Here is a 230,686-nt window from a genome sequence, read left to right as displayed (position 1 = left end):
GTTATCTAATCATCGACCGTACCGAAGCCATGACAGTGATTGATGTGAACACAGGGCGCTACATCGGGGCGGGTGGCACCCTGGAAGAAACCGTGACCAAGAATAACCTTGAAGCCGCCGAAGAAATCGTGCGGCAACTGCGGCTGCGTGACATCGGCGGCATCGTGGTGATTGACTTTGTAGACATGGTGATTGAATCCAACCGTGACCTGGTGTTACGCCGCCTGGTGGAATGTTTGGGGCGTGACCGTACCCGCCACCAAGTCACTGAGGTAACCTCGCTGGGGCTGGTACAGATGACCCGCAAGCGTGTTGGGCAAGGCCTGGTAGAGGCCTTTTCCACCCAGTGTGAATGCTGTGATGGGCGCGGGTTCATTGTCCACGATGTACCGGTCGAAAACAACGGGCAAGCCCCGGAAGACGTGGTGAAACATTCTAATCGTCGAGGTTCCTCGGGGGGCGCTACGAACCGGAAGCGCAACGTTGCCAAGTCGGTAAAAGAAACCAAGCCGGAAGTACGCCAGACCATGGCGGGGATTGCGGCGGCGGCTCATGCTCAAGAAGAACCCACGGAAAGCCAGGCCACCACGACAAAAGGCAAATCCGGTGCTATAAAGAAAACTAAATCCGCTGGGGATGTGCAAACTAGTGAATCTAGCGAAATCACCACCGCTGCTGACACGGACACTGCTATCGCAACAAAAGCTCCGACGAAAACCACTGCCAAGAAACGCTCTGCCAAGGAACTGGAGCGCGCCAAAGAGAAACCCGCATTAACTGCCGGGGAAACCAGGCGAGAAATCACCTCCAGCGCTGTGCCTGGAACCACTCCGACCCGGCGACGCCACCGTCGCGCGGTGTCTACCGGGGTAATCAATACCGATTCCACCGGGGCAGATATCGTCGTTTCCGATAACTAACCCGGAGCGTGCCGTGGCGAATCTGTTGGGAGGGCAAAACCTCTGCGTGGAATACCCGGACAAAGTCTTGCTAGACCACGTCACTTTGGGGGTATCAGCCGGGGATCGCTTAGGAATAGTGGGGCGCAATGGGGATGGCAAATCGACGCTGTTGCGGGTACTTTTTGGAGTGATTTCACCCGATGCTGGTTTGGTTACACGCCGGGGTGGGCTGCGGCTGGCTCTCTTGGGGCAAGACGATATGCTCAGTGGCGCTGACACGGTAGAGCGGTTGCTGTTGGGGTCTCGCCCCGTTCATGAGGTGCTAGCCGAGGCGCGAGCGCGCGATGTTTTGGACGGGCTTTGCTCTGGAATAGCATGGGAATCTCGAATAGAAGAACTCTCCGGGGGACAACGCCGCCGCCTGGCCTTAGCGAAACTGTTGCTAGGCGAATGGGACGTGATTGGTCTGGACGAGCCTACTAACCACCTCGATCTTGAGGCTGTGACTTGGCTGGCGAGGCACTTGCGACACCGGTGGGCAACTAACAACGGGGCACTGCTGGTGGTGACCCACGACCGCTGGTTCCTGGATGCGGTGTCCCAAGACACCTGGGAAGTTCACGACGGAATCGTGGAGCCTTTCGAGGGCGGTTATGCAGCCTACATCCTGGCGCGGGTAGAGCGTGACCGCCAGGCGGCACTAGCCGCCGAGAAACGTGCGAACCTGTTGCGTAAAGAACTCGCGTGGCTTCGTCGCGGAGCCCCGGCGCGAAGCTCTAAACCAAAGTTCCGGGTCGAGGCGGCCACGGCCTTGATTGCCGATGTACCCCGCCCACGCGACACGGTGGAGTTGGTGAAACTCGCAACCCAACGGCTGGGAAAAACCGTGATTGACCTGGTGGACGTGGACTTTTCATATCAGGGTGAAGACGGCACGCCGGTACTGCAGGACGTGACCTGGCGGATTGCTCCAGGGGAACGCGCTGGGATTCTGGGAGCCAATGGGGCGGGAAAATCTACCTTGTTGGGGCTTATCGCGGGGGAGCTGGTGCCCACCAGGGGGAGGCGACGCGAGGGAAAAACCGTGCAGCTTGGGGTTTTAGACCAAGAATTCCGTGCGTTGAAAGACATTTCTGGCTATCGAGTATATGAACTTTTAGGCAAGCTCAAGGGAAATTTCGAGATTGACGGCAAAGAGCTGACTCCCTCTCAGATGCTGGAGCGCTTGGGTTTCAATACCTCGCAGTTACAAGCCAAAATCGAGGTGCTCAGCGGGGGACAGAAGCGTCGCTTACAGATTTTGCTGCTACTGCTCGAGGAACCCAATGTGTTAATCCTGGATGAACCGACCAACGATATTGACACTGATACCCTTACTGCCCTAGAAGATGTGCTGGATGTGTGGCCTGGTACGTTACTGGTGGTTTCCCACGACCGTTACCTCTTGGAGCGTATCACTGATACTCAGTACGCGGTGATTGGGCATCATCTGCGTCACCTTCCCCGGGGAATCGAGGAATATCTGGAATTACAGGATGACAGCCGGAAAACCGGGATGGCACCTCATGAATCCGCGCCCAACACCACCAAGTCACCGAACACTACCTACACGTCCCCCGGGCTCAGCGCACCCCAGGCAGCCTCGAAAGCTGCGCCCCCCAGTGGTGCCAATAATTACCAGAAACAAAAGCAACTGGCCGCCCTGGAACGAAAAATCGAAAAAAGTCTCGCCCGACAACGCGACATTGAAACCGAGATGAGCCAAAGTGACCCGGCCGATTATGCCCACCTAGCCGCGCTGGCTAAAAACCTTGAAACCGAAAAAACTACCCAGGCTGGCCTAGAAGAGGAATGGCTGGAACTGGCCGAGTAGAATGGGCGTATGACTGACCCTACCCCGACGGTACCCCAGGGTATCCCTGAACTTGATGCGTGCCAACCCGCTGCCACGGTGCATCGCGCCCAGATGCTAATCATCACCGGTATGAGCGGCGCCGGGCGTTCCCAAACCGCCCAAGTCTTAGAAGACCTTGACTGGTACGTGGTGGATAACCTGCCGCCGCGAATGCTGCAACCCCTGGCGCGCATGATGACCCCGGAAGGCAACGGGGTACACCGCCTGGCGGTGGTGGTAGATGTGCGTTCACGCAGTTTCTTTTCTGAACTGATGACCACACTTGACCAGCTGCAAGAAGCCCACATCGAACACCAAACCCTGTTTCTGGATGCCTCCGATTCGGTGTTGGTGCGTCGTTATGAACAGGTGCGCCGTCCCCATCCGCTACAAGGCAAAGGGCGGATTCTAGACGGAATTCAAGCCGAGCGGGGGTTGCTGGCACCCATCCGCGACCGGGCGAATCTGTATATCGACACCACGAATTTTTCGGTGCATGACCTGGCGCGCAAAATCCGTGACATTGTTTCGGAAGGCAAGGACGCGGGGCTGAACATAACGGTGATGAGTTTCGGTTTCAAGTATGGCTTGCCGCTGGATGCCGACCATGTGGTGGATGTAAGGTTTTTCGCCAATCCGTATTGGGTCAGCGAACTGCGCCACCTGTCGGGCAAGGATGAAGCGGTGGCGAAATACGTGTTGGAACGTCCCGGGGCACGCCAGTTTGCCGAAAACTATGTCAACGCTTTGGCGCCGGTGTTGAACGGGTATTTGGACGAGTTGAAGCCTTTTGTGACGATTGCGGTGGGGTGCACCGGGGGACGGCACCGCTCGGTGGCGATGTGTGAATATATTGCGGGTTTGCTGCGAGATAAACATTTTTCGGTGCGCGCGACCCACCGGGATTTAGGCAAGGAATAGCTATGCAATGGCCAGCTGTGGGGAAGAATCCTAGGTCAAAGGATAACGATGTCTGAATCCAGTTTTCAGTTTATTCCGCCTCCGGGGGCGTGGCCGGGTCGCATGCCCCAACCCAAAGTGGTGGCTTTCGGAGGCGGGCATGGTTTGTACGCGACTTTACAGGCTTTGCGTCACGTCACCACGAATCTGACGGCGGTGGTGACGGTGGCGGATGACGGAGGTTCTTCGGGGCGCTTGCGTCGAGAGATGGACTTGATTCCGCCGGGGGATTTGCGCATGGCTTGCGCGGCGTTGTGTGACGAGAGTGAAAATGGCTTTACCTGGCGGGATATCCTGCAGTTTCGTTTTGCTACCACCGGAGAATTAAATGGTCACAGCCTGGGGAACCTGCTGATTGCGGGTTTGTGGCAGATCCTGGATGACCCGGTGGTTGGTTTGGACTGGTTGATGCAGCTTTTAGGGGCGAAAGGGCGGGTATTGCCGCTTTCACGAGTTCCCATGGAGATTGCGGCGGAAATCGAGTCTGACGGCGTGTTGAATACGGTTAAAGGCCAGTCGCGAATCGCGAAAACCCCGGGTTTGATCCGTTCGATTCAGCTTAATCCGCCCGACGCTCCGGTGACCCCGGAGGTGTTGGCGGCGGTGGCGGCCGCTGATTGGGTTGTGTTGGGACCCGGATCGTGGTTTACCTCGGTGCTGCCGCATTTACTGTTGACTCCTTTGCGTCGAGCGTTGTCGGAATCGACGGCGTGTAAGGCAGTGGTATTGAATTTGTCGCGGCAACGCGGGGAAACCCAGGATTTGCCTTTGCCTGACCATTTGCGGGTGTTGAATGATTACGCCCCGGATTTGGGTTTGAATATTGTGATTGGTGATCCGGGGGCGGTCGAGGATATCGACGGCTTGGCGCGAGTAGCAGAGTCGATGCACTGCGAGGTGATGTTGCGTCAGCTCTCTATTGGGGATGGGACGGCGCGTCACGATTCCTTGCGTTTAGCGGCGGCTTTCCGCGATGCCATGAGTGGCCATTGGGGGGATTTGGCTCCCCTTACGGAGCTGGATAATCATTAATGCGATAGATTGGTTTCCTTGAACGGCGCGCCGGGGTGGCGCTGGGGCGTCACTTGGAACATCGGTGGTGTAGTGGGAATTTACGGGAATGGAGTGTTGAAGACATGTCGTTGACGGCTGCGGCTAAAGATGAACTGGCTCGGGTGGTGGTGCAGTCACGCACGGATTTTCGTGCCGAGGTGGCGACTTTGCTGCGTTTTGCTGGCGGATTGCATTTGGTGGCGGGCAATATTGTCATTGAAGCCGAGTTGGATAGTCCTTTGGCGGCCAAGCGTTTGCAGATTGCTTTGGTTGATTTGTATCATGCGGCTTCCTCGGTGGTGGTGGTTCACGGCGGAGGGATTCGTAAATCGGATCGTTTCGTGGTTCGTGTGGTGCAGAAGGCGGAAAAGTTGGCTCATGACACGGGTTTGTTAGATAAGGCGGGGCGTCCGGTACGGGGGTTGCCCCCCGAGGTCGTTTCGGGGTCGATTACGGCTTGCGCAGCGGCGTGGCGTGGAGCGTTTTTGGCGCGCGGTTCTTTGACGGAACCGTCGCGTTGCGCGGCGATAGAGATTACGTGTCCCGGCTCGGAGTCTGCCTTGGCTTTGGTGGGGTTGGCGCGGCGTTTGGATGCAGTGGCAAAGTCGCGCGAGGTACGCCAGATTCAACGAGTGGCGGTGCGTGAAAATGATTCCATCGTGACTTTGTTAGAGCGTATGGGTGCGGTGCAGACCTTGGCGGCGTGGTCTGATCGGCGTGATAAACGTGAGAAGCGCGGGGAAGTGAACCGTTTGGCGAATTTTGACGATGCGAATATGCGTCGTTCGACCCGGGCGGCGGTGTTGGCGGGGGCGCGGGTGCGTCGAGCTTTCGAGATTCTGGGGGATGACATTCCGGAGCATCTGATAACTGCGGGTCGTTTGCGATTGGAGCACAAGCAGGCTTCTTTAGAGGAGTTGGGTCAGCTTTCTGATCCGCAGTTAACAAAGGATGCGGTGGCGGGGCGCATTAGGCGCTTGCTGGCGATGGCGGATAAAAAAGCTCGTGAGCTGGGTATTCCGGATACCGAGGCTGGGCTGAACCCGGATATTCTGGATGCCTAGGTGTTTTGGGAGCAGAGTGCGTTTGGGGGTGTCTCGGGGTTGCTTCCGGGTCGCTCGGGGGGATTTGTGTGGGTTCATGAGGTGCTTTCTGGGACTTTCGGGCCATTTTGTTCGCTAATGGATTAATCGAGGGGCGCTGGGCAAGAGTCTAGGAACTTTTTAGGATTTTATGAGTGACTTTAACCCCCGAAACGGTGTAGATTTTAAGTGCTGGTTGACTAATAACCAGGGGCTCGGATTTTTCGGTTTGAGTCTTCGATTACCTACAGTGCTAAACCGCACAAAATGGAGGAAACTGTGACTGTCCGTGTTGGCATCAATGGCTTTGGCCGTATTGGCCGTAACTTCTTCCGCGCTGCTCTCAAGCGAGGCGCGGACATCGAAATCGTCGGTGTAAACGACTTGACCGACAACCACACCCTGTCTCACCTGCTCAAGTATGACTCAGTGACGGGTCGTCTGGGTAAGGAAGTATCCTACGATGACAAGTCCATCACGGTTGATGGCAAGAGCTTTGCCGCTATGGCAGAACGCGATCCGGCTAACTTGCCTTGGGGTGATTTGGGCGCGGACATTGTGATTGAGTCCACCGGTTTCTTCACCGATGGCGATGCGGCTCGCGCTCACATCAAGGCTGGTGCCAAGAAGGTCATCATCTCTGCTCCGGCTAAGGGGAATGTGGACGCTACCTTCGTGGTTGGTGTTAACCACACTGATTATGATCCGGCGAAGCATGATGTGGTTTCTAATGCTTCTTGCACCACCAACTGCTTGGCTCCGATGGCTAAGGTTTTGGACGATGTGTTCGGTATTGAATACGGCTTGATGACCACTATCCACGCCTACACTGGGGATCAGCGTATTCACGACGCGCCGCACAAGGATTTGCGCCGTGCTCGCGCCGCTGCCCAAAACATTGTGCCGACCTCCACCGGGGCGGCTCGCGCAGTGGCTTTGGTTCTGCCGCAATTGAAGGGCAAGCTTGATGGCTACGCTTTGCGCGTGCCGGTGATTACCGGTTCGGTCACTGACCTCAGCTTTATCCCGAAGAAGTCTGCTTCTGTCGAGGAAGTTAACGCGGCGATGAAGGCTGCGGCCGAGGGCGCTTTGAAGGGCGTTCTGGATTACAACGACGAGGGCATCGTTTCCACTGATATTGTTACTGATTCGCACTCTTCTATCTTTGACGCACCGTTGACCAAGAAGGTAGACAACATGATTAAGTGTGTGTCTTGGTACGACAACGAGTGGGGCTACTCTAACCGCGTGGTTGACTTGGCCGAGTTCATCGGGAAGCAACTCTAGGCCTTGAGGTTTTGAACATGTGGGCGCCTGATACCTTTACTAGGCTCAGGCGCCCACGTCTTACTGTCTGTTATAGAGAAGGAAAAATATGCTGAAAACTATTGAATCTTTGGGTGATTTGACTGGTAAACGGGTGCTGGTGCGCTCGGATTTCAACGTGCCCCTCAAAGACGGTGTCATAACCGATGATGGTCGGATTCGGGCGGCTTTGCCAACTTTGAAGAAGCTCTTGGACGGGGGAGCAAAGGTCATCGTGATGGCGCACTTGGGTCGCCCCAAAGGCCAGGTAAACCCCGAATTTTCTTTGGCTCCGGTGGCCAAGCGACTCGAGGAACTAATCGGTGCCAAGGTGACTTTGGCTGCTGATACTACTGGTGCGGATGCTCAGGCTAAAGCGGAGGCACTGCCGGCCGGCGAAATCTTGATGTTGGAAAATGTGCGTTTCGACCCGCGTGAGACTTCCAAGGATGATGGGAAGCGTGCCGAGTTTGCTGCCGAGATGGCGAAGTTGGCGGACTTGTTTGTTTCTGATGGCTTCGGGGTGGTTCACCGTAAACAGGCCTCTGTTTACGACATCGCGAAGTTACTGCCGGCAGCCGCTGGTTTGCTGGTGGTTAAAGAGATTGAGTCTTTGCGCAAGGCCACGGATAACCCGGAGCGTCCCTACACGGTGGTTTTGGGTGGATCGAAGGTTTCCGACAAGCTTGGGGTGATTGCGAATCTGTTGACCAAAGCGGATAGCCTGATTATTGGGGGAGGCATGGCCTTTACTTTCCTGGCGGCTCAGGGCTACCGGGTGGGTAAGTCCCTGTTGGAATCTGACCAGATTGACACGGTAAAGGGCTACCTCGAGAAGGCCAAGCAAAACGGCGTTGACCTGGTGTTGCCGGTTGACGTGGTGGTTGCCCCCGAGTTTAAGGCTGAAGCTCCCGCGACCGTGGTGTCTGCCGATGCCATTCCGGAAGACCAAATGGGATTGGATATTGGGCCGAAGTCCCGTGAAAACTTTGCGGCCAAGATTGCCCAGTCCAAGACCGTGGCATGGAACGGACCGATGGGGGTCTTTGAATTCGAGGCCTTCGCGGCGGGCACTAAAGCGGTGGCTCAGGCCTTGCAGGATGGCGATTGCTTCAGTGTGGTTGGTGGCGGAGATTCGGCCGCTGCGGTGCGCTTGCTTGGTTTTGATGAATCGAAGTTCTCGCACATCTCCACCGGTGGCGGGGCTTCACTAGAGTTATTAGAGGGCAAGGTTTTGCCCGGAATTGCAGTATTGGAGGGTTAATTATTATGGCAAGAATTCCACTTATGGCAGGTAACTGGAAGATGAACCTCGACCATCTCGAGGCAATCCAGTTGGTGAACCAGTTGCATTTGGATCTCGCGGATCATCATCATGATTTCGATGCGGTTGAAGTCGCGGTGATTCCGCCTTTCACCGACATTCGCTCCGTGCAAACCACGATTGACGGCGATAATATGAAGATTCGCTACGGCGCCCAGGATGTGTCTGTCCACGACAACGGGGCTTTTACTGGCGAGGTCTCCACCGCGATGCTGACCAAGCTGGGTTGCACCTATGTGGTGGTGGGGCACTCGGAGCGCCGCGAATACCACAATGAAACCGACGCGGTGGTCAATGCCAAGGCTCGCAAGGTTTTGGCCGCTGGTATGGTACCGATTGTTTGCTGTGGCGAAGCGTTAGATGTGCGCAAGGCTGGCAAGCACGTGGAACACGTTTTGGGTCAGATTGCGGCTGATTTTGCCGATATTTCGGCGGCCGAAGCCGAGAAGTGCGTGGTGGCTTATGAACCGATTTGGGCGATTGGGACTGGCGAAACCGCTACCCCCCAGGATGCCCAGGAGGTCTGTGGTGCTATCCGCCAGAAGCTGGCGGAAATCTACAGCGCGGAGGTCGCGGACAAGATGCGCATCCTCTACGGTGGTTCCGTGAAGTCCGCAAATGTGGCTGACATCATGGCCGAACCGGATGTGGACGGCGGCCTGGTTGGCGGTGCCTCCTTGAAGGCCGAAGAATTCGGCAAGATTTGTCGCATCGGCAAGTAGCTTGCCTGGTTTTTGGAGCCGACGGTTTCCTGTCGGCTCCAAAATTTTTAAAAATCCAGTGTGATATTTCTCACATTTAGCCCAAAACCCTGCGGGGGGAGGGTGGGAATAGGTTTTCCTGGAGCAAAAAAATTTCGGTCAGGTTTTCCTAAGTGAACATGCACAGGAGGAAAATCTCATGAACAGGTCATGAATTATGGCGGTGGGGGCAGCTCTGTCCCTCAGCTCTGTCCCTGATTGGAAGCCTGGGCTTGGCAGTGCCGGCCTATGCCTCAATAGAGGTGGAGCCCAATGATTATGAAGGTTTGTGACCCGAAATGAAACGTATCGCGATATAGAGCTGCGAGTTTAGTGGCTATGCTGCTGGCTTAGACGGATGCGGCAATTCCGCCGGTGGGTCATCCGACCCTATCAGGTCGGATGACCCACCGCCAGCGCTGGAATCGAGTGAAACAACCAGCGAGAATTCTCCAGAGGTTGATTCATCCCCAGAAGCCCCTCATGAACCCGCCACCCCGGAAACACCGCAAGTTACAAGCGAATCCGAGGACGCGGGGGATTCGGATTTACAGGTCACGCCTTCCACCGGGGCGATGCGCATCGAGGGCACCGTAGCGGATATTGCCCAGAATAAGACGGGCGCTCTCGCCAGTTTAAAGACATGGTGGGGCGTGCGTTGGAAGGGACAGAAAGGGTGCGGTTTTGCGTGTGATAGGTGCGAGGACTGTAGAGGTTTTTGGAGGCCACGGTGTGGCCGAGCTAAGTCACACGCCCGGAACATGGTACTATTGACGCTATTGAACGAAGCTTCCGGAAGTATAAGGAAAACATGTTATTTGCACTGAACGTTGTCGCACAGGTCTTGCTGTTCCTGTGCTCTTTGTTGCTAATTTTGTCCATCTTGCTGCACAAAGGCCAGGGGGGCGGTATGTCCGACATGTTCGGCGGGGGGCTAACCTCCGCGATGTCATCTTCCGGGGTGGGGCAGCGCAACCTCAACATTGCCACCGTGGTGGTGACCTTAGTCTGGCTGTTCGCGATTGTGCTTTTCGCCTTCACCATGGAGAAACCCGCTGTCGCTGACACAAGCCGTCCAACAGCTCCAATTAGCAGCCAGGCTCCCGCGTCGACCCAGCCGAACCTGGCTCCGACCCAGGCACCGGCTCCGGCGCAAAAAACTCCGTCTCAATCCGCACCGGCGTCTCAAAAGCCAGCTAAGTAGCACGTTACGTGTCGATTTCGCCTTCCTGTCATTGATAGTGGAAGCCTCCGCCTCTACCTTTGGAGAGCGGGGTTTTCCTCGTCTCTGTACTTCCTCAAGAGGCGCAGCAAACCGATGGAAAGGCTTATATAATTTTGGGGAGTACTTTAGGAAATGGAGGAAAAATGAATCGAAATACTCTAGCTGCAATGGTGGATCACACTCTGTTGAAGCCTGAAGTTACTAAGGCGCAGATTCAGGCGCTCATTGATGAGGCCGTAGAACTGGGAACCTATTCGATATGTGTGTCGCCCAATCAGGTGCCGCTACAGGTGCCCGCCGGGCTGAAACTGTGTGTTGTCTGCGGTTTCCCCTCTGGGGCACACGCCACCGAGACAAAGGCCACTGAAGCCCGCCTAGCGGTGGCTGCCGGAGTAGACGAAGTGGACATGGTAGTGAATCTATCTTGGGTCAAAGATGGCCGCTGGGAAGATGTCCAGGCCGATATCGCTGCCGTGAAAGCTCAGGTTCCCAGCCCGAAACTTTTGAAAGTTATTATCGAGTCAGCGGCGCTGACAGACGATGAAATAGTGAAGTGCTGCCAGGCAGCACAGGCTGCTGGAGCGGACTTTGTGAAAACTTCCACTGGTTTCCACCCGGCAGGTGGAGCCTCGGCACACGCGGTGGCCTTAATGCGTAAAACGGTGGGTGACTCTATGGGAGTCAAGGCTTCGGGTGGTATCCACACTGGTGAGCAGGCTTTGGAAATGGTGACAGCCGGAGCCACCAGATTGGGATTGTCAGGAACACGTAAGGTGCTCGACACCCTCTAGGGACTCCGGCTGTAGCCTTGGTCTAGACTCGCTAGAAACCTAGAACCTGAGATAGCTCAGTCTTTATGGTTTCCAAGCGGGTTTTGGCCAGGGCTTTATTTTCGGCCAGATTCTCTGCAGTTACTATGGGGATAACAACCTGTAGGTAACACTTTAACTTGGGTTCCGTTCCGGAAGGCCTGACTACCACCCGGGTACCTGAAGCCGTGCCAAAGAACAAGGCATCAGTGGGCGGCAGTAACGAGAGGTTTTCCCATCCGGCTGGAACCGAAGTATGCTCCGCATCCGGCATCTGGTTTTGTGACAGGTCATGACGGAAAGTAACCGGCTCGCCGCCGAGAGTATCCAGTCCAGAAGACCGCAGACGGCGCATCCCCTCGCTGATGAGGGACAGGTCCGCTACCCGGAAAGTGAGCGGGGCTGTCAAATGCAGTCCGTGCTGCAAATAGAGCTCGTCAAGACAATCATCGATACTGCGTCCCGATGCCTTTAGTTCCGCTGCGATCTCGCAGATTTTCACGGTGGCACTGATTCCGTCTTTGTCACGAACATACTCGGGGTCACAACAGTTTCCGATAGCTTCCTCGTAGCCAAACACAATACCGGGCGTGCGTGAAATCCATTTAAATCCAGTTAATGACACCATGGGTTGCACTCCAGCAGCAGCGCCAACCTTGTCCAGGAGTTCCCCGGAAACCATAGAATGAGCCACCGTGGCACCCGAAAGCTTGCCTTCCGCTTTGACTCGTTGACACATGTAGTATCCCAGCAGAGTTCCAGTTTCATCGCCGCTGAGCTGCCGCCAGCCTGTGGGCGAGCTGCTATCGGGGATGGCAGCGGCACACCGATCCGCGTCAGGATCATTAGCCACAATCAAATCAGCGTGCTTTTCTTGAGCCAAGGCTATTGCAAGATCCAATGCCCCGGCTTCTTCTGGGTTAGGGAAGGGGATAGTGGGGAAATCCGGATCGGGTTCTCGCTGCTCCGCCACGGGCAGCACGTCGATGAATCCGGCCCGCGCCAAGCTAGATTCACAGATTTCAGCGCCCACGCCGTGCATTGAGGTCAGCACCACTCGCAGTTCACGAGGTGATTCGGGTTTCACAAGCGAAGCAGCACGTTCAATGTATTGGCTAAATAGGCTTTCGGGGATGGTATCCCAACCTTCGCTGGCGCAGGGAACGTCTTTGGCGGCTGGCGCAGTTTGGATTTGCGAAAAAATCTTGGCATCCCAGGGGGAAACCAGCTGGGCATTAGCGCCGGCACCGGTCACGATGCGTCCGCCCAAGTATACCTTGTATCCATTGTCCTGGGCTGGATTGTGCGAGGCAGTAACCATCACCCCCGCGTCAGCGTGGAGTTTCCCCATGGCAAATGCCAGCAGGGGTGTGGGGCATTCGTGAGGCATCAACAGCGCCTTGCCGCCAGTGGCCACTACCACTCCCGCAGTGTCGCGGGCAAAGTCTTTGGATCGATGGCGGCCATCAAACCCAATCACTACCAGGAATCCCTCTCCAGTGACTTCTCGCAGTGCCGCCGACAGTCCCCAAGTAGCGCGCCTAATCACGGCAGTGTTCATACAAGCGGGCCCAGGCCCCATTTTGCCGCGCAACCCCGCTGTACCAAAGGCGATTTCCTCCGCGAAAGCGGCTTTGAGCGCAGCTTGAGCTTCAGGGCTCGGATCCGCAATTAAGGCCTCTAGTGTGGCGCGGTCTTGCGGATCAGGATCATTTGACAGCCATTTATCATACATTTTCAAACTCCTTATTTTTGGCCTCGTCAACGAAGATTAAAACATGGTATAAGACTGGGGTGGTAAAAGCGCAGAGATATTTACGTAATGGCAAAATGTCGTAAAGTATTTCAACACAATCTGTCATATTCGCTGTAATTTTTCAACATCAGGGTGGTGTGAGCGCGAAACTGTGGTTGGTTAGATACCATTAACCTCTGTTAGCCACTGGTCGTCTTTGGCCAGGTAAAAACTAGGAGGTTTTATGGTACCTAAGTTAAAGCTTGCTGCCCTGGCAGCGATTTCAACCCTAGCCTTGGCTGGTTGCGCGGCTCCACCGGAGTCCGAACCCGGCAAAACTGCCGATGCTAAAGCTCCTTCGGAATTCAAAGCCTGCATGGTCTCTGACCAGGGTGGATTTGATGACAAGTCTTTCAACGAGTCCGGGATGGAGGGACTGAAACGAGCCGAGCAAGAACTCGGTGTCAAGATTGGTTTCACCGAGTCCAAGACGCCCGAAGATTTCAAGCCCAATGTTGATTCCTTGGTGGCACAAAAGTGCAGCCTTATTATTGGGGTTGGGTTCATGCTCAACGAGGGCGTGCGTGATGCCGCTAAGGCTCATCCAGAAATCAACTTTGCCCTGGTGGATGCCCGTTTCATGGAAAACGACAAGGTTGTAGAGATGAAGAATGCCAAGCCTTTGGTGTTCAACACGGCTGAAGCCGCCTATTTGGCTGGATACGTCTCGGCTGCCACCAGCAAGTCCGGGACAGTGTCAGCCTACGGTGGGATGCAGATTCCTTCCGTTAACATCTTCATGGATGGTTTTGCCGACGGTATCAAGAAGTACAACGAAGATAACGGTAAATCTGTCAAGCTCATCGGCTGGGACAAAGATGCGCAAAACGGTTCTTTCGTTGGGAATTTCGAGGATCAATCCAAAGGTAAACAGCTGACTGAACAACAGGTTTCCCAGGGCTCAGACCTGGTGATGCCGGTGGCCGGTCCTGTAGGCCAGGGCACTTTGGCAGCGGTCAAGGGTAAAGACACCAAGGTAGTTGGGGTTGACTCAGACTGGGCGCTAAAGTATCCCGACCAATCGAAGCAAATCCTCACATCCGTAGTGAAGGAAATCGGCCAGGCCGTCTTTGACGCTGTCAAAGAAGCCAAGGAAGGAAAGTTTACCTCCGAAGCGTATGTAGGTGATTTGAAGAACAAGGGTGTGGATATCGCTCCTTTCCATGATCTTGATTCGGAAGTGCCCGCTGACGTGAAAGAGAAGCTCGAGGCTCTGAAGAAAGATATTGTAGACGGCAAGATTAAGGTCGAGTCCAAGAACAATCCGTGATGTTGTGCTAAATTCCGGGGTTTGTGAGCCGCAAATGCGGCTCACAAACCCCGGTTAGCCAGCGGACAATCATAATAGAAGGGAAATCAATGAGGCTGGAACTTCGCGGCATAACCAAAATATTTGGCCCCCTGGTGGCTAATGACCACATAGATTTAACTGTAGAACCGGGGGAAATTCACGCTCTATTGGGAGAGAACGGCGCTGGGAAATCTACCCTGATGAATGTCCTCTACGGTTTGTATAAACCCGACGCAGGTGAAATCCTCATTGATGGGAAACCGGTGACTTTTAAAGGCCCGGGAGACGCTGTAGCAGCGGGTATCGGAATGGTGCATCAACACTTCATGCTGGTTCCGGTGTTTACGGTGGCTGAATCGGTGGCCTTAGGCTACGAGCCCACCAAGGGCGTGGGAATACTAGATTTAAACTCCGCGCGCAAAAAAGTTCGGGAATTATCAGCTAAGTTTGGTTTCGATATTGACCCTGATTCCCTGATTGAGGACTTACCGGTGGGTGCCCAGCAGCGTGTGGAAATCATCAAAGCGCTGTCTCGGGAAGCAAAAATGCTGATTTTGGACGAGCCGACGGCTGTCCTCACCCCGCAAGAAACCGATGAACTCATTGAGATTATGCGTCAGCTAAAGGCTAGCGGGACTTCAATCGTGTTTATCACTCACAAGTTGCGTGAAGTCAAGGCTGCTGCTGAAAAGATTACGGTGATTCGTCGAGGCAAGGTAGTTGGGTACGCGAAACCAGAATCCACAGATTCGGAGCTTGCTGCTGCCATGGTTGGACACGAAGTGAAGCTTACGGTGGAGAAAGCGGAACCAAAGCTCGGTGATGTGGTCTTTGAGATGAAGCAGGCTACGGCAACTGATGAGACCGGACAGGTGAAGCTTGACCACATAGACCTAGAAGTTCGTAGTGGTGAAATCTTGGCAATAGCCGGAGTGCAAGGTAATGGTCAAACAGAGCTGTGTCGTACCATTCTAGGCTTACAGCCGCTCGCTGGTGGCTCTATGAGCCTAGCTGGTGAAGACCTCTCCAAGCTCAAGGTGAAAACCCGTTTGGGGCGGCAACTCGGTTATGTTCCTGAAGATCGCTCTACTGATGGCATGATTGCTTCTTTCTCTATTGCCGAAAACATGATTCTTGACCAGTACGACCGTCCTCCCTTTGCCACCGGAATCAACATGCATCCCAAGGTTGTGGCCGAAAACGCCGAGAAGCTCCGAGAAGAATACGACGTGCGGGTTACTTCCACCAGTGATGCGATTTCGACCCTTTCCGGTGGTAATCAACAGAAGGCAATTCTGGCTCGCGAATTATCGCGGCCGTTGAAACTACTGGTTGCTTCCCAACCAACTCGTGGCTTGGATGTAGGCTCTATCGAGTTTGTCCACAAACGTATCGTGGAACAACGGGATGCGGGAACCGGAGTAATCCTGGTTTCCACAGAACTTGACGAGGTAGTGGGCTTGGCTGATCGCATTGCGGTTATGTATCGCGGGAAAGTTATCGGGATAGTACCACCGGATACTTCCCGGGATGCTTTGGGGCTCATGATGGCTGGAATTCCCCTAGAAGAACAGGAGTCAGCGAAATGAAAGCTGTAAAAACAACCCAGAAGGCAGATCGCCCTCCGATTAACAGCCCCTTGCGTCAAATTATGTCGTCCTCGGCGATGCTCATTGTGGTGGCCGTGTTGCTTTCCCTGTTAGTTTCAGCCGTGTTGGTGGTAGCTTTCGATCAAAAAGTTCAAGAAAGTGCAGCATATTTATTCGCCAGACCTAGCGATTTCTTTGGATACGCCGGAACGGCTTTCGCCTCTTTCTTTACTTCGCTGTTCCGGGGGGCGATTTTTGATTACCAGGCTACCAGCGCGGTAGGAATGATAATGCCCATCACCAACTCGTTGACTCGTTCCGTGCCTCTTATTCTCGCGGGACTTTCGGTAGCCTTGGCCTTCCGAGCCGGTTTGTTCAACATTGGGGCGCAAGGACAGCTTCTGGTGGGGGCGGCTTTGGGGGTATGGACAGGTTTAAATATTTCTTTACCTTACGGGTTGCACCTGTTGTTAGCCATGCTTTTAGCTGTTTTGGGCGGTGCCGTGTGGGGTGCAGTGCCGGGTATCCTCAAAGCCCGGGTGGGTGCCAATGAAGTCATTGTGACCATCATGATGAACTCGATTGCGGTGTTCTTGACTTCGTACTTCTTGAAATCCCGGGTGTTTATTGGTAACGGATATCCTGGAAAATCCTCGACAATACCCGATACCGCTGCGTATCCCAAACTGTTAGGTTCTGCTTTTAACTTGCACCTTGGTTTTCTGATTGCCTTGCTAGCAGCCGTTTTTGTATGGTGGCTATTAGAACGCTCGACTTTTGGTTTTGAGTTACGCGCCGCCGGGGCTAATCCTAATGCGGCTCGTACTGCTGGGATTTCAGTGAATCGCGTAATTGCTTTGACCATGATTATCGCCGGGGCACTTGCCGGGTTGGCCGGCACCGGCCCCGCCCTAGGCACAGAGCGCTTTCTCTCGGCGGGAACGGCCGGGTCTATCGGCTTCGACGCGATTACGGTAGCTTTGCTAGGAGCCTCAACACCGCTAGGCACTGTGTTGGCTGGAATCTTATTCGGAGCCTTCGCGTCCGGGGCTTCCACCATGCAGGCTGCCGCCGGTATCCCGGTAGATATCGTTTCCGTTTCCCAAGCAGTCATTGTGCTGTTGATTGCGGCACCGCCTTTGATTCGATGGATTTTCAGATTGCCGGAACCCATTGATTCTCGTATTGCCAAGCAGGCCACGCCACCGATGTCCGCGACAAAAGCGGATTCCAAGTCAGAGCCGACTCTCGCGGGGGCACCTCATGCCGAAAAAACCAATACCCAGCCTGAAGGCGAGGCGGTTGCCACCGAACATGAAACCACTGGCGGAAAGGAGGCTCAGTCATGAGTTTATCCACTGAATTGCTAGAAAAGTCCCAGAGTGATCGTCAAGCCGATTCCTCGACTGTAAAACTGCAAAAAGACTGGCGTTGGCCTGTTTCCACCTGGATTATGACGGTGTTGTGCCTGGTTATGGGGCTGATTGCACAGGGGGTTTCAGTGGTTTCCTTCAAGGATGCCACCACCTGGTTTGAAATCAGTAACTGGAACGTGCCGGCGAAGCCCACGATTTTGATACTGACAGTGTTGTGCGCTCTTGGCGCGGGCGGTGCCACCAAAATTACTTTGCAGCGCGGCAAATCTCCCGCGTGGCTTGCTGGCCTGGTTGGAATGTTCTTTTTGGTAGCGTTGCTGCTCTTTGTCGTAGCGGGCAATAAAGATTCTGTGATGCCATTAGTGGCATTGTTGCATTCAACTTTGGCTTTGGCTATTCCGCTAGTTTTCGGATCCATGTCGGGCTTGGTATGTGAACGAACCGGGGTAATCAACATTGCTATCGAAGGACAGCTGCTGCTGGGAGCATTCCTTGGAGCGGTGGTAGCTTCCACAACGAAATCACCGTACTTGGGGTTGATTGGTGCTCCGATAGCGGGGGCTCTGGTGGCGGTGCTGTTGGCGTTGTTCACCATTAAATATCGTGTGGATCACATTATTGTGGGTGTGGTGCTGAACATGCTGGTGGTGGGGCTGACATCCTTCCTGTATTCAACGTGGCTAAAGAACAATGAAGCCAAGTTGAATCACCCCACGTCTCTCGACCCTTTGGCAGTACCGATTCTTTCTGACATTCCGGTTATCGGGCCGGTGTTGTTCAAGCAATCCCTTTTGGTATACCTGATGTACGTGGTAGTGGTGGTGTTGAATATCGCGATTTTCCGTTCGCGATGGGGTTTGCGCTCTCGGGCTTGTGGCGAGCACCCGCGCGCGGCTGACACGGTGGGGATTAACGTTAATCTTTATCGGTGGCGCAATGTGTTGATAGGTGGCGCTTTGGCTGGATTAGGTGGGGCGTATTTCACCATCGGAGCAGGTTTGGCTTTCACCAAGGATATGGCAGCCGGTAACGGGTTTATCGCCCTGGCCGCGATGATTCTGGGGAAGTGGAACCCGAAAGGTGCCGTGGCAGCGTCGCTGCTCTTTGCCTTTGCAACCGCTTTGGGCTATGTGATGCAGTCAGCGAGTTCCCCTATTCCTACCGAGTTTCTGCTGATGATTCCCTATCTGGTGACGATTTTGGCTGTGGCTGGATTCGTGGGGAGAGTACGTCCTCCTGCTATGGAAGGGAAACCCTATCCGCTTTAAGCCACTGAATTAATACCAGATACATAGCTTTTATAAAATGATATATCAAACAATGGAGTAAGTCTATGATACAACAAAGCGATTGGGATAGGTTGCATGAGGCCGCTAAAGAGGCACAGACCCATGCTTACTGCCCCTATTCTCACTACCAGGTGGGAGCGGCCGGTTTAACTGAGGCTGGTGACATTGTTACTGGCTGCAATTCAGAAAACGCTGCCTATGGGGTGGGTTTGTGTGCGGAATGTGGCATGATTTCCCAGCTCACCTTGCGTGGTGGCGGTAAGCTAGTGGCGTTTCTTTGTTATGGCAATCACGAGGCGTTAGCCCCGGTTTTGACTGTTCCCTGCGGGCGGTGTCGTCAACTTATCCGGGAACATGCTAGTCCAGAGTTAATCATCGAAACGCCTGATGGGCGCAAGCCTTTTACCGAGATACTGCCCGAATCTTTTGGGCCGGAATACCTAAATAAATAAATGGAGGAAATCATGATTGAAGCTTTTGATACCGTTGACGTAATTCGAACTAAGCGGGATGGTGAAGAGCTCAGTACTGCCCAGATTGATTGGGTAATAGATGCCTATACTCGCGGGTGGGTGACTAACGAACAGATGGCGGCGCTGGCTATGGCCGTGTTTATTAATGGTATGAACCGCCGCGAAATTTTCGACTGGACCAAAGCCATGATTGCTTCCGGGGAGTGTCTGGATTTCGGCTCCTTACCGCGTCCCACTGCGGATAAGCATTCCACCGGCGGGGTGGGGGATAAGATTACATTGCCTTTGGCTCCCTTGGTCGCGAGCTTCGGGGTGGCAGTGCCGCAGCTTTCTGGCCGTGGTCTGGGTCATACCGGGGGAACCCTGGATAAATTGGAAGCCATTCCCGGGTGGCAGGCTGATTTGAGTAATGAAAAAATCATGGAGATTCTGGGAACTGGCTGTGGCGCGGTGGTGTGTGCTGCTGGGGCGGGGCTGGCTCCTGCTGACAAGAAACTCTATGCCTTGCGCGACGTCACCTCTACGGTGGATTGTGTGCCGTTGATTGCGTCTTCCATCATGTCTAAAAAAATTGCCGAGGGATCCGCATCTTTGGTCTTGGATGTAAAAGTGGGTTCCGGAGCCTTTATGAAGAATGTAGACAAGGCACGAGTGCTTGCCGAAACGATGGTAGCTCTAGGCAAGGATGCCGGGACACACACCGTAGCGCTGTTGACAGATATGTCTACCCCCTTAGGCCGTGAAGTTGGTAATGCTGGCGAAGTTTCCGAGGCTGTAGAGGTGCTTGCTGGGGGAGGCCCAGCGGATGTGGTGGAACTCACCGTGGCTTTGGCTCGAGAAATGCTCACGGCTGCCGGTAAACCAGAAGCAGACCCGGCTAAAGCCTTAGCTTCAGGGGCGGCTATGGATACATGGCGAGCTATGATTCGGGCTCAGGGAGGTGATCCGGAGGCTCCTTTGGCGAAGGCGAAGGAGCATATGGAAGTGAAGGCCGAACGTAGTGGAGTTTTGAGCCGTTTGGACGCCTTGTCTGTTGGGGTGGCTTCTTGGCGCACCGGAGCTGGGCGGGCGCGCCCGGGGGAGTCCGTACAGCTAGGGGCTGGAATCACTTTGCATGCTAAACCAGGCGATACGGTCACTGCCGGTCAAACCTTGTTTACTTTGCACTCTGACGAACCCCAACGGTTTGCTCGAGCCTTAGAAGCTCTCGAAGGTGGCTGGGAGATTTCAGATTCCTTCGAGGGCGCCAGGCCTTTGATTATTGACCGAATTAGCTAAGCGCTGCCGCCGCTGCTAGTTTCAAGGTGTTGACGAACTTGGTCTCGCGTTCCTCAGGGGTCATGTCTTTTGAACTATCCAGCAGGTTATCCGAGACCGTCAACACGGTGAGGGCTTCCTTGCCGAACTCGGCGGCGGCTCCGTAGAGTGCTGCGGTTTCCATTTCCAAGCCCAGGGTGCCATAGGCAGTGAGTTTTTCCAACAGACCAGGGGTTTTGAAATAGAAGTGATCTTCAGAGAAAACCGAGCCTACGTGAACTCGTCCGCGATCCGTCTCGGGCAGGGTTTCAACGGCTCGCATCGCTGCCGACAGCAGGTTCCATGAGGCGCAAGGGGCAAAGCTGATTTCGGGGAACCGCGCCACGTTAATATGGGAGTCCGTGTGTGCCGTCATCGCGACTACCGTGTCACCGACCTGCGCTAGTGGAGAGATAGACCCACAGGTTCCTACCCGAATAATACGTTGTACCCCATAAAATTTAAACAGTTCCGTCGCATATATCGTTAACGAGGGCTGTCCCATCCCGGAACCCATCACGGAAAGGGGCTTGCCTTCATAAGTGCCAGTGAATCCCATCATGCCGCGTACCTCGGTAACCATTTTTGCGTCCGGCATCAGCATATGAGCAATGCGTTCGGCTCGTTTGGGGTCACCGGGCATTAGCACTGCAGGTGCGAAGTCGCCGGGTTCAGCTGAAATATGTGGGGTAGACATAAGGTTTCCTCCTTGAATAGTAGTTGTTATCGTAGTTATTTTATGCTTTTGAGGCGATTTTTGACGGTGAACTCGTCATGCAACTGGCTGGCCACACTGGGGACAGAAATTCGGTTTTGGCTGGCCAAATTGGGTGCCGCAGTTGGAACAAAACCTGGCGCCAGGGGAATTAGTGGCACCAGTGCCGCCACCTGTCGTGCTGCCCGTTCCGGACATTCCCTGTGCCTGTGGATGTGCCGCCATCTGCGCTTGGTTGGAGGCCGAGGCGGCCTGCATGAAACCACCGCCGGCTTGCATCCCCATGCCTACTCCCAGCATTGCCGACCCGGCACCGGCTGGATTGGAACCCGCATTCTGGATTCCCGTGGCGATGGCGCCTTGCACATAACCTTCGCGAATCGAGGGGTCTTGCAGCATTGCGCCCTGGTTGCGCATGTCTATCAGCTTGCGAGATTGTTCGTCATAGGAAATCGAGGCGATACCCACTGCCTGGATTTCAATGCCGCGCGTGGCTTCCCATTCTTCGTCCAGCGCATCGCGCATGTATTTGGACAGTTCCCCCACATGGGACTGTACTTGGGAAATCCGAATCCCGTCCACGCTCATCTTGTTCAAAGCTACGGAAAACGCTTCCAGAAATTCGGCCTGGTACTGATTCTTGATATCGTCGATGTGTACCCGTTCCGCGTCGCGTGGCACCACTTCGGCATAGAACTTCAGGGGGTCGACGATTCGAATCGAATACGTGCCGTGTGCCCGCAAGAATAGCTCGGCATTATAGAAATTATCGAAGTATTGTACGGCATTCGGAGTGCCAAACTTGATGCCTTTAATCTCTTGCAGATTCACAAAGAAGGCCTTCTGTTGGCCGCTGGGGGCACCGCCGAACTTGAAACGCTCCCAAGTGTCGCGTAAAACTCCTTCAAAATTCCCGTTGAACAGGGATGGCGTGGTGGCGGAGCTAAATGTATATGCTCCGGGGTCGGTGGAAAAATCCACGATTTTTCCTGAATCTGTAATCAACATGGCCTGGTTGTCATAGACAATAATCTTGGAACCATCGGTAATAATGTCCCCACCGGCATTATGCCGCCGTGCCTGGTGGCCACGCACAAACACGATGCCTTCCCCCATGTCGGTGGCGACGATGGCATCCAACCATTGGTCGCTAATAGCACCCCCGATGGCTCCGGCCACTGCTTGAATTAAACCCATTGCTGTCCTCCTGTCTAGTAATACTAAAGTTTTTGAATCGTTGTGTCTCTGACACTCATTTTATCCATGCATTGCCACTAAGCTAGGTTTAAAACCGATTTCGGCAAAAACAGCAACGAACTGTCCTAGTTAAATGCAAGGAATTCTAGATGAGTGACGTACAAATCAAATGTCCCAGTTGCGGGGCGCCTCTGAGCTTTGATGCGCCCAGTGGGGAAATGAAATGTGATTTCTGTGGTTCAACCTTCACTGTTCCTGAAGGCGAAGAAGCCTCCGCTAAGGATGCCCAATCGGGCTGGAGTGAGGCTCCTGCTACCTATATAGACGAATCCACTGGCGAGCATCTAGCTACGTTTCACTGTGGCTCCTGCGGTGGCGAGATTGTGGGTAATCCCGACACGGTTTCCACGAAATGTCCGTGGTGTAACAATAATTTCGTGTCCACCAGCCAGTTAACCCGCACTCGCGTGCCAGATCGGATGATTCCTTTCGGCATGTCTAAAGAGCAGGCTCTGGCCGCCTTTAATGCTAGGATGAAAAAATTGTGGTTACTGCCGAAAGACTTCCGGAATGTTAATATGATGGATGTTCAAGGGGTATATGTTCCCTACTGGCTCTATGACGCTTCGGTTGCGGGTCAGGCTACCTATCGCGCAGAACGAGTTCGCTCGTGGCGCTCCGGGGACTATGAATACACTGAACACCGTATCTACCAGGTAGAACGTGAATGTGAGGTCGGTTATCTGGATGTACCAGTGTCAGGAACATCCAAGATTACCGGTGACATTACCGAAGCTATCGAGCCCTTTGATTACTCGAAATCCACTGACTTTGCTCCGGGGTATCTCAGTGGTTTTGTGACGAATAAATACGACATTGACTCTGACCAGGCCAATCCCCGTGCCTTGGATCGGATGAAACACACTACCTCCGAGGTAATGCGCCAGTCTGTGGTCGGATTTACCTCAGTTAAAGAGACCTCTTGCCAGATTAAACCCGCTTACGGCGACTTGGAATACGTATTTTTGCCGGTGTGGCTGATGAACATTACCTGGAACGGTAAGAATTACCAATATGCTATGAACGGGCAAACCGGTAAATTCGTGGGGACCTTTCCGGTTTCCTGGGCGAAGTTCTGGGGAGGTTTCTTTGGGCTGTTCTTCCCCCTAGCCGCAATAACTGGTGTCACTGTTTTTGCCTTTGTTATCCCACAGATGCTCGGTTAAGGAAGGGGAAAGTGTATGTTATATCAAAAGAATCTTCTGTATTGGTTTGTTTCGGGTCTTCTGGTGCTTGGTTTTCTGGGGACGCTAGCCTTTCCTGCTGATTACGCCGTTTCATTAGGTGCCAGCCCGCAATCCCTGCAAAACGCTGTGAACCCGGGACTGGCACCTCATGAATCCGCAACCACTAATCCAATGGCCGCCGACCCCGCCAACCCTGTGGCGGTGGCTCCAGAAACCAACCCCAGCCAAACCGCTATCCCGGCCGCACCCACCACTCCCGCCACAGCATCACAACGACATATCTATGACGATGCCCGAATCTTTTCCCCCGAAAAAATTTCGATTTGGAACCAACGTGCCGCTGAACTAGCCAAACAATACGGGATAGGAATCTATATCGTTACGACTTCCTCCTTGAACGGTCGAGACCCCCGAGACTGGACCATCGACTATTTCCGCGACGCGAAACTCGGTGAAGGCTCGCAACACAGTGGAGAAATCTTGATGATTTGCCCCGAAAGTCGCGATATGCACATCGGGGGACAGGGCGAGGCGGAACAGGCCTTCCCTAACTATGTGGTTGACGTGATTCTGGCGAAAATGCGTAAGCCATTGAGACAAGACGACTGGGATGGCGGCGGTGAGCTGTTCTTGCAACAAGCCGCCAACTACCTGCGAGTTTGGAAAAGTACAGTCAAGTATTCTTCCGGCGATACCTCCGGTCGGGAGTACAGTAGTGCCGCGAGCGATAGCTCCAAATACCGGAATGACTACTCGCAACAATCCGAAAACTACACCGGTATTGGAATCCTAACCACGCTGGTGCTGGCGGCGGGCATTGCCGGGCTGGTGATGTGGACGTTGTGGACACAACACAACACTATAAAACGACAGCAAGGAGCCCGATACTACGTGGTACCAGGCTCCTCGCGCATCACGAATGCGGACGATATCTTGGTGGATTCCTATGTGACTTCAGTGAAAATTCCCAAGGCCTCGTCATCTTCTTCGTCGAGATCCAGTTTTTCAAGCGGCGGCTGGACGGGGGGCTCCTCGAAATTCTAGGGGAGTTGCGCGGAGCCGCTTTTTACCTTGTCTATGCCTTTGCCTTTGCCAGTGACTCCTTGGCCTTAGCCACCACGTTTTCCACGGTGAAACCAAAGAATTTGAAGTTTTCGGCACCTGAATTTGGCTTCCCGAATGTTTCGATGGAAACCGGCACCCCGGCATCACCCAGGTACTTGTACCACGGCATAGCTACTCCGGCCTCGATGGAAACCCGGGCGCGCACCCTGGGGGGAATTACCGAATCACGATAGGCCTGGTCTTGTTCCTCAAACCACTCCAGACAAGGCAGATTCACGATTCGCGCCACGAAGCCCTCTTCGAATAAAACCTGGCCGGCTTGCAAAGCCAAGGATACTTCCGAACCGGTGGCCAGCAGCAAGACTTGGGGATTTTCCCCGAAATCCTTCAATACATAACCACCACGAGCCACTTCGCTGGCAGGGGCTAAACCGGATTCCGCACGCCCCGGATTCGGCACGCCCTGGCGAGTCAATACCAATCCGGCCGGACCACGGCGACGCAATACTTCCAGCCACGCCCAGGCGGTTTCCTCTGCGTCAGCGGGACGTACCACCGCAATCCCGGGCATGGCGCGGTAGCTTGCTAGGGTTTCCACCGGTTGGTGGGTCGGACCGTCCTCGCCCACCCCGACAGAATCGTGGGTCCATACATAAGTAACCGGCAATCCCATCAAAGCCGCCAGGCGAACCGCTCCGCGCATGAAATCCGAGAACACAAAGAAGGTTCCCCCGTAAGGACGGGTTAAGCCGGAAACCGCAATACCATTCATCACCCCGGCCATCGCGTGCTCGCGTACCCCAAAGTGCAGGTTGCGCCCATAGGGCGAGGTTTGCCAGGACTTGGTGCCATGCTCGAGCGGAGCAAAAGACAGTTCTGCCTTCATGTCGGTGTTGTTGGATCCGGCCAAGTCCGCACTGCCACCCCACAGTTCCGGCATGGCATCAGCCAGGGCGTTAATCACTTTGCCGCTTGCAGCGCGAGTGGCCAGGGCTTTGCCGGCTTCGAACTTCGGTAACACCTGCTCAAGGCCCTCAGGCAGTTTCCCGGCTTGTAAGCGCTGTAAAAGCTCCGCGCCTTCGGGATTAGCCTGCTGCCACGCCTCGAACCTTTCAATCCAGGCTTCGTAGGCTTTGCGGGCGCGAAGCGCGGCGTTTTCCCTGGTGGCCTGCAACACCTCGGGGGACACGACGAAGGACTGGTCGTGATTCATGCCCAAGGCATCTTTCAAACCGGCCAGCTCACTGGCGCCCAGGGGAGCACCGTGAATTGCACCATGGTTTTGTTTCGAGGGACTTGGCCAGCCAATAATGGTACGCAGTTTAATCAAAGAAGGTCGCTCTGTTTCCGCTTTCGCGGCGGTGATAGCCGCGTACAGTGCAGTCAAATCTTCTGCGTAGCTGCCGTCGGAACGCAACCAGTTGACCTCTTGATAATGCCAGCCTTGGGATTCGAAGCGGGCGCGAATGTCTTCGTTAAAAGCAATCTTGACATCGTCTTCAATGGAAATCTGGTTGTCATCATACAGGTAAATCAGGTTACCGAGTTTTTGGGTACCGGCCAGGGAACAGGCTTCGTATCCGATGCCTTCCTGCAGGCATCCTTCCCCGGAAATCACGTAAACATAATGGTCAAACGGGGATTTACCCAGCGGTGCGCTCGAATCAAGCATACCGCGCAAGCGTCGTTGCTCCATGGCCATGCCCACAGCGGCAGCCACTCCAGTCCCTAACGGGCCGGTGGTAACTTCGATACCGGGTTGCACCCCGTACTCGGGGTGCCCGGTCAGTAAACCTCCGCTTTGTCGCAGTTTCTTTAAATCCTCCATCTCTATCCCGTAACCAGCGAGGAAAAGCTGTACATACTGCAGCGCCGAGGCATGTCCAGCCGATAGGACGAAACGGTCACGTCCCAGCCACTTCGGGTCTTTAGGATTCGTGTTCATGACGTATTGATATAGCAAATAGGCGGCTGGAGCTAATGAAATCGGTGTGCCAGGATGTCCGCTACCTGCAGCTTCGACCATATCGGCTGCGAGGGCTTTGGATTGACGAATAGCCTTTAAATCGAGCTCAGTGGCTTGAAAACTCATTTTCGTAACTCCTTAAAATATGACGAGTTAATGGATACAAATTGTTCACCTTGATGATATAAAAAAATACGATGTTCAGGAGGTATTAGCCATGGGTTCTGTACATTTTGCAAATCCCAGTTGGACGCCAGGTTTAAATCCCCAGGATTTCTTGAACTATCTGAGCGTGGAACGTGGTGCTTCCCCGCACACTATTGCAGCTTACCAACGTGACCTGCAGCGTTACGTGGCGTATCTGCAAATATTGGGGCGTGATACGCTGGCGCAGGTCACGGAGGTCGATTTGGAAGGCTTCGTGCGGGCTTTGGGGGATGGCTTTGCTTCGTTCCCGCCGCTAGGGTCGACTTCGGTGCGGCGTTGTTTGGCGGCTGCCCGCTCGTGGCACCGTTATCTGTTTGATTCGGGTTCATTAGGTGCCAATGTGGCTTCGAGCGTAAAGCCTGCCAAGTTGCCGCGTCGTCTTCCAGAAACCTTGAGCCTGGAGGAAATGGAGGCTTTGTTAGCCGCCGCGAGCTCCCCAGGAGACAGTAATTCTCTACGCGACCGTGCCCTGTTGGAGTTTCTTTACGCCAGTGGCGCGCGTATCTCGGAGGCGATGAATCTGGTGCTGGATGATATTGATTTTGAAACGGAACCCGCTTTGGTGCGGCTTTTCGGTAAGGGGCGCAAAGAAAGAATCTCGATGCTTGGTCACCAGGCATGTCAAGCCCTCCAGGCTTATTTGGTGCGGGTGCGTCCGACGCTGGCGGAAAAAGGCCAATCCAGAGGGCGGGTGTTTCTAAATACTTACGGCAAACCGATGTCGCGCCAAACCGCTTGGGCGATTATTCAGGCTGCTGCCAAGCGCGCTCAGATAGACCGTCCGGTGCATCCCCACACGTTGCGGCATTGTTTTGCCACGCATTTGTTGCAGGGTGGGGCGGATATCCGAGTGGTGCAGGAATTGCTGGGTCACGCCTCGGTGACGACCACGGAGATTTATACGAAAGTCTCGAAACAGATGTTGCTCGAAGTTTATGCTTCGGCACACCCTCGCGCCCGGCTCACTTAGCCGAAATCTTTCGGTAAGATAATTATGTGAAAACGTCTCAGCCCGCTATGATGCCGGTTCCGCCCGAAGACACGGAGTTTCCGGAGCCCCCCGCCCTGTCTGGGCACGGTCCGGCGCGTATTATCGCTATGTGCAACCAAAAGGGCGGGGTGGGGAAAACCACCACGGCTATTAATCTTTCGGCGGCTTTGGCCGGTTATGGTCGACGGGTGTTGTTGGTGGATTTTGACCCGCAGGGCGCAGCCTCGGTGGGTTTAGGGATTAACGGTCACGAATTGGATAACACGATTTATTCTCTGATGCTCAGTGGTCACCACAATGTGACTATTCGCGATGTGATTCAGAACACCGGCACAGAGAATCTGGACTTGATTCCAGCTAACATTGATCTTTCTGCCGCCGAGTTGCAGCTGGTTAACGAAGTGGCGCGTGAAACCATCTTGGCGCGGGTTTTGCGTGATGTGGAACAGGATTATGACCTGATAGTTATTGACTGTCAGCCGTCGTTGGGCTTGTTGACGGTAAATGCGCTTACGGCTGCCCACGGGGTAATTATCCCGGTGGCTACCGAGTTTTTCGCGCTGCGCGGGGTGGCTTTGTTGATGGAGACGATTAACACGGTGCGCGACCGTTTGAATCCACGCCTGCAGCTGGACGGAATCTTGGCAACGATGGTAGATTCGCGCACGCTTCATTCCAAAGAGGTTTTCGAACGTTTGACCGAGGCTTTCCAGGACAAAATGTTTTCCACTGTAATTAACCGCACGGTGAAGTTCCCGGATTCTACGGTGGCAACGCGTCCGATAACCGAGTTCGCGCCAACTCATGACGGAGCTGAGGCCTATCGCCGTTTGGCACGTGAAGTGGTCGCCAAGGGATATGTCGCCTGATTCTTCGGTTAAAAACCCGTCTTTCGAAGTAAACACTGCGGAATATACCGGTCCGTTTCATCTTTTAGCTGATTTGGTGGCGAAACGAAAACTTGATATCACGGCTTTCGCTTTGGCCGAGGTTACCAGCGAATTCTTGGAATACATCGCCAAGTTTCCCTCGCTGTCCCAAGCTACCGAGTTTCTGGTTATTGCGGCGACTTTGCTGGACATCAAAGCCGCGCGGTTGCTGCCGGGGATGGTGGAAACCGAGGAAGACCTGGAACTGTTGGAGGCTCAGGATTTGCTGATTTCTCGTTTGATTCAGTACCAAACCTACAAAGAGGCTGCCGGGTTTATTGCCTATAACTGGGATGAATACGGTTCGGCGATGGGTCGAGTACCGGGGGCGGAGCCTCTGCTCAAGGGGGTTTTGGCTAGCCTTAAAACCACGATTGATTGCGAGGATTTGGCTCGTCGCGCCGCCGGGGCGATTTTCGCTACGCCGCCTCAAGTACTGGTGGCACATCTGCATGATCCGTTGGTTTCCGTCACTGAGCAAAGCCAGGTTTTGACCGAACGTTTGCGCCAGGCGGGTTCCTTGACTTTCCGCCAGTTGGTGGCGGATGCTAAGACCTTGCCAGTGATAATTTCGCGGTTTTTGGCGTTGTTGGACATGTATCGTCATGGCCACCTCAGTTTCGACCAGGAATATCCTTTGGGTAAGTTAGTTATTACCTGGGTGGGAAAGCCGGTGGATTCAACTGAAACGGTCGAGTCAGATGATTCCGACGCGGCGTTTAGTGATGCGGAAGGGGAGTGGCAATGAATGACCTACTAGCAGGCGGGGGATTCTGGGGGGAACCTATGGGGGATTTCGTGTCGGAGCCCGAAGCGTCGCCCGCCACGGCCATCGTGGCGGAATCTGGGGATGGGTTTGCCTCGGACGCGGAGCTGTTGTCTGGTCTCGAAGCCATTTTGATGATTTCCGAGGCTCCAGTTACGTTAACTTCTCTTGCTACCGTTTTAGCGGTGCCGGAGGCGCGGATTCATGAGGCGCTAGCCGCTTTAGCGGCCGAATATCGCGGCGAAACCGGCTCGCGGTCACGGGGCTTTGAGCTGCGTGAAAGCGCTGGAGGTTGGCGGATTTATGCCGCGCCTCGGTTCCAGGAACTGGTCGCTGGTTTTGTAAATCTGGGTTCTTCAGGCAAACTATCGCAGGCCGCTTTAGAGACCTTGGCAGTGGTGGCCTACAAGCAACCTTGTACCCGGGGGCAAGTCGCCGCGATTCGCGGGGTGAATGTAGACTCGGTGATGCGTAATCTGACGGCACGGGGTTTGATTGCGGAGTGCGGCCAGACCAATCTGGGGGCGATTCTATATGAAACCACGGCGGCTTTTTTAGAGCAAACCGGTTTGGATAGCCTGGAGGATTTGCCGCCGCTGGCACCGTATGTGCCAGCAAATCCGGATTTATCTGGGGTATTGGCAGCGGAAGCAACCGAGGCGGCCGAGGCAATTTTGGATGCCCAGACCCAGCGTGGTGTTAAGGAATTTAGCGAGGCACAGTTAGGAGCAACTCATGAATGAAACGAAAACCCTTGTCGAGGACACGAACCTGGCTATTCCCGAGGTTCCCGAGCACGCGCTCTGCTCTGATTCTAATCCGGGCGCTTCGCCTGCGGTGGAGATTCCGGAAGAACCGGTTCGGCTACAGAAACTGCTGTCGCAGGCCGGGGTGGCTTCGCGGCGTGCCAGTGAAGACCTGATTAAACGTGGCCGAGTCCAGGTGGACGGTGAAACCGTGACGGAAATGGGGCTGAAAGTTTTGCCTAGTGCGCGCATAACGGTAAATGGCCAGCGAATTCACACGGATGCTGCCTTACAGGTTTGGGCTTTTAACAAGCCAGTGGGGACGGTCTCTACCATGCAACCCGAGGATGACCGGCCATGCTTGGGGGATTGGGCGACGAAGCTTCCCCAACGTGTGTTCCACGTGGGGCGCCTGGATGTGGCGACGGCCGGGCTGATTCTGCTTACCAATAATGGCGATTTGGCTAATCGCTTGGTTCATCCTCGCTACGAGGTGCCCAAAACCTACGTGGCGATGGTGCAAGGCCAGGTTAAACCTGGATTGGGCAAGGTATTACGCCGAGGCGTGGAACTCGAAGATGGCGTGACTAAGGTAGATACTTTCAAGTTGGTTGAGGTTCGGCGGGGTTCCTCGATTGTTCAGTTGACGCTGCATTCTGGCAAGAATCGTGTGGTGCGCCGACTGCTGTCAGAGGTGGGGCATCCGGTTTCAGCTTTGACCCGCACCGCGATTGGAACGCTGCGTCTAGGGGATTTGAAGGAAGGTCATTTCCGGCTACTAACCGGTTCCGATTTGGTAAAGCTGCAGGAAATGGTGGGTTTATAGTCATGAGCGGGACAGTGAAGGAAGTAACACAATCTGTAACGAATAGTACAGATTCCTACGAATCGAGACGTGAGGCGGCTCCCAATTGTGGAATGTTAGGTACAAAAAACCTTGAATTTGGAGCGGTCGATACGCGTGTTAGCGATAGTGGAACGGCGGGTACAAAAGGTCCAGTTTTGATTATCGGAGCCGGGCTAATCGGTGGTTCCTTGGGTTTGTCTTTGACCCGTCTGGGCTTATCGGTTTACTTGCGTGATGCTTCCCCTACTGCCGTTTCATTAGGTGCCAGCTTGGGTGCCGGCACCCCGTGGAATCCTGGCCTCCCCGAGCCAGGCCTTGTGGTCGTAGCCACCCCACCCGATGTCACCGCCGGCGTTGTTTGCGAGGCGCTAGTGGAATTCCCAACATCCATTGTCCTAGATGTGTCCTCGGTGAAAACTCCGATAGTCGCAGCAGTTTTGGCTGGGAAACCTGATGCGGCCAGTCGCTATTGCTCTGTCCATCCGATGGCAGGCAAAGAAGTTAATGGTATCGGGGCAGCCTCTGGGGATTTGTTCACCGGGCGACCCTGGGTGGTGGTAGCGCACCCGGACACCGCGTCTACGGCAGTTCTAGCTGCCCGGACTTTAGGAATAGATGTGGGAGCATTCCTGGTGTCCCTCGGAGCCACAGAACACGACCGAGCCGTGGCGCTGGTTTCCCATGTGCCTCAGCTCGTGTCATCCCTGATGGCTGGATTGCTGATTGATGCCCCGGCGACATCCCTGGAACTGGCCGGGGGAGGATTGCGCGATGTGACGCGGGTAGCGGCTTCGGATCCAAGATTGTGGAATGCGATTTTGGCGGGAAACTCCCAAGCTGTTCGCGAGGTTTTGTTGCAAATGCAACAAAACCTCGCGGCTTTGATTGCCGGATTAGCTTCTCATGAAATGGCACCTCATGAATCCGAAACCAACCCCACCCCAGCACCCGAGGTGAGCGACACCGAAAGCGCTCTCGACGGAACCCCCCGCAACGAAACCTGGACTAAAGGCGCCGTGGGAGCCGTCAACACGGTGATGACCCGAGGCAACGAAGGTGTCGGCCGTATCCCCGGCAAACACGGCGACGCGGCCTCAAACTACGGTCAAGTGGCGGTATTGGTGCCAGACAAACCCGGCTTTCTGGGGAAACTGTTCCAAGAAATCGGTGCCGCCGGAATCAATATCGAAGATTTCCGTATCGAACACTCGCTGGGACAATCACGCGGTCTGGCCTACATCTACGTTATCCCCGCCTCGGTGGAACCACTGAGCGGTCACCTCCAGGAAACCGGCTGGAAAGTAGCGCGTTTGTAGCGGAACTGCTCGGGCGACGCTAAATTAGGATAGTTACATTATCCAGTGTGATTCCGGGGACTCGTAATGCCCCCGCCAAGCAGGGAAAGACTTATGGAATACGAAAAGTACGAAAACTTACGCGAAAAAGTCCTCGGACGCGGCCTGGTGGTGGCCATTGATGGGCCGAGCGGTTCCGGGAAATCCACTATTGCCCGTAAAGTAGCGGCGGCCTTGGATTTGGGGTATCTGGATACGGGGGCTATGTATCGTGCCACCGCCTGGTGGGTAGACCACCGGGGTCTCGACGTATCGCGTCCCGAAGAATTGGCGGTAGCGATGGCGAAAATGGATTTGAAGGTAACGGCGGTGGCGCATAACCCGCGTTTTTTTGTTGATGGTTTCGATGTCGGGCACGTGATTCGCGGGGAACACATTGATTCGATTGTGTCTGGGGTAGCGGCGGTGCCGGCGGTGCGCGCCGTACTAATCGCCTTGCAACAGCGCGTAATTCGGGAAGCCCGGAATTCCACTCGCGGGATTGTGGTGGAAGGACGTGACATCACCACGGTGGTAGCTCCCCAGGCGCCGGTGCGGATTTTGTTGACCGCCGACCCAGAGATTCGTCTGTTGCGCCGGGCTTTGCAAGATACTGGGCACGACGGGGCGGAAGCGCTGGAACGCGAACGGGCTTTGGTGCTGGGGCGAGACATGAAAGATGCGAAAGTCAACGAGTTTATGCAAGCTGCTCCTGGGGTGCACCTGGTGGACTCCACGAGTTTGGATTTAGAGCAAACCCTGGATGCGGTGATGAGCTTGATTGACCAGAATACCGACTGGGATAGACCCGGTAACTGAACAAGTTTTTTTGGTGAATTTCACGGGGATAGAAAGGGAATTGATGGCAGACTTGGGCACGGAAAATCCGGAGGTGGGGCTGGCCAGGCATACCTTGGGGGAGCTCCCGGGGGAGCATATCCCGGGGGACGGGACAACCACCACAACCGACACAACCGATACCGAAGCCGCCACCGAGCGTTTGCTGCGCGAAGGCCTGGGGGACTACGAACTAGAACCAGAAGACCTGGCGTTGTTGGATGGCGACCTCTCCGAACTGTCACGCCCGGACAATCGCGACTCCTGGCCGACAGTGGCGATAGTGGGGCGCCCGAATGTGGGCAAGTCCACTTTAGTGAACCGGATTTTAGGACGTCGTGTTGCGGTGGTTTTGGACGAACCTGGGGTAACACGCGACCGGGTGATTTACGATGCGGATTGGAATGGGCGGGATTTCCACCTGATAGACACCGGCGGTTGGGATGTGGGGGTCAAAGGCTTGGACAAGGCCGTGGCCACTCAGGCCGAGATTGCTATCGAGATGGCCGATGTGTCACTGTTTGTGGTGGATGCTAATGTGGGGGCGACCGCCACTGACGAAGCCATGATGCGCCTGTTGCGTGCCTCGAAAAAACCGGTAATCTTGGTGGCCAACAAGGTTGATTCCGAACGAGCAGAGGCCGATGCGTCGGGATTATGGAACCTAGGTTTGGGTGAACCCTATCCGATTTCAGCCTTGCATGGTCGCGGGGTGGGGGAACTGCTGGATGTGCTGTTGGACGCTTTGCCGCCGGTTGCTGCCCATCGGGTAGAACGCCCGGCCGATTCTACGCCGCGAGTGGCCTTGGTGGGGCGCCCGAATGTGGGCAAGTCTTCCTTGCTGAATAGCCTGGCCGGTTCGGGGCGTTCCGTGGTTAGTGACACCCCCGGCACTACGCGCGATCCCGTTGACGAGGTTTTGGAACTGGACGGCAAGGAATGGGTTTTCGTTGATACGGCTGGGATTAAGCGGCGTATCAAGCAAACCGTAGGGGCGGACTATTATTCGGTGCTACGCGCCCAGTCTGCGATTGAATCCGCCGAGGTTGCCCTGGTGCTGCTTGACGGGGGTGAACCGTTGAGCGAACAGGACGTGAAAGTCGTGAACCTGGTGGTAGAGTCTGGGCGTGCCCTGGTTTTGGTGAACAATAAATGGGATTTGGTTGATGAATACCGTCAACAGGAACTGAAGCGTGAACAGGAACTGGATTTGGCGCATGTTTCCTGGGCGCCGAAGATAAACATTGCTGCGAAAACTGGTTGGCACACGAATCGGATTGTGCGTGCCTTAGAGGCTGCTTTAGAGGGGTGGACGACTCGGATTGGCACTTCGCGTTTGAACACGTTTTTGGGCGAATTGGTCGCGGCTCATCCGCATCCGTTGCGTGGTGGTAAGCAGCCGCGGATTCTTTATGCTACCCAGGCAGGGGTGTGCCCACCGCGTTTTGTGTTGTTCACCACGGGATTTTTGGATCCCCAATACCGGCGTTTCATTGAGCGTCGGTTGCGCGAGACTTTCGGTTTCGTGGGCACTCCGGTTCAGATTGGGGTGCGGGTGCGGGAAAAACGCCGCCGCTAGTGGCGAATGCAGTATATTTTCGGTGGTTTCGTTAGCTAGAATGGGTCAGTATCGCTCGAAGCGGTTTACCGCTGCAATGCCTGTCTCCGTTTTCGATACTGGGGTTTTACGGGGAAAGGCCCGCTCAAGTTTCGTCTTGCTCGGGGTTTAGTGTAAAGTAGTGTCGTTGCCCCTCAAAGGGTGTTTCACTTCATGAGGTGCTTGTCACGGGCTGTGGCGCAGTTTGGTAGCGCACTTGACTGGGGGTCAAGTGGTCGCAGGTTCAAATCCTGTCAGCCCGACAAAGAAACCGGTTAGGGCTGTTTTAGGAACACGCCGCTTGTTGGTTTCGCTTGGACTGAGTTATAGACAGAGCTAAAGCATGCTCGAAAATCCATCTCGTAGCCTGCATCATGTTGTTGTATCGACTGCTTCAGATTCACAGTTGGCTCGTGGTCGGCACGTGCGGTTGGTTCTTTCGGGGTCATGAGGTGCTGGTTCGAGCTGGAAGCCTCCTGGGAAAAACGCGGGCGTTACATGAAACGGGTTTCTGGATGGGAGGAATCCTGGGTACTGTCTGGGGAATTTACGCGACACGCCGAAAATGTTTCGTGCGGGGGTTTAGTCGACTTCGAAATACATGGTTGTGATTACCTGAAAACCTGGTGAGCATGGGAATATGCTCCGTAGTCGGTGTCCTTAGGGAGCTGAGCTGGCAAATTCTTTGTTCTGTCATTTCGGGGGGGATGGGGCATAGTATATGTGATATTTATCACATTATCTCAGGCAATCTGACCGCTCGGAAATCCCTTAAACCCAGTAAAATCAGTAATTTTTCTTGAGACTAAGCTTAAAATTTACCGAGTATAAAGTTTCTTTACTGAAGCTTGAAGCTTCCCAACATGGATAATCCTTGGTTTTCCAACGGAATCCGCTAAACTATAACTGTAGGTTTCAAGGGAACCGGAACAACATCGAACATGGCAGAGGGAACTCGGCCTGCGGAATGGGTTCAGGAGCCCGGATAGCCTGCGGCAGCGTACAGGGCGCTGTCAAGTAAGAGCATGGAGGTCTCCCAAAATGAAAAGTTCACATAAGTTTTACGCAGCCACCGGAGGTCTTCTGGTTGCGGCTCTCATGGGCTTCGCAGGGGCGCACGCTGATACGGGTGTTCCTGAGGTAGATGCTAGTACTCCCATTGAGCCTGTAGCCAGTGTGCCTGCCGGGGGTTTCGAGGTTGGCGAGAGTGCTGAAGGCAAGGAAACAGCTGCTCCTGAAAAGCAGGAAGCTGCTGATGCCGAAAAGGCTCCTGTCACCACCCAGGAAAAGGCTGAGAAGGCCGCTGATGAAGCTGAGGTAGCGAAGTCAGAGGCTGAGTCGGTTGCGAAGGATGCCACTGAAGAGAAGTCTGAAGCCACGGAAGCTCCGAAGGCTGCGGATTCTGCTCCGACAGAGGCTAAAGAAAACAGTGAGGAAGCCACCACTGATAAGGCTAAAACCACTGAACCTTCCACCGAAAAGGTAGCCGAAGAGACTAAGGAGGGGACGTCTGTTGCTGCAGCGGCCGGGACTGAGGTCAACGCAGAATCGGTTGTTCCCGTTACTTATGTACTACCTAGCCACAGTTCTGTTGCGGCCAGCGACGATGCCGAGGAAGTTGTTACTCCACAACCCGATGCTCAGGCTCCGCTGTTGACCATGGCTAAGACCGAGGAAGCGGTTCCCTCTTCGGAAAAGACTCCGAATGGTGAATCTCAGGTAGTATTCTTCGAACTGCCGCAACCCGCTGGACCGGCTTTGGTTCCCGGACAAGCTACTCCGCTGCTCAATGCGGCGGTTTCTGAAGAAGCCACTGTTAACGCTAACGTGGTTCCTTCCACTGCTGTCCAGGAAAATGCCGCTGTAGCGCAGTATAACGTCAAGGCTAACGCCAGTTCTAAGGTTGCTGCTGAAACCGGGACATTGAGCCGTAGTTTGGCTCGTACCGGTTCCATTGCCCAGTACGCCACCTTGCTTTCCGCTGGTGCTTTGATTCTGGGTTTGGCCTTCCTGGTTGGTGCAGTTGCCACCTCGCGTCGCAACTCTCGACTGGTTGATGCAGAATAGTCCGCACTCCCTGTAAGAGACCTGTGGTTTGTGCCCACCATCCGGTGGGCACAAACTTTTTTAGCTGCTAGATGTTGTTCGGCGCTCCACCTAAAAACGCCGAACAACATCTAGCAGCTTTTTAGCGATTACATAAATTCCCTGGATTACTTACCATAAATCGCATCAATTTCGCGGGAATATTTTTTCATTACTACCTCCCGACGCACCTTCATGGATGGGGTCAACATGCCATTGTCCACCGTGAAATCCCCCAAAATCACTCGCACTTTACGAATTGATTCCGCCCGAGATACCGACTCTGAAGCCCGCGTGGCACCGCGCATTAAGGATTCTTGCACGGCCGGATGCACCGCTGCTGCTGCTACATCCATCGAGGGCAACTTGTGGTTAGCCAACCAAGTCGGCAGCATCTCGCGATCTAAAGTCACCAAAGCCGACACAAAGGGGCGCTTATCCCCAATAACCACCACATTGGAAACCAAGGGATGCCCCCGGAAGGCCTCCTCTAGAGGTGCCGGGGAGACATTCTTGCCCGAAGCGGTTACAATCAGTTCCTTTTTCCGGCCGGTGATACTCAAGAATCCGTCATCGTCAATTTCGCCCAAATCCCCGGTTCTAAACCAACCTTGCGCATCCAATACCGCAGCGGTGTCGGTCGGGTTATGACGATAGCCGCGCATAACCAGGTCAGAACGAACGAAAATCTCGCCAGTATCATCGATACGCACTTCTACTCCCGGCAAGGGCAGACCCACCGAGGGAATTCGCACCTCTGGCACATTACCGGTTACCGGTCCCGCTGTTTCAGTCAAGCCCCAGCCTTCAATCACATTCAGACCTAGTCCACGATAGAAATGACCCAGCCTTTCCCCCAGAGGGGCACCACCACTAATGACATAGCGGCAATCTTTACCCAAAATATCCAAAATCTTCGAATATACCAGGCGCTCTGCCCAACGGTGCTGCACCCGCAGCCGCCATCCCGGTTCATGAAGGCTATCTAAGGCCTGGGAATATTGAATGGCCTGTTTAGTCGACCAAGCAAATACGCTGTGTTTCAAGCCTTTCCCGGCCTTTACCTGGGCGGCGGTATAAATCTTTTCCAACACCCGGGGAACCACAGTCATCACCGTCGGCTTGAAAGACTGCAGGTCACTCATCAGGGTCTTTACCGAGGGAACACAGGCCAGCATCCCCCGTCCTGACAGCACCGTGAAACAGGAAAACCGCGCGAAAACATGAGCCAGCGGCAAAAACAGCAACAGCCGGGTCTTCTTGTTGTCAATAACCTCTGGCAGGGCTTCGCCAATCATCAAAGCCATGTAGCAAAAATTACGCTGGGTCAGTTCCACGCCTTTAGGGCGACCCGTAGTACCGGAAGTGTAAACCACCGAAAGCAAGGAATCCAGGTTCACATTCTCTAATCGAGTCTTAACTTCCTGTTTGGAAATCCCCGCTCCCATCAAGCGAATCTGGTCTAAAGCGCCGTCTTCTAATGCCATCACCCCGAAATCCACAGTTCTGCCGGTGGATTCCACCAGGCGCTGTTGGGTAGCAGTATCCGTAATCACCAGCCGGGAGCCAGTATCTTCCAAAATCCAGTCCACCTGGCTGGCCGCATCGGTTTCATAAATCGGTACTACCGTCAGCCCGGCGGTTTGCCCGGCGTAGTCCACTAACACCCAGTCATACGAGGTTCCTGCCATCAGCCCGATACAGTCCCCGGGCTGCAGCCCCATCCCGATTAATCCCCGCGCCAAATCTATAATCTGGCTCGCTAGAGCAGCGGCTGTGATTTCCTCCCAGCCTTGCTCAAAGGGCTTGGGGCGCATCATCACCACGGCATGTGGGGTGCGCCGGGCGCGGGCAAAAAACAGCGCGGGAATCGAATCATTTGCCTCCAGGTTAACCTGTGGCGGGGTAGCGAAATATTTCAGTGTCAATGGAACCTCCGATAACAGCCATGCTTCAGTACAATGCTACCTAGATAAGCTTACGCGCTAAAATCTGTGATGCCTGAACCCCGGTCGCATGTTTCGGAAACTATCCGTTCAGATTTGGGGTAAAACTGTCGATATGTCATTTGGGTGTGTCGCGGGTTCATGAGGCGCCATTGGCTATACGGACAAGGGAGGAAATATGAGTATTCCATCAGTGGGTGCCCCGCTGCCCTCGTATAGTGCCGGAAAATCTGCTTCCAACACGGCTAATGCACAGACTTCCGCCCAGAATGCTCAAAATGCGGTGACCCAAGCGGCTGCCAATACGGCCTCGCAATCCCAATTGAGCCCTAATCCGAGAGCCGCCTCCGGTACCGCCACTGGAATTCCAGCCGAACAAAACAGTGCCGAGGCCGCTGCCGGCAAGGCTTCTTCGACCCAAAATGAATCTCGTAGCGGGTCGAGCATCCCAACATCCGCAAATTCCTCGGTGTCAAGCGCGAAGCTTGACACCTTAAGTCTCTCTACTAATGCGTGGCAGCAGCTTGCTTCGCAGACGCAAAAAGGCAGTGTGGGGAATGGTACGATGGGGCGTTTGCTGCCGGCTTTCACCCAGGGCGCCTCCGGTGGTTCCACTTTGGGTGGATCGGCGGCATCGGGTAATTCCGCTGGCAGTGTTTCTGGTTTTACCGGGATGGGTGCGGGTGCTGGTTGCGCTAGTTTGACCGGAAATCTGGTAAATGGCCAGGTAGCCACGACGGGGGGCCAAGGGCAGAGCGGCTTGGGTACTTCGGGTTCATTAGGCGCCACCCCGAATCCGAATTCGTCGTCGACACCACCCGGGTCGGGGAACCCTAATGGCGACATGTCGAGTGGCAGCCAGCCATCCGCGATGGCACCTCATGCCACCGCAATCGCCGCCAATATTACGGCGCACGCTAAAGCGGCAACTAGTGCGGCCACCAACCCATCAACCTTGCCGACCGGTTCGGGTGACGGTAAAACCGGAGCCACGTCACCGGGCGAAAACAGTGTGGATAGCGACGCAGCCGCGACTCGACCGGCTACCGGGGCGGCCGTCGCCAACCGGCCAGCCGCCGGAGCCGCAGCTTTGCGCGCTGCCGGTACCCAAAGCGCTCCTAACGCAGCCAACACTACCACCAGCAACACCAGCGCTCCCGCTGCTCCTGGCACCCCAACCGCACCGGGACACGCCGCTATGCCACGCCCCGAAGTGGCCGCCCGCCAAACAGCGGCGCAACAAGCCGCCTCGCAAATCGAAGAAGCCACCACCACAACCAGTAAAACCGCGACCCGCCAGGGGGGAAATCAGCCTCGCACCCAAGCCGCTTCCCCGGATGCTTCGATGGTGCTGGGGATGCCCACCATTTTCACCACCCCGGAACCTACCCCGAAACCGGGGGAGCTGGGCTTAAATATCACCGCCAGTTCTGACCCCGTGGTGATGAGCCAAATCGCGGCGGCCAGCGGTTTCGGGATGAAGTTGCAACAGGCTTTGAACCTGAACCTGGGGATTCCGGGTTTAACCCCGGCCAGTATGGTCAGTGCTTTGGGGGTGCTGATTTTGGTGCTGGTGGCCTTGCGGGTATTCGTAAACGGTTTTGGCGATGACTATGTGATGCTTAGTTTCGCGGTGATTATCGGCATAATACTGACGATTGGACCGTGGGTGTTTAAACCGCGACATCGCTGAACTCGCCGTTTGAAATCCCAGGGCAGATGCCCAAACCAATCCAGTTTCACATCGGGTTTGCGCCCCAAAAGCCCCGAGGCGTGAACGCCCCGGGGCTTTGTCTGTCGATTAAAGCCTAGCTACTAGCAGTTGTAGTACAACTCAAACTCGAAGGGGTGGGGATGGACGAACAGGCGTTGTACCTCGGATTCGCGTTTCTGGGTAATCCAGGTTTCCAGCAAATCCGTGGTGAACACGTCGCCTTCGGTCAGGAATTCGTTGTCTTCCTCGAGGGCATTTAAAGCCAAATCAAGTGAGGGTGGCAGCTTCTCGATATCGTGGTATTCCTCGGGGGGCAGTTCGTAGAGATCCTTGTCAATCGGCTCGGCCGGCTCGATACGGTTGCGAATTCCATCCAAACCGGCCATCAAAATCGCCGGAAAAGCCAGATAAGGATTAGCTGACGGGTCAGGCACCCGGTATTCAATGCGTTTAGCCTGCGGGGAAACCCCGGTAATGGGGATGCGGATGCAGGCAGAGCGGTTGCGTGCGGAATACACCAGGTTCACCGGGGCTTCAAAGCCGGGAACCAGACGACGGAAAGAGTTAATCGAAGGATTAGTGAAAGGCAGAATCGCGGCCGAGTGGCGCAACAGCCCGCCGATGAACCAGCGTGCCAAATCAGAAAGCCCCGCGTATCCGGATTCCCCATAGAACAGGGGATTACCGTCTTTCCACAGGGACACGTGACAGTGCAAACCGGATCCGGCCTCGCCCCACAGGGGTTTAGGCATGAAAGTCGCGGTTTTACCCAGTTCAATTGCTTTGTTTTTGACTATGTACTTGAACACCGTTAAGTTATCTGCCGCGTGCAGCAAGGTGGAATAGGTGTAACCGATTTCTTGTTGACCCGAGGCGCCGTTTTCGTGGTGGGCACGTTCAATCTCGAAACCGGTGTCTTGCAAGGTGCGAACAATAGCGTCGCGAATATCCGCGCTGCGATCCATAGGGGGAACCGGGGCATAACCATGTTGGAAGGGCATCCGGTTGCCCAGGTTATGCCCGTTTTCCTCGTCTCCGGCGGTCCAGGAGGCTTCATTAGAGCGGATTTTCACGAAGGTGTCGGCCGGATCGGTGCGGTATTGAATCGAGTCAAAGAGGTAAAATTCGGGTTCCGGTGCGAAATAGCATGTGTCGGCGATGCCGGTGGACTTCAGGTACGCTTCGGCTTTCTGAGTGACTCCGCGTGGGTCGCGGCTAAATGGCTCATTGGTAAAGGGATCGACTACCGAGGCATAGAGCACCAAAGTGGGTTCTTGGCGGAAAGGGTCGACAAAAGCCGCTGTCGGGTCGGGAATCAGTTTCATGTCGGATTCATTAATCTTGGTGAATCCCTTGATGGAAGACCCGTCGAACATCATGCCCTTGGTGAGGGTCGTTTCGAGCATATTCGTGGGGATGGTCATGTGTTGCATCGTGCCGTACAAATCGGAAAATCGTACGTCGATGAATCGGATTTTTTTATCTTGCACAAAGCTTAGAACTTGAGCGGTATCGTTAAACAAAATGGCCTCCTGGGGCTAATAATTTTTACAATTTTATTGTTCCAAATTTTACCGGGGGTGAAGCGGCGCATCAAATCGATAGAGTTTGCCCCCGGCGCGGTTCCAGCTGGGATGCGGCTGGTTGCGTCGGGGACAAGGTCTATTTAGTTTTCTCGGGTTCATGAGGTGCCAGCCCGGGTTGTGATTGTAAACGTGGCATGCCCCGTCGGTATTCCCGGGTTATAGTGCCCCAAGATTCCGGTTTTTGGTTCGCTAAATATCCACGGATATCTAACGGATAGCGGCCAAAACTGCCTCGGGCAAAACTCGGATCCCGCCCACGCCGATAACCGATTCCAGTTTCAGTGATTCGCGTTGCTGACGCACTCCGGCACCTGTATTCGGGGTCAACAGGATAACCCCGTCGTTTACTGCACCCGCTACCATTGCGTCTTTCAATGCCGTTCCGGCGGCGATGTATGCCACGCGGCCAGCCTTTTGCGCCAGTGCGTTTTTGGCCACTATTGCTGCGGTTTGGTAGCGATCCGATCCGGACCACCGTTGCCAGCTGGTTTTGCCTACTAGCTGAGCTACTACCGGGGGTGTGGCTACGGCTTCACCGCCCAGCACGATGACTTTTTCGGGGGCGAATTCTTTGATTTTTTTACCGGCTGCCGCTATTGAGGCGTCGTTAGTGAATGTCAGGATCGGTCCGTCTCGCAGCACCGATCCTGCTACCGCGTCGGGGGAACCCATACCGGCGTTGCGGGTCACGTACACGACTTTTGGCAGCCCGTTGATTGTTTGCCAACGGTTGGCTACTGCTTCGGCGGTGGCGTTGCGATCCCCGCCTTGCAGCCGAGTCACATTGGTTGCTCCTACCAGGGATGCAGCTTGGGCTTCAATATTGGCTGGAACTGCTTTACTACCGCCTAAGATGACAATTTGTTCTGGTTTGACCCCGCCCAGGTTCAGGCTCACCCCGTCAGTCAAAACCACCGGGCCGTCCCCGAGGGTTCCCGCTGCCAGGGCATCGACCGGGTTGTGGTTGGACGCCACGTAAACCACTGGCCATTTGTCCCCCCAGGCGTGCTTAGCCACGTTAACCGAAGTTTCCACCCCGGAAGGACCAGCTAAACGTTCCGGGCGCGAGACGGCGGCGCGTTTAGCCTGCAACTGTGACAACTCTTTCTTGGCGGCATCGTATTTGGCTTTCAAATTGGCATCGCCGTGGCGCATCCGGACTTGAATCTTTTGGTAGTAGTCCTGGAAACGTTTTTCGTACTCGTCCACCGTGTAAGCACCCGTTGCGACAGATTCCGGGGTTTCGCTTTCAGAGCTGGAGTTATCGGAGCACAGCGGGCCAAGCCATTCGATGCTGTCGGGGTTGATGCCCTGGGCTTTTAGCTGGTCTATGCTCTCTTGAGTGTGGCAGTTTTCAGGCTGTCTGCGCTGGGATTTGCGGTTGAAGGCGGATGCTCCCCAGTTGAACTGCTGCAGATGCGTTACGCCGTAGCTTTCCCTGTCGCCTGTACGAACCGCGAAACCGGTGACGCGATACTTGTGATCAACAATGTTTGTGTAGTGACCGGTTACTTTTTTGCACTTGTAATTAACAATGTTTGTGTAGTGACCGGTTACTCCTTTGCCTTTCGAGTCGTAAATCTTCTTTTCTGCATCAAACCATCCAATGAAGGGATCGCTGTACCCCCAGGCAATGTTTTCCCCGTATCCGTTATGTGAGTGCTCGTGGTGAAAGGTAGACCAGTTGGTGTTGACTTGGGCGATGGCCATGAGTTCGTCAGTGACTTTTAGCGGTCCGGCGGGCGACCCGTCCACGTCTCCCCACTGGGCGCGTAACGCATTGGCTTTACGCATCCATTGAAAAGTACTGGCCATGTTTTTTAGGGAGGTGGCGTCTTTCGGGTCTCCGATGTGCGTGTAGGAAATAAGAGGGGTTCCGTCGCTAACCTTGTAATCGGTTTGTAGTTGTGCTATGGCGTCTTTGGCGCCGACTTCTTCAAAGAACCCCTTGGAACCAGAATCGAACTGGGCTTTGGCGGCACTGCGGCTAGCTTGCCAGGCTTCCCGGGTCTTTTTTACCTTGGCCTGAGCTGCAGCTTCATCCTTGGGGACAACAGCATCGTTTTTCTCTGCTATTGTGGTGTTTTCATGAGGTGTTGCCGCGAATGACATCGAGGTGCAAATGGTGCCGCTTAAAGGAATCAGCAAGGCACCGGAGAGTCCAAGTGCTAAAATTTTCTTTGATTTCATTATTTTGTCTTTCTTCAGTTTCGGCTGATTGGTCGTGTATAAATTCCAGTTTGCATCAAAAGAATATCTTAGTCTCTGTGTTACAGATTTGAATTTATTTCCCCGGCGCGGTTCCAGCTGGGATGCGGCTGGTTGCGTCGGGAGCTGCGGACGGGAAAATCCCAACCGTAAGTGGCCTATAATGAAACCGACAGGGGAGCGAAATACGCTGAGAGTGCCCACTACCAGGCAGACCCTCGAACCTGGGCGGATAATGCCGCCAAGGAAGTCGAGTCAATCTCGAAAACACCGCAACCGGTGTTTTTAACCCCTGCTCTGGATTATCTAGGAGCAGTAACCATGTTTAAAACCAATCGCACTCGCCAAGACTACGGATGCAAGCGCGGCACGCACCTCATGAAGGGGGCAGCACTACTGGCCGGGGCACTGGCACTGGCGGCCTGTACCTCATCAATACCCGCCAAGCACAACGCCGCCACCGAACCCACCGCCGCCGGCACCGGGCAAGGCGAAGTGACCCTGGTGGCCTATGATTCCTTCCCCCTGAGTGAAGAAACCATCGCTGCTTTCAAGAAAAAAACCGGCTACGACCTGAAGGTCGTCAAATCTGGGGACGGGGTGGAACTGACGAATAAAATCATCCTCACCAAGGACGCCCCCCTGGGGGATGCGGTGTTCGGGATGGATAACAACACCGCACAAGCCGCCGTAAAAGCCGGAGCCTTAGCTGACTTTACGGGACAACTGGCACCCAGCGTCACCAAGGCGCGTGGCGCGGAAAAACAACTGGTACCCATCGACCAAGGCGAAGTCTGCGTGAACTACGACATTAAATATTTCCAAGACAAAGGCTTGAAACCACCCGCCACCTTCGATGATCTCGCCGCTCCGGCGTACCAGAACCTGACGGTGGTTCAATCCCCGCAAACCTCTACCCCGGGACTGGCCTTTATGTTGGCCACCATCAAAGCCAAAGGCGAAAACAGTTGGCAGAACTATTGGAAGGCCTTGAAAGCCAACGGGGTCAAGGTAACGGATTCTTGGGACACGGCGTTCAACGCGGATTTCACGGCCGGGGGTAATAAAAACAAATCAGCTGCCTATCCGATTATGGTGTCTTACGCGTCCTCGCCGGCCTGGGCGGTAAACGAGGCCGGGGATGCCACCACCATCGGTAATGTTCCCGACACTTGTTATCGTCAGGTGGAATATGCCGCTGTGTTGCAAAACGCCAAAAATCCAGAGGGAGCCGCCGCCTTGGTAAAGTTCCTGACCGAGGAAACCGCGCAAAAAGACCTGGTGGAAAACAACTATATGTACCCCGTGTTGGACAGCGTGTCCCTGCCGGAACCGCTGGCCAAATTCGGGGCACCCTCCGGGAAAGCCGTGTCCTTGGATGACAAACAGGTCAGCGAGAAACGCGAAGCCTGGGTGCGAGCCTGGACTGAAATCATGTCCTAGGTCGCGATTGACATTGTGAATAACAGGGAATAACGCCGTGCCCACCGCAGCCGAACCCGTCAGTGCCGCGCCCGCCGCCGCGCCTACCGCCACGCCCGCGATGCCCCCCAGACAGAAACAAAACTCGGACAAGCGTGGGCACAAGTGCTGGGACAAGACTGTCCCCAGAATCCTGTTGGCAGCGGCCATCGTGGTGCCACTGGCATTCTGGGGGCTGTTTTTTCTGGTTCCTACCGCACGGCTAATCTGGCTGGGCATCAGCGGGGGAGTAATGCCGGGCGCGCCGTCCTTCGGGCAAGCCTGGCGAGACACGATGACCCGCCCGCGAACCTGGTCAGTGCTGTTTTGGACCCTCGAGATGGGGGTGCTGGGCACTGGGTTTTCCGTGATTCTGGGCGTGGCGGGTGCCTGGGTACTCTACGGTTTGCGCTGGCCGGGACGCCGGGTCTGTCGCGCCCTGCTGGGGGTACCCCTGGTGTTACCTTCGGTGGTGGTGGGGGTGGCTTTCCAAAACCTGCTGGCGAATTCGGGGCCGCTGGGTTTCCTGGGGCTGGCCGGAACACGGGTCGCGATTGTACTGGGAATGGTGTTCTTCAATTTTTCCCTAGTGGCGCGCCTGGTGGGTACGGCATGGATTCGACTCGACCCCAGGGTGGTGGCCGCAGCGCGAGTGCTCGGAGCCAGCCCCGCCCGAGCGTTCTTTACAATTACTCTGCCGCGTTTATTCCCCGCAATTTTCGCCGCAGCCTCGCTGGTGTTCCTGTATTGCATTACGTCCTATGGGCTGGTTCGGGTTATCGGCGGGGTGAAAATAACCACCTTAGAGGTTGAAATTTATCTGGAAACCGCTGCTTTCCTGAATTTGCCGGGCGCGGCGGTGTTGTCACTGCTCCAGATTGCGATAGTGCTGGTGGCGTTGATTCTCAATGCGGTGTCTCGCTCGCGTTTCGAGGCTGTCGCCGGCGAGATTCGTTCCGTGCCGCCCCGGCAGCCGCGTCGCGAGGATTTGTTGGCGCTGGTCTTGTCACTCGCGGGGGTCGTGTTGGTGGTTTTGCCTTTGGGTGGGTTGCTGCTCGATTCTTTGCACCGTGAAGGCCAGTGGACACTGGATAACTATGCGGCACTGGCGCGTCCGGGTTTGTCGGCGGCCTTGCCGGGTTCGGCGCTGTCGGCGGCAGTTTATTCATTAGAGGTCGCCCTGATTTCCACGGCGCTAACCCTGGTGACGGGCTTGTCAGTGACGGTGGTGCTGACCCGGCGGTTCAAAGCGCGGGCGTGGCGCTGGGTGCAAGAATCCTTGGATGTGCTGATGGCCTCGCCCCAGGGGGTCAGCGCGGTTACAGTGGGTTTCGGCATGTTGATAACCTTGCAAGCCCCGCCGTTTTCCATGCCCGCCAATGCGTTTTTCTTGGGCGGAGTGGCCTCGGTAGTGGCGCTACCACTGGTGTTGCGTGCCGTACTGCCTACCGTTCGGGCTATTCCCCCACGTCTTTTGCAGGCGGCGGCGACTTTAGGTGCTTCGCCCCTACAGGTATTTTTCACCCTGGAATTGCCGGTGTTGCTGCGGGTTTCTGGGGTGGGGGCGGGGTTTGCCTTCGCCATTGCCTTGGGCGAGTTCGGTGCCACCAGTTTCCTAGCGCGTCCGCTACAACCAACCTTGCCGGTGGCGATTTTTGCTTTGAGCTCCAAACCAGAAATCGTTGCCCAGGGGGCGGCCAATGCCGCTGCGGTGCTGTTGGCGGGACTCTGCGCCGCCGCGATGTTTTTGGCCGAGTGGCGCCGCACGTCAGCTTAGAGGGTTATATTCATGTGGTTCGTTCGTTTTCCGGGAGGTTTCGGTGGTTTCTAAGGGGCTGCGGGTTCATGAGGTGCAATTTGCTTATCCGCCACTTTCCCGTGGTGTGGCACCCATCCCGGTTCTAAAAAATGTGTCCTTGGAACTCGAACCTGGCCAAGTCATGGTGTTGTTGGGGTCTTCGGGTTGTGGCAAGTCAACTTTGCTACAGGTCATCAGTGGATTGCTGAAACCGGATTCCGGAACAATCGCCTGGGATAACCAAGACCTCAAACGCACCCCGGTACACCGGCGGGGTTTCGCCATGCTGTTTCAGGGTGGGGAACTGTTCCCCGGCCGTGATGTGGCGGGGAACATCGCCTATGGCCTGGAAATGCGGCGTCCCCGACCAACCCGAGCCCAACGCGAAGCTAGGGTGGCGCAGATGCTGCGCCTGGTACACCTGGAAGGCTATGAAAACCGTGGTATTTCAACGCTTTCTGGGGGGCAAGCTGGGCGGGTGGCGCTGGCGCGGGCTCTGGCTCCTGCGCCCAGGCTACTGCTGCTTGATGAACCTTTGGCAGCCCTGGATGAACAGCTCAAATACGAGCTTGCCCGGGATATTCGCGAAATCCTCAAGGCCTCTGACAGCACAGCGCTCTATGTAACTCATGACCAGAGCGAAGCCAAACTGGTTGCCGACCGGGTGAGCATTATGCACCAGGGCGAGATTGTGGCTCAAGGCAGCCTGGAGTCACTGCGCCGTAATCCCCCCAACCCCGGAATTGCCAAGTTTTTGGGGTTGTAAAGCGAAGCGGTCGTAATGTCTTGGCACCTCATGAATTCCCAACCGACTAAACCCCGCCGACATAGCCCAGTTGCCCCCACGCGAAATACAGCCCGACCGCTGCCGAAATCGCCAGGTTCAAGGAACGGCGCCCCTCTAGCATGGGAATCCGCACCCGGGAAGTCACCCGGGGGTCGTCCATAACCGGCACCGGCAGCCCGGTGTCTTCCGGACCAAACATCAAGGCATCACCATCTTGGAAATGCACCGACGGCAGCATGACCTCGGTGTGCCCGGTAAAGGCATAGATTTTTCCGGGAATTGCCGCGAAACAATCGTCCAAATCAGGGTGGCGCTGTAAGTGTGCCAAGTCGTGATAGTCCAAGCCAGCGCGTTTCAACTTGGTGTCCTCGAAATCGAATACGGTTGGTTCCACCACATGCAGAGTCGCCCCGGTACAGGCCGCCAGGCGAATCGCCGCCCCAGTATTTCCCGCGATACGCGGTTGGTAAAAAATCACATGCAACATAACGACCCTGATTTTACTATTTTCTGTTCCTGGTAGAATTGGGACAATGACCAGTAAGGAAACCGATTGGGAACAGCGCCTGCAAGCCCTGCTTCGCCCCGTCGAGATTGACCCGCAAAACCAGCCCCTGGCATTGCAAGTCGAGGACGGGTTACTGGTGCCATTGCGCCTGGATTCTAAAAACGCCTGGTCGACACGCCGCGCCCGGTGGCGGGATTTGACTTCCCGCTGGGTTTCCGTCACCGCCGGTTTGAACACCGGCCAGCTCACGGCTTTGCGTTCCTTGTTCGACCAGGCATCGAACCAAGGTTTAATCCAGGTAGACTCCCTGGATTCCACGGGACTCCAATGTTTACAAGACTGCTATCACAAAGGGGTCGAAATCTTTTCCGACCCGGCTCGCGACTTTGTTTATGTGCCCGATGACCTGGACGCAACCATGTTTTTGGATATTGCGGAAACCGGAGCAGGACTCGAAATTTCGGGCAAGCCCCTCGTGAAGCCGAACCCCAAACAACTCCCCACGCAACTGTCCGGTTTTCGGCTTGCCCCCGCGATTTCGGGTACTTTTCACGAGGCGCTAGCTGATATCCAAGCAAATCCCATAATCGTGTCTGCCCCGGAAATAGACCATTTCTGGGCGCAGTGGGAGCAGTGGACGGAAACCTTAGATTTAGTGGCGCTGCTGACCCCGGAAACCCGGCGGCTAGCCCAATCGCATCACTTCGGACCGGCCACGCTGCACGGGTTCTTGGCTGTGAATCCCGTAGAGCCGCGCCAACTGGAGTTTACCTGGACTTTGCAACGTAAATCCCCGGCCGGCAAGATTATCTCGCTGCCGGTGGACACCCATAATCCCAGTAAAACCGTCAGTCAGCTAATGGCTCGTTTGGGGGCGCAATTGGCCTGGCGCGAGGAATCCACCCGGAATTTTTTCAACCATGTTTTCCCGGTGTGGGAATTGAACCGACTGCGTGACCTAGCCGATGATATCAACGACACCGACTGTGTCCGGGTGGTGTTTTCGCCTCAGTTGGAGCACACCAAGATTTTTTCGGAAATCCCCGAGATGACCCTGAATCTTAGCAGTTTTGAATCGGGGGACTATCGCCTGGATTTAGAGTGGTGTCTGGGTTCAGAGCGGGTACAGAGCGCGGATTTCTTGGCGGCGTTGGGGCGTGCCGATCGCTGGTGGCAAAGCCCCGATGGTAACTGGGTTGATTTGTATTCCCCGCAAATGCGTGACTTGCAGGCTATTTTGCAGGAGTTCGAGGAACTGGGATTGCAGGATTTTCAACGGGGCTCGGGTTGGATTGTTGATATTTCCCAACTTGGTCTGGTTCAAGCTTTGACCAAGTTCGCAAAAACCCGCCAGTTGAGCCCCAGATGGCAGGAAAACGCGACGGCTTTGCTGCATCCCCAGCCGGTGGCGGTGCCCAGTCTGCCGGAAGGCCAGTGGCGTAACTACCAACAGGACGGTTTCCAGTGGCTTTATGCCCGGGCTGCCGCCGGTCTAGGCGGGATTTTGGCTGATGATATGGGCTTGGGCAAGACTTTACAGATGCTGGCGGTGGTGGCAGCGTGGCGACGCGACCATCCGGTTCCCGCCGTTCCGGATGCTGTTACGAACGCTGGAGTGGAAGCTGTGCCTGACACTGCTGGGGGCACTGTCGTGGACACTGTCTCGGATACTGTCTTGGATACTGTCTTGGATACGGCGAACTCCACAGGTGCCACTTGCCCCACTTTTGTGGTGGTGCCGGCCAGTTTATTGGCGACTTGGGAAGAACAGGCGCGTCACTGGTTTCCCCAGTTGCGCCTGTTGGTTCAATCCGTCAGTGTGGGCAAGCATCCGGCGGATTGGCAGTGTTTGCGTCAAAAACTTGACTCGGTGGACTTGGTGTTGACGACGTACACTTTGGCGCGCCTTGATATGGATTTCTGGGCGGAATGCCAGTTTTCGGGGCTGATTTTGGACGAGGCTCAGGCGGTGAAGAACCCGGCGACTTCGACGCATCGCGCCTTGACGCGGTTGCGGGCGCGGTGGGCTTTTGCTTTGAGTGGAACTCCTTTGGAAAACCGGGAGCGGGATTTATGGTCGATTTTTGCTTTGACGGTGCCGCGGCTCTTGCCGCCGTTAGCTGCCTTTGAACGGCATTTGCACCATGCGGCGCTTACCGAACGTTCGGCCGCCCGCCATGCTTTGAGTGCCCGGGTTTCGCCGTTCTTGTTGCGTCGCACCAAGGAATCCGTGGCGAGCGAGATTCCGGCCAAAACGGAACAGGTGATTCACCTTGACCTGGAATCGCACCAGGCTGAGCTTTACCAGAAATACCTGGTGGCGGCGCGTTTAGAGGCTGAAGGTTTGCGAGCGAAGCGGCTTAATGTGCTCACGGCTTTGACCCGTTTGCGCCAGCTTTCCTTGAGCGCGAGGCTGATTAATCCTGCGGTGCCCGAGGATGGGGCGAAGATTGACTATCTGGTGGACGCGCTTCCCGACTTGGCGGCGCAAGACCACAATATTTTGGTGTTTTCCCAGTTCACCAGTTTCTTGGCTTTGCTGCGGGCTCGGCTGGAAGACCAAGGTATCACCTATGCTTATTTGGATGGATCGACGCGTAACCGACGTGACCAGGTGGATTGTTTCCAGCGAGGTTCGGCGCGGGTTTTTCTGATTTCTTTGAAATCTGGGGGTTTTGGTTTGAATCTAACGGCGGCGGATTATGTGTTTTTGTGTGACCCATGGTGGAATCCTCAGGTGGAGTCCCAGGCGATTGACCGGGCGCATCGTATCGGCCAGACTCGCCCGGTGAATGTGTACCGGTTGGTGGCTAAGAATACGATTGAGCAGCGGGTTTTAGCGATGCAGGCTCAAAAGCGCGAACTGTTCGACCAGGTGCTGCGTGGTTCGGAAAATCGCGAGGTTACTCCCCAGATTACTTTGGAACAGTTGCGGGCGTTGTTGGATTAGTTTCCGGTGGGTGGTAATTATTCGGGTTCATGAGGTGCAAGCCTGAAACTTGCGCAAATTTACGAAAAATCCTGTCTTAGTTTCGGAAAAATGGGACAATTAATTCATGGAAGCAGACATTATAGATGCAAGGAATTACTTTAAACGCGCGGCAGTTCGGGCAAAAACCTTGGTTCGGGGTGACCCGCTGGTGGGTTCGGGATTGATTGTGATTGCGGTTTATTCCGGAAACGCCGAGGTATCCGAGGTGATGCGCGGCAGTGCCAAGACGATTTCGCGGATTATGCCTAATGGCACTCTTTCCGCTGAATCTGCCACTGATCCCGCTACGATTGGAATGAAGCTGGCCAGTGGCTATGTTTTGGTTAAGGCCAGCGCTACCGGAAAAGACGACGTGGATGAAAACGCGTTTTTCTTGGCTCCAGCGGCTGCCATGGTAGAGATTTGGCAGTTTGAAGAGGCCGGTTAAGCTAGTTTCGGTTTGATTTTTAAGCCCGCTAAACTGTAAATTGGTCTAGGCGTTTTTCGCACACGCGAGGGTGGCGGAATGGTAGACGCGCTAGCTTGAGGTGCTAGTGACTAATTAAACGGTCGTGAGGGTTCAAGTCCCTTTCCTCGCACCAAGCCCGGAAAATCCGGGCTTTTTTATTATCCGAGGGGAAGGTAACGTGCCGGGTTCCAATTTTGTTGAAGGTATTGCGACTTCGGTGTCTCAAACCGCTCAACCTGGCGGTATTGGGGCACATGAGCCATTTCCGGTGCGCGGTGAACAAGTAATCTTGGACATGCCGCGTCCTGGCGATGCCCAAGAAATTGTGTCGGCCTGCCAGGATTCCGATATTCAACGCTTCACCATGGTTCCGTTTTCTTTCGGTTTGCCCCAAGCACAGCATTTCCTTTCGGTGATGCACCAGAAACTGTGGGACGAAGGCGGGGCTAACTGGCTGATACGGGCTTTCTTGGGTCAGGGGAATCTTCGCTTCGTGGGTACTGTCGCGTTGCGACCTACTGGCGAAAAAAAGGCTGATGTAGGCTATTGGATTGCCCCGGAGTCTCGTGGGCAAGGCCTGATGACGCGGGCTTTAGCGCTGGCGGTGCGCACTGCCTTTGACAATCTTGGTTTTGAATGTGTCACCTGGCAAGCCAATCCCGAGAACCTCGCTTCGCATAGAGTGGCGTGGAAAGTCGGTTTTACTTTCAGTGGTGTCGCCCGGGGAGTGGGCGTGAATAACCGTGGTCAACGTGAAGACCGGTTGATAGCCAGTTTCGTTAAAGGGGATACTTTACTGCAGCCCCGCGGCAGCTGGGAGGATGTCAAGATTTTGGGGCAGCATCCCAATCCCCGCGATCCCGAGGCCTTGGTACGTCAGTTCCACCAGGTTTATAACCTGCCGGTAGTGACCACCGGGGCGGATATTAGCGGCGAGAGAATGCACATGCGTCTGGCGCTTATCTTAGAGGAGACCACGGAGTTGGTACGAGCTCTCTACGGGAAAGCGGCGGCAAAGCGTTTACAGACTGCGACCCAAGGTCTTGTGGAGTTCGATGAACATGCCCGGGACACGATAGAAGTAGCCGATGCCTTGGCGGACTTGACTTATGTGGTTTACGGCATGGCCTTGGAAGCTGGAATCAATTTGCCAGCGGTTTTAGCCGAGGTACAGGCCTCTAATTTGTCTAAACTGGACGAAAATGGGCAACCCATTTATCGTGAAGATGGGAAAGTTATGAAGGGGCCGGGATTTTTCCCCCCAAATATAGCGCGGGCTTTAACGAAAAACCTCGCTCCAACTATGTAGAATAAACAGGGACAGAGCTGAACTTAATTCACTAAAAACAAGGAGATAATGTGGTTCGTGTCACAGTTGTCGGCGGTGGCTATGGCGGCATCACAGTTGCTGGCGGCTTAGACGATGTAGCCGAGGTTACTTTGGTGGAACAAAAAGACCAGTTCGTTCATCACGCGGCCGCCTTACGTGCCGTTGTTGATGATATTTGGGCGCATACGATTTTCATGCCCTATTCGCGCCTTTTAAAAAACGGTCAGGTGATTCAAGACAAGGCCACCAAGGTGGAAGGAACCACGGTTCATCTAGCGACTCATGAACCCGTAACTGCCGACTACCTGGTGCTTGCCACGGGATCAACCTATCCTTACCCAGCCAAGCAGGATCAGCCCAACGCGGCCGACGCAAAAGCGCGCCTGGAAGAAACCCGGGATAACCTCAGCCGGGCGCGTCGGGTTTTACTGGTGGGAGCGGGAACCGTAGGCATCGAGTTTGCGGGGGAGCTGACCTCGAATTTCCCGGATGTCGAGGTAGTCATGGTGGATCGTGCCCCGCATATTCTGGGCTCCAACGAGTATGCTCCGCAACTGCGGGATGTGCTGACCCAGGAACTCGAGGAATCCGGGGTGCGCTTGGTTTTGGGGTCCCCCCTGTCTTTCGTGCCTCCCACTGAACCCGGGGTTTACCAGCCTTTCCACGTGGAAACCCAGGACGGGGTGGGGATTGATGCGGATATTTGGTTCCTTTGTTATGGGGCGCAAACCGCCTCGGGATATCTGCAATCCACACATGCTGACCGTTTGAATGAAGAAGGCCAGCTGGCGGTTGATGAATACCTGCGGGTAAAGGGCAGCGAGAATGTCTATGCGGTGGGTGATTTGACTGATGTGCCGGAGTCGAAACGCGCCGATGCGGCGCGGGCTCACGCTCGAGTTGTGGTGGCAAACATTAAGGCCGCGATTGCCGGCAAGGCTCCTAGCACGGTTTATACACCCGGAAAAATGTGGGTGGTGTTGCCCCTGGGTATGGAAGGCGGGGCTTCCCAGTTGACTGGAGAGGACGGCGAGCCTCGGATTGTTGGTCCGGAAGAAACCGCCGAAATCAAGGGGAATGACTTGATGGTGACGATGGTGCGCGGCCAGTTGCACTTGCCCTGAGGACTGGGCGGGGACGTTGCCCGGGTTAAAACCGGGTAAAAATGGCAGTAAACTTGTTCTTCGGGATTCCTTTTGGCGTCATTGAGCTGCGCAATCAGCTTTATGGGGTAAAATCGTGTTCATGAATGATGACCCTCGCCGTGACCTTGATGCTTTGATTTATGCCCTCGAGCGCCACTTGGAAGTGGCATTGTCCCTGGACAACGAGGATGACGACTCGGATGTTCTGATTGACGCAGAAAACCGGTTGCGCGATGCCTTCTTTACTTACGACGACACTTTGTTTACCCAAACCGGGGTCGAATTGCCTTTCGACATCCTCGATGACGAGGACGAGGATGAGGGCGATAACGACGCGGGCGACAGCGAGGATGACGATTTTGACTCGGATTATCATCGTCGTGACGACGACGATGACTCGCATTACCTAGACGGGGAAGACTTCGACGACTTCGACCTTACAGAGGATTAATCGGGTCGGTTACTTCGTCCAAGGCACTGGACACCTGGCGGGGCAGCTTTGTGTCCAATCCACGCAATACTTGGTGCAACTGCTCGGCGGTGCGTGCCCCCACAATCGCGCTAGACAAACCGGGGCGTGACAGCACCCAGGCCAGCGACACCGCTAGAGTCGACTCGCCCAAGCCCGAAGCGGCAGTGGCCACGGACTCTACCACCCGACGCTTTTCACTGGTCAGATAGGGCTTCACGAAACCTTGCAGATGCAAGGAGGCTCCGCGAGAATCTGGGGGAGTGGAGCTGCGGTATTTCCCGCTTAATACCCCTCGTCCTAAAGCTGACCATCCCAAAACCCCGATTCCCAGGGTGCTGGTGGCCGGTAAAATCTCTACCTCGATTTGCCGGTTCAACAGGGAATACTCGTTGGTTACCGCTGCTAAACCGGGTGTAGCCGCGCTGATTCCCGCCAGCCCCCCACCGAAAGTATTCCCCAGTCGTGCCGCCGCATAGGCTATCTGCCAGGCGTTATGGTTGGACAGTCCCACGAAACGTGCTTTGCCTGACTGCCAGGCCGCGACTAAAGTGGACAAAACCGCGTCAAAATTCGTGTGTTCATCGGGAACCTGCAGCATCCACAAATCCACGTAGTCAGTGCCCAGTTCCCGCAAGCTGGCTTCTAAACTGCCCAGCATAGCCGAACGGGATGCTTCCACGAAGCTGTGATTGTCTCGGCGCAGCACTCCGGATTTAGAGACGATTACCAAGTCATCGCGGCTTGCCACGCGGCTGTCCCCTCGTGAAATTAAAGCTCCCAACACTTGCTGGGCTTGTCCCTCGCCGTAAGTGGGGGAGGTATCGATGACATTGCCCCCGGCTTCCAAGAAAGCCTTTAACTGGGCGGCGCATTCATCATCTAGGGTGTCGCGCCCCCACGTTAAAGTTCCCAATCCCAAGGCGGAAACCCGCAAACCAGTGTTGCCTAAACGTCGCATTTCCATGCCTCCACGCTATCCCACCAAGACTGCGAATCCAGGAATTCAACGCCCAAGAAGCGTAAATTCCCCAAAGGGCTCGAAGCGTTTAAGATTGAAGCCATGGAACAACCAAGGATAAATTTACCTACCCCGGGCGGCCAGGCGCGCCGTCGCGGGGTGTTTCGTGCGGGTGAATGGGTGCAATTGACCGATGAAAAGGGGCGAATGCACACGGAGCTGCTCGAAGCGAAGGGTTATTTCCAGTGCCACCAGGGGGCTTTCCCTCACAGCAAGGTCATCGGAATGCCGGAAGGCAGTGTTATTCCCGCCGACAAGGGCGAGCACCGTTTTACCGCGTTGCGCCCGTTGCTGGTGGATTACCATCTGTCGATGCCGCGTGGTGCCCAGATTCTCTATCCCAAAGATGCCGCGCAAATCATAATGGAGGGCGATATTTTCCCGGGTGCCACCGTGGTTGAGGCCGGGGCTGGTTCCGGGGCGATGTCTATGAGTTTGCTGGCGGCGGTGGGACCGGCTGGCCGGCTGATTTCTTTCGAACAACGCGAGGATTTCGCCCAGATTGCCAGGGCAAATGTGGAAATGTGGTTTTCCGGGAATGTGCCCCAGTGGGATTTGCGCCTGGACGATTTGAGTGCCGGCCTGGTCGAGTTGCCGGATAAATCCGTGGATCGGGTGGTTTTGGATATGTTGTTACCCTGGGAACACCTGGCCGAGATCCACCGAGTTTTAGTGCCCGGTGGGGTGCTGACCTGCTATATTACCACCGCCACTCAATTGGCACGTCTGGGGCAAGATTTGCGGAATTTCGGGGGCTTCACGGCTTTGAGTTCTTGGGAGTCCTTGGTTCGTCCGTGGCATGTGGATGGGCTTGCGGTGCGTCCGGATCATCGGATGGTGGCTCATACCGGGTTTATTTTCACGGCGCGACGCTTGGCGGATGGGGTAACCAGTATTCGTCGCGGCGAGCAGCCGGTGGGGTCGCTGGATTCGCGTGATGCCTTGTGGGAGGACGAATCTTTGGAATACGAGGGGTCACGTCCGATTTCCCCGCGTAAATTGCGGCGGGTGTTGCGCGATACCCAGGCTAAGGCGGCTTTGATGGGGCTTACTGACGGGATGGCTGATAGCGTGCCGGATAGTGCGCCGGATAGTGCGCTGAATTCCGGGGAGGCTACGGTTGAGCCGGTGGGCGAGTCGGTTGTTGCTTTGGATAGCGCGTCGGGATTCGAGGCGGATTGTGGTTAATCACCGGGTGGTTGGGCTAGAGACCGAATATGGGGTGACGTTGAATCCGCAAGTGTCCTCGCGTCAGCGGGTTTCGGCCGAGGCCTTGTCGGTGGCGACGGCTCAGGCGGTGCGTTCGTGGCAGGCGAGTTTGCGTCCTGATGGACGCGCGGTTGCTTGGGATTGGGCGGGTGAGGATCCGTTGGCAGATATGCGCGGGGGTCACTTGGATCGTGCCAGCGCGCATCCTTCTTTACTGACTGATAATCCCGAGGTTTTTGCTCCTAGTGGGGATAATCCCGGGGCGGGGGTAACTGGCGGGGGCGCGGATTCTGTGGCGATGTCGGATGCGGTTGCTGCCTTTGGGGATTCGGCTTCATTAGGTGCCATCGTGAAACCCGGCGAGTTAGGAAATCTGGCCTCGCCGATGCTCACCAATGTGGTGCTAAGTAACGGGGGGCGTTTTTATGTTGATCATGCGCATCCTGAATACGCCACCCCGGAAGTTTTGACCAGTGTCGAGGCGGTTACTTGGGATGCGGCAGGGGAAAACATTGCCCGTTTTGCTATGACAAAAGCTTTAGATAGTGGCGTTGACCTGGTTCTTTATAAAAACAACACCGATTCCAAAGGTTCGGCTTATGGGACGCATGAAAACTATTTGGTGCCGCGCCAAATTCCGTTTGATAAAATAAAGGGTTCTTTGGTACCGTTTTTGGTCACCCGTCCGGTAATTTGTGGTGCCGGCCGGGTGGGTTTGGGACAGCACAGCGAAAATCCTGGTTTCCAGATTTCGCAACGTGCTGATTTTGTGGCGGATTTGGTTGGCCTGCAAACTACGTTTAACCGTCCGATAGTAAATACTCGCGATGAACCTCACGCCAGCACCTCATGGCGTCGCCTCCACGTGATTAACGGTGACGGAAACCGCTTCCAAGGTTCCATTCTGGCGAAGGTCGCCTCGACTCGAGCCTGGTTGGCTGCCATAGAGCTGGCCGATAAACTCGGCGTGAGCTTCCCTGCTGCCGGCATGTACTTTACCTGTGACCCAGTAGAGGCAGTGTGGCAAGTTTCGCGTGACTTTGATTTTTCCACCCGCCTGGCTTGTGCGGATGGACGTGAGCGCAGTGCGCTCGACTGGCAATATGAAGCTGCGTCGCGGTGTGCGGAATTCTTAGCCAGCGCCGATACGTCTTTGCTGACTGCTGGTGCTCGGCAAGATGCCCAAATCTGGGTGGACACTACGGAAATGTTACGTGCTGGCACTGCTGGTGCTCGGGTGGAGTGGGTGGCAAAGCACGAGCTGTTTTCGCGGCTCGCGGCGCGGCTGCCAGGGGGATGGGAGAATCCCAAGCTGGCGGCTTTGGACATTCGCTGGGCGGATTTGCGTCCCGGGTGTTCCCCGGTGGATAAACTTGGGACACGAATGGAGGTAATCGTTCCCGCCAACCGAGTGGCCGCTGCAGCCTTGCAAGCCCCGTCGGGAACTCGTGCTGCCGAGCGCGGGAAAGCTGTCAGCGAAAATCCTAACCTGGTGGCGGCCTCGTGGAATACCCTGGTAGTGGAAACCGGCCAGGAACAATTGCGTCGCCTGTCATTGGGCGACCCGATTGCCTCGGCACTGTACATACCGGAACTGTGAGTGCCTTTCTTGTTTCGAGGATACGGAGGAAAATATGGACAATAAGTCACACTCTACCCAGCCCCAGCAGCTTCAGCCTGAAGTTTCTACGCTACCGCCAGATGCCGGGTCTGCTGGGGACACTGCCCCGAGTGCGTCCTCGCCAGATTTGGATGATTTGCTTGACGATATCGAGGATATGGTTGCGGATGATGCCCAGAATTTCGTCCAGGGATTCGTGCAAAAAGGCGGGGAGTAATCCGTGACTAAGTTAACATATTTGGATTCTTTGCCACCGCGAATTTTGGGGATAGAAACCGAATACGGCGTATTAGCTGCTGGACAAGATGGAAGGCGGGTGGTGGATGCGGACACGGTGGGACGAGAGCTTTTTGCGCCGATTCACCAACGCTACCAGGCTAGTTCTGTGTTTTTGGAAAACGGGGGGCGGCTCTATCTAGATGTGGGTTCCCACCCGGAATACGCTACGGCGGAATGCCTGGATTTGCAAGATATTTTGGCTCAAGATCGTGCCGGAGCTGAAATTTTGCGGGATATGGCTGTCTCGGCCAGCCAGCGACTAACCGACCAAACCGGCATTCCCACCCAAGTGCACCTGTTGAAGAATAATCTGGACTCAGTGGGGAATTCTTGTGGGTGTCACGAGAACTATTTGCTATATCGTACGAGTCAGTTCCGTGCGTTGGCCGATGCCTTGGTCACTTTTTTGGTTACTCGCCAGATTTTTTTGGGTGCGGGGGCACTGTTGCGCATCCAGGGCGAGACCAAGTTTTGCCTGTCGCAACGCGCTTTTCAGATTGACGATACCGTGTCGGCGGCCACTACCACTACCCGCCCCCTCGTGAATACGCGCGATGAACCACACGGGGATGCGAAACTGTACCGGCGATTGCATGTGATTGTGGGGGATTCCAATGTTTTGGAATCCCCCACCCGCGCGAAAATTGCGATGATGAATCTTTTGTTGGGTGCCCTGGAGGCTGGTGGCGATTTTTCTGATATAGCATTAAATAATCCGATTGGAGCTTTACAGGAAATCACCCAAAACCTGCCACACCAAGGAAAACCCCTCGAACTAGTCTCGGGGAAACAGTTCACCGCCTTGGAGTTGCAAGCCGAGTTCTGTTCGCGGCTGTCGCGCATATACAGTGAGGCAACGCTGCCCGCCGGATATCGCGAGGTACTTCATGAGTGGCAAGCCTGGATTAAAGCGCTTGCTGCGGGCGATTACCTGGCTTTAAACGGGGTTTTAGACTGGCCAACAAAGTTGACTTTGCTGGAAAAGCTGCGCTCGCGCCAAGGTTTGACCTGGGGTGATTCAAAGTTAGCGCGCCTGGATTTGGCTTATCACGATTTAGTGGCGGGACTAAATTTGGAATCCCGGGGATTAGCACAACGCCTCACCGCAACTCATGAAGTCGAAACCGCCAAAACCACCCCACCCCAAAACACCCGCGCCACCCTGCGTGGCCAATTCATCCGTTGCGCCCAAGATCACAACCTGCAGTTTCAAGCAGATTGGACCAAGCTGCGCCTGCGTGGAAAAGCTGGCGGCGACATCACCCTTTCCAACCCGTTTGTTACCGAATCGGAATCAGTAGCTAAGCTATTGAGAGCAATGGAGACACTTTGAGCGAGAGCACCCCGGCCCCGAAGCGTTCACACCGCGCCGCCGGCTCGGTGGACGCTATACCGCGCCCACGCTCGCAGCGGGATTTATCGAGTTCTCCACGGCGACGTGCCCGTCTGAACCGACTGCAACAAGATATCTACGAGGCAGTGTCTTCCGCTACCCCTAACCACCCCGCCGAAACCGCCCCGGCGGACATGTCGGCAGTCAGTGCGGGGGCAACGGATTTGCTGACCCGTTGGCTAAATGAAAACGGGTTCCAAAATCTGGCTGAACTCCAAATGATGACCAACCAGGCGGATTCGGAACGTCAGCGGCGTTTGCAACCGGATTGGCCCCAGACACGGCGGGAAAAGCGCCAGGCTGCAGCCGTGAAACCTGCGGTTTTGCCACAGGCTATCCCGGATTCCAGCGCAGCTGCGAGTCCGGTTCAAAGCGTGGATGTAGCCCCCGAAGTTTTCACGGCGGAGCCTCTAGAAGAAACCCCCGACCTGACCCCGGATATCACCGCATCCGCCCGGCTTGCCCTTGATACCGCTGTTGAATCCAGTGTGACAGCGCTGGCCACCCCGGTTGCTTCCACTGCAGCGGCGTTGCGAGCCGCGCCCACCACGCGCCTGGAACGCCGTTCTCCCTCGCCCCGCGACCGCGACCGTGACCGCGAAGCTGCGCGTCCGCAAGCCCTGAACAGACATCGCCGCAACAATCGCGCTCATGCTCCCGAGACCGGTGGTATCCGCTTGCCCCAACCGCGTCCCTTGGCGAAAAGTTGGAAGCTTCCGGTGCTGCTAACCTTGGGGGTACTGCTGTTTTTGCTGATAGCGGCGGGAATACCGTATATCTGGGTTCAAACTCGCGGTTTGGCCGCGCACCCCGAAAAAGTCAAAGTTGAAGTACTGGGTGCGGTGGGAGCCCAGCCGATTTTGAACCTGAAACATCCGCTGCCTTTGGAACAGGCCTCTTCCGAAGTGGTACAGCCCGGGACAGGAGCCCTTCTCGAAGACGGTAAAACTGCGGCTATACGCATCACGGTGTTTTCTGGCACCGACGGGAAACTGCTGTCTACCGGCGGGGATAATTCAGTGTTGGTGGGCAAATTTTCCCCCGAAGTATTTGGCACCGAAGTGTATAACATGCTGCGTTCCGCGCGGGAAGGCTCACGCTACCTGTTGAAACACCCCGTACAGTCAGCGGGAATCAAAGGAAGCGCCCACATGGAAATCGGGGTCATTGACGTGTTAGAGACCTCTTTGCGCCAGGCTATGACGACTTTGCCGCCTGAGAGCGGGTTAAAATTGGTGGATAACAATGGCATTCCGACCCCCGAGATAACCCGGGATTTTTCCGGTGATTTCCGGGTAGATACGTTGGCTTCCGGACAAGGAGCTTTGGTTTCTGCCGGCCAAAGTGTGCTGGTGAAATACCTCGAGTATTCCTATTCCAACCCGCCGGTTTTGTTGAAAAATCACTGGTCTGACCCGGTGAAACTGAAATTGGATGATTCTATTCAACTTGGGGCCATCCGGGGTATTATCGACCAACGAGTCGGCTCGCGGCTGGTGATTCAGGTTCCCCCCGCCCAGGGATCTGGCAATCAAGCCACGATTTTAGTGGTGGATATTCTGGCGAGCTGGGAACCAGTTCACCCCAAAGCGAGCCGCGCCCTCTAATAAGCCGTTTAACCAGGCAATTTGCGTCCTTTACCTGGCTTTGCAAACATCCCGATTTGGTGAAAGTTGATGATGTCGAGAAAATATAGACACAGGAAGGGATTTACCCAATGTTGTCTTACCCAGAGATTTATAGACAAACGCAAACCGAGGTTGCGTTGCGTGAGGCTACCCTTCCCTTGGAAGCTTTGCGGGAACTGACGCACTTGGCTCCCAGTCCCCAAAATGGTGCCGCCGTGTTGCATTCTCATCCCGGTTTCGTGGCGGTTATGGGCGAAATCAAACGTCAAACCCCGACGGCAGGATTCTTGGATCCAATCGAGGATCCGGCGGCTTTGGCTCGGGAATATGTGGCGGGTGGAGCCGTGGCGGTGTCGGTGGTAACGGAAACTCCGAATTATCTGGGTACCCTTGATGACTTTAAGGCGGTGCGTCGCGCGGTGGAGGTGCCCTTGTTGCGTAAGGAATACGTGGTCACCCCCTACCAGATTCATGAGTCGCGAGTCTTGGGTGCGGACATGGTGCTGCTGATGGTGGCCTTGTTGGAGCCACTGGTATTGGGTCTTTTGGTGGAACGCACCCAATCCTTGGGAATGGAACCTTTGGTTGAATGTCATTCCCGGCTCGAAGCACGCCAGGCGATTGCGGCGGGGGCACGCATCATTGGGTTGAATGCCCGTAACCGGGAAACTGGCGAGGTGGATCGCAATAATTGCGAACAAATTATTGATGTGATCCCCCCTGATGTGACGGTAGTAGCGGAATCCGGGGTGCGCGGACCGCGTGATGTTTTCAACTATGCCCGGGTGGGTGCGGATGCGGTTTTGGTGGGCGAATCATTAGTTCGTTCTTCTGATCCCCGGGCTTTGCTTAAACAGATGACTTCCGCTGCCCAACACCCGGCGTTGCGCCCTGACCGAGCCTCTCGCTATCGTCACCATCTGTCTGACACCGACGAAGGGGATACGCCATGAGTTTTACCTTGATTTCAGTATTTTCTGCGCTTATGGAACCGGGCTTGGCGTGGCCGGTATCCATTCCTTCGCCGCCTTCCCCGGTTTTTTTGTCGCTTGGGTCGCTGACAGTTCGCTGGTATGCCGTGTGGATTCTGACTGGGATGGTCGTGGCGATTATCTGGTCTGCTAAACGCTGGGAGAGCCGGGGCGGTAACCCGGATTTGCTGTGGGACGTGGGGGTTTATGTCTGTGTTTTCGGGATTTTGGGGGCACGCGCGATGGCGGTGGCTTCCTATCCTCACCAGTATTTTGGTCCGGGGATTCCCTGGTGGCAGCCTTTTGCGATTTGGCAGGGTGGCTTGGCTATTTACGGGGGTTTAATCGCTGGACTCTTGACCATGATTGTGATGCTACGTCGTCGTCGCTTACCGGTGGGGGTTTTTATCGACGCGGTGGCGCCCACGGTTTTGGTGGCACAGTCTTTGGGGCGATTGGGTAACTATTTCAATCAAGAAGTCTATGGTTCAGCGACTACTTTGCCGTGGGGCTTGCGGATAGCCGATGCTAATCTGCCATCCGGAGTGGCCAGCGGTACCCTGTTTCACCCAACTTTTCTATATGAAATCTTGTGGAATTTGATTGGGGTTGGGGTGATTTTGGGCTACGAGCACTATCGGAAGCAGGCCGGGAAACTCTATGCCTGGGAGCTGGCCGCCCTGTATTTCTTGTTCTATTCTGCGGGTCGTTTTGCTCTGGAATTCGTGCGCATTGATTTCCAATACACCGTTTTGGGGATTCGTTGGTTCCAAATTGTGGCTGGGGCGGGGGTTCTTTTTGGCCTGATACTGTTGAATGTGGCACGGCGGTGGCGCCAGCCTAGCCAGCTGCCTCGGCTGGCACCTCATGAAGCCGAAACTAAATCCGAGACCAAGGTGAGCGAAATAACCAAACCGGAAAACCGGTAGGAATGGCAGCTTATGGCAATATGCCGTAATTCCTCGGCCGCCTTGAGCACGAGTTGTTGCTTGGTGCCTCGTTTACATGACTTGTCTGTCGACTGGCCGACGATTTTACTTTCATCGTGTTATAGATTATGATATTCTTTTTATAGTGACCCCGGATGCTTCGAGAGTTTGCAAGGAAGAGTGACCTCGGGCACGGGCACCAAACCAGCGTGTTTTTCCGCTGGCGGCCGAAAGCCGGATTAGAAACTTTGGTGTTTCCACGCCGCGTCTAATGACGTGTTTGGGAAAACGCCACAGCGTCAAGCGGGGTTCCCCGGTTTGCGCGGAAGGTTACAGGCGCAATCTCTGTGCCAGCCTTCCACTTGATAGCAGGAGAGAATAGGAGAAATTAAAATGAATAACAACACTTGGTCGCTTTTCGACAAGAACTTTCACCGTGAAGCCAAGAACATCGTGAACTTGGGTGATCTTACCGAAGTGGCACGTCCTTGGTTCGCTGATTTTGCCAACGATCCCAAGGTGCAATCTGCCCTACAGGACTTGAACCGTCCGGGGGCACGCCAACGTCGGGCTCTGGATTTTCTGGGGTTGGATTTGGTTCCCGCGATGTAGGTGGCCAGCGCCACCACAAACCTGTATCAGGAGTTCGGGAAAACAAAGACGGGGTGAAGTTCAATGAACTTCACCCCGATATGGTACCCCGGGTGAGATTCGAACTCCAAAAAACGGTTTTTTACGTTCGTTGCTATTACTGTGAAAAGTCGAGTTTTCGTTGGTATTTATAGTAAAAGTCGCGTTTTAATGTTACTGCCGTTTTACGGCAAATAACGCCGTTTTACATTGGCTTATGTCCTGGGTATGTCCTTGAAAAATCGGGACTTTCAACTGGCAAGGAGCGGAAAAATGACAGGCAAGATTAGAAAAAGTGGCTTCGGAAACGTAGACAAACGCCCCTCCGGCAGCTTTCGCGCGCGATACGCTAACCCACGATACGGGCTAGACGACAGGGAACCGCAATACATTAGCAGGACTTTCGACCGTAAAACCGACGCACAATCCTGAGATAAACCAAGCCGTCGCTTATGCGCTCATCAACCAAGACGAATACGCCTTTTGGGAGCGTGAATACGGCGGGCACGCGGGTGGTATCGCCAAAGCCCTAGGCCAGCCCATGTGGCTGGTTGAGGCGTTCCAACACACCTACCGAACCCGCCTCGGCCTACTGGGAGCAAGCAGCTAAACCGGGTTAATAACCGAATTATGTGTCTTATTTTTGGGTTTTTGGTTGGTATAGCAACGTAAAGTCGGGGTTGGTTAGCTTTTTTAGCTTAAATCGAAACCATGCTTGACATTCCCCAGAAACGTGCTAGGGGTTGCGGTGTGCTTGGTGTATGCCAAGAAAACCAAGTAACAGAAAGTGTTTGACCTGCGGAAAAACCGGTGTAAAGAAGAACGGTACCACTACTAGCGGAGCCATCCGATGGCGATGCAACAATTGCGGTGCATCGTGGAGTAACATTCGAGATGATATTTCCCACGCTGCTCTGTTTGACAAGTTCGTAAACTGGCTGGTTAACAAGCAAACGCTAGCTGATTTAAAGATTGCTTACACCACTTGGGTGAGGAAAACCGAGTGGTGTTGGCGGGTTGAACCGGTGATTCCGGTGACGGGTGAGATATATGACTATATCCAAATCGACGGCACCTACCTGCCTTACGGGTGGTGCCTGCTTGTGGCGCAAACACAAGGAAAAGTCCTAGCTATACAGTGGTGCCAAAGGGAAAACGCCGCAGCATATAAGGCTTTGTTGCAGCAGCTGCCGCCCCCGTTACTAGTGCTTACCGATGGGAACGCGGGGGCTCTGCGTGCTATTAGCGAGGTCTGGCCGGATACTGTGGTGCAACGCTGCCTAGTACACGTCAAACGCAATATTTGCGTTCAAACCACCCGCACTCCCAAGCTCGATGCACACAAAACCCTGTGGGGACTAGCACAAAACCTAGTGAAAATCACGACCCTCGACCAGGCCGATGAATGGATAGGCCAACTCCAGGAATTCCACAATATTTATGGGAAATGGCTCGGGGAGAAAACCTACCGCAGCGAGGTTCTCCCCGATAACGTACCCACTTGGGTTAGACCAAACCAGGAGTGGTGGTACACCACCAAAACGCCCGTAAAGCCTACAATCTCCTCGCCACTCAGACCCGTAAAGGCACCCTGTTCGCCTTCCTAAACCCTAGCCTGCAAGCCCAAGCCACCTCGCCGCTGCCATCGACTACGAACGCGCTGGAAGGCGGCATAAACGCCCAAATCAAAGCACTAATCCGCAGCCACCGGGGTCTGTCCGAAAACCACATGAGACGCGCCGTCGAGTGGTGGTGCTACCTACACAGCGGAAACCCCGTTACCCCCCACCTACTCATCAAACCTGAACACCTAAAACCCCAGGCCAAACCACAAACCAGAGAACCTGAACCCGGACCCGCACTATGGGATGTCGGCATCGACCTCACCCAAACCGACTACCACCCAGATATCTCCATCCGCAAAGGAACCATACGATAACGACACGCCCGGGAAAAGACACATAATTTGGTTATTAACCCCAATCCTGAGATAAACCAAGCCGTCGCTTATGCGCTCATCAACCAAGACGAATACGCCTTTTGGGAGCGTGAATACGGCGGGCACGCGGGTGGTATCGCCAAAGCCCTAGGCCAGCCCATGTGGCTGGTTGAGGCGTTCCAACACACCTACCGAACCCGCCTCGGCCTACTGGGAGCAAGCAGCTAAACCTCCCACCTGCGCGGCGTGGTAAAAAGACTTCCGCCCCCGTCACCTTCGGAAATCCAAAGAACAGGGGCGGAAGTGTTAAGTTATGAACACGCGCAAAACAAGGTTGCGCCTTTTCCTGGGGTGATGACCGCAAGTCATGCCCAGGTAAGAGGGTGGTGGGGTCTTTCACCCAAATCCCCTTACATGTTTAAGCATACGTTTCAGTGCTGTTTTTTGTCAAGACTTGTTTTGGAAAGTCAGGATATTCACTTTCCCGCGTTGCACGTCATCGAAACTATCCAACTCAAGGGCGCGGCGCAGACGCGCCGCCACCCGCGCCTTCGGCGTACCCCCACCATCAAGACTGGTTTTACGACGCTCGAAGTTGATTGAACTAGCCACCACATCGGCCAATTGAACCAAGTCAGTCGCTCGCGAATCCACGTCATAGGCTTCCAGAACACCCCGTGTCTTGAGCCGCCTGTTAGTCTCTGTTTTCACTAGTTGCGCTACTGTCTGCCCTGCGGGGGTTTGCACCAAATCCAGAAAAACATTCACCAGCTCTCCACGGTTAACATTGCCAACCACTAGCCGGGTCGCCATCTCGGCTTGCTGCTGCCACGTTTCCATGCCAGAGTTGAAAGACCCGTGGGAATCATAAACTGACCCGCCCACGCGAACATTCTCGGCGGCGAGGGTTTCCACCAGGTCAAAATAGAACTCTAGGTTGCGTTTACTGATTTGGGCGAAGTGGATTTCTCGATAGAAACCGTGGCGTTGACGAACTGCACGGACTTTACGGGAAAGAAACGCAGGGTCGCGCACCTTGACGAAGCCAATCACGAAGAAGCCGCCGCGTGAGTTTCGAGAACCTGATTCGTCAATGTAGATTGAGGAAACTTCGATGTTTCGGGGGAGCTGGAAATATTTGTCAAGGTGGCTCATGGTGGTTATCCTATCAGTCGCCCCGCGAAAGCAAGGCGACTGTCTGGCAACGGACTGGTAGCCAGCACGTTGTGCCCCGAGTCTAGCATGAAGACGGCCGATACAGCAACGGCTCTGTAAGCCCTAATAAGCCACAGGAAACTTAGGAAACATCCTCGAAATACAGTTCCGGGGCACGTTCGCGCAGCTGTGCAACTTTGTTTTCTATAGCGTGAGTTTTTGGCTTGTTTTTGGGTATAGCGATGGTACCCCGGGTGAGATTCGAACTCACAACAAGCCGGGTTTGAGCCGACCGCCTCTACCAATTGGGCTACCAGGGCATCTCTTGCACGAAAACGTGTTTCAAGACGACATTTATACTAAAGTATAAGACAGGAAATTACAAAACAACGTGTCAAAGGGGTTGCAAACTTATGGGGAGTAGTGCTGTAACAGCCAGTCAGGACAAGGAAAATCGTCGCGTCATCGTGGCCGAAGACGAAGCCTTGATTAGGCTCGACGTGGTGGAAACACTCACGGAACATGGCTTCGAGGTGGTGGGAGAGGCCGCCGACGGCGAGGAAGCCGTGAAACTGGCTTTGGAACTGGAACCTGATTTGATGGTGATGGATATCAAGATGCCGCGTCTGGATGGGATTAGCGCGGCCGATAAAATCATGAAGGAAGTGCCTTGCGCGATAGTGATGCTCACGGCTTTTTCCGACAAGGAACTGATTGAGCGGGCTAAGGATGCCGGGACGATGGCTTACCTGGTCAAGCCCTTCCAAGCTAAGGATTTGATTCCGGCGGCGGAAGTTGCCTTGTCGCGCCACCAGGAAATGCTGACTCTAGAGGATTCCATCGCTGACTTACAAGATCGCTTGACGACTCGCAAACAGGTGGATCGCGCCAAGGGCTTGTTGATGGAAAAAATGGATTTGTCCGAGCCCGAGGCTTTCCGCTGGATTCAAAAGACTTCGATGGATCGTCGTTTGTCGATGCGCGAGGTCGCTGACGCGGTTATCGAACAGTTGGGGAGCGCCTAAGCCGCCTCTAAGTCGCTTCTTGGCCTCTTGTTGGCCGCCTGGTATCCGCTTTTTCGGGGGCTTTTTCGGGGTTAGTCCGGCGCCCGACCCGGTGGTTTAGTCGCCCGGGTTTTCCTTTGCTCGGTTGGTTCCCGGTGTCGTTGTGGCGGCGGGTGGTTTTTTTCGCCCGGCTTCATGAGGCGCCATCCGGGTTTTTGGCCACCAGTTGACAGCTGACCGACCCGAAGGATATCAGTTTCCCGCTGGTTTCGGATACGACCTGAAAGGCATAGACGGCGGTGCGTCGCCCTAAGTGTTGGGCTTGTGCCGTGCAGCGCACGGTGCCGGATTGTGCCGGTCGCACGTGGGTTATCGTCAGGTTTGCTCCGACTGCGGCCATGCCATGCGTCGCCGCCCAGGCTCCGGCGGCGACCGAAGCGGTGTGTTCGGCCAGCAACGCCGTGGCACCCCCGTGCAGCAGCCCGTAGGGTTGACGGTTTCCCACCACCGGCATGGTGGCTTCGGCGGACTCGGCGGTGGTGGCGCGAATTTCGATGCCGAGTTTTGTCCCGGCTTCTCCGGCCTTTGCGGTTTCCCGGGTCTCTCCGGCCTTTGCGGTTGTGGTTTCCCCAATATTTCCCACTGTCGGTTTCGTGTTCATGCGTTCCTGGTAACCTTACTTAATATGAGTGATTTGCGTTTGTTGGTTTTGGATGGGCATTCCTTGGCGTTTCGGGCTTTCTATTCCCGACCGCCCGAGAATTTCCGCACCACCACCGGTGTCTATACGAATGCGGTGCATGGTTTCATGTCCATGCTACTGGCTATGTTGCGCCGCGAGAAACCCACTCATATCGGGGCGGCTTTTGACCTGTCCCGGCATTCTTTCCGCACGGATATTTACCCGGATTACAAGGGAGGTCGCGCCGAGACGCCCCCGGAGTTCCTTGGCCAGATAGAGAATATCCAGCGTTTGTTGGATGCACTGGGTATCAAGTGGTTGACGATGGAGAATGTCGAAGCGGATGATATTTTGGCGACTTTGGCGTCCCAGGGCAAGGCGCAGGGGATGCAGGTGTTGGTTTCTTCGGGGGATCGGGATACGTTCCAGTTGATTGACGAAAGCACTACCGTGTTGTATCCGGGGCACAACGCCGCCCAAACCACCCGGATGACCCCGCAGGCGGTGAAGGATAAGTATGGGGTGTGGCCGGCGCAGTACCCGGAGGTTGCGGCTTTGGTGGGGGAAAAGGCGGATAATCTGCCGGGGGTGCCTTTGGTGGGGGAAAAGAGCGCGGCGGCGTGGATTAACCAGTATGGCGGCTTGGAGGGGATTTTGGCGCACCGAGGTGAGCTAAAAGGCAAGCGTGGGGAAAATTTGCGTGCCCACGTGGATGATGTCTTGCGTAATCGCGAGTTGAATCGTTTGCGTACTGATTTGCATTTGCCATTGCAGCTGGATGATTTGCGTTGGCGGGGGATGGATGTGTCGGCGGTGGATGCGGTTTGTGCCGAGCTAGAGTTCAAAGAGATGCGCCGCCAGTTCCTGGCGTTTTTCGGGGTTTCGGGGGGCGCGTCGGGGTCGATGCCCGGTTTTGCTTCGCCCGGGTTTTCGGGTGGTGTCGGGGTTGATTCTGTGGATACGGGTGCGGTTGATATGTCGGCTTCACGAGGTGCCAGCCGCGATTCATTGGCCGAGCCGCAACCCGAGGCTTCTTTGGATTTCGGGTCTCGGCATGGTTTTGGGATCGAGCCGCATCCGGTGATTCACCGCTTGGAATCCGATTTCCAGGCGGGGGAATTGCGGGAGTGGCTGGGTTTGGGACAAGCACCTCATGAATCCGAGATTGCCGTATGGGCGGTGGGAAACATCGGGGTGAACGCGCCGAGCATCGACTGGTTGTTCCTCGCGAAGCACGTGGCAATCCCCGAGGGTACCACGGGCGAAACCGCAGCCAAATCCCCCACGAATCCCAGCGAGGTTGCTTCGGGTGACAGTGAGGCTAACCCTAGAGAGGTAACGGGCGAGCTGACAGCGAAACCAGGCAATGGTGCCTCGGGGGGCGGGACGGCGGCAAGCCTCGCCCTGTTCCGGGAGGAAGCCGTATTGGTTACGCCCTCGACGCTGCGCCCGGAATCCGAGAATGTTTTGCGGGATTTTTTTGCCGCTGAAAACCGCACGGTGGTGGTGTATAACGCAAAGGCTTTGCGTCATGCTTTGCGTGCCTATGGTTGGGAGTTGTCCGGCACGGTTCGGGATGTGAATTTGTTGGATTACTTGGCGGATCCGGATGCGTCGCGTCTAAAGTTCGCGGCGGTGACCGAGCGTTTGTTGGGCTGGGGGATTGATGAAAAGCCTTCGGATATCGGGAAAATCAGTGAACAGATGGCTTTCGATTTGGGGTGGGGCAATGCGACGGATGCCGCCGGAGCTGCAGCGGTGACGGCATCCACGGGCTCGAAGGACATTTCGGGGGGGATACCGTTGCCGTCGCTGCCGGAAACTTTGGTGAACCAGGCGAAGTATGCGTTGAGTTTGTTGGATATGTTGCCGATTCTTACGGAACAGGTTGAGTACCGACGGGTGGGGTCTTTGCTGGATATGGAGCTGCCGTTGTCGCGCTTGTTGGAGCGGATGGAGGACACGGGTATTGCTGTGGATGAGGGTCTTTTGCAGCGTTTTGACCAGGAGCTTTCGAGCGAGGTCAAACGCACCGAGACAGCGGCTTTCGAGGCAATCGGCCGTGAGGTAAATTTGTCTTCGCCCAAACAGTTGCAAGACGTGTTGTTCAACCAGTTGGGCTTGCCGCCGACGCGCAAAACCAAGACGGGCTACACTACGGATGCCAAAGCGCTCGAGGAGTTAGCGCTTTATAACCCGCATCCTTTCCTCCAGGCTTTGCTGTATTTCCGCGATCGCAGTAAGTTGTTACAGGTTGTGCGTAATCTTGGGGATCGTATTGCCCCGGATGGCCGGATTCACACGACTTTTGGCCAGACGGTGGCGGCGACGGGGCGTTTGTCTTCGCTTGATCCGAATCTGCAAAATATTCCGGCGCGCACGGATGATGGGGCGCGAATTCGCGAGACTTTCATTGCCCAGATGCCGTTTGTGTCTTTGATGACGGCGGATTATTCCCAGATAGAGATGCGTATTATGGCGCATTTGTCGGGGGACGAGGGTTTGATTGCGGCGTTTAAGTCGGGCGAGGATTTGCATCGTTCGGTGGCGGCTTTGGTGTTTGGGGTGGCGCCAGAGGCGGTGACTGCAACCCAACGGACTCATGTAAAGGCCACGTCTTATGGTTTGGCTTATGGGCTGAGTGCTTTTGGTTTGGCTGGCCAGTTGCGCATTTCACAGGGCGAGGCGAAGCACTTGATGGAGACGTATTTTTCGCGTTTCGGGGCGGTGCGCGATTACTTGGAGCACATTGTGTCCGAGGCGCGTCGGGTGGGTTACACCGAAACTATGTGGGGGCGGCGGCGGTATTTGCCGGGGTTGCGGGCCACTAATCGAGTGGTGGCTGAGAATGCGCGGCGTGCCGCGTTGAATGCGCCGATTCAGGGTTCGGCGGCGGATTTGATGAAGCAGGCCATGTTAAAGGTTGACGCGGCGATGGCGGCGGCGGGGTTAGGTTCCCGGATATTGTTACAGATTCACGACGAGCTGGTGTTTGAGGTGGCTCCCGGCGAGGTTGACGCGTTGCGGCGGGTGGTGACCGAGGCGATGACTAGCGTGGTCGAGTTGCGTGTCCCGTTGGAGGTCTCGGTGGGGGTGGGTGCGAATTGGCGTGCCGCCGCGCATTAGATTTCGGGTTCATGAGGGGCTTGCCGGGGTTTTGGGCGTAAAAACGTGGTGGCTCACTGCCTCTTTAGAGGGGCAGTGAGCCACCGGATTTTGGAGCTGATGATTTATTTCACGTCTTCGAGGTATTTTTGGGCATCGAAGGTGTCTTCGGAGGCGAAACTGGCGGCGATGCGTTGGTCGCGCTCCGAGAATTTGCCGCCTGACAGGCGTGCCACGATTAGAGAGATGGCGCCGTCGCCGGTGACATTGGTGGCGGTGCCGAAGGAATCGAGGGCAATGTAAGAGGCTATCATTAAGCCGACTTGGGCTTCGTTGAATCCTAGCATCGAAGACAGGATTCCGGTGGCGGCCATGATTGCGCCGCCGGGGACGCCGGGGGCGGCAATCATGGTGACTCCCAACATGAAAATAAAGCCGGTGAAGTGTATCGGGTTAAGGGGAATTCCCGAGGTAATCATGATGGCCAGTGCGAAGGCGGTAATTTTAGAGGTCGATCCGGCTAGGTGGATGGTGGCGCACAGTGGTACGGTGAATGATGCCACCGCGTCGGGGACTCCGAGTTTTTTGGCTTGCTTTAGGGTGACGGGGATGGAAGCGGCCGAGGATGACGTGCCGAGTGCGGTCATGTAGGCTGGCAGCATGGTCAACAGGGCTTTGAAGGGGTTTACCCCGTAGGCGAGGCCACCTACCAGGTATTGGGTGACCAGGATGACGACTTCGAGGACGAGCACCAGTACCACGACGGTCAGCAGCACGACGATGACTTTCATAACCGCCCCGGATTTGGTCATGTTAAGGAAGATGCCAAAAATGTGCAGTGGCAGCAGGGGAATGATGACTCGTTCGATTAGGCGAATGATAATTTTACGGAATTCAACAAAGCCGCGCCGCAGCACCCCGCGGGAAACCAGGGACAGGCCGATGCCCATAATAAAGGACAGTATCAAGGCGCCCATTACGGAGATTACCGCGTCCATGGTGATGGTAAAGAAGGGTGCCAGGTCGGATTTCGAGGGGTCTTGTACTTCGGCTAGGGCACCTTGGTGCAGGAATTTTGGCAGGGTCAGCATGGCGGTTCCGTAGGTGAGGAAACCGGAGTACAGTGTGGAGATATAGGCGATGAGGGCGGTGAGCCCCAGCCATTTAGCGGAGCCTGACCCGAGGTCGGCGATGGCGGGGGTGACCAGGCCGATGATTATCAGGGGGATGCAGAATCCCAGGAATTGGCCGAAGATGGCGTTGAAGGTTACAAAGACGCGCACCAGGGGGACGGGGAAGAACTGGCCACAGATGAGTGCCAGGATGATTGCGATGACAATGGCCAGCAGAATGCCGCCTTTTTTAAATACTTTGGTAATTCCTTGCATGGGGGCTATTAAACCATTAGACGTGGATTTGGGGTAAATCGTCTCACAACTTGGGACAACGGATGGTCGTGTCGGGGGTGTTGTGGTTTTGGCGAGGATTATGGTGGGGCAGAAGCGTTGTGGATGCAACGGTGTCATGTCAAAGAGCTAGACAATTAGGTAAATTATAGCTAAATTCTATCCTTGGGATTTCGACATGACCTGCGATGATACAGTAACCAAAGTCATTATCATGAAATTCGAGGCAGTTTTCTGGCATTTTCGCCTTATTTTGCCTTAAAATGGCACTAAAACTTACCGAAGTTTAAAGACTGGTGGCAAGCGCCAATGTTTGGGGCATCCTTAGGATGCCCCAGTGAAGGGAGGTAACCGTGAAGGAGTCCTGGCTGACGAAACGTCTGGCGGCTTTTGTGCTGGCACCCTGCGTGGCGCTGGCGGGTTTTGCTATCGCCTTGCCGGCTACTTTCTTCCCAGTTGCTGAGAAAGCTAATGCCACCGACCGCGCCGCCACTGACCACAGTGGCCCCATCGGCACCGATAACGACCCCTGGCCCCAATCCTTCCCCCGGGATACTTCGTTGCACCACGAATCGAAACTGAAGAGTGGCCGTATTGCCTTGGTCTTTGATTTTGATGCACGTTACACCTGGGAGTCGATGGGTGGGTACAATTTTGAACAGCGAAATCAGATTAAGCAGTATCTGCAAAATTTGAAGGGTGCCCCGGTTCAAGTGGGGATTTACACCTTCGACCGTTTCGACCGTCCGGATAATGACTATCCGAATGTGGCGTGGGGGAATACTCCAGATTTACCGGCGACTTCCCTGGATAATAAAGAAGGCTTCGACAAAGTAATGAAGAAGCTTGATTCTTTGGACGCCACAGGGGGCACAAAACGGCGTAAACCGGACGCAACGGACAATTTTTCTAACCAAGAACAGGGATTGCAAAAAGTCATTAATGACATGAAGAAATACCGTTATACGGACGTATTCCTGTTCACCACCGGGGTGCCGAACCGGTGTGGGGTAAAGGATGCTGGTTGCAATCCTGATACCATGATTACCGAGGCTGAAAAGGATCAAGACAAGAAGAAGTTTCTTGAAGACTCGGGTGTCGTTAATGTCAAAGATTGGGATAAGTACACGTTTGATCGCAAGGGTGTGGTTGCGGCTGCCTTAAAATCCTATGAATTACAAAAGGGCACGTCCGAATGGCCAGGAGCCAAGTTGCGCTTGATGCATATGAATTTTTACTATGGAGTAAATCCTAAGGAGTGCCCTAATGATCGTGAAAAACGATTGATTGAGTATGCCGGCTACATGCTTGGCAAGAAAATCACATACACTACATCACAAGGCTGCCAGATTACTTTTAACAATGTAAACTTCGATAATGGTGAAACCTTGACCGACCGGTGGATTGCAATCCGGCACTCTGGGCATCTTAACCGCTGGGTTACGGATCGCGATTGGATTAATAAACATCCCAACAAGGATGTAATCATAAAAGCATGTAATGATTGGCATGGTATTGGAGTTAAAACCTTAACTGGAGAGAAAGGATTCTATCTTAAACTTGGCGGTGAGGACGGCAACCAAATGTGTAACCATGTCCGTGATGGTAAATTTGGTCAAACTATTGTTAAATGGTTGAGGAAGACACGCGGCTTGGCCGTAATAAAGGACGTTGTAGATCAAGATTTACACTACATCAAGCCAAATGCTGGTCGACCTATACAAATCGTCAGAAATGACTCCGCTACTTATAACTACATTGCCGGCAGTGACGGAATGGTGGAGGAGGATACTTCTACCGGGTACCCTGTAGCGAAAGTGGTTGTTCCGGAAACTAGTGGAAAGAGCGCGGGACATAAACAAACTGCCACCGAAATACTTACCCCTTTTAAGGGCACAGATAACCAGTTGCACACTGGCAGATGTGTGGGCTGGAGCGTGGGCGAAGAACCCGAGCTTTTCTATCCGCTAAACTATAGTCTGGATGAGTGGGGCTATACGGGATTTCGTTTCACTAATGAACAGCAAGCCAGATATAGCTTGATAAAGTGTGCCATGTATTCCCGTCCTCTGCAAGAAGTGCAAATAGTGAAACGTGCCACCACCGCGAAGGATGATCCGATTGCTACAGTGCTTGGTGGCACCATGGAAAAGCCAGATGGCGGAGCTTCCTATGCGTTTGGATGGAAATGCACCGACCCGCTGGGGCTTAATCCTCAGGAAGTAATTTCTGAAGGTAGTCCCGATAACAAGGGGAATATCCTGACTATCAAGGGCAAGGTGAATAATGTCTACGAGTGGAATCCAATAGGAATCGGTAGGGAAGTTACGGTTCCGGCTGCTTCCGGTGGTAAGCCCACCGCCAAATCCATGCTACCAGTGGGTTCCAGATGCGAAGTCACGGAGAAAATCAGTCTGCCTAGTGGCTACTATCCCAATGACCCAGAAAAAACCCGAGCAAAAGCCAATCAGCTCTTTACCTCGGAAAACCGAGTAACGGGACGCAATTATAAGATTGAGATTCCCGCGAATGCTTCCGAGGAAGTAAAGAAAGACCCGGAGTTAGTTGGACAGACAAAAACCGAAGATACTTCAAAAGGTGACAGTCAAGCGACTGAAAGTCACACTTTCGGTGCCACGATTAATTACCAGGCCGGTAGCACCAGCGAGTCCGGGGTGTCACCAGTTTCTCAGCTGGTGTCCATCACCACCTATAAGTCCAAAAAGGCTGGGATTAAGTTCACCTTGGAATTAACCAATTCGGATGGCGACCAGGCGTTTAATACTCTTAAAGAAGAAGAATTGAATGGAAGGCGCGAAAAGACATTGCCAGTTTACTATAACTGTCGTTTCATGCCTGATTCCAAGAAGCCCTTGGAGCTACCTGAAACCAATCAGGGTTATATTCCCACTCCGGTACAAAGCGGGTGGATATATGTGCCGGTTACAACTGATAAAACAACTAATAGAACCACTGGTGTGGCCTATCTGGGATATCAAGGGGTGAATCTGAAAGATGGCACCTTGCCGAAACAAGATGGGCATGATTTGATGATTCCCACTTGGCCTGTGGGGACGCACTGCCTGTTTGATACTGTTGCGTCAGCTGAAACGGGACAAAGCGAGAGTAAGCCACTGCAACTGCCCGGGTTTTCCAGCGCGAATTCTTATAAATCCACGCTTTGTGGCGCTGATAACGGTTCCCTGAATCAATGTGGAAATAAATTCTTCTGGGTTGGCAGTAATAAAAATCATGAAATTCACTTGACCCAAGATTTCAAGCGCCTGTACGGCAAGCTGCAAGTTACCAAGTTGCTCCAAGGAGCGGCTGAAAAGGAATTCGATGCCAAGAGTCAAGGGGTTGGTCATGGTTACAGGATGGTTTTGGCATGTAAACAAAGCGGAGTGCCTGTCCCCTTGGAAGGCAACAAGAATCCCGGGATGACAGTGTGGCAGGGAAAACCCGTTACTGTAGGAGGTGTTCCAGCACAGGCGGATTGCACTATCACAGAAGACCTAGATAAAACCAAGATAGAAAACGTTGAAATCCACGCTCCTAAACCGCAAACTGTGAGAATAACGGATTTAGCGCAAGCTAATCGTGTTACGGTGACCAATGCGTTAAGTTATAAAAAGCGAACTTTGCGCATTCAATACAACACCGGTTTCGACCGAAATATGACTGCTGATTTAAAGAGTTTAATCAATAATCGAGAGAAAACCCTGACGGTGAACTGTACTGATATGGATGGCAGGGAGGTAAAGTTTAGTGGCGGTTCATCCCTGACCGTGAGCGGGGCATCGGGAACCGCTAGCGTTTCAAATGTTCCTGCCGGATCTAAATGTACGGTGAGTGCTGATACCACCGGTTTCTCCGTGACATCAGGGGGGGGGAAGACCTACACTATTCAAGTCGAGTCGACCCCGGTAGAGGTTTCCATTCCCGACAGCGATGAGGCAAACGCTACGGTTCAAGCAAAATTCTCAACATCCCCAGCGGGAAAGATTTCCATTGCTTCGGCGGTGAAGCAATGGCCAGTATATGATTCCGTGAAGGGCACGCTTGATAACAAGAAATTGCGTGCCGTCATCACCTGCGGAACTAATAAATATTGGGAAAGCGATTTAAACCTGAATAACTCGCTGCTGACTGTGACTCCAGCAGCGGGTGCGACTGCGAAGATTCCCGAAAATACTCAATGCAATCTGGAAGTAAACATCGACGAGTGGCCTGAACAAGTGGAGGTCACCACCGCCATGCGAGGTGGTAATTCCGGTACACAAAGTGGCAGTAAATGGACAACCGGCAAATCCCTTTCCTTCCCCTTTACTTCTCCGGGGAGCACCACCTCAACTACTTTAACGTTGGAACACCGGTTCGCCGAGGAGATGACCCCGGCAACTCTGACTTTGAATGAACCGAGCATGTGGACCAGTGCCGACCCGGGTGAAACGGATGCAAACAAAAGATTCACCGTACCTGTATCGTGGAAAAATGCCCTGGTAGAAGCTAATTCTGGCATCTCTGCCAATGTCAAGTGTGGGTTCGGATCAGATACGTTTAGTTCCCCGCTACGATTTGATAAATCGACTAAAAGCATTACAACGCAGGTACCGAAAGGCTGGAATTGTGGCTTTACCGTTGACCGTGATGCTTTGGGGATATCCGGCACGACTTTACGCCAGGTGACCTGGCAGGTTGGTAGCGGAAATCACGCCACGACCACAGAGGGCTATGAGTATAGCACGACAGGCGGTCAGGGTTCCCCGAACCTACCCAGCGCGTCTAGCCCAAGTACCCCAAGCGTTTCTGGCGAGGCTAGTGCGCCCAAAAAACCGGTAAATATCAGCTGGAAATCACAAAATGGCTTCCAGGCCTTTTTGGATAGAGACTACCGAATGCAGCTAGCCTCTTTCAATGTCAAAAAGAAGGTTGGCGGCGAAGGCGTGGGTGCCATACCGGCTGAATTCCAGTTCCAGATTCACTATTCCTGTACCCTGAACGGAAAACCGATACCCCTGCCGCAACCAGCCGCTATTAATACCCAGCAATTCACCACTACTGAGCCTAATGGAACTGAAGCCTGGGATGCACAAACAGCTTTGAAAGAGACTCTGAAGGATCGCCTACAGGCCATAAGTAGCACTGCTCCCATGTCGCAAAGCATTAATATCGTGCGTTTCCAGCAAGGCGAGTGGCACCCGATTGACGCGCTACCGGCCGGGGCGGTGTGTACCTTGTACGAGGATTCCAAAGCTAAGGTGGGTTCTTCTCGTTTGGATAACTACTGGACGCACACCGGTGGATATCGTGGCCGCGAAAAAGAATTCACTTGCCAGGAATCTTCCCAAGAGTGTTCACTATCTGGCACCACTGCTGACGGGATGAATCAGGTGAAGATAGCTTTGTCCACAGACGTATCGCCGCGAATAAACGCCCACTACAAAGCTGAAAATAATGCCAAAACAAAGGATGGAGTGCCCCACAACCCGCATGTCCCTGAGACCTTGCCTGAAAACTTCTCTGGCACGATGGTGCCGTGGAATAACTACACCTTCAATAAGGCCAAAAACCTGCAGCTGACCATGAAAGTCAAGGGCACCGGCAAGGAACTGGTGGCCGGTAAGACCCTGCAAACTCGCCTCTATTGCAAACCCCCTGCCATGCGTAAACAAGACGGGACACTGGCGGAAACCCAATCTATGAAAGGCCGCAACCCAATTAATATATCACTGGACTTTAAGGTAGAAAAGCCCAATTTTGAAAGTGCCGGAGCATCCCCGAATGCCAGCGGTAAGGCTCAGATACAAAACACCAGCACCGACCAAGAATACGTCTTAACGGCTACCAGTGGCCTAAGGCTGCCGGTGAACTATAAGTGCGTGATTGCGCAAAAGAATTTCCCTCTGGGGGATGGCGTACTCAACACCGTGATTACACCTGGAACGGACAGTGTCACCATGGCGAAAACAACATTTGACACAGTCAACCCGCCAGTGTCTGGAAGCAATATCGCTACCGAGGAACAGCTCAAAGAATTCTATACCACTATGGGAGGAGCTGATTTGGACTCCCCGTATGTGCGCGAATATGAAGATGACGGTTACTATAAAGATTCCCAAGCTGAAGGAAATAAACCCCAGAAAACCGTGGATCCAAACGTATTCCAGGGGATGGACGAAAACTTCATTGCCGGCTTCCAAATGCCCGCGCAGCTGGCCGAGGATAAGACGGTCAGTTTTACCTTGACCAACACGATTCAACGTCAGGGTGTGAACCTCACTGCCAGCCATAAGCTGGTAGATGCGGTCAGCGGGTACTACAACTTCGGACAGCTTAACCCGTCTGGTTACAAGTTGGCATACAAGTGTGAAGACAAGTATCTACGCCAAGTGAAGGATAAAGATAAGCCACAGATTTACGAAGGGGAGATTGCCCTGGCTAATGGTGCTAGTGCGGTACCGGTCTTTACCGCCGATGACACCAACACAGCGGTCGCTTTCGTGCCGGCCACTTCCAGCTGTCAATTCAGATTAAAGAATGCCGGGGCAGATCCGCTGGCAGACAATACCGCCATCCAGCTGGTAACCACCGTGAAAGCCGAGCACGACATCAAGCTTGACGATCGTTTCAATAACGGTAAGCGTGCCCCCGGAAAAACCCCGGAAGCCCTTAAGATTGGCAACTTAGTTGTGGACAATGAGGAACATCCACGAAACCCGGTTTTGTTCGAGAAGAACCCGAATTCGAATCCAAATTCTCCAGGCAGCCAAAGCGCGGGCACCGGTGGTGGAAGCACTGGGCCAACGAGTGGCAGCAACACCGCTCCATTGCAGGCACAGCTTAACTTTGAAACCTGGTATTTCACCGGGCAACAGAAATACTCTGTGATGACTTACGCCTATGGCACCCAACACGACACGGCGATACCTGCGAATACTAGTTTTGGCTACAACTATAAATGTACGCCTCCCAAAGGATTCCCAGCAGCAACCTTTAGCGAGCTGAACGGCAATTTCTCCCAGACTTTGAACCAGCAGGAAAGTCTGGGTAGAAACAACACAGATAACATCAAGGTAGTTCCAGAAGGTACTATTTGTCAGGTGAATGGTACCTGGAAAGATTCCCAGCTTCCGTATTTGAAGGTTGTTACCAGCCGGGTGAAGAATACTCCAGAAATATGGAAGAAAGTTCCTGGTAGTGACCAGTTGCAACCGGATTTCAGTATGTCCGGCTTGGAGTGGAATTTGATTGCTCACAAGGAAAAACCGAATTTTTCAGTTACCCTCGATAAGGACAACCCTGATGGGGTGATTGTTCACACCGTATATCGCAACGGCGCTGAGGTTTATGTGCGGCGGGTAGATAAGCCTGCCACGTCAAGTGCTGTGAATACTGTTACAGGTGCTAAATTTGACCTGTGTATAGCAGATCAAAATAGCTGTCTCAAGAGTGATTCCAACTCAACCTTGGCGAGTGCCAGTTGGCTTAAATTTGAACCAGTTCCCGATAATCCTGGGGTGTACAAGGCTATCCTGGCACCGGGGACATATTGGTTGGGTACCACCGACACCGGGAAAGGCAACCAGACCGAGCTGCTGTGGCAACGCTATAAGTTCGAGGTAAAGGTTACCAAGGATAATGCCTGTACCAATACCGATACCTTCGTGGAATTGGCTCCCGAAACCAAGCACAGCGGACTGGTGGATTTGCAGCAACGCCAGCTGGAAAACACCCCCACCGCTGCTGGTACTGGCACCACAACGCCCGCATCCGGCACCGGCGCTGGCACCAATCCAGCAACACCGGGCAGCACCTCGACAAATCCCGCGAGTCCTTCGACCCCAACCACCCCGAGTTCCGGAACCGCATCCGGCACTGCTGCTCCACCAGAGAACCAATGCCTCGTCAATGCGGCACTGGGATTCACCAAGTGGGATGTAGATGTAGCGGATATCCGCTTCGGGGATTTGCCACTGACCGGCGGACGGATGCCGTGGCTGCTCGGAGCAGCCGGCACGATGCTGGCCGGAGCCGTGGCGCTGATGATACGAAACCGGAGGCGCGATGTAAACAATGCCTGACCACTACCTGTGGGGACGACCAGCTCCAATCCTGTAGCCCCACCACCAAAAACATAGCAAGGAAACACAAACACTAGCGTAAGGAAAATAAAATGGGACACCAAAAAATACGCAGCCTCAGGGTTCTCGCCCTGGGTCTCAGCCTCGCCCTAGCCATGATAGGCCTCTTCACCTGGGCACCCCTCGGCCACGCCGCCCCCAGCACAGACACCGTAGTAGATAAGAACAAAGATGGCTCCATTACCGTACATTCGGTTGTTGGAGATACCGGCGTAGTAGCCGATGGCAAAGAAAACACAAGCCTCACGAATGAAAAGCTCCAAGGTTCTACATTCAAGCTCACCAAACATGCGGGTGTTGATGTAAGTACATTGGATGGCATGACTGCAGCTTCTAAAGTTACGTTAAAAACTTTCTCAGAGGATAGCAGCTTTAGCGCTCAGACCGGTTCTACCGATAATCAGGGCGTACATAAATTCCAAAACCTAAAGCCAGGTGTATACAAGCTCGAGCAAATCAAGGCTCCCAAGGGCAAGCAGCTGGCAGCTCCGGCGATTGTGGTGCTGCCACTAACTAATCCCGAAGGCACCGGTTTCATGTACGACATTCACGTGTACCCGAAAAACGCAGCTATTGGTTCCATCAAAAAAGTAAGCACTACCCCAGAAGGAACACTACTCAAAGAAGGTGCCCAGATGACCTTCAAGATTACCGTTCCTGTCCCGAAGCATGACAATGACAAAAAGAAGTTTACCGAATTTACCGTAACCGATAAGCCTGTGTCCGGTCTTACAATGACGGCAGATAGTATTACCGAGGTCAAATTCGGTAGTGCTGTTCTGACTAAAACTACCGACTACACTGTGAGTATGGTGGACACCAAGAATGTCAAAGTGACGCTGACTGATAACGGATTAAATACCTTGAGTGCTGATTCAACATCCACTGAGCTCACCGTAAATGTGCAAGGCAAAATTACCGGTATTGCAAGTGCTTCGAATGTGACCGTAAAAAACTCGGCTTCTTATACCTATAAACTTGCTGATGGTACTAATAATGGTTCCGACGGCGATGAAACTAGTGGTGATGATGATTCAAATACAGTATTTGGGTACATCAAGATTAAGAACACTGACGACGGTTCTACTGCTTTGACAGGCGGTGCATTTACTGTTGGTAAATGTAATGCTGCTGGTACAGACATTGTGTCTGGAGATGGGAATGTGGTGAAAACTGGAGCAACTACTTCGGATGACAAGATTGGTCCAATAGGGCCTCTCACTGGTGCAAAGCTTTGTGTGAAACAAACTAAAGCTCCCGATACTTACGCATTGAATTCCTCAGCCACGGCGGTTGATTTTGGTGCGGAGCAGATTAAAAATGCAACTTCCACTAACCCCATGGAAATTACTGTAACCAACACCAAGGCCAGTGATTTCCTCAGTAAGCTGCCATTGACCGGTGGACCGGGCGTGATTGCGTTCCTGGTGGGGGGAGCCTTACTGCTGATTGCAGCGGTCGCCACCATGGTGCGTAAACGCCGCCAAGATCAAGAATAAACCGCCACAAACCTAAGGAGCCAAAACATGAAACAGTGGGGACGGTGGCTGGCAGTAATCGCTGCCTGTGCGCTAGTGACTGTGGCTAATCCCTTCGGGGCGGAAGCCAGCGACACGCTGCCCGCCATCGCTCCCGCTGGCTCCACCCACGGACCCATCACCGGGGATGGAGACTCGAAAACAATTCTGAAAAAAGGTGCTCCCACAGGCTCGGGAACCCTGACTGTCCAGTTGTATCAAGGCAACCTCTATGACGATGTCAAAGCGCCCAACTCTGTGGGAGTAAAAATTAAGGTAGCAAAGGTGAAGGGTGTCACCTTGACGGATAGCGCCTCATGGAGCGACATCAAAAACCTGAGCATAGCCCAAGCCACCCAGAAAGGACTCGAGACACCCACCACCGCCACCACCGATAATAACGGCAAAGTCAAGTTCGAAAACCTGGCGGTGGGACTATACCTGGTCAGCCCGCAAGAAACCAATACCAGCTTCCACCCCTTCCTGGTCACCATGCCTGTGGCCGACCAGAACGGCTGGAACTTCAGCCTAAAACTGTACCCTAAACCCGTGAGCGCACCCGCGAGGCCAACCCCGAAACCCACCAAAACCAAACCGGCGGTAAACCCGAAACCGACCGTCACCCCGAAACCCACCAAAACGGGCGAAACTGTGGCAACTACACACCCCACCGCGCCCGCGCACCCCAAACCCACGCACACCGAAAGCTCGGGTTCGTACCCCTACTATATCCCAGAAGATTCCTCCCCCAGCCCCACGGCAAAACCCAGTAATCCCACCACGGAGGCCACTAAGTCAGACGGCAACAGAAGCGAGTCTACCGGCGACGAATCAGCCGACAAATCAGCAGAACCAAAAGACACCCCGAAGGCCGAAAAAAACGGCGCCCCGCCCAACAACGGCGCCTCGCCCAACACGGAACAACCCCCCGTCGGCGGCGTATGGATGCGCGCCCCCAACGGCGACATGATACTGGTAGCCCCCAACGGCGAGATTATCGCGCGGCTGCCCGCCACCGGGGTTATCGCCACCCAAATCGGGGGAGCCGCCCTGGTACTGCTGGCACTAGGTATGGCCATCCTGGCGTGGGCACGGCGTCGCGCCAAGCGAGAAAACGATGCCAGCCAAACCTAAACACCAAAGCCGACCCAAGGCACAACGAAAAAGCTCCCGAATCGTTCCCCTGCTGTTGGCTTTGGCCGGGATAGCCCTGCTGCTGTACCCCGTGTTTGCCACCCAATGGAACAACTATCGGCAAAACCAGATTACAACCTATTACGCCCAACAAGTCCAAGAACCCCAACGGATTGAAGCCCTCGAAGAATCCCTGGCCGCCGCGCGGCGTTATAACGAAAACACCCCCGGCGCCCCAATCCTCGACCCGTGGCTGGCACGGGTATCCCAAAACAACAACCCCTACCAGGCGTATTTGGCACAACTGAATGTCCTCGACCAGATGGGTCAGCTGCTAATCCCGAAAATCAACGTAAACCTGCCGATATACCACGGCACCGAAACCCAAACCCTGGAACGCGGCATCGGACACCTCTATGGATCCTCGCTGCCGGTAGGTGGCCCGGGAACCCACGCTGTACTCACCGGGCACACCGGCCTGACCACCGCCACCCTGCTCGACCATTTGGACCAGCTGCAAGTTGGCGACGCGTTCTATCTCAACGTCGCGGGGCAGCGCATGAAATACGTCATCAACTCGACCATTGTGGTCGAGCCCTCCGAAGTGGAAACCCTGCGAGCCCAAGCCGGTAAAGACCTGGTAACCATCATTACCTGTACCCCTTACGGGATAAACTCCCATCGTTTGCTGGTCACCGGTGAACGTGCCCCCCTGGACGACCCCGCCGAAGCCCAATTCACGCCGGGATTCATGCTGACCTGGTCGCTGTGGATGATAATCGCGATGGCCGCCGCCGGGATAATGCTGGTGCTGCTGCTGTGGTGGCTGCGACGCGGCTCCGGGCGCCGCCGCCGCGAACCCGCCAGCAACCCCCCAACCCGGCGCAACCGGGCGCGCGGTAACCGCAAAACTAAGGCTAATTTAGATTCAACTATGGGACAGAAACACGCATAAAGAGAGGCGGCTCTCGCTCCAAACGAAGCGAAAGCGATTTGGTAAAAACGCCAATGTTACCGTACTATGGTTGCTTGGTGCTTGGTCGCTTAAAATCGGTTTCCACCGGGGTCGAGCTGTGCTGGGTGCCAAGAATTTTATCCCTACTATTTGACCCATTGGAGTCACCAACTCAATGACTACTACTGTTCCTACTACTGTTCCTCAGGTTGCGATAAACGATATTGGTTCCACCGAGGACTTGCTCAAAGAAATCGACAAAACCATCAAATACTTCAACGATGGTGATTTAGTTACCGGCACCGTTGTAAAGGTTGACCGCGACGAAGTACTGCTCGACATCGGCTACAAAACCGAAGGTGTCATCCTCTCCCGCGAACTATCCATCAAACACGATGTGGATCCGGACGAGGAAGTCAAAGTTGGTGACGAAATCGAGGCGCTGGTTCTGCAAAAAGAAGACAAAGAGGGGCGCCTCCTGCTGTCCAAGAAACGCGCCCAGTACGAACGCGCCTGGGGCGACGTCGAAAAAATCAAAGAAGCCGACGGCGTGGTTACCGGCACCGTTATCGAAGTTGTCAAAGGCGGCCTGATTCTAGACATCGGGCTGCGCGGCTTCCTGCCGGCTTCACTGGTGGAAATGCGTCGCGTGCGCGACCTGGCACCCTATATTGGCCGCCAGCTAGAAACCAAGATTATTGAACTGGACAAGAACCGCAACAATGTGGTGCTGTCCCGCCGGGCTTTCCTGGAACAAACCCAGTCCGAAGTCCGCACCACCTTCCTGTCAACCCTGCAAAAGGGTCAAGTACGCACCGGCGTGGTTTCCTCTATCGTCAACTTTGGGGCTTTCGTCGACCTGGGTGGGGTCGACGGCCTGGTGCACGTCTCGGAACTGTCCTGGAAGCACATCGACCACCCCTCCGAGGTGGTACAGGTCGGCCAGGAAGTCACCGTCGAGGTCTTGGACGTGGACTTCGACCGCGAACGCGTGTCCCTGTCCCTCAAAGCCACCCAAGAGGATCCGTGGCAGACCTTCGCCCGCACCCACAAAATCGGCCAGATTGTTCCCGGCAAGGTCACCAAACTGGTGCCCTTCGGGGTATTCGTCCGCGTCGAGGACGGTATCGAAGGCCTGGTGCACGTCTCTGAACTGGCCACCCGCCACATCGAGGTGCCCGAACAGGTCGCCAAGATTGGTGACGAAATCTTCGTCAAAGTTATCGACATCGACTTGGAGCGCCGCCGCATTTCGCTGTCGCTCAAGCAAGCTAACGAAGGCGTGGACGTGAGTTCCGACGACTTCGATCCTTCGTTGTACGGTATGCCCGCCGAATACGACGCGGAAGGCAACTACAAGTACCCCGAAGGCTTCGACCCGGAAACCAACGAATGGATGGAAGGCTACGAGGAACAGCGCGCCGCGTGGGAGTCCTCTTACGCCCAAGCCCAGGCTCGTTTCGAAGCCCACAAGGAACAGGTCGCCAAGAACCTGGAAGCCGATAAAGAAGCCGCCATCGCCGCAGGCGAAGCCGAATCCACGTCTTACTCTTCCGCTACGGAAGAAGACGCGACTCATGAAGGCACCCTCGCCGACGACGCCGCCCTCGCAGCTTTGCGCGACAAACTTGCGGAAGACAAGTAAAGTCGCCCGGTGGCATGAGGCGCCATTTCGGATGGCACCTCATGGCACGGCATAAAACCTAATCGCAAATCGGGGCGGGAACCACAAGTTCCCGCCCCTTTTTCAGGATTTTTCCATCAATGTGCTCTATCCTGAAAAGGCGGCAGGGCGCAAACCCAAAAACCGCCCCGCCGACAGCCACCCCCAACAGAAAGGCTCGAAACGTGAAGATAGTCATCGCCCCAGATTCATTCAAAGGAGCGCTTAGCGCCCAAGATGCCGCCGCCGCCATGCACCGCGGCGTGGAAACCATTTTCCCCGACGCCGAATGTGTCACCGTGCCCGTCTCGGACGGCGGCGAAGGCACCGCTGAAGTCATGCTCGCGGCCTACGGCGGGGAAGTCAAAACCTGTAAAACCGTAGATGCCCTGGGACGTGAACGCGAAGCCGAATTCACCTGGATACCCAGCCAAAAAATGGTGGTTATGGACACCGCCGAAGCCGCCGGCATCATGTACATCGGCATGTTGGAACGCAACATCATGGAATCCAACACCGAAGGCGTCGGAATGATTTTGAAAGCCGCGCTGGACTTGCAGCCTGAAACCATTATTGTCGGCCTGGGTGGATCGGCTACCAACGACGGCGGCTGGGGCATGATGTACAACCTGGGAGCGCGGCTGTACAACGAATCCGGCGAATCCCTCGACCCGAAAGTCTCCGCCTTGCCCAACGCCGCCAAACTAGACTTATCCGGTTTGGATCCGCGACTCCAAAACGTGAAACTGATAGCCGCCAACGACGTGCGCAACCCCTTGACCGGGCCGACCGGAGCCTCGGCTGCTTTCGGGCCGCAAAAAGGCGCGAAACCCCTCCAATTAGGCAAGCTAGACCGCTGCCTAAAGAACTGGGGACGGCTCTTGGAAGAAACCACCGGTCGCCAAATCGTCGACCAGGAAGGTGCCGGGGCAGCCGGAGGGATGGCCGCCGCCTTTTTTGCGTTGGGCGCGGAAAACCGCAAAGGCTTCGACGTGGTCGCCGAAGCCACCCATTTGAATGAAGCCCTGGACGGCGCCGACTTAGTGCTGACCGGGGAAGGACAGCTCGACCGGCAAACCCAACGCGGGAAAACCCCGTGGAGTGTCGCCCAACTGGGACGCTCGCGCAACATCCCGGTTATCGCCTTTGCCGCGAAACTGGGAATCGGACACGAAATCCTGTTACAGGACGGTTTCACCGCGATTGTACCGATTATGCACCAAACCATGACCAGCGATAAATCCGCCATGGAAAAAGTTCCCATGCTGCTCGAAGACTCGGTAACCCTGACGTTGCAACTGATGACCGTCGGCGCTAACCCGGCCATCAGCGACATTCTGCTCAAAGCCTTTGACGACTAGGCGGCCAGGATTCCGTCCACAATAGTTATGTCGGAACTGGAAAAACAGCCAGCGCCAACACCGTACACATCGGCAGAGATTACCGAACCAACAGAACCGGGTGTGCTGCAGCATCCGCAACTGCGGTTGCTGCGCCCCTTGCCGCCGCGCCCGATTGACCGTGCCTGGAAGATTTGCGTCAGCGGCGGCATCGGCAGTGGCAAATCAACACTGGTGCGAGCGCTTGGCGATTGTGGGGCAGAGGTGTTCGACGCCGACGCGGTGCTGCGCCGCGCCACCGCGCCCGGTGGGGTGGCGCTGCCGGCGCTGCGCCAGGCTTTCGGTTCTGGGGTGTTCACGAGGTGCCATCCGAGTGGCGACCTCGACACCGTAACTGTGCGCCACCCCGATATCGATAGAGCCAGCGAAACGAAGGCTAAACCGGGTGACGGTACAGGCACTGACACGGATTCCGACACGCTGGATCGCGCCGCTTTGGCCGCACTGATTTTCGCAAATCCGGGAGCCAAGGCTCGCCTGGAAGGGATTCTGCACCCCCTGCTGTGGCAAGACTTTGACCGGGTGGTCGCCGGGTTGCCACCCGAAGCCATCCTGGTGGCCGAAATCCCCCTTGTTACCGAAACCGGAAACGACGGACGTTTCGATGTCGTCATAATGGTGGATGCCCCTCATGAAACCCGAATCAAACGACTGGCCACCGGGCGGGGCATGAACGAAACCTCAGCGCGCGAACGCATCGCCGCCCAAGCCACCCGTGAAGACCGCGCCGCCATCGCCCATGTGTGGGTCGAAAACACCGGCAGCAAAGCTGACCTCTCGGGCGCGGCCAGGTGGCTGTGGACATCTATGATAAGCATGTAACGTGTGATATGATGTATTTGAAGTGGCCTGATACGACGTTGCGCACGGAGGATATCCATCCTAGGGTACTTCACCGCACTGCTTCCGCGCTCAAATTGGATGAAGCATGTTGTCTAGTTGACACACAAATGAACTTGTGATAAATTGCGAAAAATTCGATGGAGAAGCGGTATGGTTGAAAAAATAGTAATTTGCATTGTTTCCTTGCTCGCGATTGCGTTCGGAGTATTGATTGTTTACTGCGGAAATGCGATGAAAGCAGGGCGCCTTCGACCAAACGGATTGCTAGGAACAAGAACTGAGTTCACTATGAAATCAGAGAATAATTGGTACATAATGCAACGCAAAACAGCCAGATCAACCATATTGTTAGGTTATTCAATGTTTCTATGGGTGCCTGTCTTTTGTATAAATCATTCAGCCCTTAAAAGTTTTTTTTACTTCTTGTGTTAGTAACGCAAATAGTATTTATTGTTCTTTTTTGGATTGATTATTTTAAGGGTACTAAACAAGTGCAAAGTACAGAAAAAACAGATTCTGATATATTAAAGTGAGGAATAAAAATGACAAAACATACCAAGTACACGCAAGAATATTGGTAAGATATTGTTACAATAGATGTGGAGAATAAGAGTAGATTTCTCCAGTCCTTGTCTTCTTTTCGAGAGTCTCTATTGAATGATGTGAAAGCTCAAGATGCTTTTGAATCATCCCCCAAAGCTAGTCTTATACGCTATGAAAGTCGACTGTGGCAATCAGGTAATTCTGATATCAAAGATATTCTTGCAAGGCTAGAATCCGCTCCTCGTGGAACACGGCTAATGATGTTAGATTATATATTACTATGTAATAGTGATGAAGGTGATTGCTTCAAGGATGATGGTGAGCAGCCCAACGTCTTTGTCGCATTCGCTAACGTAGCTGCGGTTTACAATGCTGGCGCAATTACAAACGGTCTTGTGTATCGACAGGCTGGAGCGTTCCTTTGGATTGCTGCTGTAGCAGTGTCTGTCACATTTGCAAAAGGCCATGGTAGCAGTCTAGCTGATTCACATCTACGGCCTGTTACGTTGGAGTTTAGCTCACGTTACATGCAGGGATCTTTTCATCAATATTTGAAGACTTTGGGATACGAACCTTTTTTGCTTGTACTTGACGAACCTACATCTTCTACTGATACTATTACCGAAAAGAATTTATTTCAACACATAAGCAATGATTGTCGCACTCAAACCATTATACTAGTCTCGCATAGTGTAGATACTATCAAGATTGCTGCAAAAATATTTGTAGTCGATGAGGGCAAAATTATCGCCGATGGTACACACCACGAATTATTAAGAAAATGTCAAACCTATGCTACTCTTTTTCTGAAAGAATGACTTGACTTGCTCATATTTGAGTGTTCGGTCAACCTTAACTGACTTTTCGCGGTTTGGGAGATATGATTAAAACGTGAGTGACGCGAAACCCCTGCCCCGCGACCTGGTGGAAAACCCGATCCCCTTCCAGGTCATCAGCAACTATCAACCCGCCGGCGACCAACCCCAGGCCATTGCGGAACTGGCCGAACGTATCAACGCGGGGGAGCAAGATGTCGTGCTGCTGGGCGCGACCGGCACCGGGAAAACCGCCACCACCGCCTGGCTAATTGAACAGGTACAGCGCCCCACCCTGGTGCTGGAACCGAACAAAACCCTGGCGGCGCAACTTACCGCCGAATTCCGCGAGCTACTGCCCAATAACGCCGTGGAATACTTCGTGTCGTATTACGACTACTACCAGCCCGAGGCCTATGTGCCGCAAACCGATACCTATATCGAAAAGGATTCCTCCATCAACGACGAGGTCGAACGCCTGCGCCACTCCGCCACGAACTCGCTGCTGACCCGACGCGACGTGGTGGTGGTCAGTTCCGTCAGCTGCATCTACGGCTTGGGCACCCCCGAGGAATACGTGTCACGGGGGATACACCTGTCGCGCGGAATGGAGATTGGGCGTGACGATTTGATTCGACGTTTCGTGGGAATGCAGTACAACCGTAATGACGTGGACTTCACGAGGGGCAATTTCCGAGTTCGCGGCGACACTATCGACATTATCCCCATGTACGAGGAACTAGGGGTGCGAGTCGAGTTCTTTGGGGACGAGATTGACACCCTGGCGGTTTTGCACCCGGTTACTGGCGAAGTCTTGCACGAGGTAGACGAGATTTACGTGTTCCCCGCCTCGCACTACGTGGCCGGCCCAGAACGCATGGAACGCGCGATGGCCGGAATCGAGGCCGAGATGGAGCAACGTTGCCGGTGGTTCCACGACCAAGGAAAGCTCTTGGAGGAACAACGTTTGCGGATGCGCACCACCTATGACCTGGAGATGATGCGCCAAATCGGGATTTGCGCCGGAATCGAGAACTATTCCCTGCATATCGACGGACGCCAGCCGGGCGAGCCCCCGCACACCTTGCTTGACTATTTTCCGGATGATTTCCTGCTGGTAATTGACGAATCACACGTCACCGTACCCCAGATTGGGGGCATGTTCGAAGGCGATATGTCACGCAAACGCACCCTGGTGGATTTCGGTTTCCGCCTGCCCTCCGCCCTGGACAACCGACCGCTGAAATGGGACGAATTCCAGGCGCGTATTGGGCAAACCGTGTATCTGTCCGCCACCCCGGGAGATTACGAGTTGGGACGATCCGACGGGGTCGTGGAACAGATTATTCGCCCCACCGGGCTGGTCGACCCCAAAATTGTGGTCAAACCTGTGGAAGGACAGATTGATGATTTAATGGAGGAAATCCGGGTGCGGGTCGAGCGCGACGAGCGTGTGTTGGTCACCACCCTGACGAAACGCATGGCCGAGGACTTGAGCCAATACCTGGCCGAGCGTGGCATCAAGGTCGAGTATCTGCATTCGGACGTGGACACGCTGCGCCGCGTCGAGTTGTTGCGCGAGTTGCGTAAAGGCACTTTTGACGTGTTGGTGGGGATTAACTTGTTGCGTGAGGGCTTGGATTTACCAGAGGTTTCATTAGTTGCCATCCTGGATGCCGACAAACAGGGATTTTTACGTTCCACCAAATCATTGATTCAGACTATTGGGCGAGCCGCGCGTAATGTTCACGGCGAAGTCCATATGTATGCCGATGCGGTGTCCGATTCCATGCGCGCCGCGATTGACGAAACCGAACGACGTCGTGCCAAACAGCTCGCGTTCAACCAGGAACACGGCATCGACCCCAAACCCTTACAGAAAAAAATCTCGGATGTTACCGATATGCTGGCGCGCGAAGACATCGACACCGAACAGCTCCTGGCCACGGGATACCGCCAACCCGACAAGAAGCCGTCCGTGGCGGCTCGAACCGCCGCGCGCGATGCGGCGGCGGCCCGTGCCGCCCTGGAAGTCATCGCGGGTGCCCGAGAGCAAGCCACCATTAGAAACGCTGGTGCTGACCACACCGGCACTGTCCGTGCTAACGGGGGAGACACCACTCGAGGAACCGCCAAGGTCGGGGCTAAAGGCGAAGAAATCGTGGATTTGGAGGCTTTACTGCGCGAACTTTCGACACAGATGCACCAGGCCGCCAGTGAAATGCGTTTCGAGTTGGCCGCCAGGTTGCGCGACGAAATCGTGGACTTGAAGCGCGAAATTCGACGCGGCAAACCACTAGGGGGATAATTAGCCACCGCCGCCTGGGATTCACCAATCAAACATTTCTTGGATTCCTCCACCCACTTTTTGGCTCTTCGCACTGTCAGGTCGCCGATTTCTTGCAGTTGCGCCAACTCGGTTTTGTTCAGGTTTCGCGATTTCGCTCTTTTGCTTTATCTAGTTGCTTTCTGCCGGGACAAATGGCTCGTATTCTTTAGATTTTGCCATTTTAACGGCCAGGTCGAACTCAGCTTCAATTTCCGGGTTCGGTTTGTAGGTAACCATAGACACTGCATAGGCTACCAGCCAACAGACCACAAAGCCCGGCAGAATTTCGTAAATCTTGGTGTTAGCAATCACCGAGAACTCGCCGTTGTTCAACAAATAGTGCCACACCACCACTGTTACTGCCCCCGAAATCATGCCCCAGAGGGCACCGGGGGCAGTCAGTTTGCGCCACCACAGCGACAAAATAATGATTGGCCCGAAAGAAGCACCGAAACCGGCCCAAGCAAAGGACACAATTATCAAGATGGAAGAGGAAATCAGACTGGTGGATTCTTTGGCATTCCAGGCTAAAGCCACACCTACCAAAGTGACGAATAGCACCACTACGCGCCCCATGGTCACCCCCAGGTTGGATTGAGTCACGGTGCGATCACCAATGGTGATTCCCAAAGAAACGTTTTTCACATTTTCCTTGGAAAACGAGTTATAGATGTCTTCCACCACGGCCGAGGAAGTCACCAGCAGCTGCGAGGAGACCGTGGACATAATGGCTGCGAGAATAGCCGCCAGCATGAATCCCGCGAAAATCGAGGGGAACAGGGTGTGTCCCGTTACCAGGAAGATGGTTTCATTATCCGCGCCATCCATGTTAATAATCTTTTGGCGCACCAAGGAAATCCCTACTATCGCGGTGCCGATAGCACCAAATAGGGACAGCACCATCCAGATAGCCCAGATGCGACGTGCCTGGGTGGCTTGCTGGGGGGTTTTCAAAGCCATGAAACGCACAATGATATGGGGCATTCCGAAGTAGCCCAGCCCCCAAGCTAAACCGGTAACAATGTCACGCGGGTCGACGTTGAACACCAAAGATAGCATCTCTTGATTAGTTTCCACACCTTTCGCGGCCACGTCCACAGCCACCTGGCCAAGCCCCCCGGCGGCAATCAAACCGGTAATCGGCACCGCAACCAGGGCAATCACCATCATAAAACCCTGTACCGTGTCGGTCCATGACACCGCTAAAAAGCCACCCACTAGGGTATAGAGCACCACAATAGCGGCCACAATCACCATGCCGGTTTCATAGGGAATCCCAAAGGAAGAATCAAAAAACTTTCCGCCAGAAACCAGGCCGGACGCCACGTAGAGAGTAAAGAACACCAGGAAGATTATGCCCGCTGCCACTCGAATGGCGTTGCTCTTGTCGCGCAACCGGTTGGACAGGAAGGACGGTACGGTGATGGAATTCTTTGACACTTCGGTATAGGTACGCAGCCGAGGTGCCACAATCCACCAGTTGATATATGCTCCGGCGGTCAAACCGATAGCAATCCAGGATTGCACCAGACCGGCAGCGTACAAGACACCGGGCAGACCCATGAGGAGCCATCCGGACATGTCAGCGGCTCCCGCCGAAAGCGCGGCCACCAGCGGATTAAGTTCGCGTCCCCCCAACATATAGTCGTCCATGGTAGAGGTACGGGTATACGCCCACAGCCCAATCATAATCATCGCAGTAAAATAGACAATCATGGCGATGGCTACACCTTGGGGGCCAGACATCACATCGAGGACAGCGGGGACGATTGATATGGTCGAAATCATATATTTATTATCCCCTCCATCAGCGGATTTTAGGAACACCAGCGTCCAGTTACCCGCATTAGTAGTCAAAATTTAATGTTTGGTCAGTTTTCATTTTAACAATATTTGAGGTGCTTGGGTATTTCAATACCAGAATCTTTAGAAAACATGGGGAATCTATGGATACCCAGCAAAGTCTGGTAATCTAACCTAGTTATGCATGTACCTCCTCTCGCTTGGGTTATCCTGATTGTCGTCGTCATTGGCATCTTGGTTTTCGATTTTTTGGGGCACGTTCGCAAGGATCACTATCCATCCTTGAAAGAATCTGCCATCTGGACCGGTATCTATATCTCAATTGCCCTGAGTGCTGGCCTAGTGATTGGCCTAACCTTGGGGTGGAATTTAGGAACCGAATATATCGCCGGATGGGTTACCGAATGGTCACTGTCCCTGGATAATTTGTTCGTCTTTGTCATCGTCCTGTCCGGGTTCAGCGTGCCGCGCCCCCTGCACCAAAAAGTCATCGCGGTGGGCATCACCCTGGCACTGGTTTTCCGACTGATATTCATCCTGCTGGGTGCTGCCCTAATAGAGAATTTTTCGTGGATTTTCTATATTTTCGGAGTATTTTTACTGTTCACAGCCTGGCAGCAAGTCCAGGAAGGGATGCATCCTGAAGCCGAAGAAAACGCGGAATATCAAGAAAACGGGTTTGTGTGTTTCGTGCGGCGTTTCCTGAAAGTAACCCCCGGCTTTGTGGGACACAAATACCTGCAGCGCGTCGACGGGAAACTGTTCATCACCCCGTTACTGTTGGTGGTTATTGCGGTGGGTTCGGCCGATGTGATGTTCGCGGTGGATTCCATTCCCGCGATTTTTGGGTTGACCAACGAAGCCTTCATTGTATTCGCCGCCAATGCCTTTGCCTTGATGGGGTTACGCCAGCTGTACTTCCTAATAGAAGGCCTGATGCAACGCCTGATTTTCCTGCACTTCGGCCTGGCCGCCATCCTTGGTTTCATCGGGGTCAAACTGCTGCTTCACGCCCTGTCCACCAACGAGATTATCTTTATTAACGGTGGCAAACCCCTGGATTTCCTGCCGGAACCAACCATTCCATTCTCGCTGGGATTCATCGTGTCCACTCTAGCGCTAACCGCCGTCATCTCGCTGACGGTTTCCCACCGTCGCAACAAGAAAAACTACGGCAACCCCGCCGACGACACTCCCACCAATCAAACCCCACCACCAGAGACTAATTAATTAAACCCCCCCCCGAATTAATTAAACCCCCCGAACTGTCGATAAAATCTAGCTGTGACCAGAAAAAATTTGTTTGCGTGCCTGTTAAGCATGACTCTGGGTGTGATTACGCTCGGCATGTCTAACGGCACCGCGTTGGCGCTTGACCCACCTTCGCAGGCTGACCGAGCCGCCGCCCCATGGATAGCGCAAGTGGCCGTGATGGATTCGCGCGACCGGGGTTTCGCTCACTGCACCGGCTCTATGGTGGCACCACAATGGGTATTAACCGCCCGACACTGCGTGGAATCCCCAGTACTCAGCGAAGCCTACATAGACATAGGCCCCGGCCCCTCCTACCGCTATCCCTATCGGATTACCTCCGTAGTGAAACACCCCCATTTCGACGTGGCCTTACTGAAACTCAATCAAAACTTGAACACCCCGACTCTCGACATCGAGGATTCCCTGCCGGTTCCTGGCACCACCGCCGAATTCTTTGGATTCGGGGGAGCCAATGTTTTGACCCAAACCACCCTGAAAATCCTAGGCACCGGCAGCGACAAGCATCTTTTCGCGCGCTCCCTGGACGGCACCAAGAGTGTTGTCGGAGACTCCGGCGGGCCGCTCATCGCTAATAACAAGCTCCTGGGCATCCTGACGGCGGCGGTTTACACGCCTTATGAAACATTTGCCAAGGAAGACTTCAAATTCGTGCCTACACCCCGATTTTCCGAATGGCTCCTCGTGAACCTGGGAATTACCCCCGCCAAAAAACCCGCTAAACCCCAACCGGCAAGCCAACCAGCCGCGCCCAAGCCCTCGGCACCAAACCAACCCGCCGCCCCCACCAAGGCTGCGCATCCCGCCGCGCCCAACCGTATCGCCGGGACAAACCGCGTACAAACCTCTTTGGCCGTGTGGAACCTAGGCGGTTTCATCACCGACTCCGTGGTAATCGCCACCGGAAAACACGCCCCCGACGCCCTGGCCGCCGGCCCCCTCGCAGCCGCGCTAAACGCCCCACTAGTGCTCTCTGTCGCCCCCACCATCGAAACAGAAATCGCCGCTGAAATCCTCAATCGCGGCATAAAACAGGTCTATCTAGTGGGTGGTGGCCTGAATTTCAACCCAAATATCCAAAGCACGTTAGGGGGGCGCGGCGTAAAAATTATCCAACTGGCCGGAGCGAATCGCTATCAAACCGCCACGATAGTGGCCAACACAGCCATCGCGAAGTGGAATCTGCAAGGACGGTTTCAAAACCCGATTCTGGTGGCAGACGGGCTTAACTTCCCCGATGCTTTGAGCGCCGGTGCAAGCGCCGCGAACCTCCACGGAGTGGTAGTGTTGAGCGCCGGAACGGCTATGCCCAAGGAAACCGCTGACTTCATAGCCGCCCGAGCCGGCGCTAAACCCCAAATTTTCGCTGTCGGCGGGCCGGCCTATCTGGCGTGGAACAGTTCGCGTCCCGGGGGAATCCCCGCAGCTGGTATCGTGGGGGCAAACCGCTACCAGACCGCCGCCCTGCTGGCCGCAAATCTGAACCCCAACACCACCAGCGCCCTGGTGGTCAGCGGTGCCGATTTCCCCGATGGGCTCGCGGCGGCACCCCTGGCGGCGCGGCGTAACTCCCGACTGCTGTTAACCACGCCAGGGGCTTTACCACCAGATTCTGCGAACAGCCTGGGCACCTTGACACGGCGCCAAGCCTCGCTGGTGATTGGCGGCAGGACGGTTATCAGTGATACCGTGGCCTGGCAAGTGCGGGGTAATGCGGTTTCATGAGGTGCTAACCCGGTCGCCTCGCGAAGCCTGAATCGTGACCCGACCTGGGATTAGATTAAGCTGGACTGGTGAAAGATCAGATATTTGTCCATGGGGCGCGCGAACACAACCTGAAAAATGTCGACGTGGCTTTGCCCCGCGATTCCCTGATTGTGTTTACCGGCCTGTCTGGATCAGGCAAATCCTCGCTGGCTTTTGACACGATTTTTGCGGAAGGCCAGCGACGCTATGTAGAGTCCCTGTCGTCGTATGCCCGCCAATTCTTGGGACGTATGGACAAGCCGGTAGTTGATTTCATCGAGGGACTTTCCCCGGCGGTATCGATTGACCAAAAATCCACTTCACACAATCCCCGTTCCACCGTCGGTACCATCACCGAGATTTACGACTATTTGCGCCTGTTGTTTGCGCGAGCCGGGGTACCGCACTGTCCGACATGCGGTGAGCGGATTCAAGCCCAAAGTGCCGAACAGGTTATCAACTGGCTAATGAGTCAGACCGACGGAACCCGACTCGAGATTCTGGCACCTGTGGTGCGGGGACGTAAAGGCGAATATTCCGAGCTGTTTCGCGAACTTGCGGCTTCGGGTTTTTCACGAATTAGGGTCGATGGGGAAACCCACCGTTTGGAACAACCCCCGACGCTGGAAAAACAACTAAAACACGATATTTCCGTATCCATTGACCGAGTGGTGATTCGTGAGGGGGGACGTTCCCGGGTGGCGGATTCGGTGGAAACCGCACTGCGCCTGGCCGAGGGCTTGGTGCTAGTGGATTTCGTGGATCGGAAAACGGACGACCCCGAGAAATACCGGCGCTTCTCTGAGAAACGCGCCTGCCCAAATAATCACCACCTGGCTTTGGAAGAGATTGAACCGCGTACTTTCTCTTTCAATGCCCCCTATGGGGCATGCCCGGATTGTTCCGGGATTGGTTCACGCCTGGTTATTGACCCGGAGCTGGTGGTTCCCGACCCGGATTTGACTTTACGTGAAGGCGCGGTAAGTCCGTGGAAAGTTTCCAGAGACACCATGCAAAGAATCTTGGAATCCTTAGGGGACGAGGTCGGCTTCGACTTGGATACCCCGTGGCGTGATTTGCCTCCCGAGATTCAGGATTACTTGATGTGGGGTAAGAACTACAAGGTCAAGGTACGATACCGCAACCGCTGGGGGCGCGAACGGACTTACGCTACCGGTTTCGAAGGAGCCGCGCAATACATCCAACGCAAATACGACGAAAGCGATTCAGATACCACCAAGGCCAGGTACATCGGCTACATGCGCGATGTGCCTTGTCCCACCTGTCAGGGCGCGCGTTTGAAACCTGAAGTATTGGCAGTGCGGGTGGGGAAACTGAACATCGCGGAGCTCTGTGACCTGTCCATTAGTCGTGCCAGAGCCTACTTGCGTGACCTCGAACTGGACGGAATGGCGAAAACCATCGCCGCACCGATTTTGCAAGAAGTCGCGGCACGACTGGATTTTTTGGTGGATGTGGGATTAAACTATCTGACTTTGTCTCGCTCCGCCGGTACTCTTTCCGGTGGTGAAGCCCAGCGGATTCGCCTGGCTACCCAGATTGGTTCTGGCTTGGTTGGGGTGCTCTATGTTCTTGATGAGCCTTCGATTGGGCTGCATCAACGCGATAACCAGCGTTTAATCAACACTTTGAAGGGCTTGCGTGACCTGGGCAACACCCTGATAGTGGTGGAACATGACGAAGACACGATTCGCGCCGCCGACTGGATAGTGGATATCGGACCGGCTGCCGGGGAACACGGCGGCGAGATTATCTATTCGGGACCGGTTAAAAAGCTGTTACCGTGCAAAGCCTCGTTGACAGCCGACTACTTGAGTGGCCGCAAACGTATCGAGGTTCCACGCCATCGCCGTAAACCCGATAAAAACCGCCAGCTGACCGTGGTGGGAGCGCGGGAAAACAATCTGCAAGACTTGACGGTGTCTTTCCCGCTAGGACTGCTCACGGCCGTGACCGGAATTTCAGGATCGGGAAAATCCACCTTGGTAAACTCAGTGTTGTACCAGACCCTGGCGCGAGACCTAAACCACGCTCGCACCGTACCCGGCCGACACAAACGTGTGGAAGGCCTGGAATTCTTGGATAAAGTCATTCACGTTGACCAGTCTCCGATTGGGCGTACTCCGCGTTCCAACCCGGCGACTTACACCGGCGTGTGGGATCACATCCGTAAACTTTTTGCTTCAACCCCGGAAGCGAAAATGCGTGGCTACGGACCGGGGCGGTTTTCCTTCAACGTCAAGGGCGGACGCTGCGAAGCCTGCCATGGGGACGGTACCCTCAAAATAGAAATGAACTTCCTGCCGGATGTGTACGTACCTTGCGAGGTGTGCCGGGGAGCACGCTATAACAGTGAAACCTTGGAAGTACACTACAACGGCAAGAATGTGTGTGATGTCTTGGACATGCCCATCAGCGAGGCAGCGGATTTTTTTACTGCCCTGCCGGCGGTGTCGCGTTATCTAAACACCCTGACCTCGGTGGGATTGGGATATGTGAAGCTCGGGCAAAGTGCCACAACACTATCCGGGGGCGAGGCACAGCGCGTGAAACTGGCTTCAGAGTTGCACAAACGCACCAATGGGCGAGCAGTGTACGTGTTGGATGAACCTACCACGGGCTTACATCTAGAGGATATTCGCAAACTGATGGCCGTGCTGCAAGGCCTGGTGGAAAAGGGCAACACGGTGATTGTGATTGAACATAATCTGGATGTCATCAAATGCGCTGATTGGGTTATAGACCTTGGCCCGGAAGGCGGGGAAGGCGGGGGACTGCTGGTGGCCGCTGGCACCCCGGAACAAGTGGCGCAGGTACCGCAATCTTTCACCGGTCAGTATTTAGCCGAGGTTCTGGAACCGAGTGAGCCCAGGAATCCGGGGAAGATAAAATAGGTCACCCTCAGTGATATACTGGTCTTGCTCTGGGGGCTGTGTAAATCAGCACCGGTGGTGAAAGTCCACGAGCGCTCGCCCAATGGCGAGGGTTGAGCTGGTGAAATTCCAGCACCGACGGTAAAAGTCCGGATGGGAAGAGCCTTAGCCCGTGTGGTGCGCCTGGCGTACCGTTGACGGGTTGTTGTTCTTACCCCAGGCTGTCACGGACGCAATCCGAGGTGGGTAAGAATGTCTTGGTCAAGTGAAAACCGTACGCGGCGACACCCCGCGCGCGCGTTCACCGCTAATGACATTGTGGCACCCGCTGTTTTCGGGTTAATACTGTTGGGAGCCTGGTTTGCCACCACAGCAGGAGGGCGGATTCCCGCTTTTATCCTGCCCACCCCGACAGCGGTGTTTCGTGCGGCCGGTGAACTATTCGCGACCCCGAATTTTTGGCCATATCTGGGAAACACCCTGGTTTCGGCCTTGGCTGGAACCCTGTTAGGCCTCTTGTTCAGCGTGCCCTTAGCCTTTGCGATTCACCACTTTCACTGGCTCAATGCGGCGGTGCAACCATTTCTGGGAGCCTCCCAGGCTATCCCGGCAGTGGCACTGGCACCCCTGCTGTTGATTTGGTTGCCGGCTTCCTGGCTGGCGATAGTAGTGCTTTGTGCCATTATGGTGTTCTTTCCGATTCTGGTTTCCACCACCGTCGGTTTGCGACACCTGCCGGTGGAAGTGCTAGAAGCCGCGAGACTCGACGGGGCAAATACGTGGCAGCTGCTGCGACACATGGAGCTGCCCCTCGTGCTGCCGAGCCTGATGGGAGGAATCCGCAACGGCATCACGCTGTCGATAACCGGCGCGGTAGTGGGGGAAATTGTGATTGGGGGACACGGCATGGGAACCTTGATAACCTTGCAATCCCACAATGTGGACACGGCGGGAATGTTCGTCAGCCTCTTCACTATCTGCACCCTGGCGACCGCCATCTATCTGGGGGTTTACCAACTGGAGCGTCGTAGTAAATCCATCAACACGGTGTAAATACCACGGTGTAAATAAAGGAAAGGTAAGACCATGTTCAAACACATTTCCAAGTTGATTATTGGCTTCACCCTGGCAGGGCTAGCCTTGACTGGTTGCGGCATCAACGGAGGGGAAGGTTCGCCGAGCACCAGCCCGGCTTCTAGTAAAACTGCCACCGGTAACCAAGAAGGCCGCCCGGTCACGATTGGCTTAACCTATATTCCGAATGTCCAGTTCGCCCCCTTCTATGTGGCTAAAGACGAAAATCTCTTTTCCTGGAAAGGCGAAGCGGATACAAACAGCGCACAATCGATAGCACTGCGTCACCACGGTGCCGACGAAGGTTTGTTTAACGCGCTCATGAGTGGCAAGGAAGATATGGTTGTCGCCTTCGGCGATGAAGCCACCCAAGCCATTTCCCAGGGGATGCCTTTGAGTATTATCGGGGTTCTCTACCAGCGCTATCCGGTGGTGGTTATTGCCCGTCATGATTCCGGTATCAAGACTTGGCAGGATTTGAAAGGTAAAACCGTGGGTTTGCCAGGTCGCTATGGCTCCAACTGGTTCGGATTCCAAGCTGGCTTGCACGCGGCGGGTCTGAGCCTCGATGACGTGAAGGTTGCAGAAATCGGTTACACCCAGCAAACCCAGTTGACCACCGGGAAAGTTGACGCGGTGGTAGGTTTTTCCAATAATGACCTGGTACGTTTCCAGTTAGCGGGGGTGGGCGTAACCACCTTGACGCTGCCCTCGGAAACCCCGCTGGTGGGAGCGGTAGTGGTGACCACTCAAGAATTTGCGACTCATGAACCCGAAGTCTGCCAGGCTACCGTAAACGGCATGGCCAAAGCCATCCACAAGATTACCGCCGACCCTGAAACAGCACTTGCGGCCACCAAGAAATACGACCAAACCCTGACCAACGACCAGGCCATCGCAGCGGCTCGCCACGTCACGGAAGCGACTAATGAGCTGATTAAACTTGACCACTTTGACCCGAAAAACCCCGGGGCACAGTCCCTGGTCAACCCGCAAAAGTTCCGTGACATGGTCACTTTGCTGGATAAAATCGGTGCCTTGAGCGACAAAATTAACCTCAAGAATCTTGACGACCAGCAGGTAAAGAAGTTCGTGTGGCCGGGTGCCTAACTTCCGTTGAATCCGACTTCATGAGGTGAGCGGTGGCTTGCGCCGCATAGACTCCGGCACAAGCCGCCGCCAGGAAAGAAGCCGGATCCTCAGCCAAACCACGAGACATGGTGGAAAGCGGTACTGGAAAATCCTGCAGCACCTGGTAGAGACCCGCAGTGGAAACCTCGATTATCCGGTGGTGCTCGGCCAGCAGCTTCAGCTGCGACGATACCAAAGGTGCAAAACTGCCTTGGGGGTCAGCCAAAGCAGCCTCCCGTGGGGAGTCCTTTGAAAACACCGGTACCGGCACCGCCACCGGCGGCAAATCCATCCAAGTCAAAGCCGTCACCGTGTGATGGGAAATCCCAAAATGCCGCGGGCGAGCATCCCCGCTCGACATGCGCAACACCGCTATGGGTGTGCCCTGCAAGGCAGCAGCAATACGCAGCGCTTCGGAACTGGCAATCCCCGAAAAGCCCCAGCGAGTATCCGTGCCGAGGTTCCCCGGCCCTTGACTGACCACCACCGCGTCCAACTCCGCCACCAAATCCGCAATGAACATGGCTGACGGCAGGCTCACCGCTTCGAAATCCCCCCCGAAACACTGGCCACAGGTGATTGTAGCGGCCAGGAGTCCCCGGTCTTGCAAGGCACCCACCGTGCGAGAATACGCCAAAGGCAGCGCCCCGCCGTCGCTTTGAATATATCCGATGCGCCCCTGGGGGTAGACCTGTAAAAACCCGGCTACAACCGCAGGCAGGGCAGAGTGCAAATCCGCCACCAACACGGGCAATCCCCGCAGACTATCAGCCGACTGCAACACCTCGTGATAAGGGCTATCGGGTTCATCTGTCCCCAACACCAGTTTTTGATGCGGGGTGTAACGCGCCTTCACCAAGTGCCCCACCGAAGGCAAATCATCGAGAGGCAGACGGGTTTCATTGGCAATCACCATGGCCGCGCCGCCGGTACCGAGGTTTTTAACCAGCGGAGAAACCTCAATCTGTACCAAATCCCCCGGCTGCGCAGCCCCAACCAAATCGGGGTAGCACACCGCCTGACAGGTATCTCCCACCTGGAAACACGCGGCGGGAGCGGCATCGGACGGCGGGGGAGCCTCGGTTACCTCGCAAACCAACAGCTGATGCGCAGCGGCATACTTAACCTCTAAAACCCGAGCCTTACGCAGCATCACAATACCCATTTATATCCCAAAAAGCTTCCTATAATCAATGTATGGAGCAAAGCGAGATTTCGGATTCCCCGCCTGTTACCGACACTACCGCCGACGACCGCAACACCACCGCTGCCGCGTTGCGCCGCCAAATTGTGTTGCTGGCCGCGTTGTCCTCAAGTTCACGGTTGCAAACGGCGCGGGACTTACTGGTAAAGAACCGGTATTACGGCTTAGAAGCTTGGCAGGTACGTCGTTTTGCCGAGGCGGAAGGAAACGAAACCCCCCAGTGGCAAACAGCTAAGTCGCTGCTTGACAAAGACATTGCAGATTTGAACGCTGATGGGGAAATCATTGAAATCCAACCCACCCCGGGGAAAGAAAATCTCTATCGCTTGAACCCCACCCAACTGCGCCAAACCCGAGTCCTTTTCACCCCTCAAGAAAGCGCGTGGCTGGATGCCGCCCTGAAATTCCTAGACGGTAAACACCAGATTCTGCGCGAAAAAATCCACGGGCTAACCCAGGCTGGATCCCGAATCACTATAGATTTCGACCCGATGGTGCGAATCCCCCTGGCCGCCCAGCAAATGTATCAAGCTATTCTGGAACGCCGCCGGGTTTCATTCGAGTATAAAAATCGGCGCGGCGAAATCAGTCATCCCCAAGATTTCGAGCCCTGGAAACTGTATTTCCGACGCGGATTCTTTTATGTGCAAGGCAAATCTCCAAAGCACAACACCCCAGTGGTCTATCACCTGGCACGATTCCAAAGTGAGGTTGAACTCCAGCCAGCACCTCATGAAGCGGGGGCAAACCCCACCCCCTCGGGACAATACTGTATCCCGCTGACTATTCCTGATCCCTGCCTCGACTATTGCCTCGAAGAACCCCTGGTTTTAGCAATAGCACCCAAGGAAGCCCTGGAACTGCGGCAAAAAGCCACGCCGCTAAAGCAAGCCCCTCATGAATCCGCGCCCCTAAACCACCCAATACCACCCGGCTGGGAACTCTATCAAGTCAAAAACGCCCAACGCTATCGCTGGTACACCTGGGCCTTGGAATTCCTGGATAAAGTCGTGGTCGTCAGTCCCGAAGCCTTGCGTCAAGACGTGATTGCGGCCGCGAGACACCTGGCACAAAACGTGACCGAAATCCCTAAACCCCGGCGTAACCAACTGAAACCCGAAAATTCCACGCCGAACGTAAAATCCACCAAGTTACACCGTGACAATACGGGGCTGCTGCGCACCAGATTCCAAGCCATCTGCAGCTTCATCCACCTAAACCAACAGCTAAACCAGCCCATCACCGCCGAAACCGTGGCCAAAGAATTCCAGATTCCAGTTACCGAAGTAACCGCCGCCCTAAACAATGCCTATGAATGGGGGGCGGGGGAATACGATATGGACGAAAACTTGAGGGTGGACGAGAGCGACGACGGAACCTTGACTATCAGCACCCAACCAGTACCGGAGTGGGTGACGGCCTTCGGACTACCATCGGCGGAATGCATCCCCCTGATTTTGAGTCTCGAGGCGCTCTCACGTTATCTACCGACTCGACGCCACGACATAACCCACGTGGAACTGAAGGTCTTGCGTTGTTATCTGCAAGACGAGACGGCGAATCTGGAGCTCCTGGGGGTTGACCAGCTAAGCCGCCAGCTGGAAGCCACGATGCAAACCCTGGATCAGGCCATCAAACAACGTCACCCCGTAACATTTACCTATGTCGATACCCACAATAAGCACAGTCGAGCTGATGTGTATCCCACCGAGTTACGAGCAGTGCGTTCCCGGGTGGAGCTAGAGGCTTTTAACCCTAAAAAACGCTCCCATAAGTGGCGCACCTACTGGTTGGAAAGAATGTCGGATTTGACGGTTTTGCCGGGTACTTTCCCGTCCGATTTGCCACGCCGCAGCGACAAGCCGCCGCGCCCCGTGTACCTAAAGGTTCGCGCCGAAGCCCTGCATGTTGCCGAACAGGTTGTGGAAGCCACCGTTTATCATCGAGCCAATAATGCGATGTGGGTACAGCTGGATGCCTATGATGCGACTTGGTTGACTCGACATCTGTTGGCTTTCGGGTCGGATTTGTTACAGGTGGCGGCCAGTCCAGATTTTCCGGGGTCATTAGGTGCCATTAAAGATACGGCTGCACGCGCCTTGATGAACTATCAAGTATGATATTAACCATGACCTGGCTTGGAATTGTGTGGCTTTTTCTGGGGATTTATGCCCTGGCCATGCTGGTTTTTACCCTGGTATGGTTATTCTTCAAGGTGCGCGGGGCATACCGAGCTCTACGCTGCATTGAGCTGCCAGAATCAGACGTGGTGCCGCCAGACACGCAGGTCGTGTTTCACGCTCCAGGCCCCACCGGCGACCCCGAAACCCTGAGTAGCGCCCGGGTTCGCCACCAAGAAATCAAGCAACAGCGCCGCGTCAATAAACAGCGTCGCCTACGCCGCGCTCAGGAACGCTGGGCCAGTCACGGGTTGGTGGGCGCACCCCGATGAGTCCCAAACGTAAACGCCGGCCTCAACAAAGCAAACGCGTCGCCCCACCCCAGCTGGATCCACAAACCCCCGCCGGGAAATACCGGGCTTTCAAAGCGCGGCAAATCTCGGCTCAGCTTGATGAATTCCAGGCCATGTTCGACTTCCCCTTTGATGATTTCCAGATTGCGGGGTGCCAGGTCTTGGATGGGGGCGCTGATGTGTTGGTGACCGCCCCGACTTCGGCTGGGAAAACTATCGTGGGGCTTTACGGGATTTTCTTGGCTTTACGCCAGGGCAAACGCTTGTTCTATACCACCCCAATCAAGGCGCTTTCCAACCAAAAATTCCTGGAATTGCAACAGATTTTCGGCTCTGACTCGGTGGGGTTGTTGACCGGGGACACGGTGGTAAACGGGGAGGCCGACATTATCGTGATGACCACCGAAGTCTTGCGTAACATGATTTACGCCAAAGCGGATTTATCCGCCCTGGGTTTCGTGGTTATGGACGAGGTTCACTATCTTTCCGACCAGTTTCGCGGCCCAGTGTGGGAAGAAATCATAATTCACCTAGACCCAGCGGTGCGCCTGGTGTATCTCTCTGCCACGGTCTCTAACTCGCGTCAATTTGCCGACTGGCTCGAAACCTTGCGCGGACCAACCAAGGTAGTGTCGACCTCCACCCGCCCGGTTCCCCTGGAACACTTCATGGTGAATCACGATGCCGAGATTTTCCCCCTGTTTGAAAACCAGAAAACCAGGGGAAACTTGAATCGAGCTTTACTGGCCGAAGCCGCGCAGCTCCTCATGAAACGGCGCGGGCGCTTCCCTCGCCGGCAGCGCGCCAACCGCGTCGAGATAGCACGACGCCTGCAGCGTGAAGGTTTACTGCCAGCCATACAGTTTATTTTTTCCCGGGCGGGCTGTGACGCGGCCGCCACCGAGGTGCAGCGTTCCGGGCTGCGTCTGACTAGCGAGGCAGAGGCTGAAATAATCCGGCGGCGCGTTGAAACCACTCTGGCGGGTTTCAACCCCGAGGATCTGTCGGCCAGCAACATCTATGCTTGGGAGGAAAATCTGGCAGCCGGGATTGCCTCGCACCACGCGGGGTTGTTGCCCATCCAAAAACAGTTGGTAGAAAACCTGTTTGCTGACGGCCTGGTTCGCTTGGTCTTTGCCACCGAAACCCTGGCTTTGGGGATTAACATGCCGGCGCGCACGGTGGTGCTAGAGGCTTTAAACAAGTTCAACGGATCGGAACGGGCGAATCTGACGGCGGGGGAATACACTCAGCTGACCGGAAGGGCGGGGCGACGCGGGATTGACACCTTTGGATATGCGCTGACTGTTTTGGATGCCAGGAATCCCCCGCAAGTCTTGGCGAGTCTGGCGGCGGGTCAGAGCTTCCCGCTGCATTCCGCTTTCGCTCCCAATTACAATATGGCGGTGAATTTGCTGGTCAGAACCAGTTTTGATGGGGCTCAACGCACCGTCGAAAAATCCTTCGCCCAGTTCGAAGCCTTGGGTTCATCGCGCAAACTCTTAAAGAATCTTAACAGCTTTGAAGCTCAAGCCCGCGAGCAGCGCGAGGCTGCCACCTGCCATGAAGGCGATATTTTCGAACTGCTCGACTTGATGAAGGCGCTATCAACGGCGGAAAAACAGGCCAAACAGCGTCGCCACAGCGGCGAGAATACCCCGGAAAACCGTGCTAAGGATCGCGAGCTCATTGACCGCACCCGCGAACAGGTTAAAGCCCATCCCTGCTATCGCTGTTCTGACCACGACATCCACCTCAGTCACGCCCGCCAGTATCGCCAGGCAAGCAATCAAGCCGCCCAGTTGCGTCAGCGTATCGAAATGCGCACCAAGAGTTTGTCACGCCAATTGCGTTCGACGGTGGAAGTGTTGCAGGCCTTGGACTATGTTCAAGCGGATTATCGATTGACCCCCAAGGGGGTAATGCTGCAAGGCGTGTACAATGAGCGTGATTTGCTGGTGGTGGAATGTGTGCAACGCGGCCTCTTTACGGATTTGACGGTGTCGGAGTTGGCGGGTGCCCTGGCGGTTTGCATCAGCGAGAATCGCGGCGGGGGGCCGTCACGACTGATTCCGGCCAATGCTTCACTGCGTCTAGCAACGGCGTTGGAAGCCATGGCTCGGCTGAATTTTGATTTGGCACAGTTACAGGAATCGCATCTTTTGGAACCATATCAGCCGCTTGACACCGGCGAAGCTTTGGGTGTGGTGGCCTGGGCACAGGGCAAAACCTTGACGGAATGTCTGGAGCTCGGCGGGGGAGTTGGCGCGGGGGATTTTGTGCGGATGGTGCGTCAGGTTATCGATTTGAGCAATCAGCTGCGCCAGGTGGTAGAGCCGGGTTCATCCCAACGTTTCCAGCAGCTCAATGACACTTTAAGGCGTGGAGTAGTGGCTTGGGATTTCTGATAACTCTAGGCTTGGCTCTGGGCGGGGGGATGCTTGGCGGACTGGCTTTTCCGCATTGGAATCTGTGGTTTTTGCTGTTTCCAGCCTTGATGTGTCTGTTCGGGGCGGTGCGTCGTTGCGCGGATTGGCGCCATCCCTCCTGGGGCCGCCTGGTGATTGGTTCAGTGTGGGGGGTGGTGTTTTTCGCCCTGCACTTGACGTGGCTGACGATTCCGGCTGCTTCACCTCTGCCGTGGGTGGCTTTGAGTGTGTTGCAAGCTCTTTTCATCGGGGGTTTCGCGGTGTTATGGGGGGCGGGCGAGGCTCGGTGGGATCAGCATCCCCGGGTTTTGTGGCCGCTGCGTCTGCTGTGGGGACCGGTGGCGTGGGTCGGGGTGGAACAGTTGCGTTCTCTGGTTCCGTGGGGTGGTTTTCCGTGGTCAAAATTGGGTTTCGCGATGGTGGATTCCCCGCTGATAGCGTGGGCTCCGTGGGGTGGCTCGGTGGCGGTGGGTGCGGTGGTGGTGGCCGTTTCATTAGGTGCCATCGAGTTTTTCCGGCGTGGTAAGGGGATTTTACGCCGCCCTATTTCCGGTATTTTGACTGTAGCGGTGGTGGTTTTCCCTCTGGTGGTGCCCGTGTCTAAGCCCGAGGCCACCGGCCAGTCTTTGCGGGTGGCGATAATTCAAGGTAACACCCCGGGGCGGGCTCCGCTCACCGCCAGCGGGGAGCCTTTCGAAGTGATGAATCTGCATGTCAAAGAGTCTTTGCGACTCCACGATAGTCTTGGCCGTCACAAGCGGGTTGACTTGGTGGTGTGGGGCGAGAATGCGGCGGATGTGGATCCACGGCTGAATGCCGATGCTTCCTGGCAGGTGGACAAGGTAGCCACTGCATTCGGGGGGGCTCCGATGATTTTTGGCACCTTAGGGTTCAAGAATAAAGAAATCAAAAATACCATTGTCTATTGGCAAGATGGACGGGCGCACGGCACTTATTCAAAACAGCATTTGGTACCTTTCGGGGAATACTTGCCGTGGCGCCATCTAGTAAGAACTATAGCACCGAAGTTTTCAGCGTTGGTTCCCCGCGATATTCGTCCGGGAACTGGGGTGGCACATTTACGAATTCATGCTGGGGGAGTGGATACCACTGTGGCCACCCCGATTTGTTTTGAAATTGCTGATGATGGGTTAATGCAGCGTGCCGTATCAGGTGCCAGTTTTATTATTATTCCCACTTCGAATATGCTTTTTGGGGATTCAGACCAAGCTGACCAACAGCTGGCTATCGCCCGGTTCCGTGCGATAGAATACGGGCTGGATTTGGTTCAGGCTTCCACTATGGACTCTACTGCGAGGGTTAATGCTAAAGGTGAAATCTTAGGGAAAGTTATCCCCACTTTCCACGCGGGATCTTTTGTTACCGCAGTGCCACTGCGTCATGGGTTCACCCCAGCGGCGGCTTATGGTTCAATGATTTCTCTAATGGCTTTGGCTGTGTTTGCCGGAATGTCTTTATTTATTATAATTAACACTGTTAAAGAAAGCTGGAACAAATGATTGAAAAAACAATTATAGCAATTCCTACTTACAATGAAGCTGAAAACCTAAGTGATATTACTCACGAAGTGTTAGCACAGGCTCCTAGCGTGGATATTCTGATTGTCGACGATAATTCTCCCGATGGAACGGGGCGTTTGGCCGAGGAACTGGGCACCAAGGATTCCCGCATCCATGTCTTGCATCGCCAAGAAAAGTCGGGATTGGGACCGGCATATCTGGCGGCTTTTGCTTGGGCCAGTGAGCACGGCTATACCTGGGTGGGCGAGTTCGATGCCGATGGATCGCACCGCCCCCAGGATTTGCCGCGTTTACTGGCTATGGCGCGGGGTACCACCCGGCCAGACTTGGTGATTGGGTCGCGCTGGATCCGTGGGGGCGGTACCCGGGGGTGGTCCAAAAAGCGTGAAATACTCAGCCGCGCGGGCAATTTTTATGTTAATATAATTCTCGGTTTGCGGGTCCACGATGCCACCGCCGGTTTCAGAATCTATCGCGTCGACTTCCTGAATCGCCTGTTGGGAGCCGTAAATATCGAGTCCAGAGGCTACGGTTTCCAAATCGAGATGACCTGGCGCACGCGGCGCGCGGCCGGGCAAATCAAAGAAGTGCCAATCATCTTTGTGGAACGGCGCGCCGGAACCTCTAAAATGTCGGGTTCAATCATCCAAGAGGCGTTCGTGAAAGTCTTACGTTGGCGCGTAAGCGAGTTACTTCATCGGGGTTCATGAGGTGCGTGCCTAAAATCCAGGCCACACCCCAGTTCCACCCAGTTATTTTCAGTGGCGGCGACCCGATCGATATGCCTCGAGGCGTTCCCCCAGCAACACATCAAGTTCCTCGATGGAGCGTCGATCCCGCAGCTGTTCCCAGTGGGTTTTCTGGGGTTTTATGGTTTTTTCTTCGGCAAAGTCTTCAGCTCCGACTCGCAGGGCTTTTTGGGAACATTGCGGGCAGTCCCACACATCGGGAACCTTGGCGTCAATAGCGAAGGTCACATCAAAGGTGTGGCCAGCGGGACAAGTGTAGTCAACGGTTTGTCGTTCAACGAAAACGACGCCTTCCTCGGATTCCAAAGATGTGAAGCCCATGTGGGTACCACGAAGTGCGCGATCAGCCATTTATTTTCCTCTCTAAAACGGGGCAACTCATTATAACCCAATCGCCAGGATTGCAGCTTTTTGCGGGGTCGCGATGGGGTTCCCAGACAGGCGAAGGGTTCAAAACTAGGTCGATTCCCAGTCGGCGCCAATCCGATAAGATACATTATGTCATTTTAGAATACACCAAAACCTCCACACGCACCTCATGAACCGGAAACGAGTCGAGCCCTACCCCGTCACGAAACTAACTGGCGTGACGAGCCGCCCGTCGACGCGCCAATTCGTCGATAACCTCGGGATTATTGGCATCGTGCAGGTTCTCGGTGGGCAGCTCGGCCAAAGTGCCTTCAATCTCGCGCCACACGCGACCCACAGCAATCCCAAAAACGCCCTGGCCACCTTGCATCAAATCGATAACCTCGTCCGCCGAGGTACAGGCATAGACCGAAGCCCCGTCGCTCATCAAAGTAATCGAAGCCAAGTCATCGACACCCATACTGCTCAAAGTAGCCACCGCCACTCGAATCTGTTGCAGGGAAACCCCCGTATCCAACAGGCGTTTCACCACTTTCAGCAACAGAATATCGCGGAAAGAGTACAGACGCTGCGAGCCAGATCCCCTCGCATTGCGTACCGTGGGTTCCACCAGCCCGGTACGCGCCCAATAGTCGAGCTGCCGATAGGTAATCCCGGCGGCTTTGGACGCAATTGGCCCGCGGTATCCTGTTTCTTCGTCAAGAACAGGAAGAACCTCGCCAAAAAGCATTGGCTGTTTAATTTGCGGGACACGTCCCTGATAGCTGTCTGCCACTTCCGGCTCCATTCAAACGCTGGTCGAAACTTCAGTATCTTTAGATTAAGGCTCAAAGAGTCAATAGTCAATGAGCGACGCGCCCAAACCTTACACTTCAAGTTAAAGTTTAAGGTTTTGAGCGTCAAGAAATCTCTTCAACCCCTTGCATAGTCAGAGCCTCTATCAACGAAGCCAGGATAGTCGCCAAATCATGGGCATCCTGGCGTGCCCGATCCTTGGACACTGCGGTGTTTTTAGCGCGAGCCGGTCCCACCACTTTGTCAATCAAATCCACCGCACTGTTCGCCGCCGACTTGGCGGAACGCAAATTCCGGGGTTCAATACCCACTGCTTCCAACTGCATCACCGCGCGCACCACCGCCACGGCTCGCACCGAAAACCGCCCCGACAAATCCGGAGCAATCAACTTAGCGGCTACCATTTTCTCCAAAGTCTCCGAGCTGACCGAAGTATAGTCCATAATTTGGCGCACCGTGACCCGCTTCGTTTTTGGCACCGCCACTTCCCCATCGCTGACCACCATTCGTGCGATGGGTTCAAGAGGAACCGGCTCCTCGCCACAATCAAGTAAAGCCAGGTTTTGACCAATTTTAGCCAAAGGTAAATAACTGTCGCGTTGCTGGCGCAGGGCATAGCGAATCCGCTCCACGTCAGCTAGGGAATAGGCGCGGTATCCATTATTGGCGCAACGCGCCGGACACACAATCCCGTGGGTTTCCAACAGTCGCAATTTCGACTGGGTGACCGAGGGGAATTCCGATGCCACCAGCTCAATCACCTGTCTGATGGGCATAGAAGGAGTACTGTCTACCTCAAAGGGCCAACAATTCGGGGATTCACCGTCAAATTTTCGGGCAGTGTTAGACGAATTCACTGTGCCACCGCTGGATAGTAGGCCAAACGGAACTTCCCGATTTGGACTTCCTCGCCCGCCGCCAACAGGTGCGATTCCACCCGAATACGGTCGACGTAAGTCCCATTCAAAGACCCAATGTCGCGCACCAGGTATCCCCCGTCGCCGCGTAAAAACTCACAGTGTTTGCGCGACACGGTTACATCGTCCAAGAAAATATCTGAACGTGGGTGACGTCCGGCGGTAATCCGGTCGGTGTCCAATAAAAATCGGGCACCAGCCGAAGGACCGCGTTGCACAATCAGCAGAGCTGATCCGGCGGGAAGCGAAGCCACCGCTTGTTCATCAGCGGCGGAGAGTACACGCTTACCCGATACATCCTCTGTGCCTTCTAGCCTTCCTATCGCGCCGAAAACGGCGGTTTCGTCCGGTGCTGGTATGCCTGCGTCAGTCATAATCGTCTCCTCTGCTCGACCCTACTAGACTATGTTAGTGGCTAGCGTGAAAAAAAGTTAACCATTTTGTTATATTCCTGTTATATTCCAGTTTAGCTTTCGTCCCCGCGCCAGAATGGCTTAAAATAAACGGGAGCCTAAAAAACTAGTCGAGGAAGCATGCCGTGTCAAAACCTGTGAATGCCGCCGGGGATGCCTGGATTACTTCGCTGTATTCCGCTCAAATCGGCCTGTTTCCCCTGTCTGCCCCCGCCGGCAGCTTGAGTTTCAATTTCAGCGAGGATAGCTTATCTGCTACCAGCCATAAGCTGCGTCAAGGTGCGCGCTTCGAGCTGTATCCAGTTCCCGCCAGCAGTGTATCCGAAACCCTAGCCACTCCGCCCGCCGTTCCCCTGGACATGCCAAATCACTGGCGGTGGTTGGTTGAGAATCTTGACGAAAACACCCAGCTACAGGCAGCTCTGGGGCTGGTACTGCCAGCATCGGGCAAGTGGTGTCTACCGATTTTCACTGCCGTCCTGCAAGCCACCCCGGCCACTCCCCCAGGTTTTCTCCAGTTGGAAACTGGAGCCAGGCTGCAGCTAAACACCACGGTAGTCAAGATTTTGTCCCAAAAATATGGGGTTTCCTCGCGATGGGTCAAGGCTGGTAAAACCGCATCAGGACTGAATCTAGACATCTTATGGCGCGGTTTGCTTCACGAGCTCCGCAATTCACCCCGGGCCGCTGGTTTGCAATTAATCGCGGGGGGTCGCGTGGGTCTGACTCGACGTGGATTTCATGAGGTGCTTGGGGATTTACGCAAAAACCTTGGCGTCTATCTCGGCTCACCCCTCGTGAAACAGTATGCCACCCCCAGTAAAACGCAAGATTACCCACCCAACAGATACCCCAACCTAGATATTTCCAAGCTGCTTTATACCCCGCTGAAAGCCGACCATAACCAGCTGCGGGTACCGGCAGCCTTCGGACACCAAGAGAGTCTGATTCTGGTTGGAGAGCCAGCCACCGGCAAAACTACGGCGGTAGTAAACGCCCTGTCGCAGGGCATTGTGGAACAACGCACCGCCTTGGTGATAGGAAACCCAAATGCATTAAACCGACTCAAAACACGGATGCAACGAGCCGATTTGGGGCATTTATTCCTTACTTTAGAATCACACGATTTTAACGAGTCGGCACGCGCAGCGCTTAAAGCAGCATGGGACAAACCGGTGAATGCGGATTCGGATTATTTACAGTCCTGCCGCCAATCCCTGGTGGCGCTCGCCGCTGACCTTGATATTTACGCCGCGACGGTGCATGAACCCGGACCGAATCAGCTCTCGACTTGGGATGCTTACGCCGCCACCTTGGTTACCGCAGCGAATCTGAATGCACAGGAACTCGACTTAGCCTCAGAACTGGCTCAATCCCCATTGTTTCCCTACCAGCCTCAACAGCGCATCCGTGCCGCGCGATACAGTCGAGAGCTGGCCGATTTGGATAAGGAATCAGTGGGGGGACTGGCCGCAAATCCCTGGTCTTTGTTGGGGCCAGGCTACCAGGTCGATAAAGCCACCTTGTCCCAAGCCGTCAATGCTTTAGAAGCCGCAATTACCCACGCGCACCCGGCGGTGCTCGAAATCATGTCGGCCTGCACCAGCATAGAGACTTGGCCATTGTTTGCACGATGGCTTGACCTGCTGGAAATCGGCTACGGTCGAGAGCCCGTGGAACTCACCAACGGGGAACGCATAGAAATTACGCAAAGTATCCGGGCACTTAAGGCTCGCTATCGGGAACTGATTCAAAATGCGAAGCCGCTGCTCGAGATGGCGCGCGAGGCTTATTCTCAACAGCTAGACAAGCGCTTATTGGTCGATGCGCGCCACGCGCAGTCCTCTAGCGGCTTCACTCGCGGATCGCGACTCAAAGCGGTGCTAAAGGAACTCCAGCCCTATCTTTCGGCTCCTTTGCCGGCCGCAAAGGTAGTGGAAACTCTCGAGGAAATGGCAAAAATTCGGCGGCAAAGTGAAGAGCTAAGTGCCTTGATTGTATCCAATCCTTTGTTGGGTCTGGATGAAATCGATGCCTTAGCCACCGGGGCTCACGAGCTGTTTTTGCGCCACGCCGACACGATTTTAACTTCCATAGAACTGGCTGCCCAGCTGCAAACTCGAATTCCGGACTTAATTTCCCTGAAAGACATTGCCCAAGAGGGTGGCAACCTGGGGAAACAGGTGCGTGCCATTGCCGGATCTTTCGCTGGAATCCTGGATATTTTGCGCACCCAACCCCGCCAATTGCAACACTGGGCCGAAGCAATGCCTCCATTGGCAAAATACCTACAGGTACGCAAAATCTGGTCGGCTTCCTTAACGCCCGAAGATTCCACTTTGGACAGCATGGCTGCCTTTCGCCGCCTCGAACCCAGGCTTAAAGAAATTGGGCTGGAAACACTTTCACAATGGGTGGAACAAGGCAGGCTCAGTGGTAAGGGCATTTCTGAAGTTTTACACCACGCTTTGAGTCTCACCGCCCTAGAGGAACGCAACCATGCCCTGCAGCTGCAGTCTTTTTCGGCCGCCGAACATAACGCCCAAGCAGAACGACTGGCCGCTACCGCCGCTGAAACCCGACGAGAAATCACCAATGCGATACAGGCCGCTGCCGCTGACTTTACCCATCGCCTGGACAAAAATCAGCTGCGAGCCTTCGGGGCACGCCTGCGTGAAGAAGACTTCTCGATTTCCACCGCACTACGCCAGGATTTACCTCTGGTATTGGCGCGAACCCCGATTCTGGGGTTGACTCCCCAACAGGCCGCACAATATCTGGTACCGGGAAAATCTCGCTTCGATGCCCTCGTGGTGCTGGATTGCGAAAGCCTCCCAGCCGGGGCAGTAGTCAAGGCTTTGAGCTGTGTTGAACAAGTTCTGTTTGTAGCTAACAGCCTCGCGACCTTAACTTTTGGCGGTCAAAAAGAAGCGCCTTCGGTGTACACAGCGGCACGCCAAGCCGGTTTCCCGCAGCTACGCTTCCACCTGCGTTACGGTTCGAAGCTGTCCCCCGTAGTGCCTCTGGTAAATAAAGAATTGGGTGCCACGGGGCAAGGCTGGCCGGTGGCGTGGCGCCCGGAATCAGCTACCATCTTGACCTTGGAAAATCCGGAGGCTGCGGAATTTGCGCCACATCTAGCCGGGGAGGCTCCGGGGTGGACGGGACAAAATCCCAGCCTCCAGTGGTTTGAAAAAGCCGGAAATTTCTTAATTAACCTGGCGCTAAGAAACAAAAACTCCCGGCTACTGGCCGTAACCTTCACGGCTGATATGGCGGCGGGAATCCGCTGGTATCTGGGTGCCACTCTCCGGGAACACGGCTTGAAACTGCCCGCGTTGCGAGTGGCTCATCTAGGTGATTTTCCTGCCGGAGAAATCCCGGCGCTGGTGTTTTTCCTCGGTTCTGATGCCTCCCCCCAGCCCTCACCTGCCAGTTGCCGTGAAGACCTCACCGCCGCGTTTACAAGGCTGATGCAAAGTGTCAGTCAACGCCTATGGCTGGTAGAAGACAGCAATCTTGACCGAGGCGCTCTGCCCGATTTCTTGCGAGATTTCCTCGAAGAAATCGAGTTACCCCACAGTCCCCACGAATTCGTCAGTGAATCGAATTTTGTGGTGGAACACCTTAAGAAACTGCTGGGACAGGCTGGATTGGAAGTCAGCGGACCGCTCGGAAATCCACCGCTAAGCGTTGATTTAGCGGTTCGAGGCAGTGCCGAGGCACCCTGGATGGGAATCATCCTTGATAATCCCGAGTGGTGTGGCCTGAGTCACACCATCGACCGCGAGGTAAATCTGGAAGATTACCTGGTACAAGACTGTGGCTTCGCCCAAATAGAACATATCTACCTCGATCAGCTAATCAATGATGAAGACGAAGTCACTCGACGTATTGTGTCTCTCTCCCTTGACTTGGCTTTCCCCGGGGATGTCACCGAAGGTGCAGTTGCCAGTGAAGACCGCTATTCTTCCCCGGCTCGGATAGTTGCGGCTCTCTCCCAACGCATGGATTCCTGGGAGGCACCTCATGACCCCGAAACCATCTGGAGTCTGCCCCCCAACCTGCCGGCTCCAGCCACCCTGGCGACCACTGTAGCAGCCACCGCTACCCCCGACTCCGAATTACCCGAGGTAACTCATTCCACGTCGATAACGCCATCCACCCCGGAGTTAACGATTGATATCAACGCAGTCGCCACGAGCCAATCCCCAGATTCCAACACCGAATTGCCCCCAGAACTTCGGATTGCCGACAATATTATCAACGCCCTTCACGAGGCGCCATCCGCAGATGCGGCTTTATACATGTTCCCAGCTCTCGCGCATCCCGGAACTTTGCCCAAACAGATAACCGACGGGGAAATTGCCCTGGGCAAAGGATTAAACACGCATTCCCCAGCACCAATTGTCTTTGATATCCCCCAAAGTGCTTTCACCCACTTGACGCGCGAGCAAGCCGAGGAGGCTCCACTGCCTCAACCCACACTCTCAGAGCGTCTCGGCGACAGTGAAGGAGCATGGATTGCTAATCTGACTGCGCCCGAGGAAACCGGCAAAATTTCCAAACCCGGATTGGGGGTGTTCGCGCCACTCTATGTACCGACAAATGACTCCCCCGGGATAGCATCGAGAGTATCCGGGATGTCAGGCACCACCCCGGATACTCATTTTGATGCCACCACCATTATCACCGAGGCAGACCCCGAATTCGTACCGTTGCCAGACCACGGTGAAACCACGATTAAACCATTTGTACCTCGGGGTAAACCCCAACACGACCTGGGGGAAAAACAGGTTCTAGACGAACTTGACGAACCCGATAATGCAGCCGTTGTGAAGAAAGCCTTGGAAAAAATCCTTTATACCGAAGGCCCAATTGGCACCGCTAGACTGGCGAAACTGGTGGCGGATGCCTTTGGAATGCAACGTTTACACCCGAAGCGACGCGATAAGATTCTCGCCTTGTTATCGCCCGAAGCTGTAGTGCAAACCACGAATTTTGGCGAGTTCGTTTGGCCACCAGGAACCGGCAAAGACCGCTTTAAGGTATTTCGTACCGGCTCTATTTACGGGCAACGCAATCTGACCGATATTTGCGACGAAGAGTTTAACAACGCTCTGACCTGGGTTATTGCCACGCAAGAGCCCCTGGAAGAGGACGCTAGCGAGGCAGTGGCACGCGTCTTAGACTTGACCCCGGCACGCACCGCCATCCGATTGCGGATGTCTTTGGGGCTAGCGCAACTGGACAGCGAAGGGCGCTTGGAAAGAAAGGGCGGCCGTCTTCGTCTACAATAGTGGAGACGTTTTAAGGAGCAGCATGGGAAAAACATCCAATAAGAAAATCGTAGTATCCAATCCGAACAACGCCGGTCACGCCCGCACGGTGATGATTATAGTTATCGTCGCCCTGGTTTTGGCGTTGGCACTGGCCGCAGTGGTTATCGTCACCAAGAAACGTGCCGTGGTGTCACAGCCCGACGGCACCATTGCCAATACGGCATCGCTGACGGGATATGCTGAACCCACCGAGTACTCCCAAGGCAAGGGTTTGTGGTTTAAACATGGCAAGCTGCTTTCCGACGAAGAGATTGCCTCGGAGGCAGCCAAAGGCACCAAAGTCTTAGAGTACTATTTCGATTACACCTGTAACATCTGCAATGATGTGGACGAGAAGCTGAATCAAGGCAAGCAACTCGAGGATTTGGCCGAGGACGGCAAGGCTCTGTTGGTGTTACGCCCCACCTTGACTCATAATGCTCCTTTTGCGCATGTGGCCAATAATCTGATTTACTGGGTGGCTAAAAACCAACCGGAAAAGACGTGGAAGTTGTCAAAGGCGTTGACACACTATGCCATGAATACCTATAAAACTGCTGATTTCCAGAACAATAAGAACAATTCCAAATGGATTAACGAAGCCACGAACCCTGAACCCGTGGTTAAACGAATTGCCGAGGAAAATGGAATTGATTATTCTCAGGTGCCTGCGGCATCCCCGGAATCGGGGCAGATATCTATCGATATCTATGCAAAACAGCGCATGGCTAAGCTTGGCGAAAACAGCGCGGGGACACCGCTGTACATTGCCAATGGCAAGATTTTGAAACTCGGTGGAGTGAAACTAAGCGATAAATTGTTGGAAAACGCGACCCTGTAGAGCAAATCCAACCGTTGGGGTACCCTAGCGTACCCCAACGGCAATTTCGCGCAGTTTCGCGATAGCCCTAGCAGGTTCGCGTTTAAACACGAAAGAACCAGCGACGATGACATTCGCCCCTGCTTCAACCACCTTGGCGATATTCTTGTCGCTGATACCGCCATCTACCTCGATATCGGTGCTCAGCCGGGCTTCCTCTATCATCTTGCGTAACCGCTTAATTTTGGGGTAGACCTCGGGGATGAAACCCTGCCCCCCGAATCCCGGTTCCACGCTCATCAACAGCACCTGGTCGAAACGTGGCAAAATATCCGCTAAGACGCTAACCGGGGTGGCCGGGTTCAAAGCTATCCCCGGTTTAGCGCCCAGTTCACGGATAGCTTCGGCGGTGCGCAGCGGTGCCTTCGCCGCTTCGAAGTGGAAACTTACGATAGAACACCCGGCTTTGGCATATTCCGGAGCCCACCGGTCGGGATTGTCAATCATCAGGTGTGCATCCACTGGTAAGGTAGTGGATTTCACCACTGCCTGTGCCGTAGGTAACCCCCAAGTCAAATTTGGCACAAAGTGGTTGTCCATAATATCTAAATGCACCCCATCGGCACTGTCAATAGCATTAAGCTGATTGGCAAAATGCATCTGGTCACAGTTCAAAACAGAGGGGTAAATTTTAATTTTCATCAGTTTCTTTCTTTCGTAGTAGGGCTAAAAACATGGCATCCGTGTGATCTCTGTCGGGCCAAAGCTGCAGGTAAGGCCCCGATCCAAAATCATGATTGGCGTCGAGCGCCACCTGCTTCGCTATCTCTACGGCATCGAGCACTTCCAAATCATCACGCTTTTGTAACACCGAGTTCACCAGGGCGCGGGTTTCGGCCAAATGCGGGGAACACGTCGCATACGCCACTACCCCACCGGCTTTGGCAGCCTCGATTCCCGAAATCAGTAAATCGGCCTGCAAAGGCGATAATTCGCTGAAATCTGCCGGGTTTTTGCGCCACCTAGCTTCGGGACGTCGCCGCAGAGCCCCCAGCCCGGAACACGGCGCATCCACCAGCACCCGGTCGGCCTTGCCGGGATGCCGGGATCCGAATTCACGCCCATCCCCACGGATAACCGTGACATTACCCGCCAAGGCTTTGACCGAATCACGCACCAACTCGACTCGGTGTTCCGCGATTTCATTGGCCACCACTGCCACGTCCTTCGGCTTAGCCAAAGCCGCCAACAAAGCGGTTTTCCCGCCCGGACCGGCACATAAATCCACCCAGGTGCGCTCTACTCCAGGCACTTCTACCGCCGTCAACACCTCAACCAGGAATTGGGAACCCTCGTCCTCTACCCCAGCATAGCCCCTCGTGACCAGGCGTAACCGACGCGGATCACCACCCGAAAGCACCACCGCGTGCGGCGAGAGCCGTCCCAAACGGGTGTCCACATCAAGATAGGTTTCCGCTGCTGTCGCCAATTCGTCGGCTGTGCACAAGCTCGGGCGGGCGCAAAGAGCCACATAAGGCGGTGTGTTTTGAGCGTTTAGCAGTCCCGGCAGTTCCTCTGCCGCTCGCCCGGCCGCCACCAGGGAATCGCGCAACGCCCAAATCATCCATTCGGGATAAGAAAACGCCACGGCCAAGGCTTTTTCCTCACTCAGGTTTTCGGTAATAATGTCCAGCCATTCCGACAGCGATTTTTCCGACACCCGACGCAAAACTGCATTGACCATCCCCGCCGGCCCGGTGCTGATTCGGTCGCGCGCCAAGTCCACCGCCGAATCCACAGCCGCGTAGCTTTCAACTCGCATCCCCAGCAACTCGTGACACCCCAAGCGCAACACCGTAAGCACATCCGCGTCGAGTTCCCCCAAATCTCGGTCTACCAGCCGTGCGATAATCGCGTCGTAGCGTCCCTGTAAACGTAGGGTACCATAGGCCAATTCCGTGGCGAAAGCAGCGTCGCGCCGGTTCAAATGGTGGCGTTCAATCTCGTTGGGCAATACCAGATTGGCAAAAGCATCGTCTTGTGCCACGCGATGCAAAGTCCAAAATGCGGTGTCTCGAGGCTGGTCACGACGCGTTTTAGCGCGATACTGATATCCAGTGTGGGGGTTGCGAAAGGATCGCTGGTTCACGCTTCATCTCCGTTCGGGTTGGGGGTTTACCGGTTTGGTGGTGTCGGCTTCATGAGGTGCCACCCCTAAATCAAAGTTCATTCCGAATTCCAAGCGTGCCCCGCGTGCCCAGTCAACGGCTGGCATATGTTTCTTACCCGCCGGCGCTATAGTACCTAGACATACCGGAGTGGAACCGGTTCCGACCCAAACCCCTTGTCGGGTAGGAAAGATTTGTCCAGGAGCCAGTTCCATAGCCTGTCGCGGGAACTCCGCTCCACTGGCCAGTACCCCGATTTTAAACCGTAAACCACTCAAGATGGTCCACGCCCCCGGGTTGGGGGTAAAGCCGCGAATATGCGCAGAGATGGCCTCGGAATTTTGAGTCCAGTCAATCTGTCCTTCCGCAACACTCAGTTGCGGGGCATAGCTGATTCCGATTTGTGCCTGGGGATCTGGGGGGGTGCCAGCCACGATTTTATCCAAAGAAATCTCGAGGGGGCTAATGGCTAGTTCGGATAGGTCTTCCAGTACTTCCCCCGCCGAGGCGTTGGGGGGAATATTGTAGCGAAGCTTGGCGTAGATGGAACCGGTATCTAGGGTTGGCTCCAAGTTGAACACGGTTACACCTGTTTCGGTGTCGCCCGCTTGCACGGCACGTTGTACCGGGGCAGCTCCGCGCCATCGTGGCAGCAGAGAAAAATGGAGGTTAATCCATCCGTAACGCGGAATCTTCAGGATTTCGAGAGGTAGGATTGCCCCGTAGGCCACCACTACCCCCAAATCTGGGGATAAGTTCCGCAAGATGGTGGCAATAGTGGAATCATTCTTCAGACTGCGGGGCTGATACAGGGGCAGATGGTGTTCTTGGGCATACTGAGCCACGGCAGAGGCTTGCAGTTTCCGCCCCCGTCCCCGGGGCGCGTCAGGACGAGACAGCACCCCCACTACTTCGTGGGAAGAATCCACTAAATATTCCAAAGTCGGCAGAGCGGGAGCTGGGGAGCCCGCAAAAATAATTCGCATAGAACCAGTCTAATGTCCCCAAGCACTATTTGGGGATTTAGACGATTTGTCCCCCGGGATCAGCGGGGTCGACTTCTATGGACAGGCCGCCTTTATCGGTAGCTATCCCGAATCTCGCCCCCAAAACCCGCAAGGCTTTGCCCAGTTGTGTGCCCTCCCTTAAAGGCGCCGACACGAAAGCCGCTTCTATTCCCGGGCGTGTCGCCGAGGGCACCGGGCCAAGAATCAGCGGCTGATCCAAGGATTGGTGCAAGTAGTCCAGCGCCTCGCCCAACTGCGGGGCTTGCAACAAAACCGTACGCCAAGCCGGGGCAAAATGCCCGATTTGGCGCTCGCGCAAATCAGCCGCCGCCGCCTGCCATGGATCCCAACGAATCAGACTCTGTTCCCACAAGGTTCCCAGGGGCTCCGTGACGAACACGGTTTTCCCGGGGGCAACCAGTGCCGCCACATTCAAAAACCGACGCATCACCTCTTGGCTAGTCCACAGCGCAGTGCGCGAAGCCAACATGTGTGCCCGTAAAATCAAGGCTGCTTGATAGCCGCCTTCGGCCTCGGGTTCTCCCCCGTGGCCGGCCACAACCAGACGCGACTCGCTGCCTATCCGGGTCAGGTGGCCGTCACCGGGTTTCGACACCAAGATTGATACCTCTGGGAACATTCGACCAATATCTTCCACCAAGGTACGCGACTGTAAAAGCCTCCCCCGCACCTTAGCACTGCCACAACGTGAGCAGGTAAAGCCCCCCACAACCAGTCCGCAACGCGAACACATCAGTTGGGAAGCCTGGAAACGCAATGGCCCACTGCAGTGCGGGCAAGACGCGTTTTCCCCACAATTCACGCAACTCACCACGGAGTACTTTCCATCCGGTGGTACCGAAATCAATACCGGACCGCTGTCCAGCGCCCGGCGCGCCACCCGTAAAGCTCGGGATGGCAACAGCATCTGGGCGGTGGGTCCCTCAGTCATTTGCGATTCCCAGTCCAAGAAATAAAATCGTGAGGTGTTCTCACGTAAGGTTTCCCGATTCGGAGCCAGCTTACGGGCAAAACCGCGCTCCACCAGCTGTAAGTCCCCGGCGCTCACCGAGTAATGCGCCAAAACCAGAGCCATATCCGTTTGCGTCACCCGCTGCAACAGTACTTGGCGAGCCGAAAAATTCGGGAACATGTCGGAGCTTAAAGACAGGGCGGTGTCATCCCAGCAATAGCACAATCCCGGTCGAGCCAGCGGCAAAAACACGCCTCCACGGGTAGAGACAATCACAGCGGCGTGGCCGAAACGCGCTTTCAGAAAGGCTTCATAGGCGGCAGCGGGAGGAATCTGAGAGGTATAAAGCACAACTTGTTGTTCGGCTTGGTCAAAGAAATGACGCAAGAACAAGTATGCTTCTGCAGCCTCGGCCGCAGAGGGGAAAACTAATAGAGATTGTCGTCCAGATTGCCACATTGTACTGGCCAGTTCAGCCACCGATAAAAAACGCGCCGACAAGCCACTATCCGCAAGTTTTTCGGGCAAAACTCCATTCACACAGCCGGTTATCTGGGGCAAGGCCGCCACCACGGCACGCGGACTTTCGCCCGCCCTGATTTCCGCCAGAAACTGGTTGCCCCCACCATAGCCATCCCAGGAGCTGCCCGCCATTCCCGGCCAAGGCGCGAAAGCGGCTAAATCCAAAGGGGACGTGTCAAACTTGGCTTCAATCTTGACGCGGCGTGTCGGCAGCACATAGCGCAGTAACGCCGCCGGTCCCACCCCGTAGTGCAACGACACGGATTCCAATAATTCCAAAGTCGCACCGTCGAGCAGCGGCCAAGGAGTGAGTACCCGGCGTATCTCTGACAAGGGTTTCATCCATTCGGTTTGATCCTTGCGCGCAGTGATAACCCCCAAGTATTCTTTGCCACCAACCTTTACCTTTACCAAGCATCCCACTTGGGCTGTTTCCGAAAGTTTGCGGGGCACTAAAAAATCCAAGGGCTGGGAAAGTTGGGGGGTAAAAGTATTAATCAACACGGCCGCAACCGGATTCACCACCCCCTCGAGTGCGACTCGGCGCGAACCGGGGGTTTCCAGTCCTGTCAACGGCAGCATAGCATCCATATGTGTAATTTAAACCCACCCCGCCCCCTAAAATTTTGCTTACTAAACCGGGTGGCTCCTCATGCACCCGAAGGGCACGGAGAGCCACCCACGAAAAGGTAACCGCGCAAAAACTACTTCAAGAAACCCTGCAGCTGCTCCACCCGGTCGGTCTTTTCCCACGTAAACTCCTCGCGACCAAAATGCCCATAATTAGTGGTAAAACGGAAAATTGGACGCACCAAATCCAAGTCGCGAATAATAGCGGCGGGACGCAAATCAAAGACCGCGTTTATAGCCTCCTCGAGCCGATCATCCGCCACCACCCCGGTGCCGAAAGTCTCTACCGAAAGCGACACGGGATGCGCCCGTCCAATCGCGTAGGAAATCTGAATCTCGCAGCGTTTTGCCAACCCGGCCGCCACGATATTTTTGGCAATCCAGCGCAAAGCATAGGATGCCGAACGATCCACCTTAGAGGGATCCTTGCCTGAAAAAGCTCCGCCACCGTGACGCGCCATCCCCCCGTAGGTATCCACAATCAACTTGCGTCCCGTCAAGCCGGAATCCGCTGCCGGACCGCCAACCACGAAGTTTCCCGAAGGATTAACCAGAATCTCGACCCCGGAAGTATCAACATCCACCCCCAGGTTGTCAAACACCGGTTTGATAACCTCCGCTTCGACCATGGCTCGCAGCTCGGCTTGGGTGCGGTCGGGATTATGCTGGGTCGAAACCACCACCGTGGACAAAGCTCGGGGTACATTACCTTCGTAGACAACGCTGACCTGGGTTTTCCCGTCGGGACGTAGTCCGGACACTATGCCTTCCTTGCGTACCTTCGCCAAGCGCGCCGCGAGTTTATGTGCCACCCAAATCGGCATGGGCATCAAATCGGGGGTCTCATCACTGGCATAGCCGAACATGAGCCCCTGGTCGCCTGCACCTTGTGCTTCGAGAGGGTCAACTGTCTGCCCGTCTCGCGTTTCCAGCGAATGGGACACCCCAGCGGAAATATCGGGAGACTGCTGGTCGAGGGACACCATCACCCCGCAGCTGCGTCCGTCAAAACCGATATCAGAGGAAGTATAGCCAATTTGCGAGATTTCGTGACGAACAATATGTGGGATTTCCACGTAGGCCTCGGTAGTGACCTCGCCCATCACATGTACCAATCCGGTGGTGATAAAGGTTTCCACCGCAACGCGCGCCTTCGGGTCTTGTTCCAAAATGGCATCCAGGATGGAGTCAGAGATACGGTCGCAAACCTTGTCGGGATGGCCTTCAGTTACAGATTCAGAGGTGAAAATTCGGGTTTTACTCATAGCTCCCCAGTCTAGTCAGTTTTGGCTGATTTTGTCTGCTAGCTGTAGCAGATACTGTCCCACCGCAAATTTGGTGCCGCTTGTCACCGCGATTTCTTGGCCGTCACGGTCGAAAAAAAACAGCGTGTTGGTGGGGGTGGCGAAGCCTTTACCAGCACCTACTTGGTTAACGGCCAGCAGGTCGGCTTGTTTGTGTCTAGCTTTCGCCGCACCTTTGGCTCGGACTTCCGCTTCCGTGCCGGTGAGCGCGCCGAATCCGATAATTACTTGTCCGGGTCGGCGCTCCGCCAGGAGGTGTTGCAAAATGTCGGGGGTGCGTTCGAGTTCCAGAGTGGGTATCTGGTTGTCGTGTCGTGAAAGTTTTCCCGCCACAGGTTTGGGGCGGAAGTCAGCTACGGCGGCACACATGATTATTACGTCGGCATGAGGCGCCATTTCTTGCATGACTTCGAGCATTTCCACAGCTGTCTCGACTGATTTCACCGTTACGTCCGGGGGCAGCAATGCCGCTTCCACATTGGCTGCAACCAGGGTAACCTCGAATCCAGCCTGGACGGCGGCACGCGCAATCTCACAGCCTTGACGCCCCGTAGACCGGTTACCCAGGAAACGGACTTCATCCCAGGGTTCCCGAGTCCCCCCGGCGGAAACCAGTACTTTAGTAAAGGTCACTATGCCCCCTGGGGTTGCCAATCAAGGGCAGATTGTACTGTAGAGACAATGATTTCGGGTTCGCTGAGTCGTCCGATACCGGTGGTGTCGTCCGCTAGTCTTCCAGAAACCGGCCCGATGAAGTGCCAGCCGCGTTCCCGCAAAATCGAGACATTATCCTGGGTGGCAGAATTGTCCCACATGGTGGGGTGCATCGCCGGAGCAATGAAGCACGGACAATCGACAGTCAAAGCGGCGAGAGTCAGGAAAACATCACCCAAACCAAGGCGGAATCGAGCAATTAAATCAGCACTGGCAGCCACCACGATGAAGGCCTCGGCGCGGTTGGCGATTTCGACATGCGAAATTGCGGCGGCATTATCGAAAGTATCGACATGCACCGGGTGCCCCGATAAGGATTCCCAGGTAGCAGCCCCTACAAAACGGAGCGAATCCGGGGTGGGACACACCCACACGTCGATACCCAACTTAGTTAAAAGTCGCAAAACTTCAACGGCTTTATAAGCGGAAACCGAGGCTCCCACCCCCAGAACTACCGTGTGGAGGGCAGCGTTATGATTCACCGTCATCGAGGTCAGAATGCTGGGTAGGGGTGCCCTCTTGCAATTTCATATCCAGCATCCCTTGGGAAATCTCGTGCATCGCGATGGACAGGGCTTTTTCGTGAGGGGTATGATCCACCAAAGGCCCAATCGTATCCAACAGTCCGGCTTCAAGCTGCTGGTTGTATGCGTTTATTTGCCTGGCTCTAGCAGCCGAAAACGCCACTAAGGCGTACTTCGAGTCAACGTGTTCCAGGAGTTCATCAATAGGTGGATTGGTGATTCCTTCTGGTTTAGCCACAGTTCCCGTCATTAAAATCCTCTTCTTTCATTGCATCCTCAAGGCATCTTATTCTACGCCAGTCCCATGGATTTAGCCAAGGCAGACACGGCATCAGCTAGGTTATCGTTGACAATCAGCTCGTCGAACTCGTTTTGTGCAGCCAATTCAACCCGTGCTGTTTCCAAGCGACGGTGTTGTTCCTCTGTGGATTCCGTACCACGTCCAATCAAACGCCGCTTGAGTTCTTCCCAAGAAGGTGGCAGTAAGAAAATTGAATGCGCTTCTGGTCTAACCGCCTTGACCTGACGGAAACCATCTAAATCGATTTCTAACAGCACCGGTAAACCCCGCTCCAAGGCTTCGTCCACCGGCTTGGCTGGGGTTCCATAGAGATTTTGTTGGTGAACTTCAGCCCACTCCAGCATGCCTCCTGAATCTATAAGCCCCTGGAATTCCTCGCGGGAAACAAAAAAATATGATTTGCCCTCCACCTCGCCGGGACGTGGCTGGCGGGTGGTAGCGGAAACCGAAAGATAAAATTGGCTCGGGTAGCGTTCACACAGAGAACCCACTACCGTTCCTTTGCCAACAGCAGTGGGTCCGCAGAGGATGAACAATCGAGCCGCAGCCCTGTTATTCATATCATCCATTATCCAAAACGTTTAATCAGTTCCTCGGTTTGGTTTGGGCCCAAACCACGGATACGTCGTGCGGGCGAAATGCCAATTTCTTCCATGGCTGCAGCTGCGGTTTTGGTCCCCACTCTCGGGAGAGCCTCCAGCAGAGAAACCACCTTCATTTTGGACAGTGCCTCATCTTGACTAGCTGCCGCTAGAATCTGTGAAAGGGTTCTTTTGCGGGTTTTCAAATCTGCCTTGATTTCCGCACGGTGTTTACGCGCAGCGGCCGCTTTCTTTAGAGCCTCTGCTCGTTGTTCAGCGGTAAGTGGAGGAAGTGCCATAAATCATAACTCCTGTGTAAACCGTTTTACGATGGAGGCTACCCCGTGTAGCCTCTGGAATATCCTACACTGAGTTTTGCTTCATAAGTATAAGTTTCAACGCCTCAAGATTATTTTTAAACGAATTTTGGAGGCTGCGCTGGTCAGGTCCAGCACGCAAAATACCCCTCGAGCTGGAAACCACCACCCGATCCACCGATGTCCCAAATAGCTGTGAAATGTCGCTTGACGTGCCCCCTTGGACACCAAAACCAGGCACAAGTATCGGGCCGTTAGAGGTTTCTAGCAGACCTTCGAGACCTTCGAGTCGTTCAGAAACGGTGGCCCCAATAACCATCCCAATATTCCCCAATTTGGCGTGCTCCCCATCAGCCGCGTTCTCTCTGCCTACCCGGGACATAATTCCAGCGGCTACCGTGCAGTCTTCAGGTGAGACAGTTTTGTCTTGGATGATGGCAGACTGCAAGGCAGCGGACTCGGGATTAGAGGTCAATGTTAATACAAAGACTCCTCTACCGTTGTTTTTTGCCATGTCGAAGGCGGGACGCAGGGATTCAAATCCCAAGAAAGGAGATACTGTCATCGCATCGGCTCCCAGCGGCCCATCCCCCAAGTAGGCACGAGCATAAGCGCTCATGGTAGAGCCGATGTCGCCACGTTTCACGTCGATGATACTCAACGCACCCACATCTTTGATGGCTCTCAAGGTAGCTGTTAAAGCCGAGATTCCCGAAGACCCATATTCTTCATAGAGGGCTGACTGGGGTTTAAAAAACCCGCAGGTGTCCCCCAGGGCGTCGATGACTCGCATCGAAAAATCCCACACCCCGGCACCGGTAACCGGCAAGTCCCAGGCTTCTAGCAGTTCTGGATGTGGGTCTATCCCCACGCAAAGCGGCCCGCGAGTGAGGCGCATCTGTTGAAATCGTGTCCCGAAGGTTTGGATTTGAGTGTTTGTAACCATGGGCTATCTCCTTTGGCTCGGCTTACTATGCTATTTTCCCACTAAAATCCGCTTTACGCGCATTTTCAATCTCAACTTGACGATCCTGCAGACACTTCACAGCAATTTCCTTGTTTTGCTGCAAGAAATCTAGTTCTTGCACCGCAACTTGCAGGGCTTGAACAGTAGTGATGATTTGTTTGTTGGCAGTGGCCGCAGCTGTCCGAATTCGATAGCCAGCTTCGCGGATACCCTTGCTGCGCTCCGGAGTATTTACCACCATAGCGACCTCATCTGATTTTACGAACGTCGTGAAATGCGTGTTTTCCCCGAAGTCTTTGGAAATAGCGGTTACCGGAATCCCGTTTCGCTCCAAGACACTAGCGGTACCTTCGGTGGCCACTAACTTATAACCCAGTTGATGCAACCTGGAACACGGCATAATAATCATGCGTTTGTCGCTGTCCGCCACCGTGACCACGATGGTTCCGCTGCGGGGAATAGCCCCGACGGTAGCCTGTTGGGCTTTGGCAAAAGCCACCGGTAAATTCGAGCCGATGCCCATAGCTTCGCCGGTAGAACGCATTTCCGGTCCCAAAACCGTGTCTACCATATTGCCGGAAAACGTGCGGAAACGTTTGAAAGGCAGCACAACTTCTTTCACCGCAATATCAGGATAGGTGCGCCAATCCGCAAAATCTCCAGGAGGCAAGATTCCCTGTTCCCGTAGCTGCGCGATGCTTTGTCCACACATAACCAGAGAGGCAGCCTTAGCCAGCGTCACTCCGGTAGCCTTGGCTACGAAGGGCACTGTGCGGGAAGCCCTAGGATTCGCTTCGATAATATAGAGCGTCCCAGCAGTCATAGCGAACTGGATATTAATCAATCCCACGGTGCCAACCCCGGCCGCTATGGCCTCAGTGGCGCGTCGAATTTGATTGATAATAGCCGAAGACAAGGTTGGCGGCGGCAGCACACAGGCAGAATCTCCAGAGTGTATTCCCGCCTCTTCAATGTGCTCCATCACCCCCGCCAAGTACAGTTCCTGCCCGTCATAAAGCGCGTCAACGTCAATTTCGATGGCGTCGTCCAAAAAGTGGTCTATCAAAAGTGGGCCGGAACCAATCCCGGCCGTGTCCGGTCCGTTGCGATCCAGATAGTCCTCGAGGTGCTCGGGATTGAAGATAATCTCCATCCCTCGTCCCCCCAGCACATAGGAAGGCCGCGCCAGAATCGGAAACCCAATCTTTTGAGCAATCTCGCGGGCTCCCGCATTGCTAGTAGCCGTACCATGGGCGGGAGCGGCCACCCCGGCCGCAGTGTAAACTCGTTCGAATTCCTGGCGGTCTTCGGCCAGGTCAATAGCCCGCGCTTGGGTACCCAGAATCGGTACCCCGGCCGCAGTGAGCCGGCTCGCCAGTGAAAGCGGGGTCTGTCCCCCGAGCTGCACAATCATACCAGCCACCGGCCCACACGCCAGTTCCGCTAGGTAAACCTCGTAGACATCTTCAAAGGTCAATGGCTCGAAATACAGCCTCGAGGCCACATCGTAGTCGGTTGACACTGTCTCTGGATTACAGTTGACCATAACTGTGTCGTATTTGTCTTGCAATGCCAAGGCGGCATGTACACAGGAATAGTCGAATTCGATGCCTTGACCAATCCGGTTGGGACCAGAACCGAGAATTATCACCGCCGGTTTCTCTCGGGGCTTCACTTCGGTGCTCAAATCGTAGCTCGAATAGTGGTAGGGCGTGTTGGCTGCGAATTCCCCGGCGCAGGTATCAACTTCCTTATACACCGGGTGCAACCCGAAAGCGTGGCGTACCTCACGCACGGTAGACTCGCTGATTTCCCGAATGCCAGCAATCTGGGCATCAGAAAAGCCGTGCTTCTTGGCGGCCTGTAGAATTTCGGGGCGCAAAGCCTCGGCGCTGCGTATTCTCTCGGCCATCTCGGCCAATAGATACAGCTGGTCGATAAACCATGGATCTATCTTGGTGGCTCGGTGGATTTCTTCGCGATTAGCTCCCCCGCGAATCGCCTGCATTGTCTCTGCCAGGCGATATTCAGTGGGAGTCTTGATGCGTTCCAAAAGTTCCCGGGTTTGTGCCGCGTTGGGGTCTGGAAGGGAAAAATCGAATGTGGTTCCTTTTTTATCAAGTGATCGCAAGGCTTTTTGCAGGGCTTCGGTAAAATTGCGACCAATTGCCATGGCCTCGCCCACAGATTTCATGGTGGTGGTTAAAGTGGGATCAGCGGCGGGGAATTTCTCGAAGGCGAAGCGCGGAGCCTTCACCACCACGTAATCCAAGGTGGGCTCAAAAGAAGCCGGGGTGGAACCGGTAATATCATTGGGAATTTCATCCAAAGTGTAGCCCACCGCCAGACGCGCCGCGATTTTTGCAATCGGGAAGCCTGTGGCTTTCGAGGCCAAGGCCGAAGAACGAGATACTCGGGGGTTCATCTCGATAACGATAACCCGCCCGGTTTCGGGGTGTACCGCGAACTGGATGTTACATCCTCCCGTGTCCACGCCGACTTCACGAATTACCGCGATGCCAATATCGCGCAGGTTTTGCAGCTCACGGTCAGTCAGGGTTAATGCAGGTGCCACCGTCACGGAATCACCGGTGTGTACCCCTACGGGGTCAATATTTTCTATCGAGCACACCACCACCACGTTGTCCGCCTGGTCGCGCATCAGCTCGAGTTCGTATTCCTTCCACCCAATAATTGCTTCTTCCAGCAAGACTTCGGTGTTGAGCGAATCGGACAAGCCCGCCCCGGCAATACGTTCTAAATCAACTGCATTATATGCAATCCCAGAGCCTAAACCACCCATAGTAAAAGATGGCCGTACCACCAGGGGGTATCCCAGCTGATTGGCCGCTTCAAAGCAATCATCTAATGAATGCGCAATCCAAGAGCGCGCGACTTCGGCCCCACAGCGTTCCACCACCCGTTTGAATTCTTCACGGTCTTCTCCCGCGTTAATGGCCGCCGCATTCGCTCCAATCAGCTCTACTCCGTAGCGTTCTAGAATTCCAGCTTCGTGCAACTGAATCGCCGCGTTCAGCGCGGTTTGCCCCCCTAGGGTGGGCAGCAATGCGTCGGGACGTTCCGCCGCGATGATAGCTTCCAAAACTTCCGTGGTAATCGGCTCGATATAAGTTCGGTCGGCGACCTCCGGGTCAGTCATGATGGTGGCAGGATTAGAGTTCACCAAAACTACTTTGATACCCTCGGCGCGCAGCACCCGACAAGCCTGGGTGCCAGAATAATCAAATTCGGCCGCCTGACCAATCACTATTGGCCCCGAGCCGATGACTAAAACTGTGTTGATATCTTGTCGTTTCCCCATTACTTGTTATCCCCCTGACACGCGGCACGGTGTGCCAACATCAAATTCAAAAAATCCGTGAATAAATGCCCCGCATCATGCGGCCCGGCAGCCGCTTCAGGGTGATATTGCACTGAAAAAGCCGGAATGTCCAGGCATCGCAGTCCTTCGACCACTGAATCGTTCAAAGCGAGGTGGGTGACCTCCGCCCGGCCGTATTGCCCTTCGTGATAGGGCGTGACTGACGCCCCGTCCAGGGGCATGTCCACCGCGAAACCGTGATTGTGAGCGGTTATCTCAACTTTTCCAGTCGCCCGGTCAAGCACCGGCTGGTTCACACCGCGATGCCCATAGGTCAGTTTATAGGTGCCGTATCCCAGCGCACGTCCCAGCAGTTGGTTGCCGAAGCAAATCCCGAAATAAGGTATTCCTGTGTCCAATACGGCTCGTAAAAGGTCGATTTCATGAGTTGCCACTCCGGGATCACCCGGTCCGTTCGAAAAGAACACCCCGTCTGGGTGTATCGATTGCAGGTCTTCAAGGCTAGAACTGGCGGGGAATATATGCACCTGCACCCCCAGACTCGCGAGAATCTCTGGGGTGCGGGATTTCACACCCAAGTCGACCGCTGCCAGCACAGCCACGGGTGGCTTATCGGCGTGTTCCCCGCTGGGTTCTAGTACATATTGGGTTTTGGTAGTGACTTCGTTGGTTAGCGCCGCTCCGGTCATGAGTGGCGAGTCTAAAACTATGCCTTGCAGAGTTGCGATGGCATGGGGCTCTAAGGTGACAGCCCCCACGGGCAAGGCGTTGCCAGAGAAAATCCCCCCGCGTAAAGATCCGCGTTCCCGCAAGTGCAAGGTAAGCGCGCGGGTGTCCAAATCACAGATTCCCACAATACCTTGCTCGGCCAGTTCGTCTTCCAGTTCACCTTCCGCCCGCCAATTGGAGGCTTGGCGGGCGGGGTCACGTACTACGAAACCCGCCACCCAGATTCGCGAGGATTCTGGATCGGTAGTGTTCATGCCGGTATTGCCGATATGCGGAGCGGTCATTACCAGAATTTGCTTGTGATAGCTCGGATCGGTCAGGGATTCTTGGTATCCGGTCATCCCGGTGGTAAAGACAACCTCTCCCAAAGTGCGTCCCACGGCACCAAAGGCTTTACCGGTCAAGACGAAGCCATCTTCGAGTACTAGCACCGCCTCGGGGCGGTCGAGGCTCAAACTCCGTTTCGCCGGGGCTCCGCTTGTGACATCCTGCCCTAGCATTTCTTTTTCAATCATCAGTTTTCCTCCCTGGTGCCCCTATTTTCACTATTGCAAGCAGTGTCGCCCTCGGGTCTTTGTTCTAAGGGCACAGCGACAGAGTCACGGATAGTAAGGCTCCCCCTCCACATGGTGTAACGCACCTGTCCGGGCAGTTCCATACCCAAGAAAGGTGTATTGGTGGCTGCGGAATGTTGCGTGTCCAAGGTGATGGTACGGCGTACTGTGGGGTCGTAAAGCGTCAAGTTCGCAGGTTTACCCTCTACGATGCCCTGTCCTTGGCTGGGCACACGGCCAATCACGGCCGGAGTGGTAGACATAATGCGCGCCACGTCCTGCCAGCTCATCCGATTCGTGTCCACCAGGACTTTTTGTACCACCGGCAGGGCGGTTTCCAGGCCAATCATTCCAAAGGCTCCGGCTTGCCACTCACAGTCCTTGGCTTCCAAGGGATGCGGAGCGTGGTCAGTTCCGATGCAGTCGATAGTGCCATCCACCAGGCCTTCCACCACAGCGGCGACATCCTCGCTGGTGCGCAGCGGTGGATTCACCTTATAGCGGGGGTCATAGCTGCGTGCCAATTCTTCAGTGAGCGCAATGTGGTGTGGGGTGGCTTCCGCTGTGACTTGAATCCCTCGAGTTTTCGCCCAACGCACTATATCCACTGACCCCGCCGTGGATAGGTGACACACATGGAGACGGGAACCCAGGTGCGCGGCCAGTTGAATGTCACGCAAAATAATGGCTTCTTCGGCTACATGTGGCCAACCCGTCAGTCCAATTTCGGCCGAGAGTGGAGATTCATTCATCTGGGATTCTTCGGTTAGGCGTGGATCTTGCGCGTGTTGGGCAACGACCCCGTCAAAAGTTTTGACGTATTCCAAGGCACGACGCATCAGCACTGGGTCGGATACGCACTTACCGTCGTCCGAGAATACGCTGACTCGCGCAGCCGAACGGTTCATTGCCCCCAAATCCGCCAGGTGTTCTCCAGCCAACCCCGCTGATACCGCGCCTACGGGGCGAACTTCGACCCAACCAGCTAAAGCACCTAGGTGTTGCACCTGTTCGACGATGCCAGCATTGTCTTGCACCGGGGTGGTGTTGGGCATGGCGTGGACACAGGTGTATCCCCCATAGGCAGCAGCAAGGGTTCCACTGGCTACGGTTTCCGCGTCTTCCCCTCCAGGTTGCCGCAAATGCGTATGCATATCAACCAGCCCAGGCAGAGCTTGCAGTCCAGCAGCATCAATAGTTTCGTATCCGGCATCGAGCGCAGCCGCAGCGCGGGTGCCAACCCCCACGAAACGGCGATTTTTCACGGCAATATCGGCGATTTTCCCGTCAGGTAAAGTTGCACCGGTAATTAAATACTGTTTCACAGCAGGCCTCCTTCCGGGGCAAGTAAAAGATATAAGACTGACATCCTGATATTCACACCGTTGCCAACCTGTTCCACCACGACGGATTGAGGAGAGTCAGCAGCTTCCGCACAGATTTCCATGCCCCGATTCATGGGGCCGGGGTGCATAATCACGGTTTTCTCGGGCAAACGCTCAAATCGGCTGCGATCTAGGCCATAGGCGCGGTGGTACTCGCCCACCGAGGGGAAGAATCCACCCCCGGCCGCGCTCATTCTTTCGTTTTGTACCCGCAGCATCATCACTGCATCGGGTTCGGTATTCAGTGCCGTATCGAAGTCGTAAGTAAAATCGCAGTTCCAGTCCTCCACTCCTACGGGCATCAAGGTTGGTGGCCCTACCAAGGTCACCTGCGCCCCCAAAGTACCCATCAAATCCACATTTGACCTCGCTACCCGGGAGTGCAGAATATCACCGACAATCACAACCTTGGCACCCTTCAAATCTTTACCAGCCAGTTCCCCACCTCTGGCTCCCCAATAGTGGCGCCGCAAAGTCATGGCATCTAACAAAGCCTGCGTGGGGTGTTGGTGATTGCCGTCACCGGCATTGATAACCGGCACATCCGACCATCCAGCATGTGCCAGTCGGTAGGCTGCCCCCGAGAATCTATGTCGGATTACGATTCCATCAACCCGCATGGCTTGCAAGGTTAGGGCGGTATCTTTCAGGGATTCCCCTTTGGAAACCGAGGAGCCCTTGGCCGAAAAGTTGATTACATCAGCCGAGAGCCGCTTAGCGGCAGTTTCAAAGGAAATCCGGGTACGAGTGGAGTCTTCAAAAAACAGGTTTACTACAGTTTTTCCGCGCAAGGTCGGCAGTTTTTTGACTTGTCTTGATTGGGTCATTGCCATGGCTTCGGCGGTGTCTAGAATTTTCAGGGCTTGCTCGTGGCTCAAATCAGCCGCGCTCAACAGGTGTTTCATCTTATTTCACCTCTCCTTGGATAACTACTGAGTCTTGGCCATCATTACCCACCAGCCGCACGGAAACCTGTTCCCGCCGTGAAGTTGGCAAATTTTTGCCCACATAATCGGCGCGAATCGGCAATTCACGGTGTCCCCGATCCACCAGCACCGCCAGTTGCACGGCGGCAGGCCGACCGTGGTCGTTCAAGGCATCTAAGGCCGCACGAATGGTTCGCCCGGAAAACAAAACATCATCGACTAGCACTACGATTTTTCCGTCTATCCCTCCAGGTGGTATCACGGTGGGCTGGGGTACTCGTGCGGGTTGTCGCGCTAAATCATCACGGTACAAGGTGATGTCCAGGGCTCCTACTGGCACGGTGATTCCCCCGACTTCCGCCAGCAGCTTTCCCAGTCTTTCGGCCAACTCCACACCTCGAGTGGGAATGCCCAATAAAACTAAATCGCCTGACCCCGAGTTCTTTTCGACTATCTCGAAAGCCAGACGTTTCAAGGAACGTGCGATATCTTCGCCGCGCAGCACAGTTTTCTCCATGATTTTCCTTTCCGCCTCTCTGGGCAAAATTAAAGGCCATGTGCGCCTCTATCCTACACACTTTGCTGGGGATTTTGTACCGTGGAGTTCGCTGCGAGTTGGCTTTTCTGGTTTTCGGTTTTGTTTTCACGAGGTGCCATCCGGTTTTCCCGCTTTTCTTCCCCGATATCCCCTGTTTTGGGTCATAATGTGGTTATGGATGAAAAACGCGAAATGCTGATGAAGCTGCTCTTCGGATCCGATGACGGCGACCCCGGACAGACCAGTGCCCCCACCGTAAGTCCGAGACAGCTACAACGCTGGCAGAAGGCCACGCAGAAAGCCCAAAAGATAAACGAAACCCTGGACAATTCCCAGAAATCCGCCAATATCTTGCGCGAAATGATGCACAAAGATTAACCTGTAAAGGCGGCTATTCCAGATTCTCTAAGTCGATTTGGGACAACACCCCGCCCTCCTGATGGGCATAATCCCGCACCGCTTTGGCAACCGCATCGAAATCAACCGGAGTTCCCGCCGGCTCCGGAATTTCTGCGTCTACATCCGAATCAGTCTTGGGCGTATCCTGTGCAACCAAAGCCTCACGCATATCATTAATGGTTCCCAACAAACCGTTAATAAACTTCGGGGATTCATCGGTAGAACGCTCCGCCGCTAATTGCATGGCGGCGGTAATCGCCACGGGTCCATCCACATCAGGGTTGAACAAAATCTCCCAAGTGGCCACCCGCATAATCGCCAAATCCACTTCGGGCATCCGGTGCAACGACCAAGCGCGGGAATACGTAGCTAAAGCCGCGTCGATGCGTTCCAGATGCTCCGCGATGCCCTCCAGAATCTCACGCGCATAGGACGGCATGGGGGTCTGGGCAGTGGTCTCGGTTTCCCGTAACTTGGCCAAAGAATAAATCCCCGCCGAATCATCTAAATCTTTCAAATGCGCCTCGTAGAGCACATCCACTGCTCGCGAACGTGCCCGAGTACGACTGGGAAGTTTGTGTCCCATCAGTCGGTCACGCGAGAAATGTAATCCCCAGAACGGGTATCTACTTTAACTTTGTCTCCAATATTCAAGAACAGAGGCACCTGGATTTCATAGCCAGTTTCTACCGTAGCGGGTTTGGTGCCCGCATTGGAACGGTCGCCTTGCAACCCGGGCTCAGTGTGCGTAATTTCTAGCACCACGGAAGCCGGCAACTCCACAAACAGTACCTTGTCTTCATGAAAAGCCAGAATCACTTTCTGGTTTTCGAGCAAGAAGTGCGCTGCATCACCCACGATATCGGGGGATACCGGCACCATCTCAAAGGTTTTTTCGTCCATGAACACATAGTCAGTGCCATCATTGTAGGAATACGTCATATCCCTACGATCCACCGTAGCGGTTTCAATTTTCAGGCCAGCATTGAATGTCCGATCCACAATCTTGCCCGACAGCACATTCTTAATCTTGGTGCGGACGAATGCCGGTCCTTTCCCAGGTTTTACGTGTTGAAATTCGATAACCTGCCAAAGTTGATTATCAATCTTCATAACCAGGCCGTTTTTTAAATCATTCGTCGTTGCCAATTTTCAGTCCTTCTTTACAAATTCTCTTGGGCGCACCCAGTCTACTAGAAAAACACGTTACCTTGGAAATCGACAAGCGCCGAGCCCCAATCCGACCGGGTTTATACCGGTTTGCCGCCAAATTCGGCCTCGATTCTGTCAGCTACTTCCGCTAGAGTTCCGTTGCCGGACACTTCACTGTCGGCTAGTTTTCGCAAGCACCTCATGCGTTCGCGCGCTAACTGTCGGTAGGTGGCGCGCCACGGCAGGCCGGATTCATGAGGTGCCATCCCGGCAGTGGCCGCTTTCCACGAATCTTCCCAGGTCATAGACACGAAAATCAGTCGCCCTCCCTCAACCTGGAATTCTTCCACGCGATTGGCGACTGGGGTTTCTAAAATATTGGAAGGCAAAACCCAAATCCCTGGCTGGGTCAAATCAGCTTTCAGTAAATCGGCGGCCTCGTGAACCTCGATTACCGGCCAGCCGCTACGCTCGCCCAAGAGCCGCGCCAAATCAACCAAATGCGCTCCCGGTAATGACACTAAAGCAAGGTGCGAAGCCATCATCACTGTGTCGCAATCCCCGTCAAACAGGCGGCTTGCTCTAAAATCGAGGTGTCTTGCACTGAAACCACTGTAGGCTGACCGACACCTTGCAAAAGCACGAAACGTAGCACGCCTCCACGCACCTTTTTATCAGCCAACATCTTGGGCAATAACTCCTCGAACCTGTGGGCGCTATAGCTAACCGGCAGCCCTACAGCTTCTAAGCGACGCACAATTTGGCCGGGAAGTTCGGGGGGTGTCACCCGCATCAACACCCCTAAATGTGCCGCGTACACCATACCGATTGCCACCGCCTCGCCGTGGGCAAAACGGTAATCTTGAGCCAGCTCGATAGCATGAGCCAAGGTATGGCCAAAATTCAAGTATTCACGTGCTCCTGATTCGTATAAATCCGCAGAAACCACCTCGGCTTTCACTTTGATGGCGCGGCGGATGACCTCGTGCAGCTGGGGACTTTTCACGTCAACCAAGGTTGTTCCGGCCGCGTCGGCCAGTCGCAAAATCTCGGAATCACGGATAAACCCGCATTTCAAGGCTTCTGCCAATCCCGCACGAACCTGGGTGGGCGGCAGGGTTGCCAATAATCGAAAATCCACCGCCACCCCCACCGGCGGGTAAAATGCCCCCACCAGGTTTTTACCGGTGTTCCAGTCTATCCCGGTTTTACCCCCCACCGCCGCGTCCACCATGCCCAGCAGGGTTGTGGGCACCGGCAACACTTTCACGCCTCGCAACCAAGTGGCGGCCGCGAATCCACCCAAATCCGTGGTAGCACCGCCCCCGACGGGAATAATTGCGTCCCGGCGTTCTAGGCCAAACTCGGCCGCTTCCTGCCACACGGAGCTTAAAACTGCCAGTTGTTTACAGGCTTCACCATCCGGCAAAGTCATTATTCGGGTTTCCACGCCGGAATTTTGGCGTAAACCACTCCCCAGTTCTTCGGCTATTCCAACCACCGGAGGAGCTGCCAAAATCAAGATTTTGCCCACATCCTCGGGAAGCAAACTCATGACCCCAGCCGCCAAATCCGTACCTAACATCACCCGGTAGGGTCTGGAGCCTTCCACCGAAATCTCGCTGGCGGCGCGTTGCTCGGCGGCAACAATATCAGCCGCCATCTCGCTGCGCTTCTTTTCGGCATCGATAACAACCGTTGCCAGCCGGTCATAAATCTCGCGGCGTTCCGCGTAAAGTTCTTGCAGGCGTTGTGCCGCGTCCCCCGCCAACAGAGGTCTCTCCGGTGTCCCCTGTCGTCCATGTTGCGGATGTCCGAGTTGATGGTGCCGTAAACGCCTGGACAAAAACTCCGGGCTGGCTTTTAGGTAATACACCGTATGTCCTTGCAGCAACGCGGCGGTAGGCGGATAGGTCACGGCTCCTCCGCCCAGAGAAATGATTTCTGCCGACCCGGCAATAGCCTCGGACATGACCTGGTGTTCCAAGGCGCGAAACCCTGGCTCCCCCAGATTTTTGAAAATCCAAGGAATGGAATGCCCGAATTTCTCTTCTATCATTAAATCCGTATCCACCCAGCCCAGTTTCAAGGCTTGGGACAAAATCCCAGCGGTTTTTGTCTTTCCACTGGTTGGCAAGCCCATCAAAATAATTTTTCGCACCATCAAAAACTCGTCCTTTCCCGCAGCTTCCCCAGGTATGCTTCTAGGTTACGTTTCGCCTCTACCACTGAATCTCCCCCGGTTTTTTCTAGTAAAGCCGAGGCTAAAACCACTGCGACCTCGGCTTGAGCGATGACGGCAGCGGGAACCACGGCGGTGGTGTCAGAACGCTGGTGCAGTCCCACTGCGGGTTGCCCAGTCGCTAAGTCCACGGTTGGCAAGGCTTGAGGCACGGTAGAAATTGGTTTTACGGGCGCGCGCACCACGATGGGACTACCATTGGACATGCCGCCTTCGATTCCTCCCGCTAGGTTGGTGGGTCGCCACACACCGCAGCTGACGTTAGTTTTTTCGGATTCATGAGGTGCTTGCTCGGATTTAAGATATATCGGGTCATGAGCTTGACTTCCAGGTAGGGCGGACTGGCGGAAGGCTCTCCCGATTTCTACACCTTTGATGGCTTGGATGGAAACCACGGCGGCGGCCAGGCGCGCATCGAGTCGCCGGTCGGCACTGACATAGGAACCCAGACCTACGGGCACGCCGTAGGCCAGCACTTCCACTAGTCCCCCCAGCGTATCCCCGGATTGTTTGGCTGCCTCGAGTCGCGCCACCATCTTGTCGCTGGTGGCGGCATCGAAACAGCGCACCGGGTTCTCGTCCAGAGCCTCCGTATCCGCATAGCTTGGCACGGCAGCGTCGTCAGGAACCGAAATATCACCTAATGAAACCACATGAGACACCAAATGTATCCCCGCCACCTGGGCAAGCAGAGCCTCGGCCACCGCCCCCAAAGCGACCCGGGCAGCGGTTTCCCGTGCCGAAGAACGCTCCAATACATTACGGGCGTCCGTGAAACCGTATTTCAGCATTCCCGCGAAATCCGCGTGACCCGGGCGGGGTTTCGTGAGGATTTTATTACGTGCCACCTCGCGGGAATCCCCCTTTCCCGCATCCACCAGCAGCGCCTCGGGGGGAACCCGATCGGGGCTCATCACCGCTGTCCATTTGCACCATTCGCTGTTTTGAATCTCGATGGCGAGGGGGGATCCCAGGGTTTTACCGTGGCGTAACCCCGAAAGAATCCGGGTGCAATCCTGCTCGAACTTTTGTCGAGCGCCCCGACCATAGCCCAGACGGCGACGTGCCAAGGCATGCTCTAAATCAGCAGTGCCAAACTCGATACCGGCTGGCAAGCCACTGCACACCGCAATCAGCGCCGAACCGTGCGATTCCCCGGCGGTAACACATTGCAACATAGCGCCCATCTTTTCACATTTTGCTACTTTCAGGAATTTTGCGCTTCAAAGACGCATGACTATAGGCAGATACATAAACCAAGTCAAATATGCCCCCGCTATCATCCACGGGCCGAAAGCCAGATGCGATTGTAACGTAGCTTTACGTGCCAAGAGACGAGTCAACGCAAAAAGTCCCCCTAAGAGGCTAGCCAAAAACAGCATGATTACGGGAGCCACCCAACTGTAAAGTCCCAGCCATGCCGCGAGCGGAATCCCCAGCTTCACATCTCCCATCCCCAGGCCGAAACAAGAGACCAAAAACAACAGTATCCCCATGCCCAGACCCCACACCCACACTCGTAGCAAGGCTTCCCAGTCGCCACGATCAATGGCTATAGCCGAAAGCAGCGGCAACAACACACCCGTCGCGGGCAACACCACCCGGTTGGGTAACAGATGCCACCGCGCATCAATCACTATCAGCACTAACGCCACCGGAGTCAAAAAGTATCCCGGCAAAGACGAAAACCACTGGAGCCTAAAATCCCCCTCGGGATTCAAACGTATCACGAAGGCTGATTGGCAAGCTACCAAACCCGCGCTGGCCAAAGCCATGCGAGTAGGGAAACTTAACAGTCCCCGGTCGGAATATGGCAAGTTTCTTGTCAACACAGATTTACGTGCCGCAGCAGCATTCCATGCCCCAAGCAGGGCGCAGGCAAACCAAATCAAAAAATACTCCAACACCAGTCGGGATACTCCTTTATAAAAAACAGCGGTGAAAATTAACCGTTAATACAGTTTATCCAAGGCAGCGTTTTCACGAAATCCTGGATTAAATCCCGGAATTAGGAATCGAGTCCAGGAGTGCTGGGCGAATCGCAGCGGGATTCACTTCCCGGCCAGTAAACAGCTTCACTTGGGCAACCCCCTGGTATATAAGCATTTCCCAACCGGGAACAATACTGGCACCACAGCCTCTAGCCCAAGTCACTACTGGGGACGGCCACGGGTCGTAAACCGCGTCTAGCACTATCGCCCGACTAGCCACCTGGGGCAACGGCAGTTTTTCTTGAGCCTCGGCTGGCACAGTGGACAAGATTAGGGTGGCCTGTTCCAAAACAGAGGCGAGGCCAGCAGTATCTTGCCAAGTCACGGCGGTAACCGGCAGGCGCATCCGCTGGGCAGCCGCGAAGGCTCTGCCAGTGGCTTGAGGCTGACGACTGACGATTACTAAACGGGTGGCTCCCAGTTCCCGCAGCGCCGCCAGGCCGGATGCGGCTGTTGCCCCCGAACCAAGAATTACAGCGGTAAAGCTCTTGGTTTGGGCATCATCAAAACCAGCGTGGCGAAACGCTCCCACAATACCGGCCACATCGGTATTAAACCCAGCCCACTCGCCGATTGCCGGCACCAGGGTATTTACCGCCCCGGTGACTTTCGCTAGGCCGTCCACATAGGTTGCCGCCGTGAGCGCTTCCGGTTTTAAGGGCATGGTAACTGCCAAACCCCGACAAGCCGTTCCGTCTTCGAAACCCGGCTGTGTACGCAATTTATCCAGGAAGTGCCCCAGTTGACCAGCGGATAATTGATGCTTGACGAAATCCCATTTCAAGCCTAATTCCTGATATGCCGTGCCATGAATCACCGGAGAGCGGGAATGCTCCACTGGGTCACCCACTACAAGAGCAAAGGGGCAGGCAGCGGGGATTGCTAGATTTTTGGGCAAGCCACTCATGAACCCGAACCCTAGCCCTGACACAAATCCGAGTGAGCATTACAGAACTGTTTCAACAGTTCTACATTAGCATCCTGTTCGGCATGGGTAGACGAAAAGCGGGTCTCACCGGTATTTAAATCCACTGTGGTGAAATACAGCCAGTTGCCAGCGGCGGGTTTAAGGGTACCTTTGAAAGCGTACTCGCCAACCACTCCGATAGGGCTGGGGGGTAGTCCCTTGTGTTTGTAGGTGTTATACGGATTCGAGGCATCCGCTACCTCCGTTTTGCTGGGGAGCTTACGTTCTTTGGCTTTTTCGCCCAAACCATAGAGCACCGTGGAATCCATATTCATAAACCCCATGGTTTCCTTACTGACATCCAGACGATTTTCAATCACCCGCGCAATCTTGGCATAGTCCTGTTTCTGCAGGTCAGAGCCTTCACGTTGCACGATTGAAGCTTTAGTTAGGAATTCTTGCCACTTGTCGGGAGCAAGCCCGGAAGCTTTAAGACGCTGGATATTATTGGCCACCATTTTGCCGACAATCTCTGTCGCACTCTGACCTGGCATCGCTAGATAGGATCCCGGAGCTAGCCAGCCCTCCACATTGCCACCTGCGGCTTCCGGCAGCCCCGGGGCAGCGGCGAAAGCGGCATCAACGTCTTCGGGTCTGAAACCGCCCTTCTTGACCAACTGATCTTTAATCTGCCATTTCGTGAGGCCTGGTCCCAGGGTGATTTGAGAATCAAGCCGGTTAGCGTCATCCACCAACCATGCCAAGGCAGAAACCGCCGACATGTGTTTGGCCATTAGGTAGGTACCGGGTTGGATACTTTTACAAGCGTCCTCTTGGTCAGTACAGGCATTTATGAACGCCCGTGTCGAGGCAACCACCCCGGATTCTTCCAGAATCTGAGCGATATTGGTACCATTAGCTCCTTCTGGAACCGAAACCTCGACTTGTCCGCTACCTTGCCCTTCGTAGTCCTTTCCCTTAGCGTCGAGGCTACGTTTAATGTACCAGGTAGCGCCCCCAGCACCGACGATTATAAGCACTAAAACCACTGTGATAATAATGATTCCTCTACGGCGCTGCGAACTTTTACGGCGCATTCGGGAACGCTGGGCGCGACGGCGGTGATGAATCGGCTCAACTTCGGGCAAGACAGCCGGGCCAGGCATTTCAGGACTAGCTGGAGCAGCTGCCGCTGTTGGCGGCGTAGCCTTGGCAGCGGCAGTAACAAGCGGCTCACTGGGATACGACGCGGAGCTCGCACCAACAGCTGGAAGAGAACCAGCAGCGGAGCTTACCCGTGGAAAACCGGACGTATAGTCGAAATCCGATACTGGCTCCGGGACTGGAACTGGGGGCTGAGCGAAGGGGATGCCAGCAGGCGAAACACCCACCTCATTTTGGGCTTGCGCCGAAAACCCATTTGTCACGTCAGCAGCCAACTCGTTAGATTGCTGAACAGCAGCCGCAGCAGAGGCTCGTGTCTGGGCTTCAGCCAAAGCGCGGGCTTCCCGCCGAGTCATATGAGTGCGCAACGGTGCATGTTGTCCGGTTTGCCCGCTCTCGTCTGTCGCCGCGTCTCGCATAAGCCCCCTTTGTCTCGCTCATTAGTCAATAATAACTAACTCGCCGGTCAAATCCGTTCCGATGTTAGACATTTCTATAGCTTGTTCCAGGATTTGCTGCGCCGCAACTTGATCCACCATTTTCTTGTGCTCCCGAGTGCTTACTCCAGCGGCACGTAACTTTTCATGAGCCGTCACGGAGCTCAAACGTTCATCTATGAGCCGTACCGGAATCGGACTAATTTTCCGAGCCAAACGCCGAGCGTAGCTGCGCGCCATACGCGCCGCCTCACCTTCTTTACCATTGAGTAAACGCGGTAACCCCACAAATACTGCGGTTGTGGTTTCTTCACGGATAAAAGACGCAAGTTCCTCCAGCTCTGACCCATCCGCTTGTACCTTCAGAGTCTTTACTGGTAATGCCAAGGTGGTGTCCAAGTACGCCTGTGCTATCCCTACTCGGACTTTACCTACGTCCACGCCTATTAATCTGCCCGAAACCAAAGCTGTTTCCTCGGTGATGGCTTAGCGTAACGCCTGCTGGAGTTCGATAGTGGCTGCTTTGAGGCCGTTTTCGAGCGAGCCACCGGGAGCACCCCCACCTTGCGCTAGGTCGTCCTTGCCGCCTCCGCCACCTTGCATCGCTGCGGCTCCAGCTTTCACTAAGGCTCCAGCCTTCACTCCCTTTTCACGCGCGGCTTCATTAGTTGCCACCACCATCATGGGCTTTTCTTTGATTTTCGCTCCCAATGCCACGACTACGGATTCGGTCTTCGAGAAACGCCCTCGCAACTGGGTGGCGGCCTGGCGTAAATCATCAACCGAACCAGCAGAAACCGACTGGCAAATAAACTTGGTGCCACAAATATTTTGAGCCGAAGCCACGTAGTTATCCAGATTCGAGAGTAAAGCCGCTAAACGGGTCTTTTCCAATTCCTTTTCCGCTGCTTTCAGTCGTTCCATCATCGAGGTGATGCGCTCGACTAAATCCTCTGGTCGCGCCCCCACAAGCTGTGTCACTTGTGAGACCAAAGCGTGCTCCTTGGCTTGATAGCCAGCAGCGCCATCTCCCACCAAGGCCTCGATGCGACGCACTCCGGAACCTACCGATCCCTCACTCAAAACCATCAATGAACCAATCGCTCCGGTTAAAGGTACGTGGGTACCGCCACAAAATTCTTTGGACCAACCGTCGCCGATGTCCACGATACGCACGATTTTCCCGTATTTTTCACCGAAAATGGCTTGCGCACCCGTCTTGCGGGCTTCTTCTATTGGCATTTCATAGTCGATAACTTCCAGATTGGCACGCAAACGTTCATTGGCCTCTGCCTCTACATCTTGGAGCATTTCATTCGACAGTGGTTTAGAATTACGGAAATCGAAGCGCACATGCCACGGAGCATCTTCGGAGCCAGCCTGAGTGGCTCCATCGCCGAGGCGGTCAAGGAGCAACTGGTGTATAACGTGGGTCGAAGTGTGCGCCCGAGCTATAGCACCGCGGCGCTCTATATCAATAGTGGCCTGGGCATCTTCTCCGAGGGTAATCCCGCCCTCGTGCAAAGTACCCCGATGCATCGGCAGCCCTTTGACAGGGGCTTGCACATCAGCTACGTCAAAAACTCCACCACCGGCGAGGGTAATCCGGCCTTGATCAGCCAATTGACCACCAGCTTCGGCATAGAACGGGGTGCGATCCAGCAGTACTTCAATGGTGGCGGGGGCGCTGGCCGCTGGTACCGGTTTACCGTCTTGAAGAATCCCGATTACCTTGGCTGGAGCCGAGGTTTCAGCGTATCCCAAGAATTCCACAGTTTTAGTCTTGCCCAGTTTTTCGGCCAGTTCCTTGTATACATGGGCATCGACATGGCCGGTTTTTTTCGCCACTGCATCAGCACGTGCACGTTGCTTTTGCTCATTCATCAGTTCGGTGAAGCGTTTCTCGTCCACTTTCACTTTGGCTTCCGCTGCAATCTCTAGGGTCAAAGACAGAGGAAAACCATAGGTGTCATGCAGCTGGAAAGCGTCCTCACCGGACAGAGCGACTCCAGCAGCCTTGGCTTTAGCCACAGCAGTGTCGAGAATAACGGTGCCCGCATCCAGAGTACGACGGAAAGCATCCTCCTCAGCATAGGCCACATCGGAAATCGTGTCCCAGTTGCTTTGCAGTTCGGGGTAGGAATCCTTCATTACTTGCATACTAGCTGGCAGCAGTTGGGGCATCACCGCTTCTTGTACCCCCAACAGACGCATAGAACGAACCGCTCGACGCATTAGACGACGCAGCACATATCCGCGTCCTTCATTGGAAGGTCGTACCCCATCTCCTATCAGCATCAAAGCAGAACGCACGTGGTCTGCCACTACTCGGAAATGCACGTCCATGGCTTCAGCAGAAGAAGTGTATTTGCGCCCTGAAAGCTCCTGGGCTACCTGAATAACTGGGAAAACCTCGTCGATTTCATACATATTGTCCTTGTCTTGCAGCAAGAAGGCCAGACGTTCCAAACCAAGCCCAGTATCAATGGCAGTTTGGTCAAGTTTACCCAAAAGTGGATAGTTTTTCCCTTTACCTTCACCACGCAGAAATTCGTCGAAAACCAGGTTCCATAGTTCCAGGAAACGGTCACCTTGAGCGTCCACCTCCGGACCGCCATCAGGTCCGTAGTCCGAGCCGCGATCATAGTGAATCTCAGCGCAGGCTCCAGCTGGTCCAGGCTGCCCAGTATCCCAGAAAATCTCTTCACGGGGTAGTTTTTGGATATGAGCAGGGTCAAGCCCGATTTCTTTGGTCCAAATCCGCCAAGCTTCCTGGTCTTCTTCCCAGATGGTGACCCATATCTTGTCCCCATCTAGACCGTATTTACCTTCCGCTATCGAACCGGTCAACAAGTCCCAGGCATACTTCGAGGCTCCTTCTTTGAAGTAATCCCCGAAAGAGAAATTCCCGCACATTTGAAAGAAGGTACCGTGACGGGTGGTCTTACCGACCTCGTCAATGTCATTGGTGCGGATGCATTTTTGTACCGAAGTGGCGCGCGGCCACGGTGCCGTTTCAGTTCCCACGATATAAGGAATAAACGGCACCATCCCGGCGATAGTAAACAAAATCGAGGGATCGGGGGAAATCAGCGAAACTGATGGGCGCACCTCGTGCCCATTTGCAGCAAAATAATCCAGCCAACGCTGACGAATCTCAGCAGTACGCATATTAAATGTTCTTTCTCTAACTAGTCGAAAATCAAATCATCATCGTCATCTTCGGTGTCTTCGGCCGAGTGTTTCCCCCGGCGTGCCTGGTGTTTGTCCCAGGTATCCCGAGCCGAAGCCACTTCCTCTTCCGTAGAACTCAAAGCTTGTATCAAAGCATTTTCACGTTCAGCCATATCGGCTCGAAACTTAGAGGTGAATTCATCTACAGTTTCCTTGAAAGCAGGGAGCGTGTAATAAGCCAAAACGGCGGCTCCCGCCGCAAGCAGCAAGGTGGCTCCGGTGGCTTTAACAATACGGTTCATGCTTCTTCCTGCCCTTCCTGGTTTAATCCCATAGCCTTGCGCACCGCGTAGCTAAAAGCGGCCACCTTAATGAGTGGCTTGCCAAGGGTGGCGGTGACAAGGGTAGTCAGAGCCGAGACATCCTCAACCGAACGGTTCGCGGCCGAGGTAATGGAATCAACCCGTTCCAGCTGGTTATTAACCTGGTCGAGAGAATCCTGCCCCTGTTTGACCGCTACCACCGCTTCGTCCGACAGCTCTTTGATGGAGCGCTCCAACTGGGCGAACACCGCTCCCAACTTCCATAAAGGAACCGCTAGGAAAATCACCAGCACCGCAAAAGCCACTGCTGCCGTAATCGCCGCAATGTCGCCAATCATTTAGCACTCCCCTCTGTCATTATCAAGCAAGACGTTTCGTATTCCTGCAAAACCCTACCCCATATTGTATCTACAAGGGTGCCCCAGGAATAATAGAGACATTCCTGGGGCACCCTAAACACTTGATTTAGCGCGAGTAGTACTCGACCACGAGCTGTACGTCACACTGCACCGGAACCTCATCGCGTTTCGGGACACGGTTCAAGGTGAAGCGCAATTTCTCGAGGTCTACACTCAAGTAATCCGGCACCGCGGGAAGCACATCGCGATGTGACCCCCGAGCGGCCACTACAAAGGGATCCTTTACCTGTGAACTGGGCTTTACCTGCACAGTCTGTCCGGGACGCACCCGGTAAGAAGGACGATCCACAATCTTGCCATCCACCAAAATATGACGGTGGGTCACAATTTGGCGAGCTTGAAACATGGTACGACCAAAGCCGGCACGCAACACCAGAGCATCGAGACGCTGCTCCAACAAAGTAATCAAGTTATCACCGGTACGACCTTCCATGCGCAATGCTTCCTGGAAAGACTTAACCAGTTGTGCCTCGCGAATCGCGTACTGAGCACGCAAACGCTGCTTTTCTTTCAAACGCACCGCGTAGTCGGATTCGGAACGACGCCGCGCCCGCCCATGCTCGCCCGGGCCGTAGGGACGACGCTCAAAGTATCGCTTTGCTTTTGGTGTAAGGGGCATTCCCAAGGATCGGGACAGCCGCACCATTTTACGTGAACGATTAGCCATTTATATCCTCACTTCTGTAGAGTCACCCGAGAAAGACCATCTTTCCACGGGCGGGGTCAACACTCCGGCTAAGACCCCAGGAGCCGAGTCTTACTCTCGGCTGTTACCCAGCGCTTGGCAAATCCCAAACATGGCAACCCGGATATTCTACCTCATTTTCTGGATAAGACGTAACTTGGCCAATTGCTCACCAATAGCAGCTTCGTATCCATGCGAGGAAGGCTGGTAGTAAATCTTGTCCCGCAATTCATCTGGTAAATACTGCTGGGACAGTACCCCACGCGGATCATCATGAGGATACCGGTAGCTTCCCTCAATCTTGCGCGCTTCTTTCGCCCCCGGAAAATGCTGGTCACGTAAAGGCGTGGGCACACGGCCAATATTGCCGCAATCCACATCGTTTAAAGCCGCGTTTATCCCTAGATATGCACGGTTTGATTTCGGGGCAGTGGCCACCGCCACTACCGCTTCAGCCAAGGGAATTCGTCCTTCTGGCATTCCGATAAGCTGCACAGCCTGAGCAGCCGCTACGGCCAGGGGCAACACGGTGGGGTCGGCGAGCCCTACGTCCTCAGCCGCCGCGATAACAACACGCCGCGCAATAAAACGCGGATCTTCTCCCCCTCGAATCATGCGCGCTAAGTAGTGCAGAGCCGCATCAGGATCACTACCGCGCATCGATTTGATAAATGCCGAAGCCACGTCATAATGTTCGTCAATGTTATAGCGCACAATCGCTGTATCCGCTGCCGCCGCTACATCTTCCGCTGTAATCTCGCTGGCACCTCGTGAAGCCGCCCCACCCGCAACAGCCTCCAGCAATGTCAAGGACTTTCGCCCATCAGAACCAGCCAAACGCACAATCGCCTCGCGGGCAGCCTCAGTGAGTTGAAATTTACCCCCCAGACCCCGTGAATCAGTCAAGGCACGTTCGACAATCGTGCTAATGGCCTCGGTATCCAAAGGCCGCAAATTTAAAAGCAAAGACCGTGACAGCAGCGGAGAAATCACCGAGAACGTTGGATTCTCCGTAGTGGCAGCCACCAGGACAATCCAACGGTTTTCTACGGCCGACAACAAAGAGTCCTGCTGTGACTTTGAAAAACGATGCACCTCGTCAAGAAACAAAATCGTTTCTTTGCCTTCCAAATTAAGGCGTCGTTTCGCGCTGTCAATAACCTCACGCACCTCTTTGACCCCCGCGCTAATCGCCGAGAGTTGGACATATTCCCGTCCTCCAGCTTGAGCAACTAAAAAAGCCAAAGTGGTTTTCCCAGTTCCCGGCGGACCAAAGAGAATCACCGAAGAAGCCATATCCGTTTGCCCACTCAACAGGCGACGCAAAGGAGAATTTTGGGCTAAAAGATGCTCTTGACCCACCAGTTCATCCAGGCTTCGCGGGCGCATCCGCACTGCCAAGGGTGCCGCAGCTCGGAACTCTGGTACCCCACCCGGCCCCGTATGAAGGGAATCAAATAAATCCATAACCCCACCCTAATGGAAAACCGAGCCGAAGGTTATGAGAGAATAGTAAACGTGTTTGCCAACCTTTATCGTAACTTGAGCCGAGGGCCACTACCCGCAGTGCTATTGTGGGCTTTAATAGTTGTGGTGCTAGCAACCTTCGCTCTTACCGGTTTTGGTTTCGGCAATGTTTGGAATCGCACCGAGAACCGGCTCGTATCCATTCCCGGTTCTGAGTCCTACCGCGCCTCCGAGCTCTTGGCACCTAATGAATCCACCAACTACGCCGTATACCTGCTGGTAGACGGCGTAGATATGGAAAAACAACACCATGAAGTTCTGAATGTCTTACAAACCGCCACCAAGAATCTGCAAGAAATTCCCGGTGTGATTCCCGCCGGGGTGTTGCACCCCTTCGCCGCTGGAGACCAAGCCACCAACCCGCAAGCCGCCGCACAAATGCGGGGGTTCATAGCTAAAAACAAACACGGTTTCATGGTGGTGACCTTCCTCGATTTGACTCAATTTCCCGAAAAAGCTAAAGAAATCCGGAAAATGACGGAAACTGAAATGCGCCAGATTGCTGTAGATATGCGATCCTTTGCACCCCAGGCGCGCGGTTTGGTTAATGACAAGGATTTAAATAACGAAGCCATCGCGCTCACCGCCAAGACAGATACCCACCTGGCTACCGTGGCAGCGGTGATAGCGATAGCCCTAGTAATGTTCCTCACTTCAGGCTCAATGTTGATGACCCTATTAATTTTGACGGCTTGCGTCACCGCCTGGGCCATTTCGAGAGCGTTTACGAACTTGGTTTCTGCTTTTACTCCCCCCACCCCCGAAGACCCGGCCTTGGTAACGGTAATATCGCTAGTGACGATTTCGGGATACACGATTTTGTTGTTGGCACGTTCTCGTGCCCAACTGGCTGTAATTCGTTACACGGCAGAAATCCCAGATTTACGCAAGATCGTTCTGGGACGAAACCAGAAGCGACGCAGCCGACGTGCCGCCACAGGCTCCCCTTTGGACGAAGTTTTTGCCCACGCCTTGCCCCTGGTCGTCACTTCCACGGCCTTAATCACTTTGGGCTTGGTAACAGTGGCGTTTTTCCCGGCTTCACACTTAAAGTGGGTGGCTTTAGTATCAATAGCCAGCGTCTGGGGTTGCTCCTTGGCAACTTTATCTCTAATTCCAGCCTTGCTATATCTAACCGCCCGGTGGCTAGAGATGCCGCGCCCCTCGTGGCACCGTAACTTGTTCAATCGGCTCTCAGGGCTAGTGCACACAGCCAAGACCCAAATTTTTCCCTCGTTTCGACGCAAAACGCCCCCAACTTTCCGATTGAAAATAACAATTGTTACCGTCATTACGGTGTTGATGATTATTCCGATTTTTGGCATTACCTGGAGAACAGCAGGTGAGGTTGGACTGCACCCGCATTCCCCCACTGCCAAATTCCACGCCCTGCGGCAAAACCAATATGGAAACACCGGAGCCACTCCTGATGCTATCGTCTTAGGGAAAACTACCTCGGCAGAAATGGCAACATGGGCAGGACAAGTGCTAAAGATTCCCGGTGTAGCCAACGCCATAGTCAGCCCCGAAAACATTGGCTCCTTCGCTATGCTAGATGTAACCTTCAAAGAGAATCATACGCAGCGAGAAGCTGTGCAAATCGTCACAAAAATTCGCACCTTGCCCGCGAACTTTGCCAAACTCGTAACCGGGCAAACCGCTAATGAAATTGACTTTGCCAAGCAACTGCTGCGCTACCTTCCCCCCGCAGTGCTAGTGATGGCGATGGCGGCTTTCCTTGTTATCGCCACCGCGACCCGACGTCTATGGCTAGCAGCTACTGCCACTGCAACGAACCTGGCAATCTCACTGGCTTCCTTAGGGATAACTACCGGAGTATTCCAAGACGGTGCCGGATTTTTTATCCCCTTTCTAAATCAATCCGAGGGGGTGGAACCAAGTGTGGCGGTACTGTTGGCAGGGTACGGTTTCGCTACTGCCTTGGACTATCAAATTTACGTCATCAGTAAATCCAGCCCGGTTGACTACTCCACCCAAGAGATTCCCGTATTGTTACGTGAACTCACCCCAAGTCGGGGGATCCTGTGGACCAAGTCGGCAGTGAACTTGGCAATTTTATTCTCTTTCCTGCCGGTTACATCTCAGGGTGTGAAACAACCCGTATTTGCTTTAGCGCTAATGCTGCTGGGACATGCTACTTTGAATCAATTGGTGTTAGCCCCGCTACTGGCACCTTACCCAGATCAGCTTCCCGCCGAGAATACTTTGATTTGGAAAAACTAAAAAAGCCCCGGTGGCTGGGGTGTATCCACCCCAGCCACCAGTTTAAAATTGAACCTAGCCCAGGAAATCGATTGATCCTGCTCCCTCGCGGGTAACCACCGGTTGGCCATCTTCCATGTTAATCACGGTGGTAGCCTGAGGGTTACCGATAGGCGCATCCACAATCACGTCCAGGACATGCCCGAGTTTCTCGACAACATCAGTTGCATTATTCAACGGTTCCGATTCACCGGGCAGAATCAAAGTACATGACAAAATTGCCTCGCCTAAAGCTTCCACCAGAGACCGTGCGACTTTGTGATTGGGAATTCGCACCCCCACAGAATGTTTTTTCTTGTTTAAAGTCGCGCGGGGCACTTCCTTGGTGCCCTTCAAAATAAAGGTATATGAACCCGGAGTGAGGGATTTTATCAACCGAAAGTTAGCATTTGAAATCATCACCAGCTGTCCTAGCTGAGAGAAATCATGACACACCAAGGTGAAGTGATGCTTATCATCAAGTCGGCGTATCTTGCGAATCCTTTCCAAGCCTTCGGCATTAGCCAAGGCGCACCCCAAGGCATATCCTGAGTCAGTGGGATACGCCATGATTCCCCCCTCACGGATAATCTCTACGATTTGGTTTAACAAGCGAGCCTGGGGATTTTCAGGATGTAGCTCAAATACTTTCGCTTCCATTGGTGCTATTCCTCTTCCGCGTCTTCCGAATCTGGCTTCCAGTCCACTCCCGTTTCCTTGCGTTGCTCGTCGGTAATTGGTGCCGGTGCCCCGGTAAGGGGATCGAAACCATCGCCGGCCTTCGGAAAGGCAATCACATCTCGAATAGAAGGTGAAGCAGTGAGCATCCCCGCAATGCGATCCCAACCTAGAGCGAGTCCGCCGTGCGGCGGTGCCCCATACTTGAAAGCATCGAGCAGGAAACCAAATCTGGCCTGAGCCTCTTCTGGAGAGAACCCCATAACCTTAAATATTCTTTCTTGCACATCACGCCGATGCACACGAATCGAACCGCCCCCAAGCTCCACCCCATTACACACAATGTCATAGGCATAGGCCAGTGCCGAACCGGGGTCGGTATCGAAAGTATCCATGCACTCCGGCTTGGGCGAAGTAAAAGCGTGATGAACTGCAGTCCAAGCAGAATGCCCCAAAGCCACATCCCCTTCGGCTTCGGCTTGTCCGCTGGGCTTGAACAGAGGTGCATCCACCACCCAGGTAAAAGCCCAAGCTTTCGGGTCAATCAGCCCACAGCGTTTACCAATCTCGAGGCGCGCGGCACCGAGCAGTTCCTGGGAGGCAGTGCGTTCGCCGGCAGCAAAGAAAATACAATCCCCCGGTTTCGCTCCGGTAACTTCGGCTAGACCCTCGCGTTCAGTATCAGAAATATTCTTGGCTACCGGCCCGGCCGTAGTACCGTCCTCCGCTATAGTCACGTATGCCAAGCCTTTCGCGCCCCGAGCTTTAGCCCATTCCTGCCACTTGTCAAAGGTTCGACGTGGCTGCGCGGCACCACCCGGCATAACAACCGCGCCTACATAGGGAGCCTGGAATATCTTGAAAGGAGTATCCGAGAAGTACTCTGTGAGTTCTACCAGCTCGTAGCCGAAACGCAAATCGGGCTTATCCGAGCCGTATTTGTCCATGGCTTCTTTAAAAGGCATCCGCGGAATCGGGGTTTTCAGGTCATATCCGATAACCGCCCAGACCTCCTTTAATAGGTTTTCGGTAACTGCCATCACGTCGTCTTGGTCAACGAAACTCATTTCCAAGTCAAGCTGGGTGAACTCAGGCTGTCGATCCGCACGGGAATCTTCGTCGCGATAGCAGCGTGCCAGCTGGTAGTAACGTTCCATGCCCCCAACCATGAGGAGCTGCTTGAAGAGCTGCGGAGACTGGGGTAGCGCATACCAAGAGCCCGGTTTGATTCGAGCCGGTACCACAAAGTCACGCGCTCCCTCCGGAGTAGAACGGGTCAAAGTTGGGGTTTCAATCTCGAGAAATTCGTGTTTCTCCATCACTCGACGCGCAACGGAAGAAATCTTGGCGCGCAACACCAAGTTGTCGTGAAGTTGGCGGCGCCGCAAATCTACAAAGCGGTAACGCAACCGCACATCCTCTCCCACTTTACCGGCTTCCTCAGCGTGCTCGGAAACCTGGAAAGGCAGGGGCGCACAAGGGTTCAAAACCTCCACGTCCTCGGCTACCACCTCGATTTCGCCAGTAGAAATCTCGGAATTGTCATTACCATCGGGGCGCTTGCGAACCTTGCCCGTCACCTTAAGCACATATTCATTACGCACCTCACGAACTACATCCTCACTGACAACCAGCTGGACGATACCTGAAGCGTCACGTAAATCCATGAAAGCCACCCCACCATGGTCGCGGCGCCGATCCACCCACCCGGTAAGGATTACGGTTTCCGTGTCATTTTTGAGGGTCAGTTCCCCACATTTGTGTGTTCTTAGCATCGGGTTCCTTCTTTCTAAAAGTTGCTGCGCCTACGACTGCTATCAAAAACAATTTTTCAGTTCCAAGCAAATGATTATATCCCACCCACTTGCTGGCCAAATTCTTTGAGCTGGGTATAGAGGGATAAATTTTGACGCATTGGTTCCAAAAATGCCTTCCGAGAGACTTCATCTGTGAGTTGGCGAAACTTGGCCGCCCCGGTTTCCCCAAACCTACGGGCTCGCGCCGCTGAAATCTTGATTCCGCCTAACGCACACAGGATAGTAACCAGCGCTCCGCCTAGGAAAGCAAGCGGCCCCATGGGAATCGTACCGATAGTACCTGGTAGGGTCACCCCACCCAGCAGACACACGAACCAAATCAAGAACCACACAAAGCCAATGACTGCCAAAATATTACAAATCCACTGCAGCGTCCACCATATCCGCCACCAAATCTGGTGTTTCACCTGGGGAGGATCCCACGATGCGGTAGCCAGGTTCAAGGCTGAAACAGTAGCCTCAGCAAGACGCGTCCCGCGACGACCCAGAAAATCACGCCATATTCCAGGCAGATACTTCCCTGCAACCGAGGCATAAGCAGCAGCGGCTTGCTGAACCTCCTGAGCCCCAGCCAAATGCGGTTTGAACAGCATTTTTTTGGCGGCTGTTTTCACCCCTGCGAACCAGGCTTGGGGGGCAAATAAAACTACCGGGCGGGAATCCCGCAAGTAATCGCTTTCAAATTGCGTCTCTATCGTATCGAGGCCGCAAGCCTGTGAGATATCAGCACAAAACTTGATATCCTCTCGTTTTTCGGGAAAATGCATATCCACATCCAGCTGAGCCTCTTCGCTGACAACCCTGGCGACGCGGCGAATCCGGCTTTGCATCCCCCGATATACGGCCTCCGGAGGGGCGCCAGCCTCCCTTACGGTCTGACGGAACTGCGCCAGGCTGGCATCTTGATAGCAGGAAGTGGCCAACAGCGGCAAATCCAGCCCTTGCGCTTTGAAAATCCGGCCCAAATCCGCTTGCACTTCCTCTAGTTCGGACTCGCTAAGGGTATCGGTGTGGGTCAACACCATCAACGAGCTGCCCGAGTCACCCCAACGGCGTAAATCGTGGAGAAAATCAGCATCAGCGTACTTTTGTGGATCTGTTACCCAAATCGTTAAATCTGCCGCATCTAGAAGCCCTTCAACGGCAGAAACCAATCGCTCGTCCTCGGCTAGTAAACGACGGTCGGGCAGTTCTACCACCACCAAGTTCTGAGGAAGACCCCGCTCACCGGGCACAGTGGGAACGGTGGTAATCTCGGCTAAACCGAGGTAATCACAGAATTCCGGGGTCGGACAACCGCTGGAAAATCCACGAATTTTGGTAGTGGTGGGACGAATATTCCCTACCGGAGCCGAATTCTCGCCAGTCATGAAATTCAGCAGGCTTGATTTTCCCGCGCCACACGAGCCGGCCAAAACCACCAGTGTCCAATCCAAATAATCTTCGCGAGAATCCAAATCAGCTAGCATCCGAGTCAAGGTCTCATACCAGGTAGCGGCAGAGGGAAAATCCGCCCTTATGTCCTCGGGTTCCAATACAGCAGCGATATCAGCGGCCGCCTGGCGCATCCGCGCAAGTCGAGTTTCGGTGTTGTTTCTCACGAAAACCATTGCTCCTGTAGCTCAGCGATATAATTCTTGATTTCTTTGCCAGTCTCGATGTTCCCACTGGTATTCGGCAAACGCTTGGTCACATCCGTCACCACTGTCGAGATTCTTGAATCAAGGGTCTCATCCATAATGCTGCGCAGCCCTTCTACCAGAGGAGCCACGTCGGGGGCACGGAAGAAATGGAGCAAAAACTCCTGCGAGGCCGTTTCCCACGGGTGGAAACATCGGATTAACACGGCTTGAAAAATCACGCAAGCCTTGCGTTCATCCCAAGGGCGCAGGGCTTGGGATTGGGCTTGCTCCAACACCGAGGCGAAACGCTGGAGCCAGTCCTGATAGATTTCCGGTTTCGGAGCCGGGACGGGGGTATGGAAATCCGTGCTGCCCTCACCGGTTGTTCCCGTATCTTGAACTGAAACCAGGCTTGCCACTTTGAGTTCTTGGACGCAATGCGATAGCGCCTCATGAAGCCGCGTCTCAAACTGAGCAAAGGCGATATCGAGTACGCGCGACAAAACCTCGCGAGTCGATTCTGGCGCGGGACGTGTCCCCAGTAAACCCCGACTCCAGGCCAAACGTTTGCGCTCCCAAGCGTTTTCGGCCAAATTTTCCTCGATAATAGACCAGGAATATTCGGCAAAGCGATTAATCGGGTCACCGGCAAAAATCTTGCTGCGATACCACTCAGCTTTCGCGCGTTGCTGCTGCGTTTCACTAAACTCAGCCAATTGATTTTGAACGGCAGTAAAAGCAGCAGACTCCGACTCGAAATCAGAGACTACCTGCAATGACAAGTCAAAGACTTCTCGCAAAGAACCAAAGAATGTCTGTCGCGCCAAGGCAGAACGCATCAAAGCATCACTGGCGATGGCATCCAACCAGTTGCGCAGGGATTCCACCTTGGATTCCGGGATGGCTCCCTGCTCCAAGTCCCCTTCGAGAATAGTAAAAATCGGGGTATCGCCCAGCCCCACTTCTGCAAGTTTCTCGGCCAAACCTTGTTTGGAATCAATCAAACCGCCGCGCCCCACCCGGTTTAGCACCACCCCTAACGCAGCGTGACGTTTAGCGGCCGCTCGCAACAACGCTAACCCCTGTGGCTCAGCGTAACGTTGGGCGGTAGTTACGAAAATCCACAAATCCCCTACCTCCGCCAAATGCGAGGTGATATGCTGGTTTGCCTCTTGATACGAATCCGTGTCCGGCGTATCTATCAAGACAATTCCAGGTTGCAGCTTAGTGGATGTTGTCATTTTCATGAGGGGCTTATCCGGGTGACGCCCCACCGGGGAATCGTCCCCTTCTTCTATCCGTAGTTTCTCGAACCCACCTAGAATCCGGTCACCAGCCAGCCACAGTTCATCATCAGGGTGATGCACTAAAACTGGGGTCAAAGTCGTGGGGCGTTGTGCTGAAGTCTCGGTTACCAATCCGACCAGTGAATTGAGTATCGTGGATTTCCCCACTCCCGTAGAACCTACCAGCACCGCCACCAGCGGGGCATCTAAATCCTCTCCCCGAGCAATAAGATGTTCGCGCAAACGACGCAACAACCGGTCTCGTTGCAGGGGTACCTCGGTTGGGGAAAACCGAAACTCCAGGTCTTCCAGATGTTGCGCCAGTTGCTGCAGTGATTTTGCTAAGGTCTCAGGCATCTTGCATTCTCACTTGTGGTTTCAACAGTTGGGTTTCGAATTCAAAAGTCTGGGGGTCGGCCACGGCTTGTTCTCCGGTCAAAATATTCTTGACCTCTCTTTGCGAAACAAACCACACGTAGGGAATTCCCCGGTTGGCTGCGTATTTAATCTGTTTGCCGTACTTGGCAGCTGTGGGGCTGACTTCAGTGCAAACGCCACGTTGACGCAAGGTCGCAGCCACCTGGTCGGACTCGCCGCGCGTTTCCTCAGAGTCAACCAAGACTAAAACAGCCGTGGGAACACTGCGACTTACTTCCACCCAGTTATTGGCCAAAATTATGGAAATCAGCCGGGTCAAGCCGATTGACATTCCCACCCCGGGGAAACACCGTTTGCCTTCACTGACCAGGTTGTCATAACGCCCACCGGAGCAAATCGAGCCGTACGTTTCCGCTCCGGTGATAAAGGTTTCATAGACCATCCCGGTATAGTAATCCAGGCCACGGGCTATCTTGAAGTCGGCCACTACGTTTTCCCGTTCTCGGGCTCGCGCCGCAACCAGCATCCGCGCGACATCATCAAGGCCTTCTTCCAGCAGGTCATCTTTGAGACCCAAGTCGCGCACACGACTGGCGACTTCAGGCTCATTGCCAGATATTCCAGCCAAGTCCCAAATTGTTTTGACTTGGGCATCGTCCAGTTGAAGTTCCAGCAGCATCTGAGAAAACACTTCGGGGGTAACCTTGTCGTGTTTATCAATAACTTGCAGCACCGCATCCACTTCGCTTATTCCCAGGGCATTGCAGGCTCCCTGCAAAATTTTACGCGAGTTAACGTGCACCACCGGTTGAGGAATCGGTAAGGCTTCCAGGGCTTCGGCCATAATCAGAGGGGCTTCTATCTCAAAGTGCACCGGAAGAGTGTCTCGGGCAATCATGTCAATGTCGGCTTGCACGAATTCGCGGAAGCGTCCTTCCTGAGGGCGTTCCCCGCGCCACACTTTTTGGATTTGGTAGCGCATAAAGGGGAACTGCAGCAGGTGTGCATTTTCCAACACATAACGCGACAGCGGCACTGTCAAATCAAAATGCAGGCCGTTCTTGACCGGTTCGTGAGAGTCCTTGTCTTGCAACCGCGACAAGGTGTATACCTCTTGGGAGGTTTCGCCCTTTTTCTCCAGAACGCTCAGGGGTTCAACGGCTCGGGTTTCCAGGTGCGAAAACCCGTGGAGCTCGAAAACCCGCTGCAACGTGGCTAGCAGCGAGTCCTCCAAAATTTTTTCTTCCGGGGTGAATTCCGGGAACCCCGACAGTGATGTCATCATGGGTTTATTCTTTCATTTTCGGACTCGGGGTAGAAACGGATTAGCGGACAATTCCTGTTTCCAGGTTGTAAAACCGCCATGACCCGGCAGAATCAAGGTATCTGGATCAATGCTTAAACACAGGGTTCTCAAGGTTTCTTCCATCAGTTGTGGGTCGGAATGCGGCAAGTCACTACGTCCGACAGTGCCTCTGAAAATAACGTCCCCCGACAGACAGAACATTTGGTTTTCCCGCCCGTCGAATCCCAGTCCTTGCCCGTAATCATTAGCCTTGGTGGCGGTGCCGAAGTACAGGGTGGCTCCGGGGCTGTGTCCCGGTGCAGGCAGGGCACGCAGTGTCAACCCGGGCAGAATTTCCGTGCCGCCATCTTGCAACATTTCGGGTGGTGGTGCTTGGGGAGTAAAAGATTCCCAGGCTTCGCCGCAGGCATCAAAGTCGGCGGCGGCGCCGAGTTGGACGTGCGGCCCGGGGTCGCTAATCCAAAAGTGGTCGGGTTGGGCTAGATATACGGGTGCATGAGGTGCCATCCGAGATACCGAGGCGGTGTTCCACAAATGGTCAGCATGTCCATGGGTTATTAAGATGGCGCCCAGTTTGGCATCGAGTGCTTCGAGCACCTCGGCTACTCTAGATGCCGTTTTCGCACCAGGATCCACCACCAGCGCTTGGGAATCAGTGATAATCACGTAACAATTTTCACCATAGACCGGTGAAACAATCCGCAAAAAATCCATAACTCAAGGTTAACGGATTTTCTGAGACGTTTTAAGAAACTTCAAACTTTTTTCAACTTTAAACAAATTCCCCTAAACTAGGCTCTATCTGGTACATTTTTATCAGTAATCACCAAAGAGAACGGCACGCGTCACGCGCTTACCCCGTCACGAGAGGAAATAATTACATGACTACTGCGGAAGAGGAAACTCCCAAGGCTGTAACTGCCGCTTCCCCGGCCACTGTCGCCGTCACCAATGAATCCAGAACCGACACCAGTGAAGCCAATCCTGTATCTACTCCACCCACCGCAGCTAGCAGCGCAGCTCCGGCGGAAGCCACTGCAGATACATCTCAGCCCATCAGTGTCGATACGAATGCGGAAATCGGCGCAGATGCTGCTAAGTTGACCAGCGACACGACAGCAACAAGTCAAAAAAAAGAAAAATCGGCTCATTTCCCCTTAGTTAATCTGGATGGGATGCAGACCGCCCCTACGCCGGTAGCGCCCACCGAAAAACTGGCGATGCAGGAAGCTTCGAGGTATGGTCGAGTAGATTCCGAGGGGCGAGTTTTTGTCAAGGACGGGGATACAGAACGTGAGGTCGGCCAGTATCCCGATGCGGTTCCCCCTAATCCCCTGGCGCTTTATGTTCGCCGATTCCTGGATTTGCAGGCACAAGTTGACCTGGCGGGAGCTCGGATGCCTTCCTTGAAGGCTACGGATATAGATGCCACCCTAAAATCTTTGGATCAAGCCTTGCAGTCCCCCATGGTGGTGGGTGATTTGCCAACTTTGCGCGCTCGAGTAGCCAAACTGCACGAGCAGGGTGAATCTCGTAAGGAGGAACTGACGAAAGAACGCGAAGCTGCCAAGGCGCAGGCCTTGACAGAGCGCACCAAGATTGTGGAAAGTGCGGAAAAAATCGCGAATCAGAATCCCGAACGTACCCAGTGGAAGCAATCCGGGGAAAGGCTGCATAGTCTGCTGGAATCTTGGAAAGAAGCTCAACGCCAGGGGCCGCGTCTTGATCGCAACACCGAGGATGCTTTGTGGAAGCGTTTCTCGAGTGCCCGCACCACTTTCGATCGCCACCGTAAGGCATTTTTCTCACAACTCGACACCCGACGCGCCGAGGTAAAAGCCAAGAAGGAAGCCTTAATTCAGCGTGCCCAGGAACTGTCCACTTCTACAGATTGGAGTGGAACTTCAGCGGCATACCGAGACCTAATGAACGAGTGGAAGGCTGTGGGGCGTGCCTCGCGTAAAGAAGACGATGCCTTATGGGAGCGTTTCCGTGCCGCCCAGCAAGGATTCTTTGATGCCCGTACCGAAGCCAACGCTAAGACTGACTCCGAGGAACATGAAAGCTTGGCCATTAAGGAAAAACTCTTGACCCAAGCCAAGGCGCTGCTGCCAATAAAGGATTTGGATTCCGCCAAGGCTGCGTTCCGTAACTTGTTGGACAAATGGGACGAGGCTGGACGAGTACCGCGTGGGGATATGCAGCGCCTCGAGAATGGGTTACGCAGTGTCGAAGAAGCCATAGCTAGAGCCGAAAAAGACTTGTGGAACAAGACCAATCCCGAAACTAAAGCTCGTGCCGAGGGCTTGGTAGGGCAGCTGGAGGAAAAAATCGCTGAATTGGAAGCCAAGCTGACTCAGGCCAAGGCTGCTGGCAAGGACACCAAGAAGTTAGAAGAGGATTTGAGCGCCCGCAATGCGTGGCTGGCACAGGCACGCAAAACTGCGGCTGAATAGTAACCGCGACTCATGAATCCGAAGCATACCCCGGGCAATACTTACTTGCCCGGGGTAACTCGTGTCGCCGAGTATACCCCCGAGATAGCGGACAAATCATTGAGAATACTCTGTAGATGGCTGGGTTCGGCCAGTTCGAAGCTGAAACGAGCATGAGCTACCCGGTCGCGAGTAGTGGACATATTGCCCGAAATAATGCTGACGTGGTTATCTGTCAAAGCCCGGGTGACATCTGAAAGTAATCCACCACGATCCAGGCCTTCCACCTGGACTTGCACCATAAAGGCCGCTCTGCTGTGTTCAGCCCATCTGACATCGATAATTCGCTCCGATTGTTCCTCCGAAAGCCGCTTGGCGTTGACACAATCCTGACGATGCACCGACACGCCGTGTCCCCGCGTCACAAATCCCATGATTTCATCGCCGGGAACAGGAGTACAACACTTCGCTAGTTTCACCCACATATCGTCGATATCTGATCCACCCACCAGCACCCCGGAACTAGAGGAGGCTGCCCTGGATTGGTGGGTGGCAATCTGGGAAATCTCTTCTTCCTCTTCGAGGTCTTCGGTGACGAAATCCTCGGAGTTATGCATCAGGTGTTCCACCACACTTTGCACGCCGACATGTCCGTCACCGACGGTGGCATAAAGTTGGTCGACGGTTTGCAGTCCCAAGCTTTCCGCTACTTCTTCGAGGGATTCATGAGTTGCTAGCTTATGTATGGGTAAACTCTGCTTTCGCAGCTGACGGATAATCGCATCACGCCCCTTCTCGATGGATTCCTCGCGACGTTCCTTCGAGAACCAGGCTTTAATCTTGGATTTTGCCCGAGGGGAGGCTACAAAAGATAACCAGTCGCGGCTTGGTCCGGCATCGGGGGATTTAGAGGTGAAAATCTCGACTGTATCGCCGTTTTCCAGTTTGGAATCCAGAGGAACCAATTTACCGTTTACTTTAGCGCCCACGGTATGATTACCTACCTCAGTGTGGACTGAATACGCGAAATCCACGGGTGTGGCTCCCATCGCCAAGACTTGAACCTGGCCTTTAGGCGTGAATACATATACTTGAGCCGAGTTGATTTCATAGCGCAAAGAATCTAGGAACTCGCCAGAATCTTGGGTCTCTTTTTGCCAATCCACAAGTTGGCGCAGCCACCCCATCTCGTTTTCTAAATCTAAAACATTGGTGGAACCATTTTTGCGCAGGGTTTTGGAATTAGGATTCTCCTTGTACTTCCAGTGTGCGGCAATGCCGAACTCGGCGCGACGATGCATCTCGTAGGTTCGAATCTGGATTTCTACCGGCTTACCTTTCGGCCCAATCACCGTGGTGTGCAGGGATTGGTACAGGTTGTACTTAGGCATCGCAATATAATCTTTGAAGCGTCCTAACATGGGGGACCATCGAGAATGCATCAGGCCTAAAACCGCATAGCAGTCTCGCACCGTGTCCACCAAGACGCGCACCGCCACCAGGTCGTATATATCGTTGAAATCCCGGCCGCGCACAATCATTTTCTGGTAAATCGAATAGTTATGCTTCGGTCGCCCCGTCACAACTCCCTTGATTTTCGACTCGCGGAGGTCTTTTTCAATTGTCGAGATGATTTCTTTGAGCTGTTCATCACGACTCGGAGCAGTTTCCGCAATCAATCTGTCGATTTCTTCGTAAATTTGGGGATAGAGCGTCTTGAAAGAGAGGTCTTCGAGTTCCCACTTGATTGCATTGAGCCCCATCCGGTGTGCTAGTGGCGCATAGATTTCCAGGGTTTCTTTGGCCTTTCGCTGGGCTTTTTCCTTAGAAACATAGCGCCAGGTGCGGGCGTTGTGCAGGCGGTCAGAAAGCTTAATCAGCAATACCCGAATATCTTTGGCCATAGCCACAATCATTTTGCGGATGGTTTCGGCTGGGGCGGAATCACCGTATTTCACCTTGTCAAGTTTGGTAACCCCATCGACCAAATTCGCGATGTCTTCCCCGAAATCTTTACGACACTCGTCCAGAGAATAGTCAGTATCTTCCACCGTGTCGTGCAACAGCCCAGCCGCGACTGTGGTTTCACTCATTCCCAATTCTGCCAGAATCGTGGCCACTGCTACCGGATGCGTGATATACGGTTCACCGGACTTGCGAAATTGCCCCCGGTGAAAATGTTCGGCAGTGGTATAAGCCCGTTCCAGCAGGTTAAAGTCAGCCTTTGGGTGGTTGTCTTTAACCGCTCTTATCACTGGCTCCAGTTCCCGATGCACCCCTTTAGGACTACGGGTCAGCCAGGACAGTGGGGATTTGGCAATGCTCCCACCGAGGTCGGTTATAGTGGCGTCAACTGGCTGTGTCATAAACTGATTGTATTAGTTTTCAGCGCTAAACAGTATTTCGACACGGTTCTACAGTTGTACCAAAGCCCGGTAGGGGGTGTCCCCTAGCACCTCGGCACCATGCAAACCCCGCAGTTCCATCAATACCAGAATCTCGGACACGTGCCCCCCGGCTTTTTCGAGTAATTTCACCGATGCCCGAGCGGTTCCGCCTGTGGCTAGTAAATCGTCTATCACCAAAATTCGGTCGCAACCTGCAACTGTCTCTGGTTGGACTTCCAGGGCGGCACTGCCGTATTCCAAATCATATGACTCCCGGATAATGTTTCCCGGCAGTTTCCCGGCCTTACGAACCATAATCATCGGCACTTGCAAAGCAACCGCCAGAGGCGCCGCCAGGATAAAACCACGGGACTCCAAACCGGCCACGGCGTTTATCTTTCCCCGGTAGTGTTCAGCTATCCCTGAGATGAGCTGAGCGAAAGGTTCGCCCGATGCCAATAGCGGGGAAAAGTCCCGGAACAAAATCCCTACCTGCGGGAAATCTGCATAGTTTTTCAGGTGGCTGGTGATTATACGACCAAGCTCCGGGTCTATGTCCTTTGTCAATTCTTTTTCTTCTTTCTCTTGGGTTGCGCGGCCTGACCAAGATGGTGACCTGGCTGCACTGGAGCTGCATTCACTACGGGTTTGGTGGACACGGTGCCATCTGGATTCAAGGTGGCGCTGCCTTGTTCCAGCGCCTTCTGGCGTGCCGTTTCTACCTTGGCGTTGTGATTTTTAATCGACTGAGAGTGATTACGAATAATCGTCAACAGCGGAGTAGCTATGAATATGGAAGAGAAAGTCCCCACAATCATGCCGATAAACAGAGGCATGGATATATCACGTAGGGTAGAAGCACCCAACAGTACCGAACCGAGGAACAGAATCGCACTCACCGGCAGAATAGCGGTAATCGAGGTATTGATGGAACGCACCATAGTTTGGTTGATAGACAGATTTGCCAGTTCGTCATAGGTAGAGCGTGACTGATTCATCATGTCTTTGGTGTTTTCCCTAATCTTGTCGAAAACCACCACCGTGTCGTACAAGGAGTAGCCCAAAATTGTCAACAACCCGATAATCGTAGCCGGAGTAACCTCTACTTGGGTAAAAGCAAAGGCTCCTATGGTAATCATCAAATCGTGCATCAAAGCGAATAACGCTGAAACAGCCATCGTCCAGGTGCGGAAATACGCCATCAGCAGCAGTGAAACCATCGCCAGGAATACCACCAGACCGATTGCGGCCTGACGGGACACGGAAGCCCCCCAAGAAGGCCCCACGGAGCCCTTGGAAACATTCTTGACATTAACTTTGTATGCCTTAGCCAGCTCAGATTGAATCTGGGTTTCCTTTTCCGTCGCGAGCTGGCTGGTTTGCACCCGCAACCCGTTGGTTCCCATCTGGAATACCTTCGGGTTTTCTGTAACTCCCGCTGCTTTTAAAGCATCATAGGCAGGTTGCTGCGGCGGATTATTTTGTGTGTTAGTAACGGTGAAATCAGTGCCACCTTTGAAGTCAATCGAAGGGTTGACCCCAAAAATAGCAACCCCAATGATGGCAATAAGTACCAAAACCAACCCGGTGGTGAGGAAAATCCGACGGTTCTTAATGATTTGATAGGACTTTTTGCCCGAGTACAGGGCATTACCCCATTCAGCGTAGCTCATCATTTCGTGGCCTCCTCTCCCTCAGTGGCTTCGTCTTTTGTGGCGCTGCCCTCCGAGTTAGCAACTGTCGTTTTATCTGGCAGTTCAGCTTCTGTTTCCGAAAGAGTATCCACTGCGGTGTCGCTTGACTCTGCTACCAAGTCGCCCTCCTGAGACAACCCAGCTTTTTGCCGCGCCAGAGAAACAGCAGGTGCGGCCATAGCCACACGATTTTTCTTGCTCTTGGCGTTAGTAATCACAGCATTGGTATGCAGATAGATGCGCTCATTGGAAGCCCCCAAGTGTACCCGATCCAAACCGGAGAACTTGTGTCCTTCACCAAAGTAACTAGTCTTAACCAGCAAGGTCATCATCGGATGGGTAAACAGGAAGATAATCGCGAGGTCTACCACCGTGGTCAAACCCAGGGTAAAGGCAAAGCCCTGCACGCCACCCACAGCCAAGACGTAAAGCACAACTGCCGCCACCAGGTTCACAATATCGGAGACCACGATGGTACGCTTAGCACGATTCCACCCGGTTTCCACGGCCGTAGCCAGAGCTTTACCGTCACGAACCTCGTCGCGGATACGTTCAAAGTAGATAATGAAGGAGTCCATAGTAACACCCACGGCCACAATCAAACCGACTACACCCGCCAGCGAGAGACGATATCCCATTGACCAGGAAAGAATCGTCACCACCAGATACGTGGCTACACCAGCCAAGATCAGCGAGGCAGTCGCCAAACCAGCCAGGGCGTGGTACTGCCACAACAGGTAGAGACACACCAGCAGCAGGCCGATAATCGCGGCATATAAACCAACCTTTAAGTGCTCCCCGCCTAAAGTAGCCGAGATACGCTGTTCAGACTGCAAATCGAAGTTCAAGGGCAAGGATCCGAACTGCAGCTGATTGGCCAAAGTTGCGGCAGTCTCGCGGGTCAAAGATCCGGAAATCGAAGCCGACCCGTTAAACACCCCGGCATTCACGCCCGGAGCGCTCACCACCAGGGTATCGAGTACAATCGCGAAACGGTTATTGTCAGGATTACGCATCCCGCCCTTACTCTGGTTCGGGTAAAGCACCTTGGCGACATCATCAAATTTCCGGGCACCTTCCGCGTCGAGCTTCAAATCTACTTCCCACTGGCCGTTGGCATTACCCTGCTGGGTACGCCCCATTGCGGAAGCTGCCGAGGTCACATTAGTCCCGGATAGTACCTCTGGCCCGAGAATGTACTTTTCCTGTCCATTTTTGTCACAGGTAACAAGATTCTTTTTCGGGTCGTCATCTGAACCGCCCCGCAAAGAAGCCTGGTCTGAACAGTCCAGATGACTGAAAATAAACATGTCGCGCAAGGTAATTTGTTTCGGATCATTGACCACCGAGGGTTTACCCGCCGGAGTCTCCGGGTACTTCTTGGCTTCCTTCATCAGCTTGTCATAGGGAATTGCATGCGCATTCGGAGCCACAGCCGGTTTCGGAGCGGCTGTGGTCTGGCTAGGAGAAGGCGCCGGTGTTGCCCCCGATTTGTCACCCTGTTTGCCAGCCTTGGCCGGAGCAGAGGATTTATCGCTCGCAGGCTTATCGGCAGGTTTTTCGCCAGCACTAGGTGGTGTCGAAGGAGTTGCTGTAAGCTGCAAGGCTTGAGTGGAACCCGTTTCAGTGGGCACCGGGGAGACCGGACTTGGTGAAACCGTCATCGTCTTATTGGTTTCACTAGGCGCTGGCTTAGCCGGTAAAGCAGGGGTGGCACCAGATGCTGCCGGAGCACCCCCAATCTTGGCGAGAGCCTCGGCTGGATCCGCATCGGTGGTGACGACACCCGGTGCAGAGAGCAGCACGGTACGGAAACGCATCACTGCCGAAGTCTTGACCAGGTTCAAGGTCTCTTCCGAAGGCGTACCAGGCAAGCCTACCGCAATGTTCTCGTTACCATTACGCGTAATCTCTGCCTCGGCCACACCGGAGGCATCCACGCGCTGGCGGATAACCTCGATAGCCTGGTTGATGTCTTCGGCTGAAATCGCCCCACCTTTGTCAGTGGTTTTCTTTGGGGTCAAAATCAGTTGTGTACCACCCTCGAGGTCAATAGCCAGTTTCGGTACCCAGGTCGCGTTTGACCAGATAGTCGCACCCCCCAGGGTTCCCCCCAAGGCCAGCAAAATGACCAAAAAAAATATCAACGTGCGCAAGGGTTTATTCTTCGGTTTTGTCCCAGCCACTACTTATCCTTACTTTCGTGCTTGTTTTTCCAAGATTAGCCTTGTTTAGAGTCTTCGTTGTCGGCTTTTTCCTCGTCGCTTTCGGGAACGGCTTCATGAGGTGTCATTCCGGTAGCGTCCGATTCTTCCGATTCGCGTTCTTCACCAGCATCTGCGGAATCAGACTTAGGACTAGAATCCACCACCGGGGAGGATTCCTCGGCGATTATCCCAAAGTTGGGTTCCTTCACCTCTGCTACCACTCGGATGTCCCACAGGGTTTCCTCGCCCGTAAGATTGGACAGGGTTACGACTTCTCCGGTGACCTCCACTATTTTGCCGAAAAACCCCGAGGTGGTTCGCACCCAGGTTCCGGGGCGCAGGGAACTTCGCATTTCCTCTTGCTGTTGACGAATCCGTTCCACCTGTTTGCTCCCCGAACGACGGATGAAAACTATGGCAACGACTGCTAATGCAATCAACATACCCCAGGTAACCAGGGAACCCGAACCGGTAGACTGGACTTCTGCGGGAAGCACCAATAACCCTTTCTCTTAAAAAATAATGACTAACAAAGTCTAAGGCCTAACGTAAAAAAACGAAAACTAAGGCGACGGAAACAGGGTGTTTTCTGCACAGATTCCGCCGGGTACCGGCAAACCAAGGTGAGTGTAGCCTTTGGCGGTAATCACTCGCCCCCGCTGCGTTCGAGCCAAAAGACCTACCCGTACCAAGAATGGCTCCACTACTTCCTCTACAGTTTCCTTTTCTTCTCCCACCGAAACCGCAAGGGTGCCAGCTCCCACTGGGCCGCCTTGGAAACGCTCCACAATCGCGTGCAACACATCCCGATCCAGACGATCGAGCCCCATCTCGTCAACTTCGAACAGCTTCAACGTGGCTTGTGCGGCCTCCAAATCACATTCTTCGTTGCCATGTACCAGGGCAAAGTCTATGACCCGCCGCAGCAGCCGGTTCGCCACCCGAGGTGTTCCCCGGGAGCGTTTCGCGATTTCATGAGCCGCCTCTCCGGTTATACGAGCTCCCAGCAAGGCAGCGGATCGTTTCACAATCAGGGATAAGTCCTCGGCTTCATAAGGCTCCATATGGGCGGTGAAACCAAACCGATCACGCAGCGGCGCCGGCAACAATCCTGCTCGGGTGGTGGCTCCCACCAGGGTAAACTGTGGTAGTGACAAAGGAATCGAGGTCGCCCCCGGCCCCTTGCCCACCACTACATCAACCCGAAAGTCCTCCATCGCTAAATACAACATTTCCTCAGCCGGGCGGGCTAGGCGGTGAATTTCATCTATAAATAAGACATCGCCTTCCTGCAGCGAGGAGAGTATGGCGGCTAAATCCCCGGCGTGGCTAATAGCCGGCCCGGAAGTCAAACGCAAGGAACTGTTCATTTCCGCAGCAATAATCATGGCCAGCGTGGTTTTACCCAAACCGGGTGGGCCGGCCAAGAGCACGTGATCCACCGCGTCCCCACGTTCTTTGGCGGCGCGCAAAACCAAATTCAGCTGGGTCTTTACAGTATTTTGTCCTACAAAATCCATCAGAGTTTTCGGACGCAGCGCCGCTTCAGCGACACGCTCGGCATCCTCCGCTCCCTCGTCGACCAACCGTGGTTCCGAGTAAAAATCATCGTTATCCGGAACCATCAGCGGTTACTCCCCAAATATTGTAAAGCCTCACGCAGGGCAGTAGCAGCATCGTTGGCCTCGATGGCATTGACTGCCTCGGTGGCCTGAGCCTGGTTCCAACCCAGATTCGTCAGAGCTTCCACCACGGTTGTCGCGTTGAACCCACCACCCGTCGCTGCCGTAGTGACTGAGGTGGGCACTATACCCAGTTTGTCGCCAATCTCAAGACTCATGCGTTCCGCAGATTTCTTACCCACTCCAGGAATTCGTTGCAAGGTAGTCAAATCCCGATTCGCCACGGCATTAGCCAAGTCGCTTGGACTGAGGACTGCGAGAGTGGCCAAAGCGAGTTTAGGACCGATTCCCTTGACTTGGATTAGAATCTGGAAGGTTTCGCGTTGTTGGAAATCATCGAAGCCGTAGAGAGTCAGGGCATCTTCGCGTACCACCAAGCACGTATAAATTTCAGCATCCTGTCCCTGATTCAGAGTGCTCAAAGTGTTAGGGGTGGCGAAGAATTCCAGACCTAACCCGCCACAAAGGATAGTGGCGCGGTCAATACGTTTATCAACCACCTGTCCTTTCAACAGCGCAATCACGAGTATTCCTTCCAGGTTACAATTCGAACACTTGTACTATACCAGGTGGCGCCTCATGAACTGGCCACCACGCCGAGAAACCGCATCAGCAGCAAAAACCAAAGTAGAAACCACTACAAGCCCAGAAAACTTTGCTAGCGGGAGTGGCGACGCACCGCCCCGGAGCGCCGTGACTGTGCCTCGGCCTGCGCCCAAATCTGCTGAGCGGCTGTGAGTTTCGTACCTACCCGGGTCTTTACGCCACCCGACAAGGACACACTCACATCCCCATCAATCCCAGATCCCAAAATCCCTGTACCCCTCCAGGCGTGAGTAATGGCCACAGCCAGCGCATCGGCAGCATCCGCCGGTTTCGGAGGCTTATCGAGCCTCAAAATCCGCGCTATCATGGCTTCCACCTGCGCTTTCGTGGCGGCACCGTTACCGGAGACCGCTGCTTTCACCTCGGAGGGAGTATGTAGCGCCACCGGTAAACCCGCTCGACCCGCCTCTGCCATCGCCACCCCCATCGCCTGCATAGTGGTGGTGACAGACTGGCGATTTTCCTTTGCAAACGGTCGCTCCAGCGCAACAATCTCGGGCGAAAAACGAGTTATTGTCGCAGCGATGCCCTCGGAAATCTTTAGCAAGCGAAACTGGGTAGCCAAATTTGGTTCGCTGCGGATAACGGCAACATAGACCAGAGAGGCCACTCGCGACACGTCAATGTCAACGACCCCGACACCACACCTGGTGATGCCGGGGTCGATACCAAGAACGCGCACGATTTAGGCTTCGGCCTCGTAAGCTGAGATAACCTCATCGCTGGCATCACCATTCATGTACACATTTTGCACGTCATCGGCATCATCCAGCGCATCAAACAGGCGCATTACCTTACGGTAGCCTTCCAAATCCAAATCCACCTTTACTGAAGGCACGAACTGAGATTCAGCAGAATCATAATCAATCCCGGCCTCCTGCAAGGCGGTACGCACGCCAACCAAGTCGGAAGGATCGGTTTCAATGACGAAAATCTCGCCCGCGTCCTCGACATCATCCGCCCCAGCTTCCATCACGGCCTCAAAAATCTTGTCTTCGTCCAAATCTGCCGCCTTGGTGACCTCGATAACACCGCGACGCGCAAACTGATAGGACACCGAACCCGTATCAGCCATATTGCCGCCATTGCGCGAAAAAATAGTACGAACTTCAGATACGGCACGGTTTTTGTTGTCCGTCAGACATTCCACAATGAAACCTACCCCATTGGGCCCGTAGCCTTCATAGGTGATGGACTGCCAGTCGGCACCCCCGCTTTCCGCTCCGGAACCACGCTTGACGGCGCGCTCAATATTATCTGCGGGAACCGAGGACTTCTTGGCTTTTTGAATGGCATCGAAAAGCGTCGGATTACCTGCCGGGTCTCCCCCACCAGTACGCGCTGCGACTTCGATGTTTTTAATCAGGCGCGCAAAGAGTTTGCCGCGTTTGGCATCAATCGCTGCCTTCTTGTGCTTGGTAGTGGCCCATTTTGAGTGACCCGACATGGATTCTCCTTTAACGGTTAAACGAAAATATACGTGATAACTACACCATATTAAGGTTTTTAACCCGAATTCGCCTAACCGTCACGTCCGGGCGAGTCGAGGCGAGACCTGTAGACATGAATCTGTTCAGCATTCCACCACATTCACCGCCAGTCCTCCCAAAGCGGTTTCTTTGTACTTTGAGTTCATGTCCAAACCGGTTTCCAACATGGTTTGTACCACTTCATCAAAACTGACGCGGTGTTTACCGTCACCCCACAGGCTGATACGAGCTGCATTGATGGCCTGCATCGCTGCCACCGCATTGCGTTCGATACAAGGCACCTGTACCAGACCACCAATGGGATCGCAGGTTAACCCCAGATGATGTTCCATGGCTATCTCGGCGGCATTTTCAATCTGAGGCGGAGTACCGCCCAAAGCGGCGGCAAGTCCTCCTGCCGCCATAGAAGCTGCCGAACCGACTTCTCCCTGACAACCAACCTCGGCTCCCGCCACTGAGGCGTTGGTTTTAATAATCCCCCCGATTGCGCCCGCCACCGTCAAATACTCCCGCAAAGCCTCCGCTTGGTGGTTCTCTACGCGAGGACAAAACCAAGTCAAATATCTGCCCACCGCAGGCACAATCCCGGCTGAGCCATTGGTAGGGGCACGTACTACTTGCCCACCGGCGGCATTTTCCTCGTTAACCGCCAAAGCCCACAAATTCACCCAGTCCATGACGCGCATCGGGTCTTGGGCAAAAGAACGCCATATCGCGGGGGTTCCCGGAGCGCCATCACGCTGTGAAAGCTTCAGATACAGGGCGTGCGCCCGACGCGGCACCCCCAATCCTCCCGGCAAAATTGCTGCCATAGACTGGCAGCCCCGGTCGATACACGCCCCCATTTTATGGCTCAGATTATCCAGTCCCCCCTCAATCTGCTCGATGGTACGTGTGGCCAGTTCGTTTTCGACAATAATCCGATACAGGCTTTTTCCACTGTCCTGCGCATAATCCACCAGTTCGCTCATAGCGGAATACGGGTGCGGGATAACACCGCCACTGCGGGGCTCGTCCAAGGAAGTGAGCTGACCTGGCTGTCCCTCCAAGCGGTCGTCACGAGTGACGAATCCCCCTCCGGTGGAATAGTACCGCCCCGAAAACACCGGAGCTTGTCCCAAAAAAGCCTGTAGCAGTAAAGAATTGTTATGATACGGGGCAATAGTCTTCGGGGCATAGACCATATCGCGGGAAAACTCGAAATCTACGGTTTTACGCCCCGGCAGAATCAGGTTCCCACCGGGGTTCACGGCCGTGAGCAGGCTAGGAATTACCTCCGAGTCCATATTGTCCGGGACATACCCCGATAATCCGGCCAAGACCGCCCCGTCAGAGAGATGTCCTTTCCCGGTGGCACCTAATGAACCCTGCAATTCCACCCGCAAGCGGTCGAAAGCCACTCCCGCCGCCAATAGTCGCGTCACGAAATCTCGTGCCGCGCGCATCGGACCGACCGTATGCGAAGCGGAAGGCCCTACCCCAACTTGAATCACTTCGAAAATAGACACCACACTAGGCATAAGTGGATTCTAGCCCGGCACCAAGGCCTTTAGAAAACGCTTACCTCTTTGGAAGGACGGTGCCTTCGGAAATCTCGATGGTTTCCCCGTTCCACCCACGCAGCCATCCGCGTACCAGAGGTACAAAATTCAGCGGGTACACCACTGTACCGCAGGCAATGGCCCCTTCGAGTTCCGTCAAATCCCACCATTTCAATTCATCTATCACCTGCTTTTCAACTTCGGTCTCAAAAGCGCGCGAAAATTGCAGCGCGCTAGAAATCCGCACGAAAAAGAAGTCTTCATCTTGTTTACAAGTTAGCTGATGGAAATCGAAAGTCGCGTGACGGCGCAACACCGGCCCGGTGAGCACTTTTGCCTCTAGCCGATGTCCGGTTTCCTCAAAGAATTCTCGTACGGCGGCTTCATGAGGTGCTTCCCCGGGTTCCACGCCACCCCCCACGGTAAACCACCACCAATGCGTGGAATCCGAGAAGTCATGTCCGCGCACCAACAGAGCCTCTTGGCGTTCGTTAACCGCTACTATCCGTGCGGCCTGACGGTGAAAGTAACCTTCGGCATCGCGCGGCCACTCTAAGGCAAAGTAATCCGCCACAAAATTGTTTTCGTCCGATGCATTGGACTGTTGAGGGGGCTTGTATTCAGACATTTGAGGTGTTTCGGTCGGATGAAAGGATTTACCTCCATATTATCCCCTGCTCTAGCGCTAACAACTTTTAAGGTGTATGTTATTATGTAATAGTATAAAATCTAGTTACTCACAGGAGAGTAAAGTGGCACCAGGTAATATGCTCGAAGATGCCAAAGCCCAGGTGCGACGGGCTCAAGAGATTATTGGTTTCGACCAGACATACTTCCGATATCTCACCACCCCACGAAGAGAAATGACCGTAGCGATTCCGCTGCATCGTGACGATGAATCCACCTAGTTACTGACTGGATATCGAGTACAGCACTCGCTGACTCGCGACCCAGCCAAAGGAGGGATCCGATTCGCCCCGAGCGTTGACATTGACGAGGTTCGTGCTCTGGAGATGTTGATGACCTGGAAGGTAGCCCTGTTCAATCTGCCTTATGGTGGAGCCAAAGGTGGGGTCGAAATTGACCCGCGTAACTATTCTGAAGCCGAGTTGGAACGTGTCACCTAGCGTTATACCTCCGAGATTTTGCCAATCATCGGTTCGGAAACCGATATTCCCGCCTTGATGAAACATGTCGCCAATACCGGCAAGGTCGTGGATTTCCCAGGCTCCGAAGCAATTGACCCCACTCAGGTACTGCTGCTAGACGTGGACGTGGTGGTTTGCTAAGTCCGCCCCCACCACTTTGGGTATTTAGCCAGCTACCGGGATGGCACCTCATGAATCCACAAAAAAGTTACTGGACGTAGTCGGCAACCATATCCAAAAAATACCGATGTACTCGCCGGTCACTGGTAACCTCGGGATGAAAAGACGTAGCCAGCAGCGAACCCTGACGCACTGCTACTGCGCGAGGCGACGACTCTGGAGTCTGTTGCCAAGTGGCGAGCACCTGAACCTTGGAACCAACCGACTCCACCCACGGGGCGCGGATAAACACAGCGGGCAACGGGGTGTCACCCCCGAATTCCCCAGGATTTACATGACTAGCGGCAGAGTCCACTTGGCGGCCGAATGCATTGCGTCGCACTGTCACGTCCAAACCACCCAGAGTCTCCTGACCCTCAATCCCGTCAAGAATATGGTCAGCGAGCATAATCATCCCGGCGCATGACCCATACACGGCTCGCCCGGAATGCACAAAGGTCTTCAGCGCCTCAAACACATCAAAAGCGTGAGCTAGCTTGTACATCGTAGTGGATTCTCCACCCGGAATAATCAATCCATCCAGGTCTTCAAGATGTTTCGACAGTTTCACCTCTACGGGTGTGGCACCCAGTTCATGTAATGCCTGAATATGCTCGATTACTGAACCTTGCAGCCCCAGCACTCCCACCCGAAACTTCTGATTAGCCATTAGCATCCTTCTTTATGAATCGTGTTAACTGGATGCGAGCGCCACGTTCTTGAAAACGCAGCGCCCGTATCCTTAAGATTTATTTGAGCCTACCAACCCCGGTTTTCAAGGTGCTGGGCGGCGGGCAAGTCATGAACATTAATACCCACCATAGCCTCACCCAACGACCGGGAGACCTCGGCAACCAGCTCAGGCTCGTTGAAACGCGCGGTGGCTTTGACAATCGCTGCCGCTCGTTTCGCCGGATCACCGGATTTGAAAATCCCGGATCCCACAAACACGCCTTCCGCTCCCAGCTGCATCATTAGAGCCGCATCAGCCGGAGTGGCGATTCCGCCAGCAGTGAACAACACCACCGGCAGCTTCCCGGTTTCCGCAACTTCCTTCACCAGCGGATAGGGCGCTTGCAGTTCCTTAGCTGCGTGGAAAACCTCGTCAGGTCGCATCGAAGCCAGGCGATTGATTTCCGAAGTCATGGTACGCATATGCGTCACCGCATTAGACACATCACCAGTGCCTGCCTCTCCTTTGGAGCGAATCATAGCCGCACCTTCACTGATGCGACGTAGCGCCTCGCCCAGGTTGGTGGCACCGCACACGAAAGGCACCGTGAAATCCCACTTGTTGATGTGGTTTTCGTAATCCGCCGGGGTCAAAACCTCGGATTCATCAATATAGTCCACTCCCAGGCTTTGCAACACCTGTGCCTCTGCAAAGTGACCAATACGAGCCTTGGCCATAACCGGAATAGACACCGCATTAATAATGCTGTCAATCAAATCCGGGTCGCTCATGCGAGCCACCCCGCCTTCGGCGCGAATATCGGCCGGAACCCGCTCCAGCGCCATTACCGCTACCGCACCGGCATCCTCGGCGATTTTGGCTTGTTCGGCGGTAACCACATCCATAATCACCCCACCCTTGAGCATTTGCGCCATACCGCGTTTCACCAGGTCAGTACCAACACCCTCTGCTTTTGTTTCAGTCATTTGTTCTCTTTCTCTACGAGTCACTTCCAGGTTCCATAGTGCCCCTTTTTTGGGCTTGCGGGCAAATTTTCTCCGATTTGACTTGGTGAATTTGGCTGGGCGGCGCGATGCGAAGCCACTGGATAGTAAATATCATCTCATGAAGCCGTGGCAAAAAAGCGCAAACGGCGGAATCACTGTTGCACCACGGCGGCAAAGTCCGCACCCACCACCCGTGCCAAATCCGAAGGCGACACCACAATCTGGGTGCCGCGCACCCCGGCGGACACGTAAATTCGTTCCTGCAGAACCGCGTTTTCGTCAATCACCGTAGGGAAAAGCTTTTTCATCGCTAAGGGCGAACACCCCCCGCGAATGTATCCCGTCACCTCACGCAGGGTTTTCCAGTTAATCAGGCCGACATGCTTCACCCCGAAATGAGCCGCAGTTTTCTTTAAATCCAGCTCGGCCTGAGCCGCGATAACCGCTACGAAATGCCCGCCGTTGCCGTCCTCTAGCACCAGAGTTTTATAAATCACTTCCGGGCTGACGCCCAGCAACTGAGCGGTGTGAACAGCGCCAATCTCGCCGTCAGTGGGATACGAGGACATTTCGTAGGACACCCCGGCTTCATCCAGTTCTCGCATCGCGTTGGTTTTGTGGATTTTCGTTTTTGACATTTTAGTTTCTTTTCATGAGGCGCCAGCCAAACTAGCGACTCTTTGCCTGGTATCCGGAGAATCCCTGGGCTAAGAGTTCCCGGGTTTGCCCCAGTAACTCCGGCACAGCTTTAGTTTTAGCCACGATAGGAAAGAAATTCGCGTCCCCTCTCCACCGCGGCACTACGTGTTGGTGCAGGTGGCCGGCAATACCAGCACCGGCCACCGCGCCCTGGTTCATTCCCAGATTGAAACCGTGGGGATTTTTCGTCTCCCGGATAACCTGCATGGCATGGGCGGTAATTTCCCCAAACTCGATGCGCTCCTCGAAGGTCAAATCCGTGTAATCGGGAATGTGACGGTATGGCAATACCAAGACGTGTCCGGCATTGTAGGGAAACAGGTTCATAATCACGAAGCAGGTCTGGCCGCGATAAACAATCAGGGCTTCCTCATCCGTTTTTTTCGGCGCCTCGCAAAAAGGACAGGCTTCCTGGTCGCGTCGCGACCCGTTATCGATGTACACCATACGGTGTGGGGTCCACAGTCGGTCAAACCCGTCGGGCTCATCACCAAAACCGCGGCTGCTTTCCGGTTCAACATGCATTTCAGTGATTCTTTCGGCTGCGAATGGTTTCCGTGATTTCTTGGATGGCTGCAGAGATTTTCACGCCATTTTTCTGTTCACCACCACGGTAACGGAAAGAAACCGCGCCGTGTTCTGCATCTTCGCCACCTACAATCAGGGTGAATGGAACCTTGTCTTTGGCAGCGTTACGGATTTTCTTACCAAAACGGTCGTCGCTCTCGTCGATTTCCACCCGGACGTTTTCGGCACGCAGCTGTTTGGCTACGTCCTCGCAATACGCGTTGAAAGTATCTGCCACTGGCACCAGACGCACCTGGACGGGTGCAAGCCACGCTGGAAACGCCCCAGCGTAGTGCTCGGTTAATACCCCAAAGAAACGCTCGATAGAGCCGAACAAAGCGCGGTGAATCATCACCGGGCGTTGGCGCGAGCCATCGGCGGCCGTGTATTCCAACTCGAAGCGTTCCGGCAGGTTAAAGTCGAGCTGAATGGTGGACATCTGCCAGGTGCGGCCAATTGCGTCGCGTGCCTGCACCGAAATTTTTGGCCCATAAAAGGCCGCGCCTTCCGGGTCGGGGCGCAGTTCCAGTCCGGAAGCCTCGGCAACTTCCTGCAGGGTGCGGGTGGCTTCTTCCCAAACCTCGTCGCTGCCGACGAATTTTTGGGGATTTTTGGTGGATAGCTCCAGATAAAAATCGTCCAATCCATAGTCCTTCAACAAATCCAACACGAAAGTTAACAGTTTTGTCAGTTCGTCCTTCATCTGGTCGCGGGTGCAGTAAATGTGCGAGTCGTCTTGGGTGAAACCGCGCGCCCGAGTTAGCCCGTGCACCACCCCGGATTTCTCGTAGCGATACACCGTACCGAACTCGAACAAACGCAGTGGCAGCTCACGATAGGATCGCGTGCGGGATTTGAAAATCAAGTTATGCATCGGGCAATTCATCGGCTTCAGATAGTAATCCGCGCCTTCCTTGGTGACATTGCCCTGGGCATCGCGTTCCTCGTCAAGATGCATGGCGGGGAACATACCTTCCTTGTACCATGACAGGTGTCCTGAAGTTTCAAACAATTGTCCCTTGGTTACATGAGGCGTAGAAACGAAGGAATAACCTTCTTCCAGATGGCGCTGGCGGGAATAATTTTCCATCTCCATGCGCACCAATGCCCCTTTAGGGTGAAATACTGGCAGTCCAGAACCGATTTCTTCGGGGAAGCTGAACAAATCAAGCTCCGTACCCAAGCGGCGGTGGTCACGTTTTTCGGCTTCCTCTAGGCGAGTGACATAGGCCTTGAGCTCTTCTTTTGTAGGCCAGGCGGTACCATAAATCCGCTGGAGCGAGTCGTTCTTCTGGTCGCCACGCCAATAAGCTGCCGAGACTTTCAGCAGTTTGAACGCACCGCTGAGTAACCGGGTGGAGGGAATATGCGGACCGCGACACAGGTCTTTCCACGCGGTTTCCCCATTTTTACGCACATTGTCATAGATTGTCAGTTCGGCTCCCCCGACTTCCACTGAAGCGCCAGCGGCAGCTTGGTCGTTGTCTTCATCAGAGCCTCCCTTCAAGCCAATCAGTTCCAGTTTGTAAGGCTGGTCGGCTAGTTCCTGGCGAGCCTCGTCCTCGGTCACGGCACGGCGCACAAAACGCTGGTCTTCCTTACAGATACGCGCCATGTATTTTTCAATTTCCTTGAGATCTTCGGGTGTGAAGGGTTGTGCAACCCCGAAATCGTAGTAGAACCCGTTTTCAATGAAGGGACCGATGCCGTATTTCACATCGGGACGTACCTGTTTCACAGCTTGCGCCATGACGTGGGTGGCAGAGTGTCTTAGGATATTCAGTCCCATTTCCGAGTCTATGGTGATGGCTTCTAGGGCGTCTCCTTCGTGGAGATTACGATACAAATCCCGGGGTTCACCGTTGATGAAGCAGGCAATCACTTCCTTGCGGTCACGGTAAATATCTTGCCCGGTTTGGTCTTCTGCAATGGTTGTTGCCTTGCCGTCAATCACAACGCTGATGCTCACTGTGCGCCTTTCACTAAGAGTTTTTATCTTTACATATCTTACCCGTTTGCGCCCAAAGTGTTCCGACATGCCACAAAGCGCTAAATTTTGCGGAAATTGCTGTTTATTTGCGTCCAGAGCGTTTTTATGTGTAATATGTTCAAGCCGGTTTCGATACGGCAGGCATCGCGGATGTGGCTCAGTTGGTAGAGCGTCACCTTGCCAAGGTGAATGTCGCGGGTTCGAGTCCCGTCATCCGCTCCGGAAAAGCGTCGCAGCTGCTGGTTCGGCGCGTTTCTTTTCTGGTGGGTTGGCCGAGTGGCTAGGCAGCGGCCTGCAAAGCCGTATACACCGGTTCGAATCCGGTACCCACTTCGACGGGCGGTTGGCGCAGCTGGTTAGCGCGTTTCCTTGACACGGAAGAGGTCGCAGGTTCGAGTCCTGTATCGCCCACCAACGGTTTTACCCGCTATACCAACGAAAACGCCCCTTTCATCGCACACGAAACACTCCCCGCAAACACCCCGAAGCACCCCTCGAACCCTCATGGTTGCTGTACAAAAACTGGCATCCCACAAAAGCAAACAGCCTCAGACCACTTCGACAGCTTTCATCTGGCACCTGCCTATGAGTTGAATTCACTGGTACCGCACTCACAATACACCCAGGACTCGACGATGCGCATCGGAGGCATGCTGCGGGATTCGCGAATTGCTCCTCATTCGAAAGTTATCCCCTCGGTGCCTGAAGAAGAGTTACACAAGTGCTGCGAAATTTTCAAATCATGGATAACTAAATTTTGATATTCTTCCAAAAATGTGTAACATGCTGTAAAACCAAAAAGCAGTTGGCCGTTTGGTTAGTAACCGCATACTGTCTTGCTGCTTTTTGCCATATCCATAATCGCTTCGACGTAATTCGCGTAAATACGAGTATCGCCTGAGTGCAGTTTTTATTCAAAAGGAGGTGTCACTATGAGTGGCATGAAATATGCAATGATTGGTTCGGGAGCTATGGGATATCGCTATGGCGTTTTGTTGCAGGAAACGGCTGGCATTCATGTTGATTTCATTGACGCTTGGGATGAAAACGTGAACAAGGTGCGTGAACAGGGTGGCGTGATGGTGAGCCGAGACCATGAAAACCGCCATTTGGTGCCGATTCGCATGTATACTCCTGAGGATTACGATGGCAATCCAGATGTCTGGATTGTGTTTATGAAACAGATGCAGCTTGCAGATATGTTGCAGCGGTGCAAGCACTTGTTTAAAAACCACCAGATTGTGTTTTCCGCCATGAACGGATGGGGTCACTTTGAAAAGTTGCAGCAGTATTTTCCAGATGATCGTATTTACGGCGGAACTGCCCTGATTGCAACGGTTTTGAATGGGCCTGGTGATGTTGATTTTATTGGAAAAGCTGGCGTAGGCACTATGAATATGTGCGCATTGAACGAGCAGGTTAGTGAGGTTGAGCTTGCTATGCGAGATGATTTTAAAGCCGCCGGCTTGAATCCTACTATTACGGAAGATTTTAAAGGTACATGCATGGCAAAAGTGGTTTTTAATTCTGTGATTAATACTTTGTGCACAATGTACCAGATTCAAATGGGTCAGTTTATTTCTTACCCTGGTGCGATGGATATGGCTCGTCAGCTTATTAACGAAGCTTACGATGTGTGCGATCGCGCTGGAATTAGGATGGTTAATACTCGCCAACAGGAACTGGAAGCTATCGACTACGTGAGTCGTGTGGCATGTCCTTTGCACTATCCTTCCATGTACCAGGACATGAGCCGTGGTCGTGAAACGGAAGTTGATTACATCAACGGTTATATCGCAAAACTTGGTCGCGACAATGATTACGTGTGTCGTACGCATGAGTTCCTAACTCATGGCGTGCATTTGGCTGAGCTTGCGTTCAAACTGCACCATCAGCAGTGACTTAGGGTCGACGTAATACGACAGCTAAGAACAGTGGCTAAATATCACTGTTACAGCTCTTGGCAGAAATGAAAAGGAAATGCGGCTCGTGGCTTTTGCTGCGAGCCGCATTGTTTCCTTCCACACGGGAGAGGTCGCAGGTTCGAGTCCCGTATCGCCCACCAACGCCATGCCCGCCTTCATTTATGTTTTTGTCGCTTAGGAATACAAATCGTCGGCAGTGTCTTGCCACAGGTCGCGTTCTTTGAGCAGTGTCTCGGAGGCGCGTGCGAATTCCAAGGCCGCCCCGCGATAACCATCCACATTGGGATGGAACCCATCTTCGGCACGAATCGACAAAATCCGCCACAACGGAACTTCCCCGAGTTTACGGATGGGAACCACGATGTGCGGCGAGCCCTCTACGGCCGCTTTCAAGGCCTCATTTAATTCCACGGCGCGTCTGTCTCGCGGCAGTGGTGTAACGGCAGGAACTTCGGCGATAAGGGTGGGAACCGGCAAGTAGCGGCAAATAATTTCTAGATTTTTTTCGAAAAGTTCTGCGGGAATTTCAGCATCATCAGCAAAGGTATCATTTCCCCCAATATCAAGGGTAATCAAATCAGGTTTAACCCCCAGCGTCAATAGTCTAGGCAGCTCCGTGCCAGTTACAGTAGAAGAAATGGCACCGGAAATGGAAAGATTCAGCACTATCACCCGTCGTCTGGTGGCACGGCGCAAATACGAGGCCAGCAATGCCACGTAGGAATCTCGCACATCCTCGCATCCCACTCCCTGAGCTGCCGAATCACCCAGGGCTACATAGATAAATGGCGGTGCTCCTTCTATTTTTGTGGGTCGTGCCAGGGTAAGGTTTGGGTTCATGAGGGGCTTGTTGGAATACCATCCGCTGCGCTTTTGGTGTCGCAGCGCCCCAACACTCAACATATCAAAGGCAGGATTCATCCCTGCTGGGTTTTCCCACATCCCGAGTTCGCGGAGTTTTGCCAGCCCAGTGATAACGTGGTCTTCCCAAAACCAGCGATGTGCCGAGACCTCCTGGTAAACCTTCCACATGCCAGCAGCGGTATGTCCCGCTGCTATCAAAGTTCCCGAGGTTCCCAACGCCGCCAGAGCGCTTACTTTCGAGGAAGTCGGCAGTTCTTTAATGAGTTCCAGCACTTTTTCTAGAGTATTCTTGTTCAGTTCCACACCTTCAGTCTAAGACTGTTGTTGAGTTAACTCTAGAGTGCTGAATACTATCATCAGCTTCAAAGCTGATTTAGTAGCCAGTGCTACCTACCATGCTGGTTATGATGGCTCCATTTAATCTGGAATTTTGAAGAATCAAGGGAAAACTGGGTGGGCCATACTGGGATCGAACCAGTGACCTCTTCCGTGTGAAGGAAGCGCGCTACCGCTGCGCTAATGGCCCAAGGCTCCATAAGATTACCTCATCAACCCGGTCAAAGCAAAATTTTCCGGAAACTTGAAATTTTGGCATCAAGTTGACATATAATGTTGATTGTTCTGACAAACTGTACAGGATTTTCATATAAGATATTCAGGAAACTGTAAGGATTGCGTGTGAATAACGAAACCCTAGAAAAACCGCCAGCCAAACGAGTAACCATGAAGGATGTCGCCAAAGCGGCTCATGTGGCCACCTCAACCGTGTCCCGGGCACTGAACCGTCCCGGAAGAACCAATCCTCTCACTGCCGAACATGTCTTTCGAGTGGCTCGCGAAATGGGATACATCAGCGAAGATGACGCGAGATGTCACCGCAGCGCCCCTCTGACCAAACGCTTCGGAGTCGTAATCGACATGGGCAACACAGCCCTGATTTCAGCACTCAAAGCCAGCGCGACCGAATCTGGATATCAACTGATTTTCTTGGATGCGAACTCTCCGTTGGGAGAACTGGGCACATCCTGCCAAACCTTCCTCAAGCATGTGGATGGATTCTTGATAGACAGCGAAAAAACGAAAGTCGAACTCAATGCCTTTGTAGAACATCATCCGCTTGTGTGGTTAAACCGCGAGACTTCCAAATACGACGTGGTGATTCCCGATGTCAAACAGAGCATCAGCGAAATCATCACGTTTCTGCGGTCACAACCCGACTCCCGCTTCACTGTCATGCACGCCGAAGGGCAAAGCTGGGTGACTGATGAATGTATGGATACGGTGTCGAAGCTGAGCAAAAAATACAAACTCGACATGCAGGTAATTAACGGGGTGACCAATAGCGTTAATTCGGGGTACAAGGTGTTGCGACACTGGGAACGGCGTGCGTTGAGTAACGTATTGGTCTTCGGAAACCTTGCCGCCGTGGGCTTCATCCGAGCGCTTCGTGAAAAGGATCCTAGTGCATTGCAAAGCGTGGCCATCTTAGGGGTGGGTGAACCGCAAAACGGCCTATTGGCTCTTCCTACCCTCTCAACTCTTGAAATCCCGCAAGAAACTATCGCCCGCGTGGCCGTAAAACGCCTCCTAGAAAAAATCCATGACCCTAATCCGGGGGCGAAACACGCTATTCAAAAAATACCTATGCGGTTGATTCGACGCGAATCCACCAGAATCTGGCGTCAACACTGAAGCCAGATTCTGGTGGATTCAAAGGCTTTCGATGGGGTGATAGAACCTGGATTTTGGCAAGCCCCTCATGAACCCGAGAATACCGCCACACCCGCAACCACCCGCAACGACGGAAAGTGTGAGAAGCTAGACGTATGGAAATCTGGCCTGGAAAACCCTATCCCCTCGGTGCCACTTATGACGGATCTGGCACCAATTTCGCGCTCTACTCGGCGAATGCCAAAAAGGTAGAGCTGTGTCTCGTTGACGACGACGGACTGGAGATGAATCGCCTGGAGCTAACCGAAATCGACGGGCACGTATGGCACGGCTACGTGCCGAATCTGCGGCCCGGACAACACTACGGTTACCGGGTTTACGGATCTTATGACCCCGCCAATGGCAAACGTTTCAACCCCAGCAAACTGCTTTTGGATCCCTATGCCAAGGCCATCGCGGGCGACCTAGACGGAGACATGTCGATTTTCGCTTATCCACCCGGAAATCCCGACGGCTACAACAACGACGATTCCGCCACGCACACCATGCACTCGGTGGTAATTAATCCTTTCTTCGACTGGGGAAACGACCGTCATCCCGGCCTGGAATACCCCGAGTTGGTGATTTATGAAACCCATGTCAAGGGCATGACCATGCTAAACCCCGCCATACCCGAGCGACTGCGCGGCACTTACGCCGGAATTGGACACCCCAAAAACATCGAATATCTGCAACACCTGGGAATCAACGCTCTGGAGCTGATGCCGATACACCAGTTCGTCACCGATCCCTCACTGCAAGAAAAAGGACTGACTAACTATTGGGGATACAACACTATCGGATATTTTGCCCCGCACAACGCGTATTGCTCGGAACCACAAACCGACAATCAAGTCGAAGAATTTAAACAAATGGTAAAAAACCTACATTCGGCGGGGATAGAAGTAATTCTGGATGTTGTTTACAACCACACCGCCGAAGGTAACCACCTCGGCCCCACTCTGTCCTTTAGAGGCATCGACAACGAGGAATACTATCGCCTGGTCGAGGGCGACAAGGCGCATTACTTTGACACCACCGGAACTGGAAACTCCCTGTTCATGCGCTCACCGCAAGTGCTGCAGCTAATTATGGATTCGCTACGTTACTGGATTACCGAGATGCACGTCGATGGTTTCCGTTTCGATTTGGCCTCGACCTTGGCACGTGAACTCAGCTCGGTGGACAAGCTTTCGGCATTTTTCGACATCATCCACCAAGACCCGATAATTTCACGCGTCAAGTTGATTGCCGAACCCTGGGACGTGGGCGAAGGGGGCTATAACGTCGGCGGTTTCCCGATTCTGTGGTCGGAATGGAACGGGAAATACCGCGACACGATTCGCGATTATTGGCGCGGAGAACCGGCGAAACTCGGGGAATTTGCCTCACGTTTTTCGGGTTCGGCAGATCTCTACGCTCACACCGGGCGCCTGCCGGTGGCTTCCATCAACTTCGTCACCGCCCACGACGGGTTCACGCTGCTAGACCTGGTCAGCTACAACGGAAAACACAATGAAGCGAACGGGGAAGGCGGCGCAGACGGCGACAATAACAACCGTTCCTGGAACCACGGTGCCGAGGGACCGACCGAGGACGAAAATATCAATGAGCTGCGCCGCCGCCAACGCTACAATTTCTTGACGACTTTGTTGCTGTCCCAGGGAGTGCCGATGATTTCTCACGGAGATGAGCTGGGACGCACCCAGAGCGGGAATAACAACGGGTATTGCCAAGACAATGAAATCACCTGGATTGATTGGAGCCGCGAGGCACGCGACGAGAAAATGTTCGATTTCACCCGCAAACTGATTCGACTGCGTCGCGAACACCCGGTGTTCCGACGCCGCCGTTTCCTGGCTGGGGACGCGGCTCGCGGGGGTGAATCTGACCGTGGGGATATCGAATGGTTCAGTGTTACCGGCGAACACATGACCGACGAAGAATGGACCACAGCTTTTGCGAAAGCATTGACAATCTGTCTGAACGGGAATTCTATTGATGAACCGGATATTCGCGGGGAACGTGTGATGGACGATGATTTCATTCTGATGTTCAATGCCTCCGAGACTGACATTGATTTCACTATGCCCCAGTGGGCACACGCTTTTGAGTGGTACCAGCTAATTGACACAGCGGACAATGAACAACCAATTTGCACCCGTTTCGATAACCGACTGCATATTGGTTCCCCGAAATCCATCACGGTAAAGTCGCGTTCCATGGTGGTTTTGGGTTCTCCCGTCGAAGCCGACGACTTGTGAGTTTACGCCTGTGTCCCGCCGCGCCTCATGAACCCGACTCTGCACGGCGCCGTCACGCCCGCACCACGCAATTCCGCCAAGTTTGCGGCGTGGGAAAGGGAATTAGCTCAAAGCGCTCAATAGAGTGAACTCATGACCAATGCTAAGCTACCCCCCGCCTGGGAGCTAGCTTTGCTGTCTTTGCGCGAGGCTCACGCCCAAATCCCAGCGCATGTCTCGGTTCACGAGGTTCCCGCGCCCAAGGAAATCGCTCCTTTCGCGGCCGCTATCAGTGGGGAAACAGCGCTGCATGTCGCGGCAGAGACTCCAGCTGTCGGTCGGCTGGTATTGCTCTTTGACCCCCAGGAACAGCCCGGTTGGGGCGGCCAGTTTCGGGTGGTTGCCCTGGTGGCATCCGAAACCGAGTTGAATTTGGGGGAAGATCCGCTGGCTGGTGAGGTGGCTTGGTCTTGGTTGCGCGATGCTTTGGCGGGGCGTGAGGCGCATTATTCTCACCTGGTAGGCACGGCTACCGCTACGATTAACCGTTCTTTCTCGGGTGATTCTTTGCGTGGCACTTCCGCTAGCCTCGAGATTCGCGCCTCGTGGACACCGACTTCCTATGATTTATCGGCGCATTTTCTGGCGTGGGTGGACACTTTACTGCAGTCCACAGGTTTTTCTCCAGAGGAAAACGTGGTCGGCTTGCGTAGTCTCTAAGGGATTTCCGTTTCATGAGGTGCCATCCGTTTTCCCGGATTCAACTCGGATTCCCCGACTTCTTTAATTCAGTATCCCTTCCCAGCCGCTTCCAGAGCGGCAAATACCGCTGAACAGCCAGGCAAGATACGATTAACTGGTTATGACCAAAGACTTAGTATCGAAATCCGAACATTCATCCTCGACTCGCGAGTCAGCTTCCAACCGTTCCTATCGTTTGGTGAAGCACCCCCAAGAGCCCTTGGAGGGCGTGGTAAACACTCCCCCGGCTTTGGCGCGGGTTTGCGAACTGGTGGCGGCGGGCAGCGGGTCGGTGGCTTTGGACACCGAACGAGCCGGGGCTTTCCGATATTTCCAGGGTGCCTATCTGGTACAGCTACGCCGGGAAGACACGGGGACTTTTCTGATTGATCCCACGGCTTTCCCCGATTTGGAGCCTCTCGGCGCGGCGATTGGCAAGGCCGAGTGGATTTTGCATGATGCCACTACGGATATGCCGTGGCTAGCCGAGATTGGGATGCGGCCCAAACTGTTATTCGACACGGAGTTGGCTGCAAAATTGTTGAATTTCGAGCGTTTTGGCCTGGGTTCCTTAACCGAGCAGGTTTTGGGAATCATGTTGGAAAAGGAACATTCCGCCGCTGACTGGTCGACGCGACCCTTGCCGCAAAGTTGGTTGGAATACGCCGCTTTGGATGTCGAGTTTCTGGTTGACTTACGCCAGGCTTTGTGGTTGCAACTCGGCGAAGCCGGCAAGGATGACTGGGCGGAACAGGAGTTCGAACATTTACTGTACTTCGAGCCCCCCGCTCCGAAGCCCGACCCGTGGCGCCATGTTCCCGGTTCGGGCAAGGTGTATTCACCGCGTAATTTGGCGGCGTTGCGCGAGTTGTGGCAGACCCGCGAGAAAATCTGTGCCGCCGAGAATCTTGCTCCGACCAAGGTGCTTTCCAATCCGGCCTTAATTGCTTTGGCGGTGGCTTTACCTCGCGGCAAGCGCTACATGAATTCGATAGAGGCGTTTCGTAACGACCGGGTGGGACGGGAGCGTGCGGATACGTGGTACGCCGCGTTGTCGCGTTCCTATAAGTTGCCGGTTCATGAGTTGCCATCAAAACGTGCCCCCCGCGTTCGCGGTGCGGTTCCTGATGCTAGGAATTTCGCACATAATCACCCCCAGGAAGCCGAGCGTTGGCACCGTTTACGCGATGTGGTAATCCAGATTGCCGTCGAGCTAAATGTTCACAGTGAAGTCATGCTGGATTCCCGCACTACCCGCCGTTTGGCCTGGGTTTTGCCGGATAATGCTCCCGAGCCGCAAGTCTTGGAGGTACTGCAAGCCTCGGAGGCTCGTCCTTGGCAGATTGAACACCTGTTGGATGGGTTGGTCAAGGCCTTACGCTCAGAGTAGTTCTTTCCCCAAGGACTTATTGATGCGCTGACGGTCGAATTCGCTGGCATTGTTACGAGCGATGGCTAGGTTTTCCCTGGTGTCAGCATAGACTTCTTGCCGGAAGGGATTGCGTTTGGTGACGGCAATCTTGCGCACGTGCATCGCGAAAACTATCAGGTTAATTACCAAAGCTAAGGCGGAAACGATAAACAAAGCGACCGGATTATGCGCTGAGCGGTGCGCAAACATGGAATCATGCATGAAGTGCGGGAAGGTGAGTACTATCGCCGACCAGAAGGTCAGGGTATAGGCGCGGTACTGAATCCAGGCACCTTTCCCGAAGGACAGGAAAGCCGGAATGGTGCAGGACAGCAGCAAGGCCACCCCCGAGTACCAGGCTCGGTCGGCCAGACAGTTGTACACATAGGCCACGTTCCACACATCATAGGCAATAATCCAGCCCACCGTCAGGTCGCCCCAAATAATCTGGCGGTTTTTGTGGGCAGAAACATAAATCCCCGCCCAGCCGGAAATCATCAGCAGGTTTAGGATGCCCGCGATACCGTTCATGATGTTCCACGGTCCGCCCACGGTCATCAGGTTATTACTGGGGTCAACTCCGTGCAGCCCGTAGCATTGGAAATCACGAATCACGGCCTCCAGGATGTTCACCGACAAAATCAGGGGCGGAATACACAGGTACCAGTATTTGGTGCGCAGTTTCGGGAAATATTGCAAGGCGACTAATGAAAGGGAACCTATCAGCGCCGAGTACTGTTTGACGATGGGGAACCACCCCGCCGAACTGGTTCCAGCGGTGGAGTGCGGCCACCAGAAAATCGTCAGGCACACGGGAATCACGATGAATACCGCCAGCGCCACCCATTTACTGCGAATCGCTAGCCACGCGGTTACCGCCAGACCGGCGATAACCAAGACCAGCATGGCATAGTCCCACCACTCGCCGACTTCAAAGAAAAACAGTGTTGGATAGTCTAGTTTCATTGTTGTCACTCCGTTTCGCGTACGGCGTGAGGCGGAAACTTCTTTGTTCCAGAAAGTGCCCCCACGACCACTTCACAGGGTCTATAATAACCAAGAAATAGCTCTGATGTGACACTTTTGGCTAATGTGTTTCATCAGCACCGCCATATCCGTCAAAGCAGACGGAACGCTCTCGGGAGGTATAACCATGGGATTCATGTGGGAAGTCGGTTCCGGCTGGGTTTATCTGTGTTGGATAGTCGTGTTTGGATTGCAGATGCTAATAGCGGAAATCAATCGACGTTGGGTGTGGACGGCTTTCGCGATTTGGACGCTGGGCGGGGTGTTGATTACCCCCTACGTGATTATTCACGGGGTGCCCATGGTGGGGTGGTTCCCCTTCGGTAAGTTCGTGATTATGATTGCCACCGCCACCATGACCGCGTTTTTACTGTTCTGGGGGAAGCGTCACCCGGAGAAAGCCCACCGTTATGCCTTTTGGATGGGTTTTGCTTTGTGGGTGGGATTGGCTCTGAACATCACCGAGGCTAATATCCGCGACATCATGATTTTCTTTGAAAATGATTCTTATCTGGCGTGTGCGTCTAATGCCCAGTGTTTGCAAGACATTGATGCGGCTCGCGCGGTGTCGATGATTAACGGTTTGCCCGAGACTCGGGGGCTTACTTCCGAACCGCTCTCCCCACAGTGGTATCAGGATGTGGCGGCGGTGTTCGCAGCCAAGGGCATCGGGATTGACCCGTCCACGGGATTCCGCACTATTGGTGGGTATTGGAATCTGTTGAGTGCAGCAGCAGGTTTCTTGAATATCATCACGATTACGGGATTAGGCAAGATTTTCATTACTTCCCGGAAAGATGTCAAGGTAAAAGGTTTAATCTGGGCGGATATGGCCTGGCCGTGGATTATTGCCTATGATTTGTGGAATCACGCGTTCTTGTACAACTCGCTGGCGGACTACACTTGGTATTGCACGTTGGCTTTGCTCTTGGCCTGTACAGTTCCGGCTTTTACTTGGGCTAAAGGACAGTGGATTTGGTTCCGTTGTTTTACCCTGATGTTTTGGATTGCAGCCAACAATATTCTGCCCGAACTGTTGGTTATCCCTTCTTCGATGACTAACTATGCGACGATGAATCCAGTGGCGAACATTATCTGTTGTTGGGCTGCTTTCCTCTTTAATCTAGGGTTATTCGTGTGGTGGGTGTGGGTTATTGTTGCCAAGCGTCGCAATCCTTTCACCAACTGTCTATTCTTTGAACTCGGTGCCTTCCGCAAAGTAGTAAAGGCTCATGCCGATAACCGCGATAAGTATTTCTTGACTGACCGGATTCCGGAAACCCCCACGGAACTGGGCTTCGAACCAGACACCGACCAGCCTCCCATCGACGCCTGGTCAGTGAAATAAGTGTAGGCGAGTTGAGCATTCAGTCAACTCGCCTACATTATTGGCATGCAAAAATTATCATCCGGTTTCAGAGTTAACATCACTCGACTCACGTTTCATCAATTCTTTCGCGAGGTTAGAGCCATTCGCGTCAATGTTTGCCCGGCGCAAAAGGAGCTTTATTTCTGTCAAGGAACTGATGACCTCTTTATGGAACTTGTATGTGAAGTATGTAGAAAATATCATCCACAGTAATATGATAACCAGAATAAAAAGAAAACCAAAACCTAGAATTTGAGAAAAAACATATGTCAGCCCCATATCGGAAGGTGGAGCTGGTGATACCGGAGAATTCAGACTCATTTCGCACCTCCCCACTGTCACAGCTGCATTCTAATAGAACCGTGAGAATTCGTTACTTGGGGATAGTGAGTTTCTGAAAGATATCCAGCAAAAGTACACTGCGTCTGATAGTTCAAATAAGCTGGGCCGTCAGAATCTTCCATTTGTTTATAGCCATACAACGTAGGAGGCGTGCAGGACATCGCTCCCTGAATGTGAAGGTATGCAGGACGGCTTATAGTTGAACCGTACCCCTGTAACCCTTGATAGTCAAAAGTAACCCTAAAGGAAATCATTCCGTTACTAACAGTTCCGGTGCACCCTATTCCAGCCACCCAACCATTTCCTCCCTGACGACTCTGACACGAAAGATTCATTGAATCACGAAGCATCATACTGTGAATAGGTACCTGTTTCGGTAACACTGTCCTGATGTCAGAGCTGAGATTTTGAAAAGGATAGGTTTCAAGCGATTTGGAACCATCGGAAAACGTACTCACTCTCAGGGTTTGATTTGCCATAAAAGTCTGATATACATCAACAGGCTTTTCTTTATTCATACTTTTAGGTAATATTCCATTTTTGAGCTTATCAACCAGCTTATTGACAATATCGTTTGGTGTATCTAAGTCGCGATGAAAATTAACGAAGTCACGCACACTGTTATCATCAAGTATTGCTGCCTTAGTTTGGACTATAGTGTCTGGAACATTTGCGCCTAACCCTGTCGCACACGCTATCGGAACCCAAGACAACGCCAATAGTGTGACCGATACTCCGACTGCTGTGTTGCGTAGCACGTGTTTAATCATGTCACTTTCCTCCTTGTGAATCTACACTGAATTCCCCTTTATCGTACGCCTCTAACTATGTCATGTCTACGAAACAGCGTTCTTTAACTCGATTTACTGGAATTTTTTAGTATCTTAGCACTCAATCCCTATAAGTCGCACGCTCAGAGTTCTACTCTAAAATCTTAATCGTCGCACGTAGGACAGGATTTCAAAGTAAGGGCGAACGCGACTCTACGTGGGTGCGGGATTTCAGGGAGGCAACTAGTGAATCCGGGGTCAACCCCAGCTCGGCTAAAATCTCGGCGCGGGTGGCGTGTTCCAAAAAGCGCTTGGGGATGCCATAGCTCAGCACTGGCACGAAGCACCCCACCGCTGCCAGACAATCACGCAGTTGCGAACCGAAACCGCCATCGACCAGGCCATCTTCCAAGGTGACCACCCAGTTGAAACCCGGGGCTATCCGACGCAAATCAGCGCTGATGGGCAGCAGCCAACGCGGGTCAACCACCATGGTTTCGAAATCCGTGGCCAGCATCTGGCCAGCCGTAATCCCCAGGGGCGCGAAAGCCCCGGTAGCGACCAGCAGCATCCGTTGGCGCGGGGAGATGACCTCGATATTAGTGGCATTAGCAACACCACCGGCAGTAATCTCAGTAGCGCTTGCGCATGACACCGCATCAGCCGGCACAGACTCCCCTGCCACCAGCCCCGAAACCACATCCCCAATCACAAAATCTGGGGACTCCCACAGCACATCAAGGCTGCCCTCGCGGCGCAACGCCGGAATCGGCTCGGGCAGGGAACCCTTCGGGTAGCGCACCAGAGTCGGCGCATTGTCCACCAATACCGCTTCGCCCAACTCGTCTCGCAAGGTAGCCTCGTCGCGGGGAGCCGCCAGGTGCAAACCCGGCACGGTTGCCGCCAAGGCAATATCCCACATCCCGTTGTGACTCGCCCCGTCCGAACCGGTCACACCCGCGCGGTCTTCCACGATAGTCACTCCGGCATGGTGCAAAGCCACATCCAGCAACAGCTGATCATAGGCTCGGTTCATAAACGTCGAATACACCGCGAAAACCGGGTGGAATCCCCCGTAGGCCAGCCCGGCGGCCGTCGCCATCGCGTCAGCCTCGGCAATCCCCACATCGAAAACCCGATTTGGAAAGGCCTTTTTAAACGGCAACAAACCTACGGGTTGCAGCATCGCAGCCGTAAGCGCCACGATTTTTTCATCCCGCTTCGCCAGGTGCACAATTTCATCGGCAAAAACACCCGTCCACTCGAAACGCTTAGGTTCAATCGGCAGCCCAGTTTCAGGGTGGATACGGCCGATAGCATGGAAATGATCCGAAATGTTTTGCTCCGCTGGACTATAACCACGCCCCTTTTGGGTAATCACATGCACCAACACGGGTTTACGGGAAGCCAAAAGGCGTGTAAAGGAAAATTCGAGGGCAGCAATGTCGTGCCCGTCAACCGGACCGGTGTAAGTAATCCCAATTTCGTCGAATAACGGCCCGCTCTCGGGGGAAAACCAATCACGCAACCCGGCTTTAGCCGCATGTAAACCCGAATAGAGAAAATTCCCGATAACCCCGCCGCGTCGCAGCGTTTTTTTGCCCCAGCTCAGAGTTTTGTCGTACAACGGAGTGACCCGCAAGGCATCCAGGTGGTGCGCTAAACCCCCAATAGTCGGCGCGTAAGAACGCCCATTGTCATTCAAAACAATTAACAACCGCCCCTCATTTTCATCCGCAATATTATTCAAAGCCTCCCAAGCCATCCCCCCAGTCATGGCTCCGTCACCGATAACCGCCACCACCCAACCGGGGCGATGCGCCAAACGATTGGCTTTCATAATTCCATCCGCCCAAGCCAGCGAGGCAGAGGCGTGAGAGTTCTCGACCACATCAGTCTCGGATTCCGCCCGAGACGGATATCCTGACAACCCCCCGCGTTGACGCAGCAACGAGAAATCCTGGCGTCCAGTCAACAGTTTGTGTACATAAGCCTGGTGTCCCGTATCGAAAACAAAGGTATCGCGGTTCACATCGAAAATCCGGTGCAGGGCAATGGTCAATTCCACCACCCCCAGGTTCGGGCCTAGGTGTCCCCCGGTTTGCGCCACCGATTGCACCAAAAAACGGCGAATCTCGCCAGCGAGTCGGTTGAGCTCCTGATGGTTTAGACTCCGCAGATCATGCGGAGTTGTAATCGTAGGCAGAATCCGCAAATCTGGAAATTCGGAAGCCTGTGAGTCAGACTGGCGTTTCTCCGGTTTCGGCTGGTTACACTTAGGCAAAACTCCCCCTTAGAAAGTAATCCTTACTATTCTAATGGGTGGCCAGCCTGGATAAATTAACTATCGCCAAAGATTACGGATGGCACCTCATGAAGCCGAAACCAAAGTGAGCAAAACCGCCAATGTCACCGCGAAAACCACGGCGACTTCCACCTATGCCGTCACCAGATTACGCAACACATAACGCAAAATCCCATCGTGGCGATAGTAATCAGCTTCGCCAGGAGTATCAATGCGTACCACCGCGTCAAAGGCAACCTGCGAACCATCAGCCTTCGTGGCCACCACCGCCAGCGTTTTCGGGGTAATGCCCTGGTTTAATGCGGTAATCCCGGTGATATCGATGGACTCAGTTCCATCCAAGCCCAGGGAGTCGGCAGATTCCCCGGCCGGGAACTGCAGTGGCATAATTCCCATCCCAATCAAGTTTGAACGGTGAATCCGCTCAAAAGACTCGGCAATAACCGCTTTTACGCCCAACAAACGCGTGCCCTTCGCCGCCCAGTCACGCGAAGATCCCGAACCGTATTCTTTACCACCCAAAACCACCAGCGGAATCCCTGCCGCCTGATAGTGCATCGCCGCATCATACACATAGGCTTGCGGGGCGCCTGGCTGGGTAAAATCACGGGTGAAACCGCCTTCTACCCCGTCAAGCAACTGGTTTTTGATACGGATATTGGCAAAAGTGCCGCGCATCATTACCTCGTGATTACCGCGGCGCGACCCATAGGAGTTGAAATCACGGTGTGCCACGCCGTGCGCCCCCAGATACTGCCCGGCGGGGGTTTCCGGCTTGAAAGCCCCGGCCGGCGAAATGTGGTCAGTGGTTACTGAATCCCCCAGTTTCAACAACACCCGCGCCCCTTTGATATCGGTCACGGGCTCCGGCTCCAGTTTCATCCCGTCAAAGAACGGGGCTTTGCGCACATAGGTGGAAGCGTCATCCCAGGTGAAACGATCCCCCTGGGGCGTGGGCAGGCTTTGCCAGCGTTCATCACCAGCAAAGACATTCGCATAATCCTGCAGATACATCTCGCGGTCAATCGTGTCGTCAATCGTGCGCTGCACCTCGGTGGGGTCGGGCCAAATATCGCGCAGGAACACGTCTTTACCCGCTTGATCTTGCCCCAGGGGCTCCGTCTCAAAATCGAAATCCATCGAACCGGCCAAGGCGTAGGCCACCACAAGCGGCGGGGAAGCCAAGTAGTTCATTTTCACATCGGGGCTGATACGCCCCTCGAAGTTACGGTTGCCCGAGAGCACCGCGCACACCGCCAAATCATTGTCGTTAATGGCCTTAGAGATTTCCGCCGGCAGTGGCCCGGAGTTCCCAATGCATGTCGCACAGCCATATCCCACCAGGTTAAATCCCAGTTCATTGAGCGGCTCCCACAGTCCGGCCTTGTCAAAATAGTTCGTCACCACTTGCGAGCCGGGTGCCACCGAGGTTTTCACCCACGGCTTGGAATTCAGGCCTTTGGCGCGGGCGTTGCGAGCCAACAGGCCGGCCGCCATCATCACCGAAGGGTTGGAGGTGTTGGTGCAAGAGGTGATAGAGGCAATCACCACCCGCCCGTTATCCAAGTCGGTTTGGGTGCCATCGGCTAAGGTCACTTCGACTTTACGATGCGGCGCCGAGGCATAGGCCGGTACCAAGGTTTTTTCGAAAACACCTTTCGCCTCTGAAAGCAGAATCCGGTCTTGAGGGCGTTTGGGACCAGCGATTGAGGGAACCACCGTGGAAAGGTCAAGTTCCAAGTATTCGGAATACTTCGGCTCGAAGCTAGGGTCATGCCACAAGCCCTGTTCCTTGGCATAGGCTTCCACCAAGGCCACGCGCTCGCTGTCGCGCCCGGTCAAACGCAGATAGTCCACGGTAACCTGGTCGATGGGGAAAATCGCGGCGGTGGAACCGAATTCAGGCGACATATTACCGATAGTGGCACGGTTCGCCAGTGGCACTTGAGAAACGCCATCGCCATAGAATTCCACGAATTTCCCGACCACGCCGTGTTCACGCAACATCTGGGTAATCGTCAGTACCACATCGGTGGCAGTGGCTGCGGCGGGAATCGTGCCTTTCAGTTTGAACCCGACTACGCGCGGTATCAACATGGATACGGGTTGTCCCAGCATTGCCGCTTCAGCCTCGATACCGCCCACACCCCAGCCCAGTACCCCCAGGCCGTTAACCATGGTGGTGTGGGAATCGGTGCCCACGCAGGTGTCGGGATAGGCCTGGACGGTGCCGTCAGGCAGTTCCTTGGTGAATACGGTGCGCGCCAGGTATTCGATATTCACCTGGTGAATAATCCCGGTTCCCGGTGGCACCACCCGGAAATTGTTGAAAGCGCCCTGCCCCCAGCGCAGGAATTTGTAGCGTTCCGCATTGCGTTCGTATTCTTTGTCGGTATTCAGGCGCAGGGCATCGCCGCGTCCGAAATAGTCAATCTGTACCGAGTGGTCGATAACCATCTCGGCCGGGGCGAGTGGGTTGATTTTCTTGGGGTCTCCGCCGAGTGTTTTTACGGCCTCGCGCATGGTTGCCAAATCCACTACGCAGGGCACCCCGGTAAAGTCTTGCATCACTACACGCGCCGGGGTGAATTGGATTTCCTGGCTGGGTTCGGCGTTGGCGTCCCAGTTGGCCAGGGCTTGGATTTGTGCGGCGGTGATATTGGCGCCGTCTTCGGTGCGCAACAGGTTTTCGGCCAGGATTCGCAGCGCATAGGGCAGTTTCTGCAGCCCGTCCACTGCGGCTAGCGAAAAAATCTCGTAAGATTTTGCGCCTACCTGCAGGGTTTTGCGGGAGTTGAAGCTGTTTAAGCTAGCCATGGGGTGACCTCCTGGTTTGTTCCTTACCAAATTTATCTCGATTTCAAGATACTTTTTATAGAGACATCATGCAACCGTGACGCTTGGGTTTCCGAGACCTTCGGGGGTGCGTCCGGTGATCATGGGGGGCTTAAGTGGGTTTGACCTGGCTGTTTGTTCTTTCGGGTTCATGAGGTGCCATTTGCATTTCCGGCATTTTCCCTGAACGCATCCCCCGGTTTCGGGTTAGGGAATCCCCGGCAATTCGCAAGCCCGCCATTGCACAAATCCGCTGCACCAGCCACAACCCGAGATTTTACCGTTGGCATTATTGACAAATCTGGGTTTGCACCAGGTATTTGACTTCTGCAAGGGGACAGATTGAGCAAGAAATGAGGGCGACACACCTCTTGGTGCGGCGTAAGCTGCCTAATGAATCGGGTGCCACCTGGGGTCATATGGTTGACAGCTGAAATTGGGTAATTTTACCTCTAGTTTCGGGGATTCTGGCTCTTTTACTATGGGGTTTAGCGGTAGAAAACCACATAACATAAACGAGAAGTAAGGAGTCTTTCTTATGAAAACCAAATTAATTGGATTCGGGATGACGGTAATTGCCGCCATCAGTTTTTCCTTGTTGAGTGTACCAGCAGCAACTGCGGTTGATGAACCAACCGAAGACAACCTCACTGTGTTCAACCCCGTTGAAGAACAGTCCAAAGACACAACAACAATAACCGACCCAAGTGATGAGACTGTCGTACCTGCCGAAGACGGCATCGCCATTCGACAATACTCAGGCTGCCCAGTAGGCTACGCCTGCATCTGGCAGAACAAACACTACAACGGAAGATATTGGTTCCAGAGCAACCATGAGCAGGTTACACCTGACGGCATGAACAACAAAGCCTCATCGGCAGCCGCTAACGGAAGTAAATGCAGAATTACAAGATTCTATGACAGCCCAAGCCCATCTGGAGCATTCTTTATTCGGAACAGCCAACAACACGGTCGCAACTATCAAGACCCTAATCTAAGTAACGGTGCAGGGTACGGGAAAAATTGGATCGAGAATTGGGAAAACCGTATAAGCTACATCCTGTTCGATAAGTGCTGAAATTGGCGAGTTCGATGCAAAAGTCAAGAACATTACTTGTAATTTGCACATTACTGTTGTTAGCGGGGTGTAGCGATAGCTCTCCGGCTAACAACAGTAATGTAGATAACAGCAACCTATCGGGCAAGGCTGTTGAACAATCACTATCAGAAATTGACATGAAAGCAAAGGTTAATCCAAAAGAATCAACCGTTGAACTTCCCGGAGATCGATTCTCCAGATTGACCGATAGCGAGGAAGGCCGGATAGGGGATGCTTTCGTGGTTGCACGTGCCGTTTGCGCACGTTCTATTGGCATAGACTATCCAGTTCCTCGCTTAGGAATCGCGGATGCTCGAGAATACGCTATGTTTAACGAGCTCGGCCCATGGACAGAGGAGATGGCTAATCGTTTCGCGTATACAAGACCTGGGACAATTGCTGATCAAGTGTATAATGGATATATTCCCATGCCGTCTGGTTTTAGCAAAAATACTGACCCGTTCGATAAGTTGAGTTTAGAAACATTAGATACTGTTACCACCAAATGTGATAATTCCAAAGATGCTAAGCCGTTTAATCAGCAAGAACTATATAAACTGCGGTCTCCTGCCGCTCAGGAATTGGATTTTGATGCGATTCTGAAAAAACTTGCAAACAACAGCAATTATAAGAAGGCCTTAGAGGATTTGAAACAGTGTTATCAGGAAGTTGGTATCCGCTTAGAAGAAAAAAAGGATGGTAAGAACACCTATACCGAGATAGTAGGTGCCGATTACAGGAAAATTAATGAGAAACAGATTACCCTAGCTTTAAAGGATGTGCAGTGTAAAACCAAAGTAGACTTCGTAAATCGTGTCGCCCAGGAGGCCGCCAAACTCCAGGCGCCGATTATCAAGAAAAATATTAAGGAGTTTACGGCTTGGCGCGCCAAAGTTGACGAAAATATCAAGAAAGCCGAGGAATACATCGCCGCTCACCAAGATGTCGTTCTCAAGTGACACACAGAAACAGCTTTCATGATTCAAGCGAGGTTTGGGGCGGGAACCATGGTTCCCGCCCCAAACCTGTGTGCCATATTTGTGGGCTTAGCGAGCCCTGAGCATATTCGGGTGCGAGGCAATGACCTCATCAGCCTTGGCCAGAGCCTTGTCTACCTCGGCACGCCAGGCGACCAGCTTCTGGTGATGTTTGGCAAATCGGGATACCTGTATTTTCGCGGCCTCTTGCGCCACTCGGTTCACGAAGTCCACCTTGGTTTTGCACTGGACATCCTTCCGAGCCAAATCTATCTGCTTATTGTTTATTTTAAGACGATTGGCACCATCTATCACGGTGTGGGTAGGACTCTCATCCTTAGCTTTTTTCACAGTCAAGCCATTTTCCCGGTAACACTGCTTAAGGTCAGCCAAGGCCTCCTTGAACTCGGCTGTTTTACGCAACTCGGGCATTAGATTGCCAAACATCAACTCCCTGCTTTCCGGGGGACGCAAAGAATCCAGCCTCCCCCGCGAAAACACCTCTGGGTCTAGCTTCTTTTCACACTCCAGGCCAATATAGCCACCAGGTTTAGCCATTTCACGTTGGAACTGTTCTTCCAAAAACCCAGGCGGGGGTGGAATCAAACCGAAATAGACCTGATTTTCAAGTGTTGTCGGGTCAGTGTAAGCAAAACGTTGCGCCATCTCTTCCGTCCACGGTCCGAAGCGGTTGAACATACCGTTCTCGCGGGCTGCGGCTTTACTAGCGTCCGCAATAAAACCATGGGGAGACGGATTTTCGGAATCCCCGTTGTAGTAGTACTCCACACGGTCACAACCGTACTTGGCAATGACTTGCGCATCCTCCAAGCGAGCCAGTTCCCCCGGGAAAAAGTGCGCATAGCGATCAGCGGGCAAAGTCACGGTTGCGGATTGCGGGTCAACCTCAGCGGTAATGGCCATCTTGGACAGTACCTCCTGCGCTTCGGCCTCATCTTCGAGAGTGTTTCCGGTGGTATCCGCTCCACAACTAGACCACACCAAAATGATGGAACAAACAGTAGCTCTGCATTTCTTTATCGTGGAAACCATTTTCTTTCCCATAGCAAACCTTTCGCTAGTAGGTGCAGTACCCGAACCTGGCAACCTCACTGACAGCTGGAGGTTATTCTACCAGACGGTTAGAAACAATCACCGCCCAAAGCGTAGAGTAAAATTACCCAATTTTCCTGGAAGCCACATAACTGCAGATCAAGGACTATAGCAAGTCCGGTGAAACCTCTACCAGACCAGTAGATAGCGCTTTGAAAGCGAATTCAGTGCGAGACTCGCACGCAGTTACTTCGAGAATTTCCGTAACATAGTTACGAATGGTCTTAACACTGAGGTGAAGTTCCCTAGAGATAGCCTTGTCGGACTTACCGCGGGCAAGGTATGGGAGCAATGGTCTGAAACGTTCGGGTAAGCCAGAGACCCCTTGAGCAAACTCAGGGAAGGAATCCCGAACTTGTATCTTTTTTGAAACATTGGATATCAGCACTTGCTCCGGCTCGCTATCTATCGGTATCTTGCCCTGGACAACGGTGCGCAGCTGATTCACTAAGTCTTGCATGGTAGAGCCTTTAACCAGAAACCCTCTGGCTCCAGCGCCTAAGGCACGTTCAACATTTTCAGGATGCGGGAAGGCGCTGAGAATTACAGGCTGGACATTGTCGAAATTTTGAACAATTAACTGAAGGGTTGCCAAACCACCGATTCCGGGCATGTCGATGTCCAAGAGGACTATATCGGGCTGAAGTTGCGGAATTAACTCCAAGGCAGACTCGCCACTATCGGCAATTCCAACAATTCGGATTTCGCTACTATGAGAAAGCAAAGTAGCCAGTTGAGAGCTGTATTCTGCATCATCGTCAACTATAAGGATTTCAATCATTGGTGTCGATACCATTTCGCCTCCTATCAATCTGGGAATAGGCTGGAATCAGTGCGCTTAAAAGCCATATATTCTCTGCCTTAGTAGCGACAATACTAGCTTTTTCTTTTTCGAATACCCGATAAAGGTTATTTAGACCAAAATTAGACGTAAGCGATGGTGAAACTGAAGTCTTGGCGTTTATTTCGTTTGAAAGCAACACGTAGAGCGACCCAGCCTGGTCTAGGTGTAAAGAAAACTGTACTTTGGATTTTAGTGAAGAGTATTTGAAAATATTCATAAAACCTTCTCTAAGTAATAAAGCCAGCAATTTCAATTGACCAGTGTCTAGTACGGTGATATCATCATAATTGAAGGTAAAAAGGACTTGAAACCGCCTTTGTTTCAAGAGTATCTTGTTTTGCTCGATAATGTTCCGAATCGTTTCGGACGTGACCTTTTCTTTCATCCCACTAATAAGAAATCTTAGCGAAGCAGATGCTTGTTGAGACAACACCACAATAGACGACCAGTCCCGAGGAGCCTCCGATCCACTGGTTGATAGCACACGTTCTTGTGCTATAATTGACATTAATGCCAAGTTCTTGGCTATGTGGTCATGAAGTTCCGCCGATAGTTCTTGACGAATTTCCCTTTCTTGATTTTCTATTTGCTGTTGGGCGCTGACTAGATTTAGTTGCAAGCTTTCCACCTTCTTAGCGTTTAGCCGTATACCGAGGCCGATGATGAGCGCAAGCGAAAGCTCTAGCACTGAATACTCCAAGTAGAATCGCATGTTCTCATCGGCTATAAAAACGATGTGCAAATGAGAGAGCACATAGGCAACGACAGTTACTAGATACCACCTATTAGCTATCCATAGGGCTAAAATCGGTATCATTCCTAAATACAAGAAAGTTGTCGGAACGCTAAGAAACGGCACACAATTTGATATCGCATAAAAAATTATGTACAAGACCCCACCAAGAAAAGTAAACTTACCCGCCAAAAACAGAGCTAAACTAAAAAATAGCTCGAATCCAATGATTAGGGCTCTGCCATCGAAATCCAGCCACATAAGTCGAAGTACGTTCATTAGCAGCAATACAAGAGCAATGAGTGCAAACAACAGGACTTCGAACCTCGTACCGTTTCGCCTGGTCATGGTCGTGATAGCCTGGAGCATGTTCACCTCAGCTTTTGCATACTTTCTTTAAACCCTATTCTAAACCAGACTCAAATTCGACAGCTATAGGTAAATTTACCCTATTTTCGAAAAGCACCCCGTAGTCCCAGGTGGCGCCCAATTTTATTCAAAAGCTCGAAACACGGCCAGGGGCGTGTTTTCCCGGTTTTCCCACCCACCCCCAACAACACTGAAAAATTCAAAAATAGCCGCCACCAGGGCTCATACCAAATAGGGTAATTTTACCTCTAGCATTGAACCACAATTGTTTGGTACGTTGTGTCGGTCTTTGTAAAGAACGTACGTGAAGCAAGCGCTACCCGGCTTTGCAACCCGCTACACCACAACGAAAGGTGACACATGCCACGATTGGCTCAAAAGCTCTACGCCTCGAGAAACGCGTGGGTGGTCGTACTGGTTATACTCTTTGGAGCCCTCATCGCCATCGCGGTGCTCATTAGCCTGCTGGTGCGCTCCCCCAATGAAGCCGCCATCCGCAACTCGCAAAAACTGCCCACCGTCACCGCCAAGGTGGAACACCGCACCCTGAACAAAGCCACCGAAAACCTGGAAGGTGTAATCTCTACCGGTTCCAACCAGAACATCAAGATTCCCGGCGGCACAAACCCGTCCATCGTCACCCACACTGCCGTGAAAGCCGGTGATACTGTGCAATCCGGCAGCGTCCTAGGGCGGGTCTCCGGGCGGCCAGTAATCGTGCTGCAACTGCCCTTTGCCCTGTACCGGGACATCAACGCGGATGATTTCGGCGACGATGTTCGCGCGCTGCAACAAGCCCTGGCCACGCTGGGATTATATCGGGGCGCGATTCACGGACGCTACAACCCGATGACCGCTCATGCTGTGGAGTTACTGTACAAGCGCGCCGAGGCAATCCCGCCCCCCAAACCGCCCACACCCCCAGAAATAGACCAGCCTACCCCGCAAACCGAGGCCATACCCGGGATGACACCTCATGAACCCGCCCCAATAAACCCCACCCCTCCACCACCACCCGCACTCACCCCCGCCCTGAAATCAGAACTGGTCGCACTGCCTGTCCCTGCAGCCGTCGTCCAGAACATCGCCGGGGTCGGCACACCGCTAAACGCAGAACAAGCGCTGGTCACCCTGAAAATCGGCACCCCCACCGTCCGGTTTCGCGCCAAGGTTTCGCAGGTACAAAAACTCGGGGTCGGCACCCGGTTGGAAGTCAAAGACCTGGCGGAAAACACCAAACAAGGCATAGCTACCGTCGCTGCAATCGGGGAATTCAGTACGTCGAGTGACTTGGGCTCCTTCGGGGGACGCGACCTCGTTGCCACCTTGGAAGGAAACACCTCGGCGCTAAAAGATGAGCTGAAAGTAAGCCTCAAACCGGTGGGTGAAACCGAAACAGTCAAGGGAATCTGCCTGCCCATCACCGCGCTGCGCCAAGAGGGTGAAAAAACCTATGTAATCTTGGCTAAAAACCACCAGCATTTCCCCGTGAAAGTCGCCGAAACCATCGACGGATACGCCCTTTTAGCCGGGAAAACCCCGCCGGTCGGCACGGAAGTTATTGTCTCGGTGTCATCATGAGTCTGCTGGCGATACGCAACCTGACCAAAACTTATGCGGTAACCCCGCCGGTAGAGGTGCTGCGCGGCTTGAACCTAGAGGTCGAAACCGGGGAAAAGGTGCTGATTGTGGGGTATTCCGGGGCAGGAAAGTCCACGTTGTTGAATATTCTGGGGTTGCTGGACGAACCGAGCGGCGGGGAATACTTGTTTGAAGACGAGCACGTTGAACACCTGCCGGAGGCGCGGCGCAATTTTATTCGCGCCCGGAAAATCGGTTTCGTGTTCCAGGATTTCCACGTCCTGGGGCATCGCAGCGTCACGGAGAATCTCGAGCTGAAGCTCTCCATCAATCACATCCCCCACGCCCGGCGCGAGACGATGATTGCTGGCGCATTGGAAGCCGTGGGGCTGAGCGGGCGCGCCGAGGCTCTGACACGCCTGTTATCCGGGGGTGAAAAACAACGCCTTGCCTTCGCGCGGGCGGTGATTTGCGACCCACAGCTAATTTTGGCCGATGAACCAACCGGGAACCTCGACCAGAAAAACGCGGCGACAATCCTGGAGTTGCTCGACGCGCAAGCCGAAAAGGACGTGACTGTGGTGGTTATCTCGCATGATGAACGCTTGCGGGACTGGGCCGACCGGGTGTTGCGCCTGGAAAGTGGGGTGTTGCATGCGGACTGAAACCCTTGCGGATTACTTCAATGACGTATCCATAGAGCTGAAAGCCCAGGTTTCCCGCACGGTTTTGCTGCTCTCTGCCGTGGCGCTGAGTATCGGGGCTTTAGTGGCATCACTGGGAATCGCCGCGAATGCTGCCCACCAGATAGACGCGGATTTGGCTGCCGCCACCAACCGCACCATCAAAGTGGAATTCAGCGAAGCAGTATCGCTACGTCTCGATGCCGAAGACCGGAACCGCGAACTGCCCGCTGAGGGTGAAAACCCAATCGTCCAGCATTTTCCCGCTGATACCGTGTCACGTATCGCTACCTTGGATACCGTGCAACACGTCGGGATGAGCCTGGAAATGTCCGGGGCGGGCAGTGACCCACTGGTGACCCGCCTCGCCACGGGCTTTCGCAGCGATAACACCCCGGTTCGCGCCGTGACCTCGGGTTATCTGGCTGCCTCGGAGGTGAAAACTACCGGCTCGGTCAGCCTGTTAGACTCCAATCTACCGGTGGTGTTCTTAGGCAGCGAGATTGCCGCAAACCTGGGGATTCCCCACACCGCCGATTTGACGGGACTGAGCGTGGAGCTCAATCACGTCCAGTTTTCGGTGGCTGGGTTCCTGCACACCGATACGTCCTTGACCCGCGAAATTATCGTGCCCTACCAGATGGGACTACGCTGGGCACGAACCGATGCCCAGGCGACGATTATGGTTCATACCAAGATTGGTGCCGGGACTCCCGTGGCGCGGGTGTTGCGCCATGTGGTCTTGCCCGCCGCCCCGGATTCGCTGGTGACTTCCCTGGTGGTGTCGGCACAAAATGAGCGCGATACTGTCTCTGTTCAGATGAGTCGGCAAATGGTGTGGATTGGCTTGTTCTTGATTATGCTGACGATGCTGCTGATTGCGAACTCGATGGTGGTTTCGGTGACTTCCCGCACCACCGAGATAGGGATTCGCCGTGCCTTGGGCAGTTCCCGGGCGGCGGTAGCCACGGTGTTCCTGGTGGAAGGTTTGTTGCTGGGTTTCCTGGGTGGTCTGGCGGGTTCGGCTTTGTCCGCCTTGGTAGTGGTGGGGGTGTCTTTCATGAGTGGCTGGTCGGCATTTTTGAACTTGTGGTGGATTGCCGCCGGTCCAATCATCGGGTTAAGCGTCGGCCTGGTGGCTTCGGCTTATCCGGCGTGGCGAGCCACCCGGATACAGCCCGCGATTGCGGTCAGGTCTAACTAAGTCGACTAGTCGCAGCAGCGAGTTAGATTGTAGGCTTTGTTATGACTTTTTAAAGCGGCGCCGCGTGAGGTCATCCGGAATTTCTACCAGGCCGGTGGCTAGGGCTTTGAAAGTAAATTCCGTGCGGGAAGAGCATCCGGTAGTTCTGAGTATTTCCAGAATGTAATTATTAACAGTTTTCACACTGAGATGTTGTGCTTTAGCAATTTCTTTATCTGAGAGTCCCCGCGCCAGGTAGGGTAACAGTGGCCGGAATCTTTTGTCTAAGTTATCGAGTCCTTTAGCAAATTCTGGATGGGCACCTTTAACTTTAGCTTTTCGTTGTGCGCTAGATATCAGGACTGTTTGCGGTTCGTTATCTAAGACTGTTTTCCCTCTTCGCACAGCTTGCAAGCCGCCTATCATATCATCTATATCTGAGCCTTTCACTAGAAAACCCCTCGCCCCGCAGCTCAAAGCCTGCTCTACGTAGTCTAGGCGGGGATAGGCGCTGAGTATAACAACCTTAGTTGTAGGAAAACGTTCGACAATTGTTTTGGTAGTTTGGACACCATTCATACCTGGCATATCAATATCAAGCAGTACTATTTCCGGATGGAGTTGTGATATTAAATGTAGTGCTTGGTTGCCAGAATTGGCAATACCGACCACAGTCATTTCTTGTCGTGTCTCGAAAAGTCTTTTCAGTAATGTGGTGTATTCAACGTCGTCATCGACAATGATTACTTTGATACTTTCGTTCATGGAGGTAATTTATCCTGCCTATATCCTAGCGAGCTGCCATTTCTGCTGGAAGCTCAGCAACCAGCATCCAGGTGGTTTCAAAATCTTCTTTGACTAGTATCGCCCCCTCTTTAGCAAAAATGTAATTCAAATTCCGCAGCCCAAATTCAGAAGAATTAGTTTTACCTACCTTACTTTCTGGCGCTATAGTGTTTTCCATAAGAACGAAGATTGAGTTTTGCTGATTCCTGGTAATCTGCAGCTTTGCGCGACTATTTGCCGGCGAGTATTTGAAAATATTCACCAACCCTTCCCTCAGCAGCATCACCAGGAGTCTTGCCTGGGTGTCGTTCAGGGACGTAAAGTCCCTCTTATCGTATATTTGTTTAAGCCTAATCTGTCGTTGCCGAAGTATAAAGCTCCCTTGGTCAATAGCTTCCACGATATCTGCTGGGGTAAAGCTGGTCTTGGTGCCACTTATTAGCATACGCAGCTTAACCCCGGCGCGTTGCGCCGCAGTAGCCACCGCAGACCACGAATCCCGCCTCGCAGCTTCAATTGTTGTCCCCTGATTCTCTTGTGCTATAGTTGATATTACCGCTAAATCCTTGGATACGTAGTCATGCAGCTCAGATGCAAGCTGGATTCTGATGCGGTTTTCTTGTTCGTCCAACATCCTGCACAATCTCTCTACTCTCTCACGAAATTTTGCTATTTTTAGAACAAAAACTCTACTAATACTACCAAAAACTAAAATACAAAAAAACTCAAAGAGAACATAACGTAGATAGCCTTGTAAAGCAGTATTTGCGGTAAATGACGCTGGAATATGGGAAATTACATATACAAAAACAGCGAATAAATACCACCCTCTCGTAATCCATAATACTATAACTGCAACCATTCCAAAATACAACATCCCTGTAGGCTTATTAAGTATAGAGAAAGAGGAAAATATTGCATATAATAAAGCATAAAGCAAGCCACCAGTTACAGGGAACACTCCAGTTAAAGCTAACGAAGTAGCGAAAAATATTTCAAACACTAGTATCAGATAGAAATAATCCTTTTCTTCACTAATAACATCTGGCATATTCATAAAAAATAAAAATAGGGCAAAACAAAATAATAAAAGTACTTCTATTATATTGTTGTTCTTTTTAGAAAAAAGTAGCATAAATTAAAACCTTTCACTCACACCACCACTGAAACACAAAACATAAATCAATATCTTTTACACTCACCCTATAAGTTACAATCGGTTTCGTTTCATTTTGTTCTCTATCTGTAAATAAATCACTCTTCCAATAAAATGGTACAGAAGCAATCAATATTACACTCAACATAGCGCAGATTTTTTTCATTATTTTCCCTTTCAGCTAATCATAGCTAGGTCTAGGGCAATATATCAGACCCCTCCCGCAGCGTCTAGGGTAATTTTACTCTATTTTGCTAGATAGCTGGGTGTGCGATGCATTTTGTCACTCTGACCTGCATCGATACCATTTTAAAAATTATGGTAATTTTACTCTAGTGCCTCGACTCTTAACCCTGTACTATCGCAGTGTGGCCGATGACGACCATACCAATATACCCCTAATAAAGGAGGAAAAACATGAAAAAGAAGATTCTAGGCGCTGCCATGACCTTGGCTGCCGCCGTGAGCATGTCCCTGCTGGCGATTCCCTCCGCCACTGCCGTCGACGATTCCCTGGATGACTCCCTCGCGGTGAACGCCGTCGAGGAAACCACCGACGATGCCACCCCCGAGGCGGGCGACGAGACCCTGCCATCAGAGGACTCGGGCATCTCCGTGCGCCAGGCTACCGGTTGTCCGAGGGGGTATGCCTGCCTCTGGCAATACAAAGATTACAGAGGATACCCTTGGACCACGAGTAGTCATAGAGCTACTGTAGGGGGAAATCTGAACAATAATTCAAATTCTGCAGCAGCAAACGGGAGATGCAAAAAAACGTACTTTTACGATAACGATGATCTCACAGGACACTATTTCTACCTAGCAAGTCAACACCGTGTAGGCGGAAACTATCAAGATCCGTTTTTGAGGAATGGCGCTGGTAGAGGCCCCTTTGCGCATGAGAATTGGGAAAATCGAATTGGTTCCATTAAGTTTGACGACTGCAAGTAGATTGAGTAACTGATGCGAAAAGAATTTGCTTTTATGGCGTGTTCTTTGTTGTTGGTGTTGGCGGGCTGTGGCGCAGGTCACCCCGCCAACACCAACGCAGAAAATACCCAGAGAGATAATACCGCTGCATCATCGGTTTCCGGGATGGACATGACCGCCAAAGTGAATCCCGAAACCGCCACCGTGGAGTTACCTGGCGATAAATTCCTTTATGTTTCACACGCGGAAAGTGCTCGAATCGCTGATGCTTATGTGGTGGCGCGAGCGGTATGCGCTAAGAAACTCGGCATTCCCTTTCTAGCCTCGGGAGTCGGGGGCGGGGATGCGCCGGAATATGCCATGTTCAAAGAACTGGGTCCTTGGACAGAAGAAATGGCCAACAGGTTCGCCTATACTGGACCGGCCACTCTTGCCGACCAGGTAGCCAACGACATCATTCCCCAGCCCAAAGACTTCAAATTCGAGGCTGAACCCCCTGAACTGACCAACGAGCAAAGCACTCTCCTCGAGAAAAAGTGCAACAATACCCCAGAAGTCAAGTACTTCGACGAAGGGAGACTCGATGACCTTCGCACTCCAGCAGCGTTGGAACTAGATTTTTGGACAATTAAGCAAACCAAGCTACCCAAATCCAAAGAGTACCAGCAAGCCTTGAAAGAGTTAAATCAGTGCTACCAGGAAGTCGGTATCCGCCAAAAGAAGAAAAAGGACGGCAACAACACATACAGTGTAATAGTTGGTGCCGACTTCACCAAAGTCAATGAGCAGCAGATTACCTTAGCCTTAAAAGATGTCCAGTGTAAGACCAAGGTGGACTTCGTTAACCGTGTCGCCCAGGAGGTCGCGAAAATCCAGGCTCCGATAATCGAGAAAAACATTAAGGAGTTCACTGCCTGGCGCAAGGAGGTTGACGAAACCGTCAAAAAAGCCGAGGCATACATCGCCGCCCACCAAGACGTCATCTGGAAAGGATAACCAACTAAATAGCCGACACGTCAGCGCTTTTGGGGCAATCATGGCTTGCGATTGGCTCCAAGGTGTAAACACACCCCATCGATGCTACAGTTAAAATATCCCGCTTGCGGACAAATCCACAGGCGGGATATTTCTACGATTTGCGGTTAGCCCCTCGTACAAAAAGCGTGCCGTCAAATCAAAAAAAATTCATCGCTTGGCAACAAGTTGCGGAAATTCTTAACGTCCCAGCACTGACAAAACCTCGACATGTTGGGTGTAGGGGAACAGGTCGAAAACCCGGAAGGATTGCAGCCGGTATCCACCCCGACGCAAAGCTTCTAAATCACGGGCACAACTGACCGGGTCACAACTAATCAAAGCCACCAAATCCGGCTCTAGCCCACAAATCGCCCCCGCGACATCCCTACCCAGCCCGGAGCGAGGTGGATCGGCCACAACCAGGGTGCCCCTCATGAACCGCTGACCAAAATCCAACCCCCGCAAAAACCGCGCCGAAACCGCCGCCCGTTCCACCCGCGACCGCGTATCCTCAAAACCCGCGTGCTGCAAGTTATACCCCGCTGATTTCACCGCCACTCGGTCGCCTTCCACGGTCGTCAACCGGCCGGAATCACCAATAGCCTCGGCCAGAAACACCGAGAACAATCCCGAGCCCGAATACAGCTCCAGCACTTCAAAGTCACTAATGTCACCCACTCCCGCCAGCAACTCCCCCACCAGCACTGCCGGGGCGCGGTAGTCCGTTTGCCAAAAAGAACTGGCAAAAATCCGATACGTATGCTCCCGCGCCCCCACCCGCACCACCTCGCGCACCCGGGGCGTGGTCGGGACAAAATCCGCATCGAAAACCTCGCTGCCCACCGCGAACACCGGGGCGGAAGCCGAAGGTGCCACGGCTTTCACCCGCGAACCCGGGGCAAAGGCCAATTTACGGTCAAAAAGCCGCAGCCCCTCCAGGTTCGCAACCAGCAATGGGAAACTAGAAATCCGGTGTTGGCGGTGAGTTCCCGCCTCGCTCATTACCGGAAATCCGGCAGAATCAAGTGCAAAACTTACGCGACTGCGTCCCGGACTGGCACCTAATGAAGCCACCGACCAATCGGGAGCCACCCGCGAAACCTCGGCCACCAAAGCGTCCGAACCATTGCGCCGCAAAGCCTCGGCCAGCACTTCACGTTTCCAACGCAACTGAGCGGGATACGCCACGTGACCAAGCTCCACCCCACCAAGACCAGCCGCTGCGCCTTCCGACCAAATGTGCTCCACCCGATCCGGAGAAGCAGTCAATACCTCTACCACCTGGGCATACGCCACCTTGGAACGCTCGGAAGTAACTCGAACCCGAACCCGTTCCCCCGGCAAGGCGCCGCGAACCATAGCCACCTTGCCACCAGCCAACCGCCCGACACAAAACCCGCCGTGCGCCACCGATGTAATCTCTATGACCTCGATATTATTCTTGTTCATGGCCGCAATCCCACCCAAGTGATAGTTACCCGATTCATACGCCCCAGGCGATGCGCATAGGCACGCTGGGTCGAGTTATACATAAAACCAAACAACCGCCACCCTGTGATTTGACGGGGCAAATACACGGAAATCGTAGTCGCCTCGTCCGTATCCAACAGAGACTGTACAAAACGCGCCACTGGCCCGATATGATCCGAATCCTGGGCTTCCAGCAAGGTCAGCGGCACCCTCAAATCAAGCCCCGTCCAAACCTGGCGTAACGCGACAGCCGATTCCGCGTCATCCACCACCATTACCACCTCGACACGCGGATGATGTGCCGCCCAAGCATATCGAATCGTTTTCGTAGAACTGGCGCTGAAATCAGACACCAGAACCAACGCCGTGGAACGTTGCAAAGAATCAGAACTGCGCATAATCGCTGCTACTTTCTTGGTGGAAACCCGGTAACTTTGGTTCATAACTACGATGACTATACCCAAACCCAGCCACACCCCGAGACCCACCAGCAGCCACCCCGAGTTGAAACCCAAAGTCACCACCACCAAAATCCCCAGGCTGATGCCCACACTGAGCCAGGCTATCTGGATATTGCGCCGCGCGGCGTGTCGCTGGCGGAAAGTATCACCCGACCAAAATCGTTGCCGCCACATTTTCAGACGCGCCACTTGCCCCAGGAAAGTCGAGATAGCGACGAAAAAAACCCAAGATAGCGCCACGTAATCCATACGGGTGTGGGCGAACACAGCCAAAATCAAAGCGGACAACAGGAACACCACCACAGTGGCGGCACGCCATCGCTCCCGCCACCCCAGCGGTACCTGATGTACCCACAGATTACGTCGCCCCAATTCCGTGAGCAACACCGAAGCACTGGAAAGATAGATATAGGCCGCAACTAGGCTACCCACCGCCAGCAACACCACCAGGGGGAATATAAACAGACTATTTTCCGCCAATATTACCTCTAGCAGCAGCACCAGGTTCCCCGGCCCTTGCACCACCGCTTCCAGACGCATCCATTCGAAGCCCTTCACAGTGAAAGACAGGTAGACAATCAAAGCAAAGAACACCGCTCCCGAAGCACCCAACAAGTGAAACGAACGGCTGGAAATCGGGCGATCGGGAGTTTCATTGCGATACATGGCCAACGGCGGACTGACTGGCACCAACAGCAAGGCAGCCACGGCGATTGCCTGCCACCCGGCCGAAAAATAGGAACTGGTCAAAGCATTTTTCGCCAAAGCAGAGCCGCTTAACAACTGCCACAGGCCGGGGTGTGCCCCGGCGCTAAAATAATTCAGGTAGCCATATATCAACACCGCGCAAGCGGCCAGGAAAATCAGCAAAGTCACCAGCGGAACCAAACGTCGCACCAAATCCGCTTTCCACATCGCCAGGTGCAGCAGCCCGAAACCACCAATCACCAACACATAGCGCCACCAGTCCCCCAGTTCCAGCAAGGTCACCACAAAGGTGACCCCCGTTGACACCAATGCCGACACTGCAATCAGCAAGCTGAGGATGGAAGCCGCAGCCGTGAATGCCCCCAGCACCCGCCCCAACTGGGATTCCACCAAGGTTGCCAAGGTGTGATAGCGGTGGGTCGACCCCATCCGATATCCGTGTGCCAGGCTGATAATCAACCCGGCGGCCAATATCCCCGCCACAATCCACAAGGCCAGGGCGGAAAACACCACCCCCGAATACGCAATCAAGGAGGGAAACACGCCGGCTGCTATCAACGCGGGAAACCAGAACTTCAAGGCGAAAAAAGATACGTCGCCGAGAATGCTGCGCCACTGCGTGTGCTTTCCCGTGTTGTTTCGCATGAAGCAATCCTAGTTTATGTCCCACCTGGTTCCCTAAGTTAGAGAGGCATCGGAGTGAAAAAACCGAAAAATCCGGTCGCGCGGGTTATGTTTTAAGCGTGCATTTTGTGATTATGGGCTGCGGTCGTGTGGGAGCTACCTTAGCTAAGGGGGTCATCGCTCACGGACACAGTCTGGCGATGATTGACAACAACCCGGATTCTTTCCGGAAACTCCCCAAGGATTTCGAGGGGCAAAAAGTCACCGGCGAGGGCTACGACCGCGACACCCAACGTCAGGCCGGCATCGAAGATGCTTATGGCTTCGCGGCGGTGGCCGACGATGACAATGCCAATATTCTCGCGGCGCGGATTGCCCGCGAAATTTACGGGGTGAAAAAGGTTGTGGCGCGAATCGCGGATCCTCGTCGCGCCGAAGTTTACGAACGACTGGGAATTCCCACTGTGGGCACGGTGGATCGCACGGCGCAGAGTCTGTTGTCGCGGGTACTGCCCCTGGATTCCGAGGCGGTTTTCACCGAGGATACAGGCAAACTAGTCTTGTGTCGTGCCCTGTTAGAGACGTCCTGGGTGGGGCACACGGTGGCAGAGATTCAACAAGTGTTGGGGGTACGAGCCGCCTATGTGTCGCGATTTTCCCGGGTAGCGCTGGTGGGTGAGGACACGATATTGCAAGAAAATGATGAACTGTACTTTTTTGTCACTGCGTCCAAGCGCCCCGCCGTGGCTTCACGTTTGGCGCGTGTCTTCAAGGAGGATTGACGATGCAGGTTGTGATTGCTGGGGCTGGCTCGGTGGGGCGTTCGATTGCCCGGGAGCTTTTGGCGCGCGGCCACCATGTTACCTTGTGTGACTCCAATCCCGAGGCGATGAAGGTTTCCTCAGTGGCGGAAGCAAATTGGATTCTAGGTGACGTGGCTTCCCCGGATGTGATGGAACGTGCCGGTACGAAAGAGGCCGAGGTTATCGTGGCCGCGACCGGTGATGACCGGGCGAATCTGGTGATTTCCCTGTTGGCCAAGACTCAGTTCGGGGTGCCCCGGGTGATTGCGCGGGTGAATAACCCGAAAAACGAGTGGATGTTTGATGAATCTTGGGGGGTGGATGTGCCGGTTTCCACGCCGCGAATGATGACTTCAATGGTGGAAGAGGCCGTGAGCGTGGGGGTTTTGGTGCGGATTTTCCACTTCAACGCCGCACGCACATCCCTGTATTCAGTGATTTTGCCGCCGGATTGCCCCGTGCTGGGGTTGCCTTTGCTTGGGGTTTCTTGGCCGGAGGGGGTGCTGCTGGTAGCGGTGTTGCGTGATGGCCAGTCTTTGCCGGCTTCATTAGTCGCCAACTTGGAACCAGGCGACCAGCTGTTGTTCTTGCTTCCCGATAATCAACAGGGCGTCAAACAAGACCTAGGCAATGTCTTGGCTGGTGTCGCTGTCGCGCACAACTGCGGAACCGGTGTCGGAGCTGGCGGAGAGAGCGCTATTTCCGGGACTCTCCCCGGGGATGCGGGTAAAGAAGTCACCGTGGGTACGCCGCAGGAACAGCCAACTCAAATAGGTAACCAAGGCAAATAACGGCACCCCCATCACCAAGTGCAGGGTGCCTAAAACCGGCACATTTCCGGCCAAGTACAGTGGCACTTTTACTACCAGGCGCAGAGCAAACATTACTATCCACAGCAAAGTCACCGCATAGTAGGCCTTCCGGTCGCTGCGCAGTTGCGGGTCACGACGCCACGCCACACCTTGCTGACGAAACCACCCCACTACCAGACCGATGAGTGGCCAGCGCACCACCAGTGATACCAGGAACACCCCCAGGTACACGGCATTGGTGATAATCCCCATAATAAAGAAGTTTTCGCCTTTGCCACTTTTCCAGGCCCATAACGCCCCGATAATCACCATCAGGGAGCCGGCGATTGCCTGGCTCAAGCTTTGGCGACGCACCAGACGTACAATAATCAACACCACGGCAAAGCCCAGGGCAACGGCCGCTGCCATCCAAACTTCCAGTCCGGCCAGGAAGGCCACCAGGAACACCAGGGTTGGTCCAATGGATTCCAGGATACCGCGCCATCCCCCCACGGAGTCTTGCCACGAGAATTCGCTTTGATCGAGTTTTGCTCCGTATTGTCCTAGGCGCGAGGTCAGTTTCGCTACGGTTTCGGGGTCGATGTCGGGTTGTGGCGAGTTCATGATGTGCCCTTCATGAGTTGATAGTCCGGGTTTATCAGCGTTTCGCCGTCTTCCCCGGGAACAGGAATTCCACTTACTTTGAGGGTCACCCCCAAATCTATGCCGGGAACTTCTTGGCGCCCCAACCATTTCACCTGCATGATTCCCCACGCATCTTGCAGCCGCACTCCGTAGACGGGCGGCCGGTTCGGTGGCGAGAAAGTCTTGGAAAGTACTTTTCCGGTTCTAGTGATTACTTTGCGTGCTGGCATGTTGTCCTGGCTAAACCGGCGACTAGGCTTGCTGTTCTTGTTGGATTTGCGCCAACTGTTGGGTCAATTCGTCGGGAAGTACCACCGGGATAATCGAGCGTGGGGTCATAGGTCGCGCCCCACGCACCACTACCAGAGCTTTCACGGCTTTTTCAAGCATCTGCATATCAGAATCATCCTTAGACACGGCTCCGTTGAAAACCAGACGCACAAACCAGTTTGGGCCGTCTACCCCACAGTAACGCATCTGTACGTGTCCCCGCTGGCCATTAGAGGCCTGTACCGCCAGCTGCACTAGCAATTCTTCACCAAAACTTCCGTGGCGCTCCTCGCAGGTATTGCCCTGTTTGGCGGTGTCACCGCGAACTTCTTTACGCAAGTCTTCCCATAGCCTTTGGGATTTCGGTGCCGCCACGGCCAGCAGCTCCACTGCGGCTTTGCCAAATTGCATGGTCAAAGATCCGAAGCTTTTTTCATCCAACGGAGATTCGGGTTGTATCGCCAATCCCGCAATCTTCGGCACCAGAAACGCCCCAAAATCGGCATATTCCGCCATCTTGTCGTCGCTGATTTGGGATAAGTCCAAGGGGCCATTCGGCAAGCCTTTAGGCTGTTTAGCGGCCTCGCTGGTTTCCGCTTTGACTTTACCGCTCGACTCAGCCGATTTCACTGCTGCGGATTTTCCCGTCTCCGTTTGCGCGTCTGTAGCGCCTTCGGATTTTGGTGTCGCGGTCAAATCAGTTGAATCTTTTGCTTGGTTTTTCCTTGAGAACAGCCCCATGCCTCTTCTTCCCCTGTTGACGGTTTAATTCTTTCCTTGCTCTTCCCAGTGTATCCCTAGCCTGCGCATTCCACGCATACCGGCTTACCATCCTCTTCATAGGCTAGCTGCGAGGCGTGATGCACCATGAAGCATTGGGAGCACACGAATTCGTCGTCCTGTTTGGGAACCACCCGTACCGAAAGTTCCTCGTTGGAAAGATCCGCTCCGGGCAGTTCGAATGAATCAGCTGCTTCGCCTTCGTCTTCGTCGACAGCCGCATCCCCCGGATCTTTACGCCGAGATTTCAGCTCTTCAAGCGACTCCTCTGGGGTTTCCTCGTCGCGCTTTCTAGGGGCATCGTAATCAGTTGCCATAACTAATCCTTTTGACGGTTGATTTACTCTAGCTTGGAGATATTAGCATCAACTCTCTAAAAAAACGATTTGGAACGCCTTTATCGGCGGGTTGCCCATGAAAATCGGGCATTTTGTGGCAATCTTGAGCCAGGAGGAATACATGGAAGCTCTTTCACTGCTCGGAATTCACACGGATGGGGAACACCTGGTTCTCGTTGCTAATTCAGGGGAACGCTATCTTCTGCCTATCGAGGAAGAGTTGCGTTCCGTGGTGCGTCAGCATCGCCGCAAGGTGGCTACCGCACTAGAGGTCAAGAATCCCGGTTCGATTCGCCCCCGTGAAATCCAATCTATGATTCGAGCTGGAGCCACCGCCGAAGAAGTCTCCTCTGCTGCTGGGGTCGACTTGGAGCACGTGAAACGTTACGAAGATCCGGTACTGTCTGAAAGAATTTGGGCTTGGCAACAGGCCGGCGAAACACGAGTTTCCCCCGACGCCGATGCCCCTGAGCTGCGCGATTTAGTGGTGGATAGATTGGCAACGCGTGGGGTGAATCCGGCTTCGCTGCACTGGGATGCGACCCGTCAACCGGGAGAAGAATGGGTGGTACACCTCGAATTCGTCCAAGATGCCAAGAATTACGAAGCCAACTGGGAATTCGACATGGACAACCGAGTCTTGACTGCCCTGGACGAACAATCACGTTGGTTGACAGAAACCGCCACCCCGGCTGGTTCCGAATCCCTGTTGCGTCATAGCATTTTTCCCAGTAACGCCGATGCGGACTCTTCCGGCGTATCGGGTGGTGCTGCGGGTTCCGGGGTCACGAGGAGCCATCCGGAAAACACCCCAAATTCCCAGGTGCTATCTTCCCTAGATACCAAGGCCGAAGCCCTCTTAGACGAACTGAATGCCGCTCGGGGTACCCGACTGACGGTGGTCTCTGGCGAGGAAGACGACGATATTTCCGCGATGCAGGCCGCTATCGCCTCGGGTTTCCGCGAAGACTCTGCCGCCCCCGGCGCAAACACTGGAACCCCGACAGGTGCGGCGGTAACTTCGCTCATATCCCACCAGGGCACAACCCGGCATTCCGGCAAATCCGCCACTGAGGCTAAGTCCGAGAGCCAGCCCGCAACTCATGAACCCGAAAAAAACCCAGCGAAAACCGCTATCAAAACAACCAACGAACCGGCATCCCTCCCGGCAGCTGCCGAACAAACCCCACCAGGCGCGGCGATTTTACCCGGAATGGAACAGGTCGCGGCGACCGAGTCCAAGTCAAACCAGCCAAAACGATCCCGGGCAGGACGTGCCCAGATGCCTTCTTGGGACGAAATCATGTTCGGCTCCAAAGGGGAATAACTAGCGACTTAGCGCACCGGTGAGCCACATCCCCCCGGGACGCCACCAGAACCTAACAACCGGCAAATGCGTGTGGCTCAAGGCTCGAGGCAAGATAATCTAACATATGTAGCGCAACTGCGGTATGCGCATTTCCACCTCGGTCAAGCTGCCGTGAATCCCTTTCATCGCGAAGGTTTGCGGCTGAAAGAAGCGCGAATCCAGCACCTGGGAGCACCCGCCAGAGACTATCACCACGTCGCCCAGCAACTCCGGACGCACCACCCCCACCCCGTTGTATTGCGCAAATAAAGCCATCGTCTGTTCCCGGGTCAACACGAGTGTATCCGGCGAATACGGCGCCAGAATCTCGGACAGTGACTCTTGCACCCGCGAAATCTGTCCCGGGGTAACCCGCAAATGCAGGACACGCCCTTCGCCGGAAACCTGGGTCAGGCAGTCGGCCAGCGGGAATGTCGCCAAATCATAGGTCAATTCGGCGCAAGTGTTCAGCATTCCGTGGTCAGCGGTAATCAGCACTTCGGTATCGGCGTGCAGTTCCTCGAGCAAAACCCCCACCGCCCGGTCGATGATTTCCACGGCTCCCAGCCATGGTTCGCTTCCCACCCCGTGGCTGTGTCCAGCGTGGTCGACCTCCGCCATGTACAGGTACGTCATAGTACCCTGCGCGCCACACAGCGCGGCTCGGCGGGCACGTTCTTCGAGTGCATCCACCGCCACGTATTCGGCTCCGCGCAGCGCCGCGCGGGTCAGTCCCCCGCCGATAAACCGTTTCGGTCCCAAAGCGAAAGTTTTGGCGCCCCGCGCGGTGAGCTGTTCAAACCAGGTGGGGTGGTTTTGGAAATCTTCGACTTTGCCGGGATAGCCTTCGAAGCTAATCAGGTTGAAACGTTGGTCTACTTTAGGGTCAAAGACCTGGTAGGACAACATATTGTGAGCGCCGGGAGCCGCTCCGGTCAACAGCGAGGTGATGGCGGCGGCAGTGGTGGCGGGAAAGACACTGCGAGCGGTATTGCTGGCAAACAACTTGGTGGGGGTCGATTGGCTTGCGTGGGGGTGCGGCTGGATGGCTGGGTCGGGTTGGGCGGTTGGCTTGGGTTTTTTCCCGGATTCATGAGGGGCAAGCCGAATCAGGCTGCGTAAGTTCGGGGCGTGACCCAGATATTCTTGGAGGTTCCACCATCCCAAACCGTCGATAACTACCAGCACCAGGTGCTTCGAGACTCCGGTGGCGTCCAAAGCATCGGTGTCAAAGGTCTCGGCGAGTATCCCCGCCAAACTGGTATCCGAGCCTGGAGTCTGGGGAGGTTGTATAAAGGCGTACTGGGAATCTGTTGGCTTCACCCCTTTATTGTGTCACTGATGTCTGGCTTGGCGGGCTGTTTCGAGGACTATCGGCGCGGGATTCGCGAAATCAGTCGGGTTTGCTTCATGATAATACCTATGTCCAATTCCTCTGAAACAACTGTTGACCACATCGAAGACATTGACGTAATCGAGGAAATGGAAAATTCTTTCCTTGAATACGCTCTGTCGGTAATCCATTCCCGAGCTCTTCCCGATGCGAAGGATGGCTTGAAACCGGTACAGCGTCGCATCTTGTTCCAAATGAAACAGATGGGGTTAACTCCAGACAAAGGACATGTGAAGTCTTCGCGCGTGGTGGGCGAGGTGATGGGTAAGTTGCACCCCCACGGGGATGCCGCGATTTACGATGCTCTGGTTCACTTGGCGCAACCGTTTAATCTGCGGGTGCCGCTGGTGGATGGGCACGGGAACTTTGGTTCCCCCGATGACGGTCCGGCAGCCGCCCGTTATACCGAGGCGCGTTTAGCGCAGGCGTCCTTGTACCTGGTAGAAGGTCTGGACGAAGACACCGTGGATTTTGTTCCGAACTATGACAACCAGTTCCAACAACCCGCCGTTTTACCCGCAGCTTTTCCGAATCTGCTGGTGAACGGGGTGAACGGCATCGCAGTGGGGGTCGCTACTAATATTCCCCCGCATAACGTGGGGGAAACCATTGCTGGCGCGATTCATCTGCTGGATCATCCCGATGCTAGCCTGGAAGATTTGATGCGGTTTTGTCCCGGACCGGATTTGCCCGGTGGCGGGGTGATTGTAGGTACTGCAGGCATCAGGGAAGCCTACGAGACGGGTCGCGGAGTGTTTGTCACCAGAGCGCGCGCCACTATTGAACAGGTAACGGCCCGAAAACGCGGCATTGTGGTAACAGAACTGCCATATATGGTGGGCCCGGAAAAAGTGGCCGAAAAGCTCAAGGACGCGGTGAGTTCCGGGAAAATCAAGGGGGTATCGGGGTGGCAAGACCTGTCCGACCGAAAAAACGGACTGCGCTTGGTGATAGAGGTTAAAACCGGTTTCCACCCCGAGGCTGTCCTGGCTTCACTCTATAAGCACACTCCGCTACAGGAATCCTTTGGGATTAACACGGTGGCCTTGGTTGATGGGGAAGTCAAAACCCTGGGGTTGCGAGCTGCGTTACAGGTTTTTGTTGACCATCGCATCGAGGTAACCCGGCGACGCAGCGAATTCCGTTTGCGTAAAAAACGGGAACGGCTCCACCTGGTAGATGGGCTACTGATAGCTGTTTTGAATCTTGACGAGGTAATCGAGGTAATTCGTTCTTCGGATGATTCGGCGGCGGCACGGGCGCGCCTGATTTCGGTTTTTGACCTGTCTGAGCCGCAAGCCGAGTACATTTTGGAGTTAAAACTGCGTCGCCTCACCAAGTTTTCCCGCCTGGAGCTGGAGGCAGAGGCTGACGAGTTGCGCGCGGCCATCGCGGAACTAGAGGCGGTTTTGGCTTCCACCGAGAAACTGCACGGTGTGGTGCGCCGCGAGCTCCAGGACACGGCGACGGCACTGTCTAGCCCCCGCCGGACATTGCTGCTGGAGGAGGACGGCACAGCGGTGGCGGCTGCTGAGGATGACCTCGCCCCAGCAGTGGGAGTGACCTTGACTAGCGAAGTTCCTTTGGAAGTTACCGACGAACCCTGTCGGATTGTGTGGTCTGCCACCGGCGAGGCAGCGCGGATAGATGCCTCCGTGTCTTTCGAACGCCCCGCCGGAATACCGATTGCAGGCAGCTGTGAAACCCGAACCCGGGGGGTGTTCGGGGTGGTTACTTCCAGTGGTTTCGTGGTGCGACTCGACACATTGACTTTGCCACCTGCCAAGACTGTGGCGGACGGCGAGGATATGACTTGGTCTTTCGAAGGCGCTCCCCCGCTGGCGGCGGCCGCGAATCTGGAAGAAGGTGAAACCGTGGTTGGAATTTTGTCCTTGGACGAGGACGAAATTGTGGGTATCATCACCGAATCTGGGGTGATTAAGCGTATGCGCCCTGATTATCCCAGTACCCAGAATCGATTCCCAATTATCAATCTTGATGATACTGACCAGGTGGTTTTTGCGGGGGCAGCTGGCGATGATGCCCAGTTCGTACTGGTTTCTACGGATGCCCAGTTGCTGCGTACCCCGGCGAGTGCGGTTCGCCCCCAAGGACGCAATGCGGGGGGTGTCGCCGGGATGAGTCTGCGTCCTAACACGAAAGTGCTGGCCGGGGCGATTCTGCCGGAACTAGAGGTGGCATCAACCGTGGTGGCAACTGTGGCCACCGTAATGGACGCGATGCCGGGCGCGAATCAAAGTTCTGTGAAACTCACGCCGCTGGATCGTTATCCCATAAAGGGTCGAGGTGGCCAGGGCGTGCGCGCCCAGCGCTTCTTGAAGGGCGAATACGCCCTAGGTAAGGCTTTTGTGGGGCAAGATCCCGTGGTGGCATTGGGTGACCGCAGCGAATCGGTGGCTTTGCCACCTTTAGACGAACGCCGCGATGCTTCCGGTAGTGCTTTAAAGTCTCAGATTGTGGTTTTTGGCTGATGGGTTAGGCGCGACTTCAGCCACCCAAATGGTGGATTCGCCGGTGGTTTCAAACCCGAACTCGGTATAGAGTTTAGCGATTTCCGTGGGGTTTTCTTCGGCCAAACCGACCGCCGCATAATCCATGCCGTCATCTTGGTAAGCGCGCAACGCGTTGGTAAGCAGGGCGGGAGCCACTTGGGTTTCGGCGTATTCCGGTAGTACCCCCAGCATTTCAATGTAGCCTTCCTTCCAGCCACGTGCCTCCCAGTCTTGCCTATAGCAAGCCGAAAGCAGATATCCCGCCACCTGGGCAATATCATGGGATTTATCCAGGGCGATAAATGACCACTGCGGGGCAAAAAAAGGCCGATTCGAAGTCCAAGACACCATGTCCTGGGCGGGGGTGTCGGTCGTCAGGCGCATCAGCTCATTGTGGGCGCGGCGAACCTTGTCGTCAAAGCTCTCTTGCCAGGCAACGATTTCGAGGTACTTTCCCGGGGTGACCTCGACTACCGGGACTTGTAGATTCCGGCGTAACTCCTGGAAAGAATGAGCTTTTTCGAAGCCGAAGGTTCGCATCCAGGTGGTGGCACTGCTGCCAACCTTGTCCAGGAGGCACACAATTTGAGCTGTTCGAGTCAAGCCGGTCAGCATCAGGCGCGCCACTTCTACTTGCCACGACAAGATTTCGGTTCCCACCCCGCGTTTGCGCCACCCCGCTGCTACTCCACCGGAGCAGATGGCTTGCACGCCAGTGGTTTCCACGACTCGGACAATAGCGTAGGCCACCAGCCGGGAGTCTTGATTCCACCCTCCCAGTCCCGCAAAATCCGTGGCTAGAATCTGGTCTACTTCCGTGGGGGAAGTACGGTAGGGTGGATTGTCGATACGTTCCATCTCAGCAATCAGCCCCACCAGCGCATCACGGTTTTCCACGGTCAGTGGTTTCCATACTAAGTCTGGTGTCTGTGGCATGGATACGGACGAAATATCGACCAAACTCCCTCCTCTAGCTCTAAAATGATGCCTGGTAAGTATTATGGCAACATCCGCTAAAGCTCGCTAATTTTTGCTAGAACAGAGTTTAGGCATCAATCAATTCCGTGTCCAGTCTGGCGGCTCCCTGCACGATAAAGTCCCGGCGAGGCGGCACCGCCGAACCCATCAGTACCTCGAACACATCCTCGGCGGTGTGCAACGGTTGTTCATCGACTAGACGGATACGACGCAACGTACGATGCTGGGGATCCATAGTGGTTTCCGCCAACTGGTCGGCATCCATCTCGCCTAGACCTTTGTAGCGTTGGATGGGTTCCTTATAGCTGCGCCCGTTTCGTGCCAGATACGCCAGTTCACGATGCAGCTGGTCTTCAGAATAGGTATAGCGAAATTCCCCTGGGGTTTTACCTTTCGCATTGACTTGAATCCGATGCAGGGGCGGCACTGCCGCATAGACCCGTCCCGCTGCAATCAAGGGTCGCATATAGCGGAAGAATAGGGTCAACAAAAGGGTACGGATGTGAGCTCCGTCCACATCCGCGTCGGTCATCATAATGACTTTCCCATACCGAGCCTGGTCGAGGTCAAAAGTGCGCCCCGAGCCGGCTCCGATTACCTGGATAATAGCCGCGCATTCTGCGTTGCCCAGCATCTGGGCGGTGCCGGTTTTTTGGACATTGAGGATTTTGCCACGAATTGGGAACAAGGCTTGAAATTCCGAGTTACGCGCAGATTTCGCGGTTCCCAAGGCGGAGTCACCCTCCACAATAAACAACTCGGATTTCTCGACATCATTGCTGCGACAATCCACCAGTTTGGTAGGCAAGGTCGAGGTTTCCAAGGCATTTTTGCGTCGGGTGATTTCCTTGGACAACCGGGCGGAGAGCCGCGAACGCATTTCAGCCACGATTTTTTCCAACAACGCTGAAACCTGGGTTTTATCATCGCGTTTCTTGGAGTGCAGGAATGCTTTGAGCCTTTCGGTAACTACCTGGCTAACGATGGGTTTCACTGCCGCCGAACCGAGGGCTTCCTTGGTTTGACCTTCAAACTCGGGTTCCGGCAGACGCACAGTTATTACTGCGGTCATCCCCGCCAAAATATCTTCTTTTTCGATTTTATTGTCTTTAGAGCCAAGCTTGAGTTTGCGGGAATTGGCTTGGATTTCGGTGCGCAGGGTTTTCACCAAAGCCGACTCGAAGCCCTGTATATGTGTTCCTCCCACCGGGGTTTCGATGATATTGACATAGGACTGCTCTACGGTGTCATAGCCCGCCCCCCAGCGCAGCGCAATGTCTACCTCGCAGGTTCGCTCTAGTTCTTGGGGTTCGAGATGCCCGGTTTTCGGGTTCAGCACTTGCACGGTCTCTTGGAAAGTGCCCGAACCCACCAGCTGCCAAGTATCAGTGATTCCTTTGTCGGGGGCAAGGAACTCCACGTAGTCCACAGTGCCGCCCTTGTGCAGGTAGGTTTCACTTTGGGGTTCTTCGCCACGCAAATCGGTTACGGTGATGCACAACCCGGGTACCAGGAAGGAAGTTTTGCGGGCGCGTTCTTTCAGGCTTTCAAAGTCAAAGGCGGTGGATTTAGGGAAGATTTGGAAATCCGCCCAGAAACGTACCCGGGTTCCGGTACGGCTTTTGGATACTTTGCCCAGTTTTGTCAGTTTTGATTCGTCCTCGAAAGCGGCGAAAGGGTTGTTTGGGCTTAGCGCCTCATGATCCGTAAACACCCCCGGTTCGCCGCGACGAAACTGCAGCTGGTGGATGTCTCCCCCACGGTCAACTTGCACATCCATGCGCGCCGACAGGGCGTTTACCACCGAGGCACCCACCCCGTGCAGACCGCCGGCGACCTTGTACAGTCCGGAGTCGAACTTCCCTCCGGCATGCAGTTTCGTATAGACGACCTCCACCCCGGAAAGACCCGTGCCCGGCACGGTATCAACTGGCACCCCGCGTCCGTTGTCGCGGACTTCCGCCGAATAATCGGGATAAAGGAACACCTCGATGTGATCACAAAACCCGGCCAGCGCCTCGTCGACGGAGTTGTCGATAATCTCCCACAGGCAGTGCATCAGCCCGCGCTGGTCGGTCGACCCGATGTACATGGCGGGGCGTTTGCGCACAGCCTCGAGCCCTTCGAGCACCGAGAGGTGATGGGCAGAGTAATCTTGCACGTCTTTCGTTGTAACCACGGCTACCATACTAATGAAAAATCCTTACCGCGCGCGCCACCCCACCCCGAGCTACCACAGAAACGCCCTCTACCGGCCGCGCCGTCACCCCCTGCGGCAACTATTTCAGGCCACTATGTACATGGACAACACTAGACATCCGTGGGTTGCTATGCCAGACTGGTTTGGTGGAAATACTGGAATCGGCGCTCAAACACGGCATAAAGCCAGATGATTCAGTGTTCGTGGTTGAGCATCCTTAGCAGCGTTTCTTAATGCGGGAAGAACCCCGAAAAATTTTGTATCTGGGTTTTTCTTCGAGCGGACAACCCTTGGAAGTCATAGTTGCGCGAACCACGCGCTATGGCGAAGCGATTATACATGCGATGCCAATGCGTAAAAAATACCGGAATTTGATGGAAGGAGGACGCAATGAGTGGCTACACTATCAGGAAGATTGGTGACCTGCCCCCGGAGGAAGCGGCCTTGATTCGCCAGGATGTGACGGAAGCGGAGCGCGGCTATTCTTTGGAGGAGCTGGAAGAAGGCGCAAAACGGATGCGAGAAAGTTCTTTTGGAGTCGGCGACGTTCCCGAAATAAAGATTATTCCGGTTCAAATCGACTCGGCTCGCGAAGCGAAACTCAACCGTTACATGAGCCTGCATCGCGTCTCTCAAAGCACTGCAGTTCGTGATCTGCTTGACCGGGCTTTGTCCGAAATCTAGCACCGCCAATCGCTACATTCCGCCCCTGACGGCGGTTATTTCACGTCATACACGTGAATCGTCTGACTGTCCGGGTTGTTGTCATCATGCACCCAGGTTGAGAGGAAAAAGTAGTCGTCCCCGTGGCCGGCCAGCGCCTTACTGCCCCAATCGCGCATGTTGGCGAAAGCCTCGCCGGGAGCGTTGGAGTTCGCCGGGTATTGGCAGTCCCCCGGCTCGGTGAATTCCACCGCACCGTTAGAGCGCAAATCTACCGCCGAGGCTCGGCATTGATGATCGGCCTGGGTCACCTGCTCGCGGACGAATATCTTCCCCAAGAAATGACCGTAGCCAAGCACGGTTTCCCCGACGGTGCGCTTAATCTTTTCCCCAGTCAAGTTCACGTAGCGCACCACGTCGCTGGGTGCCTCTACGGGATAATTCTTCATCCCGGGGAATTCGATGTAATCTTGCCAAATAATCCGGTCACCCACCGCCGCGTCGATGATGTATCCGTTTAGCGCCTGGCCTTCGAAAATCTTCACGGCTTGCCATTTTTTGCTGGGGTCGAAGCCCCAGGCGGTCGGGTTACCGTGTTTTTCCATGTACATCCATTCGACTTCGTTATTGTTGGTGAAAGCCAGGGGCACCCCTTTCGAGGTGAATCCCACGAAAATCCGGGAATGCGAGGTGAAAAGCTGGCGGGGTGTCCCCGGGTGTTTCAGGTTCAAAACATGGGCTTGGCTGGGGTATTCCAGTTTATCGCCGTTGAATCCGCCGAGTTGTCTCCCGGTGGTGTAGAGCAGCACATCTTGGTGGATGGCCAGGTTGTCACCCGGCCCGTTGGTTTGCCCGGTTTCGTCGCTGTCGAGCGGGGTGGGTTTACAGGTTTTTTGTAGGAATTCGGTTTTGGCACAGCGCATGAGTCGCCACGGATAGGGCTCTACCATTTTGTCGGTGCCCACAGCGGCCTTGTCGGGGGATTCTTCCCACACTATCCATTCCGCGCTGTTGGTGAGCCCGGTTATCCTCCATCCTGCGGGGCTGCGATACATTTCGGTGACTTTTTGGCTTTGAGGTCTATCTGGTGAATGGCGGTGCCGGATGCAAAGGGGCGTTCCTTATGCTTTTCACATTCCGTGTCGCAGCCGATTCGATAGGCCTTGTAATCTGGGGAATATCTGGTTCCCGGCAGGAATTCGATGTCACTTGGGAGTTCGAAAGTTCCGGCTGGGCTAATCTGTAGATTGGTTTTGACCGGGCCATATTGTGTGTCGAGGTTTTTGGCGCGAAATCGGGTTGGTGGGATATCGGGCAGGTATTCGATTTTGTTGGGGCGCGCCTCGGTGGTACCGGTTCCGTTTTCACTCAGTTTCATGAGGTACGTGGAGATTTCCTGGGCTTTCTGCGGGGAATATATCCCGCTATCTTTCGAGGTGGCGGGGTTGTTAGCGTTCTGGGATGCGCCAGTTTGGGTGTCGTCGATTTTGCGCAGCCCCGGCTTGGCTCGGGCTGCATCCTGTAAGCGACACAGCAGCCAGTACTAATGCGGCGCTACCTGCGATTATGGCGTTAATTCGTTTTGAAAGCGGCACAGTATTCATGGCGTTCCCCTTTGCAAAATCCCCGCTAGGAACAACATCACTCTAGCTGGATACTAGAGAGGCAGCTTCTAAGGCTTCCTTTTGGTTCTGTTGGTATTTCCTCGCCTTACTGCTAAGCAGGAATAAGGGGATAATGATAATGAACTGGCCGATTAAGCATCCCCAGAGCAGCGGATTAAGTTTAGCCTGAGCTGACGAATCGTCTTGAAATATTAATACCAGACACAACCATATAGCCCAAATACCCATCAAGAATCCAAAAACAAACCAACGGAAAGCGTTTAGTCTATTCATGATAATTCCCTTCCTTAAGTCTGATGAAATCCTGGGTTTCCCAGACTCGCCACCACCTCGCCACCTTGCGCTTTAGCCTAACGACCCGACGAAACCCAGCGGTAGCTCTCATTATACCAAAGGGAACCCCTCCCTGACTAGACCTAAATCAGGAAAATTTTCAAACCGCTCGCTTCCGCCTATCGTTCCCGCAGGTCAGAGGCTCTCTAGGCCTTAACAATTTCCGGCTACCCGACACCATCAATTGCCGTGTGCCGGTGATAATAAGTGGCGATACCAGAAGGCGTATTCAAACTCGGGATGCGTGGTTCCGTGACCGACATTTGGCACAATAGAGCACAGACATTCGGTTTGGGTGGTGTTATATTCCCGAATTTTATTAATCCATTCAATGGCATCGCGATTGCTAATTCTTGTATCATTTTCGCCGAGCACAACAGCTAAAGAAGGATATTCCTGACATTTAACGTTTTGCACAGGAGAATATGACTTTATGAAGCGTTTAACCTCAGAATCTTCAAGAGGGTTCCCGAATTCACTCCAGTCTGTAGTGGTGAGTGGTAATTCCGGATTCTGAAGTGCTTCATAGGGATTGACAAAAGGTTGTGGAAGGAGTCGGTTTTGACGGCCACCACGTCCTCGATTTAGTACAGAAACACCATCC

187 protein-coding genes, 7 tRNA genes, 3 pseudogenes and 1 riboswitch (2 of these 198 only partly in view) are annotated in these 230,686 nt (G+C 54.1%); of the genes and pseudogenes, 100 read left to right on the top strand and 97 right to left on the bottom strand.

Annotation, left to right across the window (positions count from 1 at the left end):
- The 10 genes from F4555_RS04930 to deoC form a co-directional block, all read left to right on the top strand.
- A protein-coding gene (locus F4555_RS04930; protein WP_169756974.1) for an Rne/Rng family ribonuclease crosses the window boundary here: on the top strand, positions 1–920 show its final stretch. Its footprint begins 1,501 nt before the window's first position; only the last 920 of its 2,421 coding nucleotides appear in the window; the start codon falls outside the window, past its left edge; the stop codon is at positions 918–920.
- Between the two features lie 13 nt (positions 921–933).
- Positions 934–2,775: an ABC-F family ATP-binding cassette domain-containing protein gene (locus tag F4555_RS04925; RefSeq protein WP_004015768.1), complete on the top strand. Its 1,842-nt coding sequence runs from the start codon at positions 934–936 to the stop codon at positions 2,773–2,775.
- Positions 2,776–2,784: 9 nt separating this feature from the next.
- Positions 2,785–3,717 carry an RNase adapter RapZ gene (rapZ, locus tag F4555_RS04920; RefSeq protein ID WP_004012278.1) on the top strand — a complete coding sequence of 311 codons (933 nt, stop codon included), beginning with the start codon at positions 2,785–2,787 and terminating at the stop codon, positions 3,715–3,717.
- A gap of 48 nt (positions 3,718–3,765) precedes the next feature.
- Complete coding sequence (locus F4555_RS04915) at positions 3,766–4,788, top strand: gluconeogenesis factor YvcK family protein (protein WP_004015769.1); 1,023 nt, start codon at positions 3,766–3,768, stop codon at positions 4,786–4,788.
- A gap of 104 nt (positions 4,789–4,892) precedes the next feature.
- Positions 4,893–5,873 carry a DNA-binding protein WhiA gene (gene whiA / locus F4555_RS04910; RefSeq protein ID WP_004012280.1) on the top strand — a complete coding sequence of 327 codons (981 nt, stop codon included), beginning with the start codon at positions 4,893–4,895 and terminating at the stop codon, positions 5,871–5,873.
- Positions 5,874–6,170: 297 nt separating this feature from the next.
- Complete coding sequence (gene gap / locus F4555_RS04905) at positions 6,171–7,178, top strand: type I glyceraldehyde-3-phosphate dehydrogenase (protein ID WP_169756973.1); 1,008 nt, start codon at positions 6,171–6,173, stop codon at positions 7,176–7,178.
- A 91-nt stretch (positions 7,179–7,269) separates the two neighbouring features.
- Positions 7,270–8,460 carry a phosphoglycerate kinase gene (locus tag F4555_RS04900; RefSeq protein WP_115326128.1) on the top strand — a complete coding sequence of 397 codons (1,191 nt, stop codon included), beginning with the start codon at positions 7,270–7,272 and terminating at the stop codon, positions 8,458–8,460.
- 5 nt (positions 8,461–8,465) lie between these two features.
- The gene (gene tpiA, locus F4555_RS04895) at positions 8,466–9,242 is read left to right on the top strand and encodes a triose-phosphate isomerase (protein ID WP_004015772.1); all 777 of its coding nucleotides are present in this window, start codon (positions 8,466–8,468) and stop codon (positions 9,240–9,242) included.
- Positions 9,243–10,071: 829 nt separating this feature from the next.
- A complete protein-coding gene (gene secG, locus F4555_RS04890; protein ID WP_004012285.1) occupies positions 10,072–10,464 on the top strand; it encodes a preprotein translocase subunit SecG in 393 nt (130 codons plus the stop codon).
- A 164-nt stretch (positions 10,465–10,628) separates the two neighbouring features.
- Complete coding sequence (gene deoC / locus F4555_RS04885; RefSeq protein WP_004018047.1) at positions 10,629–11,276, top strand: deoxyribose-phosphate aldolase; 648 nt, start codon at positions 10,629–10,631, stop codon at positions 11,274–11,276.
- Positions 11,277–11,307: 31 nt separating this feature from the next.
- On the opposite strand, the gene F4555_RS04880 is transcribed toward deoC, so the two are convergent.
- Positions 11,308–13,029, bottom strand: coding sequence for a phospho-sugar mutase (locus F4555_RS04880; protein ID WP_114990468.1), 1,722 nt, complete (start codon positions 13,027–13,029; stop codon positions 11,308–11,310).
- A 244-nt stretch (positions 13,030–13,273) separates the two neighbouring features.
- Between F4555_RS04880 and F4555_RS04875 the strand changes: the two genes are divergently transcribed.
- The 6 genes from F4555_RS04875 (at position 13,274) to F4555_RS04850 (ending at position 20,385) form a co-directional block, all read left to right on the top strand.
- A complete protein-coding gene (locus tag F4555_RS04875; RefSeq protein WP_115326018.1) occupies positions 13,274–14,359 on the top strand; it encodes a BMP family lipoprotein in 1,086 nt (361 codons plus the stop codon).
- Between the two features lie 89 nt (positions 14,360–14,448).
- Complete coding sequence (locus F4555_RS04870) at positions 14,449–15,969, top strand: ABC transporter ATP-binding protein (RefSeq protein ID WP_004012289.1); 1,521 nt, start codon at positions 14,449–14,451, stop codon at positions 15,967–15,969.
- Positions 15,966–17,318: an ABC transporter permease gene (locus F4555_RS04865; protein WP_115326019.1), complete on the top strand. Its 1,353-nt coding sequence runs from the start codon at positions 15,966–15,968 to the stop codon at positions 17,316–17,318. The genes F4555_RS04870 and F4555_RS04865 overlap by 4 nt, the downstream gene beginning before the upstream one ends.
- Positions 17,315–18,613 (top strand): ABC transporter permease, encoded by a 1,299-nt coding sequence (locus F4555_RS04860; protein ID WP_004012291.1) that lies wholly within the window; start codon positions 17,315–17,317, stop codon positions 18,611–18,613. Before F4555_RS04865 ends, F4555_RS04860 begins: the two co-directional genes overlap by 4 nt.
- A gap of 65 nt (positions 18,614–18,678) precedes the next feature.
- Positions 18,679–19,086, top strand: coding sequence for a cytidine deaminase (locus tag F4555_RS04855; protein WP_004012292.1), 408 nt, complete (start codon positions 18,679–18,681; stop codon positions 19,084–19,086).
- Entirely contained in the window at positions 19,087–20,385 is a 1,299-nt protein-coding gene (locus F4555_RS04850; RefSeq protein WP_115326020.1) for a thymidine phosphorylase, read from the top strand.
- Here the strand turns inward: F4555_RS04850 and deoD are convergent.
- Both deoD and F4555_RS04840 read right to left on the bottom strand, forming a co-directional pair.
- Positions 20,378–21,100 carry a purine-nucleoside phosphorylase gene (gene deoD / locus F4555_RS04845; RefSeq protein WP_115326021.1) on the bottom strand — a complete coding sequence of 241 codons (723 nt, stop codon included), beginning with the start codon at positions 21,098–21,100 and terminating at the stop codon, positions 20,378–20,380. The genes F4555_RS04850 and deoD overlap by 8 nt on opposite strands.
- Positions 21,101–21,175: 75 nt before the next feature.
- Positions 21,176–22,315, bottom strand: coding sequence for an SPFH domain-containing protein (locus F4555_RS04840; RefSeq protein WP_004015775.1), 1,140 nt, complete (start codon positions 22,313–22,315; stop codon positions 21,176–21,178).
- A gap of 149 nt (positions 22,316–22,464) precedes the next feature.
- On the opposite strand from F4555_RS04840, the gene F4555_RS04835 reads away from it, so the two are divergent.
- Entirely contained in the window at positions 22,465–23,541 is a 1,077-nt protein-coding gene (locus F4555_RS04835; protein ID WP_115326022.1) for a TFIIB-type zinc ribbon-containing protein, read from the top strand.
- Between the two features lie 15 nt (positions 23,542–23,556).
- Entirely contained in the window at positions 23,557–24,606 is a 1,050-nt protein-coding gene (locus F4555_RS04830) for a TPM domain-containing protein (RefSeq protein ID WP_115326023.1), read from the top strand.
- Positions 24,607–24,637: 31 nt separating this feature from the next.
- Here F4555_RS04830 and tkt read toward each other — a convergent pair whose 3' ends face one another.
- A complete protein-coding gene (gene tkt, locus F4555_RS04825; protein ID WP_115326024.1) occupies positions 24,638–26,719 on the bottom strand; it encodes a transketolase in 2,082 nt (693 codons plus the stop codon).
- Between the two features lie 91 nt (positions 26,720–26,810).
- Between tkt and F4555_RS04820 the strand changes: the two genes are divergently transcribed.
- The 10 genes from F4555_RS04820 to F4555_RS04775 all read left to right on the top strand — a co-directional run bounded on the left by F4555_RS04820 (position 26,811) and on the right by F4555_RS04775 (position 36,914).
- On the top strand, positions 26,811–27,770 hold the full coding sequence (locus tag F4555_RS04820; RefSeq protein ID WP_004012299.1) for a site-specific tyrosine recombinase XerD: 960 nt from the start codon (positions 26,811–26,813) through the stop codon (positions 27,768–27,770).
- Positions 27,771–27,817: 47 nt separating this feature from the next.
- A complete protein-coding gene (locus F4555_RS04815; RefSeq protein ID WP_004012300.1) occupies positions 27,818–28,660 on the top strand; it encodes a ParA family protein in 843 nt (280 codons plus the stop codon).
- Positions 28,650–29,468, top strand: coding sequence for a segregation and condensation protein A (locus F4555_RS04810; RefSeq protein WP_004012301.1), 819 nt, complete (start codon positions 28,650–28,652; stop codon positions 29,466–29,468). The genes F4555_RS04815 and F4555_RS04810 overlap by 11 nt, the downstream gene beginning before the upstream one ends.
- The gene (scpB, locus tag F4555_RS04805) at positions 29,465–30,229 is read left to right on the top strand and encodes an SMC-Scp complex subunit ScpB (RefSeq protein WP_004015782.1); all 765 of its coding nucleotides are present in this window, start codon (positions 29,465–29,467) and stop codon (positions 30,227–30,229) included. Before F4555_RS04810 ends, scpB begins: the two co-directional genes overlap by 4 nt.
- The gene (locus F4555_RS04800) at positions 30,222–31,058 is read left to right on the top strand and encodes a pseudouridine synthase (protein ID WP_004012303.1); all 837 of its coding nucleotides are present in this window, start codon (positions 30,222–30,224) and stop codon (positions 31,056–31,058) included. The genes scpB and F4555_RS04800 overlap by 8 nt, the downstream gene beginning before the upstream one ends.
- 92 nt (positions 31,059–31,150) lie before the next feature.
- On the top strand, positions 31,151–32,395 hold the full coding sequence (locus tag F4555_RS04795) for a prephenate dehydrogenase (RefSeq protein ID WP_115326129.1): 1,245 nt from the start codon (positions 31,151–31,153) through the stop codon (positions 32,393–32,395).
- 93 nt (positions 32,396–32,488) lie between these two features.
- On the top strand, positions 32,489–33,232 hold the full coding sequence (gene cmk / locus F4555_RS04790) for a (d)CMP kinase (RefSeq protein WP_004012305.1): 744 nt from the start codon (positions 32,489–32,491) through the stop codon (positions 33,230–33,232).
- A gap of 43 nt (positions 33,233–33,275) precedes the next feature.
- Positions 33,276–34,829, top strand: coding sequence for a ribosome biogenesis GTPase Der (gene der, locus F4555_RS04785; RefSeq protein ID WP_004012306.1), 1,554 nt, complete (start codon positions 33,276–33,278; stop codon positions 34,827–34,829).
- Positions 34,830–35,036: 207 nt separating this feature from the next.
- A tRNA-Pro gene (locus tag F4555_RS04780) sits at positions 35,037–35,110 on the top strand.
- Between the two features lie 778 nt (positions 35,111–35,888).
- Entirely contained in the window at positions 35,889–36,914 is a 1,026-nt protein-coding gene (locus F4555_RS04775) for a RodZ family helix-turn-helix domain-containing protein (protein ID WP_004012309.1), read from the top strand.
- A gap of 146 nt (positions 36,915–37,060) precedes the next feature.
- Here the strand turns inward: F4555_RS04775 and F4555_RS04770 are convergent, their stop codons facing one another.
- The gene (locus F4555_RS04770) at positions 37,061–38,860 is read right to left on the bottom strand and encodes an AMP-dependent synthetase/ligase (RefSeq protein WP_004012311.1); all 1,800 of its coding nucleotides are present in this window, start codon (positions 38,858–38,860) and stop codon (positions 37,061–37,063) included.
- 196 nt (positions 38,861–39,056) lie between these two features.
- Between F4555_RS04770 and F4555_RS11135 the strand changes: the two genes are divergently transcribed.
- A complete protein-coding gene (locus F4555_RS11135; RefSeq protein WP_249262430.1) occupies positions 39,057–40,571 on the top strand; it encodes a hypothetical protein in 1,515 nt (504 codons plus the stop codon).
- Positions 40,572–40,693: 122 nt separating this feature from the next.
- Here the strand turns inward: F4555_RS11135 and glnA are convergent, their stop codons facing one another.
- Both glnA and F4555_RS04755 read right to left on the bottom strand, forming a co-directional pair.
- Entirely contained in the window at positions 40,694–42,115 is a 1,422-nt protein-coding gene (gene glnA, locus F4555_RS04760) for a type I glutamate--ammonia ligase (protein WP_004012314.1), read from the bottom strand.
- Positions 42,116–42,385: 270 nt separating this feature from the next.
- Positions 42,386–44,368: a cell wall-binding repeat-containing protein gene (locus tag F4555_RS04755; protein ID WP_115326025.1), complete on the bottom strand. Its 1,983-nt coding sequence runs from the start codon at positions 44,366–44,368 to the stop codon at positions 42,386–42,388.
- 171 nt (positions 44,369–44,539) lie between these two features.
- Here F4555_RS04755 and F4555_RS04750 point away from each other — a divergent pair, with 171 nt between their 5' ends.
- From F4555_RS04750 to F4555_RS04740, 3 genes are all read left to right on the top strand, one after another.
- Positions 44,540–45,829 (top strand): thiamine ABC transporter substrate-binding protein, encoded by a 1,290-nt coding sequence (locus F4555_RS04750; protein WP_255312900.1) that lies wholly within the window; start codon positions 44,540–44,542, stop codon positions 45,827–45,829.
- Positions 45,830–45,929: 100 nt separating this feature from the next.
- A complete protein-coding gene (locus F4555_RS04745) occupies positions 45,930–47,624 on the top strand; it encodes an ABC transporter permease (protein ID WP_004012317.1) in 1,695 nt (564 codons plus the stop codon).
- Between the two features lie 43 nt (positions 47,625–47,667).
- Positions 47,668–48,411, top strand: coding sequence for an ABC transporter ATP-binding protein (locus tag F4555_RS04740; protein ID WP_004014196.1), 744 nt, complete (start codon positions 47,668–47,670; stop codon positions 48,409–48,411).
- 46 nt (positions 48,412–48,457) lie between these two features.
- On the opposite strand, the gene F4555_RS04735 is transcribed toward F4555_RS04740, so the two are convergent.
- Complete coding sequence (locus F4555_RS04735; protein WP_004012319.1) at positions 48,458–48,919, bottom strand: tRNA (cytidine(34)-2'-O)-methyltransferase; 462 nt, start codon at positions 48,917–48,919, stop codon at positions 48,458–48,460.
- A 46-nt stretch (positions 48,920–48,965) separates the two neighbouring features.
- Between F4555_RS04735 and F4555_RS04730 the strand changes: the two genes are divergently transcribed.
- The 6 genes from F4555_RS04730 to F4555_RS04705 all read left to right on the top strand — a co-directional run bounded on the left by F4555_RS04730 (position 48,966) and on the right by F4555_RS04705 (position 55,306).
- Entirely contained in the window at positions 48,966–51,890 is a 2,925-nt protein-coding gene (locus F4555_RS04730) for a DEAD/DEAH box helicase (RefSeq protein WP_115326027.1), read from the top strand.
- Between the two features lie 106 nt (positions 51,891–51,996).
- Complete coding sequence (locus F4555_RS04725; RefSeq protein ID WP_004012321.1) at positions 51,997–52,359, top strand: hypothetical protein; 363 nt, start codon at positions 51,997–51,999, stop codon at positions 52,357–52,359.
- A 64-nt stretch (positions 52,360–52,423) separates the two neighbouring features.
- Positions 52,424–52,513 (top strand) — tRNA-Leu (locus F4555_RS04720).
- 45 nt (positions 52,514–52,558) lie between these two features.
- Positions 52,559–53,689: a bifunctional GNAT family N-acetyltransferase/nucleoside triphosphate pyrophosphohydrolase family protein gene (locus tag F4555_RS04715; protein WP_004018005.1), complete on the top strand. Its 1,131-nt coding sequence runs from the start codon at positions 52,559–52,561 to the stop codon at positions 53,687–53,689.
- 50 nt (positions 53,690–53,739) lie between these two features.
- Positions 53,740–54,834 carry an FAD-dependent oxidoreductase gene (locus tag F4555_RS04710; RefSeq protein ID WP_004012323.1) on the top strand — a complete coding sequence of 365 codons (1,095 nt, stop codon included), beginning with the start codon at positions 53,740–53,742 and terminating at the stop codon, positions 54,832–54,834.
- A gap of 121 nt (positions 54,835–54,955) precedes the next feature.
- Positions 54,956–55,306 (top strand): hypothetical protein, encoded by a 351-nt coding sequence (locus F4555_RS04705; protein WP_004012324.1) that lies wholly within the window; start codon positions 54,956–54,958, stop codon positions 55,304–55,306.
- Here the strand turns inward: F4555_RS04705 and F4555_RS04700 are convergent.
- On the bottom strand, positions 55,293–56,291 hold the full coding sequence (locus F4555_RS04700; protein ID WP_004014193.1) for an aldo/keto reductase: 999 nt from the start codon (positions 56,289–56,291) through the stop codon (positions 55,293–55,295). The two genes, F4555_RS04705 and F4555_RS04700, sit on opposite strands and share 14 nt — an antisense overlap.
- A gap of 96 nt (positions 56,292–56,387) precedes the next feature.
- Here F4555_RS04700 and F4555_RS04695 point away from each other — a divergent pair, with 96 nt between their 5' ends.
- The 10 genes and pseudogenes from F4555_RS04695 to F4555_RS04650 all read left to right on the top strand — a co-directional run bounded on the left by F4555_RS04695 (position 56,388) and on the right by F4555_RS04650 (position 67,172).
- Entirely contained in the window at positions 56,388–57,533 is a 1,146-nt protein-coding gene (locus tag F4555_RS04695) for a tRNA (adenine-N1)-methyltransferase (protein ID WP_115326028.1), read from the top strand.
- Positions 57,526–59,154: a proteasome accessory factor PafA2 family protein gene (locus F4555_RS04690; protein WP_004012327.1), complete on the top strand. Its 1,629-nt coding sequence runs from the start codon at positions 57,526–57,528 to the stop codon at positions 59,152–59,154. The genes F4555_RS04695 and F4555_RS04690 overlap by 8 nt, the downstream gene beginning before the upstream one ends.
- Before the next feature lie 34 nt (positions 59,155–59,188).
- Positions 59,189–59,392: a ubiquitin-like protein Pup gene (locus F4555_RS04685; protein ID WP_004012328.1), complete on the top strand. Its 204-nt coding sequence runs from the start codon at positions 59,189–59,191 to the stop codon at positions 59,390–59,392.
- A 3-nt stretch (positions 59,393–59,395) separates the two neighbouring features.
- Positions 59,396–60,787 carry a proteasome accessory factor PafA2 family protein gene (locus tag F4555_RS04680; protein ID WP_004016778.1) on the top strand — a complete coding sequence of 464 codons (1,392 nt, stop codon included), beginning with the start codon at positions 59,396–59,398 and terminating at the stop codon, positions 60,785–60,787.
- Positions 60,784–62,454: a hypothetical protein gene (locus F4555_RS04675; RefSeq protein WP_004014190.1), complete on the top strand. Its 1,671-nt coding sequence runs from the start codon at positions 60,784–60,786 to the stop codon at positions 62,452–62,454. Before F4555_RS04680 ends, F4555_RS04675 begins: the two co-directional genes overlap by 4 nt.
- Before the next feature lie 110 nt (positions 62,455–62,564).
- Positions 62,565–63,428, top strand: coding sequence for an indole-3-glycerol phosphate synthase TrpC (locus F4555_RS04670; protein ID WP_004012331.1), 864 nt, complete (start codon positions 62,565–62,567; stop codon positions 63,426–63,428).
- Positions 63,425–64,375: a prolipoprotein diacylglyceryl transferase gene (gene lgt, locus F4555_RS04665; RefSeq protein WP_004012332.1), complete on the top strand. Its 951-nt coding sequence runs from the start codon at positions 63,425–63,427 to the stop codon at positions 64,373–64,375. Before F4555_RS04670 ends, lgt begins: the two co-directional genes overlap by 4 nt.
- Before the next feature lie 393 nt (positions 64,376–64,768).
- Complete coding sequence (locus tag F4555_RS04660) at positions 64,769–64,987, top strand: hypothetical protein (RefSeq protein WP_115326029.1); 219 nt, start codon at positions 64,769–64,771, stop codon at positions 64,985–64,987.
- Positions 64,988–65,766: 779 nt separating this feature from the next.
- A pseudogene (locus tag F4555_RS04655) lies at positions 65,767–66,944 on the top strand (IS1249 family transposase).
- A gap of 27 nt (positions 66,945–66,971) precedes the next feature.
- Entirely contained in the window at positions 66,972–67,172 is a 201-nt protein-coding gene (locus F4555_RS04650) for a hypothetical protein (protein WP_115326030.1), read from the top strand.
- 219 nt (positions 67,173–67,391) lie between these two features.
- Here F4555_RS04650 and F4555_RS04645 read toward each other — a convergent pair whose 3' ends face one another.
- The 3 genes from F4555_RS04645 to F4555_RS04640 form a co-directional block, all read right to left on the bottom strand.
- The gene (locus F4555_RS04645) at positions 67,392–68,099 is read right to left on the bottom strand and encodes a DUF3800 domain-containing protein (RefSeq protein ID WP_004012335.1); all 708 of its coding nucleotides are present in this window, start codon (positions 68,097–68,099) and stop codon (positions 67,392–67,394) included.
- Positions 68,100–68,241: 142 nt separating this feature from the next.
- Positions 68,242–68,370, bottom strand: coding sequence for a hypothetical protein (locus tag F4555_RS11130; RefSeq protein WP_258556404.1), 129 nt, complete (start codon positions 68,368–68,370; stop codon positions 68,242–68,244).
- Positions 68,343–68,419: transfer RNA gene (locus F4555_RS04640), tRNA-Leu, on the bottom strand. Before F4555_RS04640 ends, F4555_RS11130 begins: the two co-directional genes overlap by 28 nt.
- Before the next feature lie 93 nt (positions 68,420–68,512).
- On the opposite strand from F4555_RS04640, the gene F4555_RS04635 reads away from it, so the two are divergent.
- A complete protein-coding gene (locus F4555_RS04635; RefSeq protein WP_004012337.1) occupies positions 68,513–69,124 on the top strand; it encodes an ANTAR domain-containing response regulator in 612 nt (203 codons plus the stop codon).
- 172 nt (positions 69,125–69,296) lie between these two features.
- On the opposite strand, the gene F4555_RS04630 is transcribed toward F4555_RS04635, so the two are convergent.
- Complete coding sequence (locus tag F4555_RS04630; protein ID WP_115326031.1) at positions 69,297–69,764, bottom strand: hotdog fold thioesterase; 468 nt, start codon at positions 69,762–69,764, stop codon at positions 69,297–69,299.
- Positions 69,765–69,788: 24 nt separating this feature from the next.
- On the opposite strand from F4555_RS04630, the gene polA reads away from it, so the two are divergent.
- Entirely contained in the window at positions 69,789–72,911 is a 3,123-nt protein-coding gene (gene polA, locus F4555_RS04625; protein WP_115326032.1) for a DNA polymerase I, read from the top strand.
- 104 nt (positions 72,912–73,015) lie between these two features.
- Here the strand turns inward: polA and F4555_RS04620 are convergent, their stop codons facing one another.
- Positions 73,016–74,278, bottom strand: coding sequence for a dicarboxylate/amino acid:cation symporter (locus F4555_RS04620; protein ID WP_004015052.1), 1,263 nt, complete (start codon positions 74,276–74,278; stop codon positions 73,016–73,018).
- A 371-nt stretch (positions 74,279–74,649) separates the two neighbouring features.
- Between F4555_RS04620 and F4555_RS04615 the strand changes: the two genes are divergently transcribed.
- The 10 genes from F4555_RS04615 to uvrB all read left to right on the top strand — a co-directional run bounded on the left by F4555_RS04615 (position 74,650) and on the right by uvrB (position 93,618).
- A complete protein-coding gene (locus tag F4555_RS04615) occupies positions 74,650–82,380 on the top strand; it encodes a DUF5979 domain-containing protein (protein WP_115326033.1) in 7,731 nt (2,576 codons plus the stop codon).
- Positions 82,381–82,472: 92 nt separating this feature from the next.
- Complete coding sequence (locus tag F4555_RS04610; protein WP_115326034.1) at positions 82,473–83,939, top strand: SpaH/EbpB family LPXTG-anchored major pilin; 1,467 nt, start codon at positions 82,473–82,475, stop codon at positions 83,937–83,939.
- A 27-nt stretch (positions 83,940–83,966) separates the two neighbouring features.
- Positions 83,967–85,091 carry a pilin N-terminal domain-containing protein gene (locus F4555_RS04605; protein ID WP_115326035.1) on the top strand — a complete coding sequence of 375 codons (1,125 nt, stop codon included), beginning with the start codon at positions 83,967–83,969 and terminating at the stop codon, positions 85,089–85,091.
- On the top strand, positions 85,075–86,046 hold the full coding sequence (locus F4555_RS04600) for a class C sortase (RefSeq protein ID WP_115326036.1): 972 nt from the start codon (positions 85,075–85,077) through the stop codon (positions 86,044–86,046). The genes F4555_RS04605 and F4555_RS04600 overlap by 17 nt, the downstream gene beginning before the upstream one ends.
- A 175-nt stretch (positions 86,047–86,221) precedes the next feature.
- A complete protein-coding gene (gene rpsA, locus F4555_RS04595; protein ID WP_004012345.1) occupies positions 86,222–87,691 on the top strand; it encodes a 30S ribosomal protein S1 in 1,470 nt (489 codons plus the stop codon).
- 203 nt (positions 87,692–87,894) lie between these two features.
- A complete protein-coding gene (locus F4555_RS04590; protein WP_004012346.1) occupies positions 87,895–89,070 on the top strand; it encodes a glycerate kinase in 1,176 nt (391 codons plus the stop codon).
- Between the two features lie 27 nt (positions 89,071–89,097).
- Positions 89,098–89,931 (top strand): dephospho-CoA kinase, encoded by an 834-nt coding sequence (locus tag F4555_RS04585; protein WP_115326037.1) that lies wholly within the window; start codon positions 89,098–89,100, stop codon positions 89,929–89,931.
- Between the two features lie 171 nt (positions 89,932–90,102).
- Entirely contained in the window at positions 90,103–90,384 is a 282-nt protein-coding gene (locus F4555_RS11535; RefSeq protein ID WP_103759046.1) for an SdpI family protein, read from the top strand.
- A gap of 221 nt (positions 90,385–90,605) precedes the next feature.
- Entirely contained in the window at positions 90,606–91,313 is a 708-nt protein-coding gene (locus F4555_RS04575) for an ABC transporter ATP-binding protein/permease (RefSeq protein ID WP_127891471.1), read from the top strand.
- Between the two features lie 73 nt (positions 91,314–91,386).
- Positions 91,387–93,618, top strand: a complete 2,232-nt coding sequence (gene uvrB / locus F4555_RS04570; RefSeq protein ID WP_103759044.1) for an excinuclease ABC subunit UvrB — start codon at positions 91,387–91,389, stop codon at positions 93,616–93,618.
- A gap of 150 nt (positions 93,619–93,768) precedes the next feature.
- On the opposite strand, the gene putP is transcribed toward uvrB, so the two are convergent.
- The gene (putP, locus tag F4555_RS04565) at positions 93,769–95,496 is read right to left on the bottom strand and encodes a sodium/proline symporter PutP (RefSeq protein WP_039886100.1); all 1,728 of its coding nucleotides are present in this window, start codon (positions 95,494–95,496) and stop codon (positions 93,769–93,771) included.
- A 126-nt stretch (positions 95,497–95,622) separates the two neighbouring features.
- Between putP and F4555_RS04560 the strand changes: the two genes are divergently transcribed.
- The 5 genes from F4555_RS04560 to F4555_RS04540 all read left to right on the top strand — a co-directional run bounded on the left by F4555_RS04560 (position 95,623) and on the right by F4555_RS04540 (position 103,538).
- Entirely contained in the window at positions 95,623–96,672 is a 1,050-nt protein-coding gene (locus tag F4555_RS04560) for a TerC/Alx family metal homeostasis membrane protein (protein ID WP_004015039.1), read from the top strand.
- A 54-nt stretch (positions 96,673–96,726) separates the two neighbouring features.
- Positions 96,727–98,439, top strand: coding sequence for a cell wall-binding repeat-containing protein (locus F4555_RS04555; RefSeq protein ID WP_231282815.1), 1,713 nt, complete (start codon positions 96,727–96,729; stop codon positions 98,437–98,439).
- Between the two features lie 68 nt (positions 98,440–98,507).
- Positions 98,508–101,375, top strand: coding sequence for an excinuclease ABC subunit UvrA (gene uvrA / locus F4555_RS04550; RefSeq protein WP_004015035.1), 2,868 nt, complete (start codon positions 98,508–98,510; stop codon positions 101,373–101,375).
- 21 nt (positions 101,376–101,396) lie between these two features.
- Positions 101,397–101,523: riboswitch (FMN riboswitch) on the top strand.
- 83 nt (positions 101,524–101,606) lie between these two features.
- Entirely contained in the window at positions 101,607–102,407 is an 801-nt protein-coding gene (locus F4555_RS04545; protein WP_103759043.1) for an ABC transporter permease, read from the top strand.
- Positions 102,408–102,440: 33 nt separating this feature from the next.
- A complete protein-coding gene (locus tag F4555_RS04540) occupies positions 102,441–103,538 on the top strand; it encodes an ABC transporter substrate-binding protein (RefSeq protein WP_103759042.1) in 1,098 nt (365 codons plus the stop codon).
- Here the strand turns inward: F4555_RS04540 and F4555_RS04535 are convergent.
- The gene (locus F4555_RS04535) at positions 103,486–104,724 is read right to left on the bottom strand and encodes a DUF3866 family protein (RefSeq protein ID WP_004012357.1); all 1,239 of its coding nucleotides are present in this window, start codon (positions 104,722–104,724) and stop codon (positions 103,486–103,488) included. The genes F4555_RS04540 and F4555_RS04535 overlap by 53 nt on opposite strands.
- A gap of 32 nt (positions 104,725–104,756) precedes the next feature.
- On the opposite strand from F4555_RS04535, the gene F4555_RS04530 reads away from it, so the two are divergent.
- From F4555_RS04530 to F4555_RS04510, 5 genes are read left to right on the top strand one after another with little or no spacing between them, the layout of a single operon-like run.
- Positions 104,757–106,883, top strand: a complete 2,127-nt coding sequence (locus F4555_RS04530) for a helix-turn-helix transcriptional regulator (protein WP_103759041.1) — start codon at positions 104,757–104,759, stop codon at positions 106,881–106,883.
- A gap of 8 nt (positions 106,884–106,891) precedes the next feature.
- A complete protein-coding gene (locus tag F4555_RS04525) occupies positions 106,892–107,215 on the top strand; it encodes a hypothetical protein (RefSeq protein WP_004017952.1) in 324 nt (107 codons plus the stop codon).
- Complete coding sequence (locus F4555_RS04520) at positions 107,212–109,644, top strand: DEAD/DEAH box helicase (protein WP_004012360.1); 2,433 nt, start codon at positions 107,212–107,214, stop codon at positions 109,642–109,644. The genes F4555_RS04525 and F4555_RS04520 overlap by 4 nt, the downstream gene beginning before the upstream one ends.
- Positions 109,632–111,185 carry an apolipoprotein N-acyltransferase gene (gene lnt / locus F4555_RS04515; protein WP_036342265.1) on the top strand — a complete coding sequence of 518 codons (1,554 nt, stop codon included), beginning with the start codon at positions 109,632–109,634 and terminating at the stop codon, positions 111,183–111,185. The genes F4555_RS04520 and lnt overlap by 13 nt, the downstream gene beginning before the upstream one ends.
- Positions 111,182–111,916 (top strand): polyprenol monophosphomannose synthase, encoded by a 735-nt coding sequence (locus F4555_RS04510; protein ID WP_004012362.1) that lies wholly within the window; start codon positions 111,182–111,184, stop codon positions 111,914–111,916. The genes lnt and F4555_RS04510 overlap by 4 nt, the downstream gene beginning before the upstream one ends.
- A gap of 48 nt (positions 111,917–111,964) precedes the next feature.
- Here the strand turns inward: F4555_RS04510 and F4555_RS04505 are convergent, their stop codons facing one another.
- The 4 genes from F4555_RS04505 to F4555_RS04490 form a co-directional block, all read right to left on the bottom strand.
- Positions 111,965–112,306 (bottom strand): RNA polymerase-binding protein RbpA, encoded by a 342-nt coding sequence (locus F4555_RS04505; protein ID WP_004012363.1) that lies wholly within the window; start codon positions 112,304–112,306, stop codon positions 111,965–111,967.
- A gap of 226 nt (positions 112,307–112,532) precedes the next feature.
- Positions 112,533–113,111 carry a MerR family transcriptional regulator gene (locus F4555_RS04500; protein WP_004012364.1) on the bottom strand — a complete coding sequence of 193 codons (579 nt, stop codon included), beginning with the start codon at positions 113,109–113,111 and terminating at the stop codon, positions 112,533–112,535.
- 112 nt (positions 113,112–113,223) lie between these two features.
- The gene (gene ftsR, locus F4555_RS04495; RefSeq protein ID WP_004015020.1) at positions 113,224–113,895 is read right to left on the bottom strand and encodes a transcriptional regulator FtsR; all 672 of its coding nucleotides are present in this window, start codon (positions 113,893–113,895) and stop codon (positions 113,224–113,226) included.
- Between the two features lie 77 nt (positions 113,896–113,972).
- The gene (locus tag F4555_RS04490) at positions 113,973–114,410 is read right to left on the bottom strand and encodes an FHA domain-containing protein (protein ID WP_004012367.1); all 438 of its coding nucleotides are present in this window, start codon (positions 114,408–114,410) and stop codon (positions 113,973–113,975) included.
- A 164-nt stretch (positions 114,411–114,574) separates the two neighbouring features.
- Between F4555_RS04490 and F4555_RS04485 the strand changes: the two genes are divergently transcribed.
- Positions 114,575–119,749, top strand: a complete 5,175-nt coding sequence (locus F4555_RS04485) for a DUF3320 domain-containing protein (RefSeq protein WP_115326038.1) — start codon at positions 114,575–114,577, stop codon at positions 119,747–119,749.
- A 22-nt stretch (positions 119,750–119,771) separates the two neighbouring features.
- Complete coding sequence (locus tag F4555_RS04480) at positions 119,772–120,611, top strand: DsbA family protein (RefSeq protein ID WP_004012370.1); 840 nt, start codon at positions 119,772–119,774, stop codon at positions 120,609–120,611.
- Between the two features lie 24 nt (positions 120,612–120,635).
- Here F4555_RS04480 and rpe read toward each other — a convergent pair whose 3' ends face one another.
- The 16 genes from rpe to pyrR all read right to left on the bottom strand — a co-directional run bounded on the left by rpe (position 120,636) and on the right by pyrR (position 138,082).
- Positions 120,636–121,292: a ribulose-phosphate 3-epimerase gene (gene rpe, locus F4555_RS04475; protein ID WP_004012371.1), complete on the bottom strand. Its 657-nt coding sequence runs from the start codon at positions 121,290–121,292 to the stop codon at positions 120,636–120,638.
- Positions 121,282–122,739 carry an RsmB/NOP family class I SAM-dependent RNA methyltransferase gene (locus F4555_RS11425; RefSeq protein WP_004012372.1) on the bottom strand — a complete coding sequence of 486 codons (1,458 nt, stop codon included), beginning with the start codon at positions 122,737–122,739 and terminating at the stop codon, positions 121,282–121,284. Before F4555_RS11425 ends, rpe begins: the two co-directional genes overlap by 11 nt.
- A 3-nt stretch (positions 122,740–122,742) precedes the next feature.
- A complete protein-coding gene (gene fmt, locus F4555_RS04465) occupies positions 122,743–123,744 on the bottom strand; it encodes a methionyl-tRNA formyltransferase (RefSeq protein WP_004012373.1) in 1,002 nt (333 codons plus the stop codon).
- A gap of 37 nt (positions 123,745–123,781) precedes the next feature.
- Positions 123,782–125,851 (bottom strand): primosomal protein N' family DNA-binding protein, encoded by a 2,070-nt coding sequence (locus F4555_RS04460; RefSeq protein WP_004012374.1) that lies wholly within the window; start codon positions 125,849–125,851, stop codon positions 123,782–123,784.
- A 113-nt stretch (positions 125,852–125,964) separates the two neighbouring features.
- Positions 125,965–127,155 carry a methionine adenosyltransferase gene (gene metK, locus F4555_RS04455; protein WP_004012375.1) on the bottom strand — a complete coding sequence of 397 codons (1,191 nt, stop codon included), beginning with the start codon at positions 127,153–127,155 and terminating at the stop codon, positions 125,965–125,967.
- A gap of 15 nt (positions 127,156–127,170) precedes the next feature.
- Complete coding sequence (locus F4555_RS04450) at positions 127,171–127,827, bottom strand: phosphopantothenoylcysteine decarboxylase domain-containing protein (protein ID WP_004012376.1); 657 nt, start codon at positions 127,825–127,827, stop codon at positions 127,171–127,173.
- The gene (locus F4555_RS04445) at positions 127,827–128,396 is read right to left on the bottom strand and encodes a flavoprotein (protein WP_103759040.1); all 570 of its coding nucleotides are present in this window, start codon (positions 128,394–128,396) and stop codon (positions 127,827–127,829) included. The genes F4555_RS04450 and F4555_RS04445 overlap by 1 nt, the downstream gene beginning before the upstream one ends.
- On the bottom strand, positions 128,380–128,682 hold the full coding sequence (gene rpoZ / locus F4555_RS04440) for a DNA-directed RNA polymerase subunit omega (RefSeq protein WP_004012378.1): 303 nt from the start codon (positions 128,680–128,682) through the stop codon (positions 128,380–128,382). Before rpoZ ends, F4555_RS04445 begins: the two co-directional genes overlap by 17 nt.
- Before the next feature lie 41 nt (positions 128,683–128,723).
- Entirely contained in the window at positions 128,724–129,302 is a 579-nt protein-coding gene (gene gmk / locus F4555_RS04435; protein ID WP_004012379.1) for a guanylate kinase, read from the bottom strand.
- Positions 129,302–129,613 (bottom strand): integration host factor, actinobacterial type, encoded by a 312-nt coding sequence (mihF, locus tag F4555_RS04430; protein WP_004012380.1) that lies wholly within the window; start codon positions 129,611–129,613, stop codon positions 129,302–129,304. The genes gmk and mihF overlap by 1 nt, the downstream gene beginning before the upstream one ends.
- Positions 129,614–129,677: 64 nt before the next feature.
- Positions 129,678–130,577, bottom strand: a complete 900-nt coding sequence (gene pyrF, locus F4555_RS04425) for an orotidine-5'-phosphate decarboxylase (RefSeq protein WP_115326039.1) — start codon at positions 130,575–130,577, stop codon at positions 129,678–129,680.
- Between the two features lie 25 nt (positions 130,578–130,602).
- A complete protein-coding gene (carB, locus tag F4555_RS04420) occupies positions 130,603–133,920 on the bottom strand; it encodes a carbamoyl-phosphate synthase large subunit (RefSeq protein ID WP_103759038.1) in 3,318 nt (1,105 codons plus the stop codon).
- Positions 133,920–135,185 carry a glutamine-hydrolyzing carbamoyl-phosphate synthase small subunit gene (carA, locus tag F4555_RS04415; RefSeq protein WP_004012383.1) on the bottom strand — a complete coding sequence of 422 codons (1,266 nt, stop codon included), beginning with the start codon at positions 135,183–135,185 and terminating at the stop codon, positions 133,920–133,922. Before carA ends, carB begins: the two co-directional genes overlap by 1 nt.
- The gene (locus tag F4555_RS04410; protein ID WP_004012384.1) at positions 135,185–136,549 is read right to left on the bottom strand and encodes a dihydroorotase; all 1,365 of its coding nucleotides are present in this window, start codon (positions 136,547–136,549) and stop codon (positions 135,185–135,187) included. The genes carA and F4555_RS04410 overlap by 1 nt, the downstream gene beginning before the upstream one ends.
- Positions 136,546–137,514 carry an aspartate carbamoyltransferase catalytic subunit gene (locus F4555_RS04405; protein WP_004012385.1) on the bottom strand — a complete coding sequence of 323 codons (969 nt, stop codon included), beginning with the start codon at positions 137,512–137,514 and terminating at the stop codon, positions 136,546–136,548. Before F4555_RS04405 ends, F4555_RS04410 begins: the two co-directional genes overlap by 4 nt.
- 1 nt (position 137,515) lies before the next feature.
- On the bottom strand, positions 137,516–138,082 hold the full coding sequence (pyrR, locus tag F4555_RS04400; RefSeq protein WP_425311381.1) for a bifunctional pyr operon transcriptional regulator/uracil phosphoribosyltransferase PyrR: 567 nt from the start codon (positions 138,080–138,082) through the stop codon (positions 137,516–137,518).
- Between the two features lie 165 nt (positions 138,083–138,247).
- Between pyrR and F4555_RS04395 the strand changes: the two genes are divergently transcribed.
- Complete coding sequence (locus tag F4555_RS04395; RefSeq protein WP_004016810.1) at positions 138,248–138,451, top strand: hypothetical protein; 204 nt, start codon at positions 138,248–138,250, stop codon at positions 138,449–138,451.
- A gap of 13 nt (positions 138,452–138,464) precedes the next feature.
- On the opposite strand, the gene nusB is transcribed toward F4555_RS04395, so the two are convergent.
- The 14 genes from nusB to F4555_RS04325 all read right to left on the bottom strand — a co-directional run bounded on the left by nusB (position 138,465) and on the right by F4555_RS04325 (position 152,433).
- Positions 138,465–139,058: a transcription antitermination factor NusB gene (gene nusB / locus F4555_RS04390; protein ID WP_036383894.1), complete on the bottom strand. Its 594-nt coding sequence runs from the start codon at positions 139,056–139,058 to the stop codon at positions 138,465–138,467.
- On the bottom strand, positions 139,058–139,621 hold the full coding sequence (gene efp / locus F4555_RS04385) for an elongation factor P (protein WP_004015003.1): 564 nt from the start codon (positions 139,619–139,621) through the stop codon (positions 139,058–139,060). The genes nusB and efp overlap by 1 nt, the downstream gene beginning before the upstream one ends.
- A gap of 101 nt (positions 139,622–139,722) precedes the next feature.
- Positions 139,723–140,169 (bottom strand): hypothetical protein, encoded by a 447-nt coding sequence (locus F4555_RS04380; protein ID WP_004016812.1) that lies wholly within the window; start codon positions 140,167–140,169, stop codon positions 139,723–139,725.
- Positions 140,169–141,788, bottom strand: coding sequence for a 3-dehydroquinate synthase (aroB, locus tag F4555_RS04375; RefSeq protein ID WP_255312901.1), 1,620 nt, complete (start codon positions 141,786–141,788; stop codon positions 140,169–140,171). Before aroB ends, F4555_RS04380 begins: the two co-directional genes overlap by 1 nt.
- Positions 141,788–143,044 (bottom strand): chorismate synthase, encoded by a 1,257-nt coding sequence (aroC, locus tag F4555_RS04370; protein ID WP_174222571.1) that lies wholly within the window; start codon positions 143,042–143,044, stop codon positions 141,788–141,790. The genes aroB and aroC overlap by 1 nt, the downstream gene beginning before the upstream one ends.
- A gap of 45 nt (positions 143,045–143,089) precedes the next feature.
- On the bottom strand, positions 143,090–143,773 hold the full coding sequence (locus F4555_RS04365) for a prepilin peptidase (RefSeq protein WP_004014999.1): 684 nt from the start codon (positions 143,771–143,773) through the stop codon (positions 143,090–143,092).
- 88 nt (positions 143,774–143,861) lie between these two features.
- Positions 143,862–144,788 (bottom strand): shikimate dehydrogenase family protein, encoded by a 927-nt coding sequence (locus F4555_RS04360; protein ID WP_115326042.1) that lies wholly within the window; start codon positions 144,786–144,788, stop codon positions 143,862–143,864.
- A complete protein-coding gene (gene mltG, locus F4555_RS04355; RefSeq protein WP_115326043.1) occupies positions 144,776–146,347 on the bottom strand; it encodes an endolytic transglycosylase MltG in 1,572 nt (523 codons plus the stop codon). Before mltG ends, F4555_RS04360 begins: the two co-directional genes overlap by 13 nt.
- Before the next feature lie 21 nt (positions 146,348–146,368).
- The gene (ruvX, locus tag F4555_RS04350; protein WP_004014996.1) at positions 146,369–146,830 is read right to left on the bottom strand and encodes a Holliday junction resolvase RuvX; all 462 of its coding nucleotides are present in this window, start codon (positions 146,828–146,830) and stop codon (positions 146,369–146,371) included.
- Between the two features lie 21 nt (positions 146,831–146,851).
- Positions 146,852–149,536: an alanine--tRNA ligase gene (alaS, locus tag F4555_RS04345; RefSeq protein WP_115326044.1), complete on the bottom strand. Its 2,685-nt coding sequence runs from the start codon at positions 149,534–149,536 to the stop codon at positions 146,852–146,854.
- Positions 149,537–149,556: 20 nt separating this feature from the next.
- Positions 149,557–149,841 carry a hypothetical protein gene (locus F4555_RS04340; protein WP_004012400.1) on the bottom strand — a complete coding sequence of 95 codons (285 nt, stop codon included), beginning with the start codon at positions 149,839–149,841 and terminating at the stop codon, positions 149,557–149,559.
- Entirely contained in the window at positions 149,838–150,200 is a 363-nt protein-coding gene (locus F4555_RS04335) for a DUF948 domain-containing protein (RefSeq protein WP_004012401.1), read from the bottom strand. The genes F4555_RS04340 and F4555_RS04335 overlap by 4 nt, the downstream gene beginning before the upstream one ends.
- A gap of 127 nt (positions 150,201–150,327) precedes the next feature.
- On the bottom strand, positions 150,328–150,948 hold the full coding sequence (gene rpsD / locus F4555_RS04330; protein ID WP_004012403.1) for a 30S ribosomal protein S4: 621 nt from the start codon (positions 150,946–150,948) through the stop codon (positions 150,328–150,330).
- Positions 150,949–151,095: 147 nt separating this feature from the next.
- Positions 151,096–152,433: a replication-associated recombination protein A gene (locus F4555_RS04325; RefSeq protein WP_115326045.1), complete on the bottom strand. Its 1,338-nt coding sequence runs from the start codon at positions 152,431–152,433 to the stop codon at positions 151,096–151,098.
- A gap of 126 nt (positions 152,434–152,559) precedes the next feature.
- Here F4555_RS04325 and F4555_RS04320 point away from each other — a divergent pair, with 126 nt between their 5' ends.
- Positions 152,560–154,737 carry an MMPL family transporter gene (locus F4555_RS04320; RefSeq protein WP_311768814.1) on the top strand — a complete coding sequence of 726 codons (2,178 nt, stop codon included), beginning with the start codon at positions 152,560–152,562 and terminating at the stop codon, positions 154,735–154,737.
- 54 nt (positions 154,738–154,791) lie between these two features.
- On the opposite strand, the gene F4555_RS04315 is transcribed toward F4555_RS04320, so the two are convergent.
- The 6 genes from F4555_RS04315 to F4555_RS04290 all read right to left on the bottom strand — a co-directional run bounded on the left by F4555_RS04315 (position 154,792) and on the right by F4555_RS04290 (position 162,556).
- Positions 154,792–155,415, bottom strand: a complete 624-nt coding sequence (locus F4555_RS04315; RefSeq protein WP_004012406.1) for an L-threonylcarbamoyladenylate synthase — start codon at positions 155,413–155,415, stop codon at positions 154,792–154,794.
- Positions 155,416–155,420: 5 nt separating this feature from the next.
- A complete protein-coding gene (gene aspS / locus F4555_RS04310; RefSeq protein WP_115326046.1) occupies positions 155,421–157,208 on the bottom strand; it encodes an aspartate--tRNA ligase in 1,788 nt (595 codons plus the stop codon).
- A gap of 74 nt (positions 157,209–157,282) precedes the next feature.
- A complete protein-coding gene (locus F4555_RS04305) occupies positions 157,283–158,860 on the bottom strand; it encodes a GTPase (protein ID WP_115326047.1) in 1,578 nt (525 codons plus the stop codon).
- Positions 158,848–160,515, bottom strand: coding sequence for a dynamin family protein (locus F4555_RS04300; protein WP_115326048.1), 1,668 nt, complete (start codon positions 160,513–160,515; stop codon positions 158,848–158,850). Before F4555_RS04300 ends, F4555_RS04305 begins: the two co-directional genes overlap by 13 nt.
- Positions 160,508–161,821 carry a histidine--tRNA ligase gene (gene hisS / locus F4555_RS04295; RefSeq protein WP_103759033.1) on the bottom strand — a complete coding sequence of 438 codons (1,314 nt, stop codon included), beginning with the start codon at positions 161,819–161,821 and terminating at the stop codon, positions 160,508–160,510. The genes F4555_RS04300 and hisS overlap by 8 nt, the downstream gene beginning before the upstream one ends.
- 12 nt (positions 161,822–161,833) lie before the next feature.
- Positions 161,834–162,556 carry an MBL fold metallo-hydrolase gene (locus F4555_RS04290; RefSeq protein WP_004012411.1) on the bottom strand — a complete coding sequence of 241 codons (723 nt, stop codon included), beginning with the start codon at positions 162,554–162,556 and terminating at the stop codon, positions 161,834–161,836.
- Positions 162,557–162,723: 167 nt separating this feature from the next.
- Here F4555_RS04290 and F4555_RS04285 point away from each other — a divergent pair, with 167 nt between their 5' ends.
- Complete coding sequence (locus F4555_RS04285) at positions 162,724–164,298, top strand: DUF349 domain-containing protein (RefSeq protein ID WP_004017978.1); 1,575 nt, start codon at positions 162,724–162,726, stop codon at positions 164,296–164,298.
- Between the two features lie 41 nt (positions 164,299–164,339).
- Here F4555_RS04285 and F4555_RS04280 read toward each other — a convergent pair whose 3' ends face one another.
- From F4555_RS04280 to F4555_RS04230, 11 genes are all read right to left on the bottom strand, one after another.
- A complete protein-coding gene (locus F4555_RS04280; RefSeq protein ID WP_004012413.1) occupies positions 164,340–166,643 on the bottom strand; it encodes a RelA/SpoT family protein in 2,304 nt (767 codons plus the stop codon).
- Between the two features lie 48 nt (positions 166,644–166,691).
- Positions 166,692–167,231, bottom strand: coding sequence for an adenine phosphoribosyltransferase (locus F4555_RS04275; RefSeq protein ID WP_004012414.1), 540 nt, complete (start codon positions 167,229–167,231; stop codon positions 166,692–166,694).
- Positions 167,228–168,340, bottom strand: a complete 1,113-nt coding sequence (gene secF, locus F4555_RS04270) for a protein translocase subunit SecF (protein ID WP_004016829.1) — start codon at positions 168,338–168,340, stop codon at positions 167,228–167,230. Before secF ends, F4555_RS04275 begins: the two co-directional genes overlap by 4 nt.
- Entirely contained in the window at positions 168,337–170,544 is a 2,208-nt protein-coding gene (secD, locus tag F4555_RS04265) for a protein translocase subunit SecD (protein ID WP_004017953.1), read from the bottom strand. The genes secF and secD overlap by 4 nt, the downstream gene beginning before the upstream one ends.
- 35 nt (positions 170,545–170,579) lie before the next feature.
- Positions 170,580–171,062, bottom strand: coding sequence for a preprotein translocase subunit YajC (locus tag F4555_RS04260; protein ID WP_244854351.1), 483 nt, complete (start codon positions 171,060–171,062; stop codon positions 170,580–170,582).
- Positions 171,063–171,128: 66 nt separating this feature from the next.
- Positions 171,129–172,190, bottom strand: a complete 1,062-nt coding sequence (ruvB, locus tag F4555_RS04255) for a Holliday junction branch migration DNA helicase RuvB (RefSeq protein WP_004016835.1) — start codon at positions 172,188–172,190, stop codon at positions 171,129–171,131.
- Positions 172,190–172,771, bottom strand: coding sequence for a Holliday junction branch migration protein RuvA (gene ruvA / locus F4555_RS04250; protein WP_004012419.1), 582 nt, complete (start codon positions 172,769–172,771; stop codon positions 172,190–172,192). The genes ruvB and ruvA overlap by 1 nt, the downstream gene beginning before the upstream one ends.
- Before the next feature lie 134 nt (positions 172,772–172,905).
- Positions 172,906–173,535 (bottom strand): crossover junction endodeoxyribonuclease RuvC, encoded by a 630-nt coding sequence (gene ruvC / locus F4555_RS04245; RefSeq protein WP_004012420.1) that lies wholly within the window; start codon positions 173,533–173,535, stop codon positions 172,906–172,908.
- 3 nt (positions 173,536–173,538) lie between these two features.
- Positions 173,539–174,300 carry a YebC/PmpR family DNA-binding transcriptional regulator gene (locus tag F4555_RS04240; RefSeq protein ID WP_004012421.1) on the bottom strand — a complete coding sequence of 254 codons (762 nt, stop codon included), beginning with the start codon at positions 174,298–174,300 and terminating at the stop codon, positions 173,539–173,541.
- 126 nt (positions 174,301–174,426) lie between these two features.
- The gene (locus F4555_RS04235; RefSeq protein WP_004014981.1) at positions 174,427–175,863 is read right to left on the bottom strand and encodes an L-serine ammonia-lyase; all 1,437 of its coding nucleotides are present in this window, start codon (positions 175,861–175,863) and stop codon (positions 174,427–174,429) included.
- A 40-nt stretch (positions 175,864–175,903) separates the two neighbouring features.
- Positions 175,904–176,512, bottom strand: a complete 609-nt coding sequence (locus tag F4555_RS04230) for an NUDIX hydrolase (protein ID WP_004014980.1) — start codon at positions 176,510–176,512, stop codon at positions 175,904–175,906.
- Between the two features lie 124 nt (positions 176,513–176,636).
- Between F4555_RS04230 and F4555_RS04225 the strand changes: the two genes are divergently transcribed.
- From F4555_RS04225 to F4555_RS04215, 3 genes are read left to right on the top strand one after another with little or no spacing between them, the layout of a single operon-like run.
- Entirely contained in the window at positions 176,637–176,792 is a 156-nt protein-coding gene (locus F4555_RS04225; protein ID WP_004014979.1) for a hypothetical protein, read from the top strand.
- 3 nt (positions 176,793–176,795) lie between these two features.
- Entirely contained in the window at positions 176,796–177,011 is a 216-nt protein-coding gene (locus tag F4555_RS04220) for a Glu/Leu/Phe/Val dehydrogenase dimerization domain-containing protein (RefSeq protein WP_081455744.1), read from the top strand.
- A gap of 18 nt (positions 177,012–177,029) precedes the next feature.
- The gene (locus tag F4555_RS04215) at positions 177,030–177,173 is read left to right on the top strand and encodes a glutamate dehydrogenase 2 (protein WP_004014977.1); all 144 of its coding nucleotides are present in this window, start codon (positions 177,030–177,032) and stop codon (positions 177,171–177,173) included.
- 67 nt (positions 177,174–177,240) lie between these two features.
- Here the strand turns inward: F4555_RS04215 and pdxT are convergent, their stop codons facing one another.
- From pdxT to thrS, 5 genes are all read right to left on the bottom strand, one after another.
- Positions 177,241–177,867, bottom strand: coding sequence for a pyridoxal 5'-phosphate synthase glutaminase subunit PdxT (pdxT, locus tag F4555_RS04210; protein WP_004012426.1), 627 nt, complete (start codon positions 177,865–177,867; stop codon positions 177,241–177,243).
- Positions 177,868–177,950: 83 nt separating this feature from the next.
- Positions 177,951–178,850, bottom strand: a complete 900-nt coding sequence (gene pdxS, locus F4555_RS04205; protein ID WP_004012427.1) for a pyridoxal 5'-phosphate synthase lyase subunit PdxS — start codon at positions 178,848–178,850, stop codon at positions 177,951–177,953.
- Between the two features lie 173 nt (positions 178,851–179,023).
- Positions 179,024–179,509 carry a Cys-tRNA(Pro) deacylase gene (gene ybaK / locus F4555_RS04200; RefSeq protein WP_004012429.1) on the bottom strand — a complete coding sequence of 162 codons (486 nt, stop codon included), beginning with the start codon at positions 179,507–179,509 and terminating at the stop codon, positions 179,024–179,026.
- 31 nt (positions 179,510–179,540) lie between these two features.
- Positions 179,541–180,095 carry an HIT family protein gene (locus tag F4555_RS04195; protein WP_004012430.1) on the bottom strand — a complete coding sequence of 185 codons (555 nt, stop codon included), beginning with the start codon at positions 180,093–180,095 and terminating at the stop codon, positions 179,541–179,543.
- A gap of 1 nt (position 180,096) precedes the next feature.
- Positions 180,097–182,106 (bottom strand): threonine--tRNA ligase, encoded by a 2,010-nt coding sequence (thrS, locus tag F4555_RS04190; RefSeq protein WP_004014975.1) that lies wholly within the window; start codon positions 182,104–182,106, stop codon positions 180,097–180,099.
- Between the two features lie 167 nt (positions 182,107–182,273).
- On the opposite strand from thrS, the gene F4555_RS04185 reads away from it, so the two are divergent.
- From F4555_RS04185 to F4555_RS04170, 4 genes are all read left to right on the top strand, one after another.
- Positions 182,274–182,346, top strand: a tRNA-Gly gene (locus F4555_RS04185).
- A gap of 43 nt (positions 182,347–182,389) precedes the next feature.
- Positions 182,390–182,460 (top strand) — tRNA-Cys (locus F4555_RS04180).
- Between the two features lie 4 nt (positions 182,461–182,464).
- Positions 182,465–182,541: transfer RNA gene (locus F4555_RS04175), tRNA-Val, on the top strand.
- A gap of 518 nt (positions 182,542–183,059) precedes the next feature.
- On the top strand, positions 183,060–184,028 hold the full coding sequence (locus F4555_RS04170) for a ketopantoate reductase family protein (RefSeq protein WP_004014974.1): 969 nt from the start codon (positions 183,060–183,062) through the stop codon (positions 184,026–184,028).
- 198 nt (positions 184,029–184,226) lie between these two features.
- On the opposite strand, the gene F4555_RS04165 is transcribed toward F4555_RS04170, so the two are convergent.
- Both F4555_RS04165 and F4555_RS04160 read right to left on the bottom strand, forming a co-directional pair.
- Positions 184,227–185,219, bottom strand: a complete 993-nt coding sequence (locus tag F4555_RS04165; RefSeq protein ID WP_004016839.1) for an SGNH/GDSL hydrolase family protein — start codon at positions 185,217–185,219, stop codon at positions 184,227–184,229.
- 151 nt (positions 185,220–185,370) lie between these two features.
- A tRNA-Val gene (locus F4555_RS04160) sits at positions 185,371–185,442 on the bottom strand.
- A gap of 152 nt (positions 185,443–185,594) precedes the next feature.
- Between F4555_RS04160 and F4555_RS04155 the strand changes: the two genes are divergently transcribed.
- The 4 genes from F4555_RS04155 to F4555_RS04140 all read left to right on the top strand — a co-directional run bounded on the left by F4555_RS04155 (position 185,595) and on the right by F4555_RS04140 (position 191,000).
- Positions 185,595–186,608, top strand: coding sequence for a LacI family DNA-binding transcriptional regulator (locus F4555_RS04155; RefSeq protein ID WP_004014972.1), 1,014 nt, complete (start codon positions 185,595–185,597; stop codon positions 186,606–186,608).
- Between the two features lie 134 nt (positions 186,609–186,742).
- Positions 186,743–188,890: a glycogen debranching protein GlgX gene (gene glgX / locus F4555_RS04150; RefSeq protein WP_004014971.1), complete on the top strand. Its 2,148-nt coding sequence runs from the start codon at positions 186,743–186,745 to the stop codon at positions 188,888–188,890.
- Between the two features lie 132 nt (positions 188,891–189,022).
- Positions 189,023–189,589, top strand: coding sequence for a DUF3000 family protein (locus tag F4555_RS04145; RefSeq protein ID WP_004012439.1), 567 nt, complete (start codon positions 189,023–189,025; stop codon positions 189,587–189,589).
- A gap of 142 nt (positions 189,590–189,731) precedes the next feature.
- Positions 189,732–191,000, top strand: coding sequence for an HRDC domain-containing protein (locus tag F4555_RS04140; RefSeq protein ID WP_103759032.1), 1,269 nt, complete (start codon positions 189,732–189,734; stop codon positions 190,998–191,000).
- Here F4555_RS04140 and F4555_RS04135 read toward each other — a convergent pair.
- A complete protein-coding gene (locus tag F4555_RS04135; RefSeq protein WP_103759031.1) occupies positions 190,992–191,987 on the bottom strand; it encodes a DUF5692 family protein in 996 nt (331 codons plus the stop codon). The genes F4555_RS04140 and F4555_RS04135 overlap by 9 nt on opposite strands.
- Positions 191,988–192,174: 187 nt before the next feature.
- Here F4555_RS04135 and F4555_RS04130 point away from each other — a divergent pair, with 187 nt between their 5' ends.
- Positions 192,175–193,395 carry a DUF5692 family protein gene (locus tag F4555_RS04130; RefSeq protein ID WP_004014968.1) on the top strand — a complete coding sequence of 407 codons (1,221 nt, stop codon included), beginning with the start codon at positions 192,175–192,177 and terminating at the stop codon, positions 193,393–193,395.
- 57 nt (positions 193,396–193,452) lie between these two features.
- Here the strand turns inward: F4555_RS04130 and F4555_RS04125 are convergent, their stop codons facing one another.
- The 5 genes from F4555_RS04125 to F4555_RS04105 form a co-directional block, all read right to left on the bottom strand.
- A complete protein-coding gene (locus F4555_RS04125) occupies positions 193,453–193,737 on the bottom strand; it encodes a MerR family transcriptional regulator (protein WP_244854353.1) in 285 nt (94 codons plus the stop codon).
- A 17-nt stretch (positions 193,738–193,754) separates the two neighbouring features.
- Positions 193,755–194,528 (bottom strand): hypothetical protein, encoded by a 774-nt coding sequence (locus F4555_RS04120; RefSeq protein ID WP_103759030.1) that lies wholly within the window; start codon positions 194,526–194,528, stop codon positions 193,755–193,757.
- 190 nt (positions 194,529–194,718) lie between these two features.
- Positions 194,719–196,812, bottom strand: a complete 2,094-nt coding sequence (dxs, locus tag F4555_RS04115) for a 1-deoxy-D-xylulose-5-phosphate synthase (protein ID WP_115326049.1) — start codon at positions 196,810–196,812, stop codon at positions 194,719–194,721.
- A 153-nt stretch (positions 196,813–196,965) separates the two neighbouring features.
- Entirely contained in the window at positions 196,966–199,650 is a 2,685-nt protein-coding gene (acnA, locus tag F4555_RS04110) for an aconitate hydratase AcnA (RefSeq protein WP_103759028.1), read from the bottom strand.
- Between the two features lie 130 nt (positions 199,651–199,780).
- On the bottom strand, positions 199,781–199,936 hold the full coding sequence (locus F4555_RS04105) for a hypothetical protein (protein WP_184076216.1): 156 nt from the start codon (positions 199,934–199,936) through the stop codon (positions 199,781–199,783).
- A gap of 270 nt (positions 199,937–200,206) precedes the next feature.
- Between F4555_RS04105 and F4555_RS04100 the strand changes: the two genes are divergently transcribed.
- Positions 200,207–200,746, top strand: coding sequence for a peptidase inhibitor family I36 protein (locus F4555_RS04100; protein WP_103759027.1), 540 nt, complete (start codon positions 200,207–200,209; stop codon positions 200,744–200,746).
- A 158-nt stretch (positions 200,747–200,904) separates the two neighbouring features.
- Complete coding sequence (locus tag F4555_RS04095; protein WP_103759026.1) at positions 200,905–201,726, top strand: hypothetical protein; 822 nt, start codon at positions 200,905–200,907, stop codon at positions 201,724–201,726.
- Positions 201,727–201,813: 87 nt separating this feature from the next.
- Here F4555_RS04095 and F4555_RS04090 read toward each other — a convergent pair whose 3' ends face one another.
- The 3 genes from F4555_RS04090 to F4555_RS04080 all read right to left on the bottom strand — a co-directional run bounded on the left by F4555_RS04090 (position 201,814) and on the right by F4555_RS04080 (position 204,713).
- Positions 201,814–202,809 carry a hypothetical protein gene (locus tag F4555_RS04090; protein WP_004012450.1) on the bottom strand — a complete coding sequence of 332 codons (996 nt, stop codon included), beginning with the start codon at positions 202,807–202,809 and terminating at the stop codon, positions 201,814–201,816.
- Positions 202,810–202,963: 154 nt separating this feature from the next.
- Positions 202,964–203,653: a response regulator transcription factor gene (locus tag F4555_RS04085; RefSeq protein ID WP_252865132.1), complete on the bottom strand. Its 690-nt coding sequence runs from the start codon at positions 203,651–203,653 to the stop codon at positions 202,964–202,966.
- Positions 203,631–204,713, bottom strand: coding sequence for a hypothetical protein (locus F4555_RS04080; protein ID WP_249933577.1), 1,083 nt, complete (start codon positions 204,711–204,713; stop codon positions 203,631–203,633). Before F4555_RS04080 ends, F4555_RS04085 begins: the two co-directional genes overlap by 23 nt.
- A 450-nt stretch (positions 204,714–205,163) precedes the next feature.
- Between F4555_RS04080 and F4555_RS04075 the strand changes: the two genes are divergently transcribed.
- Genes F4555_RS04075 through F4555_RS04065 form a run of 3 tightly spaced genes read left to right on the top strand, consistent with a single transcriptional unit; the run spans position 205,164 to position 208,271 of the window.
- Positions 205,164–206,384: a peptidoglycan-binding domain-containing protein gene (locus F4555_RS04075; RefSeq protein ID WP_103759024.1), complete on the top strand. Its 1,221-nt coding sequence runs from the start codon at positions 205,164–205,166 to the stop codon at positions 206,382–206,384.
- Positions 206,381–207,049 (top strand): ABC transporter ATP-binding protein, encoded by a 669-nt coding sequence (locus F4555_RS04070; protein ID WP_115326050.1) that lies wholly within the window; start codon positions 206,381–206,383, stop codon positions 207,047–207,049. The genes F4555_RS04075 and F4555_RS04070 overlap by 4 nt, the downstream gene beginning before the upstream one ends.
- Positions 207,039–208,271: an ABC transporter permease gene (locus F4555_RS04065; protein ID WP_115326051.1), complete on the top strand. Its 1,233-nt coding sequence runs from the start codon at positions 207,039–207,041 to the stop codon at positions 208,269–208,271. The genes F4555_RS04070 and F4555_RS04065 overlap by 11 nt, the downstream gene beginning before the upstream one ends.
- A 39-nt stretch (positions 208,272–208,310) precedes the next feature.
- On the opposite strand, the gene F4555_RS04060 is transcribed toward F4555_RS04065, so the two are convergent.
- Together F4555_RS04060 and F4555_RS04055 are read right to left on the bottom strand one after the other, a co-directional pair.
- Complete coding sequence (locus tag F4555_RS04060) at positions 208,311–209,015, bottom strand: response regulator transcription factor (protein ID WP_004014955.1); 705 nt, start codon at positions 209,013–209,015, stop codon at positions 208,311–208,313.
- Positions 209,016–209,040: 25 nt separating this feature from the next.
- Positions 209,041–210,171 (bottom strand): sensor histidine kinase, encoded by a 1,131-nt coding sequence (locus tag F4555_RS04055; protein WP_112664867.1) that lies wholly within the window; start codon positions 210,169–210,171, stop codon positions 209,041–209,043.
- A 438-nt stretch (positions 210,172–210,609) separates the two neighbouring features.
- On the opposite strand from F4555_RS04055, the gene F4555_RS04050 reads away from it, so the two are divergent.
- Positions 210,610–211,143, top strand: coding sequence for a peptidase inhibitor family I36 protein (locus F4555_RS04050; RefSeq protein ID WP_115326052.1), 534 nt, complete (start codon positions 210,610–210,612; stop codon positions 211,141–211,143).
- A gap of 12 nt (positions 211,144–211,155) precedes the next feature.
- Entirely contained in the window at positions 211,156–212,118 is a 963-nt protein-coding gene (locus tag F4555_RS04045; RefSeq protein ID WP_115326053.1) for a hypothetical protein, read from the top strand.
- A gap of 219 nt (positions 212,119–212,337) precedes the next feature.
- Here F4555_RS04045 and F4555_RS04040 read toward each other — a convergent pair whose 3' ends face one another.
- Entirely contained in the window at positions 212,338–213,588 is a 1,251-nt protein-coding gene (locus F4555_RS04040; RefSeq protein WP_115326054.1) for a class I SAM-dependent RNA methyltransferase, read from the bottom strand.
- On the bottom strand, positions 213,585–215,423 hold the full coding sequence (locus tag F4555_RS04035) for an APC family permease (RefSeq protein ID WP_004012463.1): 1,839 nt from the start codon (positions 215,421–215,423) through the stop codon (positions 213,585–213,587). The genes F4555_RS04040 and F4555_RS04035 overlap by 4 nt, the downstream gene beginning before the upstream one ends.
- 98 nt (positions 215,424–215,521) lie before the next feature.
- Between F4555_RS04035 and F4555_RS04030 the strand changes: the two genes are divergently transcribed.
- Both F4555_RS04030 and F4555_RS04025 read left to right on the top strand, forming a co-directional pair.
- Entirely contained in the window at positions 215,522–216,184 is a 663-nt protein-coding gene (locus tag F4555_RS04030; protein ID WP_004014951.1) for a potassium channel family protein, read from the top strand.
- Positions 216,185–216,186: 2 nt separating this feature from the next.
- Positions 216,187–216,996, top strand: coding sequence for a potassium channel family protein (locus F4555_RS04025; protein ID WP_004016867.1), 810 nt, complete (start codon positions 216,187–216,189; stop codon positions 216,994–216,996).
- A gap of 12 nt (positions 216,997–217,008) precedes the next feature.
- Here the strand turns inward: F4555_RS04025 and F4555_RS04020 are convergent.
- The 4 genes and pseudogenes from F4555_RS04020 to F4555_RS04005 form a co-directional block, all read right to left on the bottom strand.
- Positions 217,009–217,620 (bottom strand): annotated as a pseudogene (locus F4555_RS04020) (DUF3159 domain-containing protein); the annotation flags it as partial.
- Positions 217,617–217,871 (bottom strand): single stranded DNA-binding domain-containing protein, encoded by a 255-nt coding sequence (locus F4555_RS04015; RefSeq protein WP_004012467.1) that lies wholly within the window; start codon positions 217,869–217,871, stop codon positions 217,617–217,619. The gene F4555_RS04015 and the pseudogene F4555_RS04020, both read right to left, overlap by 4 nt.
- 22 nt (positions 217,872–217,893) lie before the next feature.
- Positions 217,894–218,652, bottom strand: a complete 759-nt coding sequence (locus F4555_RS04010) for a DUF3710 domain-containing protein (RefSeq protein WP_004012468.1) — start codon at positions 218,650–218,652, stop codon at positions 217,894–217,896.
- A 56-nt stretch (positions 218,653–218,708) separates the two neighbouring features.
- Positions 218,709–219,008, bottom strand: a complete 300-nt coding sequence (locus F4555_RS04005) for a DUF4193 domain-containing protein (protein WP_004012469.1) — start codon at positions 219,006–219,008, stop codon at positions 218,709–218,711.
- A 142-nt stretch (positions 219,009–219,150) separates the two neighbouring features.
- Between F4555_RS04005 and sepH the strand changes: the two genes are divergently transcribed.
- Entirely contained in the window at positions 219,151–220,356 is a 1,206-nt protein-coding gene (gene sepH, locus F4555_RS04000) for a septation protein SepH (protein WP_255312905.1), read from the top strand.
- A gap of 99 nt (positions 220,357–220,455) precedes the next feature.
- On the opposite strand, the gene F4555_RS03995 is transcribed toward sepH, so the two are convergent.
- Positions 220,456–221,700 carry an alkaline phosphatase family protein gene (locus F4555_RS03995; RefSeq protein ID WP_255312906.1) on the bottom strand — a complete coding sequence of 415 codons (1,245 nt, stop codon included), beginning with the start codon at positions 221,698–221,700 and terminating at the stop codon, positions 220,456–220,458.
- Between the two features lie 18 nt (positions 221,701–221,718).
- Here F4555_RS03995 and F4555_RS03990 point away from each other — a divergent pair, with 18 nt between their 5' ends.
- On the top strand, positions 221,719–224,262 hold the full coding sequence (locus tag F4555_RS03990; RefSeq protein ID WP_004018045.1) for a DNA gyrase/topoisomerase IV subunit A: 2,544 nt from the start codon (positions 221,719–221,721) through the stop codon (positions 224,260–224,262).
- On the opposite strand, the gene F4555_RS03985 is transcribed toward F4555_RS03990, so the two are convergent.
- Positions 224,233–225,243, bottom strand: coding sequence for a GNAT family N-acetyltransferase (locus F4555_RS03985; RefSeq protein WP_249262436.1), 1,011 nt, complete (start codon positions 225,241–225,243; stop codon positions 224,233–224,235). The two genes, F4555_RS03990 and F4555_RS03985, sit on opposite strands and share 30 nt — an antisense overlap.
- A gap of 85 nt (positions 225,244–225,328) precedes the next feature.
- Positions 225,329–227,449, bottom strand: coding sequence for a DNA gyrase/topoisomerase IV subunit B (locus F4555_RS03980; RefSeq protein ID WP_004014942.1), 2,121 nt, complete (start codon positions 227,447–227,449; stop codon positions 225,329–225,331).
- Positions 227,450–227,851: 402 nt separating this feature from the next.
- Here F4555_RS03980 and F4555_RS03975 point away from each other — a divergent pair, with 402 nt between their 5' ends.
- The gene (locus F4555_RS03975; RefSeq protein WP_004012476.1) at positions 227,852–228,145 is read left to right on the top strand and encodes a hypothetical protein; all 294 of its coding nucleotides are present in this window, start codon (positions 227,852–227,854) and stop codon (positions 228,143–228,145) included.
- 35 nt (positions 228,146–228,180) lie between these two features.
- On the opposite strand, the gene F4555_RS03970 is transcribed toward F4555_RS03975, so the two are convergent.
- From F4555_RS03970 to F4555_RS03960, 3 genes and pseudogenes are all read right to left on the bottom strand, one after another.
- Positions 228,181–229,179: a hypothetical protein gene (locus F4555_RS03970; protein ID WP_221413440.1), complete on the bottom strand. Its 999-nt coding sequence runs from the start codon at positions 229,177–229,179 to the stop codon at positions 228,181–228,183.
- Entirely contained in the window at positions 229,149–229,502 is a 354-nt protein-coding gene (locus F4555_RS11120) for a hypothetical protein (RefSeq protein WP_255312907.1), read from the bottom strand. The genes F4555_RS03970 and F4555_RS11120 overlap by 31 nt, the downstream gene beginning before the upstream one ends.
- 760 nt (positions 229,503–230,262) lie before the next feature.
- A pseudogene (locus F4555_RS03960) lies at positions 230,263–230,565 on the bottom strand (prolyl oligopeptidase family serine peptidase); the annotation flags it as partial.
- A gap of 62 nt (positions 230,566–230,627) precedes the next feature.
- Between F4555_RS03960 and F4555_RS11420 the strand changes: the two are divergent.
- Positions 230,628–230,686, top strand: partial view of a response regulator transcription factor gene (locus F4555_RS11420; protein WP_115326059.1) — the 5' end (the start) only. Its footprint extends 511 nt past the window's final position; the window shows 59 of its 570 coding nt (coding positions 1–59); it begins with the start codon at positions 230,628–230,630; its stop codon lies beyond the right edge, outside the window.

Origin of the sequence: Mobiluncus mulieris (assembly GCF_014204735.1) — a bacterium.
GTDB classification, from domain to species: Bacteria; Actinomycetota; Actinomycetes; order Actinomycetales; family Actinomycetaceae; genus Mobiluncus; species Mobiluncus mulieris.
The sequence above is the reverse complement of the archived record's forward strand: the minus strand, read 5'-3'. Positions and strand labels throughout refer to the sequence as shown.

Excerpts from the sequence above, each read along its gene's own strand:
- F4555_RS04065 (WP_115326051.1), top strand. The coding sequence starts at position 207,039 with ATGCGGACTGAAACCCTTGCGGATTACTTCAATGACGTATCCATAGAG.
- F4555_RS03990 (WP_004018045.1), top strand. The coding sequence starts at position 221,719 with ATGTCTGGCTTGGCGGGCTGTTTCGAGGACTATCGGCGCGGGATTCGC.
- F4555_RS03980 (WP_004014942.1), bottom strand. The coding sequence starts at position 227,449 with ATGGTAGCCGTGGTTACAACGAAAGACGTGCAAGATTACTCTGCCCAT.
- polA (WP_115326032.1), top strand. The coding sequence starts at position 69,789 with ATGAGTGATTTGCGTTTGTTGGTTTTGGATGGGCATTCCTTGGCGTTT.
- F4555_RS04100 (WP_103759027.1), top strand. The coding sequence starts at position 200,207 with ATGAAAACCAAATTAATTGGATTCGGGATGACGGTAATTGCCGCCATC.
- glgX (WP_004014971.1), top strand. The coding sequence starts at position 186,743 with ATGGAAATCTGGCCTGGAAAACCCTATCCCCTCGGTGCCACTTATGAC.
- F4555_RS04585 (WP_115326037.1), top strand. The coding sequence starts at position 89,098 with ATGTCGGAACTGGAAAAACAGCCAGCGCCAACACCGTACACATCGGCA.
- F4555_RS04745 (WP_004012317.1), top strand. The coding sequence starts at position 45,930 with ATGCCCCCCAGACAGAAACAAAACTCGGACAAGCGTGGGCACAAGTGC.
- F4555_RS04510 (WP_004012362.1), top strand. The coding sequence starts at position 111,182 with ATGATTGAAAAAACAATTATAGCAATTCCTACTTACAATGAAGCTGAA.
- F4555_RS04705 (WP_004012324.1), top strand. The coding sequence starts at position 54,956 with ATGAATGATGACCCTCGCCGTGACCTTGATGCTTTGATTTATGCCCTC.
- F4555_RS04080 (WP_249933577.1), bottom strand. The coding sequence starts at position 204,713 with ATGAACGTACTTCGACTTATGTGGCTGGATTTCGATGGCAGAGCCCTA.
- F4555_RS04880 (WP_114990468.1), bottom strand. The coding sequence starts at position 13,029 with ATGTATGATAAATGGCTGTCAAATGATCCTGATCCGCAAGACCGCGCC.
- sepH (WP_255312905.1), top strand. The coding sequence starts at position 219,151 with ATGGAAGCTCTTTCACTGCTCGGAATTCACACGGATGGGGAACACCTG.
- F4555_RS04530 (WP_103759041.1), top strand. The coding sequence starts at position 104,757 with ATGGAGCAAAGCGAGATTTCGGATTCCCCGCCTGTTACCGACACTACC.
- F4555_RS04820 (WP_004012299.1), top strand. The coding sequence starts at position 26,811 with ATGGGTTCTGTACATTTTGCAAATCCCAGTTGGACGCCAGGTTTAAAT.
- F4555_RS04735 (WP_004012319.1), bottom strand. The coding sequence starts at position 48,919 with ATGTTGCATGTGATTTTTTACCAACCGCGTATCGCGGGAAATACTGGG.
- F4555_RS03975 (WP_004012476.1), top strand. The coding sequence starts at position 227,852 with ATGAGTGGCTACACTATCAGGAAGATTGGTGACCTGCCCCCGGAGGAA.
- F4555_RS04810 (WP_004012301.1), top strand. The coding sequence starts at position 28,650 with ATGTCGCCTGATTCTTCGGTTAAAAACCCGTCTTTCGAAGTAAACACT.
- rpe (WP_004012371.1), bottom strand. The coding sequence starts at position 121,292 with ATGAAAATTAAAATTTACCCCTCTGTTTTGAACTGTGACCAGATGCAT.
- F4555_RS04480 (WP_004012370.1), top strand. The coding sequence starts at position 119,772 with ATGGGAAAAACATCCAATAAGAAAATCGTAGTATCCAATCCGAACAAC.
- F4555_RS04800 (WP_004012303.1), top strand. The coding sequence starts at position 30,222 with ATGAATGAAACGAAAACCCTTGTCGAGGACACGAACCTGGCTATTCCC.
- F4555_RS04490 (WP_004012367.1), bottom strand. The coding sequence starts at position 114,410 with ATGACTGACGCAGGCATACCAGCACCGGACGAAACCGCCGTTTTCGGC.
- F4555_RS11135 (WP_249262430.1), top strand. The coding sequence starts at position 39,057 with ATGAGTATTCCATCAGTGGGTGCCCCGCTGCCCTCGTATAGTGCCGGA.
- F4555_RS04040 (WP_115326054.1), bottom strand. The coding sequence starts at position 213,588 with ATGAACAAGAATAATATCGAGGTCATAGAGATTACATCGGTGGCGCAC.
- F4555_RS04445 (WP_103759040.1), bottom strand. The coding sequence starts at position 128,396 with ATGACGGTGAATCATAACGCTGCCCTCCACACGGTAGTTCTGGGGGTG.
- aroB (WP_255312901.1), bottom strand. The coding sequence starts at position 141,788 with ATGGTGCGAAAAATTATTTTGATGGGCTTGCCAACCAGTGGAAAGACA.
- F4555_RS04230 (WP_004014980.1), bottom strand. The coding sequence starts at position 176,512 with ATGTCTGAATACAAGCCCCCTCAACAGTCCAATGCATCGGACGAAAAC.
- nusB (WP_036383894.1), bottom strand. The coding sequence starts at position 139,058 with ATGGGACACAAACTTCCCAGTCGTACTCGGGCACGTTCGCGAGCAGTG.
- F4555_RS04520 (WP_004012360.1), top strand. The coding sequence starts at position 107,212 with ATGAGTCCCAAACGTAAACGCCGGCCTCAACAAAGCAAACGCGTCGCC.
- ybaK (WP_004012429.1), bottom strand. The coding sequence starts at position 179,509 with ATGTCAAAAACGAAAATCCACAAAACCAACGCGATGCGAGAACTGGAT.
- F4555_RS04050 (WP_115326052.1), top strand. The coding sequence starts at position 210,610 with ATGAAAAAGAAGATTCTAGGCGCTGCCATGACCTTGGCTGCCGCCGTG.
- F4555_RS04195 (WP_004012430.1), bottom strand. The coding sequence starts at position 180,095 with ATGCATGTTGAACCGGAAAGCAGCCGCGGTTTTGGTGATGAGCCCGAC.
- rapZ (WP_004012278.1), top strand. The coding sequence starts at position 2,785 with ATGACTGACCCTACCCCGACGGTACCCCAGGGTATCCCTGAACTTGAT.
- pyrF (WP_115326039.1), bottom strand. The coding sequence starts at position 130,577 with ATGGTTACAAACACTCAAATCCAAACCTTCGGGACACGATTTCAACAG.
- F4555_RS04870 (WP_004012289.1), top strand. The coding sequence starts at position 14,449 with ATGAGGCTGGAACTTCGCGGCATAACCAAAATATTTGGCCCCCTGGTG.
- F4555_RS04840 (WP_004015775.1), bottom strand. The coding sequence starts at position 22,315 with ATGGGTTTAATTCAAGCAGTGGCCGGAGCCATCGGGGGTGCTATTAGC.
- secG (WP_004012285.1), top strand. The coding sequence starts at position 10,072 with ATGTTATTTGCACTGAACGTTGTCGCACAGGTCTTGCTGTTCCTGTGC.
- F4555_RS04325 (WP_115326045.1), bottom strand. The coding sequence starts at position 152,433 with ATGGATTTATTTGATTCCCTTCATACGGGGCCGGGTGGGGTACCAGAG.
- acnA (WP_103759028.1), bottom strand. The coding sequence starts at position 199,650 with ATGGCTAGCTTAAACAGCTTCAACTCCCGCAAAACCCTGCAGGTAGGC.
- F4555_RS04815 (WP_004012300.1), top strand. The coding sequence starts at position 27,818 with ATGATGCCGGTTCCGCCCGAAGACACGGAGTTTCCGGAGCCCCCCGCC.
- ftsR (WP_004015020.1), bottom strand. The coding sequence starts at position 113,895 with ATGCCCATCAGACAGGTGATTGAGCTGGTGGCATCGGAATTCCCCTCG.
- F4555_RS11120 (WP_255312907.1), bottom strand. The coding sequence starts at position 229,502 with ATGAAACTGAGTGAAAACGGAACCGGTACCACCGAGGCGCGCCCCAAC.
- metK (WP_004012375.1), bottom strand. The coding sequence starts at position 127,155 with ATGAGTAAAACCCGAATTTTCACCTCTGAATCTGTAACTGAAGGCCAT.
- F4555_RS04755 (WP_115326025.1), bottom strand. The coding sequence starts at position 44,368 with ATGAAATCAAAGAAAATTTTAGCACTTGGACTCTCCGGTGCCTTGCTG.
- gmk (WP_004012379.1), bottom strand. The coding sequence starts at position 129,302 with ATGGATGATATGAATAACAGGGCTGCGGCTCGATTGTTCATCCTCTGC.
- F4555_RS04635 (WP_004012337.1), top strand. The coding sequence starts at position 68,513 with ATGGGGAGTAGTGCTGTAACAGCCAGTCAGGACAAGGAAAATCGTCGC.
- F4555_RS04140 (WP_103759032.1), top strand. The coding sequence starts at position 189,732 with ATGACCAAAGACTTAGTATCGAAATCCGAACATTCATCCTCGACTCGC.
- deoC (WP_004018047.1), top strand. The coding sequence starts at position 10,629 with ATGAATCGAAATACTCTAGCTGCAATGGTGGATCACACTCTGTTGAAG.
- F4555_RS04860 (WP_004012291.1), top strand. The coding sequence starts at position 17,315 with ATGAGTTTATCCACTGAATTGCTAGAAAAGTCCCAGAGTGATCGTCAA.
- F4555_RS04035 (WP_004012463.1), bottom strand. The coding sequence starts at position 215,423 with ATGCGAAACAACACGGGAAAGCACACGCAGTGGCGCAGCATTCTCGGC.
- alaS (WP_115326044.1), bottom strand. The coding sequence starts at position 149,536 with ATGCGTACTGCTGAGATTCGTCAGCGTTGGCTGGATTATTTTGCTGCA.
- F4555_RS04305 (WP_115326047.1), bottom strand. The coding sequence starts at position 158,860 with ATGGTTTTCGTGAGAAACAACACCGAAACTCGACTTGCGCGGATGCGC.
- F4555_RS04380 (WP_004016812.1), bottom strand. The coding sequence starts at position 140,169 with ATGATGGCTTCGCACCTTGCTTTAGTGTCATTACCGGGAGCGCATTTG.
- whiA (WP_004012280.1), top strand. The coding sequence starts at position 4,893 with ATGTCGTTGACGGCTGCGGCTAAAGATGAACTGGCTCGGGTGGTGGTG.
- F4555_RS04085 (WP_252865132.1), bottom strand. The coding sequence starts at position 203,653 with ATGGTATCGACACCAATGATTGAAATCCTTATAGTTGACGATGATGCA.
- F4555_RS04795 (WP_115326129.1), top strand. The coding sequence starts at position 31,151 with ATGTTAGGTACAAAAAACCTTGAATTTGGAGCGGTCGATACGCGTGTT.
- F4555_RS03970 (WP_221413440.1), bottom strand. The coding sequence starts at position 229,179 with ATGTATCGCAGCCCCGCAGGATGGAGGATAACCGGGCTCACCAACAGC.
- mltG (WP_115326043.1), bottom strand. The coding sequence starts at position 146,347 with ATGCGAGACGCGGCGACAGACGAGAGCGGGCAAACCGGACAACATGCA.
- F4555_RS04915 (WP_004015769.1), top strand. The coding sequence starts at position 3,766 with ATGTCTGAATCCAGTTTTCAGTTTATTCCGCCTCCGGGGGCGTGGCCG.
- F4555_RS04835 (WP_115326022.1), top strand. The coding sequence starts at position 22,465 with ATGAGTGACGTACAAATCAAATGTCCCAGTTGCGGGGCGCCTCTGAGC.
- F4555_RS04545 (WP_103759043.1), top strand. The coding sequence starts at position 101,607 with ATGTCTTGGTCAAGTGAAAACCGTACGCGGCGACACCCCGCGCGCGCG.
- F4555_RS04610 (WP_115326034.1), top strand. The coding sequence starts at position 82,473 with ATGGGACACCAAAAAATACGCAGCCTCAGGGTTCTCGCCCTGGGTCTC.
- carB (WP_103759038.1), bottom strand. The coding sequence starts at position 133,920 with ATGGGGAAACGACAAGATATCAACACAGTTTTAGTCATCGGCTCGGGG.
- F4555_RS04145 (WP_004012439.1), top strand. The coding sequence starts at position 189,023 with ATGACCAATGCTAAGCTACCCCCCGCCTGGGAGCTAGCTTTGCTGTCT.
- F4555_RS04730 (WP_115326027.1), top strand. The coding sequence starts at position 48,966 with ATGACCAGTAAGGAAACCGATTGGGAACAGCGCCTGCAAGCCCTGCTT.
- fmt (WP_004012373.1), bottom strand. The coding sequence starts at position 123,744 with ATGCGAATTATTTTTGCGGGCTCCCCAGCTCCCGCTCTGCCGACTTTG.
- F4555_RS04135 (WP_103759031.1), bottom strand. The coding sequence starts at position 191,987 with ATGAAACTAGACTATCCAACACTGTTTTTCTTTGAAGTCGGCGAGTGG.
- F4555_RS04600 (WP_115326036.1), top strand. The coding sequence starts at position 85,075 with ATGCCAGCCAAACCTAAACACCAAAGCCGACCCAAGGCACAACGAAAA.
- tpiA (WP_004015772.1), top strand. The coding sequence starts at position 8,466 with ATGGCAAGAATTCCACTTATGGCAGGTAACTGGAAGATGAACCTCGAC.
- F4555_RS04685 (WP_004012328.1), top strand. The coding sequence starts at position 59,189 with ATGGACAATAAGTCACACTCTACCCAGCCCCAGCAGCTTCAGCCTGAA.
- F4555_RS04070 (WP_115326050.1), top strand. The coding sequence starts at position 206,381 with ATGAGTCTGCTGGCGATACGCAACCTGACCAAAACTTATGCGGTAACC.
- F4555_RS04025 (WP_004016867.1), top strand. The coding sequence starts at position 216,187 with ATGCAGGTTGTGATTGCTGGGGCTGGCTCGGTGGGGCGTTCGATTGCC.
- F4555_RS04315 (WP_004012406.1), bottom strand. The coding sequence starts at position 155,415 with ATGGAAGCGAAAGTATTTGAGCTACATCCTGAAAATCCCCAGGCTCGC.
- rpoZ (WP_004012378.1), bottom strand. The coding sequence starts at position 128,682 with ATGACGGGAACTGTGGCTAAACCAGAAGGAATCACCAATCCACCTATT.
- cmk (WP_004012305.1), top strand. The coding sequence starts at position 32,489 with ATGGAATACGAAAAGTACGAAAACTTACGCGAAAAAGTCCTCGGACGC.
- F4555_RS04725 (WP_004012321.1), top strand. The coding sequence starts at position 51,997 with ATGGAAGCAGACATTATAGATGCAAGGAATTACTTTAAACGCGCGGCA.
- F4555_RS04290 (WP_004012411.1), bottom strand. The coding sequence starts at position 162,556 with ATGGATTTTTTGCGGATTGTTTCACCGGTCTATGGTGAAAATTGTTAC.
- F4555_RS04005 (WP_004012469.1), bottom strand. The coding sequence starts at position 219,008 with ATGGCAACTGATTACGATGCCCCTAGAAAGCGCGACGAGGAAACCCCA.
- F4555_RS11535 (WP_103759046.1), top strand. The coding sequence starts at position 90,103 with ATGGTTGAAAAAATAGTAATTTGCATTGTTTCCTTGCTCGCGATTGCG.
- F4555_RS04535 (WP_004012357.1), bottom strand. The coding sequence starts at position 104,724 with ATGGGTATTGTGATGCTGCGTAAGGCTCGGGTTTTAGAGGTTAAGTAT.
- F4555_RS04560 (WP_004015039.1), top strand. The coding sequence starts at position 95,623 with ATGCATGTACCTCCTCTCGCTTGGGTTATCCTGATTGTCGTCGTCATT.
- F4555_RS04700 (WP_004014193.1), bottom strand. The coding sequence starts at position 56,291 with ATGGAAATGCGACGTTTAGGCAACACTGGTTTGCGGGTTTCCGCCTTG.
- F4555_RS04055 (WP_112664867.1), bottom strand. The coding sequence starts at position 210,171 with ATGCTACTTTTTTCTAAAAAGAACAACAATATAATAGAAGTACTTTTA.
- ruvB (WP_004016835.1), bottom strand. The coding sequence starts at position 172,190 with ATGGTTCCGGATAACGATGATTTTTACTCGGAACCACGGTTGGTCGAC.
- F4555_RS04850 (WP_115326020.1), top strand. The coding sequence starts at position 19,087 with ATGGAGGAAATCATGATTGAAGCTTTTGATACCGTTGACGTAATTCGA.
- F4555_RS04875 (WP_115326018.1), top strand. The coding sequence starts at position 13,274 with ATGGTACCTAAGTTAAAGCTTGCTGCCCTGGCAGCGATTTCAACCCTA.
- aroC (WP_174222571.1), bottom strand. The coding sequence starts at position 143,044 with ATGTTGCAATGTGTTACCGCCGGGGAATCGCACGGTTCGGCGCTGATT.
- deoD (WP_115326021.1), bottom strand. The coding sequence starts at position 21,100 with ATGTCTACCCCACATATTTCAGCTGAACCCGGCGACTTCGCACCTGCA.
- F4555_RS04095 (WP_103759026.1), top strand. The coding sequence starts at position 200,905 with ATGAAAGCAAAGGTTAATCCAAAAGAATCAACCGTTGAACTTCCCGGA.
- F4555_RS04075 (WP_103759024.1), top strand. The coding sequence starts at position 205,164 with ATGCCACGATTGGCTCAAAAGCTCTACGCCTCGAGAAACGCGTGGGTG.
- F4555_RS04865 (WP_115326019.1), top strand. The coding sequence starts at position 15,966 with ATGAAAGCTGTAAAAACAACCCAGAAGGCAGATCGCCCTCCGATTAAC.
- F4555_RS04830 (WP_115326023.1), top strand. The coding sequence starts at position 23,557 with ATGTTATATCAAAAGAATCTTCTGTATTGGTTTGTTTCGGGTCTTCTG.
- secF (WP_004016829.1), bottom strand. The coding sequence starts at position 168,340 with ATGATGAGCTACGCTGAATGGGGTAATGCCCTGTACTCGGGCAAAAAG.
- F4555_RS04015 (WP_004012467.1), bottom strand. The coding sequence starts at position 217,871 with ATGCCAGCACGCAAAGTAATCACTAGAACCGGAAAAGTACTTTCCAAG.
- aspS (WP_115326046.1), bottom strand. The coding sequence starts at position 157,208 with ATGCTAAGAACACACAAATGTGGGGAACTGACCCTCAAAAATGACACG.
- F4555_RS04775 (WP_004012309.1), top strand. The coding sequence starts at position 35,889 with ATGAAAAGTTCACATAAGTTTTACGCAGCCACCGGAGGTCTTCTGGTT.
- lgt (WP_004012332.1), top strand. The coding sequence starts at position 63,425 with ATGAGTTTTACCTTGATTTCAGTATTTTCTGCGCTTATGGAACCGGGC.
- carA (WP_004012383.1), bottom strand. The coding sequence starts at position 135,185 with ATGATTGAAAAAGAAATGCTAGGGCAGGATGTCACAAGCGGAGCCCCG.
- mihF (WP_004012380.1), bottom strand. The coding sequence starts at position 129,613 with ATGGCACTTCCTCCACTTACCGCTGAACAACGAGCAGAGGCTCTAAAG.
- F4555_RS04300 (WP_115326048.1), bottom strand. The coding sequence starts at position 160,515 with ATGCCTGAGACCTTAGCAAAATCACTGCAGCAACTGGCGCAACATCTG.
- F4555_RS04540 (WP_103759042.1), top strand. The coding sequence starts at position 102,441 with ATGTTCAAACACATTTCCAAGTTGATTATTGGCTTCACCCTGGCAGGG.
- F4555_RS04060 (WP_004014955.1), bottom strand. The coding sequence starts at position 209,015 with ATGAACGAAAGTATCAAAGTAATCATTGTCGATGACGACGTTGAATAC.
- pdxS (WP_004012427.1), bottom strand. The coding sequence starts at position 178,850 with ATGACTGAAACAAAAGCAGAGGGTGTTGGTACTGACCTGGTGAAACGC.
- F4555_RS04620 (WP_004015052.1), bottom strand. The coding sequence starts at position 74,278 with ATGCAAGGAATTACCAAAGTATTTAAAAAAGGCGGCATTCTGCTGGCC.
- F4555_RS04460 (WP_004012374.1), bottom strand. The coding sequence starts at position 125,851 with ATGGATGCTATGCTGCCGTTGACAGGACTGGAAACCCCCGGTTCGCGC.
- F4555_RS04170 (WP_004014974.1), top strand. The coding sequence starts at position 183,060 with ATGAGTGGCATGAAATATGCAATGATTGGTTCGGGAGCTATGGGATAT.
- F4555_RS04125 (WP_244854353.1), bottom strand. The coding sequence starts at position 193,737 with ATGAGTCTGAATTCTCCGGTATCACCAGCTCCACCTTCCGATATGGGG.
- tkt (WP_115326024.1), bottom strand. The coding sequence starts at position 26,719 with ATGAGTTTTCAAGCCACTGAGCTCGATTTAAAGGCTATTCGTCAATCC.
- F4555_RS04505 (WP_004012363.1), bottom strand. The coding sequence starts at position 112,306 with ATGGCTGATCGCGCACTTCGTGGTACCCACATGGGCTTCACATCTTTG.
- F4555_RS04670 (WP_004012331.1), top strand. The coding sequence starts at position 62,565 with ATGTTGTCTTACCCAGAGATTTATAGACAAACGCAAACCGAGGTTGCG.
- F4555_RS04605 (WP_115326035.1), top strand. The coding sequence starts at position 83,967 with ATGAAACAGTGGGGACGGTGGCTGGCAGTAATCGCTGCCTGTGCGCTA.
- F4555_RS04405 (WP_004012385.1), bottom strand. The coding sequence starts at position 137,514 with ATGAAACACCTGTTGAGCGCGGCTGATTTGAGCCACGAGCAAGCCCTG.
- F4555_RS04395 (WP_004016810.1), top strand. The coding sequence starts at position 138,248 with ATGGATGAAAAACGCGAAATGCTGATGAAGCTGCTCTTCGGATCCGAT.
- F4555_RS04335 (WP_004012401.1), bottom strand. The coding sequence starts at position 150,200 with ATGATTGGCGACATTGCGGCGATTACGGCAGCAGTGGCTTTTGCGGTG.
- hisS (WP_103759033.1), bottom strand. The coding sequence starts at position 161,821 with ATGATGACATCACTGTCGGGGTTCCCGGAATTCACCCCGGAAGAAAAA.
- F4555_RS04525 (WP_004017952.1), top strand. The coding sequence starts at position 106,892 with ATGACCTGGCTTGGAATTGTGTGGCTTTTTCTGGGGATTTATGCCCTG.
- der (WP_004012306.1), top strand. The coding sequence starts at position 33,276 with ATGGCAGACTTGGGCACGGAAAATCCGGAGGTGGGGCTGGCCAGGCAT.
- F4555_RS04090 (WP_004012450.1), bottom strand. The coding sequence starts at position 202,809 with ATGGGAAAGAAAATGGTTTCCACGATAAAGAAATGCAGAGCTACTGTT.
- rpsA (WP_004012345.1), top strand. The coding sequence starts at position 86,222 with ATGACTACTACTGTTCCTACTACTGTTCCTCAGGTTGCGATAAACGAT.
- F4555_RS04280 (WP_004012413.1), bottom strand. The coding sequence starts at position 166,643 with ATGACACAGCCAGTTGACGCCACTATAACCGACCTCGGTGGGAGCATT.
- F4555_RS04660 (WP_115326029.1), top strand. The coding sequence starts at position 64,769 with ATGAATAACAACACTTGGTCGCTTTTCGACAAGAACTTTCACCGTGAA.
- F4555_RS04340 (WP_004012400.1), bottom strand. The coding sequence starts at position 149,841 with ATGAACCGTATTGTTAAAGCCACCGGAGCCACCTTGCTGCTTGCGGCG.
- F4555_RS04010 (WP_004012468.1), bottom strand. The coding sequence starts at position 218,652 with ATGGGGCTGTTCTCAAGGAAAAACCAAGCAAAAGATTCAACTGATTTG.
- F4555_RS04045 (WP_115326053.1), top strand. The coding sequence starts at position 211,156 with ATGCGAAAAGAATTTGCTTTTATGGCGTGTTCTTTGTTGTTGGTGTTG.
- F4555_RS04500 (WP_004012364.1), bottom strand. The coding sequence starts at position 113,111 with ATGGAGCCGGAAGTGGCAGACAGCTATCAGGGACGTGTCCCGCAAATT.
- F4555_RS04645 (WP_004012335.1), bottom strand. The coding sequence starts at position 68,099 with ATGAGCCACCTTGACAAATATTTCCAGCTCCCCCGAAACATCGAAGTT.
- F4555_RS04120 (WP_103759030.1), bottom strand. The coding sequence starts at position 194,528 with ATGATTAAACACGTGCTACGCAACACAGCAGTCGGAGTATCGGTCACA.
- F4555_RS04240 (WP_004012421.1), bottom strand. The coding sequence starts at position 174,300 with ATGTCGGGTCACTCAAAATGGGCCACTACCAAGCACAAGAAGGCAGCG.
- F4555_RS04855 (WP_004012292.1), top strand. The coding sequence starts at position 18,679 with ATGATACAACAAAGCGATTGGGATAGGTTGCATGAGGCCGCTAAAGAG.
- F4555_RS04695 (WP_115326028.1), top strand. The coding sequence starts at position 56,388 with ATGGAACAACCAAGGATAAATTTACCTACCCCGGGCGGCCAGGCGCGC.
- F4555_RS04630 (WP_115326031.1), bottom strand. The coding sequence starts at position 69,764 with ATGAACACGAAACCGACAGTGGGAAATATTGGGGAAACCACAACCGCA.
- rpsD (WP_004012403.1), bottom strand. The coding sequence starts at position 150,948 with ATGGCTAATCGTTCACGTAAAATGGTGCGGCTGTCCCGATCCTTGGGA.
- F4555_RS04130 (WP_004014968.1), top strand. The coding sequence starts at position 192,175 with ATGGGATTCATGTGGGAAGTCGGTTCCGGCTGGGTTTATCTGTGTTGG.
- pdxT (WP_004012426.1), bottom strand. The coding sequence starts at position 177,867 with ATGCTAATGGCTAATCAGAAGTTTCGGGTGGGAGTGCTGGGGCTGCAA.
- scpB (WP_004015782.1), top strand. The coding sequence starts at position 29,465 with ATGAATGACCTACTAGCAGGCGGGGGATTCTGGGGGGAACCTATGGGG.
- F4555_RS04285 (WP_004017978.1), top strand. The coding sequence starts at position 162,724 with ATGACTACTGCGGAAGAGGAAACTCCCAAGGCTGTAACTGCCGCTTCC.
- F4555_RS04235 (WP_004014981.1), bottom strand. The coding sequence starts at position 175,863 with ATGCCTAGTGTGGTGTCTATTTTCGAAGTGATTCAAGTTGGGGTAGGG.